At 72.7% G+C, this 227,381-nt stretch carries 201 protein-coding genes, 2 tRNA genes, 3 pseudogenes and 1 riboswitch (1 of these 207 running past the window's edge); of the genes and pseudogenes, 116 read left to right on the top strand and 90 right to left on the bottom strand.

All coding sequences use genetic code 11. From position 1 onward, the window contains the following. Nucleotides 1–37: the 3' portion of a hypothetical protein gene (locus tag CG747_RS03120; protein ID WP_100600001.1), read on the top strand. It extends 167 nt beyond the left edge of the window; the window shows 37 of its 204 coding nt (coding positions 168–204); its start codon lies off the left edge, out of view; its stop codon occupies nt 35–37. Nucleotides 38–169: 132 nt separating this feature from the next. Here the strand turns inward: CG747_RS03120 and CG747_RS03115 are convergent, their stop codons facing one another. Continuing rightward, the gene (locus CG747_RS03115; RefSeq protein WP_100600000.1) at nt 170–1,843 is read right to left on the bottom strand and encodes a fumarate hydratase; all 1,674 of its coding nucleotides are present in this window, start codon (nt 1,841–1,843) and stop codon (nt 170–172) included. Nucleotides 1,844–2,009: 166 nt separating this feature from the next. Between CG747_RS03115 and CG747_RS03110 the strand changes: the two genes are divergently transcribed. Further along, entirely contained in the window at nt 2,010–2,906 is an 897-nt protein-coding gene (locus CG747_RS03110) for a DUF1707 domain-containing protein (protein ID WP_374701730.1), read from the top strand. A 209-nt stretch (nt 2,907–3,115) separates the two neighbouring features. Continuing rightward, entirely contained in the window at nt 3,116–3,475 is a 360-nt protein-coding gene (locus CG747_RS03105) for a WhiB family transcriptional regulator (protein ID WP_100599999.1), read from the top strand. A 112-nt stretch (nt 3,476–3,587) separates the two neighbouring features. Here the strand turns inward: CG747_RS03105 and glpX are convergent, their stop codons facing one another. After that, a complete protein-coding gene (gene glpX / locus CG747_RS03100) occupies nt 3,588–4,619 on the bottom strand; it encodes a class II fructose-bisphosphatase (protein ID WP_100599998.1) in 1,032 nt (343 codons plus the stop codon). A gap of 228 nt (nt 4,620–4,847) precedes the next feature. Between glpX and CG747_RS03095 the strand changes: the two genes are divergently transcribed. Then, on the top strand, nt 4,848–5,384 hold the full coding sequence (locus CG747_RS03095) for a DUF4245 domain-containing protein (protein WP_100599997.1): 537 nt from the start codon (nt 4,848–4,850) through the stop codon (nt 5,382–5,384). Between the two features lie 113 nt (nt 5,385–5,497). Here the strand turns inward: CG747_RS03095 and CG747_RS03090 are convergent, their stop codons facing one another. The 4 genes from CG747_RS03090 to CG747_RS03075 form a co-directional block, all read right to left on the bottom strand. After that, nucleotides 5,498–6,091, bottom strand: a complete 594-nt coding sequence (locus tag CG747_RS03090) for a malonic semialdehyde reductase (protein WP_100599996.1) — start codon at nt 6,089–6,091, stop codon at nt 5,498–5,500. 191 nt (nt 6,092–6,282) lie between these two features. Further along, nucleotides 6,283–6,552 (bottom strand): exodeoxyribonuclease VII small subunit, encoded by a 270-nt coding sequence (locus CG747_RS03085; protein ID WP_100599995.1) that lies wholly within the window; start codon nt 6,550–6,552, stop codon nt 6,283–6,285. Between the two features lie 10 nt (nt 6,553–6,562). Then, a complete protein-coding gene (gene xseA / locus CG747_RS03080; RefSeq protein WP_180985356.1) occupies nt 6,563–7,822 on the bottom strand; it encodes an exodeoxyribonuclease VII large subunit in 1,260 nt (419 codons plus the stop codon). 119 nt (nt 7,823–7,941) lie between these two features. Then, nucleotides 7,942–9,339 (bottom strand): APC family permease, encoded by a 1,398-nt coding sequence (locus tag CG747_RS03075; RefSeq protein ID WP_100599993.1) that lies wholly within the window; start codon nt 9,337–9,339, stop codon nt 7,942–7,944. 75 nt (nt 9,340–9,414) lie between these two features. On the opposite strand from CG747_RS03075, the gene CG747_RS03070 reads away from it, so the two are divergent. After that, nucleotides 9,415–10,416, top strand: coding sequence for a 4-hydroxy-3-methylbut-2-enyl diphosphate reductase (locus CG747_RS03070; RefSeq protein ID WP_100599992.1), 1,002 nt, complete (start codon nt 9,415–9,417; stop codon nt 10,414–10,416). Between the two features lie 89 nt (nt 10,417–10,505). Then, complete coding sequence (gene ppgK, locus CG747_RS03065; protein WP_100599991.1) at nt 10,506–11,453, top strand: polyphosphate--glucose phosphotransferase; 948 nt, start codon at nt 10,506–10,508, stop codon at nt 11,451–11,453. Between the two features lie 58 nt (nt 11,454–11,511). On the opposite strand, the pseudogene CG747_RS50645 reads toward ppgK, so the two are convergent. Continuing rightward, nucleotides 11,512–11,919: pseudogene (locus tag CG747_RS50645) on the bottom strand (DUF6542 domain-containing protein); the annotation flags it as partial. Nucleotides 11,920–12,460: 541 nt separating this feature from the next. Between CG747_RS50645 and ychF the strand changes: the two are divergent. Then, on the top strand, nt 12,461–13,549 hold the full coding sequence (ychF, locus tag CG747_RS03055; RefSeq protein WP_100599990.1) for a redox-regulated ATPase YchF: 1,089 nt from the start codon (nt 12,461–12,463) through the stop codon (nt 13,547–13,549). A 265-nt stretch (nt 13,550–13,814) separates the two neighbouring features. Here the strand turns inward: ychF and CG747_RS03050 are convergent, their stop codons facing one another. Then, nucleotides 13,815–14,042, bottom strand: coding sequence for a hypothetical protein (locus tag CG747_RS03050; RefSeq protein WP_146022034.1), 228 nt, complete (start codon nt 14,040–14,042; stop codon nt 13,815–13,817). 503 nt (nt 14,043–14,545) lie between these two features. After that, entirely contained in the window at nt 14,546–16,195 is a 1,650-nt protein-coding gene (locus CG747_RS03040) for a sigma-70 family RNA polymerase sigma factor (protein WP_100599988.1), read from the bottom strand. A 795-nt stretch (nt 16,196–16,990) separates the two neighbouring features. Between CG747_RS03040 and CG747_RS03035 the strand changes: the two genes are divergently transcribed. Together CG747_RS03035 and CG747_RS03030 are read left to right on the top strand one after the other, a co-directional pair. Then, nucleotides 16,991–17,974, top strand: a complete 984-nt coding sequence (locus CG747_RS03035) for a C1 family peptidase (RefSeq protein ID WP_100599987.1) — start codon at nt 16,991–16,993, stop codon at nt 17,972–17,974. Between the two features lie 418 nt (nt 17,975–18,392). Next, complete coding sequence (locus CG747_RS03030) at nt 18,393–20,069, top strand: SWIM zinc finger domain-containing protein (protein ID WP_100599986.1); 1,677 nt, start codon at nt 18,393–18,395, stop codon at nt 20,067–20,069. Between the two features lie 184 nt (nt 20,070–20,253). On the opposite strand, the gene CG747_RS03025 is transcribed toward CG747_RS03030, so the two are convergent. Next, complete coding sequence (locus CG747_RS03025; RefSeq protein WP_146022033.1) at nt 20,254–21,300, bottom strand: hypothetical protein; 1,047 nt, start codon at nt 21,298–21,300, stop codon at nt 20,254–20,256. A gap of 70 nt (nt 21,301–21,370) precedes the next feature. Then, entirely contained in the window at nt 21,371–22,132 is a 762-nt protein-coding gene (locus CG747_RS03020) for a PIG-L deacetylase family protein (RefSeq protein ID WP_100599984.1), read from the bottom strand. A 203-nt stretch (nt 22,133–22,335) separates the two neighbouring features. On the opposite strand from CG747_RS03020, the gene CG747_RS03015 reads away from it, so the two are divergent. The 6 genes from CG747_RS03015 to CG747_RS02990 all read left to right on the top strand — a co-directional run bounded on the left by CG747_RS03015 (nt 22,336) and on the right by CG747_RS02990 (nt 29,485). Then, nucleotides 22,336–23,085 carry a GntR family transcriptional regulator gene (locus CG747_RS03015; RefSeq protein WP_100599983.1) on the top strand — a complete coding sequence of 250 codons (750 nt, stop codon included), beginning with the start codon at nt 22,336–22,338 and terminating at the stop codon, nt 23,083–23,085. Between the two features lie 272 nt (nt 23,086–23,357). After that, the gene (locus CG747_RS03010; RefSeq protein WP_100599982.1) at nt 23,358–25,037 is read left to right on the top strand and encodes an APC family permease; all 1,680 of its coding nucleotides are present in this window, start codon (nt 23,358–23,360) and stop codon (nt 25,035–25,037) included. 243 nt (nt 25,038–25,280) lie between these two features. Next, nucleotides 25,281–25,460: an SPOR domain-containing protein gene (locus CG747_RS03005; RefSeq protein ID WP_100599981.1), complete on the top strand. Its 180-nt coding sequence runs from the start codon at nt 25,281–25,283 to the stop codon at nt 25,458–25,460. A 63-nt stretch (nt 25,461–25,523) separates the two neighbouring features. After that, nucleotides 25,524–25,952, top strand: coding sequence for a (deoxy)nucleoside triphosphate pyrophosphohydrolase (locus tag CG747_RS03000; RefSeq protein ID WP_180985355.1), 429 nt, complete (start codon nt 25,524–25,526; stop codon nt 25,950–25,952). A gap of 238 nt (nt 25,953–26,190) precedes the next feature. Next, nucleotides 26,191–26,652, top strand: coding sequence for an ATP-binding protein (locus CG747_RS02995; protein ID WP_100599979.1), 462 nt, complete (start codon nt 26,191–26,193; stop codon nt 26,650–26,652). A gap of 280 nt (nt 26,653–26,932) precedes the next feature. Then, nucleotides 26,933–29,485 carry a SpoIIE family protein phosphatase gene (locus CG747_RS02990; RefSeq protein WP_100599978.1) on the top strand — a complete coding sequence of 851 codons (2,553 nt, stop codon included), beginning with the start codon at nt 26,933–26,935 and terminating at the stop codon, nt 29,483–29,485. A 43-nt stretch (nt 29,486–29,528) separates the two neighbouring features. Here CG747_RS02990 and CG747_RS02985 read toward each other — a convergent pair whose 3' ends face one another. The 5 genes from CG747_RS02985 to CG747_RS02965 all read right to left on the bottom strand — a co-directional run bounded on the left by CG747_RS02985 (nt 29,529) and on the right by CG747_RS02965 (nt 34,995). Further along, entirely contained in the window at nt 29,529–30,941 is a 1,413-nt protein-coding gene (locus CG747_RS02985) for an amidohydrolase family protein (protein ID WP_100599977.1), read from the bottom strand. 105 nt (nt 30,942–31,046) lie between these two features. After that, nucleotides 31,047–31,844, bottom strand: coding sequence for a succinate dehydrogenase/fumarate reductase iron-sulfur subunit (locus tag CG747_RS02980; RefSeq protein ID WP_100599976.1), 798 nt, complete (start codon nt 31,842–31,844; stop codon nt 31,047–31,049). After that, nucleotides 31,841–33,763, bottom strand: a complete 1,923-nt coding sequence (locus CG747_RS02975) for a fumarate reductase/succinate dehydrogenase flavoprotein subunit (protein WP_100600082.1) — start codon at nt 33,761–33,763, stop codon at nt 31,841–31,843. Before CG747_RS02975 ends, CG747_RS02980 begins: the two co-directional genes overlap by 4 nt. A gap of 79 nt (nt 33,764–33,842) precedes the next feature. Next, nucleotides 33,843–34,670: a hypothetical protein gene (locus CG747_RS02970; protein WP_100599975.1), complete on the bottom strand. Its 828-nt coding sequence runs from the start codon at nt 34,668–34,670 to the stop codon at nt 33,843–33,845. Between the two features lie 16 nt (nt 34,671–34,686). Next, nucleotides 34,687–34,995, bottom strand: a complete 309-nt coding sequence (locus tag CG747_RS02965) for a hypothetical protein (RefSeq protein ID WP_100599974.1) — start codon at nt 34,993–34,995, stop codon at nt 34,687–34,689. A gap of 387 nt (nt 34,996–35,382) precedes the next feature. Here CG747_RS02965 and CG747_RS02960 point away from each other — a divergent pair, with 387 nt between their 5' ends. The 7 genes from CG747_RS02960 (at nt 35,383) to CG747_RS02930 (ending at nt 45,568) form a co-directional block, all read left to right on the top strand. After that, entirely contained in the window at nt 35,383–37,674 is a 2,292-nt protein-coding gene (locus CG747_RS02960) for an ABC transporter family substrate-binding protein (protein WP_100599973.1), read from the top strand. A gap of 185 nt (nt 37,675–37,859) precedes the next feature. After that, nucleotides 37,860–39,767, top strand: a complete 1,908-nt coding sequence (gene typA, locus CG747_RS02955; RefSeq protein WP_100599972.1) for a translational GTPase TypA — start codon at nt 37,860–37,862, stop codon at nt 39,765–39,767. Between the two features lie 217 nt (nt 39,768–39,984). Continuing rightward, complete coding sequence (locus tag CG747_RS02950) at nt 39,985–41,607, top strand: ABC transporter substrate-binding protein (RefSeq protein ID WP_100599971.1); 1,623 nt, start codon at nt 39,985–39,987, stop codon at nt 41,605–41,607. An 18-nt stretch (nt 41,608–41,625) separates the two neighbouring features. After that, complete coding sequence (locus CG747_RS02945) at nt 41,626–42,549, top strand: ABC transporter permease (protein WP_100599970.1); 924 nt, start codon at nt 41,626–41,628, stop codon at nt 42,547–42,549. Continuing rightward, a complete protein-coding gene (locus CG747_RS02940) occupies nt 42,542–43,525 on the top strand; it encodes an ABC transporter permease (RefSeq protein ID WP_100599969.1) in 984 nt (327 codons plus the stop codon). Before CG747_RS02945 ends, CG747_RS02940 begins: the two co-directional genes overlap by 8 nt. Nucleotides 43,526–43,536: 11 nt before the next feature. After that, on the top strand, nt 43,537–44,547 hold the full coding sequence (locus CG747_RS02935) for an ABC transporter ATP-binding protein (RefSeq protein WP_100599968.1): 1,011 nt from the start codon (nt 43,537–43,539) through the stop codon (nt 44,545–44,547). Next, a complete protein-coding gene (locus CG747_RS02930; RefSeq protein ID WP_100599967.1) occupies nt 44,534–45,568 on the top strand; it encodes an ABC transporter ATP-binding protein in 1,035 nt (344 codons plus the stop codon). The genes CG747_RS02935 and CG747_RS02930 overlap by 14 nt, the downstream gene beginning before the upstream one ends. 75 nt (nt 45,569–45,643) lie before the next feature. On the opposite strand, the gene CG747_RS02925 is transcribed toward CG747_RS02930, so the two are convergent. The 6 genes from CG747_RS02925 to CG747_RS02900 form a co-directional block, all read right to left on the bottom strand. Then, nucleotides 45,644–46,789 (bottom strand): ABC transporter ATP-binding protein, encoded by a 1,146-nt coding sequence (locus CG747_RS02925; protein ID WP_100599966.1) that lies wholly within the window; start codon nt 46,787–46,789, stop codon nt 45,644–45,646. A 12-nt stretch (nt 46,790–46,801) separates the two neighbouring features. Then, entirely contained in the window at nt 46,802–47,869 is a 1,068-nt protein-coding gene (locus CG747_RS02920; RefSeq protein WP_100599965.1) for an ABC transporter ATP-binding protein, read from the bottom strand. 11 nt (nt 47,870–47,880) lie between these two features. Then, nucleotides 47,881–48,852 carry an ABC transporter permease gene (locus tag CG747_RS02915; protein WP_100599964.1) on the bottom strand — a complete coding sequence of 324 codons (972 nt, stop codon included), beginning with the start codon at nt 48,850–48,852 and terminating at the stop codon, nt 47,881–47,883. A 108-nt stretch (nt 48,853–48,960) separates the two neighbouring features. After that, on the bottom strand, nt 48,961–50,760 hold the full coding sequence (locus CG747_RS02910; protein ID WP_100599963.1) for an ABC transporter substrate-binding protein: 1,800 nt from the start codon (nt 50,758–50,760) through the stop codon (nt 48,961–48,963). A gap of 105 nt (nt 50,761–50,865) precedes the next feature. Next, nucleotides 50,866–51,900, bottom strand: a complete 1,035-nt coding sequence (locus CG747_RS02905; protein ID WP_100599962.1) for an ABC transporter permease — start codon at nt 51,898–51,900, stop codon at nt 50,866–50,868. A gap of 1,009 nt (nt 51,901–52,909) precedes the next feature. Beyond that, nucleotides 52,910–55,069: a prolyl oligopeptidase family serine peptidase gene (locus CG747_RS02900; RefSeq protein WP_100599961.1), complete on the bottom strand. Its 2,160-nt coding sequence runs from the start codon at nt 55,067–55,069 to the stop codon at nt 52,910–52,912. Between the two features lie 233 nt (nt 55,070–55,302). Here CG747_RS02900 and CG747_RS02895 point away from each other — a divergent pair, with 233 nt between their 5' ends. From CG747_RS02895 to CG747_RS02855, 9 genes are all read left to right on the top strand, one after another. Further along, a complete protein-coding gene (locus CG747_RS02895; protein ID WP_100599960.1) occupies nt 55,303–55,497 on the top strand; it encodes a hypothetical protein in 195 nt (64 codons plus the stop codon). A 110-nt stretch (nt 55,498–55,607) separates the two neighbouring features. After that, nucleotides 55,608–56,627 carry an N-acetyl-1-D-myo-inositol-2-amino-2-deoxy-alpha-D-glucopyranoside deacetylase gene (mshB, locus tag CG747_RS02890; RefSeq protein ID WP_257980177.1) on the top strand — a complete coding sequence of 340 codons (1,020 nt, stop codon included), beginning with the start codon at nt 55,608–55,610 and terminating at the stop codon, nt 56,625–56,627. Beyond that, nucleotides 56,624–57,193: a DUF6113 family protein gene (locus CG747_RS02885; protein ID WP_257980176.1), complete on the top strand. Its 570-nt coding sequence runs from the start codon at nt 56,624–56,626 to the stop codon at nt 57,191–57,193. The genes mshB and CG747_RS02885 overlap by 4 nt, the downstream gene beginning before the upstream one ends. A gap of 269 nt (nt 57,194–57,462) precedes the next feature. Then, complete coding sequence (locus CG747_RS02880) at nt 57,463–59,691, top strand: hypothetical protein (protein ID WP_257980175.1); 2,229 nt, start codon at nt 57,463–57,465, stop codon at nt 59,689–59,691. A 171-nt stretch (nt 59,692–59,862) separates the two neighbouring features. After that, entirely contained in the window at nt 59,863–60,834 is a 972-nt protein-coding gene (locus CG747_RS02875) for an ABC transporter ATP-binding protein (protein ID WP_180985353.1), read from the top strand. Further along, the gene (locus tag CG747_RS02870) at nt 60,831–61,568 is read left to right on the top strand and encodes an ABC transporter permease (protein ID WP_100599957.1); all 738 of its coding nucleotides are present in this window, start codon (nt 60,831–60,833) and stop codon (nt 61,566–61,568) included. The genes CG747_RS02875 and CG747_RS02870 overlap by 4 nt, the downstream gene beginning before the upstream one ends. Beyond that, the gene (locus CG747_RS02865; protein WP_100599956.1) at nt 61,565–62,845 is read left to right on the top strand and encodes a sensor histidine kinase; all 1,281 of its coding nucleotides are present in this window, start codon (nt 61,565–61,567) and stop codon (nt 62,843–62,845) included. Before CG747_RS02870 ends, CG747_RS02865 begins: the two co-directional genes overlap by 4 nt. Nucleotides 62,846–63,053: 208 nt before the next feature. Beyond that, nucleotides 63,054–63,659: a response regulator transcription factor gene (locus tag CG747_RS02860; protein ID WP_100600080.1), complete on the top strand. Its 606-nt coding sequence runs from the start codon at nt 63,054–63,056 to the stop codon at nt 63,657–63,659. A gap of 138 nt (nt 63,660–63,797) precedes the next feature. Further along, the gene (locus tag CG747_RS02855; protein ID WP_100599955.1) at nt 63,798–64,919 is read left to right on the top strand and encodes a PP2C family protein-serine/threonine phosphatase; all 1,122 of its coding nucleotides are present in this window, start codon (nt 63,798–63,800) and stop codon (nt 64,917–64,919) included. An 18-nt stretch (nt 64,920–64,937) separates the two neighbouring features. Here the strand turns inward: CG747_RS02855 and CG747_RS02850 are convergent, their stop codons facing one another. Next, a complete protein-coding gene (locus tag CG747_RS02850; RefSeq protein WP_100599954.1) occupies nt 64,938–65,807 on the bottom strand; it encodes a transglutaminase-like domain-containing protein in 870 nt (289 codons plus the stop codon). 17 nt (nt 65,808–65,824) lie between these two features. Further along, nucleotides 65,825–66,895, bottom strand: a complete 1,071-nt coding sequence (locus CG747_RS02845; RefSeq protein WP_100599953.1) for a GNAT family N-acetyltransferase — start codon at nt 66,893–66,895, stop codon at nt 65,825–65,827. A 142-nt stretch (nt 66,896–67,037) separates the two neighbouring features. Between CG747_RS02845 and fdxA the strand changes: the two genes are divergently transcribed. Both fdxA and dapC read left to right on the top strand, forming a co-directional pair. Beyond that, on the top strand, nt 67,038–67,367 hold the full coding sequence (fdxA, locus tag CG747_RS02840) for a ferredoxin (RefSeq protein ID WP_100599952.1): 330 nt from the start codon (nt 67,038–67,040) through the stop codon (nt 67,365–67,367). Nucleotides 67,368–67,555: 188 nt separating this feature from the next. Next, complete coding sequence (dapC, locus tag CG747_RS02835) at nt 67,556–68,683, top strand: succinyldiaminopimelate transaminase (RefSeq protein ID WP_100599951.1); 1,128 nt, start codon at nt 67,556–67,558, stop codon at nt 68,681–68,683. A 77-nt stretch (nt 68,684–68,760) separates the two neighbouring features. Here the strand turns inward: dapC and CG747_RS02830 are convergent, their stop codons facing one another. Both CG747_RS02830 and CG747_RS02825 read right to left on the bottom strand, forming a co-directional pair. After that, on the bottom strand, nt 68,761–69,219 hold the full coding sequence (locus CG747_RS02830; protein WP_100599950.1) for an ATP-binding protein: 459 nt from the start codon (nt 69,217–69,219) through the stop codon (nt 68,761–68,763). A gap of 342 nt (nt 69,220–69,561) precedes the next feature. After that, nucleotides 69,562–70,494: a heavy metal transporter gene (locus CG747_RS02825; protein WP_100599949.1), complete on the bottom strand. Its 933-nt coding sequence runs from the start codon at nt 70,492–70,494 to the stop codon at nt 69,562–69,564. Between the two features lie 41 nt (nt 70,495–70,535). On the opposite strand from CG747_RS02825, the gene dapE reads away from it, so the two are divergent. Both dapE and CG747_RS02815 read left to right on the top strand, forming a co-directional pair. Continuing rightward, nucleotides 70,536–71,636 (top strand): succinyl-diaminopimelate desuccinylase, encoded by a 1,101-nt coding sequence (gene dapE, locus CG747_RS02820; RefSeq protein WP_100599948.1) that lies wholly within the window; start codon nt 70,536–70,538, stop codon nt 71,634–71,636. Nucleotides 71,637–71,782: 146 nt separating this feature from the next. Further along, nucleotides 71,783–72,535 (top strand): TIGR00730 family Rossman fold protein, encoded by a 753-nt coding sequence (locus CG747_RS02815; RefSeq protein ID WP_100599947.1) that lies wholly within the window; start codon nt 71,783–71,785, stop codon nt 72,533–72,535. Nucleotides 72,536–72,586: 51 nt separating this feature from the next. Here CG747_RS02815 and folP read toward each other — a convergent pair whose 3' ends face one another. Further along, a complete protein-coding gene (gene folP / locus CG747_RS02810; protein ID WP_100599946.1) occupies nt 72,587–73,447 on the bottom strand; it encodes a dihydropteroate synthase in 861 nt (286 codons plus the stop codon). 95 nt (nt 73,448–73,542) lie between these two features. Between folP and CG747_RS02805 the strand changes: the two genes are divergently transcribed. Together CG747_RS02805 and CG747_RS02800 are read left to right on the top strand one after the other, a co-directional pair. Next, a complete protein-coding gene (locus CG747_RS02805; RefSeq protein WP_100599945.1) occupies nt 73,543–74,037 on the top strand; it encodes a DivIVA domain-containing protein in 495 nt (164 codons plus the stop codon). Continuing rightward, nucleotides 74,034–74,639 carry a DNA-3-methyladenine glycosylase I gene (locus tag CG747_RS02800; RefSeq protein WP_100599944.1) on the top strand — a complete coding sequence of 202 codons (606 nt, stop codon included), beginning with the start codon at nt 74,034–74,036 and terminating at the stop codon, nt 74,637–74,639. The genes CG747_RS02805 and CG747_RS02800 overlap by 4 nt, the downstream gene beginning before the upstream one ends. Before the next feature lie 86 nt (nt 74,640–74,725). Here the strand turns inward: CG747_RS02800 and CG747_RS02795 are convergent, their stop codons facing one another. Next, a complete protein-coding gene (locus CG747_RS02795) occupies nt 74,726–75,526 on the bottom strand; it encodes an enoyl-CoA hydratase/isomerase family protein (RefSeq protein WP_100599943.1) in 801 nt (266 codons plus the stop codon). Between the two features lie 323 nt (nt 75,527–75,849). Between CG747_RS02795 and CG747_RS02790 the strand changes: the two genes are divergently transcribed. Continuing rightward, nucleotides 75,850–76,017: a DUF3117 domain-containing protein gene (locus tag CG747_RS02790; RefSeq protein WP_003985072.1), complete on the top strand. Its 168-nt coding sequence runs from the start codon at nt 75,850–75,852 to the stop codon at nt 76,015–76,017. Between the two features lie 174 nt (nt 76,018–76,191). On the opposite strand, the gene CG747_RS02785 is transcribed toward CG747_RS02790, so the two are convergent. Then, on the bottom strand, nt 76,192–76,875 hold the full coding sequence (locus CG747_RS02785; RefSeq protein ID WP_100599942.1) for an O-methyltransferase: 684 nt from the start codon (nt 76,873–76,875) through the stop codon (nt 76,192–76,194). A gap of 299 nt (nt 76,876–77,174) precedes the next feature. On the opposite strand from CG747_RS02785, the gene sigE reads away from it, so the two are divergent. From sigE to CG747_RS02760, 5 genes are all read left to right on the top strand, one after another. Continuing rightward, nucleotides 77,175–77,876 (top strand): RNA polymerase sigma factor SigE, encoded by a 702-nt coding sequence (gene sigE, locus CG747_RS02780; protein WP_100599941.1) that lies wholly within the window; start codon nt 77,175–77,177, stop codon nt 77,874–77,876. Then, entirely contained in the window at nt 77,873–78,820 is a 948-nt protein-coding gene (locus CG747_RS02775) for an anti-sigma factor (protein ID WP_100599940.1), read from the top strand. Before sigE ends, CG747_RS02775 begins: the two co-directional genes overlap by 4 nt. Nucleotides 78,821–78,974: 154 nt before the next feature. Beyond that, the gene (locus tag CG747_RS02770) at nt 78,975–81,194 is read left to right on the top strand and encodes a trypsin-like peptidase domain-containing protein (protein ID WP_100599939.1); all 2,220 of its coding nucleotides are present in this window, start codon (nt 78,975–78,977) and stop codon (nt 81,192–81,194) included. A gap of 117 nt (nt 81,195–81,311) precedes the next feature. Then, nucleotides 81,312–81,812: a sec-independent translocase gene (locus tag CG747_RS02765; RefSeq protein ID WP_100599938.1), complete on the top strand. Its 501-nt coding sequence runs from the start codon at nt 81,312–81,314 to the stop codon at nt 81,810–81,812. A gap of 117 nt (nt 81,813–81,929) precedes the next feature. Next, a complete protein-coding gene (locus tag CG747_RS02760; RefSeq protein WP_100599937.1) occupies nt 81,930–82,577 on the top strand; it encodes a hypothetical protein in 648 nt (215 codons plus the stop codon). A 138-nt stretch (nt 82,578–82,715) separates the two neighbouring features. Here the strand turns inward: CG747_RS02760 and CG747_RS02755 are convergent, their stop codons facing one another. Genes CG747_RS02755 through CG747_RS02745 form a run of 3 tightly spaced genes read right to left on the bottom strand, consistent with a single transcriptional unit; the run spans nt 82,716 to nt 85,830 of the window. After that, complete coding sequence (locus CG747_RS02755) at nt 82,716–83,882, bottom strand: Mrp/NBP35 family ATP-binding protein (RefSeq protein ID WP_100599936.1); 1,167 nt, start codon at nt 83,880–83,882, stop codon at nt 82,716–82,718. Between the two features lie 42 nt (nt 83,883–83,924). After that, nucleotides 83,925–84,536: a DUF1003 domain-containing protein gene (locus tag CG747_RS02750; protein WP_100599935.1), complete on the bottom strand. Its 612-nt coding sequence runs from the start codon at nt 84,534–84,536 to the stop codon at nt 83,925–83,927. Beyond that, the gene (locus tag CG747_RS02745; RefSeq protein WP_100599934.1) at nt 84,526–85,830 is read right to left on the bottom strand and encodes a magnesium transporter MgtE N-terminal domain-containing protein; all 1,305 of its coding nucleotides are present in this window, start codon (nt 85,828–85,830) and stop codon (nt 84,526–84,528) included. Before CG747_RS02745 ends, CG747_RS02750 begins: the two co-directional genes overlap by 11 nt. Before the next feature lie 227 nt (nt 85,831–86,057). Here CG747_RS02745 and CG747_RS02740 point away from each other — a divergent pair, with 227 nt between their 5' ends. Further along, nucleotides 86,058–86,843 (top strand): hypothetical protein, encoded by a 786-nt coding sequence (locus CG747_RS02740; protein ID WP_100599933.1) that lies wholly within the window; start codon nt 86,058–86,060, stop codon nt 86,841–86,843. A 24-nt stretch (nt 86,844–86,867) separates the two neighbouring features. On the opposite strand, the gene CG747_RS02735 is transcribed toward CG747_RS02740, so the two are convergent. Further along, complete coding sequence (locus CG747_RS02735) at nt 86,868–87,455, bottom strand: hypothetical protein (protein ID WP_100599932.1); 588 nt, start codon at nt 87,453–87,455, stop codon at nt 86,868–86,870. Between the two features lie 90 nt (nt 87,456–87,545). Further along, nucleotides 87,546–88,688, bottom strand: a complete 1,143-nt coding sequence (locus tag CG747_RS02730) for a magnesium and cobalt transport protein CorA (RefSeq protein ID WP_100599931.1) — start codon at nt 88,686–88,688, stop codon at nt 87,546–87,548. A 509-nt stretch (nt 88,689–89,197) separates the two neighbouring features. On the opposite strand from CG747_RS02730, the gene CG747_RS02725 reads away from it, so the two are divergent. Beyond that, nucleotides 89,198–89,782, top strand: a complete 585-nt coding sequence (locus CG747_RS02725; protein ID WP_100599930.1) for a suppressor of fused domain protein — start codon at nt 89,198–89,200, stop codon at nt 89,780–89,782. A 72-nt stretch (nt 89,783–89,854) separates the two neighbouring features. On the opposite strand, the gene CG747_RS02720 is transcribed toward CG747_RS02725, so the two are convergent. Next, a complete protein-coding gene (locus tag CG747_RS02720; RefSeq protein WP_257980190.1) occupies nt 89,855–91,090 on the bottom strand; it encodes an MFS transporter in 1,236 nt (411 codons plus the stop codon). Between the two features lie 353 nt (nt 91,091–91,443). On the opposite strand from CG747_RS02720, the gene CG747_RS02715 reads away from it, so the two are divergent. The 3 genes from CG747_RS02715 (at nt 91,444) to CG747_RS02705 (ending at nt 93,891) form a co-directional block, all read left to right on the top strand. Beyond that, entirely contained in the window at nt 91,444–92,082 is a 639-nt protein-coding gene (locus tag CG747_RS02715) for a DUF6758 family protein (RefSeq protein ID WP_100599928.1), read from the top strand. A gap of 187 nt (nt 92,083–92,269) precedes the next feature. Continuing rightward, on the top strand, nt 92,270–93,124 hold the full coding sequence (locus CG747_RS02710) for a PHP domain-containing protein (protein ID WP_100599927.1): 855 nt from the start codon (nt 92,270–92,272) through the stop codon (nt 93,122–93,124). A 161-nt stretch (nt 93,125–93,285) separates the two neighbouring features. Continuing rightward, nucleotides 93,286–93,891, top strand: coding sequence for a MarC family protein (locus CG747_RS02705; RefSeq protein ID WP_100599926.1), 606 nt, complete (start codon nt 93,286–93,288; stop codon nt 93,889–93,891). Nucleotides 93,892–93,991: 100 nt separating this feature from the next. Here CG747_RS02705 and CG747_RS47760 read toward each other — a convergent pair whose 3' ends face one another. After that, a complete protein-coding gene (locus CG747_RS47760; protein ID WP_180985352.1) occupies nt 93,992–94,147 on the bottom strand; it encodes a hypothetical protein in 156 nt (51 codons plus the stop codon). 210 nt (nt 94,148–94,357) lie between these two features. Here CG747_RS47760 and CG747_RS02700 point away from each other — a divergent pair, with 210 nt between their 5' ends. Further along, nucleotides 94,358–95,284 carry an NYN domain-containing protein gene (locus CG747_RS02700; RefSeq protein ID WP_100599925.1) on the top strand — a complete coding sequence of 309 codons (927 nt, stop codon included), beginning with the start codon at nt 94,358–94,360 and terminating at the stop codon, nt 95,282–95,284. 102 nt (nt 95,285–95,386) lie between these two features. On the opposite strand, the gene CG747_RS02695 is transcribed toward CG747_RS02700, so the two are convergent. Both CG747_RS02695 and CG747_RS02690 read right to left on the bottom strand, forming a co-directional pair. Further along, nucleotides 95,387–96,280, bottom strand: coding sequence for an alpha/beta fold hydrolase (locus CG747_RS02695; RefSeq protein WP_100599924.1), 894 nt, complete (start codon nt 96,278–96,280; stop codon nt 95,387–95,389). 131 nt (nt 96,281–96,411) lie between these two features. Next, nucleotides 96,412–98,961 (bottom strand): DEAD/DEAH box helicase, encoded by a 2,550-nt coding sequence (locus CG747_RS02690; protein WP_100599923.1) that lies wholly within the window; start codon nt 98,959–98,961, stop codon nt 96,412–96,414. 202 nt (nt 98,962–99,163) lie between these two features. Between CG747_RS02690 and CG747_RS02685 the strand changes: the two genes are divergently transcribed. Further along, a complete protein-coding gene (locus CG747_RS02685) occupies nt 99,164–99,901 on the top strand; it encodes a ferritin-like fold-containing protein (protein ID WP_100599922.1) in 738 nt (245 codons plus the stop codon). A 53-nt stretch (nt 99,902–99,954) separates the two neighbouring features. Here CG747_RS02685 and CG747_RS02680 read toward each other — a convergent pair whose 3' ends face one another. The 4 genes from CG747_RS02680 to CG747_RS02665 all read right to left on the bottom strand — a co-directional run bounded on the left by CG747_RS02680 (nt 99,955) and on the right by CG747_RS02665 (nt 101,932). Beyond that, on the bottom strand, nt 99,955–100,275 hold the full coding sequence (locus CG747_RS02680) for a hypothetical protein (protein WP_100599921.1): 321 nt from the start codon (nt 100,273–100,275) through the stop codon (nt 99,955–99,957). 272 nt (nt 100,276–100,547) lie between these two features. After that, on the bottom strand, nt 100,548–100,775 hold the full coding sequence (locus CG747_RS02675; protein ID WP_100599920.1) for a DUF3107 domain-containing protein: 228 nt from the start codon (nt 100,773–100,775) through the stop codon (nt 100,548–100,550). A 142-nt stretch (nt 100,776–100,917) separates the two neighbouring features. Then, nucleotides 100,918–101,559: a TetR/AcrR family transcriptional regulator gene (locus tag CG747_RS02670; protein WP_100599919.1), complete on the bottom strand. Its 642-nt coding sequence runs from the start codon at nt 101,557–101,559 to the stop codon at nt 100,918–100,920. 148 nt (nt 101,560–101,707) lie between these two features. Continuing rightward, nucleotides 101,708–101,932, bottom strand: a complete 225-nt coding sequence (locus CG747_RS02665; protein WP_100599918.1) for a hypothetical protein — start codon at nt 101,930–101,932, stop codon at nt 101,708–101,710. Nucleotides 101,933–102,081: 149 nt separating this feature from the next. Between CG747_RS02665 and CG747_RS02660 the strand changes: the two genes are divergently transcribed. The 12 genes and pseudogenes from CG747_RS02660 to moeZ all read left to right on the top strand — a co-directional run bounded on the left by CG747_RS02660 (nt 102,082) and on the right by moeZ (nt 116,570). After that, complete coding sequence (locus tag CG747_RS02660; RefSeq protein WP_100599917.1) at nt 102,082–103,143, top strand: alpha/beta fold hydrolase; 1,062 nt, start codon at nt 102,082–102,084, stop codon at nt 103,141–103,143. 112 nt (nt 103,144–103,255) lie between these two features. Next, nucleotides 103,256–104,572 (top strand): DUF3152 domain-containing protein, encoded by a 1,317-nt coding sequence (locus CG747_RS02655; protein ID WP_100600079.1) that lies wholly within the window; start codon nt 103,256–103,258, stop codon nt 104,570–104,572. Between the two features lie 213 nt (nt 104,573–104,785). Further along, on the top strand, nt 104,786–104,878 hold the full coding sequence (locus CG747_RS50885) for an Ms4533A family Cys-rich leader peptide (protein WP_362294761.1): 93 nt from the start codon (nt 104,786–104,788) through the stop codon (nt 104,876–104,878). A gap of 179 nt (nt 104,879–105,057) precedes the next feature. Beyond that, the gene (locus CG747_RS02650; protein WP_100599916.1) at nt 105,058–106,797 is read left to right on the top strand and encodes an ABC transporter substrate-binding protein; all 1,740 of its coding nucleotides are present in this window, start codon (nt 105,058–105,060) and stop codon (nt 106,795–106,797) included. Next, nucleotides 106,794–107,767 (top strand): annotated as a pseudogene (locus CG747_RS02645) (ABC transporter permease). Before CG747_RS02650 ends, CG747_RS02645 begins: the two are co-directional and overlap by 4 nt. Continuing rightward, on the top strand, nt 107,764–108,753 hold the full coding sequence (locus CG747_RS02640; protein WP_100599915.1) for an ABC transporter permease: 990 nt from the start codon (nt 107,764–107,766) through the stop codon (nt 108,751–108,753). Before CG747_RS02645 ends, CG747_RS02640 begins: the two are co-directional and overlap by 4 nt. Continuing rightward, nucleotides 108,750–110,414 carry an ABC transporter ATP-binding protein gene (locus CG747_RS02635; protein ID WP_100599914.1) on the top strand — a complete coding sequence of 555 codons (1,665 nt, stop codon included), beginning with the start codon at nt 108,750–108,752 and terminating at the stop codon, nt 110,412–110,414. The genes CG747_RS02640 and CG747_RS02635 overlap by 4 nt, the downstream gene beginning before the upstream one ends. A gap of 228 nt (nt 110,415–110,642) precedes the next feature. Further along, complete coding sequence (locus CG747_RS02630) at nt 110,643–112,382, top strand: DUF3492 domain-containing protein (protein WP_100599913.1); 1,740 nt, start codon at nt 110,643–110,645, stop codon at nt 112,380–112,382. 2 nt (nt 112,383–112,384) lie between these two features. Then, entirely contained in the window at nt 112,385–112,606 is a 222-nt protein-coding gene (locus tag CG747_RS02625; RefSeq protein WP_100599912.1) for a hypothetical protein, read from the top strand. Beyond that, on the top strand, nt 112,603–113,838 hold the full coding sequence (locus CG747_RS02620; protein WP_100599911.1) for a hypothetical protein: 1,236 nt from the start codon (nt 112,603–112,605) through the stop codon (nt 113,836–113,838). Before CG747_RS02625 ends, CG747_RS02620 begins: the two co-directional genes overlap by 4 nt. Nucleotides 113,839–114,087: 249 nt before the next feature. After that, nucleotides 114,088–115,047, top strand: coding sequence for an NAD(P)-dependent oxidoreductase (locus CG747_RS02615; protein WP_100599910.1), 960 nt, complete (start codon nt 114,088–114,090; stop codon nt 115,045–115,047). 344 nt (nt 115,048–115,391) lie between these two features. Beyond that, the gene (gene moeZ, locus CG747_RS02605; RefSeq protein WP_100599909.1) at nt 115,392–116,570 is read left to right on the top strand and encodes an adenylyltransferase/sulfurtransferase MoeZ; all 1,179 of its coding nucleotides are present in this window, start codon (nt 115,392–115,394) and stop codon (nt 116,568–116,570) included. A gap of 108 nt (nt 116,571–116,678) precedes the next feature. Here the strand turns inward: moeZ and CG747_RS02600 are convergent, their stop codons facing one another. Continuing rightward, nucleotides 116,679–119,684 (bottom strand): lysylphosphatidylglycerol synthase transmembrane domain-containing protein, encoded by a 3,006-nt coding sequence (locus tag CG747_RS02600; RefSeq protein WP_100599908.1) that lies wholly within the window; start codon nt 119,682–119,684, stop codon nt 116,679–116,681. Nucleotides 119,685–119,868: 184 nt separating this feature from the next. Between CG747_RS02600 and CG747_RS02595 the strand changes: the two genes are divergently transcribed. The 5 genes from CG747_RS02595 to nudC all read left to right on the top strand — a co-directional run bounded on the left by CG747_RS02595 (nt 119,869) and on the right by nudC (nt 130,535). Beyond that, entirely contained in the window at nt 119,869–120,312 is a 444-nt protein-coding gene (locus CG747_RS02595; protein ID WP_100599907.1) for an MGMT family protein, read from the top strand. A 242-nt stretch (nt 120,313–120,554) separates the two neighbouring features. Further along, entirely contained in the window at nt 120,555–124,244 is a 3,690-nt protein-coding gene (locus tag CG747_RS02590) for an ATP-dependent DNA helicase (protein WP_100600078.1), read from the top strand. Nucleotides 124,245–124,330: 86 nt separating this feature from the next. Then, entirely contained in the window at nt 124,331–128,113 is a 3,783-nt protein-coding gene (locus tag CG747_RS02585; RefSeq protein WP_100599906.1) for an ATP-dependent DNA helicase, read from the top strand. A 10-nt stretch (nt 128,114–128,123) separates the two neighbouring features. Further along, nucleotides 128,124–129,524: a dipeptidase gene (locus CG747_RS02580; protein WP_100599905.1), complete on the top strand. Its 1,401-nt coding sequence runs from the start codon at nt 128,124–128,126 to the stop codon at nt 129,522–129,524. Between the two features lie 75 nt (nt 129,525–129,599). Next, nucleotides 129,600–130,535 carry an NAD(+) diphosphatase gene (gene nudC, locus CG747_RS02575; protein WP_100599904.1) on the top strand — a complete coding sequence of 312 codons (936 nt, stop codon included), beginning with the start codon at nt 129,600–129,602 and terminating at the stop codon, nt 130,533–130,535. Between the two features lie 217 nt (nt 130,536–130,752). Here nudC and CG747_RS02570 read toward each other — a convergent pair whose 3' ends face one another. Further along, complete coding sequence (locus CG747_RS02570; protein WP_039632983.1) at nt 130,753–130,998, bottom strand: mycoredoxin; 246 nt, start codon at nt 130,996–130,998, stop codon at nt 130,753–130,755. A 264-nt stretch (nt 130,999–131,262) separates the two neighbouring features. On the opposite strand from CG747_RS02570, the gene CG747_RS02565 reads away from it, so the two are divergent. The 5 genes from CG747_RS02565 (at nt 131,263) to CG747_RS02545 (ending at nt 135,103) form a co-directional block, all read left to right on the top strand. Continuing rightward, complete coding sequence (locus CG747_RS02565; protein ID WP_100599903.1) at nt 131,263–133,536, top strand: ATP-dependent DNA helicase UvrD2; 2,274 nt, start codon at nt 131,263–131,265, stop codon at nt 133,534–133,536. Nucleotides 133,537–133,678: 142 nt separating this feature from the next. Continuing rightward, on the top strand, nt 133,679–134,005 hold the full coding sequence (locus CG747_RS02560) for a hypothetical protein (RefSeq protein ID WP_100599902.1): 327 nt from the start codon (nt 133,679–133,681) through the stop codon (nt 134,003–134,005). A gap of 119 nt (nt 134,006–134,124) precedes the next feature. After that, complete coding sequence (locus CG747_RS02555; RefSeq protein WP_100600077.1) at nt 134,125–134,475, top strand: WhiB family transcriptional regulator; 351 nt, start codon at nt 134,125–134,127, stop codon at nt 134,473–134,475. Beyond that, complete coding sequence (locus CG747_RS02550) at nt 134,472–134,789, top strand: hypothetical protein (RefSeq protein WP_100599901.1); 318 nt, start codon at nt 134,472–134,474, stop codon at nt 134,787–134,789. The genes CG747_RS02555 and CG747_RS02550 overlap by 4 nt, the downstream gene beginning before the upstream one ends. Nucleotides 134,790–134,902: 113 nt before the next feature. Next, entirely contained in the window at nt 134,903–135,103 is a 201-nt protein-coding gene (locus tag CG747_RS02545) for a hypothetical protein (RefSeq protein WP_100600076.1), read from the top strand. A gap of 3 nt (nt 135,104–135,106) precedes the next feature. Here CG747_RS02545 and CG747_RS02540 read toward each other — a convergent pair whose 3' ends face one another. Beyond that, the gene (locus tag CG747_RS02540) at nt 135,107–136,549 is read right to left on the bottom strand and encodes an AarF/ABC1/UbiB kinase family protein (RefSeq protein WP_100599900.1); all 1,443 of its coding nucleotides are present in this window, start codon (nt 136,547–136,549) and stop codon (nt 135,107–135,109) included. Between the two features lie 34 nt (nt 136,550–136,583). Then, the gene (locus CG747_RS02535; protein ID WP_100600075.1) at nt 136,584–137,723 is read right to left on the bottom strand and encodes a ThiF family adenylyltransferase; all 1,140 of its coding nucleotides are present in this window, start codon (nt 137,721–137,723) and stop codon (nt 136,584–136,586) included. A gap of 190 nt (nt 137,724–137,913) precedes the next feature. Between CG747_RS02535 and CG747_RS02530 the strand changes: the two genes are divergently transcribed. Together CG747_RS02530 and CG747_RS02525 are read left to right on the top strand one after the other, a co-directional pair. Further along, nucleotides 137,914–138,525 carry a M48 family metallopeptidase gene (locus CG747_RS02530; protein ID WP_100599899.1) on the top strand — a complete coding sequence of 204 codons (612 nt, stop codon included), beginning with the start codon at nt 137,914–137,916 and terminating at the stop codon, nt 138,523–138,525. A gap of 108 nt (nt 138,526–138,633) precedes the next feature. Continuing rightward, nucleotides 138,634–139,809, top strand: a pseudogene (locus tag CG747_RS02525) (TerD family protein); the annotation flags it as partial. A gap of 254 nt (nt 139,810–140,063) precedes the next feature. On the opposite strand, the gene CG747_RS02520 reads toward CG747_RS02525, so the two are convergent. Both CG747_RS02520 and CG747_RS02515 read right to left on the bottom strand, forming a co-directional pair. Next, entirely contained in the window at nt 140,064–140,606 is a 543-nt protein-coding gene (locus CG747_RS02520; protein ID WP_100599897.1) for an NUDIX hydrolase, read from the bottom strand. Then, on the bottom strand, nt 140,603–142,102 hold the full coding sequence (locus tag CG747_RS02515; protein ID WP_100599896.1) for a zinc-dependent metalloprotease: 1,500 nt from the start codon (nt 142,100–142,102) through the stop codon (nt 140,603–140,605). The genes CG747_RS02520 and CG747_RS02515 overlap by 4 nt, the downstream gene beginning before the upstream one ends. A gap of 190 nt (nt 142,103–142,292) precedes the next feature. Between CG747_RS02515 and CG747_RS02510 the strand changes: the two genes are divergently transcribed. The 4 genes from CG747_RS02510 (at nt 142,293) to CG747_RS02495 (ending at nt 145,607) form a co-directional block, all read left to right on the top strand. Beyond that, the gene (locus CG747_RS02510) at nt 142,293–143,441 is read left to right on the top strand and encodes an SDR family oxidoreductase (protein WP_100599895.1); all 1,149 of its coding nucleotides are present in this window, start codon (nt 142,293–142,295) and stop codon (nt 143,439–143,441) included. Nucleotides 143,442–143,604: 163 nt separating this feature from the next. Next, nucleotides 143,605–144,084 (top strand): molybdenum cofactor biosynthesis protein MoaE, encoded by a 480-nt coding sequence (locus tag CG747_RS02505; protein WP_100599894.1) that lies wholly within the window; start codon nt 143,605–143,607, stop codon nt 144,082–144,084. A gap of 134 nt (nt 144,085–144,218) precedes the next feature. Continuing rightward, a complete protein-coding gene (locus CG747_RS02500; protein ID WP_100599893.1) occupies nt 144,219–144,422 on the top strand; it encodes a hypothetical protein in 204 nt (67 codons plus the stop codon). Nucleotides 144,423–144,512: 90 nt separating this feature from the next. After that, nucleotides 144,513–145,607: a PDZ domain-containing protein gene (locus CG747_RS02495; RefSeq protein ID WP_100599892.1), complete on the top strand. Its 1,095-nt coding sequence runs from the start codon at nt 144,513–144,515 to the stop codon at nt 145,605–145,607. Between the two features lie 38 nt (nt 145,608–145,645). On the opposite strand, the gene CG747_RS02490 is transcribed toward CG747_RS02495, so the two are convergent. Next, nucleotides 145,646–146,200, bottom strand: coding sequence for a PPA1309 family protein (locus tag CG747_RS02490; protein ID WP_100599891.1), 555 nt, complete (start codon nt 146,198–146,200; stop codon nt 145,646–145,648). Nucleotides 146,201–146,414: 214 nt separating this feature from the next. Between CG747_RS02490 and CG747_RS02485 the strand changes: the two genes are divergently transcribed. The 4 genes from CG747_RS02485 (at nt 146,415) to CG747_RS02470 (ending at nt 151,662) form a co-directional block, all read left to right on the top strand. Further along, on the top strand, nt 146,415–149,228 hold the full coding sequence (locus CG747_RS02485; protein ID WP_100599890.1) for a UPF0182 family protein: 2,814 nt from the start codon (nt 146,415–146,417) through the stop codon (nt 149,226–149,228). A 108-nt stretch (nt 149,229–149,336) separates the two neighbouring features. After that, nucleotides 149,337–149,410 (top strand) — tRNA-Met (locus CG747_RS02480). Nucleotides 149,411–149,618: 208 nt separating this feature from the next. Then, nucleotides 149,619–151,454 carry a tetratricopeptide repeat protein gene (locus tag CG747_RS02475; RefSeq protein ID WP_180985350.1) on the top strand — a complete coding sequence of 612 codons (1,836 nt, stop codon included), beginning with the start codon at nt 149,619–149,621 and terminating at the stop codon, nt 151,452–151,454. 134 nt (nt 151,455–151,588) lie between these two features. Beyond that, nucleotides 151,589–151,662 (top strand) — tRNA-Met (locus CG747_RS02470). A 61-nt stretch (nt 151,663–151,723) separates the two neighbouring features. Here the strand turns inward: CG747_RS02470 and CG747_RS02465 are convergent. The 4 genes from CG747_RS02465 to CG747_RS02450 all read right to left on the bottom strand — a co-directional run bounded on the left by CG747_RS02465 (nt 151,724) and on the right by CG747_RS02450 (nt 155,794). After that, on the bottom strand, nt 151,724–152,878 hold the full coding sequence (locus CG747_RS02465; protein WP_100599888.1) for an ABC transporter substrate-binding protein: 1,155 nt from the start codon (nt 152,876–152,878) through the stop codon (nt 151,724–151,726). A gap of 89 nt (nt 152,879–152,967) precedes the next feature. Beyond that, nucleotides 152,968–153,840: an ABC transporter permease gene (locus tag CG747_RS02460; protein WP_100599887.1), complete on the bottom strand. Its 873-nt coding sequence runs from the start codon at nt 153,838–153,840 to the stop codon at nt 152,968–152,970. Then, nucleotides 153,837–154,601: an ABC transporter ATP-binding protein gene (locus CG747_RS02455; protein ID WP_100600074.1), complete on the bottom strand. Its 765-nt coding sequence runs from the start codon at nt 154,599–154,601 to the stop codon at nt 153,837–153,839. The genes CG747_RS02460 and CG747_RS02455 overlap by 4 nt, the downstream gene beginning before the upstream one ends. 773 nt (nt 154,602–155,374) lie before the next feature. Beyond that, complete coding sequence (locus tag CG747_RS02450) at nt 155,375–155,794, bottom strand: Fur family transcriptional regulator (RefSeq protein WP_100599886.1); 420 nt, start codon at nt 155,792–155,794, stop codon at nt 155,375–155,377. A gap of 93 nt (nt 155,795–155,887) precedes the next feature. On the opposite strand from CG747_RS02450, the gene CG747_RS02445 reads away from it, so the two are divergent. After that, a complete protein-coding gene (locus CG747_RS02445) occupies nt 155,888–157,417 on the top strand; it encodes a catalase (RefSeq protein WP_374701729.1) in 1,530 nt (509 codons plus the stop codon). A 190-nt stretch (nt 157,418–157,607) separates the two neighbouring features. Here CG747_RS02445 and CG747_RS02440 read toward each other — a convergent pair whose 3' ends face one another. Both CG747_RS02440 and hisN read right to left on the bottom strand, forming a co-directional pair. Further along, nucleotides 157,608–158,006 carry a cyclic nucleotide-binding/CBS domain-containing protein gene (locus tag CG747_RS02440; protein ID WP_100599884.1) on the bottom strand — a complete coding sequence of 133 codons (399 nt, stop codon included), beginning with the start codon at nt 158,004–158,006 and terminating at the stop codon, nt 157,608–157,610. A gap of 204 nt (nt 158,007–158,210) precedes the next feature. Further along, nucleotides 158,211–159,014 carry a histidinol-phosphatase gene (hisN, locus tag CG747_RS02435; protein ID WP_100599883.1) on the bottom strand — a complete coding sequence of 268 codons (804 nt, stop codon included), beginning with the start codon at nt 159,012–159,014 and terminating at the stop codon, nt 158,211–158,213. A 185-nt stretch (nt 159,015–159,199) separates the two neighbouring features. Here hisN and CG747_RS02430 point away from each other — a divergent pair, with 185 nt between their 5' ends. Then, on the top strand, nt 159,200–159,856 hold the full coding sequence (locus CG747_RS02430) for a TetR/AcrR family transcriptional regulator (RefSeq protein WP_100599882.1): 657 nt from the start codon (nt 159,200–159,202) through the stop codon (nt 159,854–159,856). A 20-nt stretch (nt 159,857–159,876) separates the two neighbouring features. Here CG747_RS02430 and CG747_RS02425 read toward each other — a convergent pair whose 3' ends face one another. From CG747_RS02425 to CG747_RS02410, 4 genes are all read right to left on the bottom strand, one after another. After that, entirely contained in the window at nt 159,877–160,200 is a 324-nt protein-coding gene (locus CG747_RS02425) for a multidrug efflux SMR transporter (RefSeq protein ID WP_100599881.1), read from the bottom strand. Between the two features lie 136 nt (nt 160,201–160,336). Beyond that, nucleotides 160,337–161,344, bottom strand: coding sequence for a ribosome small subunit-dependent GTPase A (gene rsgA / locus CG747_RS02420; protein WP_100599880.1), 1,008 nt, complete (start codon nt 161,342–161,344; stop codon nt 160,337–160,339). Between the two features lie 13 nt (nt 161,345–161,357). Beyond that, complete coding sequence (gene aroA / locus CG747_RS02415; RefSeq protein WP_100599879.1) at nt 161,358–162,710, bottom strand: 3-phosphoshikimate 1-carboxyvinyltransferase; 1,353 nt, start codon at nt 162,708–162,710, stop codon at nt 161,358–161,360. A gap of 192 nt (nt 162,711–162,902) precedes the next feature. Continuing rightward, the gene (locus tag CG747_RS02410; protein ID WP_100599878.1) at nt 162,903–163,616 is read right to left on the bottom strand and encodes a M50 family metallopeptidase; all 714 of its coding nucleotides are present in this window, start codon (nt 163,614–163,616) and stop codon (nt 162,903–162,905) included. 35 nt (nt 163,617–163,651) lie between these two features. Here CG747_RS02410 and CG747_RS02405 point away from each other — a divergent pair, with 35 nt between their 5' ends. The 8 genes from CG747_RS02405 (at nt 163,652) to def (ending at nt 171,613) form a co-directional block, all read left to right on the top strand. Continuing rightward, nucleotides 163,652–164,482 carry an SOS response-associated peptidase gene (locus CG747_RS02405; protein WP_100599877.1) on the top strand — a complete coding sequence of 277 codons (831 nt, stop codon included), beginning with the start codon at nt 163,652–163,654 and terminating at the stop codon, nt 164,480–164,482. 54 nt (nt 164,483–164,536) lie between these two features. After that, complete coding sequence (locus tag CG747_RS02400; RefSeq protein WP_100599876.1) at nt 164,537–165,184, top strand: alpha/beta family hydrolase; 648 nt, start codon at nt 164,537–164,539, stop codon at nt 165,182–165,184. 326 nt (nt 165,185–165,510) lie between these two features. Then, on the top strand, nt 165,511–166,212 hold the full coding sequence (locus CG747_RS02395; RefSeq protein ID WP_257980187.1) for a sigma-70 family RNA polymerase sigma factor: 702 nt from the start codon (nt 165,511–165,513) through the stop codon (nt 166,210–166,212). Further along, nucleotides 166,209–166,601: a mycothiol system anti-sigma-R factor gene (rsrA, locus tag CG747_RS02390; RefSeq protein ID WP_100599874.1), complete on the top strand. Its 393-nt coding sequence runs from the start codon at nt 166,209–166,211 to the stop codon at nt 166,599–166,601. Before CG747_RS02395 ends, rsrA begins: the two co-directional genes overlap by 4 nt. A gap of 239 nt (nt 166,602–166,840) precedes the next feature. Next, nucleotides 166,841–168,232: an HD-GYP domain-containing protein gene (locus CG747_RS02385; RefSeq protein ID WP_100599873.1), complete on the top strand. Its 1,392-nt coding sequence runs from the start codon at nt 166,841–166,843 to the stop codon at nt 168,230–168,232. Next, the gene (locus tag CG747_RS02380; protein ID WP_257980174.1) at nt 168,229–169,584 is read left to right on the top strand and encodes an HD-GYP domain-containing protein; all 1,356 of its coding nucleotides are present in this window, start codon (nt 168,229–168,231) and stop codon (nt 169,582–169,584) included. Before CG747_RS02385 ends, CG747_RS02380 begins: the two co-directional genes overlap by 4 nt. Before the next feature lie 331 nt (nt 169,585–169,915). Continuing rightward, entirely contained in the window at nt 169,916–170,914 is a 999-nt protein-coding gene (locus tag CG747_RS02375) for a hypothetical protein (protein WP_100599872.1), read from the top strand. A gap of 69 nt (nt 170,915–170,983) precedes the next feature. Beyond that, complete coding sequence (def, locus tag CG747_RS02370) at nt 170,984–171,613, top strand: peptide deformylase (RefSeq protein ID WP_100599871.1); 630 nt, start codon at nt 170,984–170,986, stop codon at nt 171,611–171,613. 36 nt (nt 171,614–171,649) lie between these two features. Here the strand turns inward: def and CG747_RS02365 are convergent, their stop codons facing one another. From CG747_RS02365 to CG747_RS02355, 3 genes are all read right to left on the bottom strand, one after another. Then, a complete protein-coding gene (locus tag CG747_RS02365; RefSeq protein WP_100599870.1) occupies nt 171,650–173,605 on the bottom strand; it encodes a transglycosylase domain-containing protein in 1,956 nt (651 codons plus the stop codon). Between the two features lie 125 nt (nt 173,606–173,730). After that, complete coding sequence (locus CG747_RS02360; protein ID WP_100599869.1) at nt 173,731–174,780, bottom strand: ribonucleotide-diphosphate reductase subunit beta; 1,050 nt, start codon at nt 174,778–174,780, stop codon at nt 173,731–173,733. Further along, nucleotides 174,780–177,233 (bottom strand): ribonucleoside-diphosphate reductase subunit alpha, encoded by a 2,454-nt coding sequence (locus tag CG747_RS02355; protein ID WP_180985349.1) that lies wholly within the window; start codon nt 177,231–177,233, stop codon nt 174,780–174,782. Before CG747_RS02355 ends, CG747_RS02360 begins: the two co-directional genes overlap by 1 nt. A 186-nt stretch (nt 177,234–177,419) precedes the next feature. Further along, nucleotides 177,420–177,527: riboswitch (cobalamin riboswitch) on the bottom strand. Nucleotides 177,528–177,910: 383 nt separating this feature from the next. Here CG747_RS02355 and CG747_RS02345 point away from each other — a divergent pair. After that, a complete protein-coding gene (locus CG747_RS02345; protein WP_100599868.1) occupies nt 177,911–178,498 on the top strand; it encodes a Uma2 family endonuclease in 588 nt (195 codons plus the stop codon). 81 nt (nt 178,499–178,579) lie between these two features. Here the strand turns inward: CG747_RS02345 and mctP are convergent, their stop codons facing one another. From mctP to CG747_RS02330, 3 genes are all read right to left on the bottom strand, one after another. Beyond that, nucleotides 178,580–180,244, bottom strand: a complete 1,665-nt coding sequence (gene mctP / locus CG747_RS02340) for a monocarboxylate uptake permease MctP (RefSeq protein ID WP_100599867.1) — start codon at nt 180,242–180,244, stop codon at nt 178,580–178,582. Next, nucleotides 180,244–180,501: a DUF3311 domain-containing protein gene (locus CG747_RS02335; protein ID WP_100599866.1), complete on the bottom strand. Its 258-nt coding sequence runs from the start codon at nt 180,499–180,501 to the stop codon at nt 180,244–180,246. Before CG747_RS02335 ends, mctP begins: the two co-directional genes overlap by 1 nt. Before the next feature lie 266 nt (nt 180,502–180,767). Next, nucleotides 180,768–181,529 (bottom strand): GntR family transcriptional regulator, encoded by a 762-nt coding sequence (locus CG747_RS02330; RefSeq protein ID WP_100599865.1) that lies wholly within the window; start codon nt 181,527–181,529, stop codon nt 180,768–180,770. 242 nt (nt 181,530–181,771) lie between these two features. On the opposite strand from CG747_RS02330, the gene CG747_RS02325 reads away from it, so the two are divergent. From CG747_RS02325 to CG747_RS02310, 4 genes are all read left to right on the top strand, one after another. Then, complete coding sequence (locus CG747_RS02325) at nt 181,772–183,040, top strand: extracellular solute-binding protein (RefSeq protein WP_180985348.1); 1,269 nt, start codon at nt 181,772–181,774, stop codon at nt 183,038–183,040. 168 nt (nt 183,041–183,208) lie between these two features. Next, a complete protein-coding gene (locus CG747_RS02320) occupies nt 183,209–184,183 on the top strand; it encodes a carbohydrate ABC transporter permease (RefSeq protein WP_100599863.1) in 975 nt (324 codons plus the stop codon). After that, nucleotides 184,180–185,010, top strand: coding sequence for a carbohydrate ABC transporter permease (locus CG747_RS02315; RefSeq protein WP_100599862.1), 831 nt, complete (start codon nt 184,180–184,182; stop codon nt 185,008–185,010). The genes CG747_RS02320 and CG747_RS02315 overlap by 4 nt, the downstream gene beginning before the upstream one ends. A gap of 3 nt (nt 185,011–185,013) precedes the next feature. Next, on the top strand, nt 185,014–186,540 hold the full coding sequence (locus tag CG747_RS02310; RefSeq protein WP_100599861.1) for a glycoside hydrolase family 3 protein: 1,527 nt from the start codon (nt 185,014–185,016) through the stop codon (nt 186,538–186,540). 331 nt (nt 186,541–186,871) lie between these two features. Here CG747_RS02310 and nagB read toward each other — a convergent pair whose 3' ends face one another. Then, nucleotides 186,872–187,654 (bottom strand): glucosamine-6-phosphate deaminase, encoded by a 783-nt coding sequence (nagB, locus tag CG747_RS02305; protein WP_100599860.1) that lies wholly within the window; start codon nt 187,652–187,654, stop codon nt 186,872–186,874. A 177-nt stretch (nt 187,655–187,831) separates the two neighbouring features. After that, nucleotides 187,832–188,605, bottom strand: a complete 774-nt coding sequence (locus CG747_RS02300) for an SDR family oxidoreductase (protein WP_100599859.1) — start codon at nt 188,603–188,605, stop codon at nt 187,832–187,834. A gap of 137 nt (nt 188,606–188,742) precedes the next feature. Between CG747_RS02300 and CG747_RS02295 the strand changes: the two genes are divergently transcribed. Continuing rightward, nucleotides 188,743–189,366: a TetR/AcrR family transcriptional regulator gene (locus CG747_RS02295; RefSeq protein WP_100599858.1), complete on the top strand. Its 624-nt coding sequence runs from the start codon at nt 188,743–188,745 to the stop codon at nt 189,364–189,366. A 409-nt stretch (nt 189,367–189,775) separates the two neighbouring features. Beyond that, nucleotides 189,776–191,248 carry a sensor histidine kinase gene (locus CG747_RS02290; protein ID WP_100599857.1) on the top strand — a complete coding sequence of 491 codons (1,473 nt, stop codon included), beginning with the start codon at nt 189,776–189,778 and terminating at the stop codon, nt 191,246–191,248. Between the two features lie 186 nt (nt 191,249–191,434). Here the strand turns inward: CG747_RS02290 and CG747_RS02285 are convergent, their stop codons facing one another. Beyond that, a complete protein-coding gene (locus CG747_RS02285; RefSeq protein WP_003983230.1) occupies nt 191,435–191,692 on the bottom strand; it encodes a WhiB family transcriptional regulator in 258 nt (85 codons plus the stop codon). 320 nt (nt 191,693–192,012) lie between these two features. Further along, nucleotides 192,013–192,996 (bottom strand): diacylglycerol kinase family protein, encoded by a 984-nt coding sequence (locus tag CG747_RS02280; protein ID WP_100599856.1) that lies wholly within the window; start codon nt 192,994–192,996, stop codon nt 192,013–192,015. 95 nt (nt 192,997–193,091) lie between these two features. On the opposite strand from CG747_RS02280, the gene CG747_RS02275 reads away from it, so the two are divergent. Next, nucleotides 193,092–193,553: a hypothetical protein gene (locus CG747_RS02275; RefSeq protein ID WP_100599855.1), complete on the top strand. Its 462-nt coding sequence runs from the start codon at nt 193,092–193,094 to the stop codon at nt 193,551–193,553. 107 nt (nt 193,554–193,660) lie between these two features. Here CG747_RS02275 and CG747_RS02270 read toward each other — a convergent pair whose 3' ends face one another. The 4 genes from CG747_RS02270 to CG747_RS02255 all read right to left on the bottom strand — a co-directional run bounded on the left by CG747_RS02270 (nt 193,661) and on the right by CG747_RS02255 (nt 196,205). Further along, nucleotides 193,661–194,626, bottom strand: coding sequence for an RNA polymerase sigma factor SigF (locus tag CG747_RS02270; RefSeq protein WP_100599854.1), 966 nt, complete (start codon nt 194,624–194,626; stop codon nt 193,661–193,663). A gap of 43 nt (nt 194,627–194,669) precedes the next feature. Continuing rightward, nucleotides 194,670–195,083: an anti-sigma factor gene (locus CG747_RS02265; protein ID WP_003985353.1), complete on the bottom strand. Its 414-nt coding sequence runs from the start codon at nt 195,081–195,083 to the stop codon at nt 194,670–194,672. A 307-nt stretch (nt 195,084–195,390) separates the two neighbouring features. After that, complete coding sequence (locus CG747_RS02260) at nt 195,391–195,879, bottom strand: GNAT family N-acetyltransferase (protein WP_100599853.1); 489 nt, start codon at nt 195,877–195,879, stop codon at nt 195,391–195,393. A gap of 65 nt (nt 195,880–195,944) precedes the next feature. Further along, the gene (locus CG747_RS02255) at nt 195,945–196,205 is read right to left on the bottom strand and encodes a UBP-type zinc finger domain-containing protein (protein ID WP_100599852.1); all 261 of its coding nucleotides are present in this window, start codon (nt 196,203–196,205) and stop codon (nt 195,945–195,947) included. 66 nt (nt 196,206–196,271) lie between these two features. On the opposite strand from CG747_RS02255, the gene CG747_RS02250 reads away from it, so the two are divergent. After that, nucleotides 196,272–197,864 (top strand): Na+/H+ antiporter, encoded by a 1,593-nt coding sequence (locus CG747_RS02250; RefSeq protein ID WP_374701732.1) that lies wholly within the window; start codon nt 196,272–196,274, stop codon nt 197,862–197,864. Between the two features lie 34 nt (nt 197,865–197,898). Here CG747_RS02250 and CG747_RS02245 read toward each other — a convergent pair whose 3' ends face one another. Together CG747_RS02245 and CG747_RS02240 are read right to left on the bottom strand one after the other, a co-directional pair. Further along, the gene (locus CG747_RS02245; protein ID WP_100599850.1) at nt 197,899–198,840 is read right to left on the bottom strand and encodes a 1-aminocyclopropane-1-carboxylate deaminase/D-cysteine desulfhydrase; all 942 of its coding nucleotides are present in this window, start codon (nt 198,838–198,840) and stop codon (nt 197,899–197,901) included. A gap of 46 nt (nt 198,841–198,886) precedes the next feature. Then, complete coding sequence (locus CG747_RS02240) at nt 198,887–199,120, bottom strand: hypothetical protein (protein WP_016570903.1); 234 nt, start codon at nt 199,118–199,120, stop codon at nt 198,887–198,889. 121 nt (nt 199,121–199,241) lie between these two features. Here CG747_RS02240 and CG747_RS02235 point away from each other — a divergent pair, with 121 nt between their 5' ends. From CG747_RS02235 to CG747_RS02225, 3 genes are all read left to right on the top strand, one after another. Continuing rightward, entirely contained in the window at nt 199,242–200,027 is a 786-nt protein-coding gene (locus tag CG747_RS02235; protein ID WP_100599849.1) for a helix-turn-helix domain-containing protein, read from the top strand. Nucleotides 200,028–200,037: 10 nt separating this feature from the next. Then, nucleotides 200,038–200,955: a glutaminase gene (locus CG747_RS02230; protein ID WP_100600071.1), complete on the top strand. Its 918-nt coding sequence runs from the start codon at nt 200,038–200,040 to the stop codon at nt 200,953–200,955. A 97-nt stretch (nt 200,956–201,052) separates the two neighbouring features. Beyond that, nucleotides 201,053–201,286 carry a hypothetical protein gene (locus tag CG747_RS02225; protein ID WP_100599848.1) on the top strand — a complete coding sequence of 78 codons (234 nt, stop codon included), beginning with the start codon at nt 201,053–201,055 and terminating at the stop codon, nt 201,284–201,286. A 35-nt stretch (nt 201,287–201,321) separates the two neighbouring features. Here CG747_RS02225 and CG747_RS02220 read toward each other — a convergent pair whose 3' ends face one another. The 4 genes from CG747_RS02220 to CG747_RS02205 all read right to left on the bottom strand — a co-directional run bounded on the left by CG747_RS02220 (nt 201,322) and on the right by CG747_RS02205 (nt 206,276). Beyond that, a complete protein-coding gene (locus CG747_RS02220) occupies nt 201,322–201,726 on the bottom strand; it encodes a VOC family protein (RefSeq protein ID WP_100599847.1) in 405 nt (134 codons plus the stop codon). 60 nt (nt 201,727–201,786) lie between these two features. After that, entirely contained in the window at nt 201,787–202,725 is a 939-nt protein-coding gene (locus tag CG747_RS02215) for a beta-ketoacyl-ACP synthase III (protein ID WP_100599846.1), read from the bottom strand. A 172-nt stretch (nt 202,726–202,897) separates the two neighbouring features. After that, on the bottom strand, nt 202,898–205,168 hold the full coding sequence (locus CG747_RS02210; protein WP_100599845.1) for a cation-translocating P-type ATPase: 2,271 nt from the start codon (nt 205,166–205,168) through the stop codon (nt 202,898–202,900). An 85-nt stretch (nt 205,169–205,253) separates the two neighbouring features. After that, nucleotides 205,254–206,276 carry a YafY family protein gene (locus CG747_RS02205; RefSeq protein WP_100599844.1) on the bottom strand — a complete coding sequence of 341 codons (1,023 nt, stop codon included), beginning with the start codon at nt 206,274–206,276 and terminating at the stop codon, nt 205,254–205,256. 152 nt (nt 206,277–206,428) lie between these two features. On the opposite strand from CG747_RS02205, the gene CG747_RS02200 reads away from it, so the two are divergent. Next, nucleotides 206,429–207,952, top strand: a complete 1,524-nt coding sequence (locus tag CG747_RS02200) for an MFS transporter (RefSeq protein ID WP_100599843.1) — start codon at nt 206,429–206,431, stop codon at nt 207,950–207,952. A gap of 139 nt (nt 207,953–208,091) precedes the next feature. Continuing rightward, nucleotides 208,092–209,177, top strand: coding sequence for a magnesium/cobalt transporter CorA (gene corA, locus CG747_RS02195; protein ID WP_100599842.1), 1,086 nt, complete (start codon nt 208,092–208,094; stop codon nt 209,175–209,177). Between the two features lie 80 nt (nt 209,178–209,257). Here the strand turns inward: corA and CG747_RS02190 are convergent, their stop codons facing one another. Both CG747_RS02190 and CG747_RS02185 read right to left on the bottom strand, forming a co-directional pair. Then, a complete protein-coding gene (locus CG747_RS02190) occupies nt 209,258–210,535 on the bottom strand; it encodes an MFS transporter (protein WP_100599841.1) in 1,278 nt (425 codons plus the stop codon). Further along, nucleotides 210,532–211,311, bottom strand: coding sequence for a FadR/GntR family transcriptional regulator (locus CG747_RS02185; RefSeq protein ID WP_100599840.1), 780 nt, complete (start codon nt 211,309–211,311; stop codon nt 210,532–210,534). Before CG747_RS02185 ends, CG747_RS02190 begins: the two co-directional genes overlap by 4 nt. A 223-nt stretch (nt 211,312–211,534) precedes the next feature. On the opposite strand from CG747_RS02185, the gene CG747_RS02180 reads away from it, so the two are divergent. From CG747_RS02180 to crcB, 3 genes are read left to right on the top strand one after another with little or no spacing between them, the layout of a single operon-like run. Next, entirely contained in the window at nt 211,535–211,972 is a 438-nt protein-coding gene (locus tag CG747_RS02180; protein WP_100599839.1) for a CrcB family protein, read from the top strand. Continuing rightward, a complete protein-coding gene (locus CG747_RS02175; RefSeq protein WP_100599838.1) occupies nt 211,969–212,358 on the top strand; it encodes a DUF190 domain-containing protein in 390 nt (129 codons plus the stop codon). The genes CG747_RS02180 and CG747_RS02175 overlap by 4 nt, the downstream gene beginning before the upstream one ends. Further along, nucleotides 212,355–212,723 carry a fluoride efflux transporter CrcB gene (crcB, locus tag CG747_RS02170; RefSeq protein WP_100599837.1) on the top strand — a complete coding sequence of 123 codons (369 nt, stop codon included), beginning with the start codon at nt 212,355–212,357 and terminating at the stop codon, nt 212,721–212,723. Before CG747_RS02175 ends, crcB begins: the two co-directional genes overlap by 4 nt. A gap of 242 nt (nt 212,724–212,965) precedes the next feature. On the opposite strand, the gene snpA is transcribed toward crcB, so the two are convergent. Next, complete coding sequence (snpA, locus tag CG747_RS02165; protein WP_100599836.1) at nt 212,966–213,628, bottom strand: snapalysin; 663 nt, start codon at nt 213,626–213,628, stop codon at nt 212,966–212,968. Nucleotides 213,629–213,871: 243 nt separating this feature from the next. On the opposite strand from snpA, the gene CG747_RS02160 reads away from it, so the two are divergent. Continuing rightward, a complete protein-coding gene (locus CG747_RS02160; RefSeq protein ID WP_257980173.1) occupies nt 213,872–214,831 on the top strand; it encodes a LysR family transcriptional regulator in 960 nt (319 codons plus the stop codon). Between the two features lie 191 nt (nt 214,832–215,022). Here the strand turns inward: CG747_RS02160 and sodN are convergent, their stop codons facing one another. After that, nucleotides 215,023–215,418 carry a superoxide dismutase, Ni gene (gene sodN / locus CG747_RS02155; protein ID WP_100599835.1) on the bottom strand — a complete coding sequence of 132 codons (396 nt, stop codon included), beginning with the start codon at nt 215,416–215,418 and terminating at the stop codon, nt 215,023–215,025. A gap of 165 nt (nt 215,419–215,583) precedes the next feature. On the opposite strand from sodN, the gene sodX reads away from it, so the two are divergent. Then, nucleotides 215,584–216,030 (top strand): nickel-type superoxide dismutase maturation protease, encoded by a 447-nt coding sequence (sodX, locus tag CG747_RS02150; protein ID WP_100600069.1) that lies wholly within the window; start codon nt 215,584–215,586, stop codon nt 216,028–216,030. On the opposite strand, the gene CG747_RS02145 is transcribed toward sodX, so the two are convergent. Then, entirely contained in the window at nt 215,952–216,563 is a 612-nt protein-coding gene (locus CG747_RS02145) for a CGNR zinc finger domain-containing protein (protein WP_100599834.1), read from the bottom strand. The genes sodX and CG747_RS02145 overlap by 79 nt on opposite strands. Nucleotides 216,564–216,654: 91 nt before the next feature. On the opposite strand from CG747_RS02145, the gene CG747_RS02140 reads away from it, so the two are divergent. Beyond that, nucleotides 216,655–217,416 (top strand): trans-aconitate 2-methyltransferase, encoded by a 762-nt coding sequence (locus tag CG747_RS02140; RefSeq protein ID WP_100599833.1) that lies wholly within the window; start codon nt 216,655–216,657, stop codon nt 217,414–217,416. A 101-nt stretch (nt 217,417–217,517) separates the two neighbouring features. Here the strand turns inward: CG747_RS02140 and CG747_RS02135 are convergent, their stop codons facing one another. The 3 genes from CG747_RS02135 to CG747_RS02125 form a co-directional block, all read right to left on the bottom strand. Next, nucleotides 217,518–218,270 (bottom strand): amino acid ABC transporter ATP-binding protein, encoded by a 753-nt coding sequence (locus CG747_RS02135; protein ID WP_100600068.1) that lies wholly within the window; start codon nt 218,268–218,270, stop codon nt 217,518–217,520. Nucleotides 218,271–218,323: 53 nt separating this feature from the next. Further along, on the bottom strand, nt 218,324–219,262 hold the full coding sequence (locus CG747_RS02130; protein ID WP_100599832.1) for an amino acid ABC transporter permease: 939 nt from the start codon (nt 219,260–219,262) through the stop codon (nt 218,324–218,326). Nucleotides 219,263–219,345: 83 nt separating this feature from the next. Then, the gene (locus CG747_RS02125; RefSeq protein WP_100599831.1) at nt 219,346–220,329 is read right to left on the bottom strand and encodes an ABC transporter substrate-binding protein; all 984 of its coding nucleotides are present in this window, start codon (nt 220,327–220,329) and stop codon (nt 219,346–219,348) included. 562 nt (nt 220,330–220,891) lie between these two features. On the opposite strand from CG747_RS02125, the gene CG747_RS02120 reads away from it, so the two are divergent. Together CG747_RS02120 and CG747_RS02115 are read left to right on the top strand one after the other, a co-directional pair. Then, nucleotides 220,892–222,121, top strand: a complete 1,230-nt coding sequence (locus CG747_RS02120; protein ID WP_100599830.1) for an NADP-dependent malic enzyme — start codon at nt 220,892–220,894, stop codon at nt 222,119–222,121. A gap of 191 nt (nt 222,122–222,312) precedes the next feature. After that, nucleotides 222,313–223,275: a zinc-binding dehydrogenase gene (locus CG747_RS02115; RefSeq protein ID WP_100599829.1), complete on the top strand. Its 963-nt coding sequence runs from the start codon at nt 222,313–222,315 to the stop codon at nt 223,273–223,275. Nucleotides 223,276–223,302: 27 nt separating this feature from the next. Here the strand turns inward: CG747_RS02115 and CG747_RS02110 are convergent, their stop codons facing one another. Continuing rightward, nucleotides 223,303–224,061 carry an antibiotic biosynthesis monooxygenase gene (locus CG747_RS02110; RefSeq protein WP_100599828.1) on the bottom strand — a complete coding sequence of 253 codons (759 nt, stop codon included), beginning with the start codon at nt 224,059–224,061 and terminating at the stop codon, nt 223,303–223,305. Between the two features lie 146 nt (nt 224,062–224,207). Here CG747_RS02110 and CG747_RS02105 point away from each other — a divergent pair, with 146 nt between their 5' ends. Then, complete coding sequence (locus tag CG747_RS02105; protein ID WP_039640853.1) at nt 224,208–224,417, top strand: helix-turn-helix domain-containing protein; 210 nt, start codon at nt 224,208–224,210, stop codon at nt 224,415–224,417. Further along, nucleotides 224,417–224,977, top strand: coding sequence for a Clp protease N-terminal domain-containing protein (locus CG747_RS02100; protein WP_100599827.1), 561 nt, complete (start codon nt 224,417–224,419; stop codon nt 224,975–224,977). The genes CG747_RS02105 and CG747_RS02100 overlap by 1 nt, the downstream gene beginning before the upstream one ends. Before the next feature lie 146 nt (nt 224,978–225,123). Here the strand turns inward: CG747_RS02100 and CG747_RS02095 are convergent, their stop codons facing one another. Both CG747_RS02095 and CG747_RS02090 read right to left on the bottom strand, forming a co-directional pair. Next, nucleotides 225,124–226,353, bottom strand: a complete 1,230-nt coding sequence (locus CG747_RS02095; RefSeq protein WP_100599826.1) for a PadR family transcriptional regulator — start codon at nt 226,351–226,353, stop codon at nt 225,124–225,126. Between the two features lie 2 nt (nt 226,354–226,355). Next, the gene (locus tag CG747_RS02090) at nt 226,356–227,267 is read right to left on the bottom strand and encodes a DUF4097 family beta strand repeat-containing protein (RefSeq protein WP_100599825.1); all 912 of its coding nucleotides are present in this window, start codon (nt 227,265–227,267) and stop codon (nt 226,356–226,358) included. Nucleotides 227,268–227,381 lie beyond the last annotated feature (114 nt).

Below are 227,381 nucleotides of genomic sequence, written 5' to 3'. Positions count from 1 at the left end.
GCCGCCGTGCGCGTGCCCCCGCCACCGGCGCCGTTAGAGCGGTGGCGGCGGAGCCGGCCCGGGCGCAGAAACGGGCGGCCGCCGCGTCCTCATGCGCGAGCGGCCGCCGCCCCGTTGCGGGAACGCCGACGGCCGCCGCCCGCGCGCTGCGGACGGCGGCCGCGGAAGGTCACGACGAGCGGACGGGGATGCTGGTGAAGGTCGGGGTGGTCGGGGCCGGGTCCTGGAAGAAGTCGTTGCCCTTGTCGTCGACGACGATGAAGGCGGGGAAGTCCTCGACCTCGATCTTCCAGACGGCCTCCATGCCGAGTTCCTCGTATTCGAGGACCTCGACCTTCTTGATGCAGTCCTGGGCGAGGCGGGCCGCGGGGCCGCCGATGGAGCCCAGGTAGAAGCCGCCGTGCGTGCCGCAGGCGTCGGTGACCTGCTGGGAGCGGTTGCCCTTGGCGAGCATGATCTTGGAGCCGCCGGCGGCCTGGAACTGCTCGACGTAGGCGTCCATCCGGCCCGCGGTGGTCGGGCCGAAGGAGCCGGAGGCGTAGCCCTCGGGGGTCTTGGCCGGACCGGCGTAGTAGACCGGGTGGTCCTTGAGGTACTGCGGCATCTCCTCGCCCGCGTCCAGCCGCTCCTTGATCTTGGCGTGGGCGATGTCGCGGGCCACGACCAGCGTGCCGGTGAGCGAGAGTCGGGTCTTGACCGGGTGCTTGGTCAGCTCGGCGAGCATGTCGGCCATCGGCCGGTCGAGGTCGATCCTGACCGCGTCGAGGTCGGGGCCGGCGCCCTCGGTCAGCTCCTCCTCGGTGGTCTCGGGGAGGAAGCGGGCCGGGTCGGTCTCCAGCTGCTCCAGGAAGACGCCCTCGGCGGTGATCTTGGCGACGGCCTGGCGGTCGGCGGAGCAGGAGACGGCGATGGCGACCGGGCAGGACGCGCCGTGCCGGGGCAGGCGGACGACGCGGACGTCGTGGCAGAAGTACTTGCCGCCGAACTGGGCGCCGATGCCGATCTTCTGCGTCAGCTCGAAGACCTTCTCCTCCAGCTCCTTGTCGCGGAAGCCGTGGCCGGTCGGCGAGCCTGAAGCGGGCAGCTCGTCCAGGTAGTGCGCGGAGGCGTACTTGGCGGTCTTCAGGGCGTACTCGGCCGAGGTGCCGCCGACGACGATGGCGAGGTGGTACGGCGGGCAGGCGGCCGTACCGAGCGAACGGATCTTCTGCTCCAGGAACTTCATCATGGACGCCTCGTTGAGGACGGCCTTGGTCTCCTGGAAGAGGAAGGACTTGTTGGCCGAGCCGCCGCCCTTGGCCATGAAGAGGAACTTGTAGGCGCCGCCGTCGGTCGCGTACAGCTCGATCTGGGCCGGGAGGTTGGAGCCGGTGTTCTTCTCCTCCCACATGGTCAGCGGCGCCATCTGCGAGTACCGCAGGTTGAGCTGGGTGTAGGCGTCGTAGATGCCGCGGGAGAGGGCCTCCTCGTCGCCGCCCTCGGTCAGCACCTGCTGGCCGCGCTTGCCCATGACGATCGCGGTGCCGGTGTCCTGGCACATCGGCAGCACGCCGGCGGCGGCGATGTTGGCGTTCTTGAGCAGGTCCAGGGCGACGAAGCGGTCGTTGGCGCTGGCCTCCGGGTCGTCCAGGATCTTGCGCAGCTGCGCGAGGTGGGTCGGGCGCAGGTAGTGCGCAATGTCGTGCATCGCCTCGGCGGCGAGCTTGCGCAGCGCCTCCGGCTCGACCTTGAGGAACGTCCGGCCGTCGGCTTCGAAGGTGCTGACGCCCTCCGAAGTCACCAGGCGGTAGGGGGTGTTGTCCTCGCCGGTGGGAAGCAGGTCGGTGTAGGCGAATTCCGGCATTGGGGGCAATTCCTTACTCGGAGGGGTGTGGGCTGGCTTCTACGGCAGCGCCTGAACAGCGTAGAACCCCCGTGCCGGGCCGCTGCTGTGAGGTAGGGCTCAGTCCGTTCGAGACGCGCCGCGGATCCCCTAGTCGCGATCTATCGCGTTTCGGTACCCTTGGGCCGTGGACGCTTCAGGAAACGGGGGACGACCGGGCCCCGAGACCCCGCCCGGACCGCTTGCCGAGCAGCGCGACGAGCAGGTGGTGAAACTGACCAAGGACGAGGCGGCACCGCAGGCCAAGCCGGTGACGGAGGCGGGGGCGCCCCCGCCGGCCGCGGGGGGAGGCATGCGGGCCTCGGACGCGGACCGCGACCGGATCGCGGAGATCCTGCGGGAGGCGCTCGCCGAGGGCCGGCTGGACGCCGAGGAGCACGCCGAGCGGATCGACGCGGTCTACCGCGCCAAGACCATGGGCGAGCTGGAGCCCGTCGTCCGGGACCTCCCGGGCGCCGGCGGCCGACCGCAGCCGGACCCGGCGCCCCACGCGTACGACCGGCCCGCCGGGCTCGCCGACCAGAACCTCGTCGCGATCTTCAGCGCGGCCAACCGCAAGGGCCGCTGGCGGGTCCCGCCGCGGATCAACGCGGTCGCGATCTTCGGCAGCGTGGAGATCGACCTGACCGAGGCGGTCTTCCCGCAGCAGCGGGTGCAGATCAACGTCACCTCCGTCTTCGGCAGCGTCGAGGTCCGGGTGCCGGAGAACATCACGCTGCGCAGCAGCGGCTCCGGCATCCTGGGCAGCTTCGAGGTGGAGACGCACGAGGCGGCGGACGGCGACGCGCCCGAGGTGGACGTGAACGGCTTCGCGCTGCTGGGCAGCGTGGAGGCCAAGCCCAAGCGCGGCGCCTGGATCCGCGACCTGCGGGACCGGCTGCGCGGTGAGCGGCGGGAGCGGATGGAGGAGCTGCGGGCCGAGCACCACCACTGGATGGACGAGCTCCGGGCCGAACGCCGGGACCGGATCGACCAGTTGCGGGCGGAGCGCCACGATCGCCGGGGGCGCCGCCGATTCGGCTAGGTCGCGTCCGGTCGCAGCCGCAGGGGCCGCCTCGGCCCCTGCCGCGGCGTTCTTCGATGTTCCTCGATCGACACGGTGTGCATAAGCCCGCGTACAGCGGGTAGGGCTGGTGCATCGTCTCTCGTACGGCTGCGGGGTGCGAAAAGGCCGTGCGCAGCGAGACGGGCAAGGGTGATTTCTCTCGCCGAAGCCGTCGTCAGGAGTAGACCGTGCTGCTACCGCATCAGCCCCTGCAGGATGCCGCTGTCGTTCCGTCCCAGCGCGGGCACGCTCGCGACGAGGCCGGCCCCTGGCATTCGGAGGCGGTGTGCCGCCGGGACGAGGCCGGGTTGTTCTTCGCCCCCTCCAAGGAGCCCACCGCCGCACGGCTGGCCAGGGAGGAAGCCGCGAAGCGGGTCTGCGCCCGCTGTCCGGTGATGGTCGAGTGCCGGGAGCACGCCCTGCTCCAGCCGGAGCCGTACGGCGTCTGGGGCGGGCTGACCGCGGCCGAGCGCCGGGTGGTGCTGACCCGCCGCCGGCGCCGGGAGAGCGAGTTGCAGCGGGCCGCCGCGATGCCCGCGGCCGGTTGACCACAGCACGGGCCTGTCCGGACGCCGCGGCATCCGCACGCGTCCCGCCCCCGCCGGAAGTCGCTTCCGACGGGGGCGAGACGCGTGCTGGGTCCGGTCCGGCCGGACCGGATCAGCTGGGGCGCTCGAAGTCGATCGAGCTGTAGGCACGCAGCTTGGAGAGGCGGTGCTGGGAGTCGATCTGGCGGATGGTGCCGGACTTGGAGCGCATGACCAGGGACTGGGTGTAGGCGGTCTCGGCGCGGTAGCGGACGCCGCGCAGCAGCTCGCCGTCGGTGATGCCGGTGGCGACGAAGAAGACGTTGTCGCCGCGGACCAGGTCCTCGATCTGCAGGACCCGGTCGAGGTCGTGGCCGGCGTCGAGGGCGCGCTGCCGCTCCTCGTCGTCCTTGGGCCACAGCTTGCCCTGGAAGGCGCCGCCCAGGCACTTCAGCGCACAGGCGGCGATGATGCCCTCGGGCGTCCCGCCGATGCCCAGCAGCAGGTCCACGCCGGTGCCCTCGCGGGCCGCCATGATCGCGCCGGCGACATCGCCGTCGGCGATGAACTTGATCCGCGCGCCGGCCTCCCGGACCTCCTTGACCAGGCCGTCGTGGCGCGGCCGGTCCAGGATGACGACGGTGACGTCCTCGACGGCGGACTTCTTCGCCTTGGCGATCCGCTTGATGTTCACCGCCACCGGGGCGTTGATGTCGACGAAGTCCGCCGCCTCGGGGCCGGTGGCGAGCTTGTCCATGTAGAAGACCGCGGACGGGTCGAACATCGAGCCGCGCTCGGCGACCGCCATGACGGACACCGCGTTGGCCATGCCCTTGGCGGTCAGGGTGGTGCCGTCCACCGGGTCCACGGCCACGTCGCACTCCGGGCCGGTGCCGTCACCGACGCGCTCGCCGTTGTAGAGCATCGGGGCGTTGTCCTTCTCGCCCTCCCCGATGACCACGACGCCGTTCATCGAAACGGTGTGGATCAGGGCGCGCATGGCCTTGACCGCCGCGCCGTCCGCGCCGTTCTTGTCGCCACGGCCGACCCAGCGGCCCGATGCCATGGCGCCGGCCTCGGTCACCCGGACGAGCTCCAGGGCGAGGTTGCGGTCCGGGGCTTCCGGGCTGACCTCTAGTTGGGACGGCAGATGATGCTCGGACATCGAGCGCACCTTTCTGTACGGCGACGGCCGGATTGATGAGGATGCTCATGACTTTATCGGTAGGTCGCGAAAATGAGCAGGGGGGCCTTCGCATGAGCAAGCGGGTGGCCGGGTGACGCCCGCGCCGGGCGGTCGTCGACCGCGGAACCGTTTGCCCAGGTGGGTGGCGTCCCAGGGGGGCGCGTCCGGGCGCCGGCGGGCATAGGGGACCATAGGGACGTGGCTGGTATGCGAGGCAGGCAAAGAGTGGCGGACATGGTTCTGTCGCTGGCGGTGATCGGTGTCCTGGTCGGGGCGATCTACTACTTCATCCCGCACGACGACAGTGCGAACGCGGAGAAGAGCGCGGTCCAGACCGTCGACACCCGCGTCGAGATCATCACCGCCCGACGTGCCGCCCCGTACCCGGTCGCCGCGCCCGAGGGCCTGCCCAAGACCTGGCGGCCCACCTCCGTCTCCTACAAGGCCAGTGACGACGGCAAGGGCGGCGCCTGGCACCTGGGGATGCTCGACCCGGAGCAGGAGTACGCGGCGATCGAGCAGAGCGACGCACCGGCCAAGCAGTTCATACAGGACGTCACGCTGGGCGCCGACAAGGTCGCGGGCCAGCAGGCGGTCGGCAGCAAGAAGTGGGACCGCTACCAGGGCAGCACCTACCGGGCGCTGGTCCACGAGGAGCCCGGGGTGACCACGATCGTCACCGGTACCGCGCCGTACGGGCGGCTCGCGGACCTGGCCGCGGCCTTGGTGACGAAGAAGGGCTGAGGAGCAGCGATACGGGGCCGAGCGGTCGGCCCGCCCCGTTCACCGGGGGCACGACGAGGCCGCCACACCCGGGTGGGTGCGGCGGCCTCGTCGTACGTCGGGCCGGGGGCGGCTCAGACGGTGGCAGCGGCCTCGTCGAAGGAGAGGCGCGGCGAACGCGGGAAGAAGGCGTCCGCGCCCGGCTTGCCGAGGTTGATGACCAGGAAGGACTTCTGCTTGCCGTCGCCGAAGAACTCCTTGTCGACGCCGGTGAAGTCGAAGCCGGTCATCGGGCCGGCGGCCAGGCCGGCGGCGCGGATGCCGAGGATGAAGTAACCGGCCTGGAGGGTGGCGTTCTGGGTGCCGGCGGCCTCGCGGGCGGTGGCCTCGGAGAAGAAGGCGTCCTTCACGCCCGGGGCGTGCGGGAAGAGCTGCGGCAGCTTCTCGTGGAAGTCCAGGTCGACGGAGAGGATCACGGTCAGCGGCGCGGCCAGGGTCTTGGGGCCGTTGGCGCCCATGGCGTGCGCGATCAGGCGCTTGCGGGCGTCCTCGGAGCGGACCAGGGTGATCCGCAGCGGGGACTGGTTGAAGGCGGTGGGGGCGTACTTCACCAGGTCGTAGATGGCCTGGACCTGCTCGTCCGTCACCGGCTCGTCCGTGAACGTGTTGGCGGTCTGGGCCTCGCGGAACAGGAGGTCCTGAGCGGCGGCGTCAAGGGCGAGAGACATCAGGGGCACCTCGGGGCTTCAGGTGGATTACAGATCTTCGAAGACTTCGCTGTCTACGGGAACCACTGTAACCCCGATAGATTAAAGTTCAACTAACGGGTGGGAAGTGTGAGGGGTTTCACTGGTTGATAGCGGCCTTTCGTCATCCGGAAGGCCGCTCACGGGGCGGGCGGGGGCGGCGCCGGGCGCCGCTAGCCCTGCTCCGCCGCACCGTCCTCCGCCGAACCCTCCGCCAGCGTCGCGTCCAGCCGCGCCCGGGCCCCGTCCAACCAGCGGCGGCAGACCTTCGCCAGCTCCTCGCCGCGCTCCCAGAGGGCCAGCGACTCCTCCAGCGTCGTGCCGCCTGCCTCCAGGCGGCGGACGACCTCGATCAGCTCGTCCCGCGCCTGCTCGTAACCGAGGGTGGAGTCCACCGGCGCCACCTCGGCCGCGCCGTCCACCACGTCATCCGTCTTCGCCATGTCTCCCACCCTATGAGTCCGCCCGGGGCGGCATCGGCCGCCCGGAATCGGCGTCGTCCGGGACCGCGGCCACCCGCACCCGGAACTCGCCCTCGGCCACCCTGGCCCGCAACTCCTCGTCCACCGCCACCTCGGACGGTGCGCGCACCGCCGCCCCGTCCGGCTTCTGGAGCACCGCGTAGCCGCGCTCCAGCGTCGCCTTGGGGGAGAGTGCCACCACCCGCGCCAGGGTGTGCACCAGCTCCGAGTCGGCCCGGTCCAGCAGATGCCCGAGCGTCCGCCGGCCGCGCTCCAGCAGGGCGGTGACCTGCTCCTCGCGCTCCTGCACCATCCGGTGCGGATGCTGTATCGACGGGCGGTGCAGCGCCGCCGCCAGACCCCGCTCCTCGCGGTCCAGGAAGCCGCCCAGCGCGCGCCGGGCCCGCTCCCGCATCTGCTGCACCCGGGCCAGCTCCTCGCCCACGTCCGGGACCACCTTCTTCGCCGCGTCCGTCGGCGTCGAGGCGCGCAGATCGGCCACCAGGTCCAGCAGCGGGCTGTCCGGCTCGTGGCCGATCGCCGAGACCACCGGCGTGCGCACCTCGGACACCGCCCGGACCAGCTGCTCGTCGGAGAACGGCAGCAGGTCCTCCACGCTGCCGCCGCCACGCGCCACGATGATCACGTCCACCTCGGGCAGCGCGTCCAGCTCCTGCACCGCCGCGATCACCTGCGGCACCGCGTGCACCCCCTGCACCGGCACGTTGCGCACCTCGAAGCGGACCGCCGGCCAGCGGTGCCGGGCGTTCTCCAGCACGTCGCGCTCGGCGGCGCTGGCCCGGCCGCAGACCAGCCCGATCAGCTGCGGGAGGAACGGCAGCGTCCGCTTGCGCTCCGCCGCGAACAGCCCCTCCGCGGTCAGCGTCCGCTTCAACTGCTCCAGCCGGGCGAGGAGTTCGCCCACGCCGACCGGGCGGATCTCGGCGGCCCGCAGCGACAGCTGACCGCGCGGGGCGTACCACTCCGGCTTGGCGTGCACCACCACCCGGGAGCCCTCGGTCACCACCTCGGAGACCTTGTCGAAGACCTGGCGGTAGCACGTCACGCTCACCGAGATGTCGTGCGACGGATCGCGCAGCGTCAGGAACACCACCCCGGCCCCGGGCCGCCGCGAGAGCTGGGTGATCTGCCCCTCGACCCAGACCGCGCCGAGCCGGTCGATCCACCCGCCGATGAGCCGGGACACCTCGCCGACCGGGATCGGCGCTTCCGGAGACGTAGAGACAGCCATACGAGCGAGAGTAGCGGCGGCCACCGACAGTGCCGGTCCGCTCGCCGCCGATCCCGCACGCCGCACGGGTGCGGGGCCGGCGCACGGGGCGGCGCCGCCCCGGCCTCCGCCCCCGGCTCTCAGTCGCCGGACGGGTGGGAACCGGCGCGGGAACCGGCCTTCGCGTACTGCACCGCCAGCACCACCAGCCCCACCACCAGCCAGACCCCGCCCACGACCTGCGCGGTCGGCGACGCCTCGACGACCACCGCGACCACCACCGCCAGCCCCGCCAGCGGCACCACCACATGCCGCAGCACGCTCGGCACCGCCGCCTGCCGGCGGATCCGGAACCATCCGATCACCGAGGCGTGCAGCAGCGCGAACGCGGTCAGCGCGCCGACGTTCACGATCGACGACAACCGGTCCAGACCGTCGTCCCGGGTGGCCGCCCAGACCGCCGCCACCAGCGTCACCAGCGCCGCCCCCAGCAGCGCCCGGCGCGGCACCCCGCTGCCCGCGTCCACCTTCGCCATCGCCCCCGGCAGCCGCCGGTCCCGGGCCATCGCGAACAGCAGCCGGCCGGCCGCGGCCTGCCCGGCCAGCGCCGCGAACGCCGCCCCGATCGCCTTGCTCACCGCCACCAGGTCGTGCAGCCAGCCGCCCACCGCGAAGTCCACCGTCACGTAGAAGGCGGCCCCCTGCTCGCCCGGCTTCGCGGCCAGCTCCGCGGCGCTCATCGGGGCCAGCAGCGCGGCCAGATACGTCTGCGCGGCGAACAGCACCCCGGCCACCACCAGGCACGTGACCACGGCCCGGGCCACCAGCCGCGATCCCCCGGACGCCTCCTCCGCGAACGACGCGATGGCATCGAAGCCCAGGTACGACAGCACCGCCACCGACACCGCCGCCAGCACCGCGTCGAGCGAGAAGCCGCCCTCCCCGGTCAGCGGCACCGCCCAGCCGCGCTGCGCCCCGTGCGCCGCCAGCGCCCACACCGCCGCCACCACGAAGACCACCAGCACCGCGATCTCCAGCGCCAGCACCGCGAACCCGACCACCGCCGCGGTCCGCACCCCCCACAGGTTCAGCAGCGTGGTGACCACCACCGCGACCGCCGTCCACACCCACTGGTGCACCTGCGGCACCAGGGCGTGCAGCGCGATCCCGGAGAACAGGTACGCCACCGCCGGGATCAGCAGGTAGTCCAGCATCGCCATCCACCCGGCGACGAACCCCGCGCCCTCGCCCAGGCCGACCCGCGCATAGGCGTAGACCGACCCGGCCCGCGGCGCGACCCGCACCATCTGGGCGTACGAGTACGCCGTGAACGCCATCGCCACCGTGGCGACCAGGTAGACCGCCGTGATCGCGCCGTGCGACGCGGCCTGGAGGGTGCCGAAGATCCCCACCGGCGCCATCGGGGCGATGAAGAGCAGCCCGTAGACGACCAGGTCCCGGAACGACAGCGTCCGGCGCAGCGCTCCGGTGCCGCCGCGCGCCCCCTCACCTGCGGTCGCGCCGTCCGTGCCCGGCATCCCGCCTCCTCGTCCGTGGTCCCCATCAGTCTGGGTCACCGCCGCGATCACGCCCCGCCGGGGCACGGCCTTACGATGGGACCCATGTCTGCTACTCCCGGTCCGCAGCCCAGCCGCAAGGTCCTCCTCGCCGCCCCCCGCGGCTACTGCGCGGGCGTGGACCGCGCCGTGATCGCCGTCGAGAAAGCCCTCGAGCAGTACGGCGCCCCCGTCTACGTGCGCCACGAGATCGTCCACAACAAGTACGTGGTGAAGACCCTGGAGAAGAAGGGCGCGATCTTCGTCGAGGAGACCGAAGAGGTCCCCGAGGGCAACATCGTCATCTTCTCCGCACACGGCGTCGCCCCCGTCGTCCACGACGAGGCCAAGCGCGGCAAGCTCGCCACCATCGACGCGACCTGCCCGCTGGTCACCAAGGTCCACAAGGAAGCCGTCCGCTTCGCCGACGACGACTACGACATCCTCCTGATCGGCCACGAGGGCCACGAGGAGGTCATCGGCACCAGCGGCGAGGCCCCCGAGCACATCCAGCTCGTCGACGGCCCCAAGGACGTCGAGAACGTCGAGGTCCGCGACCCGGACAAGGTCGTCTGGCTCTCCCAGACCACGCTCTCCGTGGACGAGACCATGGAGACCGTCGACGCCCTCAAGGGCCGCTTCCCCAACCTCCTCTCGCCGCCCAGCGACGACATCTGCTACGCCACCCAGAACCGCCAGATCGCGGTCAAGCAGATGGGCGCCCACGCCGACCTCGTCATCGTCGTCGGCTCGCGGAACTCCTCGAACTCCAAGCGCCTGGTCGAGGTCGCCCTCGGCGCCGGCGCCACCGCGTCGTACCTGGTCGACTACGCCGACGAGATCGACGAGGCATGGCTCGACGGCGTGACCACCGTCGGCGTCACCTCCGGCGCCTCGGTCCCCGAGATCCTGGTCGACGGCGTCCTGGAATGGCTGGCCGCCCGCGGCTACGACGACGTCGAGACCATCACCGCCGCCGAGGAGTCCATCACCTTCTCGCTCCCCAAGGAGCTCCGCCGCGACCTGCGCGCCGAGGCCAAGGCCGCCGTCGAGGACTGACCGCCCACCGCAGCCCAGGCCGACGTCCACCGCCCGCCGTCTCCGCCATACCGGGGGCGGCGGGCGAAGTCCGCGCCTAGCCTTTTCCCATGAGGGTCTTCGGTGTGGACATCGGCGGATCGGGCATCAAAGGCGCCCCGGTCGATCTGGAGCGCGGCGAACTGTCCGAGGAGCGCTACAAGGTACTGACCCCGCATCCGGCCACCCCCGAGGCGGTCGCCGACGGCGTCAAGGAGGTCGTGGACCACTTCGGGTGGACCGGCCCGGTCGGCGCGACCTTCCCCGGCGTGGTCACCGGCGGGATCACCCGCACGGCCGCCAACGTCGACAAGCGCTGGATCGGCACGGACGCCGCCGCGCTGCTCAGCGGCCGGATCGGCGGCGGGGCGGGCGGCAGCCCGGTCACCCTGCTCAACGACGCGGACGCCGCGGGCCTGGCCGAGATGCGGTTCGGCGCCGGCCGGGGCCGAACCGGCACGGTCGTCGTCCTCACCTTCGGCACCGGCATCGGCAGCGCCGTCTTCACCGACGGCCGACTGATCCCCAACACCGAGCTGGGCCACCTGGAACTGCACGGCCACGACGCCGAGAAGCGCGCCTCCACCAAGGCCAAGGAGGACGAGGAGCTGAACTGGCAGCAGTGGGCGCACCGGGTCCAGAAGTACCTCGCCCACGTGGAGATGCTCTTCTCGCCCGCCCTGTTCGTGATCGGCGGCGGGGTGAGCCGCAAAGCGGATAAGTTCCTGCCGCTGATCGAGGGGATCAGGGCCGAGATCGTGCCGGCGCGGCTGCAGAACAACGCGGGCATCGTGGGCGCCGCGATGGCCACGCAGGTCTCCGGTGCGAGCGCCGGTCCCACCGGCCCGGCCGGCGCCGCGCGCCCTACTGGCGGGCCACCTGCCGCTGACGGCTCCCCGGCCGCGAGCCGCTCGGTGTCCGGGGCACGGATTCCTCCCGCCGAGGGGCCGTCGCCCGCGGACCGGGCCCCGGACGCCGTTGTCGACTCACAGGTCGGCTGGCCCGACGCCGGGCGATGAGCAGCGCCTTGCGGACCAGCACCAGCAGCGCGCAGACCAGCGTGCCCCCGTAGAGCCAACCGGCGTTCAGCGCGAGCACGGTGAACATGCCGATCAGCAGCCCGGTGAAGCCCGCCGGACCGTGCTGCACCGGCACCGTGCCGACGGCGAACGCGATCGGCAGCGCGACCGGCGCGGCGATCAGGTCGTACGGCCGCACCCACGCCCCGGCCGCCACGCTCACCAGCAGGAAGAAGACGCCGTACGCGGTCTGCGCCCCGCCGAACAGCCAGCGGTCCAGGAAGCCGAAGGCCAGCAGCGCGGTGGTGGCCAGCAGCCCGCAGCCCAGCCCGGTGAGCTTGGCGGCCGGCAACCGGCGGACCAGACCGGCCACGGGGGCGGGCGCCGGCGGGCGCCGCGGGCCCGCCCGGTAGACGGCCGCGACCTCCTCGCCCTCGGCGGGCGGCCCCGCGGCCCGGCGCGGCATCCGCCCGCCCGCGCCCACCACCGGTGGTCGGACCGGCGCCCGGAACTCGGCCGGCACGGGCGCGTAGCCGCGGGCGGTGACCTCGGTGCCCGCCGGTACGGAGGCGTAGCCGGACGCCCGCATCGCGGACAGGAAGGCGTCGTCGGGTTCGGGGGCCAGGGCCTCCGCGGGGCGCGGGAGCCGGGCGTCCTGCCCCGCGTCCGGGCCGCCGCCGGGCGGCCGGCCGTGCGGGGACGTGCGCGCTTCGTGTTCCTCCACGTGTTGCTCCACTCGGCAACGGTAGGCCGCTAAGTGGGATTAATCGGTCATGGGACACGCACTTTGACCTACCTTGGGGGCTCCGTTAGGCGGCCCGGCGCACGCCACGGGAGCGCGCGGGGCGACGGGCGCCGTCCCCGGGGCCGGGTCCGGCCCGCCCGGTGCGGTGGGACCCGCCCAGTAGACTGGTGGATCGGCCGTACCCGGCCGGCCCGGTCCGACCGGCCGGCCCCCGGGAAGCGGCCCGCCCTCCGCCCACCTCCAGCTCCGGGAAGTCGCCACCGTGTCGCTCACGATCGGAATCGTCGGTCTGCCCAATGTCGGCAAGTCGACCCTGTTCAACGCCCTGACCAAGAACGACGTGCTGGCGGCCAACTACCCGTTCGCCACCATCGAGCCGAACGTCGGCGTGGTCGGCGTCCCCGACCCCCGCCTCGCCAAGCTCGCGGAGATCTTCTCCTCCCAGAAGATCCTCCCCGCCACCGTCGACTTCGTCGACATCGCCGGCATTGTCCGGGGCGCCTCCGAGGGCGAGGGCCTGGGCAACAAGTTCCTCGCCAACATCCGCGAGTCCGACGCGATCTGCCAGGTCATCCGCGCCTTCAAGGACGAGAACGTCGTCCACGTCGACGGCAAGGTCTCGCCCAAGAGCGACATCGAGACCATCAACACCGAGCTGATCCTCGCCGACCTCCAGACCATCGAGAAGGTCCTGCCGCGCCTCCAGAAGGAGTCGCGGATCAAGAAGGACGTCGCCCCGAAGGTCAAGGCCGTCGAGGAGGCCAAGGCCATCCTGGAGGAGGGCCGCACCCTCTTCGCCGCCGGCCTCGTCCAGGGCACCGAGAAGACCGAGCTGCTGCACGACCTCCACCTCCTCACCACCAAGCCCTTCCTCTACGTCTTCAACGTCGACGAGGAAGAGCTCACCGACGACGACTTCAAGAACGAGCAGCGCGCCCTGGTCGCCCCCGCCGAGGCGATCTTCCTCAACGCCAAGCTGGAGGCCGACCTCGCCGAGCTGGACGACGAGGAGGCCCTGGAGCTCCTCCAGTCCGTCGGCCAGGAGGAGCCGGGCCTGGCCACCCTCGCCCACGTCGGCTTCGACACCCTCGGCCTGCAGACCTACCTGACCGCCGGCCCCAAGGAGACCCGGGCCTGGACGATCAAGAAGGGCGCCACCGCCCCCGAGGCCGCCGGTGTCATCCACACCGACTTCCAGAAGGGCTTCATCAAGGCCGAGGTCATCTCCTTCGCCGACCTGGTCGACACCGGCTCCGTAGCCGAGGCCCGCTCCGCCGGCAAGGCCCGCATGGAGGGCAAGGAGTATGTGATGCAGGACGGGGACGTGGTGGAGTTCCGGTTCAACGTGTGATGCGCGTCATGGCATCGGCGTAGCGATCTGGCAAATGTGCAGGTCAGGCGGGGTCGGCCCTAGATGGGGTCGGCCCCGTTGTCGTGCCGGGTGCTGGATCCGTGCTGGATGGCCTGACGTATCGTCAGCTGTCGTCATCCCTGTTCATCCGTACCGTTGCTGGATCGGGGTGCTTCCGAATACGCATTCCGTTGTGGACGGGGCGCTGTGGGGTGGTTGGGGCTTGAGCGGGGTGCGGTGGTGCCGTCACCTCCGTTTGCTCCGCTCACGGCTGCGTCCACTCGCCGCGGCGGCGGATGATCGCGATTGAGGAGACTGCGGACCGCGGTACTGTGCGGCTGCGTTCCCCGTCCGCGCCGCCGCCGTAGAGGGGGCGCAGCGTCCATGCGGCCGTCGGTCGCCCTTTGTGCGCGATGTCGTGGACGACCCACTTGGAGTCGCCGGACTCGGCGTAGAGCACCAGATCACCCGCACCAGGCAGCCGATCATCCACAGGGCACCTCCAGCTCGGCCCACATCCGTTTTCCGCCGAGCACCCGGTCGGCGCCCCAGCAGGCGGCGAACGCGTCGACGATCAGCAGGCCGCGGCCGTGTTCGTCGTCATCGCCGGGCGCCTGCGCGTGGGGCCGGACGGGGGGAGCTGTCGGTCACCACCAGGCGCACGCGGGTCGCGGTGATCCGTGTCACGGACACCCCCACGGCGGCCGTGTCGGTATGGGCCACGGCGTTGTTCCTCAGCTCTGGCACGACGCTTTCGGCGGCCTGGACGATCGAATCCAGGGCCCAGGAGGACAAGGCTTGCGCCGATGAGGCCCTGGCTCTTCAGGATTCCGGCGCGCGTCTTCGTTGGGCAGCTGGCGTGGCGCGAGTGCTCCTCTGGATCGGTCTTCCGTGCGTCGTGCTCAACCGTAGGAGAGTTCGCGGAAGGCGTTGCGGACGTCGGTCAGGGGTTGGCGGTCCCGGGTGCGGTAGAAGGATGTTTCCTCTCGGCGGTGTTCAGTCGGAGAAGTCTTGGGTGAGCCAGACGGTGCCGTTGGGGTTCCGGTAGATGGCGATGCCGATGTGGGTGAAGGTGCTGCTGAGGATGTTCTGGCGGTGGCCGTCGTTGGGTGGCTTCTCGTCGAGCATGGCCTGGGTGAGGTTGACGGCGGCGGTGGCGGTCTGTCGGGGCCCCGGTCCTGCGCAGGCTCGGCCTATGTTCTCGCCCGCGGTTCCCCAGTGGACGCCTGCGGCGGTTTCTCTGTCTCCCAGAGGGGCTTCGCCGGGGCATTGGTGGGACAGGCCGCATCCGTTGTTCATGGCGGTGTTGTGTCCGGTCGCGCTGCGGGTGAGGCCGGTGGTGAGGGTGTAGGGCGGTAGGCCGTGGGCGGCTCGTGCCTGGTTGATCACGTCGAGGACCTGCTCGACCGCGTCGGGGGCGGCGGCTGTCTGCGGGGTCGGGGTGTTCGAGGGGGTGGGGACCGGGTGGGCCAGCGACGGTTCGACGGTCGGTGTCCGGCTGGGGGAGGCCGTGGGCGGGTGGGAAGGGGAAGGGGTATGGGGTGGCGGGCTGGATATCGGTGCCGCCTTCACCAGTACTGGCCGGGTGGGGACCGAGGAGTCGGTCTTCGGGGCGCTGTCCGGTGAGCCGAGCATGACGGAGATCGCCGTGGCCGCTGCCGTTGCGGCGGCGCCGCCGGCGAGTATGTGCGTGCTTCGGGGCCGGAACCGCGGACGGTGGTGGCCGCCGATCGGTCCGCGAGCCAGGCTGTGCGGTGGGGGTGCCGCGTGCCGTGCCGTCGTGAGGGGCGTGGGATTGGCGTTGGTCACGCTTGAACCGGCCAGTCCGGCTGCGGGGTTGAGGGCTGCGGCGCCGTGGCCTGCTTGGGCCGCGTACCAGGCCAGAGAGGCGGTCGGTGGGATCAGGGCGATGCCGGCGAGGAGGCTTTGCGCCGGTACCAGGCCGCTGCCTCGGCCTGAGCAGGCCCGGCAGTCACGGACGTGGCGGTATATGCGTTTGCGCCACAGCGCAGAGGGCGCACCGTCCCAGCGCGCCACGACGGGCTTCAGTCTCGGGCAACGGGACGTGGCCGACAGCGCGCGCACCACCAGCCGGGCGGCTTCCAGCTGAGCCTTCATCCGCTGCACCCGTACCGCGACGTACGGCGACGGCAGCTTGAGGGCGGCGGCCATCTCGGGCCGGGTCAGCTCGCCCGCGGCCTCCTGCCACCACAGCGCCAGCAGCGCGCGATCGTCCTCGTCCAGCCAGCGCGTCGCTTCGGCGACCTCGCGGCGCTGACCCGAGAGCCCCAGCCGGATGATCGTCAGATCGACGAAGTCAGCCATGGGATCGACCAGTTCGGTCACTTCGTCGATCCCGGTATCGGAAGCGGATGCCTGTTTGCCGCGCCAGTGCCGGCGTATCTCGTTCATGGTCACGGCCACCAGCCAGGCGCGGAACCGATGGGGTTTGCGCAGGCCGGTCAGTCCGTCGAGGGCGCGGAGCATGGTTTCCTGCACCACGTCGTCGACGTCGGCGTGACCGTGCAGTGCGCGTCCGACGATGTTGTAGACCAGCGGCAGATACTGGGCGACCAACTCGTCCCGCGCGCACTGGCTCCCTGTCTGCGCGGTCGCGATGACCGCGGCCTCATGCTCTGGGCTCATGTCCTTCCTCGCTCCCTGTCGCTGACGTGTCTGCATGCCTTCGATGCCTGGGAGACCCTGCCAGGGCAGGACGGATAACAGAAACTCGGAGAATTTTTTTTCTGAGCTTCTCCAGGCCCCTCGACGAGTTCCGTCATTCCGCCGTATCAGCGCCACATTGACGTCACTGTACGGACATTTAGGTCATCGGGCGGGTTTGCTGCGCGCTGCCGACAAAGACGTCGACCGTCAATGGCATTGATGGTGCGGCGAGTTCGCCGGCGGCATTCCGCGCAGTTGCCAGCACCTCGTGGCGGGCCGTGGCGCGGACTGCCGTGGACTGGCACGCGGCATGTGGCCTGTGCCGATGCGAGGCGGTTCACCACGATTCCCCATGGCGTGGAGACGCGGGAGAGGGTGCCGTGAGGCCGTAGGGAGCCGCATGCTGCGCCGGGCCCCTTATGCCCTCCGGTTCGACGGCGAATTTGTGATCACTGACACTCGGGCTTGCTTCGGTGCGCGTGGTTCGGCTAGCTTCCGTTGCCGATTGGACATGCCTTCGAAAGCGTCCAGTTCACGAGAGCTGCGGTAGCCGTCAATTCTTCGACTGGCGCCAGAGATTTCCCGCAGCCGACCAAAGCCCAGGAATCCCGTTTCCGGTCCACAGGCGCGCAACGCGCCTGCACGAGGCGGGCCCTTGCGACACGCAACCCGGCACTAGGGCATCCGTCCTGACCGGCTCATCCGGGGCCTGAGGGAGTCGTCTGACGACTCGGCGATCCTGTCAGGCCCCTGACAATTCAAGGAAGTTCATTCATGACTCGCGCATCCCACAAGTGGAAGGCCGTCAGCGGCAAGTCACGCGCCGCCATCGCACTCGGCACTGCAGGAGTGGTCGCAGCCGTGACCGTCGGGGTCTCCACGGCGAGCCCCGCCGTGCCCGGTCACGGCCAAGCACCCAGCCAGTCGTCACAGGCTCTCGGCGCAAGGAAGCACCCGTTCGGCCTCGGCGCTGTGCCGTCCAAGTCGGCGTGGCGCAAGTCCGTGCTGCGCAAGTCGGTTCAGCCGAGGCTGGCGGCCACCGCTCTCCGCCCGACGTCCGTCGCTGCCAAGCCGAACACGACGAGTCTCCAGAGCCTTCCTGCCGGCGTCGACCTGACCAAGTTCGCGGCCAAGCCCGGCAACCAGGGCCGGGTCGGTGCCTGTGTCGCGTGGGCCATCGACTACTCCGCCTACAGCGTCCTGGAGAACGAGCAGGGGATCAAGGGCGGACCCCAGGCGCCCATGTACACCTACGCCCAGATCGTCAAGGGACGGAACATGGGCACCTCGGCGGAGCAGCACTTCAAGATAGCCACCTCACAAGGCGTCGACTCCAAGTCCGACTACTCGCAGGGGGACTTCGACTACACCACCCAGCCGACCGCCCACGAAAGAGCCAACGCGGCGAAGTGGAAGCTGTCCGGCTACACCCCGCTGCACACCGGCAACCAGATCAAGAACGACGTGAAGGCCGCTCTGGCCCAGGGTGAGCCGGTCACCATCGCGATTCCGGTGTACAACAGCTTCTTCCGTCTGACCCCGCAGCAGGCCGCCGCCTACACGTACTACCCGGCCGCCGGCGAGCAGCTCGCGGGCGGACACGCGATCACCATCGTCGGCTACAACAGCAAGGGTGTGCGGGTCGAGAACTCCTGGGGCACCGACTGGGGCGACCACGGATACATCAACCTCTCCTGGAACTACCTCGCCAACCAGGTACGGGAAGCCAACGCCGTCGGCAAGCTCGTCAAGCAGTAAAACCCAACGGGGCACCTGACCGGCCGTGTCGTTCGGCGAGACCTGACCAGGTCGCGCCGAACGACACGGCTCCGTCCACGGCCCACCCCATCGGGGCGGACCCGGGCCGCCCCGGCAGTGCGTCTCGGTCTCCTGGTGACAGGCCCCGGCACGCGGATCCCCGCCCCCATGCCGCGGTGACTGCGGCCCGGGGCGTGTCGGCGCTCCTGCGAGCCGGCCCGAGTGCCGCAGGGAGAGTCAGGGAGAAGCGGGGTGACGCCGTTGCCGCGGGTACCGTGTGCGGTCGCACGAGGATGGTCACCAGCCTCCTTCAGACCGCGATCAAGTGGACTTTCCCTTGGACCGACGGATCGGTCCGTCCGGCAGTCATAAGCTGGCGGCCGTGACGGACGGGACCAGGGGCAGGGCGAAAGAGACCGTGCGCGGCTTCACCGAGGCGAAGCTCAAAACGTTGGCCGGTGTCCGTTCCTTCGAGCGTGGGCGCGGGTACGTGGATGCGGTGTCCGGGGTCGAGGTCGGTGACGGATGGATCAGCGCGAGCGTCCACGGCACGGAACGGTACGAGGCGGAGCTGACCCTGGACGGGCCCGGCGGGCTGTCCGGCGAGTGCGACTGCCCTTATGGCCTTGAGGGCAACTTCTGCAAGCACCTGGTCGCTCTCGGCCTGACGGTGCTCGCCCGGCCGGAGAGCCTGCCGCGGCAGCGGAAGGCGGCGCGGGACCGGGCGCAGGGCCTCGACGGGTGGCTGTCCGCCCGGTCCAAGGACGAGTTGCTCGCTCTGGTGCGGGAACTGCTCGGCGCGGACCGGCAGTTGCGGCGCCGCCTGGAGCTGCGGGCCGCGGGCGCCCGCGGGGATCTGGCCGCGATCCGGGCCCGTATCCGTGAACTGCTCGACATCGGCCCGTTCGCACGGTACGGGTACGTCGAGTACGCCGATGCCCGTGCCTACGCGGACCAGGCCGGGCAGGCGGTATCGGCCATCGGTGCGCTCACCGGCTCCGGACGGGCAGCCGACGCGGTCGTCCTGGCGGCGGACGCGATGAAGCTGCTGGCCCAGGCGGTGGAGAGCGTCGACGACTCCGACGGATGGCTCGGCCTGGTGGGCACCGCCCTCGCCGACGCCCACCTCGACGCGTGCCGTGCGGCGCGCCCCGACCCGCGGGAGCTCGCGCGCTGGCTGGTCGGCCATGCGCTCGGCGAGTTGGACGACGGTCTCACCGACGTCGATCCGCTCGACTACGAGGACGTTCTCGGCGAAGAGGGGATGGCCGTCCTGCGGAAGCTGGCGGTCGAGGCGTGGCAGGGCAACCGCCGCGGCTGGGCGGAGAAGTACCTGGTGGAGCGTCTGGCCAAGGCGGGAGGCGATGTCGACGCGGTGATCGCCGTGCATGCGGCCGACCTCTCGCCGGACGGCCACACGCACCTGGTCATCGCTCGCGAGCTGGACACCGCCCGGCGCTCCGACGAGGCCCTGAGCTGGGCGGAACGCGGCGTCCGGGAGGCCCGGGACCTCGCCGCCGTCGACACCGCCCTCGTCGATCATCTCTGCGACCGCTACGCGCAGGCGGACCGGCTCGCCGACGCCGTCGCCCTGCGCCGCGACCACTTCGGCGCCCGCCGCACCCTGCTCACCTACCAGCAGCTGCGTGCCGCCGCCCGGGCCGCGGACCGCTGGCCGGCCGAGCGCGAGGGCGCGCTGGCGCTGCTGCGGGCCGCCGCGGGGCAGCGGCAACAGGGCTGGTACGGCGGTCCCGTCCTGGTCGACGCCCTGCTCGACGACAAGGACGTAGACGCCGCCTGGCAGGCAGCCACCGAGGCCGGCGCCCATGACCGGCAGTGGCTCACCCTCGCCGACCAGGCCCGTGCCACCCGCCCCGCCGACGCGCTCGGCGTCTACCTGCGCCTGGCGGAGCCGCTGACCAAACAGACCGGCAACACGGTCTACGAGCAGCTCGTCAGCCTGCTGCTGAGCATCCGGGACTGCCACCGCCGCCTGGAGTCGCCCGAGGAGTTCACCAAGTACGCCACAGCCCTGCGTACCGCCCAGAAACGCAAGAGGAACCTGATGCGCTTGATGGACGAGCACCGTCTGTGAGCCGGATGACGTCTCGGAGGTCCCCCGGCCCCGCACGCCTTTGCCGCCGCCTGCCACAAGGGGCCGACCCCTCCGGAGTCGGCCCCTTGCGCATTCCCCTGCCCCTGCCCCGGGCGCGATCGCCGGAATTCAACGACGGGCCTCTCCCAGGGCGGCGGGCCTATCTCAAGACGGCGGGCCCTTCTCAGCAGGCGTAGCGCCCCCCGTCGAGGACCTTGCATTCCCTGACGAACTTTCCGTACGAGCGGACCTCGAAGGCCTGCCGAGGGTGTGCGACGAAGCCGTGGACGGCGAAGCCCTTGCCGTTGTTCGTGATGTCCTGGGTGTGTTCCCCGTCCGAATCGACGTAGGTGGCTTCGAATGCCTTCCAGGAGCAGTCCTGCGTTCCCGAGGTGACCTGTACGCGCAGCCCTTCGGGGGTCGCGCCGTTTCCGAGGTCGATCTTCTTGTATTTGAAGAACGGGTCTCCGTAGTGCTTTTCCTCGTCCCCGGTGATGAGCGGGGTGGTGGTGGAACGCGTCAGGTCGAAGAGCATGCCCTCGTAGCTGCCGCCGGCCTGTCCTCTCACCGAGATGATCGTGTCGGCCTTGGCGGCCGTGCAGGTGAGTCCCTTGATGCGCAGGCCGGTGATGACGAGGCTCGCCTTCCGGTCGCTGAGGATGTCGATGAGCCATTCCTCCGAGTACCCGGGGGATTTGACCTTCATGGCGGGGTGGTGGACGTCGGTGGAGGAGACGCCCCGTCCGTGGTGAGCCGCGTAGAAGGGGGTGAGCGGATCGCCCTGGGGTGTCATGCCGAGGAGGGTCTGCTTGTCCTGCGGAGAGAACGGCGCGTCGAAGACATGGGCCTCGGAGTACTGGTCGTCGAGGCGTACGGAGGCCGAGAACGCGGGGCCGGCGCGGTCGGCTTTGTCGTCGGCCTCGTTGGTGACCCGCGCGTCGTGCTCCGAGGTCAGCCAGTCGGTGCCCTTCGTCACGACGAACGCGACGAGCGCGGCGAGGACCGTCCAGCCCAGCCTGATGAGGACCTTGCGGTTCCGCCGGCGGGAGTTCGGGTCCGCCGCTTCCGGCATGACGCCCTCGATCACGTCGTCCAGGAAGGAGGGAGCGGACGGCCGGTGCTGCCCGGTTCCTGCCGACTGCTCGTCGTCATTGGGAGTGCCGGACTGGCCGCCGTTCCCCGATGGGGGAGTGGGTGGCGGCGACGCAGGTGGTGTCCCGCTTCCTGACATGGGAACCGCCTTGCTGAAGTAAGTGACCGTCGAAGGGCGGGGGTTGATGCTACGTCATGGTTGCTCTCGGCTACCGCGGAAATACCTCGAACAGGACCGCCGGGCGGCCGCGGTGGTGGGTGGCGCCGGTGCGCAGGGCGCGGTCGAGGAAGTCGCGGGCGTAGCCGTGGGGGTCCTGATCGGGGGCGGTGAGGGCCTTGATGTAGGTGGTGTGGGCGGCCAGGGAGGCGACGGCGCGGGGGATGCCGGGGCCCACCTCGGCGGCGTGGGTGGGGCGGGGCGAGCCGGCCACGGCGGTCCAGCGGACGCCGGACCAGGGGGCCAGGCCCTCGCTGTCGGCGAGTTCGGGGAAGATCCAGCGGTTGGCGGCGTCGGCCGCGGCGTCCAGGACGGCGCGGCCCACCACCCGGTGGTCGGGGGTGTTCCACTGGGTGCCGAACCAGGTGTCGCGGTGGTTGAGGGTGATCAGCAGCTCGGGGCGGTGCCGGCGGACCGCGGCGGCCAGATCGCGGCGGAGCCGCAGACCGGGCTCGATGACGCCGTCCCGGTGGCCGTCGAGGAACTCGACGGTGCGGACGCCGACGTGGGCCGCGGCGGCGCGCTGTTCGGCCTCGCGGACCGCGGCGCACTCGGGGGGCGCGAGCCCGTCGATGCCGGCCTCACCGCGGGTGACCAGGAGGTAGCGGATCTCCCGGCCGGCGTCGGCCCATTCGGCGATGGCGGCCGCGGCGCCGTATTCGAGGTCGTCGGGGTGGGCCACGACGGCCAGCGCGCGCCGCCAGTCGTCGGGCATCGGGTGGAGAGAGCTGACGGCTGCGTTCTCGGTCGGCATCGCGGCCCCTTTCTACTCGGTGACGATGGTGACACGGTCGGACACGGAACGTGGTGGAACGGGTGTTCCGGTGGGGTCGGGGGTCCGGTGCGGGCAGTGGATGAGCTGCGTTCATTACTTTGAGTGAATGTCTGGTCTTGGCTTGCGGTCGGCCACGCGCGGTTGTCACCCTGTTGCTGACTGTCAAGCTGTTGGGAGGGCACGTGCCTTTCGGTGAGCAGCCCGCGTACCTCCGCGTCGCCGGCGACCTGCGCCAGAAGATCGTCGACGGGGTGCTGGCCCCGCACACCCGACTTCCCTCCCAGGCCCGTATCCGCGAGGAGTACGGCGTCTCGGACACCGTCGCCCTGGAGGCGCGGAAGGTCCTGATGGCCGAGGGCCTGGTGGAGGGGCGGTCCGGGTCGGGGACGTACGTACGGGAGCAGCCGGTGCCGCGCCGGATCGCCCGCGGCGGGTTCCACAGCCGGGGCTGCACGCCGTTCCGCCAGGAGCAGTCGGACGAACGGGTGCGGGGCACCTGGGAGTCCAACAGCGAGCAGGAGGCGGCCGGTTCGGCGGTGGCGGCCCGGCTGCGGATCCCGGTCGGCGCCAGGGTGATGCGGACCCGCTACGTCTTCCGTGCGGAGGGGGAGCCGTCGATGCTCTCCACCTCCTGGGAGCCGCTGGAGATCACCGGGCGGACGCCGGTGATGCTGCCGGAGGAGGGCCCGCTGGCCGGGCGCGGGGTGGTGGAGCGGATGGCCGCGATCGACGTGGTGGTGGACAACGTCGTCGAGGAGGTCGGGGCGCGGCCGGGGCTGGCGGAGGAGGCGATGGCGCTGGGCGGGGTGCCCGGCCATGCGGTGCTGGTCGTCTCGCGGACGTACTTCGCGGGCGGCCGCCCGGTCGAGACGGCGGATGTGATCGCGCTGGCGGCGCGCCACCGGGTCGCCTACCACCTGCCGGTGAAGTAGGGGTGACGCGAACTCCCCGTGTTCGCCAAGTCGACGCCCTGTGTGGGGATCCTGCGGGATTCGTAGCGTTCGATGGCCAGAAAATCCGGCCGAGATTTGCGTCCGGTTTGGGTGGGTTTTTTGAGAAATGTCATCCGTATATCGGTGTTGGAAACCTCACAGAGGCTCAACTCGGCGGGTTTTTTTAACCGGTGTTGGAACCGGATCTTCGGATTCGCTCATACGATGGCGAAGTTTGTGCACGGCACGGGGGAAGACCAGGAGACCAGCACGTGAGCACGACAAAGACAGCGAGCGCGGAGCAGGGTTCGCACTCGAACTACCGTCGGTCCCTCGGGACCATCGCCCTGACCGCCACTGGTCTCGGGTCCATCATCGGTTCCGGCTGGCTTTTCGGGGCCGAGCGGGCCGCCGCCATCGCCGGTCCGGCCGCGATCCTCGCCTGGGTCATCGGCGCGGTCGTCGCCCTGACCATCGCGCTGACCTACACCGAGCTCGGCTCGATGTTCCCCAAGGCGGGCGGCATGGTCCGCTACGGCCAGTACTCGCACGGCTCGCTCGCCGGGTACCTGGCGGCCTGGGCCAACTGGATCGCCATCGTCTCGGTGATCCCGGGTGAGGCCACCGCCTCCGTCCAGTACATGAGCAGCTGGGACTTCAGCTGGGCCAAGGCGCTCTTCGACGGCACGGAGCTCACCGGCTCCGGCGTCGCGGTCGCCAGCGTCCTGCTGGTCTTCTACTTCTTCATGAACTGGTTCGCGGTCTCGATGTTCGCCAAGACGAACACCGCGATCACGGTCTTCAAGGTCGTCGTGCCGATCCTCACCGCGGGCGCGCTGATCCTGTCCCACTTCGACACCGGCAACATCCAGCGCGGCGGCGGCTTCGCCCCGAACGGCTGGAGCGCGGTCCTCAGCTGCGTGGCGCTCTCCGGCATCGTGTGGGCCTACAACGGCTTCCAGTCGCCGCTGAACCTCGCCGGCGAGGCGCGCAACCCCGGCCGTTCGCTGCCCAAGGCCGTCGCCTTCTCGATCGTCATCGCACTGGTCATCTACCTCGCGCTGCAGGTCGCCTTCCTCTTCGCGGTGCCCGCCGGGGACCTGAGCAAGGGCTGGGGCGGTCTCTCGTACCACTCCCCGCTCGCCGAGCTGGGGCTCGCCTGGGGCCTGAACTGGCTGGCGCTGCTGCTGTACGCGGACGCGTTCGTCTCGCCGTCCGGTACGGGCATGATCTACGCCGCCACCACCTCGCGCATGATCCAGGGCGTCCAGGAGAACGGCCACCTGCCGGGCATCTTCGGCAAGGTGGATGCCAAGACCGGTATTCCGCGTCCGGCGCTGGTGCTCAACCTCGGTGTCGCGTTCCTGTTCCTCGCGGTCTTCCGCGGTTGGGGCTCGCTCGCCGAGGTCGTCTCGGTCGCGACCGTCATCTCGTACATCACCGGTCCGGTCGCCGTGATGGGCCTGCGGCGGCTGTCGCCGCACATGAAGCGGCCGGTGAAGCTGCGCGCGATGCCGGTCATCGCGCCGGTCGCGATGATCTTCGGCTCGCTGGTCCTGTACTGGGGCAAGTGGCCGCTCACCGGCAAGGTCATCTTCATCATGGCCGTCGGGCTCCCGGTCTGGGCCTGGTACGAGATCGTCCGGCCGTGGCGGCGGGGCCGCAGCCACCTGCGCGAGCTGGTGCCGCACCTGAAGGCGGGTGCCTGGATGGTCGTCTACCTGCTCGCCATGGCGGCCGTCTCCTACCTGGGCGGCAAGGAGTTCGGCGGCAAGGGCTACCTGCCGCCGGGCGTCGACCTCGTGGTGGTCGCGCTGATCGCGCTGGCCTTCTACTTCTGGGGCGTGCGCAGCGCCTGGCGCAACCCCTCGCTGGTCGCGGTCGAGGCCGAGCTCGCGGCGGAGGAGAGCGCCCGCGAGGCGGCGGAGGAGAAGGCTCCGACCGGCTCCTGAGCGCCCGTTCGCGGCGCGCTCCCGTCTACGTACCACCGCCCGGCCTTCCGGGCTCCACCGGCCGCTCGCGGGTCGATCCTGGTGTTCCAGGTCCCGCGAGTGGCCGGTTCGGTCTCTCTTTGTGTAATTCCATATCCGGTGCGTAAAGGTCGGGCGTAGGCTCGGGCATATGCGGATTGCGATTTCGGCATCAGCACAGGAGGGGCGCGCAACAGCGCGCTGCGTGGCGGACGGAGGGGCGCAATGACCGACAACGAGGCCGCGCTGCCCTGGCTCGTCATCCGCCAGGACGAAGGCGGTAACCGCTATCGCGTCGGCCGTTATGCCACCCGGGCGGAGGCGGAGCGGGTCGCCGAACGCCTCGACACCCGTGGCAATCAGCGGCTTTACGCGGTGGAGCGGGTCGGGCAGGGGGCGGCGTAGGGAGAGGGCCGAGGGGAGCGGAGCGGGGAGCGGGAGGCGAGCGGGGGACGTAGGCTGCCGCGCATGACGACGGTGCGCGTAGTGGTGGGCGGCGCGGTGTGCGAACGAGGGCGGCTGCTGGCCGCCCGACGGAGCGCGCCGCCCGCGCTGGCCGGCCGCTGGGAGCTGCCCGGCGGCAAGGTGGAGGACGGCGAGACGCCGGAGCAGGCGTTGGCCCGCGAGTTGCACGAGGAGCTGGGCGTCGATGCCGTGCCCGTGGAGCGGATCCCGGGCGAGTGGGTGCTGCGGCCCGGCTACGTGCTCCAGGTGTGGACCGTGCGGCTGGTCTCCGGCCGCCCGGAGCCGCTCCAGGACCACGACGAGCTGCGCTGGCTGCGGCCCGGCGAGGAGCGCGAGGTCGACTGGCTCGACCAGGACCGTCCGGCGGTCGCCGAGGTGATGCGCCGGCTGGGCTCCAGGCCGGCGGTCGGGATCCCGGGCGCGCGGCTGTAGGGCCCGGACGCGGGCGTGCGCCCCTGGTGGGCGCGCGGGTCGCGCGAAGGCTCGGGCCGGTCGCCGATGTCCGCCCGCTCGCCGGGTGTGCCCACCATGCCCCGGGTTCGCTGCGAGATGCGCCATTTGTGCCACAGTGCACGGTTGAAGGCGGTACTTGCCGCTCGATACCGGGTATGTCCTGATTGGCCCCATTCAACGGGGGTCGGGTACGACGGGGGACCCCTCGGCCTGGGAAGTGATCGGCGTGAGCGACAGCGCAGCGGCAGAGGCCCCGGAACCCGGTCCCCCCGAAGTCCGCAGGCGCGGCAGGACGTCCGGTGCGCCGAGCGCCGAATGGAGCTTTCCGGCGGATCCCGGCGCGGTGCGCACCGCCCGCACCATGGTCCGTCAGGTGCTCGCCGACTGGGGACTGAACGGTGGCGCCGACGTCGCCGTGCTGCTGGTCAGCGAACTGGTCACCAACTCCCTGCGGTACGCCAGCGGCCCCATCGGCGTGCGCATGGTGCTGCTCGGCGCCGGGGCGCTGCTCGTCGAGGTCTCCGATCCGCTGCCCGATCCGCCGCGGACCCGTACCGCCGCCCCCGATGACGAGGGGGGACGCGGGCTCCAACTGGTCGCGCACACCTCGCGGCGCTGGGGCACCCGGCAGGGAAAGAGTGGCAAAACAGTGTGGTTCGAGCTGTCTGTGGCTGGTTAGGACTCATGGGGGGGTCCTGATCGTTGCCATTTCATCGACATTTTGTAGATGGCCTGCGATCGAGACTGTGCTGTGATCGTGAAGACCGTGTTCCGGATAGCCGAGGTGCTGGAATACTCGGCAGGTCCGGTCCGGGCACGATGAGCTGGAGGGGACGGGGCTCGTGAGCGAGAAGTCATCTGGCGGGGTGGTACCTGCGCAGAACGGTGGCCGGGACGGTACGTACGGCCCGGTGGACCCAGGCGGACATCGCCATGCCCGCGAGCCGCAGGGCGCGCCCGTGTGGCAGAGCAGTCGGCCCGGATCGATCTACGACTACATCAAGGTCGCCTCGTTCTCGCTCGGCCCCGACGGACGCGTCGACCAGTGGAGCGAGCGGGCCGCGCAGATGCTCGGCATCCCCGCCCGCCACGCCCTCGGCAAGGACCCCGTCGAGGCCTTCGTCCCCAGCGAGTTCCGCGAGACCGGGCGCCGCAAGGTCTCCGAGATCCTCGACGGTCGGGAGTGGACCGGTCTGGTGCCCTACCGCCGGGAGGCGGACGGCGCGGTGGACGGGCTCGCCGAGATCTACGTCATGCCGGCCGAGAACGAGGACGGCGAACGCGGCGCGGTTTGTCTAGTCGTCGACGTCCGGGCGCTCCGCGGCATCGAGACCGATCTCGCGGCCGCGCAGGCCGTTTTCGGTCAATCCCCCATGGGCTTCACCCTGTTCGGCACCGACCTGAAGCTGCTGCGGGTCAACGAGCGCTTCGCCACCGTCTTCGGCGGTCCGGCGAGCAAGTACCGGGGCGGCACCCCGCACGACTTCCTGCCCCGCCCCGAGGCCGAGCGGATGACCGTCGCCCTGCGCCGTGTCCTGGAGACCGGCGAACCCGTCAGCGAGATGCAACTGGTCGGCCACGTCCCCGGCGAGGACGACCGCCGCCGCTGGTCGATCTCGCTCTACCGGCTGCACGGCGCCAGCGGTCGCCCCATCGGCGTCGCTGCGCTCGCCTCCGACGTCACCGGCCGCCGCCGCGCCGAACGCGAGGCCGCCAACGCCCGCCGCAACCTCGCGCTGCTCAACGAAGCCGGCGCCCGGATAGGCAACTCCCTCGACCTGGAGACCACCGCCCGCACCCTGCTCGACGTCGCCGTACCGCAGTTCTGCGACCTGGCGTCGGTCGACCTCTACCAGGGGCTGCTGGCCGGCGACGAGGCGCAGCCCGGGATGAGCGACGGCAGTGCGGAGCTGCGCCGGGTCGCCTTCGCCAGCGCGGTCTCCGACGCCCCGCTCCCCGGTGGGGCGCCCGAGGAGACGCCGGTCGCGGTCGGCGCCGTCCACCGCTACCCGTTCAACTCCCCGTGCGCGGCCGCCCTGCGGACCGCCCAGGCGCAGATCATCCCCGGCCGGGAGAGCGAGGAGGGGCCGGAGCTGGGCGCGGTGGTGCACTCCACGCTCGCGGTGCCGATGGTCGCCCGGGACACCGTCGTCGGCCTGGTGCAGTTCTCCCGTACGAAGGGCAGCGAACCGTTCGGCGAGCGGGACACCGCGCTGGCGGTCGAACTCGCGGCCCGCGCCGCGGTCTGCATCGACAACGCCCGCCTCTACCGCCGGGAGCACGAGCGCGCCCTGATACTGCAGCGCAGCCTGCTGCCGCCCGGCGACCCGGAGGCGGCCGGCCTCGACATCGCCTGCCGCTACCTTCCCGGCACCACCGCCACCGAGGTCGGCGGCGACTGGTTCGACGTCATCGAACTCCCCGGCCACCGCACCGCGTTGGTCGTCGGCGACGTCATGGGCCGGGGCCTGCGCGCCGCGGTCGCGATGGGCGAACTCCGCACCGCGGTCCGCACGTTGGCGCTGCTGGACCTGGAGCCGGCCGAGGTCCTGGGGGCGCTGGACGAGATCGCGCGGGGGCTGGGCGACAGCGGCGACCGGGGGGCCATGGCGCGGTCCGCGCGCAGCCGCTCGGGGGCCCCGGCGGGCGGCCCGGCCCAGGGCCGCTCGGCCCGGACCGCGGACCTCTCCGAGGTCTACCTCGCCACCTGCGTCTACGCCGTCTACGACCCGATCACCCGGATGTGCACCTTCGCCAACGCCGGGCACCTGCCGCCGGTGCTGGTCGAGGAGGGCGAGGAGGCGCTGCTGCTGGACGTCCCGCCGGGGATGCCGCTGGGCGTCGGCGGGGAGCCGTTCGAGGAGATCGAGGTCGAGGTGCCGGACGGCGCGCTGCTCGCGCTGTACACCGACGGCCTGGTGGAGTCCCGGCACCATCCGCTGGACGAGGGGCTCCAGGCGTTCCGCCGCGCGCTCTCGGACGCCGGCCGGCCGCTGGAGGACGTCTGCGACCACGTCCTGTCCGCCCTGGACACCTCGCACGGCGAGGACGACATCGCGCTGCTGATGGCCCGGGTGCACGGGCTGCCCAAGGACGCGGTGGGCGACTGGAGCCTGGCGCCCGAGCCGCGTTCGGTCGCCCGTGCCCGGGAGCTGGCCCGCGACCAGCTCACCGACTGGGGGCTGCAGGCCCTGGTCGACACCACGGAGCTGCTGGTCAGCGAGCTGGTGACGAACGCGCTGCGGCACGGGCACGGGGAGATCCGGCTGCGGCTGCTGCTGGACCGGACGCTGGTCTGCGAGGTCTGGGACGCCGATCTCGCCCAGCCGCGGCGGCGGCGGGCCCGGGACACCGACGAGGGCGGCCGCGGTCTGCAACTCGTCGGCCTGCTGAGCGAGAGCTGGGGCAGCCGGCGTACGCCGCGCGGCAAGACCGTCTGGTTCGAGCTCGCCCTGCCGGACGGCGACGCGACGCCGATGGACCCGGCGGAGGCGTTGCTGAGCCTGTTCTGAGGCGGGGAACCCGGGTGGACGGACCCGGGCGCGGTGGGACGGGTCAGGCGTCGCGGAGGTGCGTGGCGGCCAGTTCGGCCTCGCGGACGACGCGTTCGGGGTCGACGTGCAGCAGGTGGCCCTGCGACTTGCGCAGGTGGCCGTCGACGAAGACCTCGCTGACGTTCGGCGGCTGGCCGTTGAGGACGATCTGGCTGGTCCAGTCGAAGCGCGGGGCGAAGTTGAGCGTGCCGGGGTCCAGGACGACGACGTCGGCGCGCTTGCCCGGGGTCAGCGAACCGACCCGGTCCGCCATCCCGATGGCCTCCGCGCCGCCCAGGGTCGCCATCCGCAGCACCGCCGGGATGGTCGGGTGGATCCCGGCGTCCTCGTGGCGGGCCCGCTGGAGGCCGACCGCCGCCTTCATCACGTTGAACATGTCCGAGGTGTCGTTGGTCCCGCCGTCGTGGCCGAGCCCGGCCTTGACGCCGTGCTGGTGGAACGCCGGCAGCGGGCAGATGCCGGAAGCCAACCGCATGTTGCTCAGCGGGCAGTGCGCGATCCGCACGTCGTGCGCGCCGGCCAGCGCGATCTCCTCGTCGGTGAGGTGGATCGCGTGGTTCATCAGCAGGTTCGGACCGAACGCGTCGATCTCGCGCAGCGAGCGGATCGGGTCGTCCTTGCGGTCGCCCTTGTTCTCCAGGACGTGCGAGTTGAACATCACGCCCAGGTCGCGGGCGACCGCGTAGAGCGTGCGCAGGTCCTTGATCTGCGCCATCCCGGCGTGCGCGGAGACCTGGACGGAGGCCAGCGGCAGCGGGTCCAGGAAGTCCTTCTTGATCCTGGGGATGAGGTGGGCGTCGGCGGCACTCTGCGTCGAGGCGTAGACGAAGCGCAGACCGGAGTCGTCCAGCGCCTTGATGTAGCGCTCGCTGGTGTCGTACGGGATGGGGTGCACCCAGTCGACGAGGGTGGTCACGCCCGCCTGGAGGGCGTCGAGCGCGGCCAGGTGGACGAAGCGGTACATGTCCTGGGGGCCGATCTTGGGGAGCGCGACGCGGTTGCAGTCGCCCAGCCAGCCGTAGAGGTCCTCGTTCGCGCAGCCGCCGCGGATGCTGGACTGCCACAGGTGGTTGTGCAGGTCGACGAAGCCCGGCAGCACGATCTTGCCGCGGGCGTCCAGCACGCGGGCGTCGGCCGGGGCGGTCAGGGCGCGGCCGACGGCGGCGACGGTGCCGTCCCGGAGCAGCACGTCGACGCCGTTCTCCAACTGGCCGAGCGGGCCGTCGCCGACGCGGGGGTCCATGGTGAGGACCAGGTCGGCGCCGCGCAGCAGGGTGGTCCGGCGGCGGCCGGGTGCCTCCGTCGGGCGGTCTGGGCGGTCCTGGGCGAGTGCGGGGAAGCCGGCCGCGGCGGCCAGGGGGACCGTGCCCAGGCCGGCCAGCACCCGTCGCCGGTTCAATTTCGGAAGATTCATTCCGTTCTTATACCGCGGCTGTTCGAATTCGCCGTAAGGAGGTTTCCAGCCATGTGATGCTGCGTCAGAAATACTGCAAGTAGGGCTACTCGGGCGCGAGGCGGGTCATTCCGTCCGTCGCCGGATCTTGTTCCCGAGCCACACCAGAGGGTCGTACTTGCGGTCCGCGGCGCGTTCCTTCAGCGGGATCAGCGCATTGTCGGTGATCTTGATGTTCTCGGGGCAGACCTCCGTGCAGCACTTGGTGATGTTGCAGTAGCCGAGCCCGTGCTCGTCCTGCGCGCTGACCTTGCGGTCCAGTCCGCGGGCCGGTGCGGCGTCCAGCGGGTGCATGTCCAGCTCGGCGATCCGCATCAGGAACCGCGGGCCGGCGAAGGCCGTTTTGTTCTCCTCGTGGTCCCGTACGACATGGCAGGTGTTCTGGCACAGGAAGCACTCGATGCACTTGCGGAACTCCTGTGACCGGTTCACGTCCTCCTGCCGCATCCGGTACTCGCCCGGCCCCAGTTCGGCGGGCGGTACGAACGACGGGACCTCGCGCGCCTTGGTGTAGTTGAAGGAGACGTCGGTGACCAGGTCGCGCAGGACCGGGAAGGTCCGCATCGGGGTGACGGTGATGGTCTCGGCGCGCCCGAAGACCGACATCCGGGTCATGCACATCAGCCGCGGCCGCCCGTTGATCTCCGCGCTGCACGAACCGCACTTGCCGGCCTTGCAGTTCCAGCGGACCGCGAGGTCCGGCGCCTGGGTCGCCTGGAGGCGGTGGATGATGTCCAGCACCACCTCGCCCTCGTGCACCTCCACCTCGAAGTCCCGCAGCGCGCCGCCGTCCGCGTCGCCCCGCCACACCCGGAAGTGCGCCTGGTAGGCGCCGGACCGCTGCTCCGCCTGACGCTCGCTCACCGGCTCAGCTCCTCGTCCGTCAGATACTTCACCAGCTCGTCCTTGTCGAAGAGTTCGAGGAGATCGCGACGGATCGGCGGGGTCTCGCGGCGGGAGAGCCGGATCTGGCCCAGCGCCGGGTCCGCCGCGCCCGACTCGGTCTGGTCGTCGGCGAGTTCGCAGACCAGGTTGACGTTGCGCCAGCGCCGGTCCATCTCCGGATGGTCGTCCCGGGTGTGCCCGCCCCGGCTCTCGGTGCGCTCCAGGGCCGCCCGCGCCACGCACTCGCTGACCAGCAGCATGTTCCGCAGGTCGAGGGAGAGGTGCCAGCCCGGGTTGTACTGCCGGTGGCCCTCCACCCCGGCCCGCCGCGCCCGCGCCCGCAGCTTCGCCAGCCGCTCCAGCGCCTCGGCCATCTCGCCCTCCCGGCGGATGATGCCGACCAGGTCGTTCATCGACTGCTGGAGCTCCTGGTGCAGGGTGTACGGGTTCTCCGCCGGGCCGCGGCCGTCCTCGGCGCTGAACGGGCGCAGCGCCTCCGCCTCGGCGGCGTCGATCCCGCGCGGTTCGGTGGCCGGCCGGGCCCGCAGCCCGCTGACGTACTCGGCCGCGTACAGCCCGGCGCGGCGGCCGAAGACCAGCAGGTCCGAGAGGGAGTTGCCGCCCAGCCGGTTGGAGCCGTGCATCCCGCCGGCCACCTCGCCGGCCGCGAACAGCCCCGGCACCCCGGTCGCCGCCGCGGTGTCCGGGTCCACCTCCACCCCGCCCATCACGTAGTGGCAGGTCGGGCCGACCTCCATCGGCTCGGCGGTGATGTCCACGTCCGCCAGCTCCTTGAACTGGTGGTGCATGGACGGCAGCCGGCGGGTGATCACCTCGGCCGGCATGCGCGTCGAGACGTCCAGGAAGACCCCGCCGTGCGGGGAGCCGCGGCCCGCCTTGACCTCGGCGTTGATGGCCCGCGCCACCTCGTCGCGGGGCAGCAGCTCGGGCGGTCGGCGGTTGCGGTCGGGGTCCTCGTACCAGCGGTCGCCCTCGGCCTCGGTCTCGGCGTACTTCTCCTTGAAGACGTCCGGGATGTAGTCGAACATGAACCGCTTGTCTTCGCTGTTGCGGAGCACCCCGCCGTCGCCGCGCACCGACTCGGTGACGAGGATGCCCTTGACCGACGGCGGCCAGACCATCCCGGTCGGGTGGAACTGGACGAACTCCATGTTGATCAGCGGCGCGCCGGCCAGCAGCGCCAGCGCGTGCCCGTCGCCGGTGTACTCCCAGGAGTTCGAGGTCACCTTGAAGGACTTGCCGATGCCGCCGGTGGCCAGCACCACGGCCGGCGCCTCCAGCACGAAGAAGCGGCCCGACTCCCGGTCGTAGCAGAAGACGCCGGCGACCTTGCCGTCCGCCTTCAGCACGCGGGTGACCGTGCACTCCTGGAAGACCTTCAGCCCCTCCTCGTACGAGCCGGAGACCCGCTCGTCCTCCTGCTGGAGCGAGACGATCTTCTGCTGGAGGGTGCGGATCAGCTCCAGGCCGGTCCGGTCGCCGACGTGCGCCAGCCGCGGGTACTCGTGGCCGCCGAAGTTCCGCTGGGAGATCCGGCCGTCCGGGGTGCGGTCGAAGAGCGCGCCCCAGGTCTCCAGCTCCCAGACCCGGTCCGGGGCCTCGCGGGCGTGCAGCTCGGCCATCCGCCAGTGGTTGAGGAACTTCCCGCCGCGCATGGTGTCCCGGAAGTGCACCTGCCAGTTGTCGTGCTCGTTGGCGTTGCCCATGCTGGCCGCGATACCGCCCTCGGCCATCACCGTATGGGCCTTGCCGAACAGGGACTTGCAGATCACCGCCGTCCGCATGCCCGCCTCGCGGGCCTCGATGGCGGCGCGCAGCCCGGCACCGCCCGCGCCCACCACGACCACGTCCCAGGTCTGCCGGTCCACATGCGCCATCAGCGGCACACCTTCCCTCGGGTCTCTTCGGTTCTCTCGGGTTCTTCGGGGTCCCTTGGATTTCCTCGGCCGCCGTGCGTCAGAAGAAGCGCGGGTCCTCGAACGCGCCGCTGGCCAGCAGGAAGACGTAGAAGTCCGCCAGCGCCACGCTGATCAGCGAGGACCAGGCGAGCAGCATGTGGCGGGCGTTGAGCCTGCTGACCCAGCCCCACATCCGGTAGCGCACCGGGTGCTTGGAGAAGTGCCGCAGCCGGCCGCCGACGATGTGCCGGCAGGAGTGGCAGGAGAGGGTGTAGGCCCAGATCAGCACGATGTTGGCGAGGAAGACCAGCGAGCCCAGGCCCATGTGGCCCCAGCGGTAGTGGTCGTCGCGGAAGGTCAGCACGGTGTCGTAGGTGAGGACGCCGGCGACCAGCACCGCGAAGTAGAAGAAGTAGCGGTGGACGTTCTGGAGGATCAGCGGGAAGCGGGTCTCGCCGGTGTACTTCTTGTGCGGCTCGGCGACCGCGCAGGCCGGCGGGGAGGCCCAGAAGCCCCGGTAGTACGCCTTCCGGTAGTAGTAGCAGGTCAGCCGGAAGCCCAGCGGGAAGATCAGGATGAGCAGCGCGGGGGACAGGCCCCACCAGCTGCCGAAGAGGTCCCAGTTGGGGCCGCCGCGCATGGTGTGGCAGTTCTCCGCCAGGCACGGCGAGTAGAACGGCGAGACGTAGGGGGCGTGGTAGTAGTCGGCGTTCGCGAACGCCCGCCAGGTCGAGTAGACGACGAACGCGAGCAGTCCGGCGGCGGTGCCGGCCGGCGCCAGCCACCAGCGGTCGGTGCGCAGGTGGCGGGCGGGGATGGCGGCGCGCGAGGCATCGTGCACGCCGGTTGCGCCCGATTGCGGAGCGGGTTCGATGCCAGTGGCCAACGTTACGTCTCCGTCCTTACGGCGCGTGCCGGTCCTTGGCGCCCAGGCCCTCGTCCTCGGCGTCCGTCCAGAGCGCGGCGTTGTAGGGGGTGTCGGGGACCGGCACCATCTCGTCCTCGTTCTTGGCGGGCCCGGCGGGCCGGCCGGGCGGGGCGCCGGCCTGGCTCTGCTTGAGCAGCGCCAGGCTCTCCCGCAGGTGGTCCGTGTCGCTGCGGACCCGGCGGATGTCCAGCCCGCCGCCGATCCGCGTCTCCAGTTTTCCGACCGCCTGGACCAGGGCGTCCAGGCTGCGTTCAACCGCCGTCAAGTCGTCCTGTACGGACATCACATGCCCTCACTTCGTGACGTGTGGTGGGCGATCTCATGCGCCCGAGAGTGTCGCGCGTCACAGTAGGGCTTGGGAAGGGGGCAGGCACGAGTACGACTCGAACCGGTGCGTTCCGGACCCGCTTCACCCCACGGAGCGTCGAACTCGGGTGCGAGTGGAACGGGTTCGCGGGCGCGCGACGCGGCCGGTGCGCCCCCTGGTCCGCCGGCCCGCGGGGCCTGGATTGGGCCGGGCGGGTGGCCTTCGGCGGGTCGTCGACGTGTCGGGGCGCCCGGAAGCGGAGGGTCACCTTCAGTAGGGAGCCCATAGATGTGATGAGCCGCAAAGTCGGCCGGACGTGTTACTGCGACTCGGCGCGGCGCGGGCGAGCCGGAGGGAACAGTCATGACCGACCACGTCAGCTCGGGCGGCGCGGTGTGCCGGAGGCGCCGCTGTGCCGCGCTCGTCGCGGTGGGGGTGCTGCTTCCGCTGCCGGTCCTGGCCGGCTGCGGCCAGGGTGACACCGCGTCCTCCGTCGCCCAGTCCCAGGACATCGCGCCGGCCCCGCGCGGGGCGGTCAGGGACGGCGGCACGGTCCGCTGGGCGATCGACACGCTGCCCAGGACCTTCAACGCCTTCCAGAGCGACGCCGACGCGGCCACCACCCGGGTCACCGGGGCCGTCCTGCCCAGCCTGTTCACCCTCGACGCCGGCGGCCGGGCGCAGCGCAACGCCGACTACCTCACCGCCGCCGACATCAGCGCCCGAGAGCCCCGGCAGGTCGTCACCTACCAGCTCAACCCCAAGGCGCGGTGGAGCGACGGCCGCCCGATCGGCGCCGCGGACTTCCTCGCCCAGTGGAACGCGCTGCGCGGCAAGGACAACGCGTACTGGACGGCCCGCAACGCCGGCTACGACCGGATCGCCAAGGTCGAGCCGGGCGCCGAACCGCACCAGGTCAAGGTCACCTTCGCCCGCCCGTACGCCGACTGGCAGTCGCTCTTCACCCCGCTCTACCCCAAGAGCGTGATGGGGGAGGCCAACGCCTTCAACGACGCTGCGCGGGAGAAGCTCCCGGTCGGGGCGGGCCCGTTCCTGGTGCGGAAGCGGGACGCCGCCCGCGGCACCGTCACCCTCGTCCGCAACCCCGCGTGGTGGGGCGACCGGGCCAAGCTCGACCGGCTGGTGCTGACCGCGCTGCCCCGGGACAAGCGGTCCGCGGCGCTGGCCGCCGGGTCGGTCGACGTCGCCGCGGTCGACCAGGCCGCCGCCAAGCAGGTCGCCCAGGCCGCCGCGCCGGCCACCGCCAAGGGCGTGGACGCCAAGGCCGAGGGCGCCGCCGCCCGGAAGTCCGCGCTGCCCGGCTACGTCCTCCGCAAGGCCCTGGAGCCCGCCTACACCCAGCTGGCCCTCAACGGCAGCGCCGGGCCGCTCGCCGACCAGCGGGTGCGCCGCGCGGTGGCCCGCGCCATCGACCGGCAGGCGCTGGCCGACTCCGTCCTCAAGCCGCTGGACCTGCCCGCCGAACCGCTCGGCAACCATCTGCTGATGGCCGGGCAGCACGGTTACGAGGACCACAGCGACGCGCTCGGCGACCCGGACGAGGGCGCGGCCAAGAAGTTGCTCGCCGACGCCGGCTGGAAGCCGTCCGGCCCGGCCGTGCCGCCGCCGGCGGAGGAGGAGCGGGCCGGCGCCGGCCGCGCGGTCACGCCGGACCGGGCCGACGGCGACGAGGACGGCGCGGACGAGTCCGACGGCCGCAACCCGCACCGGCCGGGCGCGGCCGCCGACCGGGACGGCGCCCGCCCGGCCGCCGCCGAGGCGCCGCTGTCCTTCGCCGGCGCGGTCGGCTCAGAGGTCCAGCAGTCCGCCCTGCTGCGGCAGAGCGCGGCGCTCTACAAGTCCGAGGCCGCCGCGGAGAAGGCGGCGGCCGCCGGCGACACCGGGTCCTCGGCGTACGCGAAGTACCGGCGCTACAAGAAGCGGGCCGCGCAGACGCTGGGCGCCGCCGAGCTGATCGAGACCGGGCAGGCCCCGCACCTGCCGGGGGCCGCGGCCGGCCATGCCGCCCTGCGGACCGGCACCGGCCCGCTCCACGTCCGGCAGGCCGGCACCGGGCACTCCCCGGCGGCGGCCGCGGGCCGGGCGCCCGGCCGGGCGCCGGTGATGAGGAAGGACGGCCGGCCGCTGGCGCTGCGCTTCGTCCTCCCCGACGGGCCCGGCTCGGAGCAGCTGCGCACCGTGGGGCGGCGGATCGCCGGGATGCTGAACCGGATCGGGGTGCAGACCGCCGTCCAGCGGGTCCCGGACGCCGGCTACTTCCAGGACCACATCGCCTCCGGCGACTTCGACCTGGCGCTGTACTCCTGGCCCGGCACCGCCTTCCCGGCGACCGACGCCCGGCCGATCTTCGCCAAGCCGCAGCCGGCCCCGGACGGCTCGCTGACCGTCGAGCAGAACTACACCCGGGTCGGCACCGACCACATCGACCAGCTCTTCGACCAGGCCGCCTCGGAGCTGGACGGGGACGCCGCGCGCACCCTGGTCGAGCAGGCCGACGCCCGTATCTGGGCCGCCGCCGGGTCGATCCCGCTGTACCAGCGGCCGGAGCTGGTGGCGACCCGGAAGACGCTCTCCAATATCGGCGCGTTCGGCTTCGCCACCCCCCGCTTCCAGGACATCGGTTACACGAAGTAAAGGCCACGCCAGAGCTAATCTTCGGTGAGAAACCGCAGGTCAGCGGGGCTGCGTACGGGCTGAGGCGGCCGTTGCCGCCGCAGCCCCGTACCATGGGGTGAGGCCGTGGCGTCGTGAAGCCCGGCAGGGCGCGCGTGCCGGACCGTACGCGATGCCATCCACGATTCCGGGAGAAGCGCCGCACTATGGCCACGCGCCACGACATCCGCAACGTCGCCATCGTCGCCCACGTCGACCACGGCAAGACGACCATCGTCGACGCCATGCTCAAGCAGGCGGGCGCCTTCGCGGCGCACGCCGCGGAGTCCCTCGACGACCGCATGATGGACTCGAACGATCTGGAGCGTGAAAAGGGCATCACGATCCTCGCCAAGAACACGGCGGTGAAGTATCACCCCAAGGACGGCGGGGAGCCCATCACGATCAACATCATCGACACCCCCGGCCACGCCGACTTCGGTGGCGAGGTCGAGCGCGGTCTGTCGATGGTGGACGCGGTCGTGCTGCTGGTCGACGCCTCCGAGGGCCCGCTCCCGCAGACCCGCTTCGTGCTCCGCAAGGCCCTCCAGGCCCGGATGCCGGTCATCCTGTGCATCAACAAGACCGACCGCCCGGACTCCCGGATCGACGAGGTCGTCAACGAGACCTACGACCTCTTCCTGGACCTGGACGCGGACGAGGACCAGATCGAGTTCCCGATCGTCTACGCCTGCGGCCGTGACGGCATCGCCTCGCTGACCAAGCCGGAGGACGGCACCGTCCCGGCGGACAGCACCAACCTGGAGCCGTTCTTCTCCACCATCCTGGCGCACGTCCCGGCCCCGACGTACGAGGAGGAGGCGCCGCTCCAGGCGCACGTCACCAACCTCGACGCCGACAACTTCCTCGGCCGTATCGCGCTGCTCCGCGTCGAGCAGGGCGAGCTGCGCAAGGGCCAGACCGTCGCGTGGATCAAGCGTGACGGCAGCATCTCCAACGTCCGCATCACCGAGCTGATGATGACCGAGGCGCTCACCCGCAAGCCCGCCGAGAAGGCCGGCCCGGGCGACATCTGCGCGGTCGCCGGTATCCCCGACATCATGATCGGCGAGACCCTGGCCGACCCGGAGAACCCGGTCGCGCTGCCGCTGATCACGGTCGACGAGCCGGCGATCTCCATGACCATCGGCACCAACACCTCGCCGCTGGTCGGCCGCGGTGGCACGGGCAAGGGCGCGAGCGCCAAGGCCGCGGTCAAGGACCGCAAGGTCACCGCCCGCCAGGTCAAGGACCGCCTGGACCGCGAGCTGATCGGTAACGTCTCGCTGCGCGTCCTGGACACCGAGCGCCCCGACGCCTGGGAGGTGCAGGGCCGCGGTGAGCTGGCGTTGGCCATCCTGGTCGAGCAGATGCGCCGTGAGGGCTTCGAGATGACGATCGGCAAGCCGCAGGTCGTCACCAAGGACGTCGACGGCAAGACCTACGAGCCCGTCGAGCGCATGACCATCGACGTGCCCGAGGAGCACATGGGTGCCGTCACCCAGCTCATGGGCGTCCGCAAGGGCCGGATGGACAACATGTCCAACCACGGCTCGGGCTGGGTCCGCATGGAGTTCGTCGTGCCCTCCCGCGGTCTGATCGGCTTCCGCACGGAGTTCCTGACCAACACCCGCGGCACCGGTATCGCGCACTCCATCCACGAGGGCCACGAGCCGTGGTTCGGCACCCTGACGACCCGTAACAACGGCTCGCTGGTCGCCGACCGCTCGGGCGCGGTCACCGCCTTCGCGATGACCAACCTCCAGGAGCGCGGTGTGCTGTTCACCGACCCCGGCACCGAGGTGTACGAGGGCATGATCGTCGGCGAGAACTCGCGCTCCGACGACATGGACGTGAACATCACCAAGGAGAAGAAGCTCACGAACATGCGGTCCTCGTCGGCCGACTCGTTCGAGGCGATCGTGCCGCCGCGCAAGCTCTCCCTGGAGCAGTCCCTGGAGTTCTGCCGCGACGACGAGTGCGTCGAGGTCACCCCGGAGGCCGTGCGCATCCGCAAGGTCGTCCTGGACCAGAAGGAGCGCGGCCGCAGCGCCTCGCGCGCCAAGCACGGCTGACGCCACCACGGCTCTTCACTGGCGCCCCGTCGGACACGGTCCGGCGGGGCGCCGCCGTATGCCCGCACGGCGTCGGTCATCCGAGGGTTTTCCCGGGGGTTCGGAGCAGTGGCGGCCGGTGCCGGGGTGCGCTATGGCCTGGTTTGGGCTCTGATGTGGGCTACGCGTGGTCCTGGCGGCCACGGGTGACCCGGAGTCCGGACCGTAAGGAGGCGCCATGCGCGGAGCCGTGCGCGCGAAGTGGGCCGGCTGCGTGGCGGCCGCGGCCCTCGCGGCCACCGGATGCGGGGGCGGCACCGCCGGGCCGGGCGGCTCCGCCGTGGTCAGCGCCTCCTGGGGGGACCCGCAGAATCCGCTGGAGCCGGCCAACACCAACGAGGTGCAGGGCGGCAAGGTCCTGGAAATGCTGCTGCGCGGCCTCAAGCGCTACGACCCCAAGACCGGCGCCGCCCAGAACGTCCTGGCCGAGCGGATCGAGTCCAGGGACGCCCGGCACTACACCGTGACCGTCAAGCGCGGCTGGACCTTCAGCAACGGCGAGAAGGTCACCGCCAAGTCCTTCGTGGACGCCTGGAATTACGGCGCACTGCTGGACAACAAGCAGAGGAACGCACCCTTCTTCCAATACATCGACGGCTACGACAAGGTGCACCCGGACCAGGGCTCGCCCACCGCGAAAACCCTCTCCGGACTCCAACTGAAGGACGACCACACCTTCGACGTCACGCTGAACCAGAAATTCTCAAGCTGGCCCGACACCCTGGGCTATTCGGCGTTCATGCCGCTGCCCCAGACGTTCTTCCACGACCACGCCGGCTGGCTGAAGAAGCCGATCGGCAACGGCCCGTACCTGGTGGATTCGTACGCCAAGGGCAGCGTGCTGAAGATGCGGAAATGGAAGAGGTACCCGGGTCCGGACCGGGCCCAGAACGGCGGGATCGACCTGCGGGTCTACACCGACAACGACACCGCCTACACCGACCTCCAGGCCGGAAACCTGGACCTGGTGGACGACATCCCGGCCTCCCAGCTGAAGAACGTCCGGTCCGACCTCGGCAACCGCTACATCAACCAGCCGGCCGGCATCATCCAGACCCTCACTTTCCCCATGTACGACCCGCACTGGGGAAAGCCCGGGATGGAGCAGGTGCGGCGCGGCGTGTCGATGGCGATCGACCGGCACCAGATCACCAAGGAGATCTTCCAGAACACCCGCACCCCCGCCACCGACTGGACCTCCCCGGTCCTGGGGGTCAAGGGCGGCTACCAGTCGGGGGTCTGCGGCGACGCCTGCGTCTTCGACCCGGCCAAGGCCCGCCAGGCCATCAAGGACGGCGGCGGACTCCCCGGCGGCCGGATGACGATCACGTACAACGCCGACACCGGCTCGCACAAGGACTGGGTCGACGCGGTCTGCAACAGCATCAACAAGACGCTGGGAAACGACAAGGCGTGCGTGGGAAATCCCGTCGGTACCTTCGCGGACTTCCGCAACAAGATCAGCGCCAGGCAGATGACCGGGCCGTTCCGGGCCGGCTGGCAGATGGACTACCCGCTGATCCAGAACTTCCTCCAGCCGCTGTACTTCACCAACGCCTCCTCCAACGACGGGAAATTCAGCAACCCCGAATTCGACAAACTCGTCAACCAGGCGAACGCCGCCCCGGACACCCGGCAGGCGGTGGCGAAATTCCAGGACGCGGAGCGGATCCTCGCCCGCGAGATGCCGTCCATTCCGCTGTGGTACCAGAACGGCAGCGGCGGCTATTCGGACCGGATCAGCAATGTGCGGCTCAACCCGTTCAGCGTGCCGGTCTACAACGAGATCACGGTCGGCTGACCGCGGAGGCAGGCGCTCATGGGACGTTATGTGATCCGGCGGCTGCTCCAGATGGTCCCGGTGTTCATCGGCAGCACCTTTCTGATCTTCCTCATGGTCTACGCACTGGGCGACCCGGTCGCCGCGATGTTCGGCGACCGCGCGCCGGACCCCGCCACCGCGGCGCAGATCCGCCACGACCTCTACCTCGACCAACCGCTGTGGAAGCAGTACCCGCACTACATGGGCCAGATCTTCCGGGGGAACTTCGGCATCGCCTTCAACGGCCGGCCGGTCACCGAGCTGATGGCCTCGGCCTTCCCCGTCACCCTCCGGCTCACCGTGGTCGCGGTCGTCATCGAGATGGTGGTGGGCATCGCACTGGGCGTGTTCAGCGGACTCCGGCGCGGCCGCGGCATCGACACCACCGTGCTGGTCCTGACCCTCGTCGTGGTCTCCGTACCGACCTTCGTCAGCGGCTACCTGCTCCAGTTCGTCTTCGGCGTGAAGTGGGAATGGGCCGCGCCGACCGTCGCCATCGACGCGCCACTGGGCCAACTGCTGCTACCCGGCCTGGTGTTGGCGCTGGTCTCGCTCGCCTACGTCACCCGGCTGACCCGGACCTCGATCGCCGAGAACGCCCGCGCCGACTACGTCCGCACCGCCATCGCCAAGGGGCTGCCCCGGCACCGGGTCATCACCCGCCACCTGCTGCGCAACTCCCTGATCCCGGTGGTCACCTTCATCGGCACCGACATCGGCGCGCTGATGGGCGGCGCCATCGTCACCGAGCGGATCTTCAACATCCACGGCGTCGGATACCAGCTCTACCAGGGCATCCTCCGGCAGAACTCGCCGACCGTGGTGGGCTTCGTGACGATCCTGGTGCTGGTGTTCCTGATCGCCAACCTGCTGGTCGACCTGCTGTACGCCGTCCTCGACCCGAGGATCCGCTATGAGTGAGCCGCACGTCCCCCAGGAAGCCATCGGCCACGGCGACGGCGGCACCGCCGCGCTCGCCATCGGCGAGGCCGAATCCCTGTCCCGCGCCCCCGGAGCCGGGCCCCCGCCCCCGGGCGGCGAACCCACCGGCAAACCCCGCAGCCTGTGGAGCGACGCCTGGCACGACCTGCGCCGCAACCCGGTCTTCGTGGTCTCCGCGCTGGTCATCGTCTTCCTGGTGGTCATCGCCCTCTGGCCGCAGCTGATCGCCACCGGCAACCCGTACCGCGCCGACCTGTCCAAGGCCCAGCAGGGCGCCGCGCCCGGCCACCCCTTCGGCTACGACACCCAGGGCCGGGACGTCTACACCCGGGTCGTCTACGGCGCCCGCGCCTCCATCACCGTCGGCACCTGCGCCACCGCCGGCGCCGCCCTCCTGGGCAGCCTCCTCGGCGGCCTGGCCGGCTTCTTCGGCGGCTGGTGGGACACCCTGCTCTCCCGGCTCGCCGACATCTTCTTCGGCATCCCGGTGCTGCTCGGCGGGCTGGTCTTCCTGTCCGTGGTCACCAGCACCACCGTCTGGCCGGTGGTCGGCTTCATCGTGCTGCTCGGCTGGCCGCAGATCTCCCGGATCGCCCGCGGCTCGGTCGTCACCGCCAAACAGAACGACTACGTCCAGGCCGCCCGGGCACTGGGCGCCGGCAACGGGCGGATGCTGCTGCGGCACATCGCGCCCAACGCCATCGCCCCCGTCATCGTCGTCGCCACCATCGCCCTGGGCACCTACATCGCCCTGGAGGCCACGCTGTCGTACCTCGGCGCGGGCCTCAAACCGCCCACCGTCTCCTGGGGCATCGACATCTCCGCCGCCTCCACCCACATCCGCAACGCGCCCCACATGCTCCTCTGGCCCGCGGGCGCGCTCAGCATCACGGTGCTGGCGTTCATCATGCTCGGCGACGCGGTGCGCGACGCCCTCGACCCCAAGCTGCACTGAGGAGGCGTCAGATGACCAACGGCGGCGCACCCCCGGCCGAGCCGCTGCTCGACGTCCAGGACCTGCGGGTGGAGTTCCGCACCCGGGACGGCGTGGCCAAGGCCGTCAACGGCGTCAGCTACACCGTGGCGGCCGGCCAGACCCTGGCGGTGCTCGGCGAGTCCGGCTCCGGCAAGTCCGTCACCGCCCAGGCCGTGATGGGCATCCTCGACACCCCGCCGGGCTTCGTCACCGGCGGCCGGATCCTCTTCCAGGGCCGCGACCTGCTCACCCTGGGCAAGGAGGAGCGCCGGAGGATCCGCGGAGCCAAGATGGCGATGATCTTCCAGGACGCGCTCTCCGCCCTGAACCCGGTGCTCAGCGTCGGCGCCCAGCTCGGCGAGATGTTCCGGGTGCACAGCGGGGCGTCCCGCAAGGACGCCCGCGACAGGGCCGTGGCGCTGATGGAACGGGTCGGCATCCCGGCGGCCCGGGCGCGGGTCGGGGACTACCCGCACCAGTTCTCCGGCGGGATGCGCCAACGCATCATGATCGCCATGGCGCTCGCCCTGGAGCCGGACCTGATCATCGCGGACGAACCGACCACCGCCCTGGACGTCACGGTCCAGGCCCAGGTCATGGACCTGCTGGCGGAGCTGCGCCGGGAATACCGGATGGGGCTGATCCTGATCACCCACGACCTGGGCGTGGTCGCCGACGTCGCCGACACCATCGCGGTGATGTACGCGGGCCGGGTCGTCGAGACCGCCTCCGTCCACCAGCTCTACAAGGCGCCCGCGCACCCGTACACCCGCGCCCTGCTGGAATCCGTGCCCCGCCTGGGACACAAGGGGCAGCAGCTGCACGCGATCAAGGGCCTGCCGCCGAACCTCACCGCCATCCCGCCGGGCTGCGCCTTCCACCCCCGCTGCCCGCTGGCCCGCGACATCTGCCGCACCGACCGCCCGCCGCTCTACGACGCCGGACCGGGCCGGGCCAGCGCCTGCCACTTCTGGAAGGAGACGCTCGATGGCGCCCGGTGAACCGCTCCTCGAAGTCCGCGACCTGGTCAAGCACTTCCCGCTCACCGGCGGCGTACTGATCAGGAAGCAGGTGGGCGCGGTCAAGGCGGTCGACGGGGTCTCGTTCGAGCTCCGGCAGGGCGAAACCCTCGGCATCGTGGGGGAGTCCGGCTGCGGCAAGTCGACCGTCGCCAGGATGCTGGTCGGGCTGGAGCGGCCGACGGCCGGTCACATCCGGTACCGCGGCGAGGACATCACCCAGCTGTCCGGGCGCGCCATGAAGGCCGTCCGCCGCAACATCCAGATGGTGTTCCAGGACCCCTACACCTCGCTGAACCCCCGGATGACGGTCGGCGACATCATCGGCGAGCCCTACGAGATCCACCCCGAGGTGGCGCCCAAGGGGGACCGCCGGCGCCGGGTCCAGGAACTCCTGGAGGTCGTCGGGCTCAACCCCGAGTTCGTCAACCGCTATCCGCACCAGTTCTCCGGCGGCCAGCGCCAGCGCATCGGGATCGCCCGCGGCCTGGCCCTCCGCCCGGAGATCATCGTCGCGGACGAGCCGGTCTCCGCCCTCGACGTCTCCGTCCAGGCCCAGGTCGTCAACCTGCTGGCCCAGCTCCAGGACGACTTCGGGCTGTCCTACGTCTTCATCGCGCACGACCTGTCCGTCGTCCGCCACCTCTCCGACCGGGTCGCGGTGATGTACCTCGGCAAGATCGTCGAACTCGGCACCGGCGAGCAGATCTACGACCACCCCACCCACCCGTACACCCAGGCGCTGCTCTCCGCCGTCCCGGTGCCCGACCCCGACGCCCGTGCGCACCGCGACCGCATCCTGCTCAGCGGCGACGTCCCGTCCCCGGCCGACCCGCCGTCCGGATGCCGCTTCCGGACCCGCTGCTGGAAGGCGCAGGAGCTGTGCGCCCGGGTCGAGCCGCCGCTGGCGGTCCCGGCGGCGTTCCACGACACCGAGGGCCCGGCGCGGCACGCCTCGGCCTGCCACTTCGCGGAGGAGCGGCGGGTGGTGCCGAGCGAGTAGGGCGCCGGAACGCGGCGGAGCCCGCCTCCCAGGGGGAAGCGGGCTCCGGCGCTGCCGTACTACGGGCGGGGTGGGTCAGCTCGCCGAGCCGTCCGCCCCTTCGGCCGCGTCGGTGCCGGCCGTCTCCTCGATCGCCGCCAGCGCCGGGTCCAGGACGATGTCCGCGCCGTGGGTCGTCGGATCCTCCGGGAAGTGGCAGGCGGTCAGGTGACCGTCCCCGTTGCCGCCGATCTGCACCAGCGGCGGCTCTTCCGTCGCGCACTTCTCCTGCGCCTTCCAGCAGCGGGTGCGGAAGCGGCAGCCGGACGGCGGGTTGACGGGGGAGGGGACGTCGCCGGCGAGCCGGATCCGCTGGCGGTCCTCCTCGCCGTCCTCCGTCAGCTTCGGCTCGGGCACGGCCGACAGCAGGGCGTGGGTGTACGGGTGGCGCGGCCGGTTGTAGATCTCGTCGCGGGTGCCCACCTCGACGATCTTGCCGAGGTACATCACCGCGACCCGCTCGCTGAAGTGCCGGACGATCGCCAGGTCGTGGGCGATGAAGACGAACGCGATGCCCAGTTCGCGCTGGAGGTCCTGGAGCAGGTTGACGACCTGCGCCTGGATGGAGACGTCCAGCGCCGAGACCGGCTCGTCCGCGATGATCAGCTTCGGGTTCAGGGCGAGCGCGCGGGCCACCCCGATGCGCTGCCGCTGACCGCCGGAGAACTCGTGCGGGAAGCGGTTGTAGTGCTCGGGGTTGAGCCCCACGGTCTCCAGGAGCTCCCGGATCTTCTTCTCCCGGCCGCCGGGCGGGTTGATCCCGTTGATCTCCATCGGGCCGCCGATGATCGTGCCGACCGTCTGCCGCGGGTTCAGCGAGGCGTACGGGTCCTGGAAGATCATCTGGATCTCGGAGCGGATCGGCGCCAACTGCTTGCGGTTGGCGTGCGTGATGTCCTGACCCGCGTAGGTGACCTTTCCGGAGGTGGGCTCCATCAGCCGGGTCAGCAGCCGGCCGGTGGTCGACTTTCCGCAACCGGACTCGCCGACCAGACCGAAGCTCTCGCCGGCGTGGACGGTCAGGTCCACCCCGTCGACCGCCTGGACGGCGCCGACCTTCCGCTTGAACGGGAAACCGCCGTAGATCGGGAAGTGCTTGGTCAGCCCCTCGGCGGTGAGCAGGGGCTCGCCCTGGGGGCGCGCGGCGGCTTCGGGCGCGGGCAGGGTGTCGTTCTTGGCCATGGTGGTAGCTCCCTAGCCCAGCCGGGGCTTGATCTGCTCGGTGAAGAAGGTCTGCTTCTGCTCGGCGCTCAGGTGGCAGGCGGCGGCCCGGCCCAGTGCCAGCGTCGGGCGCTCGCTGGTGCACAGGCCGCCGTCGACCTCCGCGGTGAAGGCGCAGCGCGGGTTGAAGGCGCAGCCCGACGGCGGGTTGAGGAGGCTCGGCGGGGAGCCCGGGATCGGGTGCAGCTCCTCGTCGACGTCCGAGGAGAGCCGCGGCATGGAGCTGAGCAGGCCCCAGGTGTACGGGTGCCGGGGCTCGGTGAGGATCTCCCGGACCGAACCGCGCTCCACCGCCCGGCCGCCGTACATCACCAGCAGGTCGTCGGCGGTGTTGGCGACCACGCCCAGGTCGTGGGTGATCAGGATGATCGCGGAGCCGAACTCCTGCTGGAGGTCCTTGAGGAGGTCCAGGATCTGCGCCTGGACGGTGACGTCCAGGGCGGTGGTCGGCTCGTCGGCGATCAGCAGCTGCGGGTTGCAGACCAGCGCCATGGCGATCATGGCGCGCTGGCGCATACCGCCGGAGAACTGGTGCGGGTAGTCGTCCACCCGCAGGTTGGGCTGCGGGATGCCGACCTTGGTGAGCATCTCGATCGCGCGCTGCCGGCCCTCGCGCTTGCTGGCGCCGGTGTGCTTGATGAACGGCTCGGCGATCTGCCGGCCGACGGTGTAGTACGGCGACAGGGCGGTCAGCGCGTCCTGGAAGATCATCGCCATCTTGTTGCCCCGGAGCTTCTCCAGGGTCTTCTCCTTGGCGCCGGTGAGCTCCTGGCCTTCCAGGTGGATCTCACCGGTGATCTCCGTGGACTTGGGGTTGTGCAGCCCCAGCACGGCGAGGTTGGTGACGGACTTGCCGGAGCCCGACTCACCGACGATCCCCAGGGTCTGGCCGCGCTCCAGGTCGAAGGAGAGGCCGTCGACCGCCTTGACGATGCCGTCCTCGGTGGAGAACCGGACATGCAGGTCGCGGACGGAGAGGAAGGAATCGCTACCGGATCCGTTCGGGACCGGTGTCTCCTCGGTCTTGGTGGGTGTGGTCACGTCAGGTTCTCCTAGGACAGGCGCACGCGCGGGTCGATGAACGCGTACGCCGCATCCACGATGATGTTGAACACCAGGATCAGGGCCGCGCTGAAGACCAGCACGCCCAGCACCATGGGCAGGTCGAGGGTGGTCACGGAGTCGATCGCCAACCGTCCCAGCCCCGCGAGCTGGAAGGTGAACTCGGTGATCATCGCGCCGCCGAACAGCGAACCCAGGTCCATGCCGAGGATGGTGACGATCGGGATCAGCGAACCGCGCCAGGCGTACCGCATGAAGACGTAACGCGCCGGCATGCCCTTGGCCTTGGCGGTGCGGACGTGCTCCTCCTGGAGCTGCTCGATCATCGTCGAGCGCGACATACGGGTGTACTGCGCGGTGAAGATCGTCGACATCACCAGCCACGGGATCAGCAGGCCCATGAACCAACCGGCCGGGCTGGTCGTGAGGTTCACGTACTTGGGCGCCGCCATGAGGCCGCTGTAGACGAAGATGCCCAGCACGACCGGGCCGAGGATGTAGATCTGCACCGAGCTGAGCACCATCGACGCGCCGGTGACCGTCTTGTCGAGCACCGTGCCGCGCTTCCAGGCCGCCAGCAGGCCGGCACCCAGGCCGATCACCAGGAAGACCACGGCACCGCCGATGGCCAGCGAGGCGGTGGTCGGCAGCCGGTCCATCATCGTCGACCAGACGTCCTGCTTGGTGGCGAAGGAGTAGCCGAAGCAGGGGGCGCTGCAGTGGCCGAGGGTGAAGTCACGCCCGGCGAAGACGCCGACCAGGAAGTCCCAGTACTGCGTCGGGAGGGGCTTGTCGAGGCCCAGGTTCTGGTGGATCAGGGCGATGTTGTCCGCGGTGCAGTTCTTGCCGCAGGCCATCATCGCGGGGTCGCCCACGGAGAAGAAGACGAAGAAGGTGACGGCGCTCAGTAGGACGAGGGTGACGACCGCGCCGAACGTCCGGCGAAGTAGGAAGGGAAGCATGGCAATTCGCTGCTCTCAGGACGGCGGCTGCAGTGGGGTGAGGGGTGCGGGAAGGCCCCGGAGGCGCGCCCCGCCGTGCGCGCGCTCCGGAGTGCCTTCATGCGGTGCTTACTTCTTGATGAACAGCGTGGTCGGGTCGATGTAGTTGACGTCCGTGTTGTAGCGGGCGCCACCGATCTTCGAGCCGTACAGCTGGAGCATCTTGGTGTAGAACACCGGGGCGGCCGGGTTGACCTTCTCCACGATGTACTGGTGGAGCTTCTCCCACTCGGCGGTCTGCTGCGTGATGTCCGTGATCTTCTTGATGCGGTCGATCTCGTCGCTGATGTGCTGGTCGCGGACGTGCGAGTAGTTGGCGGCACCGTCCTGGATCTGCCGGCCGTCGTAGGACGGCGGGATCACCGTGGAGGCGTCCGGCCAGTCCTGGCCCCAGCCGGTCATGTAGATGTCGAAGCCGTTGTCGACCTTGCCCATCTGCTGGTACCAGGAGGCCGCGTCGACCTCCTTCTTCTGCACGTTGAAGCCGGCCTTGCCGAGCGCGTCGGCGATCGCGACGGCTTCCTTCTGCCGGATCTCGGTGTTGGAGTAGGCGTAGACGAGCTTCATGCCCGTCTTGCCGGCCTCCTTCAGGAGCTGCTTGGCCTTCTCCGGGTCGCCGTTGGGCTTGGCGAGCTTGCCGTAGGGGTCGTAGCCCTTCTTGTAGCCCGCGACGGTCGGGGCGAACAGACCGCCGGCGATCTCACCGCCGTAGCTGCCGCCGTTGATCCGGACGATCTGGCTGTTGGGCATGGCGTAGGTGATCGCATCGCGGATCTTCTTGTCCTTGATGCGGTCCATGTTCATGTTCATCTGCCAGACGTAGGGCTGGTAGCCCTGGATCAGGCGCTTGCTGGCGCTGGCGTCGTCCAGCACCTGCTTGGTGAGCGTCGGCTCCACGGCGTTGGTGAAGCTGACGGCGGTCTGGTCCACGCCCTTGTCGGCCATCAGCCGCTTGGTGGAGTCGGACGCCTGGTGGTTGAAGGTGATGCTGAAACCGTCGACGTACTGGTGGCGCATCGGGTCGCTCTTCGCGTCCCAGCTGGGGTTCTTCACCAGCGTCATGGACTTGCCGGCCTTGAAGTCCGAGATCTTGTACGGGCCGGAGCAGACCGGTGCGACGTCGTACTTGTCCTTGGTGTCCTTGTCGCTGTCCGGGACGACGCTGTAGCCCGCCATCGTCAGCGCGTAGGGCAGCTGGGTCTGCGGCTTCTGGAAGTGGAAGATGACGGTGTGGTCGTCCGGGGTGTCCAGGACCGACTTGGGCAGGTGGTCGCCCTTGTACGGACCGTCCGGCAGCGCCTTGCGGTAGGTCGTGCCGTCACCCGACAGCCACTGCTGGACGTAGGTCGGGCCCTCGGTGATGAACTTGGCGTACTGCCGCTCGAAGGTGTGCCGGATGTCCTTCGAGGTGATCGGCTTGCCGTCCTCGAACTTGATGCCGTCCTTGAGCGTGTACTTCCAGGTCTTGCCGCCGTCGGACATCTGGCCGGAGTCGGTGGCGAGGTCGCCGACGACGGTCTTGTTGCCCTTGTCGTCCTGCTTGAAGGTGGTCAGGCCACGGAAGATCAGCTTCGACAGGTCGCCCATGTCGCTGACGTACATCTGGGCCGGGTCCAGGTGGTTGTAGCTGTCCCGCTGGTAGACGGTGATGGTGCCGCCGGGCTGGGCGCCCGCGACGGGGGCCGCCGGACCGGTGGACTGGGCGGCGTTGCCCAGCGGCACCGCCTTGGCCTGGGCCGCGGCGTCCTTGTCGGTCTGCGACTTGTCCTTGCCCGTGGCGCCGCCGCTGCTGCAGCCGGTGAGGGCGAGCGAACCGGCCGCCATGGCCACGAGTACCGCACGGGCTCTACGCGTAGTGAGTGCGTTCATGAGGATCCAAGCACCTGCCTGTCAGTCGTTGTCCCAGATGTGCTGTCTGACGCATCCGGTACGCGACCGGCGCGGGGGTGACAGCTCCCCCCGTCAAGTGGACGATCAGCGACCGGACTTGGGGTCGAAGGCGTCCCGGACCGAGTCCCCGAGCAGGTTGAAGCACAGCACGAAGATGACCATCGCGGCGCCGGGGAAGAGCAGGAAAGTCGGGTCGTTCTCGTACACCATGCCGGCCGTGTGGAACAGCCGCCCCCAGTCCGGGGTCGGCTCCATGATGCCGACGCCCAGGAAGGACAGGCCGGCCTCCGCCGTAACGAACAGCGGGAGCATGTAGGTGCTTTGCACGAGGATCGGAGTCACCACGTTCGGCAGCAGTTCCTTGGTGATGATCCGCCAGGGGGAGGCACCGGTGATCTTCGCCGCCTCGACGAACTCCCGCTCGCGCAGCGACAGCACCTGGCCGCGCAGCAGTCGGGCCAGACCCATCCAGCCCAGCGCCCACTGCACGAGGATCAGCGCGATCACCCGGATGTAGGTCGGGGTCTCGTCGCCCGGCGGCACGAAGAGCGCCACCACGACGGGCATGAACGCCACGAACGTCAGCTGGCTGGGGAAGGCGAGCAGGAAGTCGATCACCCGGCCGAGCCAGTAGTCGGTGCGGCCGCCCAGATATCCCGCGGTGACACCGAGGATGGTGCCGGTGATGACCACAAGGATGGTCACCGCCAACGAGATTCCGAGTGAGGTCCGCATGCCGTAGAGCAGCTGGGTGAAGAGATCACGGCCAAGTGACGGTTCGATACCGAACCAGAAATCGCCGGAGATTCCGCCGTTGGCCCCCATCGGATAACCGAACTCGTCCAGCAGTCCGGGGTTATCGCTGCCGTACAGCGTGTACGGATTCTTGCCGTAGATCGAGGCGATCACCGGGGCCAGTGCCGCGATGACGAAGAAGGCGAGCACGACGATCCCGCAGATCATGCCGGTGCGGTCGCGCCTGAAGCGCGCCCACATCAACTGCCCGGGAGAACGGCCGACGAGCTCACCGCCCTTGCCCTTCTTTTCCTTCTTCAGACCCTTGGATGCAAGTCCCGGGGTATCGGACTTGCCTGCCGCGGTCTGGGATGGACTAGTCATCGCGAAGTGCCCCCGCGCCGAGTTCTCTTGGAACGTGAAGCGGCACCGGTCGCACCGCTGGATGAGCGCGACTTTCGCAAGTGATTTACGGCGGAGTCAAGGGCATGCGGTGTGCTCGTGCACAGGTCGCCCGCTTCTTGAGCGAAGATTGCGCAGATTGACGCTTAGGCGTGCTTGACATGCGGCTGCCATGTACGGCATACAGGGGTAAATCACCCACCACCACTTAACGTGGTGGCAACTTGACTGTCGCAACACCGATATACGGACGCGTCATGCTGGGCAACGTACGGCCGTGCGGGTGCCGTAAGTCGGCCGGGACGCCAGCGGCGCCCCGGCCGACCGCCGTTTTGTCGGTGTTTCGCGCCCCGCTCCCTCCGTGTCTGTTGTCCGCGGGCCGAGATTGGAGTAGGCCTTCGGTAGTGCCTTCACGAATGCGGAGGTGCTGTGCGCGCCGTGGGCCACTCGTGCGGCCGGAGAAGGCCCGTGTCCACAGTGCGGTCGCTTCGTCTCGCCAGAGGTGCGCGCCGTGCCGCCGTCACGACCTGTCCGCCGCTCGCCGCGACGGTGCGGTCCGGCCGGTCCGGGGCCCGGCCGCCCTCGCGCGGCCGACCGGGCTGGTGACAGGGCCGCTCGGCGCGGCACCCGGGGTGACGGGGCGGCGCGCGGCCTCCGTATACGACCCGCTGCCGGCAGCGGGTGGGCCCGCGGCCGCCCTTGCCGTCCGATGCGGGGCCGCGGTCGTCCTCGCGGCCGTCCCGGCGCGTCCGGGCACCTGACGCCCTCCTGGGTGCCGGTCGACTCACAACCGCGTTGGCGGCCCCTGTCGGCCTCGTCGGCCCCGGCGGCCCGCCCGCCGCGGGCCTGCCCGGCGCACCGGACGCCCCCGCGGGCGGACGTCGGCCCGTGGCATACGGCAATGGGCCGGAGGCGGCGCCCCCGCGGCATACCGCGCCGCCGTCCGCGGCGCCGCCGCCCGGCCGGTGAGCCGGGCGGACGGCGCCCGGCCTCAGCGCATTCCCAGCGACCGCTTGAGGAAGTCCACCTGGAGCAGCAGGAGGTTCTCCGCCACCTGCTCCTGGGACGCCATGTGCGTCACCCCGGACAGCGGCAGCACCTCGTGCGGCCGGCCCGCGGCCAGCAGCGCCGAGGAGAGCCGCAGGGAGTGCGCCACCACCACGTTGTCGTCGGCCAGGCCGTGCACGATCAGCATCGGGCGGTGCGGTTCGACCGCCCCCGACAGCCCGTCGTCCGTCACCAGGGAGTTGATGGCGTAGACCGCCGGCTCCTCGTCGGGGTGGCCGAGGTACCGCTCCTGATAGTGGGTGTCGTACAGCCGCAGATCGGTCACCGGCGCCCCCACCACCGCGGCGTGGAAGACGTCCGGCCGGCGCAGTGCGGCCAGTCCCGCGAGATAGCCGCCGAACGACCATCCGCGGATCGCCACCCGCCCCAGGTCCAAGGGGAAGGAATCGGCCAGCGCCTCCAGGGCGTGCACCTGGTCCTCCAGGGCCACCGGCCCGATCTGCCGGGAGACCGCCTTCTCCCACGCGGGGGACCGGCCCGGGGTGCCCCGGCCGTCCGCCACGATCACCGCGAAGCCCTGGTCGGCGAACCACTGGGAGGTCAGATGGGCGTTGTGCGCGGCGACCACCCGCTGGCCGTGCGGACCGCCGTAGGGGTCGAGCAGCACCGGCAGCGGACCGTCGCCGTCCTGATAGCCGGTCGGCAGCAGTACCGCGCAGGGGATCCGGCGCTCGCCGGCGAGCACCAGCCGCGGCCGGGCGGTGAGACCCGGCGTCTCGGCATACGAGCCGATGACCGCCAGCACCTTCTCGCCGCCGTCCGGATCCAGCCGCACCACCTCCGACCGGGCGCCCGGTTGCTCCAGCGACGCCTGGGTCAGGACCGTCAGCGCCCCGCCGCGCACCGCCGAGGAGACCGTCGGATACGGCCGCTCGCCGACCCGCTCCCAGCCGCCCTGGTCGCCGCTGCCGCGGAACCACGCCCGGTAGACCCCGATGTCGTGCATGTCCGCGCCGCTCGCCGAGAACAGGACGTCGTCCTCGCCGATGTCCAAGACGGCCCGCACGTGCAGCGGCTCACCGGTCAGCGGCCGGTCGCCGACGAACAGCTTCCGGGCGCCGCCCTCGTCGGCGATCCGCACCAGCCGCCCGTCCGGCGTCCAGGCCGGCGCCCCCGGGGACGGCTCGACCCACACGTCGTCCTGGTCCTCGTGCACCAGGGTGGTCGCGCCGGTCTCCGTGTCGACCTTCAGATAGCGCTGGGCGCGCTGGTCCCGGGTCTGGACCAGGAGGAGCGGCGGGCCCGCCGCCGACCAGTGGACGCGGGCCAGATAGGGGTAGCGCACGGTGTCCCACCGGACGTCCGTCCGGGAGCCGTCCAGGCCGAACAGCGCCAGGGTGACCTCGGCGTTGGCACTGCCGGCCACCGGATACGGCACCTGCGCGGGCTCCCGGTCCGGGTGTGCCGGGTCGGCGATCCACCAGCGGGTCACCGGCGCGTCGTCGACCCGCGCGGCGAGCACCCGGTCGCTCCCCGGCGACCACCAGAAGCCCCGGTGGCGGTCCATCTCCTCGGCCGCGATGAACTCGGCCAGCCCCCAGGTGACATCGGGGCCGTCGGGCTCCGCCAGCACCCGGTCCGGGCCCGCGGCGCCGCCGTCACCGCCGTCCGCCGCGACGACCCGCAGCGCACCGTTGGCCACATACGCCACATGGCGCCCGTCGGGGGCCGGACGCGGGTCCACCACCGGCCCGGCCGCGGGGAGTTCACGGGTGGTGCCGGCGCGCAGCTCCGAGACGAACAACCGCCCCGAGAGCGCGAAGGCGGCCAACTCCACGGCGGCGTCGACCGCGTAGCCGACGATGCCGGCCGACCCCTCCCGGCTGCGCTCGCGGCGCGCCCGCTCCTCCGGGGGGAGTTCTTCGTCCGCGCCGGCCAGCAGGGCGCGCGGGTCCGCGGCGGTGAACTCCCGTCCGCCGTCCAGGTCGAGGACCCAGAGCTGCTGGCTGCGGTCGGTGCCGGTACGGGATCGGAGGAAGACGGCGCGGGTGCCGTCGGGGGCGAGGGCGAAGTCGCGCGGGGTACCGAGCGTGAAGCGCTGGGTGCGCGCGTAGTGCCGGGGGAAGGGCAGCTGTCCGGTCATCCCGCCGAGCCTACGGCGGGACCGGCCGGCCGGCGCGGGACTGTGGAAAACGGCGTGCGCCCCCGTCGTGCTCCGGTGCACCGACTTATGCGCAAGCACGGAAAGTTATGATCCCTTGCGCGGGGCGGGTGCGGGGTAAAGAGCCCTTGGCATACCCGGGTACGTGGCGCCGGCCCGTCGGCTCACGTACCGTCAACTCTGTCCGGACCATGACTACTTGGAGGTGAACCGCCGTGGCACTCTCGATTTCGGCGGTGGTGCTGCTGGCGATCATCGTCTTCTTGCTTGTCAAGAAGTCCGGGCTGAAGGCGGTGCATGCATTCGTCTGCATGCTGCTGGGCTTCTATCTGGCCAGCTCGTCCATCGCCCCGACGATCAAGAGCCTGACGACCAATGTCGCGGGCATGCTCGGCGGCATCAAGTTCTGATCGCGCCCCGGTCGGCCCGAGCCGCCCCCGCCCCGCCCTCCCGCGGGGCGTCCGGGCGGCCGCCCCGATCGGCTGCGGGGAGCGCGCGGGGCGGCTCGTAGGCTGTCTGCATGACGTCCCACCCTGCCCCGGCCGCCGCGGGCGGAGGCTCCCCCAGGCTTCGTCCGGGGGGACCCCCAGCGCGGCGCAGTGACCTCCCCGCCCGCCGTCTCCTCCTGGTGCACGCGCACCCGGACGACGAGTCGATCAACAACGGCGCCACCATGGCGAAGTACGCGGCCGAAGGCGCGCTGGTCACGCTGGTGACCTGCACCCGAGGCGAGGAGGGCGAGGTCATCCCGCCCGAGCTCGCCCATCTGACGCCGGACCGCGACGACACCCTGGGGCCGCACCGCATCCATGAGCTGGCCGCGGCGATGACCGCCCTCGGGGTCACCGACCACCGCTTCCTCGGCGGCCCCGGCCGCTACCGCGACTCCGGGATGATGGGCGCGCCCCAGAACGACCAGTCGGGCTCCTTCTGGCAGGCCCCCGTGGACGAGGCGGCCGCCCACCTGGTGGCCGTGATCCGCGAGGTCCGCCCCCAGGTCCTGGTCACCTATGACCCGAATGGCGGATACGGCCACCCCGATCACATCCAGGCCCACCGCGTTGCCGTGCGGGCCGCGGAGCTGGCCGCACGGGCGGACTTCCGCCCGGATCTCGGCGGCGCGTATGCGATCGAAAAGATTTACTGGAACTGCAACCCCCGCTCGGAGGTCGAGGCGGGCCTCGCCGCGGTGCGTGCGGCCGGGCACGGCTTCGCCGGGGTCGCGGCGGTGGACGACGTGCCGGGTGTGGTTCCGGACGACACGGTCACCACGACGATCGCCGGTGCCGGCGGGTACGCGGACGCGAAGACCGCGGCGATGCGCGCACATGTGACCCAGATCGTGGTCGACGGGGCGTTCTTCGCGCTCTCCAACGACCTGGGGCAGCCGCTGTTCGGCACCGAGCACTACCGGCTGGTGCAGGGGACGCCCGGCGCGTCCGACGGGCAGCGTGAGGACGATCTCTTCGCCGGCGTCGGGGAGTCGGCCGGTTCGACGGGCACGGAGCGACGTGCCCGCAGTGAGGAGGCGGCGGAATGACGACGTCCAACGGTGGCGGCACGCCCAAGGGCGGCGGGGCCAAGGGCGGCACGCCCAAGGGCAAGGGCGGCGCCCGGAACGGCGGCGCCGACGCGGACGAGGGCCGCCGGACCCGGGCGTCCGGCGGCGGCCCGGCCGCGTCCGGCGCCGGCACCCCGGGTGTGCCGGCGGCCCGGCCCGCACCGGGTGCACCGCTGACGCCGGGCCGGGTGGGCCTGTACGTCCTGCTGCTGGTCGTGGCCGTCCTGGTCGCGTTGGCCGGAACGCTCCTCCAAGCGGCATGGTTCCCGGGCGGGTTGCTGCTGGCCCTGGCCGGTCTCGGCGGTCTCTTCTACGGGGGCGCCCGGGCCACCGGCACCGCGGGCGGGGTCCTGGTGCCCGGCGCCGCCTGGCTGGTGACGGTGTTCCTGCTGCTCAGCGATGTCCGGCCGGAGGGCGACTTCCTGTTCGGGCCGGGGCTCGGCTCGTACGCCTTCCTGTTGGGCGGCATCGTGATCGCTGTGATCTGTGCCACCGGGAACCAGCTGCGCGCTGCCGGCGTGCCCCGGGGCCGAGTTGGCGGATGACGTGGTTCATACCAGGACGGATGCCGCGGGTTCCCGGGGTGCCGGCCGCGGTGGCGGAGCGGCGGCCGGCGGGGCGGTGTTCCCGCGCACCCAGGGTGTCGGCCGGCGGCGGCCAGTATGGTGGTGCGCGCCGCCGCGCCGCCCTGGGGGCACCTGCCGGCCTGAGGCCGGGGATTATCTCTGACGAGCGGCGGAGCCAACCGGGAGAACCTGCTTTGAGTCGTGAATCTGACAGTTCGTCCTCCGGCCCCCGGGGCCGTGGCGGAGCCGTGTACCCGTCGGGGACACCGCCCTACGGCTCGCCCAGGGGAGAGGCCGGCGAGGCGCCGGGTACCGGAGCCGCGGACCGGCCGGAGGAGCCCAAGACCGAGACCACGCTGACGACGCGGATCAAGATCAACATTCCGGGGTCCCGCCCCATCCCGCCGGTCGTCGTGCGCAAGCCCGTCGGTGAGGAGTCCGGCATGAACGCATCGGCTGCACCCGGCGGTTCCGCCGGCTCGTCCGGTTCCACGGGGACGTCCGGTCCGGCCTTCGGAGGTGAGCGGGCCGCCGAACGCACGGCGGAGACGCCGCGGCCGGAGGCGGTTGCGGACGAGGCACCCGCCGCCCCGAAGGAGAAGACGACCAGCGACTGGTTCGCGCCGCGCAAGCCGCAGGGCCAGACCCCCGGGAAGCCGCCGGCCGCCGGCGCCTCCCCGGCGCCGGCGGAGCCCGGCGCGACGGGCGGCACCGCCCCGCAGCGCCCGGACCTCCCGTACTTCTCGGACGCCCCGCCGCCCTCCGCGCCGGCCCCGCAGAGCGGCGGCGGCCACGGGCGGAGCATTTCGCCCTATGAGAGCGACCCGCTGGGCGGCAACCCCCTGGGGAGCGATCCGCTGGGCGGCAAGCCCCTCGGCGGCGACCCTCTGGGCAGTGACCCCCTGGGTGGTGACCCGCTCGGCAGCGACCCCTTGGGCGGCGACCCCCTCGGGAGCGACCCGCTGACCGGCCCCTCCCCGTTCGACGGCGGTCCGCGCGGCGCGGCATCCCCGTTCGACGGAGGCCCGCGCGACGGTTCGCCGTTCGACGCGCCGGCGCAGCCCGCCCGCGACCGCAACCCGTTCGACGCCCCGGCGGGTGGCCCGGCCCCCAGCGGCCCGACGGCCGGCCCGGCGCGCGGCGACTCGGCCCTCGACCTCCCGCCCGGCTTCAGCGACCCCAGCGCCGGCAAGAGCGCCGCGGGCCGGATGAGCGACGACACCGCCGAGCTCACCCCGCAGCCCGCGGCGCCGCCCGCCGGCGGCCTCGGCGTGACCGGCGGCATCGCGGGCGGCCTGACCAGTGGCCGGAAGGGCAAGGGCGCCGGGTCCGGCCCCAAGGGCGGCCCGAAGAGCGGCGGCCCCGGCGGCCGGGTGTCCGGCGACACCCTCGTCAGCGGGATCCCCAAGGTGCCCGCGAACGACGGCCCGGCGGCCGCCACCCCGTTCACCGGGGTGCCCGGTGGTGACGAGGCGGCGGCGGCCCCCAAGCCGCGGCCCAAGATCCCCGAGCCGATCAACCCGCCCAAGAAGGGCCGCAGCAAGCTGGTGCTCGCCGGTGTCGCGGTCGTGGTGCTGGCGGGCGTGGCCTACGGTGCCGGGCTGCTGCTCGACCACGCCGACGTCCCCAACAACACCACCGCGCTCGGCGTGGAGATCGGCGGCAGCTCCAAGGACGAGGCGGTCAAGAAGCTGGAGACCGCCCTCAAGGACCGCCGCACCGCACCGCTCAAGATCACGGTCGACGGCAAGCCCGAGACCCTGCTGCCCGCCCGGGCGGGGCTGGACGTCGACCTCCAGGCCACGGTCCGCAACGCGGCCGGTCGGGACTACAACCCGATCTCCGTCGTCGGCTCGCTCTTCGGCGTCAAGCGCACCGCCCAGCCGGCGGTGATCACCGACAAGGAGAAGCTGGGGGTCGCGCTGCAGGGCGTGACCGGGCCCGCGGACGCCGAGGCGGACGGCGGGATCACGTTCGAGAACGGCAAGGCGGTGCCGCACTACGGCGCCCCGCACAAGGCGATCGACGTCGCCGCCTCCGAGAACAAGATCGCTGAGGCGTACCTCAACCGCGTCAGCACCGGTGGCGACACCCCCGTGGTGCTCGCCGCCACCACCCAGCAGCCCAAGGTCGGCAAGGCCGCGGTGGACAAGGCGCTCAAACAGTTCGCCGAGCCGGCGATGTCCGGGCTGATCACGGTCCGGACGGACGCCCAGCACGCGGTCTCCTTCAGCCCGCAGAAGTCCATCCCGAAGTTCCTGTCCTTCAAGATCATCGACGGCCAGCTGGTGCCCTACTACGACCGGCCGGCCCTCAAGGAGCTCTACGGCACCACCTTCGACAAAGTCCTGGTGACCAAGGGCGACGGCAGCAAGCACCCGGTCAGCGTCGAGGAGGTGGCCGGCGCGGTGGGCAAGGCGCTGGTCGGCACGACCCCCGCCGAGCGCGTCCAGACCATCGCGACCGACGGCAGCTGACGCCAAAGCTTCCCGTCCAGCCGCCGTACACTACGGAAAGCGCAGGTCAGAGGCCCTCTGGGGCGAGTCCTCCGGGATTCCCCTAGGGGGCCTCACCCATGACATCTGTCATGCCGCCTTGCGGACACCTGACACTGCCGGACGACGCGACGATCCAGGAAGCTGAATGCCATGACGAAGACAGCTACCACCACAGCCACCCCCGCGCAGGACGCGGGACGGGCCCCGGTGGTCAGCTTCCAGGGGGTCAGTAAGAGTTACGGCGCGGTGCGCGCGGTGGCCGACCTGCACCTGGAGCTGCACCCCGGCGAGACCGTCGCCCTCCTCGGCCCCAACGGCGCCGGCAAGTCCTCCACCCTCGACCTGCTCCTCGGCCTGCGCACCCCCGACACCGGGTCGGTGTCCCTCTTCGGCACCACTCCGCAGCGCGCCATCCAGCTGGGCAGGGTCGGCGCGATGCTCCAGAGCGGCGGCCTGATGGAGGGCGTCAAGGTCCGGGAGCTGGTCCAGCTCGCCCGCGACCTGCACCCGCAGGGCTATCCGGTGGACCAGATCCTGGCCTCCGCCGGCATCACGGACATCGCCGACCGGGTGGTCGGCAAGCTCTCCGGCGGCCAGGAGCAGCGGGTGCGGTTCGCCCTCGCCACCGCCGGCGCCAACGACCTCATCGTGCTGGACGAGCCCACCACCGGCATGGACGTCTCGTCCCGGCAGACCTTCTGGGGCGCCATGCGCCGCCAGGCCCAGGAGGGCCGCACGGTCCTCTTCGCCACGCACTACCTCGAAGAGGCCGACGAGATCGCCGACCGGGTGATCGTGCTGCACCGCGGCCGGGTGCTGGCCGACGGCACCTCCGCCGAGATCAAGGCCCGGGCCGGCGCCCGCCGGATCACCTTCGACCTGGACGAGCTGGCGGACCGCGGCGCCCTGGAGGCGCTGCCGCACCTCACCTCCCTGACCGTGTCCAACAGCGGCTCCGCCGGGGGCACCGCGCGCACCGTCCGCATCCAGTCCCAGGACGCCGACGCCACCGTGCACGCCCTCTACGGCCTCGGCCTCTACCCGCGCAACCTCGAAGTCTCCGGCCTCGGCCTGGAGCAGGCGTTCATCGCCATCACCACCGCCGAGGAGGCGGCCCGATGACCACCCTGATCAAGCTTGAGATCCTCCGCGCGCTGCGCAACAAGAAGTTCATGTTCTTCTCGGTGATCTACCCGCCGGCCCTCTACCTGATCATCGCGGGCGGCGCGGACAGCAAGCCGATCCCCGGGACCGGCCTCGACATGGGGCTGTACTACATGGTCTCGATGGCCGCCTTCGGCGCCATGACCGCCGTCCTGCTGGGCAACAGCGAGCGCATCGCCAAGGAGCGCGAGCAGGGCTGGGTGCGCCAGCTGCGGCTGACCGCACTGCCCGGCCGCGGCTACGTCGCCGCCAAGATAGCCGCTGCGGCCACGGTCAGCCTGCCGTCGATCCTGCTGGTCATGATCGCCGCCGCCGCGGTCAAGGGCGTCCGCCTCGAAGCCTGGCAGTGGATCGCCATCGCCGTCGGCACCTGGCTCGGCAGCTTCGTCTTCGCCGCCCTGGGCGTCGCCATCGGCTACCTCGCCAGTGGCGATGCGGTCCGCCCGGTCTCCATGCTCTGCTTCTTCGCGCTGGCCTTCCTCGGCGGCCTGTGGATGCCGATGACGCTGCTGCCGCAGTGGGTGCAGAACATCTCCGAGTGGCTGCCGACGCACGCGTACGCGGCGCTGGGCACCGCCGTCGAGGCCGGCGGCGCGCCGCACGTCAAGGACATGGCGATCCTGCTGGGCTACCTCGTCGTCTTCGTGGGTGGTGCGGCCTGGCTGTACCGCAAGGACACTCGGAAGGCATGAGACCGGTGGAGACGAAGAGCGCACCCGACGACCGGAACCCGGTGCTGATCGGGCAGCGCCCGCACAGTCGCCGCCAGGCCCTCCGCAAGTCGATGTGGATCGGCATCTGGCTGCTCTACCTCGCCGGCCCGGTGGGCGAGCTGACCGGCCACGGCGTCACCACCGCCGACCGGATCTGGGGCTTCGTCGGCCTTGCACTCTTCGTCCTCGCCTACATCATCCTGATCGTCCGCCACATGTGGCGCAGGCCGCCCGTCTCGCTGCGGTACAGCCCGCTGGCCGCGATGCTGGCGCTGTCCGTCGCCCTGACCTGGACGCTGGGCTCCTCCTGGCTGGTGCTGTTCATCTTCACCAGCGTGGCCTCCGCGGTGGTGCTGCCCTGGCAGCGCTCCCGCTGGGCCATCCCGCTCATCACCGTGGTGCTGATAGCGGTCGGCGCCCGCTATGCGGAGATCCGCAACTACTACCTCTTCGCCTACGCCCTCCCCGCCCTCGGCAGCGGATTCGTCATGATCGGCGTGCAGAACCTGGTCCGCACCAGCCAGGAACTCCGCGTCGCCCGGGAGGAGGTCGCCCGCCTCGCCGCCAACGAGGAGCGGCTGCGGCTCGCCCGCGACCTGCACGACCTCCTGGGCCACTCGCTCTCCCTGATAACCCTCAAGAGCGAGCTGGCCGGGCGGATGCTGCCGGACCGCCCCGAGGACGCCGCCAAGCAGGTCGCCGACATCGAGCAGGTCAGCCGCCAGGCCCTGGTGGACGTCCGCGAGGCGGTCACCGGGTACCGCCGTCCCCGCCTGGCCGTGGAGCTGGCCGGCGCCCGCGCCGCCCTGCGCACCGCCGGTATCGCGCTCACCGCCGACCCGGCCCTGGAGGGCGAGCCCCGCGGGCTGACCGCCGACACCGAGGGCGCGCTGGCCTGGGCGCTGCGCGAAGCGGTCACCAACGTCGTCCGGCACAGCGGCGCCCGCCACTGCGAACTGCTGCTCACCGAGGAGTGGGAGGCCGACGACCGGCACTACGTCCGCCTCACGGTGAACGACGACGGCGAAGGCCCGCTCCGCGGCCGGCACGACGGCAACGGCCTCGCCGGCCTCCGCGAGCGGCTGGCCCTCGCCGACGGCCGTCTGGAGACCGGCCAGACCCCCGGTTCCCGGGGCTTCGCCCTGCGCGCATACGTTCCCAGGACCACCCCGGCCGCGTCCCCGGAGGATCCGATACCCGGGTCGGACACCTCCCCGGAGCCGGTGACCGGGCCACCGGTGAACGGGCCGGTCTAGGCCGTGTCCGCAAAGTCCCGTCGTGCGCCGGGAGGGCGGGCCGGGCGGTGTTCGGTGCGTGCTCCCGGTGCGCCGGGTGCCGATCGACGACCAGGAGCGTGACGACAGGACCCGGGGCCACCGCTGCGCCGGGACCGTCCCCGGCAAGCGGTTGCGCGGGCTCCCGGTCCCGGCCGCCGCGGCCGCGTCAGGCCGTAAGCTGGCCGGCATGATCAGACTGCTGCTGGCGGAGGACCAGTCGATGGTCCGGGAGGCGCTGGCGGCGCTGCTGTCCCTGGAGGACGACCTCGACGTCGTCGCCCAGGCGGCACGCGGCGACGAGGTCCTCGACCAGGCGCGGGCCCACGACGTCGACGTCGCGCTGCTGGACATCGAGATGCCCGGCCTGAGCGGCCTGGACGCCGCGGCCCGGCTGCGCGCCGAACTGCCCGGCGTGAAGGTCGTCATCCTCACCACCTTCGGCCGCCCCGGCTATCTGCGCCGGGCCATGGAGGCGGGCGCGGACGCCTTCCTGGTCAAGGACGCCCCGGCGGCCCGGCTCGCGGACGCCGTGCGCCGGGTGCTGCGCGGCGAGCGGGTCATCGACCCGGCGCTGGCGGTGGCCGCGCTGGCCGACGGCGCCAGCCCGCTGACCGAGCGCGAGCGCGAGGTGCTGCACGCCGCCGCCGACGGCTCCACCAACGCCGAGATCGCCGCCGGGCTGCACCTCTCCCAGGGCACGGTCCGCAACTACCTCTCGCTCGCCATCCAGAAGACCGGCGCCCGCAACCGCGCCGAGGCGGTCCGCACCGCCCGCGACAAGGGCTGGCTCTAGGGCACCGGCGCCGCCCCGGCCCCGCCACCTCACCCGACCGCCCTCGCCCCCACCCCCGCTTCCGGGACCTTCGCCACGGGCGGCGCGGACCTTCGCCCCTGTGCGCGCTCGCGGAACGTCCCGCAGGCTTGAAGTGTCATGCCAGCCCATCGCCCCGCCGAGGGCGGCCTCCTCGCCCCCGTGCTGCTGATCCTCGCCATCCTGGTCGTCGCTACGGTGGACGCCACGACCGGCCCGGAGCTGCACATCTCCGCGTTCATGGGGATCGCCCCGCTGGTCGCCGCGCTGCGCTGCTCCTACCGCCGCACACTGCTGGTGGCCCTCGTCTACGTCGTCTCCCTCACCTACGTCGACCTGCTGACGGTGCCCGACTGGGCCCCCGCCAGCCGGGTCGTCGGCGTCTTCGGGGCGTTCCTGGTGGGTGTCTTCGCCCTGGTGCTGTGCCGCACCCGGCTCGAACGCGAGGCGCTGCACGCCCGCACCACCCTGGTGGCCGACACGGTGCAGCGGGCGATGCTGCGCGAGCTGCCGCTCCGGGCCGGCCCCCTGGAGGCGTACGGCTTCTACGTGTCCGCCCAGGAGGGGGCCCGGGTCGGCGGCGACATCTACGAGGCCGTCGACACCCCGCACGGGCTGCGGCTGATGATCGGCGACGTCCAGGGCAAGGGCATGCCGGCGATCGGCGCGGGCCTGGAGGTGCTGGCGTCGTTCCGGGAGGCGGCGCAGTACCAGGAGTCGCTGGAGGGGGTGGCCGGCCGGATGGAGCAGGCCCTGACCCGCTACAACGCCCGCTCCGCCAAGGAGGGCGCCGACGAGCGCTTCGTCACCGCGCTGCTGCTGGAGGTCCGCGGTCCGGGCCGGGCCCGGCTCCTGTCCTGCGGGCACATCCCGTACTACCTGGTGCGGGAGGGCCTCGTCCACGAGTGCTCCGACGGCGAGGGCGGGCTCCCGCTGGGGCTCGGCGGGCTCGGCCGGGAGCCCCGCCGGAGCGTCCGCATCCAGCCGGAACCGAGCGACTGGGTGGTGCTGTGCACGGACGGCGTCACCGAGGCCCGCAGCGGCGACGGCCGCTTCTACCCCCTGGCCGAGCGGATCGCCGCCCGGATCGACCTGGAACCCGCCGACCTGGCCCGCACCCTCCGCGCCGACCTGGAGGACTTCACCGACGGCGACCTGAAGGACGACGCCACGCTGCTGGTGGTCCGCCGCACCCCGGTGAGCGAGGCGGCGCCCGCACCGGCCCGGTCCGTGGCGGCCTGACCGGGGCGGGCGGCCCGCTCAGTTCAGCCGGGCCCGGGCCGCCCCGGCCTCCCGGCGCACCGCGGTCGCGGCGGCCGGCTGGACCGGCTCCAGCACCCGCGCGTACTCCTCCAGCTCGGCCGCCCCCGCCAGGAACTCGCCCCGCTGGACGAGGAGTTGCGCGCGCTCGTGGCGCAGCCGCGCCGGGCGGCTGGGCAGCAGCAGGGCCAGGTCCAGCGCCCACAGCTGGACCGCGCTGTGTTCCGGGCGGGCCTGGGCCCAGGCCCGGATGTTGTTGAGGATCCGCTGGACGATCTCCAACGGGCCGGCCGGGGCCAGCATCCCCGGGGACAGCGCCTCACCGGTCGCGCCCGCGACGATGACCGCCGCGTCCTGGTCGGTGAGCGGCCGCCCGCCCTCGAACGGGTCGGCCAGCACGTGCCGCCCGGCCGGATCGCCCAGGCCGATGACGAAGTGACCCGGCAGCGCCACCCCGTACACCGGCGCCCCGGCCCGCCGGGCGACCTCCATCCAGACCACCGACAGCAGGATCGGCAGCCCGCGGCGCCGCCGCAGCACCTCGTGCAGCAGCGACGACTCCAGCCTGCGGTAGTCGCCGGGCGAGCCGCCGAAGCCCTGCCGGGTGCCCAGCAGCTCGGCGAGGTTCCGGGCCCAGGCGCCCGGGCCGCCGGCGGGGGAGTAGGGCAGCAGGCCGGCCAGCCGGTCCAGTTCGATCTGCGCCGCGTCGATACCGGCCTGGTCCAGGGCCGGATCCGCCTCGGCGCCGATCAGCAGGCACAGCAGCGCGAGGTCCGGCCGCTCCTCGCGGGCCGCCGCCGCGAACTGCCGTCGCCGCTCCTCGCGCGCCGCGTCCCGCTCCGGTTCCCCGCGCTCCGCTCGCTCACCCATATCGGACGGATACCCCCTCAGGCCCCGGCCGCGCCGCCCGCCGGGCCGCGTCGGTAGTGATAGCCGTGGTGCTCGACGAACCCCAGCCCGTCGTACAGCGCCTGGGCGCCCGCGTTGTCCGCCTCGACCTGGAGGTACGCCGCGGAGGCGCCCTCCTGGAGGGCCCGCTCGGCGAGGGCCGCCATCACCAGCGACGCCAGTCCCTGGCGCCGCCGCCCGGCAGCGGTCTCCACCGCCGAGAAGCCCGCCCAGCGCCCGTCGACGACCAGCCGCCCGATCGCCGCGGTCCCGCCGTCTGCCGCCGGTACCTGCGCGAACCACACCGAGGGGCCGCCGGTCAGCACCGCCCGCGCCTCCGCCGTGGGCGTGCCGGCCCGGTTGTACAGGGTCAGCCAGTCGGCGTCCGGCTGCCGGGAGAGGCGCACGCCCGAGGTGTCCGCGTCGGTGTCCGCGAGCGGCGCCAGGGCCGCGATCCGTACGGAGGTGTGCGCCTCGTCGGACCAGCCGCGGGCGGCCAGCTCCGCGGCCAGCGGCTCGTCGGCGTCGGCCCGTCCGGTGGTGACGGTGACCAGGGCGGGCAGCCCGCGGTCGGCGTACCACCGGGTGGCCCGGGCCAGTGCCTCGTCCAGCGGGACACCGGGGTCGCCGAGCGGCAGCACCGAGTTGGCCCGCCGGGTGAAGCCCGACCGCCGCCCGGCCTCGGCCCCTCCGGGACGCTCCTGGCGCGGCACCTCCTGGACCGCGGCCCGCAGTGTCCACTCCCCGAGACGTTCTGTCTCGATGGCCGGCCAACCGCGGGCCGCGACCGTCTGGAGCTCACGCACCGTGGCCGCCGGTACCTTTCTGCGGGCCGGCGCCGCCGGCACGACCTTGGCCGCTACCAGCGAGGATTCCTCGATCCGTACGCATTCGCCACCGCGTCGTGTGATGCTCAGCACACCATCGTTCCACGATGTGAGAACTCCGACCGCGTCCGTGAACGCGGGCTCTCCGCTCCGAGCCCCGGTCAAGCGCCGGACGGATACCCTTTTGCCCACGTCAGCATGGGTGATCCGGACCTCCGCGCGTCCGCCGGCGAGGAATTCCATCGCTCTGTAACCGCCCCTCTTGTTCGTCTCGTGCCCGGGAACGGAGATACTAGGTGGCGGGCATCGACGACGCCGCGCTCCCGCGCGCCCAGCGGCGGTACCGCCGATCGGTCCGCCGGCCCTACCGAGGAGGAACGACAGCGTGACCTACGTCATCGCGCAGCCTTGTGTCGACGTCAAGGACAAGGCATGCATCGAGGAGTGCCCCGTCGACTGCATCTACGAGGGCTCCCGGTCCTTGTACATCCACCCGGACGAATGCGTCGACTGTGGTGCCTGTGAGCCGGTCTGCCCGGTGGAGGCGATCTTCTACGAGGACGACACCCCGGAGGAGTGGAAGGACTACTACAAGGCGAACGTGGAGTTCTTCGACGAGCTCGGTTCCCCGGGGGGTGCCAGCAAGCTCGGCCTGATCGAGCGCGACCACCCCTTCATCGCCGCGCTGCCGCCGCAGAACCAGGAAGACCACTGATCCTCCGGAGGGACGGAGGGGAGCCGGCCCGCTCCCCCGTGCCTCCGAGGCCGCCGGGGTAGCCCCGGCATGAGCTGGGGAAGGCCGCACGGCACCGCCCGGTCCCGTACGGCCCACCCGCCGTACGGGACCGAGGCGTTTTCGCGCGCCGACGTCCCCGCGCCACTCCGTACGAGAAAGAGAGCACCGTGGGCGCAGTCTCCTCCCGCCACCCGTCCGGCACGTCGCCCCGCGACCGGCTGCCCGTCTTCCCCTGGGACCGCCTGGAGCCGTACAAGACGACCGCCGCGGCGCATGCCGACGGCATCGTCGACCTGTCCGTCGGCACCCCGGTCGACCCGGTGCCCGCGCTGGTCCGGCAGGCACTCACCGACGCGGCGGACAGCCCGGGCTATCCCACGGTGTGGGGCACCGCGGCACTGCGGGACGCGCTCACCGGATGGGCCGCCGAGCGCCTCGGCGCCCCCGGCCTGGAGCACACCAACGTGCTGCCGGTCGTCGGCTCCAAGGAACTGGTCGCCTGGCTGCCGACCCAGCTGGGCCTGGGCGCCGGCGACAAGGTCGCCTACCCGCGGCTGGCCTACCCCACCTACGAGGTCGGCGCCCGCCTGGCCGGCGCCGAGCCGGTCGTCTACGACGAGCCCACCGAGCTGGACCCGACCGGCCTGAAGCTGCTCTGGCTCAACTCCCCGTCCAACCCCACCGGCCGGGTGCTCACCGTCGACGAACTGCGCCGCACCGTCGCCTGGGCCCGCGAGCACGGCGTCCTGGTCTTCAGCGACGAGTGCTACCTCGAACTGGGCTGGGAGGCCGAGCCGGTCTCCGTCCTGCACCCGGACGTCTGCGGCGGCTCCTACGAGGGCATCGTCGCGGTCCACTCGCTCTCCAAGCGCTCCAACCTCGCCGGCTACCGCTCCGCGTTCCTGCTGGGCGACGCCGCGGTCCTCGGTGAGCTGCTGCAGATCCGCAAGCACGGCGGGATGATGGTGGCCGCGCCGGTCCAGGCGGCCACCGTCGCGGCGCTGGGCGACACCGCGCACGTCGCCGAGCAGCGCGACCGCTACGCCCGCCGGCGCGCCGCGCTGCGCACCGCCTTCGAGGCCGCGGGCTTCCGCATCGAGCACAGCGAGGCGTCGCTCTACCTCTGGGCGACCCGCGACGAGCCCTGCTGGGACACCGTCGGCGACCTCGCCAAGCGCGGCATCCTGGTCGCCCCCGGCGAGTTCTACGGCGCCGCGGGGGAGCGGTTCGTCCGGATCGCCTTCACCGCCACCGACGAGCGGGTGGCGGCCGCGGTGCGCCGCCTGGCCGAATGAACCACTGAACCGCAGACGCGCGTGGGGCCCGGGGAGACGATCCCCGGGCCCCACGGCGTTGCGCGGCGCGCGGCGGCTCAGCGGCCGATCGGCATCCCGCCGATCAGGCCGTGGACCGGCGTCCTCGGCCCCTGGGGCGCACCGAGCAGGCCCTTGACCGTGTCGGTGGCCAGGGAGTTGGTCGAGATCCCCTTCTTCGCCGCGGGGCGGGCCACGCTCTCCGCCTTGCGGGCGGTCTCCCGGGTGAGCGGTGCGGCCTCCTCGACGACCGGGCCGAGGGTCCGCGCCAGGGCGGGGGCGAGGGTCTGCGCGGCCTCGGCACCGGTCTTGTTGACGAGCGCGAGGCCGGTCCGGGCGGTGTTGTCCAGGGCCTTGCTGGTGTTCGCGGAGTCCAGGGTGGTCAGTCCGCCCATCTCGCTGCCCGACGGAGGCAGGTTCACGGCGCTCGCGGATCCGGCCGCAGCGACCACGGGAGCGGCGCCCGCTGCGACCAGCAGGGCGGCTCGGGCGATCCGACGCGTAACGGGGAGGGACATGGTGCTCCTTTTACGGAGAAGGACTCGTACTTCTGACAGATGTGCCATGTCCGCCGGCCGGACGGACGCCCTGATTACCGCGTCAGGAGTCCGAAGGTTGCGGTGAACTCCGGTAAAGAATTGGCAACGTGTCACATAATCTGCCCTGGATAAAGATGAGCAATATGTGCGCGCCCCGAAGCCGTACGGAAACGTCACAGACCTTTAAACGCACGGGAATTGGCCGAGGATACGGTCGCGACCAGGTGAAAACCCGGACCTGGAAAGGGGATTGTCGTCCGACACGGCCCGACCGGCCGGATCCCGGCGGGCCGACGTGCTACCGGGCGGCGGTGACCGGCACTACTGCGCGGTGACGATCCGCACCGCGCCCGCGGCGTCCCCGGCCGCCGCCGCGCCCTGCCAGCCCTTGTCCGAGTCGGCCGCCGTCCACGTCCGCCCGGCGTAGGAGATCCGATCGATGTGCAGGTCGGCGGCGTGTGCCAGCGCCCAGTTCGCCAGCCGCCAGCCGCGCTGCGCGGCATCGTCGGTCGCCGCCGCGTACCCGTCCGGCTGCACCGGCACCGTCAGGCTGCGGCCGGCCGCGGCGGTGCGCCCGCCGCCGGCCTCCGTCGCCGGCAGCACCTCGGCGCCGAACTCCCGCACCAGCTTCTCCCGCACCTTCGCCGCGCCGTCCGGGCCGGCGCTGTCCACGGGGTGGCTCACGGTGCAGCTCAGCACGTCGCCGTTCCGGCCGGTCAGCGCCCCGGTGAGCAGCGCGGCATCCGCCTCGTGCTTGGCGTACGCCTGCGGATAGCCGCTGCGCTGCACCTTCTGTGCGGCAACGGTCAACGGCAGTCGGGAATAGCCGGGAACTTTCACCAGATGGCGGTAGAACTCCCCGGACGAATAGACCGGGTCCATGATCTGTTTCACGGTGCCCCAGTCCTGCGACGGCCGTTGCTGGAAAAGCCCCACCGAATCCCGGTCGCCGAAATTGATGTTGCGCAGCCCGGACTCCTGCATGGCGGTCGCCAGCGCGATCGTCACCGCCCGCTCCGGCAGCCCGCGCGAGGTCGCCACCGCGGAGATCGTCGCGGCGTTCGCGGCCTGCTCGGGGCTGAGCTCGTACGGATCCCCGCCGCCCTGGATGCGCACCGCGCAGCGGGGCGCCCCGGGACCGCTGGTGACGTACTGGACCACGAGGTACGCGATCACCCCGAGGAGGACGGCGACCGCCGCGGTGGTACGCCACAGACGGGCGCGGCGGACACGGGAAACGGGCTGGGCGGACACGCAGCACAACGTACCCGAGGGCTGCCGATAGGGTCGGCGCCATGGAGCGCTCCACTCACCCCCGCCTTGACCTGTCGCTGGACGCCGCCGAGCTGACCGCTCAGCTCGTCGACTTCCCGTCCGAGAGCGGCAACGAGAAGGACCTCGCCGACGCCGTCGAGGACGCCCTGCGCGCCCTGCCGCACCTGACCGTCGACCGGTACGGCAACAACGTCGTCGCCCGCACGCAGCTGGGCCGCGCCGAGCGCGTGCTGCTCGCCGGACACCTCGACACCGTGCCGATCGTGGACAACGTCCCCTCCCGGCTCGACGAGCACGGTGTCCTGTGGGGCTGCGGCACCTGCGACATGAAGTCCGGGGTCGCCGTCCAGCTCCGGACGGCCGCCACCGTCCCCGCCCCCAACCGGGACCTGACCTTCGTCTTCTACGACAACGAAGAGGTCGCCGCGCACCTCAACGGCCTCGGCCACGTCGCCGACGCCCACCCCGACTGGCTCGCCGCCGACTTCGCCGTCCTCCTGGAGCCCTCCGACGGCCAGGTGGAGGGCGGCTGCCAGGGCACCCTGCGGGTGCTGCTGCGCACCAGCGGGGAGCGCGCGCACTCCGCGCGCAGCTGGATGGGCGCCAACGCGATCCACGCCGCCGCCCCCATCCTGGCGAAGCTCGCCGCCTACGAGCCGCGCCGCCCGGTCATCGACGGCCTGGAGTACCGCGAGGGCCTCAACGCGGTCCGTATCGAGGGCGGGGTGGCGGGCAACGTCATCCCGGACGCGTGCACCGTCACCGTCAACTTCCGCTACGCGCCCGACCGCACCCCCGAGGAGGCGGTGGCCCACGTCCGCGAGGTCTTCGCGGACTGCCCCGTGGACGAGTTCGTCATCGACGACCACTCCCCGGGTGCGCTGCCCGGGCTGTCGCACCCGGCCGCCAAGGCGTTCATGGAGGCCGTCGGCGGCAGCGCGATGCCCAAGTTCGGCTGGACCGACGTCTCCCGCTTCAGCGCCCTCGGCGTCCCGGCCGTCAACTACGGACCCGGTGAAGCCCTGCTCGCCCACAAGAAGGACGAGCGGGTCGCGGTCGAGCGGATCCTGCACTGCGAGGAGCGGCTGCGCGCCTGGTTGACCGCCGGCCCGGCTACCTGACGGCCGCCCGGCACGGGGCCGGAGCCCCGTCCGGGGCCGGACGGTCCCGCCGGTGTCCGCTCGCGGACCTACCGAGTTACCCTCCGCTTCACACCGACGGATCTACGCTGAAGTGGCAAACGATCTGTCAGCGGAGGGAGCACGTCATGGCCAACCCCGAGGGAGCGTACGTCCCTGAGGAGCAGCGGCTGGGCCCCGTACTGCGCCGGCACGACCAGGTGCAGACCGGCACGACGACGGACCAGCGGCTGCTGGACTCCGAAGGCCCCTCCGAGTGGGTGCACACCGACCCCTGGCGCGTGATGCGCATCCAGTCGGAGTTCGTCGAGGGCTTCGGCGCGCTGGCCGAGCTGGGCCCGGCCGTCAGCGTCTTCGGTTCGGCCCGCACCCCGCGCGGCACCACCGAGTACGACGCCGCGGTGCGGATCGGCGGGGCGCTGGTGAAGGCCGGCTTCTCGGTGATCACCGGCGGCGGCCCGGGGGCCATGGAGGCCGCGAACAAGGGCGCCTTCGAGGCCGGCGGCACCTCCGTCGGGCTCGGCATCGAGCTGCCCTTCGAGCAGGGCATGAACGCGTACGTGAACCTCGGGGTCGACTTCCGCTACTTCTTCGTCCGGAAGACCTGCTTCGTGAAGTACGCCCGCGGGTTCGTCGTCCTCCCGGGCGGACTCGGCACCCTCGACGAGCTCTTCGAGGCGCTGACGCTCGTCCAGACCCGCAAGGTCACCCGCTTCCCGATCGTGCTCTTCGGCTCGGACTACTGGAGCGGGCTGGTCTCCTGGCTGCGCGAGACCGTGGTCGCCCAGGGGAAGGCGTCGCCGCAGGACGTGGAGCTGTTCCACCTCAGCGACGACGTGGACGAGGCCATCGCGCTGGTGACCAAGGAGGTCGGGATCTGAGCACGGGGTGCCCGGGGCCGGTCCGTGCCGGCCCCGGGCACCCCGCCCGGTTCACGCCAGGCCGCGGCGGGCGACCGCCGGCGGCCGGTGGCCGGCGATCGAGGCCACCATGTCCAGCACCTGGCGGGTCTCGGCGACCTCGTGGACGCGGTAGACCTGGGCGCCGAGCCAGGCGGAGACCGCGGTGGTCGCCAGGGTGCCCAGCACCCGCTCCTTGACCGGCTTGTCCAGCGTCTCGCCGACGAAGTCCTTGTTGGACAGCGAGACCAGCACCGGCCAGCCGGTCTCCGCCATCTCGCCCAGCCGCCGGGTGGCCTCCAGGCTGTGCCGGGTGTTCTTCCCGAAGTCGTGCCCCGGATCGATCAGGATCCCGTCCCGCCGGACGCCCAACGCGGCGGCCCTCTCGGCCAGTCCGAGCGTCACCCGCAGGATGTCGGCCATCACGTCCTCGTACACCACCCGGTGCGGCCGGGTACGCGGCTCGACGCCGCCCGCGTGGGTGCACACCAGGCCCACGTCGTACCGCGCGGCGACCTCGGCGAGCCGGGGATCGACCCCGCCCCAGGCGTCGTTGAGCAGGTCCGCGCCGGCCTCGCACACCGCCTCGGCGACCTCGTGCCGCCAGGTGTCGACGCTGATCACCACGTCGGGGTGGCGGCGGCGCACCTCGGCCACGAACCCGACCGTGCGGCGGGCCTCCTCCTCGGCGTCCACCTCCTCGCCCGGACCGGCCTTGACGCCGCCGATGTCGATGATCGCGGCGCCCTCGGCGATCGCCTGCTCCACGCGGTGCAGCGCGGGTTCGTCGCGGAACGTTGCGCCCTGGTCGTAGAAGGAGTCCGGCGTCCTGTTGACGATCGCCATGATCACCGGCTCATGCGCCCCGAACTCGCGTTTTCCCAGCCGCAGCATTTCCCTGACTCCCTCTCCGTGGTCCGGGAGCGACCCTAACTGTCGGACCCGCATGGCACGATCGGTGCAGGCACTTGAGGTCCGGGGAGTTGGTCGTGTTCTGGTTCATGCTGATCGCGATGGTCGTGGTGGTGGCCGCGGTCACGCTGGTCGTAGTCGGCGGGGGTGACGCCGGCGGGGACGGCGGCGGACTGCGCGACGCCGAGCCCGCGGGGCTCCACGACCCGCTGCCGCCGGACCGCCCGCTGGCCCGGGCCGACGTGGACGCCGTCCGGCTGCCGGTCACCGTCCGCGGTTACCGCATGGACGACGTCGACGACGTGCTGGACCGCCTCGGCGCCGAGTTGGCCGAGCGGGACGCCCGGATCGCCGAGCTGGAGGCGGCGCTGGCCGGCGCCCACGCCTCGGCGATGGGCGGGGCGGGGCTCGTGACCGAGGTTCTGCCCGCGTCCGCCCCGGCCGGGGAGCCCGGACGGCCCGGCCCGGACGCCGAGGACCCGCGCGACGGCGGTGCGCGGCCCGGTGACCCGGAAGCCCCGGCGCACGGGGACGACGACACGACGCCAGGAGAAGGGGAGGGCCGGTCATGACCGGAGTGGTGACGGCTCCCGACGGGGTCCCGCGCTGTCCGTGGGGGATGGAGTCGGAGCAGATGGCGGACTACCGCGCCTACCACGACACCGAGTGGGGCCGGCCGGTCCACGGGGACGACGCGCTCTTCGAGCGGATGAGCCTGGAGGCGTTCCAGTCCGGGCTCTCCTGGATCACCATCCTGCGGCGCCGCGAGGGCTTCCGCGCCGCGTTCGCCGGCTTCCGGATCACCGAGGTGGCCCGGTTCACCGACGAGGACGCCGCGCGGCTCCTCACCGACCAGTCGATCATCCGCAACCGCGCCAAGATCACCGCGACGATCGCCAACGCCAAGCTCGCCGCCGCGCTGGCCCCCGGCGAGCTCGACGCCCTGATCTGGTCCTACGCCCCGGCCCGGCCCGGCCGCCCGGTGCCGCACACCACCGGCGACGTGCAGCCGGTGACCGCGGAGTCCACCGCCCTCGCCAAGGACCTCAAGAAGCGCGGCTTCCGGTTCGTCGGCCCCACCACCGCGTACGCCATGATGCAGGCCTGCGGCCTGGTCAACGACCACCTCGCGGACTGCCATGTGCGGGCGGCGGTGGACGCGTCGGCCGGCTGACCTCGCCCGGCCGACGCGGGGCGGCGCTCCGGCCGGGCCTGCCGTCCGCCGGGCCTGCCGTCCGCCGGGGCGGCCGGGCGTCGGCGTCACCGTCCCAGGAAGACCGGCTTCTCCTTCTTGACGAACGCCTGCACCGCGCGGTGGTGGTCCTCCGACGCGCCGGCCCGGACCTGGAGCTCGTCCTCCTTGCCCAGGGTCTCGGCGAGCGCGTGCCCGGCGCCGTAGGCCAGCGACTCCTTGATCGCGGCGTAGGCGGCGGTCGGCCCCTCGGCCAGCCGGCGGGCCACCGCGGCGGCCGCGTCGGCCAGTTCGTCGGCCGGGACGACCTGGTTGGCGATGCCCAGCTCACGGGCCTCCTGGGCGCCGATCGAGCGCGGGAAGAGCAGCAGGTCGGCGGCGCGGCCGTGGCCGATCAGCCGCGGCAGCGTCCAGGACACCCCCGAGTCGGCGGTCAGCGCGACGCCCGCGAACGAGGTGTTGAACGAGGCGGTGTCGGCGACCACGCGGTAGTCGGCGGCCAGCGCGAACCCCGCGCCGGCGCCCGCGGCGACCCCGTTGACCCCGGCCACCACCGGCTTGGGCATCCCGGCCAGCGCCGTAACGATGGGGTTGTAGTGCTCCCGCACGGTGTTCATGGTGCGCCCGGCGCCGGTCTCCCGGTCCTCGGCCAGCAGCCCGATGTGTTCCTTGAGGTCCTGCCCGACGCAGAACGCGCGCCCGGTGGCGGTCAGCAGCACCGCGCGCACGGCCGGGTCGGCGGCGGCCTCCTGGAGGACGTCCCGGAGCGCGACCTTCGCCTCCGTGTTCATCGCGTTCATCGCGTCGGGGCGGTTGAGCGTGACCGTCGCCAGTCCGTCGGTCACGTCGTAGAGCACGGTGTCGGCCATAGTGGAGTCCCCTCCGTCGCGGCTCTGGACTGCCCGGTAACGGCAGCCAGCGCTCAGGATGCCGGAGATCATCCACCGTCGGCATGTGACGTACGTCAAAGATTGCGGGCGTGCCGGATGGTGGAGAGTGGCGAAGTATCGCAGCCCGCTCCCCGAATTGGGTGGGTTTGCGGGAGCGCGTTGCCAAAGGGATCCCCCCTGATGTTGGTCATCGGGTCGTTCGATGCGGGATAATGGCCTGGAAGCAATGTGTTCGACGCCGGTGACACGCGCCTATCAAGGCCGCCGGCTGCGATGAGCTGGTTTCAGGAAGGGGAACGAGCATGGCGGCCATGAAGCCGCGGACGGGCGACGGCCCGCTCGAGGTGACCAAGGAGGGGCGGGGCATCGTCATGCGCGTTCCGCTCGAAGGCGGCGGGCGGCTCGTCGTCGAGCTGACCCCCGACGAAGCCAAGGCCCTGGGTGAGGCCCTGGAGAAGGTCACCGTCTGACGAGGGCGGAGAAACCGCTGCGGTCTTTCGGGGATTCCACCCCGAGTACCTCCAGCCGGAAACCCCGGCCCCGGCACGCGGCGCGCCAGCACAAGGCGCGCCACGTGCCGGGGCCGTTTCGTACCCCTGCGCCCGCCGGCGGACCCGGGCCCGGCACGGGCCGGGGCGGCCGGTTCAGCCGCGCTTGACCGCGCAGAGCAGCCCGTCGCCGACCGGCAGCAGGGCCGGCACCAGCGCGTTGCTCTCCCGTACCGTCCGGAGGAGCTCGCGGACCCGCAGCACCTCCGCCGGCTGCTCCGCGGAGTCGACCGTCCGGCCGTCCGCGAAGACGCCCTGGAAGCAGACCAGGCCGCCGGGGCGCAGCAGACGCAACGATTCAGCGAGGTACTCCAGGTACTCCAGGAGGTCGCCGTCGCAGAAGACGAGGTCGTAGCCGCCGTCCGCCAGTCGCGGCAGGACGTCCAGGGCCCGGCCGGGGATGAAGCGGGCGCGGTTGCCGGCGAAGCCCGCGGCGCGGAACGCCTGCTTGGCGAAGGCCTGCCGCTCCGGTTCGAGGTCCACGGTGGTCAGCACGCCGTCCGGGCGCATGCCGTGCAGGAGGTAGATGCCCGACACTCCGGTGCCGGTGCCGATCTCGGCGACCGCCTTGGCGTCCGCGGTGGCGGCGAGCATGCGCAGGGCCGCGCCGGTGCCGGCGGTCACCGCGCGGACACCGACCTCCCGGGCGCGGTCGCGGCACCAGAGCAGGGCGGCGTGGGCGGCTTCGTCGATGGTCCCGGCGCCGTACGCCTCGGCGAATGCCAAGCTCGTCTGCCGGTTGCCGGTAATGGCCCTCTCCTGTCCCCGTAGTTGACGCAACCGTGACTGTATCCGCTGTGCGCGGGAACCCGCAGATGGGACCGGGCGTTAGGAGAGGCAAGGGGGAGAGACGGGGGGACGCACCGGTGGATACCGCGCAAGAGGCCGGGCGAGAGCCACGGCAGGACGAGAAGCCACACCAAATGCTGGTCAAAACTGCTTATCCGGAGCTAACGGGCGAGGTGGATATGGTAGGGGCTCTACTGGACACCACCAGAGCCACCAGGGGAGGTGCGGCTGCGGCGGGTGACCGAAGAGTGCGCAGGCGCTTGCGACGGTCGTTCTCCGGGCCGAAATCCGTGACCAACACCGCTGACCGTTTCCGCTCCCACAGCTCCAAGGCCAGGGGAGGGGCCCCCATCGCCGACGCGCCCACCGCGACCTTCGCCGCCGACGCGGACGTGCAGGCGTGGACTCCGCCCACCTGGGAGGAGATCGTCAGCACGCACAGTGCCCGGGTCTACCGCCTCGCCTACCGCCTCACCGGCAATCAGCACGACGCCGAGGACCTCACGCAGGAGGTGTTCGTCCGCGTCTTCCGCTCGCTGTCGACGTACACCCCCGGCACCTTCGAGGGCTGGCTGCACCGCATCACGACCAACCTCTTCCTGGACATGGTCCGCCGCCGCCAGCGCATCCGCTTCGACGCGCTCGGTGACGACGCCGCCGAGAAGCTGCCCAGCCGGGAGCCCGCGCCGCAGCAGCAGTTCGACGACACCCACTTCGACGCGGACGTGCAGCACGCGCTGGACACCCTCGCGCCCGAATTCCGTGCCGCCGTGGTGCTCTGCGACATCGAGGGCCTGTCGTACGAGGAGATCGCCGCGACCCTCGGCGTCAAGCTCGGCACGGTCCGCAGCCGGATCCACCGGGGCCGCTCGCACCTGCGCAAGGCGCTCAAGCACCGCTCCCCCGAGGCCCGTGCCGAAGAGCGGCAGGAGCAGCGGCAGCAGCAGCGGACCCTGTCCGTGGTGCCCAGCAGGGAGGTCGGAATCGCGTGAGCGGCAGTGGCGGTCCGTCCCCCGCCGAGCACCATCTCGGCGACCGCCTCGCAGCCCTGGTCGACGGTGAACTGGGGCACGACGCACGAGAGCGGGTGCTGGCGCACCTCGCGACGTGCGGGAGGTGCAAGGCGGAGGCCGACGCGCAGCGTCGGCTGAAAAACGTGTTCGCGCAGGCGCTGTCCCCCGGCCCGTCCGAGGGGCTGCTGGCGCGTCTTCAGCAGTTGCCCGGCGGTGACTCCGACGGGCCCGGCAGCCGGCTCGGCAACGGCGCCTTCGGCCGCGGCGCGTTCGCCGGCGGCGACGGCGCCTTCGGCTACGTCCCGACGGAGAACCACCTCGGCGGCGCCATGACGGCCGTCCCCGCCCAGCCGCGGGCCCGCGGTTTCCGGGTGCAGCTGCCGGAGCGCGGTGTGCCGCAGCGGCGCCGGTTCGCGTTCGCGGCGGCCGGGGCGGTCTCGTTGGCGGCGTTCGCGCTCGGTGGCGCCCTCCCGTTGGAGGCGGCCGTCGACGCTCCCGGTCCCCGCGCCGAGGGCAGCGGCACCGCCGTCACCCCGCTCGCTGCCGATCCGGCGGCCGGTTCCCTCGCGCTCTCCCGCGGCGCGGGGTTCTGGGCCACGCACGAGCCCCGTCCCGACACCTGGCCCTCCGCCAGCAACCCGACCGGGGCCCCCGCCCCCAGCCCGATGTCGCTGCTGGTGCCGGGCGGTGCCCGGCCGACGGACGCGGTGCCTGCCTTCAGCCCGGCGCCCGGCCGTTTCGGCCTCTCGCCCCTGATAGCCGCCACCGGCCCGGCGACGGAGTTCCGCTTCGCCCCGCTCGCCGCCACCAGCGGCAACGACCCGATCCGGCGCACCCCGCCCCCGCTGCCGCCGCTGGAGCCCATGCGGCCGCTGCTCGCCTCACCGGCACCCACCGGTCAGTCCGCCGCCGGCCCGCACTGACCGGGCTCTGCGCGCCCCCGCCCGGAACTGGTTGAATCCCTTCTCGGGCGGTGCGCCCCTGCCCGGGGCGCGTACCGCACGGGTCTGTCGCCGGACAGGCCCCAGGTGGTGGTGGCGGCCCGCACAGGGCCGCGGGCGAATTGTTGGGGAGAGCATGGACGACGCGAAGGCCGCCGGGCCCAAGCTGAAGTGGTGGAGCCGCCCGGAGCAGGGTCCGGGGCCCGGGCAGCCCGCCCGGACGGCGGCCGGCGGACCGGAGGCCGGTGCGTCCGGCGCGTCCGGTGCGTCCGGTGCGTCCGGTGCGTCCGGCGCGTCCGGCGCGGAGGAGTCCGGCGACTGGGTCGTCAGCCCGCCGCGGCCCGCGGCCGGTGCGGCTCCGCCCGCCGGAGCCCCCCGTGCTGCCGGCGACCCCCGAACTGCCGCCTTCGCCGGTGACTCCGGAGCGGTCGCCGATGCCCAACCGGCCGGTGCCGCCCGGGAGTCGGCCGTCGCGCCGGTGGAGATACCCGGGGCGGCGCCCGTACCGGAGGCCGCGGCGCCGGCCGCGCCCGCGGAGCCGGCGTCCGCAGTGGAGCCCGCCGGTGCACCCCCGGCCGAGGACGCGCCGGCCGCGCCGGAGCGCCCCGCCGCGACCATGACGCTCGGTCAGGTGCCCGCCGCCGGCGCGCAGCGGCAGCCCGGCCCGGACGCCGAGGCCGCGACCGGTGGCACCCGGCCCGACCCGCGCACCGAACCGCCGGCCGGTTCCCCCACCGCGCCCCGGCAGCAGCCGCTGCACCCCGAGGACCCGTACAGCACGCCCCCGTACGGCGGCCCGGGCCCGTGGGCGCCCGCCCCGCTCGTCCAGCGGCCGACGGCCACCCCGGCCCACGGCACCGTGCTGCCGCCCGCTCCGGCTGCCGTGGCACCCGGTGGGGCGCCGGCGGCCCCCGCCGCCCCGCAGGACGCCGAACGGCGACCCGCCGGTCCACACACCCCGGCCGGTCGTTTCGGGGCGCCGGACGCCCCGGTGGGCCACTCCACGGCCCCGGAAGCGGCCGTCGGGCCCGCCGCCGGACCGCCGCCGCCCGCCCCCGAGCCCGCCGAGGGCGGTTTCGTCCCGCACCCCGGCGACGGCGGCCCCCGCCCCGCGCCCCCGGCCGCGCCGGCCGCCTGGCGGCAGTACGACCCCTGGAGCGTGCCCCCGTCCGCCGGACCGGTCGTGCTGCCCGCGCCCCGGCGGCGCGGCCGGCGCCCCGCGCTGGTCTTCGCCGCCGTGGCGCTGGCGTTGCTCGCGGGCGGTGCCGGTGGGGTGGCCGGGGCGTACATCGAGCGGTACGGCGGCATCGACGACATCAAGTTGCCGCAGGTGGCCGGGGGCGAGGGGAGCCGCAGCCCGGAGAGCGTCGCCGGGATCGCCCGGGCGGCGCTGCCCGGTGTGGTGACCCTGCACGTCCGCGGCAACGCCGAGCAGGGCACCGGCACCGGCTTCGTGCTCGACCGGCAGGGCCACATCCTCACCAACAACCACGTCGTCGAATCGGCCGGGGCCGGCGGCGAGATATCGGTGACGTTCAGCGGCGGGCAGACCGCCCGGGCGAAGGTCGTCGGTCGGGACGGCGGCTACGACCTCGCGGTGGTGCAGGTCGAGGGCGTCACCGGGCTGCACCCGCTCACCCTCGGCGACTCGGACGCGGCACAGGTCGGCGACCCGGTGGTGGCGATCGGCGCGCCCTTCGACCTGGCCAACACCGTCACGTCCGGGATCATCAGCGCCAAGCAGCGCCCGATCACGGCGGGCGGCAAGAAGGGCGACGGCAGCGACGTGTCGTACGTCGACGCGCTCCAGACCGACGCACCCATCAACCCCGGCAATTCGGGTGGGCCGCTGGTGGACGGCAAGGCCCGGGTGATCGGGATCAACAGCGCGATCCGGGCGGCCGACAGCGACAGCGGCAGCGGCAGCGACAGCAGCGGCGGCAGCGGCGGCGGACTGGACGGCGGCAGCGGGCAGGGCGGCAGCATCGGGCTGGGCTTCGCCATACCGATCAACCAGGCCAAGCGGGTCGCCGAGGAACTGATCAACACCGGCCGGGCCACCCACCCGGTGATCGGGGTGACGTTGGAGATGGAGTACGCCGGCGACGGCGCCCGGGTCACCGAGGGCGGCAAGGCCGGCGCGCAGCCGATCACCCCGGGCGGGCCCGGCGCCAAGGCGGGCCTCCGGCCGGGCGACGTGATCACCCAGGTGGACGGTGCGCCGGTGCACAGCGGCGAGGAGCTGATCATCAAGGTGCGCAGCCACCGGCCGGGCGACACGCTCACGCTGACGGTCCAGCGCGACGGCGCGGAGCGGTCCGTCCGGTTGACACTGGGTTCCTCAGCCCGGAACTGATCGTTTTCACGGTGTTGGCACGGGCGACTCCCGCCCGACGCCCGTGGCCAGGTACCGTGAGAGGTGGCCTTGGCCCAAAGGCCCCCGAAGGCCGCGGATACCCCAAGGAGCTGCAAGGTGTTCTTCGACATAGGACCCCTAGAGCTGGTTGCGATCGTGGTCCTCGCGGTGCTCATCTTCGGACCGGAGAAGCTCCCCAAGGTCATCCAGGACGTCACCGGCTTCATCCGCAAGGTGCGGGCGTTCTCGGACAACGCCAAGGAAGACATCCGCAACGAGCTCGGCCCGGAGTTCAAGGACTTCGAGTTCGAGGACCTCAAGCCGCGGAACTTCGTCCGCAAGCACGTCCTGGAGAAGGACGAGTACGGCCTGCGGGATCTCGCGGAGATCCGCGACGGCTTCGACCTGAAGAAGGAGATGGCCGAGGTCACCGAGGCGGTGCGGGATTCCACCGCGCCTAACTCCGCGCCCGCCGCTCCCGCCGCGTCCGCCGATGGCGCCCCCCTGAGCCTGTCCAAGGAGTCCCCGGCCGCTTCCGCCGGCCGTCCGGACATGTTCACCAAGGCCACGGACCCGTCCCGCCGTGAGCCGCCGCCCTTCGACGCCGACGCGACCTGAGAATCTCGTATGCCCGGCTGTGTTGACCCCACTGGCTATGCTCCCGGTGTCCGGGGTGAGGTCGCCTGAGGGGGGCGGGCCGCCCACGACGCAGGGCAACGAGGAGGCTCCGCGCAGATGGAGACGACGAGTCGGACAGCCACCGACCAGGTGGCCGCCGGTACCGGCCGGAAGGTCGACGGCTATCTGCTGGCCGGGTTCCCGTGGTACGGCCTCGATGAGGCGTTCACCGGACCGCGCTGGCTGATGCAGGTGGGCTCGGCCGCGGACGGCACCGTCGAGCACGGCGCGACCGGTCATGGCGTGGAGCCCACCATCAAGGTGGAGAACCCCGAGGACGAGCGGTTCGCGGTGGTGGTGACGGTCGCCAGCCGCCCCGTACGGCGCAGCGCGGACGGCACCGGCGTCCTGGAGGCCACCTCGGTCTCGACCGCCGCCTGGCTCGCCGGATCCGGTCTGCTCGCGCACACCTGGCCGACCCAGATGGACCGGACGCTGCGCCAGGACTGGTTGGACCAGCAGACCATGCTCGCCTGGGAGTTGGCCGACGACCTCGGCGGGGAGACCTGGAGCGAGCTGATGCTCCCGGTGGACGGGGTGCCGACGCCGTTCTGCTACCGGGAGTCCGAGTACGGCTGGGTGCTCGCCGGGTCCGCCGGCGAGGGCGGGCCGGAGGGGGTCCACCTGGGCGCCTACGGGCGCGGGATGAGCGCCTACGGCCTGGGCTTCACTGTGATCAAGGATCTGGGCGCCTACGAGCGCTGAGCGCCCGCCGCCATATGGGGGGCGTGTATGGATGGCCGTGCGCCCCTGTGGGCGGCGCACGCGCCGTGCGCGAAAGGGCGGACCGCGATGGATCCGCCCTTTCCGGTGGCGTACGAGGCCAGGGCCGGCCCGTACGCGTCAGAACTTGTTGCGCGGGGTGATCCCCAGCGACATGCCCGCCAGACCGCGCTGACGGCCGCCCAGCTTGCCCGCGATGGCGCGGATCGCCGCACCGGCGGGGGAGTCCGGGTCGGTCAGCACCACCGGCTTGCCCTCGTCGCCGCCCTCGCGCAGCCGGACGTCGATCGGGATGGAGCCGAGCACCGGGACCTGCGTACCGGTGGTCTTCGTCAGGCCCTCGGCGACCCGCTCACCGCCGCCGGTGCCGAAGACGTCGACCATCTCGTCGCAGTGCGGGCAGGGCAGCCCGGACATGTTCTCGACCACGCCGACGATCTTCTGGTGGGTCTGCACGGCGATCGAACCGGCCCGCTCGGCGACCTCGGCGGCGGCCTGCTGCGGGGTGGTGACCACCAGGATCTCGGCGTTCGGCACCAGCTGGGCCACCGAGATGGCGATGTCGCCGGTGCCCGGGGGCAGGTCCAGCAGGAGCACGTCCAGGTCGCCCCAGTAGACGTCGGCGAGGAACTGCTGGAGGGCGCGGTGCAGCATCGGGCCGCGCCAGACGACCGGGGCGTTGCCCGGCGTGAACATGCCGATCGAGATGACCTTCACGCCGTTCGCCGACGGGGGCATGATCATGTTCTCGACCTGGGTGGGACGCCCGTCCGCACCGAGCATCCGGGGCACCGAGTGCCCGTAGATGTCCGCGTCCACCACGCCGACCTTGAGGCCGTCGGCGGCCATCGCGGCGGCGAGGTTGACCGTCACCGAGGACTTGCCGACGCCGCCCTTGCCGGAGGCCACCGCGTAGACCCTGGTCAGCGAACCGGGCTTGGCGAAGGGCACCTCCCGCTCGGCGGTGCCGCCGCGGAGCGCCGTCGCCAGCTCCCGCCGCTGCTCGTCGCTCATGACCTCCAGCTCGACCCCGGCGCGGGTGACGCCGGGGACCCGCTCGACGGCCTCGCGGACGCTGCTGATGATCGTCTCCCGCATGGGGCAGCCCGAGACCGTGAGGTACACCACGACCGCCACCGAACCGTCCGCGGCGATCTCCACCGATTTGACCATCCCCAATTCGGTGATGGGGCGGTGGATCTCGGGGTCGTTGACCGTCGCGAGCGCTTCGCGGATCGCGTCCTCGCTCGGTGCGGAGCCGTCGGGCTGGGGCGTGTCTGTTGCCATGACCCGATGGTACGGCGGCCGAGGGCGCCTCCGGAAAGGCTCTCAGCGGTCGCGTTCGTCACGCTCCGGTCGCTCGCCGTCGGGTGTCTGGCGCAGTTCCAGGTCCCGCAGCAGATCTTCGAGTTCGGAGCGGATCCAGTCGCGGGTGGCGACCTCGCCCAGGCCCATCCGCAGCGCCGCGATCTCCCGGGTCAGGTACTCGGTGTCGGCGATGGAGCGCTCGTTCTGCTTGCGGTCCTGCTCGTGGGTGATCCGGTCGCGGTTGTCCTGGCGGTTCTGCGCCAGCAGGATCAGCGGCGCCGCGTACGACGCCTGGAGCGAGAGGGCCAGGGTCAGGAAGATGAACGGGTAGTTGTCGAACCGCAGATTGCCGGGCAGGGTGACGTTCCAGGCGATCCACAGGATGATCGTGACCGTCATCCAGACGATGAAGCGGCCGGTCCCCAGGAAGCGGGCGATCTTCTCGGACATCCGCCCGAACGCCTCCGGGTCGTACTCCGGGAAGAACGTCCGGCGCGGCACGCGCGGCAGGTCCAGCCGCACCCGCGGCCGCGGCTCGGATCCCCGGTGCCGCTCGCCGGCGCCGCCGCGGCGCAGCGCCGAGGCGCCGTGCATCCGCCGTTCCCTGGGGTTCTCCCGGTCCTCAGCGCCCATCGGCGGTCTTCCCCTGCGGTCCGACGGTGCCGCCGGTGTTCGTGTGGCCGTGCAGCCCGGCCTCCCGCCAGTCGTCCGGCAGCAGGTGGTCCAGCACGTCGTCGACGGTGACCGCGCCGAGCAGCGCCCCGCCCTCGTCCACCACCGGCGCCGCGACCATGTTGTACGCGGCCAGGTAGCCGGTCACCTCCGGCAGCGGGGTGTCCGGCCGCAGGGCCGGCAGATCGCTGTCCACGATGAAGCTGACGAGGGTGAACGGCGGGTCCCGCAGCAGCCGTTGGAAGTGCACCAGGCCCAGGTACTTGCCGGTCGGAGTCTCGTCCGGCGGCCGGCAGACGTACACCTGGGCGGCGAGCGCGGGGGAGAGGTCCGGGTCGCGCACCCGGGCCAGCGCGTCCGCGACGGTGGCGTCCGGGCGCAGCACGATCGGTTCGGTGGTCATCAGGCCGCCGGCGGTGCGCTCCTCGTAGGACATCAGCCGCCGGACGTCCGCCGCCTCCTCCGGGCGCATCAGGGTCAGCAGGCGCTCCTTCTCGTCCTCGGGCAGCTCGGAGAGCAGGTCGGCGGCGTCGTCCGGGTCCATCGCCTCCAGGACGTCGGCGGCCCGTTCGTCCTTCAGCTTGCCGATGATCTCGACCTGGTCGTCCTCCGGCAGCTCCTCCATGACGTCGGCCAGCCGGTCGTCGTCGAGGGCCGCGGCGACCTCGGCGCGCCGCTTGGGGGAGAGGTGGTGCAGCACGCCGGCCAGGTCGGCCGGGCGCAGCTGCTCGAAGGTGGCGAGCAGGTTCTCCGCGCCCTGCCCGTGCTCCTCCAGCGAGAAGCCGGTCACCGCCGACCACTCGACCGTCAGCGTCTCCCCCTTGCGGCGCAGCGCCCCGCCCTTGCCGCGGCGGACGAAGACCTTGTCGATCTCCCAGTCGCGGCGGGCCGGCAGCTGGATGATGCCGATGTCGAGCACGGTGACCTCCTCGCCGGTCTCGACCAGCCGCACCCGCCGGTCCAGCAGTTCGCCGAAGACCAGCGTCTCGGAGGCCCGCTGCTCGAAGCGCCGCATGTTGACGACCCCGGTGGTGACGATCTGGCCGGACTCCACGCCGGTCACCCGGGTCATCGGCACGAAGATCCGGCGCCGGCTGACCACCTCGACGACCAGCCCCAGCAGCCGCGGCGGGCGGTCACCGACCCGCAGCAGCGCGACCAGGTCCCGCAGCCGCCCGACCTGGTCGCCGTTCGGGTCGAACACGGCGACGCCGGAGAGGTGGGAGACGAAGATCCGGGGAGTGACCACCGCCATGGACAGCGCCGCCCTTCTCCTTATCCGTCCTTATTGCTCCACTGTTGACCGGAAAACAATGCATTGGCTCGGGTTCAGGCTAACCCGTCGGGGTGGGCCGCGCCCCGGTGGAAGCGGCCGTCCGGTGGCTGTCCGGCGGCCGTCCGGCATCCGGCCGACGGGCCGCCGCCCCCCGGGTACGCTGCCGTGAGCTGTCGAGATCACCCGCATCAGGAGGCAGAGCCGACGTGAGCGCCATCCCCCCGGACACCACCCGCCGACCGCCGGCGAAGGCCCGACGCGCCGGGCGGGCGGCGCTGGTGGCGGCGGTGTGCGCGGCACTGGCCGCGACGGTGACGGGCTGTGCCGCGGACGATCCGGACGCCGGCACCAACGGGGTCGGCAAGCTGCCCGCCCAGCAGATCGAGGCCAAGGCGCGGGCCGCCGCCGCCAGGACCGACACCGTCCGGCTCTCCGGAAAGGTCGTCAGCCAGGGCAGCACCTACACCCTGGACATGCGGCTGGCCAAGGACGGCGCCCGCGGCGAGCTGTCCACCAAGGCCGCCTCCTTCCAGCTGCTGCGGGTCGGCGGGGCGCTCTACCTGAAGGCGGACGCGGCCTTCTGGGCCGGGGAGAAGGCCGGTGCGGGAGCCGGCCCCGACACCACCGCCGCCAAACTCGGCGACAAGTACGTCAAGGTGCCCGCCGCCGACCCGGTCTACCAGCGCTTCAGCGGCTTCACTGACAAGGACACCCTGCTCGCCGGACTGCTCGGCCTGCACGGCGAGCTGACGGTCGGGAACCACACGACGGTCGGCGGGGTCCGCACCGTCCAGGTGGCCGCCGGCGCCGGCTCCGGCGGCACCCTCGACGTCTCCCTGGAGGGCACGCCGTACCCGCTGCGGCTCCAGCGCGCGGGCGGCGCGGGTGAACTGAAACTCGCCGACTGGGGCAAGGCCGTGGACCTCAAGGCCCCCGACCAGGACCAGGTCGTCGACTACGGCAAGCAGATCTCGCGGACCGGCACCGGCTGACGGCCGCGGGCCCGGACGGGCGGGTCAGCCCTTGCGGCCCCGGCGCAGCAGCTTGGGCAGCGCGGCGGGGGCCGGCCGGCGGGTGATCGCGGGCGAGGCCGCCGGCGGCGCGGCGTGCGAGTCGTCCGGCATCAGGCCGGGGCGCTGCACCGCCTCGCCGGCCGGTGTCAGCCGCAGCACCCGGCACTCCCGGGCCCAGCGCTCGGCGATGGTGTCCGCGTCCGGTGCGTTGAGCCGCTTGCCCTTCAGCTCCTCTACGGTGGTCTGCCACTCCTCGCTGCCGGGCGGGAGTTCGCGGACCTCGGCCGGCCAGGCGACGAGCCGGCCGCCCTTGTCCTTGCTGCGGACGGTGACCGTCGCGGTGCCGCCGTCGACCAGCCCCAGCGCGGCCAGCGGCTGCTCACCACTGCCGGTGCGCCGCGCGCCGGCTCCGCGCTCCGGGTCCTCGGCGGCCGAGTCCCCGACCAGGCAGGCCGCTCCGTCGTGCCAGACGTGCCACAGCGCCCGCGCCGGGCCGGTCGCCCCGCGGACCCAGATCAGGCCGGACTTCTTCGTGGCCTCTTCGACGAGCGCCTGATCCAGCAGGGCCTGCGACACGGTCTCCTCCGTCATGGCCCTCAGCCTAATCGGCCCGGTGGTGGGGGCCCGGGGGCGCCCAGGCGGTGAGACTCCGCGCGGCCGGCGCGTCCCCGAGGGGCCGGGTCACAGCCAGCCGTTGCGCTTGAAGCCGCGGTGGATCCCCAGGCAGATGCTGACCGTGACCAGCATCATCGCCGGGTAGCCGTACTTCCAGTGCAGTTCCGGCATGTACTGGAAGTTCATGCCGTAGATGCCGGCGATCATCGTCGGGACGGCGAAGATCGCCGCCCAGGCGGTGATCTTGCGCATGTCCTCGTTCTGCGCGACGGCGGCCTGCGCGAGGTTGGCCTGGAGGATGGAGTTCAGCAGGTCGTCGAAGGACAGCACCTGCTCGTTGACCCGCGCCAGGTGGTCGGCGACGTCCCGGAAGTACTTCTGGATGTCGGCGTCCACCAGCCGCATCGGGCGCTCGCTCAGCAGCTGCATCGGCCGCAGCAGCGGGGACACCGCGCGCTTGAACTCCAGTACCTCGCGCTTGAGTTGGTAGATCCGCCCGGCGTCGCCGCCCTTGGCCGTGCCCGGTCCGCCGGCCCCTTTGCCGCCGGCGCCCTTGCCGTTGGTGCCGGAGCTGAAGACGTCGATCTCCACCTCGTCGATGTCGTCCTGGACCGCGCCGGCCACCGCCATGTAGCCGTCCACGACCTGGTCGGCGATGGCGTGCAGCACCGCGGACGGGCCCTTGGCCAGCCGCTCCTGGTCCTCCTGGAGGCGGTGCCGCAGGGCGCGCAGCGAGCCCTGGCCGCCGTGCCGGACGGTGACGATGAAGTTCGGGCCGGTGAAGCACATCACCTCGCCGGTCTCCACCACCTCGCTGGTCGAGGTCAGCTCGGCGTGCTCGACGTAGTGCACGGTCTTGAAGACGGTGAACAGGGTGTCGTCGTACCGCTCCAGCTTGGGTCGCTGGTGGGCGTGGACGGCGTCTTCCACGGCGAGCGGGTGCAGCCCGAACTCCTGGGCGATACCGGCGAATTCGGCCTCCGTCGGCTCGTGCAGGCCGATCCAGACGAAACCGCCCTCGTCCCGGACGCCGGCGATCGCCTCGGCCGGGGAGAGGTGGCCGGGCATTCGGTGGCCGTCGCGGTAGACACCGCAGTCGACGACGGCACTGTTGGCGCAGGCCGGGGCGGGGGACTCGGTGCGGTACGGGGAATCGTCACGGCGCCGGGCCGGGCGGACGGCGGCGCGCAGGTCGCGGATCATCGACATGGCAGGCTCCTTCGGGCCGGCCGTCAGAGCCGTGGCGCGGGGCGCAACGCGGCCCGGAACGAGGACGTACGAGGCGGCGTTGGCCGTACGTCCGCAAAGCGGGCGGCGCTCGGTGCGGGGGCTACTGACGGCAGTTCGCTGACATCACGGAAGTAAGAGTCGAAGGCGCTCTTCCGTCATCTGCGTCCGGAGCAGGAGAACTTCACAGGTTTCGCCGCGTTGCGGCTGGGTACGGAAGCTCTCGGATCAGAAGGTTCGCTGCGGGAACAGAAAGACGGGAGAACTGCCGGTACTGCACGGTCGACTCGGATCCACCGCAGCCCCACCTCCTCCGGCCGGTCCCCGTTGGGGGACGACGTCATTCCCTGAGCAGACGGCAAGGCTATCAGCCGTCCGTAGCGCTCAGGCGCGCCTTTGCACGTTCCATACGAAACGCAGTGCGAAGCCGCTGGTCGCCGACTGCCCGGGGGGAGGCATCCGGGTGCGGGGCCGACACCTATGCTCGGCCCATGTCTGACGTTCTTGAGCTGGTCGAGGCCCGGTTGCGCACGGCGCTGGGCGAACCGGACGCGCGTGCCGCCGTCACCTTCCTCGGCACCGACCGCATCGAGGTGCTGCGCTTCGTGGACGGGGACGTGCTCCGCTACGCCACCCTCGGGATGTCCGCCCAGCCGATGGCCGACCCCACCGCGGTGGTCGCCGACCCCCTCCGCGGCCCGCGGGCCGAGCTCCTGCTCTCCGTGCGGGCCGGCCGCGCGGACACCGACAAGGTGCTCCGGCCGCTCGCCGTCCTCGCCGCGTCACCGCAGGTCGAGGGTGTGGTCGTGGCCTCCGGGGCGTCGTTGGACGTGGGGGATCCGCTGTGGCCCGGGGCGCCGTTCACCTCGGTGCTGGTGGGGGCGCCCGGCGGCCTCGTCGAGGACCTGGAACTGGATGAGCCGAGGGAGTCGGTGAGATTCCTGCCACTGCTGCCGATGACGCCGAACGAGGCCGCCTGGAAGCGGGTGCACGGCGCCGAGGCGCTCCAGGCGCGCTGGCTGGAGCGCGGGACCGATCTGCGCGATCCGCTGCGCACGGGCGTCGCGCTGGACTGACCGGACCGCGGGCACGGCCCGGCGCCCCGCCCGCGCGGCACTGCGGACGGGGCGTGAGTTCCTGGGTGGTGCCTACGAGTTGGCGAAGGCCGGGACCCCGTCCCCGGTCGTGTGCCGGGGTTCCGGTTCCTCGGCGGGCAGGGCCAGGGCCCGGCGGCGGACCGCGACGATGCCGGCGCCGACCGCCGCGGCCAGCGCCGCGACCACGAACGGGATGTGCGGGTCGGTCGATTCCGCGATCTTCGGGGCCAGGAACGGCGCGGCCGCCGCCGCGAACCACCGGACGAAGTTGTAGCCGGCGCTGGCCACCGGGCGCGGCGTGTCCGAGACGCCCAGCGCCAGTTCGGTGAAGACGGTGTTGTTCAGGCCGATGAAGGCGCCGGAGAGGACGGTGCAGACCACCGCGATGGTGTGGCCGCCGTAGCCCAGGACGCCCAGGTCGACGGCGAGCAGCAGCAGCGAGCCGCCCAGCACCCGCAGCGAGCCGAAGCGCTTCTGGAGCCGGGGCGCGAGGAGCACCGAGAAGATCGCGAGCAGCACGCCCCAGGCGAAGAACACCCCGCCCGAATTGTACGGGGACATGTTCAGCACGAACGGGGTGAACGCCAGCACCGTGAAGAACGCGTAGTTGTAGAAGAACGCGGAGGCGGCGGCGGAGGCCAGCCCGCCGTGGCCGAGCGCCCGGATCGGGTCCAGCAGTGAGGTCTTGCGGGCCGGCCGGGGCTGCTCCTTGAGGAAGACGGTGATGGCCAGGAACCCGATGGCCATCAGGACCGCGGTGCCGAAGAAGGGGTAGCGCCACTTCATGTCGCCCAGGACCGCGCCCAGGAGCGGGCCGCAGGCCATGCCGAGCCCGAGCGCCGACTCGTAGAGCAGGATCGCCGCCGCGCCGCCGCCGGCCGCTCGCCCGCCACCGCCCGTGGGGGAAGCGCTGTGCGACGCCCCTATGGGATGCGCCGCGCCCACGATCACCGCAAGCGAGGTGGAGACGAAGAGTGCGTTGCCCAGGCCCCAGCCGGCGCGGAAGCCGACCAGTTCGCCGACCGAGGACGAGGTGCCGGACAGCGCGGCGAAGACCACCACCAGGGCCAGTCCGGTGAGCAGCGTTCTGCGGCTGCCGATGCGGCTGGAGACGAAGCCGGTGACCAGCATCGCGACGGCGGTGATCAGGAAGTAGGAGGTGAAGAGCAGGGAGACCTGGCTGGTGGAGGCGTTCAGGCCCTTGGCGATGGACGGGAGGATCGGGTCGACCAGGCCGATGCCCATGAAGGCGACGACCGAGGCGCCCGCGGTGGCCCAGACCGCCATCGGCTGGCGGAGGAGCGAGGGGCCGCCCGCCTCTCGCCCGCCACCGCCCCGGGCGGAGTCGCCGTGCGATGCCCTCAGGGGGTCGCCGAAGGGATCGTCGTGGGTGCCGCCGCCGCGGCCACTGCTGTGCATGCCGGGGTTCCCCTTCCTGCTCCGGTGCGTTCGCCGATAATCGTTGCTGTTTACACATAATGGGCCGGACCCCTGAAAGGTGCAAGCTGCAACTAAATATTCGGGGGGTTCGGTGCGGCGGCGGGAAGCGGTCAAGTGTGCGGTGCGGTACGTGATTCGGGGCACACCGGTCGGGTGATCGTCCTTGACGGGACGGCGGCCCAGGAGGACCGTTGGTCGTTATGAGGGGCGAACCCAGTTGCCCGAAGTGCGGAGGCCGGGTACGGGCGCCCGGTCTCTTTTCCGATAGCTGGCAGTGTGCCGCCCACGGCACCGTGCACCCGCTCCAGCCGGTCGTCCCGCCGAGCGTCGAGGCGCTCGGCGTTGTCGTGCACCGGGCCCAGGTGCCGGTGTGGATGCCCTGGCCGCTGCCGGTCGGCTGGCTGTTCACGGGGGTGGCCTGCGCCGGCGACGACCGCAGCGGCGGCCGGGCGACGGCGGTCGCCTGCTCCGGTCCCGGCCCGCTCGGCGGCCCCGGTGAACTCCTGCTGATCGCCGAGGAGCTCGGCGTCGGGCTCGGTTCCCGCTACGCCGGTATCGACGGTCCCGACCCCGGGCCCCGTCTGAGCGTCGGCAAGCCGCCGAACGCCAAGGTGCTGGCCGCCGGCCGCCCGACCCCGATGTGGCAGGTCCATGGCGCCCCGGCGGACCGTGCGGTCTTCGCGGGTGAGGCCCGCGGACTGTGGCTGTGGGCGATCGCCTGGCCCGAGCAGTCCGGGCTGCTGATGTACGACGAGCTGGTGCTGACGGATCTGCGGGAGGCCGGTGCCGAGGTGGATCTGCTGCCCTGTGGGGCGCTGTCGCCGAGGATTCTCAGCTGACGAGAGCGCCGCGACTTCGGTTCCTCGGTCCGGAGCGGGGTCCGCCTGGCGGGCGCATGTTCGGGCGCCCGGTATCCTTCCTGTAGTCCGTGGAAGTGCCCTGTAGTCCTTACGGTGCCCCGCGGTGCGGTGCCCGGACCCCGGGTCCACCGCCGTGTCCGTCCCTCAGCAGTCTGGAGCCTGTGCCGTGCGTATCGATCTGCACACCCACTCCACGGCCTCCGACGGCACGGACACCCCCGCGGAGCTGGTGCGCAACGCCGCGGCCGCCGGTCTGGACGTCGTCGCGCTGACCGACCACGACACCGTCGGCGGGTACGCCGAGGCGCGCGCCGCGCTGCCCGAGGGGCTGACGCTGGTCACCGGCGCCGAGTTGTCCTGCCGGCTCGACGGGGTCAGCCTGCACATGCTCGCCTACCTCTTCGACCCTGACGAGCCGGAGCTCGCCCGCGAGCGGGAGCTGGTCCGGGACGACCGGGTGCCGCGCGCCCGGGCCATGGTCGGCAAGCTGCGCGAGCTGGGCGTCCCGGTCACCTGGGAGCAGGTGGCGCGGATCGCCGGCGACGGCGCCGTGGGGCGGCCGCACATCGCCACCGCCCTGGTCGAGCTGGGCGTGGTCGGCTCGGTCTCCGACGCCTTCACCTCCGAGTGGCTGGCCAATGACGGCCGGGCCTACGTGGAGAAGCACGAGCTCGACCCGTTCGACGCGATCCGGCTGGTCAAGGCGGCCGGCGGGGTCACGGTCTTCGCGCACCCGCTCGCCGTCAAGCGCGGCAGCTGCGTCCCGGAGGGCGCGATCGCCGAACTCGCCGCGGCCGGACTGGACGGCATCGAGGTCGACCACATGGACCACGACGACCCGACCCGCGCCCGGCTGCGCGGACTGGCCGCCGACCTCGGACTGCTGACCACCGGCTCCAGCGACTACCACGGCAGCCGCAAGACCTGCGGTCTCGGCGACTGCACCACCGATCCCGAGATCTACGGGGAGATCGTGCGCCGGGCCACCGGCGCCTTCCCGGTCCCCGGCGCCGGCGGCTGAGTCCGCGGGCACCGGCCCTCCGGCCGGTCGCCGTACCGCACGCTCCCCCGAGTGGGGCGGGCCTGCGCCCCCCTCTTTCCCACGGGCCGTACCCCGGTCGTGCCGCGTCCGGTCCCGTGCGTCTTCCCTTCCTTCGTCCATACCACCGCAAGGCCAGCACCGTGTTCGACGTCGCCGTCTTCAGTACCCTCTTTGTCACCCTTTTTGTGATCATGGACCCCCCGGGCATCACCCCGATCTTCCTCGCCCTGACCTCCGGCCGCCCGGCCAAGGTGCAGCGCCGGATGGCCTGGCAGGCGGCCACCGTCGCGTTCTGCGTGATCGCCGTCTTCGGGCTCTTCGGCAAGCAGATCCTCGGGCGGCTGCACATCACCACGCCCGCGCTGATGATCGCCGGCGGGCTGCTGCTCCTGCTGGTGGCGCTGGACCTGCTGACCGGCAAGTCCGAGGAGCCGACCCAGACCAAGGACGTCAACGTCGCGCTGGTGCCGCTGGGCATGCCGCTGCTGGCCGGGCCGGGCGCGATCGTCTCGGTGATCCTCGCGGTGCAGCACGCCGACGGCGTCGCGTCGCAGGTCGCGGTCTGGACGGCGATCGCCGCCATCCACGTGGTGCTCTACCTGGTGATGCGGTTCTCGCTGGTGATCATCCGGGTGATCAAGGACGGCGGGGTGGTGCTGGTGACCCGGCTGGCCGGGATGATGCTCTCCGCGCTCGCCGTGCAGCAGATCATCAACGGTGTGACGCAGGTGATCCAGGCGTCCTGAGCGACTCCGGATACGAAGACGCCCCCGTACGGCGTGTCCGTACGGGGGCGTTCGCGCGTCTTCGTCATGTCGTCGGAGCGCGGGTCGGCGGTGTCGGCGCTCAGCAGACGGCAGCGGTGTCGGCCGGGCGGATGTAGATGCGCTGCCCTATGGCGGCGGCCTGCTGCACGATCTGGTTGACGGAGGCGGCGTCCACGACGGTGCTGTCCACGGCGGCGCCGTCGACGTCGTCCAGGCGCATGATCTCGAAGCGCATGCGGCTTCTCCCTTCGTCTGATCCTCCTGAGGAGAACTCTTTGACAGGACTTGCCCGGCTTCGTTGCCGGGCGTTCCGTATGGGTACAACGAGCCTACAGCTGAAATGATTCCCTACGCTAACGAAAAGTTTTGATGGTCTAAGGAATGCGTGTGCGGGGAGGGGAGTGGTTGTGCCCGTCGAGCGCCCGCCAGGACAATGGATCCCGCAATGAGCAACCCCCAGCCCACGGGCACCACCGACCTCACGGCGCTCGCCGCCGGCATCGAGCGCACCAACGAGCTGCTCACCCGGGTCCTCGCGGAGGTCGCCACCACCCCGTCCACCCACGCGGTCTTCGCCGACGCGGGCTACGTCTACGCCGCCACCGGGCGGCTGGTCGCCGGTACGGAGGACCGCAAGGCGTTCGAGCTGGACGCCGAGGGGATCATCGAGGCGTTCATCGACAAGGCCCGGACGATCTTCCCGGACAGCCGGCTGCTGCGGGTCTACTGGTACGACGGCGCCCGCCGCCGGATCCACACCCAGGAGCAGCAGCGGATCGCCGAGCTGCCCGACGTCAAGGTCCGGCTCGGCAACCTCAACGCCCACAACCAGCAGAAGGGCGTCGACTCGCTGATCCGCACCGACCTGGAGTCGCTGGCCAGGCACCGGGCGATCACCGACGCGGTCCTGATCGGCGGCGACGAGGACCTGGTCTCCGCCGTGGAGGCGGCCCAGGGCTACGGCGCCCGGGTCCACCTGTGGGGCATCGAGGCCCCGGGCGGCCGCAACCAGGCCGAGCCGCTGATGTGGGAGGTGGACAGCGCGCGCACCTTCGACCTGGACTTCTGCAAGCCGTACGTCACCCGGCGGACGGCCGGCGAGTGCCCCGAGCCGGGCGCCGGCGAGGGGCCGGCGCCGACCCGCGAGGAGGTCCGGTTCGTGGGGGCGCGGGTCGCCGCCCAGTGGCTGTCGGAGCGCGGCCCGGCCTGGATGGCCGAACTGCTGCCCGGCCATCCGTACCTCCCCGGCGCCGTCGACCAGGAGCTGCTCACCGCGGCGGAGGCGCTGCTGAAGCACTCCCTGCGCGGCCACGCCGATCTGCGGCGGGTGCTGCGCGACGGGTTCTGGGACCACGTCCAGGGGCGTTTCTAGGGTCTTCTCGGGGGGCTTCCGGCTTCCAAGGGCGCTGCTCCGGCGGCGGCGAGGGTCAGCCGACGTCGCTCCAGAAACCCGCGAGCGCCCCGGCGGCGAGGATCAGGCGACATCACTCCAGAAACCCGCGAGCGCCCCGGCGGTCTTTTCCGGGCGTTCGGCGTTGGGGGAGTGCTCGGCGCCCTCGACGACCGTGCGCCGGGCGGAGAGCCGGCGGGCCATCGCGTCCATCAGCGGCACCGGCCAGGCGTAGTCGACGGCCCCCGAGACGACGTGGAACGGCAGCCCGGTGCGGGCGAGTTCGGCGACCCGGTCGGGCTCGGTCAGCATCTGCCGCCCGGTCGCCATCAGTTGCTCGGGGACGGTGTTCAGCCAACGCTGCCGCAGGAACGAGGCGATCTCCGGCGGTAGTGCGTCGTGCGCGGCCGGATCGGAGGTGCCCCCGGCGTCGGCCGGGGGAGCGTCCAGCGCCCGCATCGCCTCCCACACCTGCTCCATGCCCATCGTGCCGAGCGCCTCGATCAGCATCCGCACCCGGGTCCGCTGGGCCGGGTCGATGGCGGCCGGCCCGGAACTGAGCACGGTCAGCGAACGGAACGGCGCCGGGTCGTGCAGCACCGCGGCCCGGGTGACCAACCCGCCGAGGGAGTGCCCCAGCAGGTGCAGCGGGCCGTCGCCGGGCTCCCTCAGGGCCTGCGCCTGGGCCAGTACGTCGAGCGCCAACTCACGCTGTCCGTAAGCCTGTTGGTCGCGCGGTCCGAAGGACTCGTGCTGTCCGCGGCCGTCCACCGCGACCGCCCGGAACCCGGCGGCGGCGAGCGGCGCCAGCAGCGCGATGAAGTCCTCCTTGCTGCCGGTGAAGCCGGGGACGAGGAGGGCGGTGCCGATCGGGGCGCCGTCGGGGCGGGCGTCGTGTGCGGCGAACGCGCCGCGTTCGGTGTCGAGCCGGTACGCGCGGGCGCACGGCGGCAGTGTGAGGGTGGGCGGCCTGCTCATGGGCCGAGGCTATCGGGACGGCCGGGGAAATCCCGCCCCGGACGCCGGCGCCGCCGGGGCCCGGAAAGCCGGCGACCCGGCGCCCGCACGAGGCGGGGCCGGGTCGTCAGGTGCCGTCGGGCCGGGCGGGATCAGCTCTCGGCCGGTGCCTCCGAGGGCTGCGCCTTCTTGGTGGCGGCCCGCTTGCGGGTGCGCTTGGGCTTGGCCTCCGCGCCGTCCACCGCCTCCGCGGCAGCGGCCTCGGGGGCGGCCTCGGCGGCCTTGGCGGCGGCGGTCTTCCGCGTCCGCTTGGGCTTGGCCGGCGCCTCCCCGTCGGTGGCCTCGGCCGCGGCGGGCTTGGCGGCGGCCTTGGCGGCGGTGGTCTTGGCCGCGGCCGTCTTCCGGGTGCGCTTGGGCTTGGCCGGGGCGGCGTCGGCGTCGGCGCCCTCGGCCGTCGCCACGGCGGCTTCGGCCTCCGCCGCGGGCTGCGCGGCGGCGGTCTTCCGGGTCCGGGTCCGCTTGGGCTTGGCCGGCGCCTCGGTCTCCGCGACGGCGGCGGTCACCGCGGTGCCCTCCGCCGCGTCCACGGCGGCTTCCGCGGCCTCGGCGGGCGCCGCCTTCTTGGCCGCGGCCCGCTTGCGGGTGCGCTTGGGCTTCTCCGGGGCGGCGTCGGCACCTTCGGCCGTCGCCACGGCGGCCTCGGCCTCGGCCACGACCGGAGCGGTCGCCTCCGCAGCCTGGCTCACCGGCTCCACCGGAGCGGTCGACGCCGTGCCCTCCACTGCCGTCTTGGCGGCACTGCGGGTCCGGCGGCGGCGCGGCTTGGCGGCCGGCTCGCGGTCCGCCTCGGCGTCCGGACCGGCCGCGGGGGCAGGCACCGTGACGGCCTCGGCGACCGTACCGGCCGCGGTCTCGCGGACCTCGGCCACGGCGGCCTCGGTGGCAGCGGCTGCCACCGCGCCACGGGTGCGGCGCCGGCGCCGGGGCGTCCGCGGTGCCGCGGCGGCCTCGGTGCCCTCGGCGGTGCGCACCGCGGTGTCCGCCGCCTCCGGCGTGCCCGCGGCGGCCGACTCGTCCAGCGCAGCCCCGCCGCGCGTGCGGCGGCGCTGGCGCGGCGTGCGGGTGCGCTGGGGCTCTTCCCGGGTCTCCTGCTCGGCCCGCGCCCCGGACCGCCGGCCGCGCCCGCGGCCGCCGGTCTCGCCGAGGTCCTCCAGCTCCTCGGCGGCCAGCCCGGCCCGGGTGCGCTCGGCGCGCGGCAGCACGCCCTTGGTGCCCTCGGGGATGTCGAGCTGCTCGTAGAGGTGCGGCGAGGTGGAGTAGGTCTCCTCCGGCTCGTCGAACGGCAGGTCCAGCGCCTTGTTGATCAGCTTCCAGCGCGGGATGTCGTCCCAGTCGACGAGGGTGACCGCGGTGCCCTTGGCGCCCGCCCGGCCGGTGCGGCCGATGCGGTGCAGGTAGGTCTTCTCGTCCTCGGGCGACTGGTAGTTGATGACGTGCGTCACGCCCTCGACGTCGATGCCGCGGGCGGCGACGTCGGTGCAGACCAGAACGTCGACCTTGCCGTTGCGGAAGGCGCGCAGCGCCTGCTCGCGGGCGCCCTGGCCGAGGTCGCCGTGGACCGCGCCGGACGCGAAGCCGCGGCGGGCGAGCTGGTCGGCGATGTCGGCGGCGGTCCGCTTCGTGCGGCAGAACACCATGGCCAGCCCGCGGCCCTCGGCCTGGAGCATGCGGGCGACCATCTCCGGCTTGTCCATGGAGTGCGCCCGGTAGACGTGCTGGGTGATGTTGGCGACCGTCGCGCCCTGGTCGTCCGGGGCGGTGGCGCGGATGTGCGTGGGCTGCGACATGTAGCGGCGGGCCAGCGAGATGACCTGGCCGGGCATGGTCGCCGAGAACAGCATGGTCTGCCGCTTGGCCGGCAGCAGCTGGATGATCCGCTCGACGTCGGGCAGGAAGCCCAGGTCGAGCATCTCGTCGGCCTCGTCCAGGACGAGGGTGCGCACCTGCGACAGGCTGAGCTTCTTCTGGCCCGCCAGGTCGAGCAGTCGGCCGGGCGTGCCGACGACCACGTCGACGCCCTTCTTCAGCGCCTCGACCTGCGGTTCGTACGCCCGGCCGCCGTAGATCGCCAGGACCCGGACGTTGCGCACCTTGCCGGCGGTCAGCAGGTCGTTGGTGACCTGCTGGCACAGCTCGCGGGTGGGCACGACCACGAGGGCCTGCGGCGCCTCGGTCAGCTGCTCGGGCGTGGCGCGGCCGGCCTCGACGTCGACGGGGACGGTGACCCGCTCCAGCAGCGGCAGGCCGAAGCCGAGCGTCTTGCCGGTGCCGGTCTTGGCTTGGCCGATGACGTCGTTGCCGGAGAGGGCGACGGGGAGCGTCAGCTCCTGGATGGGAAAGGGGGAAACGATGCCGACGGCTTCCAGGGCCTCGGCGGTCTCGGGGAAAATCCCGAGATCTCGGAACGTCGTAGACAGAGTCTTGCCTCTTCTGTGAGACGCGGCGAGAGGCGGCGAAGGGGGTCGTACCGCACCGTCGTACGGGTTCGTACGGCGCCGGCCCGATGGGCCGGACGGCGCGGGACCACTGCCAACGCTCAGGCACTCCTGCCGCGAGCGGTATCCCTCCTGCTGTGCGCACGTCGCGTACGCGCCGCGGGGGAGGGCGGTCGGGTGGAGCCGATCGGGCCACCGACCGGGCATCCGCTTTCGTGGAACGACCCACCGATACTCGGCGGGTCCTTTAGCACTGTACCCCGGATATCGCGTGTGAATCCGAAGGCGTGTATGACTGAGGAATTCATCACGGCGCGCCGCACCGGTCCAAGCGATCACGCGAACGGGTGGTCGAGCCATGGCTGACCAGGGCCTTCCCAGGCCCCTCGGGCGGGCTATTGTGCCGGTCATGGAGACGCCTGACAACGCTGCTGCTGACGCGCAAGAACACACCGGAATCGCCGCCCAGGACTGGGCCCGGGCATCCGCTGACCCGCAGTACCGGGCCGCTGTGATCGATCTGCTCGGCGCCCTCGCGTACGGCGAACTGTCCGCCTTCGAGCGCCTGGCGGAGGACGCCAAGCTCGCCCCCACGATGGACGACAAGGCCGAACTGGCCAAGATGGCCTCGGCGGAATTCCACCACTTCGAGCGGCTCCGCGACCGGCTCGCCGAGATCGAGGCGGAGCCGAACGAGGCGATGGAGCCGTTCGCCGCGGCGCTGGACGAGTTCCACCGCCAGACCGCGCCGTCGGACTGGCTGGAGGGCCTGGTCAAGGCGTACGTCGGCGACTCGATCGCCAGCGACTTCTACCGCGAGGTCGCGGTCCGGCTGGACGCCGACACCCGCGACCTGGTGCTCGCGGTGCTGGACGACACCGGGCACGCCACCTTCGCGGTGGAGAAGGTCCGGGCCGCCATCGAGGCCGAGCCGCGGGTCGGCGGGCGGCTGGCGCTGTGGGCCCGCCGGCTGATGGGCGAGGCGCTCTCGCAGGCCCAGCGGGTGGTCGCGGACCGCGACGCGCTCTCCACGATGCTGGTGGGCGGGCTGGCCGACGGCTTCGACCTGGCCGAGGTCGGCCGGATGTTCTCCCGGATCACCGAGGCGCACACCAAGCGGATGGCCGCGCTGGGCCTCGCGGCCTGACGGCACCGGGGCGGGGTGCGTTCCGCACCGGCCTCGAACGGGGCGCCGGACGGTCAGCAGGCCGTCCGGTGGCCCTTCAGCGGGGCGGCCGGGCTGGGGGCACCTCCCGGCGACAGCCGGGGGAGGGGCCGGCGGCGCGGCGGGCGCACCAGGACCGACAGCAGCGCGGCGCCCACGGCGAACGCGGCGACCATCACCTGGACCGGGTGGCCGGGCCCCAGGATCGACCGGGTCAGCAGCGCGCCGAGCAGCGCCGCGACCGGCCCGGTGGCCAGCGTCAGGACGCGGTCGGGGAACCGCTCGGGCAGCCATCGCCGCGCGGACAGGGCGATGGCGAATCCGACGATCACGGCGCCGAGCGCTTCCCAGATCATGCTGTTCCCTCCCGCGTGACGAGGCCGATCGGACGAACAAATCGGTCGTAGGCGGTCGTACCCAGGGGCCGCCGGAGACAACCCTCCGGCCGGGGCCCGCTTGTCCGGTCAGCGTGCGCCTCCGTCCGGCCATCGGGCAAGGGATTTCGGAGGCGGATTCCCGGGCCGCACCCGGCAGCGGGGACGACACAGGGCGGCGGCCCGGAGAGTGGCTCTCCGGGCCGCCGCCCTGCGTCAGTGACGGCGCCTCGGCGCCGGCGTGGTCCCGCCGCTCAGGGCGCGCCGAAGCCGACCTTGCGGGCGGTCGGCTCGCCGAGCTCCACGTAGGCCACCCGGTCGGCCGCGACGAAGACCTTGCGGCCGTGATCGTCCACCAGGCTCAGCAGCTCCGCCTTGCCGGTCAGGGCGTCGCTCACCGCGCGCTCGACCTCCTCGGCAGACTGCCCGCTCTCCAGAACGATCTCGCGCGGCGCGTGCTGCACGCCGATCTTGACCTCCACGGCTACTGTCCCTCCGACGGTCTGGGGGTCCCCCGAGCGTCAGCCGGGGGAGGGTGCGCGGCCAGCCGCGCGGTACGCAGCACACATTAGCCCGGTACGGGGACGCACAGGACGTCGCCGACCACGCCAGCAGCGAACACGGTCAGTGTGTGTCGGTGCCGTGCAGCGGGAATCCGGCGATGCCCTTCCAGGCGAGCGAGGTCAGCAGCTGCACCGCGGTCTCCCGCGGCACCTGGCTCTCGGAGGACAGCCAGTACCGCGCCACCACCTGGGACACCCCGCCCAGGCCCACGGCCAGCAGCATCGACTCGTCCCGCGACAGCCCGGTGTCCTCGGCGATCACCGCGCTGATCGCCTCGGCGCACTCCAGGGACACCTTGTCCACCCGCTCGCGGACGGCCGGCTCGTTGGTCAGGTCCGACTCGAAGACCAGCCGGAAGGCGCCGCCCGGGTCCTCCACGTACGCGAAGTAGGCGTCCATCGTGGCGGCCACCCGCTGCTTGTTGTCGCTGGTCGACGCCAGGGCCGTGCGCACCGAGTGCAGCAGGGCCTCGCAGTGCTGGTCCAGCAGTGCCAGGTAGAGCTCCAGCTTGCCGGGGAAGTGCTGGTAGAGCACCGGCTTGCTGACGCCGGCCCGCTCGGCGATGTCGTCCATCGCGGCCGCGTGGTAGCCCTGCGCGACGAACACTTCCTGGGCCGCGCCCAGGAGCTGGTTGCGCCGGGCTCGGCGTGGCAGGCGCGTGCCCCGCGGGCGTGCCGCCTCGGTCTGCTCGATGGCGCTCACGCTGCCTCCCAGAAATCGTTCCGTTTGCGGTCCGTACAAGGTGGTGCACCGCGGCCGTCATCGTACTTTTGGGTAACGGGGCTGTGTGCGGTCCGGGGGGAGAAATTCTGCCCGGCGCCACTCCCCGAAGCCGACATAAGGCCCCAGGTCATCGGTATTCGTCTTCGTTGAGCTCGACGACCCGGGCCTGCTCGGCGCGGTCCGCCTCGTTCGCGGAGAACTCGCTGCCGGTCATGGTCTCGTCGCGCTGCGGTGCGAGCTCGGCGTGCTGCTCGGCGGCGTCGGCCTCCGGTGCCTCCACGTCGATCTGGGCGAGGGCCGGGCCGTTCGCCGCTTCCTCGAAGGTGTCGGGATCTGTCGGGTCGACGTGCATGGTGGCTCCCTAGTCCGGTGCGTGCGGGGGCCGTGGTCCGCGGGTGGCCGCCCTAGATACGAGCCTAGGAGAGCGGTTGCGCCGGCGCGATGCGGTGTGTGACCGCGAACACACAATCGGGGGCGTGATCGTCTCGTAACATCGACGGCATGTCTTCGACCGAGTCGCCGGACACCGCGACAGCCGCCGCCTTCCCGGTGCCGCCGGCCGGACCTGGTGCCCCGGGCGCCGTGGACGAGGCGGTCGAGTGGGTGTCGCTGGCGTCGCCGCCGCGGCTGACGATGGCCGTCCGGACCCCGGGCGAGCCGGCCGGTGCCGCCGGCCGGGACCGCGAACCCGCCCTCTACGTCCACGGCCTGGGCGGCTCGTCCCGGAACTGGTCGGCCCTGATGCCGCTGCTCGCCGACCGGCTGGCCGGCGAGGCGATCGACCTCCCCGGCTTCGGCGAGTCGCCGCCGCCGGACGACGGCAACTACTCGGTCTCCGCGCAGGCCCGCGCGGTCATCCGCCACCTCGACGCGGCCGAGCGCGGCCCCGTCCACCTCATCGGCAACTCCATGGGCGGCGCGGCGGCGACCCGGGTCGCCGCGCTGCGCCCCGATCTGATCCGCACCCTCACCCTGATCTCGCCCGCGCTGCCCGAACTCCGGCCGCAGCGGACGGCGGTGCCCACCGCGCTGCTCGCGGTCCCCGGCGTGGCCCGGCTGTTCGGCCGGCTCACCCGCGAATGGACGCCCGAGCAGCGCACCCGCGAAGTGTTGGCGCTCTGCTACGGCGATCCGGCCCGGGTCACCCCCGAGGGCCTCGCCTCCGCGGTCGAGGAGTACGCACGGCGGCTCGAACTCCCTTATTTCTGGGAGGTGATGGAGCGTTCGGCGCGCGGGGTGGTCAACGCCTACACGCTCGGCGGCCAGCACGGGCTGTGGCGTCAGGCCGAACGGGTCCTGGCACCCACCCTCCTCGTCTACGGTGGACGCGACCGCCTGGTCTCCATCCGGATGGCGCGGCGGGCGGCCGCGGCGTTCCGCGGCTCGCGGCTGCTGACACTTCCGGAGGCGGGACACGTGGCGATGATGGAGTACCCCGAGGCGGTGGCACGGGCCGTCCGCGACCTGGTGGACTCCGCCGCGGACGGGTCCGGAACCCCAGGTGCGGGCACCGGCGCGCCCCGGGCGGCCGATGCCGCGCAGTCCGCTGTGGGCGGGAGCTGACGGGCCGGTGGGACGACACAGCCGCCGGGGCGGGCCGCAGCGCCCGTCCGGTGACGCAGCCGAGACCGCCGGCGGTACGCCGCACACCCCGGGGACGGGGCGCCGCCGCCGGATGACCGGCCCCCCGGAGGGCGGCGGGACGGTCCGCGGCGGCCATCCCGAGCAGCACGAGCCGGGCGGCGGCTGGGGCGCGTTCCCCGAGCCGGGCGCCCCCGGCGCCTCCGCGTACGCACCGGGTGCTCCGCCCGCGCCGAGGATCCCCCGGCCGCGGGCCGCCGAGCCCGACGGGCGCCCTTCCGGTACGCCGCCCTTCGGTACGCCCGCGGCCGGTACGCCGGTGTTCGGCGCGCCGGTGATGGCGCCGGGCGGTGGGCCGGGGCCGCGGCGGGAGTATCTGGAGGCGTTCGGCGGGCCGGGCCGGCCGGGCGTGCGGGGCCCCGCGGCCGCCGACTTCCCCGCGGGCCTCCCGGACGAGGGGCCCGCGGCCTTCGTGGACGGGGCTTTTGGCGGTGCGTCCGGCGCGGTGTTCGCCGCTCCGGCCGCCGGTCGGGGCGGTGGCGACGCGATCGGGACCGAGGTCGAGGAGGCCGCCGGGCCCGAGGGTGCGGCGCGCACGGCCCGGAAGGGGACCAAGGTGCGGACGATCACCGGTGCGGCGGCCGCGGCGGTGACCACCGCGCTCGCCGTCGTCATCGCGGGCCAGGTCGCCGACCAGCACCGGGACGACGGCGGGGCGCAGGCCCGCAGTGGTGACGACCGGACCGACGGCGGCACCGACCAGGCGTCGCGCTCCGAGGTGCGGGCCGGTCAGGACGCCAAACCCGCCGACTACGCCACCTTGATGGCGCAGGTCTTCCCGCTGGACCCGAAGCTGACCGCCAGCGGCCGGTTCCGGCCGGTCGGCGGCGACGCCGGGGCGCCCGGCCACGGCAAGGTGCTGCGCTACCGGGTGGACGTCGAGGAGGGACTGCCGCTGGACGGCGGGCTGTTCGCCGAGGCGGTGCACAAGACCCTCAACGACGACCGGAGTTGGGCGCACGGCGGGCAGCGGACCTTCCAGCGGGTGGGGTCCGGCGACGCGGACTTCGTGATCTCGTTGGCGAGCCCCGGGACCACCGCGGCGTGGTGTGCCAAGTCCGGCCTGGACACCACCGAGGACAACGTCTCCTGCGACTCGGCGGCCACCGAGCGCGTGATGATCAACGCCTACCGGTGGGCGCAGGGCGCCAAGACCTACGGCCCCGACAAGATGCTGGCCTACCGGCAGATGCTGATCAACCACGAGGTCGGGCACCGGCTCGGGCACAACCACGAGGCCTGCTCGCGGTCGGGCGCGCTCGCCCCGGTGATGATGCAGCAGACGAAGTTCCTGACCACGGACGGGGCGACCTGCCGGCCCAACTCCTGGCCGTACCCGACGGGGCAGTGAGCCGCACCCGGCGGGCGTGGGATGCCGGTCGGGCGTGAGGTGCCTGGTCGTGCGTGAGGCGCCTGTTCGGGCCGGGGTGTGACGCCTCGTCGGGTGGGTGTGGGGCGTTTCGGTGGGCGGGAACGGGGCGTTTCGGCGGGCAGGCGTGAGACACCTCGTCTCGCACTCCGAGACGCCTTGCCAGGAACCGAACCTCCGTTCCATCATCAGCGCATGCCGCACCGCCACGCCACCGACCGCGCCGCTCTCCAGCTGGCGCTGATCGGCGTGTCCGTGCAGAGCGTGGCCGACATCGACTGTCGCTGAGGCCCGCCCGGTCCCGTCGAGGCACGGATGCCTCCCGGACCGGGGCGTTTCCCCCGCGTCGCCACGCAACTCCGTTGTGATTCCACTCCGTTGACGTGTCCGCAGGGGCGGCCTCGCGCGCCACCGCGCCCTCCTGCCGTCCCGTGCGGATGCCTCCTGCCGTGAAAGGCACCTCTCCCATGGCCGAGCAGGTCCCCTCCCGCCACCCGTCCCGCACCGCGAACCGGGTGGCCGCCGCCGTGGTCGCAGCCGTCCTCGCCGGGGGCGCGGCGGCCTGCGGCCCCAAGGACGCCGGCGCGGACGGCGGGGCACACGCCGCGCCCGCGAAGGGCGGCACGCTGACCGTCCTCAACTCCGAGCCGCAGACCAACTTCGACCCGGCCCGGCTCTACACCTCCGGCGGCGGCAAGGTGCCCACCCTGGTCTTCCGTACCCTGACCACCCGCAAGCGGGCCGACGGCGCGGCCGGCACCAAGGTCGTCCCGGACCTCGCCACCGACACCGGACGGCCCGGCAAGGACGCCACGGTGTGGACCTACACCCTCAAGGACGGCCTGAAGTTCGAGGATGGCACCCCGATCACCAGCGCCGACGTCAAATACGGCATCGAGCGCTCCTTCGCCCCCGAACTCTCCGGCGGCGCGCCCTATCTGCGGGACTGGCTGGTCGGCGGCGACACCTATGAAGGCCCGTACAAGGACACCTCCAAATCCGGGCTGAGATCCATCGAGACCCCGGACGACAAGACCCTGGTCTTCCACCTGCGCAAGCCGGAAGGGGAATTCCCGCTGCTGGCCACGCAGACCCAGTTCGCGCCGGTGCCGCGCGGCAAGGACACCGGCACGAAATACGAGGAGCATCCGGTCTCCTCGGGGCCGTACAAGGTCGTGTCGAACACCGGGGACGGCGAACACCTCGTTCTCAAGCGCAATGAGAACTGGTCGGAGAAGACCGACGACCAGCGGCACGCCTATCCCGACACCATCGACGTGAAATCCGGGCTCGACCCCGCGGTCATCAACCAGCGGCTGTCGACCGGATCGGGCGCCGACGCCGCCGCGGTCACCACCGACACCAACCTCGGACCCGCGGAACTCGCCCAGATCGCGGGCGACCCGGAGCTGAAGAAGCGGGTCGGCACCGGCCACTTCGGCTACACCAACTACCTCGCCTTCAACCCGAAGGTGAAGCCCTTCGACAATCCGAAGGTGCGGCAGGCCATCGCCTACGCGGTCAACCGGCAGAGCGTGGTCAACGCGGCCGGCGGCTCCTCGCTCGCCGAACCCGCCACCACCTTCCTGCCGAACCAGAAATCCTTCGGCTACACCCCGTACGACCCCTTCCCGGCCGGGCGGACCGGAAATCCGGAGAAGGCCCGGGAACTCCTCAAGGAAGCCGGCTACGACAACGGGCTGACAATCACCCTCACCCACTCCACCGCCAAGAACTTCGCGACCAGTCCGGAAGTCGCCACCGCCGTCCAGGAATCCCTCAAGAAAGCCGGAATCACCGTCAAACTGGCCGGTCTTGAGGACAACTCCTACAAGGAAAAGGTCCACAGCGTCACGGACGAGCCGGGCCTGTTCATCGGCGGCTGGGGTGCCGACTGGCCGTCCGGCGGCCCGTTCCTCGCGCCGATCTTCGACGGCCGGCAGATCGTCAAGGACGCCTACAACTTCAACCACGCCCAGCTCGACGACCCGGCGGTCAACCACGAGATCGACGAGATCAACAAGCTGACCGACCTGACCGCGGCGGCGAAGCGGTGGGGCGCCCTGGACCGCACCATCGGCCGGCAGGCGGTGTCCGTGCCGCTCTTCCACCCGGTCTACAAGCGGCTCTACGGCAAGGACATCAAGGACGTCGTGATCAGCGACTGGGACGGCGTCCTCGACATCTCGCAGGTCTCGGTCAACTGACGAACCGTCAAGAAGTGGGTGTATGGCGGCGGTTGCGGGACCGGCCGGGTGCCGCGGCGGCCGCCGCCGTCCTCGCGGCGCTCGCCCTGCTCGCCCTCGCCGCCCCGCTGCTGGCGGCCCTGGAGGGCCAGGACCCCACGACGTACCACGACGACCTGATCGACTCGGCCCGCGGCGGGGTGCCGCTCGGCCCGTACGGCGGGATCAGCGGCGACCACTGGCTGGGCGTCGAACCGGGCACCGGCCGGGACCTGTTCGCCCGGCTGCTATACGGCGCCCGGATCTCCCTGCTGGTCGCGCTGGGCGCCACCGTCGTCCAGGTGCTCATCGGGGTGGCCGTCGGGCTGGCCGCCGGACTCGGCGGCCGGTTCGCCGACACCGTGCTGTCCCGCCTCACCGACGTCCTGGTGGCGCTGCCGATGCTGGTCTGCGGGGTGGCCCTGACCTCGGTCGTACCGGCCGGTTTCCCCCGGCCGCTGCTGCTGGTCGTCGTCATCGGGCTGCTCAACTGGGGCGGCACCTCCCGCATCGTGCGCGCCCAGACCCTCTCGCTGAAGAAGCTGGACCACGTGGCCGCCGCCCGGCTCGGCGGGGCCGGGCCCTGGCGGGTGGCCCGCCGGGAGCTCCTCGCCGGGAGCTCCTGCCCGCGCTCGCCGCCCCGGTGATCACCTACGCGGCGCTGCTGGTCCCGACGAACATCGTGGTCGAGGCGTCGCTGTCCTTCCTGGGCATCGGCGTCAAACCGCCCACCTCCTCGTGGGGGCAGATGCTCTCCACGGCCACCACGTGGTTCCGCGCCGATCCGCTGTACGTCCTGCTGCCCGCCGCGTTCCTCTTCGTCACGGTCCTCGCGCTGACCGTCCTCGGGGACGCGGTCCGCGCCGCGCTCGACCCGCGGGAGCGGTCCCGGCTGCGGATCGGCACCACGGGCGCGCGGCGGATCCGCCGGGAGAGGAGCGCCACCGCATGACCGGCTACCTCCTGCGCCGGCTGGGCGGCGCACTGATCGTCCTGTTCCTGCTGTCCGTCGTCGTCTACCTGCTCTTCTACGTCGCCCCCGGCGACCCCGCCCGGCTCGCCTGCGGACCCCGCTGCGACGCCGGCCAGATCCGCCAGGTGCGCGAACAACTCGGCCTGAACGAAAGCCTGGTGGCGCAGTACCTGCACTTCCTCCAGGCCATCGCCGTCGGCCGCGACTTCTCCACCGGGACCGGAGTCCTGCACTGCCAGGCGCCCTGCTTCGGCCTGTCGTACCAGAACGACCAGCCGGTCACCGCACTGCTCGCCGACCGACTGCCGGTCACCGCCTCCCTCGCGGGCGGCGCGATGGTGCTGTGGCTGCTGCTCGGCGTCGGCACCGGACTGCTCTCCGCGCTGCGCCGCGGCGGGCCGACCGAACGGGTGCTGACGGTGCTCACCCTCACCGGCACCGCCACCCCCGTCTTCATCACCGGGCTGCTGCTCCTGATGCTGTTCTGCGCCTCCCTCCAGTGGCTGCCGTTCCCGTCCTACGTCCCGCTGACCGAGGACCCCGAGCAGTGGGCCTGGAACCTGCTGCTGCCCTGGACGGCACTGGCCCTGCTGGAATCCGCCAAATACGCCCGGCTGACCCGCTCCGCCACACTGGAGACGCTGGCCGAGGACCACATCCGCACCTTCCGCGCCTACGGGCTCCGCGAGCGCTCGGTGATCGGCCGGCACGCGCTGCGCGGCGCCCTGCCGCCGGTGATCGCGCTCAACGCCATCGACCTCGGCACGATGTTCGGCGGCGCGATGCTCACCGAGACCCTGTTCGGCCTGCCCGGCCTGGGCCAGCTGATGGTCCACTCGGTCCGCACCGTGGACCTGCCGGTGGTGGTCGGGACGGTGCTGGGCATCGGCGCCGCGGTGGTCGTCGCCAACGCCGCCGCCGACGTCCTGTACGCGCTCGCCGACCGAAGGGTGACCCTCACGTGACCGCGCAACCGACCGACCCGCTGGTCGAGGTCGCCGGCCTGACCGTCGACTTCCCGACCGCGGCGGGCGACGTCCGCGCCGTGGACGGAGTCTCGTTCCGCCTCGCGCCCGGCCGGGCGCTGGGCCTCGTCGGCGAGTCCGGCTCCGGGAAGTCCACCGTCGCCGCGGCCCTGCTCGACCTGCACCGCGGCACCGGCGCGCGGGTGGCCGGCACGGTCCGGGTCGACGGGCAGGACGTCCTCGCCGCCCCCGACGCCGCACTGCGCCGACTGCGCGGCGGCACCGCCGCGATGGTCTTCCAGGACCCGCTCTCCGCCCTGGACCCGTACTACGCCATCGGCGACCAGATCGCCGAGGTCCACCGGGTGCACCGGCCGGGCACCTCCCGGCGGGCCGCCCGGGCCCGGGCCGTCGAGGTGCTGGACCGGGTCGGGATCACGGACGCGGCCCGCCGGTCCCGGGCCCGGCCGCACGAGTTCAGCGGCGGGATGCGGCAGCGCGCGCTGCTGGCGATGGCACTGGCCTGCGAGCCGCGGCTGCTGATCGCCGACGAGCCGACCACCGCGCTGGACGTCACCGTCCAGGCGCAGATCCTCGACCTGCTGCACGAACTGCGCACGGAGAGCGGACTGGGCCTGGTCCTGGTCACCCACGACCTCGGGGTGGCCGCCGGCAGCGTGGACGAACTGCTGGTGCTGCGCGACGGCCGGGAGGTGGAACGCGGCCCCACGGCCGAGCTGCTCGGCACCCCGCGCGCCGCGTACACCAAGGAGCTGCTGGCGGCGGTGCCCCGGGTGGACGCCGTACGGAGCCCGGCACCGCCCGGGGCGGCCGCCGCGGACCCCGCCCCGGGCGAGCCGCTGCTCGAAGCCGTCGGTCTGCGGCGGGAGTTCGGCCGCGGACCGGCCCGTACCACCGCCGTCGACGACGTCTCGCTGACCGTCGCCGCCGGGGAGGTGCTGGGCCTGGTCGGCGAGTCCGGCAGCGGCAAGACCACGCTCGGCCGGATGCTGGTCCGCCTCCTGGAGCCCACCGCCGGGAGCCTGCGCTACCGCGGCCGGGAGATCGGCCGGCTCGGCGAGCGCCGACTGCGGCCGCTCCGCGCCGAGGTGCAGATGGTCTTCCAGGACCCCTCGTCCTCGCTCAACCCGCGCCGCACCATCGGGGAGTCGGTGGCCGACCCGCTGCGCGCCGCGGGCGGGTCGGACGAGGCGCGGATCGTCGGGCGGGCCAAGGAACTGCTGGAGCGGGTCGGCCTCGACCCGGACTGGTACCACCGCTATCCGCACGAGTTCAGCGGCGGCCAGCGGCAGCGCGTCGGCATCGCCCGGGCCCTGGCGCCCGCGCCCCGGCTGCTGGTCTGCGACGAACCGGTCTCCGCGCTCGACGTCACCACCCAGGCGCAGATCATGGCCCTGCTCGCCGAACTCCGCCGGGAGTTGGGCCTCGCCCTGGTCTTCATCGCCCACGACCTGGCGGTGGTCCGGGCGGTCAGCGACCGGGTGGCGGTGATGCGGGCCGGCCGGATCGTCGAGGAGGGGCCGGTCGACCGGGTGTACGACAGTCCCCAACACCCCTACACACAGGGGCTGCTGGCGGCCGTCCCAGCGCTGGATCCCCAGCTCGCGGCCGGGAAAAGGGAGCTGCGGGCGGTCGCCTAGGGCCGGTCCGCCGCATCAGGTCCGGCCCGGCCGCCGGACCTCCCCGCCCAACGCCCCCATAGCGCGGCGAAACGCCCTGAGGGGTGGAAAGTCACGCGTGTTCACCCCTTCCGGTGGCGCGACGGACAACCGTCCATCGCGCCACCGGCCCCTTTGCGTAGCTTCTTCCTGCACGTGGCGGGGGCGTACCGCGCCAGGACGCCGATATGGGAGGACGGGGGTGCCGTCGTGCGCATTGGACTGCTCACCGAGGGTGGCTATCCCTATGCGTCCGGTGAGGCGCACGGATGGTGCGAGCGGCTCGTCCGCGGGCTCGCCGGCCATGACTTCGCGCTCTACGCGCTGACCACGCACCCCCGGCAGGAGGCCTGCGGCCCCGTCGAACTGCCCCCCAACGCACGGCTGACGGGGCAGGCGCCGCTGTGGGGCGACGCCTCGGCACACCGCCGGACCGCCGGCCGCCGCGCCCGGCGCCGCTTCGCCGCGCACTTCGGCGACCTCGTGGCGGCCTGCGCGGCGCTGGCGGCGGGGGAGCGGGCCGCCGGTGCGGACGGCGCCGCGGCCGGCCGGGCGGACCGTTTCGCCAGCGGCCTCTACGGACTCGCCGACCTCGCCCGCGCCGGTGCCGCGCTGCCCGCCCTGCTCCGCTCCGAGGACGCCGTCCGCGTCCTGGAGGCCGTCTGCCACGGCCCCGGAGCGTCGTCCGTCCTCCAGAGTGCCCAGGTCACCGACCTGCTGGCGGTCGCGGCGGAGCTGGAGTCGGCGCTCCGCCCGCTCGCCCTGGACTGGTACGGCGACGCCGGACTCGCCGGGGTCGACCTCTGCCACGCCACCTCGGCCGGCGCCGCCGCGCTCCCGGGACTGCTGGCCAAACGCTTCTTCGGGACCCCGCTCCTGGTCACCGAGCACGGCGTGCGGCTGCGCGAGCACTACCTCGCGCACCCCGCGGCGCCGCGGACCGCGCCGGTCCGCGCGCTGCTCACCGCCTTCCGGCGCGCCCTCGCCGCCGAGACCTACGCCCGGGCCGCGCTGATCACCCCCGGCGGCACCCGGGCCCGCCGCTGGCAGGAGCGCTGCGGCGCGGACCCGGCCCGGCTGCGCACCGTCTACCCGGGCAGGGAGGCCAGCCCCTTCACGGCGGTCCCGGACGCCGCCGCGGACGATTCCGCGACCCTGGTGTGGACCGGTGCCATCACCCCGGACAAGGACCTGATCGGGCTGCTGCACGCCTTCGCCGAACTCCGCAGGGCCGTCCCCGCCGCCACCCTGAGGATCATCGGCGGCCTCGGCGCCCACCCGGAGGCCGCCGGATACCGCGCCCAGTGCCGGGCGCTGGCCGCCCAGCTCTTCCCCGACGAGGCCGCCGACGCCCGGTCCGCCGGGGAGAACCCGGTCAGCTTCGAGGAGTTCGGCGACCCCACCGCGCCCACCCCGGCGGACGCCTACGCCTCGGCGACGGTGGTGGTGCTCTCCAGCGCCGTCGAGGGGTTCCCGCGCTCCCTGGTGGAGGCGATGTTCTGCGGCCGCGCCACGGTGTCCACCGACACCGGCGCGGTCTGCGAGGTGATCGGCGGCACCGGGCTGGTGGTCCCGCCGCGCAACCCCCGCGCCCTGGCCGACGCCTGCCGGGCGCTGCTCACCGACCCGGAGCGGCGCGCCCGGCTGGGCGCCGCGGCCCGCGCCCGGGCCCTCGAACTCTTCACCGTCGAGCAGAACATCGCGGCATTTCGCGGCATCTACCTGGAGCTGATCGCACAGGCCCCGGGCGGTCCGGCGGGGTGCGGCGCCACGGCCGGGGACGGCGTCCCGCGGCCCTTCGCCCGGCCCGCGGAGTCCCGGATGCCCGGCGGGCCGTCGCCGGTGGGCGCCACCACACCGACCTGGGCGCGGGCCGACCGGGCGGGCGGACGGGCCCGGCGCACACGGTACGGGGCGGCCGGCGAACCGGCCGCCGGGCAGGTGTGGTGAGGGTGAGGGAGACCGCAGTGGTGACAGTCGTGCTGGAGGTGCTCTGCGCGGTGGGCGTGGTGGGCACGGCCCTGGTGACGGGGAGGGCGGACGTGGCGCACGAGGGAAGCCGGGCCGGGGCCCGGAGGTGGGGCCGCCCGCCCGCCGGGCTCCCGCTGCCCGCCCGCGGCGTCCGCGCCGCCGACCCCTGTTCCCGGGACCGGGGGAGAGGAGACGGCGCATGACCGCCCCGGAGAGCGGCACCGCGGCGCCGCCCGCACCCCGGCCGGCCCCGCGGCACGGCCCCGCCGACCCCGTCAAGATCCTGATGCACCGCCACCGCACCTTGTGCGAACGGGCCGTCGACCCGTTGGAGATCGCCGCCGGCCTGGAGGCGCACGGGGTCACCGACCGCGCCGCCGCCCGGTTCCGGCACCGCGACGTCTTCTCCCTGGCCGAGGAGCTCTACGCCCGTGTCCCGCGCGCCGACGAACCGGAGCGGGCGGCGGCGGAGGAGCCGGGCGCGGACCCGCCCCCGGTGGCCCCCGCGCCCGCTCCCCTCTCCCGGGTCGCCCGCGCCGCGGTGCAGCTGCTGCCCGGCGCGATCGGCCTCGCCACGGTCGCCGCCCACGCCTCCGTCAGGACCCCGACCGGGCACGTCCTGACGGCGGTCGACGCGACCGGACTGCTGCTCACCGTCCTCGCGGTGCGGCTGGCACTGCGGCACGGGCCGCTGCGGCTGCGGCGCGGCCCCGGCTCCCGGGCGGCGGTGCTGTGGGCCGCCTGGGCGGTCGGCTACGCGGTCTACGGCGACTGGCTGCTGACGCAGCTGCTCTCCGGCGGACCCGATGTGCCCGGCCCGCATCCCCGGGCGGCGGTGGCCGCCGCCGTGGCGCTGGCCTGCGCGCTCGCCCCGGCCGCCGGGTGCGCCCACTGGTTCGCGGTCCGCGCCCGACGCGGCCTGGCCACCAGTCGCGCACTGTCCGAACTCGCCTCCCGGGTAAGGCCGTTGCTGGTCGGTGCCACGCTGCTCTTCCTCGTCGCCGCGGCGGCGCTGGCGCTCGGCGCCCGACTGCTCCTCGCCGGCGCGGGGAGCCCCGGCGGCCGGACGGCCGTCGCGGCGGTCTGCGCGCTGGCGGTGCTGCTCTTCCTCGCCCGGCTGCTCTCGGCGCACGGCTTCCCGACGGCCGCCGCGGCCGGTCTCGGCACCGCCGCCGCCCTGGAAGCGGCGGCCCCGGCCCTCGTCCTGGCCGCCCGGCTCCCCGGCCTGGCGCGGCTCGGCACCCCCGTGGAGGTCCTGGTCCGCGCCGCCGGACCGGCCGCGGTCCCCGCCCTCGCCGGCGCCCTCGCCGCGCTGGGCCTCCTCGTCCACGGCCTGCGGGCGCTCACCGGCGCCTGCGCGCACCCGCCCTCCCCCGAGCCCGACCGGCGCGGGGGTACCCCCGCCACCGACCCGGCGGAGGACCGCCGGTCATGAGCCGCCGCACCGGCCCGTACGGGCCCCCGTACTCCGTACCCCCCGCGGCGCGGCGCCCCGATGCCGCCGCCCCGCCCGCCCCGGCCACCGCGCCGCGGACCCCACCCCCCACCGGCCCCCGCCCCCAGGGGCGGACGCCGAACCCGCGACCGGAGCCGGAGGCATTCGCCCGCTTCCCTCGATCCGCATGAGGAGTCGACACATGAACGTCCACCCGACCACACGGCACGCGCGCAGGGGGGCCGCACGATGAGGGTGCTGCTCATCGGCGCGAACGGGTACCTCGGCCGCTACGTCGCCGACCGCCTGCTCGCCGACCCCGCCGTCCAGCTCACCGCCCTCGGCCGGGGAGACGACGCCGACGTCCGCTTCGACCTCGCCACCGGCAGCCCCGGGGCGCTCACCCGCTTCCTCGACGCGGTCCACCCCGGCGTGGTCGTCAACTGCGCCGGCACCACCCGCGGCGGCGCCCGGGAGCTGACCCGGCACAACACCGTCGCGGTCGCCACCATCTGCGAGTCGCTGCGCCGCAGCGGCTGCGGCGCCCGCCTGGTCCACCTGGGGTGCGCCTCCGAGTACGGGCCCTCGCAGCCCGGTTCGTCCACCGCCGAGGACGCGGTGCCGCGCCCCGGCGGCCCGTACGGGGTCAGCAAGCTGGCCGCCACCGAACTCGTGCTGGGCTCCGGACTCGACGCGGTGGTGCTGCGGGTCTTCTCACCGGTCGGCCCGGGCACCCCGGCCGGGTCGCCGCTGGGCCGGCTCGCCGAGGCGATGCGGCGCGCCATGCAGTCCGGGGACAGCGAGCTGAAGCTGGGCGGCCTGGGTGTGCAGCGGGACTTCGTCGACGTCCGGGACGTGGCCCGGGCGGTGCACGCCGCCTCGCTCTCCGCCGCGCAGGGCGTGGTCAACATCGGGACCGGGCGCGCGGTGCGGCTGCGCGAGGCCGCCGCGGTGCTCGCGCGGGTCGCCGGGTTCGGCGGCTCGCTGCACGAACTCGACTCGCCGCCGGCCCGGTTGGTGATCCCGGCCCCGGCCGCCGAAGGGCAAGCGGCCGGCGCGCCGCTCACCGCCTACCCGTATCCGGACGGCTGCGGCACCTGGCAGCAGGCCGATGTGCGCACCGCCCGCGACCGGCTCGGCTGGCGCCCGCGGATCGTTCTGGAGGAGTCCCTCGCCGACATCTGGATGGAGGCCGCATGCCGGATCTGAGCACTCCTGCGGAGACCGGCGCCCGGCCCGGCCCGCCCCGGCCTCCCGGTCAGCGCACGGATCCGTGAGACGGATGTCCGCCTGTTGGGACGCCTGGCCGGGGAACGGGATGCCCGCCCCCCGGCCAGGCGGGTCTCCGCCCCACCGCCCGTCAGACCACCGGGGCGACCGCGGCGGCGGTGCCGCCTGGGAGTCGCTGCCCGGCTGCTGGGACACATTCGTCTCGCGCATCGGACCAGGTGTCTCGGAATGAAGAAGGGCGTGGCAGTGTTACGGGAAGAACCCTCTCCACCGGTTCCGGCCGGGGCGGGGGAACCCCATCGAGACCGACCAACGGAGTCCCCGTGTCGCTGCCACCCCTGGTCGAGCCCGCTTCGGAGCTCACCGTCGACGAGGTCCGCAGGTACTCCCGCCACCTGATCATCCCCGATGTCGGGATGGACGGGCAGAAGCGGCTGAAGAACGCCAAGGTGCTGTGTGTCGGCGCCGGCGGCCTGGGTTCGCCCGCGCTGATGTACCTGGCCGCGGCCGGCGTCGGCACCCTGGGCATCGTGGAGTTCGACGAGGTCGACGAGTCGAACCTGCAGCGCCAGATCATCCACAGCCAGGCGGACATCGGCCGTTCCAAGGCCGCCTCCGCCAGGGACACGGTGCTCGGCATCAACCCGTACGTCACGGTCAACCTCCACGAAGAGCGCCTGGAATCCACCAATGTCATGGAGCTCTTCGCGCAGTACGACCTGATCGTCGACGGCACGGACAACTTCGCCACCCGCTACCTCGTCAACGACGCCTGTGTGCTGCTGAACAAGCCGTACGTCTGGGGTTCCATCTACCGCTTCGACGGCCAGGCGTCGGTGTTCTGGAGCGAGCACGGTCCGTGCTACCGCTGCCTGTACCCGGAGCCCCCGCCGCCCGGCATGGTGCCGTCCTGCGCCGAGGGCGGCGTGCTCGGCGTGCTCTGCGCCTCCATCGGTTCGATCCAGGTCAACGAGGCCATCAAGCTGCTCGCCGGCATCGGCGACCCGCTGGTCGGCCGCCTGATGATCTACGACGCGCTGGAGATGACGTACCGCCAGGTCAAGGTCCGCAAGGACCCCAACTGCGCGGTCTGCGGCGAGAACCCGACCGTCACCGAGCTGATCGACTACGAGGCGTTCTGCGGTGTGGTCTCCGAGGAGGCCCAGGAGGCGGCGGCCGGTTCGACGATCACTCCCCGGCAGCTCAAGGAGTGGATCGACGCCGACGAGAAGATCGACATCATCGACGTCCGGGAGCCCAACGAGTTCGAGATCGTCTCGATCCCCGGCGCCCGGCTGATCCCGAAGAACGAGTTCCTGATGGGCACCGCCCTCCAGGACCTCCCGCAGGACAAGAAGATCGTCCTGCACTGCAAGACCGGCGTCCGCTCCGCCGAGGTCCTCGCGGTCCTGAAGTCCGCGGGCTTCGCCGACGCGGTGCACGTCGGCGGCGGCGTCATCGGCTGGGTCAACACCGTCGAGCCCGAGAAGCCCGTCTACTGACCGTTCCACCGGGCGGCGGTTCCGCCCCGTGACACGTGAAGGCGCCGGTCCGTGCGATACGGACCGGCGCCTTCGTGCGTACCGGCGTGCGTGCCGGAGCGGGTCGGCTCAGATCTCGCCCTTGCGGCTGAGGAAGGTGAAGGCCATCCAGCCGGGCAGCACCGGCAGCCAGAAGACCATCAGCCGGAAGAGCAGCACCGCCGGGAGCGCCGTCTCGGCCGGCAGCCCGCCGAAGGTCAGCGCACCGATCAGCGCGGCTTCCACGGCGCCCACGCCGCCCGGTGTCGGCGCCGCCGAGCCCAGCGCGTTGCCCGCCAGGAAGGCCACCGCGATACCGGCGTAGCTGATCTGGTCGGCGCCGCCGAACGCCCGGATCGAGGCGTCCAGGCACATCACGTTCGCCACCGTCAGCAGCAGCATCCCGCCGATGCCGGTGACCAGCTTCCGCGGCCGCTGGAGGATGTCCAGCATCCGCGGCACCACCCCGGCGAACAGCGACCGCAGCCGGGTCGCCACGAACTTGCGCAGCACCGGCACCGCCGTGACGACCAGGACCAGCACCGCCACCGTCAGCAGACCGGCGATCACCGTCCGGGACGGCGAGATCTGCGGCGCGTGCTCGGTGCCGGTCAGATAGCCGAACGCCAGCAGCAGCACGATGTGGCTGCCCAGCCCGAACAGCTGGGACGCGCCGACGCTCGCCACCGCCAGACCGGGCCGCACCCCGGCCCGCTGCAGGAAGCGGGTGTTCAGCGCCACCCCGCCGATCGCCGTGGGCGCCACCAGCTTCACGAAGTCGCCCGCGACCTGCGCGAGCAGCGTCCGTACGAAGGAGACCTTCTCGGTGACGAACCCCAGCAGGCTCATCGCCGCCGCGACGTAGGTCAGCGCCGAGAAGAACGCCGCCACCAGCACCCACACCCACCGGGCCTGGTTGATCACATCGCCGAGGTTGAAGTTGGTGAGCTGCGACAGCAGCACGTACGCCGCGAAGGCACCGGCGATCCAGCTGATCAGGATGCGCGGACTGAGCCGCTCCAGCTTCGCCGGCTCGATCACCGCGGTCGGCCGGATCAGCAGCACCTGCCGGCGGATCTGGGCGAGCAGATCCTCCTCCAGGGCCTCCTCCGACGCCTCTTCCAGGGCGCGCTTCTCGGCGGTCTTCTCGGCGTTCCGCATCGCCCGCTGGGCCTTGCGGTCCTGGGGGCCGTTGGCCTCCCGGGCCTCCCGCGCCTCCTTGGCGGCCTGCGAGGCGGCCAGCACCGCCTCCCGCTCCCGCTTGGACCGCTCGCGGGCCAGCTGGCGCAGGGTGGCCCGGGTGGTGCGGCTGAGCGCGATCGGCTGGAGCAGCGGCAGGCTGTCGGCGACCGCGTCCGGGCCGAGCACCTCGACGGCCGCGGCGACCGCCCGCTCGGCGCCGACCCGCAGTCCGCAGGTGGCCAGCAGCTGGGCGATGTCCATCCGCAGCACCACGTCGCCGGCGGCGATCTCGCCGCCCCGCAGATCGGTCAGCACGATGTTGCCGGAACGATCCACCAGCAGGGCGTCCCCGACCAGCCGCCGGTGCGCGATCCGCCGCGACTGCAGCGCGGCCACCTGCCGCCAGGCGCTGTGCATCAGCTCGTCGGTGATCTCCTCGTCGGCCAGCGCGTCGAAGCTGCGGCCGCCGATGTGCTCGTAGACCAGCATCACGGCGTCCGGGCCCAGTTCGGAGGTGGCGATCAGCTTGGGCGCGTTGGCCCCGGCCGCGATCGCCGCGTACGCCAGCAGCGCCTCCTGCTCCAGGGCCTGGCGCAGGGACTGGAGGCTGCGGCGCTGGTTGATCCCGCGCAGCGACAGCCGCCGCCACACGCGGTAGAAGAAGCCCTGCGCCTGCTGCTCGCGGTCGACGACGGTGACGTCGATCGGCGGGCCGTCCTCCAGGCTGACGAGGTAGCGGCGGCCCCGGTCGGCGTGCTCGGGTTGGTCCGGGTTGGCGATGTCCTCCGCGCGCATCGCGCTGACCGGCCGGAAGCCGACCCGGCGCAGGCCCGCGAGGAGGTTCTGGCCGGTGGGGCGGACGTTGGGCGAGCCGACGGCGTAGAGGGTGCCGAAGGCGACGGTCCAGCCGATCAGCACGGTCACCACGATCGCGAACGGGGTGGTGTACCGCCCGATCAGCACCGCGAAGGCGTCCAGCAGCAGGACGCACCACATCGCCACCCGCCAGCGGGGGCGCCGGGACATCCCCACTGCCGTCATGTAGGCGATGACCGGTGCCAGGTAGCTGTGCACCGGTGCGGAGAGCGCCCCGTTGGCCAGCGGCTGGGTGAGCGCGCTGCGGATCGAGGCGGGGGCGGCCTCGGCCACCCACAGGTCGGTGGCGAGCGACACCCCGTGCGCCAGGACGGCGGCCAGCACACCGTCCGCGATCCGCAGTCCGTCCCGCTTGATCAGGCGTTCCACGGCGAACGCCACCGGCACGATCAGCACCAGGACGCTGGACGCCAGCCCGGCCAGGTTGATCAGCAGCGGCGGGGCCGCCCCGGCGCCCTGCCCGATGTCGTTCTTCAGACCCTGGGTGGTGCCGTGCGCGAAGGTCGCCAGCGCCAGCACCAGCGCGATCCCGGCGATGCCGAGCAGCAGCCGCAGCAGGTCGGCGGGGCGGTGCACCCGCGCGGGCACCAGCGGTTCGTCCACCGCGAGCCGGTCGACGGGGAACTGGCCGGTGCCCGGGGAGCCGTCCTCACAGCGGTGCGCGCCCGTGGGGGGCGCGTCGTCGGCGGTCTTGTGGTGCTCCAGCCGTTCCTCCGGCTGCCGGTCGCCCTGGTCGCTCTCCTTCGTCCGCCGGACGGGCTGGTGCCGCTCGGGTGGCTCGGGCGCCGTGGGCCGTCCCGGCCTCGCGGACGCCTCGGGTCGTTCGGCCTTCTCGATCGTGCTCGCCTTTTCGGTAGCGGGGGCCCTGGTCGGCTCCCGTTGATGCGTCCCCTCTTCGGCCGCCCGCGGCCCCTGCGGCTGCGCGGTCCCTGCGGTCGGTTCCGGGGTGGTGCCGGTGACCAGCACATCAGGGGCGCCCGCCTCCCGGGGAGGCGCCGCACCCTGCTGCTCGGCCGTCTCTTCTTGATCTCGTATCACCAGTCACCGTCCGGAAGATGGTGGCACGGCCGTCCGATCCGGGGAGGCATCAGGGTGCATTTGGGGGCCACGGGAAGTGGAACCACAGCCACCGCACAAGGTCTCCGCCGCATTCCCGGCCTCTCCCGGCCGGCGGACCGGGCGTCCAAGCCCATTGTCGGTGCTGTGCGGCAGGATGGGCCCAATGAAGGGGACCGGATCCACGGACAGCACGGACAGCGCCGACGCCGCCGACGACCGTGCCGCGCCGGACGACACACCGGGCGCCGCCGTCGAGCTGCCCGACTACGCGGAGCGGGTCCTCGGCGTCGCCGAGCTGATCCCGCCCGGCAAGGTCATGACCTACGGCGACGTCGCCGAGTGGCTCAAGGACGAGGAGCACCCGCACGGGCCGGCGCCGGGCGGCCCCCGGCAGGTGGGGCGGGTGATGGCCCTCTACGGCGGCGCGGTGCCCTGGTGGCGGGTGGTGCGCGCGGACGGCGTCCTGCTCCCCGGGAGCGAACTGCGCGCCCTGACCCACTACCGGGACGAGGGCACGCCCCTGAAGGGAGCCCCGGCGGCGTCCGAGGGCCACATACCGCGGATCGACATGCGCCGGGCGCGGTGGGACGGCGGCGACGGGGCCTAGACGGGGCCTAGACGGGGCCTTCGACCGGGGCCCGGGGCCGGTCCGCCGGACCAGGGCCGGACCGGGCCGGGCCCCGGGTTCGGCTCCTCGACCCGGTACGGTCGAAGACTGCCGTTCCGGACGCGACCGGCCGCGGGCGCCCGGACGACCCCGCCGGCCCGGACGGCCCGGTGGCACCGCCGGCACCGTCCGGCACCCTCCGCACCACGACCAGCACCTCCCTCCCAGGACCGGCGATCCACGTGAGTTCCTCCCTTCCGGCCGTTCCGCCGACGCAGCCCCGCGAGGCGGCGCGGCGGGGCGCCCCCGGCGCGTACCGACTGGTGCGCACCCCGCCGGAGCGGACCGCGCCACCCGTCCTGGACGCCGCCCAGCGCGCCGTGGTGGCGCACCGGAACGGGCCGCTGCTGGTCCTCGCCGGCCCGGGGACGGGCAAGACCACGACCCTGGTGGAATCCGTGGTGCGCCGCATCCGGGAGGGCGGAGACCCCGAGCGGATCCTCGTCCTCACCTTCAGCCGGAAGGCCGCGGTCGCCCTCCGCGACCGGCTGGCCGCCCGCCTGGCCGACCCGGACGGGCCGCCGGCGGGGCATCCAGGGGGCCACCGGGCGGGCGTCCCCCAGGCCACCACCTTCCACTCCTTCTGCTACGCCCTGGTCCGCGCCCACCAGGACGCCGACCTCTTCGCCGACCCGCTGCGGCTGCTGTCCGGCCCCGAGCAGGACCTGGTGGTCCGCGAGCTCCTGGAGGGCCAGGCGGAGCTGGCCGGCGCCGGCCGGGCCCGGGTGAGCTGGCCGGACGAGCTGCGGGCCTGCCTGACCACCCGCGGGTTCGCCGACGAGGTCCGCGCGGTGCTGGCCCGCAGCCGGGAGCTGGGCCTGGGCCCGGCCGCGCTGGGCGCCTTCGCCCGCCGCACCGGCCGCCCCGACTGGCAGGCCGCGGCCGCCTTCCTCGCCGAGTACCTCGACGTCCTGGACGCCCAGGGGGTGCTGGACTACGCCGAGCTGGTGCACCGCGCGGTGCTGCTGGCCGAGGGCCCGGAGGCCGCCGCCCGACTGGCCGGCGCCTACGACGCGGTCTACGTCGACGAGTACCAGGACACCGACGCGGCCCAGGTGCGGCTGCTGCGGGCGCTCGCCGGCCACCAGGGCGCGCCGGCCGCGGCCGGCTCCCCGGGCCGCACGCTGCTCGCCTTCGGCGACCCCGACCAGTCGATCTACGCCTTCCGGGGCGCCGACGTCAACGGCATCCTCGACTTCCCCGAGACCTTCCGGCGCGCCGACGGCACCCCCGCCCCGGTGGCCGTCCTGCGCACCTCCCGCCGCTCCGGCGCCGCCCTGCTTGCCGCCACCCGCCTGATCACCCGCCGGATGCCGCTCACCCGCCTCCCGGCCGACGCCGTCCGCGCCCACCGCGAACCGGCGCCCGTACGGGACGGCGGCCGGGTCGAGGCGTACACGTACCCGACCTCCGGCGCCGAGCTGGACAACATCGCCGACCTGCTGCGCCGCGCCCACCTGGAGGAGGGGGTGCCCTGGCGCGAGATGGCCGTACTGGTGCGCGCCGGCGGGCGTTCGATCCCCGCCGTGCGCCGGGCCCTCACCTCCGCCGGGGTCCCGCTCGACATCGACGGCGACGACCTGCCGCTCCGCCACGAACCGGCGGTCGGCCCGCTGCTGACCGCCCTGCGGGTGGCCGCCGGGGCACCGGCCGGACCCGCCACCGACGGCCGCGGCACCGCCGTTGACACTCCTGAGGCCGTTGACGCTGCGGAGGCCGTGGAGGCCATGGAGGCTGCGGAGGCCGTCGAGTTGTCCGAGGCCAGTGACACATCCGGGACCGAGGAGGCCCCCGTTGCTTCCGAGACGCCCGGTGCTGCCGCCGACGCGGTTCCGGACGGCACGGACGCGCCCGCGGCCCAGGAGGACGCACCGGCAGCCGACGACGACGTACCTGCACCGGCGACCGACGACGACGTACCCGCACCGGCGACCGACGACGACGTACCCGCACCGGCAGCCCACGACGACGCACCGGACCGCTCGACCGCCCTCCGGATCGACCCCGAGACCGCCATCGACCTGCTCACCTCCCCCCTGGGCGGCATGGATGCCGCCGATCTGCGCAGGTTGGGCCGGGCGTTGCGCGAGGAGGAGCGGGCGGCCGGCCGGCCGCTGCCGCCGCCGTCCGACGAGTTGATCGCCCGTGCGTTGGCCGAGCCCGAGCGCCTGGTCGCGCACGACCCCCGCTACGCCCGCGGTGCCCAGCGGCTCGGCCTGCTGCTGCGCAAGGCCGGGGAACTCCTCGCCGGCGGCGGGACGGCCGAGGAAGCGCTGTGGGAGCTCTGGGACGGCACCCCCTGGCCGGGGCGGCTGGAGCGGGCCGCCCGACGCGGCGGGGCCGCCGGCCGCAACGCCGACCGGGACCTGGACGCGGTGGTCGCGCTGTTCGAGACGGCGGCCCGCGCCGAGGAGCGCACCGGCGGCCGCGGCGCCCGGAACTTCCTGGAGGAGCTGGACGCCCAGGACATCGCCGCGGACACCCTCACCCGCCGGACGGTCCGCCCCGACGCCGTACGCCTGATGACCGCGCACCGCGCCAAGGGCCTGGAATGGCGGTTCGTGGTGGTCGCCGGGGTCCAGGAGGGCCTCTGGCCCGACCTGCGGCGGCGCGGGTCGCTCCTGGAGGCGGACCGGATCGGCCGGGACGGTCTGGCCGAACCGCTCACCCCGGCCGCCCTGCTCGCCGAGGAGCGCCGGCTGTTCTACGTGGCCGCGACCCGGGCCCGGGAGCGCCTGGTGGTCACCGCCGTGCAGGCCGCGGCCGAGGACGGCGACCAGCCGTCCCGGTTCCTGACCGAGCTGGGCGTCACCCCCCAGGACGTCACCGGGCGCCCCCGCCGCCCGCTGACGGTGGCCGCGCTCGTCGCGGAGCTGCGCGCCACCACCGTCGACCCGGAGGCCGGGCCGGCGCTGCGCGAGGCCGCCGCCCAGCGGCTGGCCAGGCTGGCCGCGCTGCGCGACGACGACGGGTACCCGCTGGTGCCGGCCGCGCACCCGGACAGCTGGTGGGGCCTGCACGAGCCCACCCACAACACCGTCCCGCTGCGCGACCGCGACCGGCCCGTGGTGCTCTCCGGCAGCGCCCTCGACCAACTGGCGAACAGCTGCGCACTCCAGTGGTTCCTGGGGCGCGAGGTGAAGGCGGACGCCCCGGCCACCGCCGCGCAGGGCTTCGGCAACGTCGTCCACGTGCTCGCCGACGAGGTCGCCTCCGGCCGCACCCCGGCCGACCTGTCCGTCCTGATGGCGCGGCTGGACTCGGTGTGGGACGCGCTCGCCTTCGACGCCCCCTGGAAGTCCCGCCAGGAGAAGGACAGCGCCCGCGCCGCCCTGGAGCGCTTCCTGCGCTGGCACGTCATGGAGCGCGAGACGCTCGGCCGGGACACCGTCGCCACCGAGCACGGCTTCGACGTCACCCTCGACGCCGGCGCCTACGAGGTCCGCATCCGCGGCAGCATGGACCACGTGGCGCGGGACGCCCAGGGCCGCGCCTACGTCGTCGACTTCAAGACCGGCAAGCAGAAGCCGACCGGCCCCGAGGTCGCCCGCCACCCGCAGCTCGCCGTCTACCAGCTCGCGGTCCGCGAGGGCGCCCTCGACGACGCCTTCGACGGGGCCCGGCCGGAACCGGGCGGCGCCGAACTCGTCCACCTGCGGCTCGGCGCGCCCCGCAAGGAGGGCGGCGACGCGCTGCCCGCCGTCCAGGCGCAGCCGCCGCTGGAGGGCGACTGGGTCGGCGATCTGCTCGCCACCGCCGCCGGCCGGGTGCTGGAGGAGCGCTTCACGCCCACCACCGGCGCGCACTGCACGCACTGTTCCTTCCGGGCCTCGTGCAGCGCGCTGCCGGAGGGCCGGCAGATCGTGGAATGACCCGACCCGTGGCCCCTGCACCACGCTGACCTGCGCGGACATCGGCCGGGGCGGGATTGTCGGCGGCGGCCGTTACGGTGTCCGATGTGTCAGTTCCGTCAGCCCGCATCACCGACCCCGAGCAGCTCAAGGAGCTGCTCGGCATTCCGTTCACCCCGGAGCAGACGGCGTGCATCACGGCCCCGCCCGCGCCGCAGGTCATCGTGGCCGGAGCCGGTTCGGGCAAGACCACGGTGATGGCCGCGCGGGTGGTGTGGCTGGTCGGCACCGGCCAGGTCGCCCCCGAGCAGGTCCTCGGGCTGACGTTCACCAACAAGGCGGCGGGGGAGCTGGCCGAGCGCGTCCGCGCGGCCCTCCTGGCGGCCGGTGTCACCGACCCCGACGCGCTCGCCCCGGTCGGCGGCGCCGCGCATGGGCCCGCCGAGGACGCCGCCGGTGCGCAGACGCCCGCCGGGGAGCCGCGGATCTCCACCTACCACGCCTTCGCCGGCCAGCTCCTCAAGGACCACGGCCTGCGCATCGGCCTGGAGCCCAGCGCCCGGCTGCTCGCCGACGCCACCCGCTTCCAGCTCGCCGCCCGCACCCTGCGCGCCGCCCCCGGTCCGTATCCGTCGCTCACCACCTCGCTGCCCACTCTGGTGGAGGACCTGCTCGCCCTCGACGGCGAGCTGGCCGAGCACCTGGTGGACCCGGCCGGCCTGCTCGACCACGACACCGCCCTGCTCGCCGCTCTGGAGGGCGCCAAGCTCAGCAACGCCGATCTGCGCAAGGTCCCCGAGGCCGCCCGCGGCCGGCTGGAACTCCTCGACCTGGTCCGCGCCTACCGCCGCGAGAAGCGCCGCCGCGACCTGCTGGACTTCGGCGACCAGATCGCCCTCGCGGCCACCCTGGCCACCACCCGCCCGGAGGTCGGCGCGCTGCTCCGCGACGAGTTCCGGGTCGTCCTCCTCGACGAGTACCAGGACACCTCCGTCGCCCAGCGGCTGCTGCTCTCCGGCCTCTTCGGCGCCGGTACCGGGACGGGCACCGGGACCGCCACCGGGACTGCCACCGGGCATGCCGTCACCGCCGTGGGCGACCCCTGCCAGGCCATCTACGGCTGGCGCGGCGCCTCCGTGGCCAACCTCGACGACTTCCCCGCCCACTTCCCGTTCGCCGACGGCACCCCGGCCCGCCGCTTCGCCCTCAGCGAGAACCGCCGCAGTGGCGGCCGCCTCCTGGACCTCGCCAACCGCCTCGCCGCCCCGCTGCGCGCCATGCACGCCGGCGTGGAGGCGCTGCGCCCGGCGCCCGGCGCCGAACGGGACGGCGTGGTCCGCTGCGCCCTGCTGCCCACCCACGGCGAAGAGCTCACCTGGCTCGCCGACTCCCTCGCCCACCTGGTCCGCACCGGCACCCCGCCCGGCGGGATCGCGGTGCTGTGCCGCACCGCCGCCGACTTCGCCGGCATCCAGGGCGAGCTGGTCGCCCGGGACATCCCGGTGGAGGTCGTCGGGCTCTCCGGGCTGCTCCACCTCCCCGAGATCGCCGACCTGGTGGCGACCTGCGAGGTCCTCCAGGACCCGACGGCCAACGCCTCCCTGGTCCGCCTGCTGATCGGCCCCCGCTGGCGGATCGGCTCCCGCGACCTGGCCCTGCTGGGCCGCCGGGCCCGCGCGCTGGCCCACCCTTCCTCCCACGGTTCGCCCGACGGCGACCCCGAGCAGCGCCTCGCCGCGGCCGTCGAGGGCGTCGACCCGGCCGAGACGGTCTCGCTCGCGGACGCGCTGGACACCTTCCTGGAGTCCGGCGGGTCCGACGACGGCCTGCCGTTCTCCCCGGAGGCCGCGGTCCGCTTCGCCCGCCTGGCCACCGAACTCCGCGACCTGCGGCGCTCGCTCGCCGACCCGTTGATGGACGTGCTCCACCGGATCCTCGCCGTCACCGGCCTGGAGGTCGAGCTGTCCGCCTCGCCGCACGCCCTCGCCGCCCGCCGCCGGGAGACCTTGGGCACCTTCCTCGACATCGCCGCCGGGTTCGCCGCCAAGGAGGGCGGCGCCGCCCTCGACGGCGAGGCGACCCTGCTCGCCTTCCTCGGCTTCCTGCGCACCGCCGTCCAGTACGAGAAGGGCCTTGACGGTTCCCTCCCGGGCGGCGAGAACACCGTCAAGGTGCTCACCGCCCACAAGTCCAAGGGCCTGGAATGGGACGTGGTCGCGGTGCCGGGCCTGGTGGCCAAGCAGTTCCCCAGCGAGCAGGCCCGCGAGTCCTGGATCAGCCGCGCCAAGGTCCTGCCGCACGCCCTCCGCGGCGACGCCGCGACCCTGCCCGACGTGGCGGAGTGGACCGCCCGCGGCGTCAAGGACTTCAAGGAGGCGATGCGGCAGCACCAGGAGACCGAGGAGCTCCGCCTGGGCTACGTCACCTTCACCCGCCCCCGCTCCCTCCTCCTCGGCTCCGGCCACTGGTGGGGCCCCAGCCAGAAGCGTCCCCGCGGCCCGTCCGCCTTCCTGGAGGCGCTCCGCGAGCACTGCGAGGCCGGCCACGGCGAGATCGAGGTCTGGGCCGACCCGCCCGAGGAGGGCGCCGAGAACCCGGCCCTCGCCGAGGCCGCCGCCGACCGCCCCTGGCCGCTGCCGCTGGACCCGACGGCCATGGCCCACCGCCGCTCGGCCGCCGCCGCCGTCCGCGCCCACCTCACCCGCTACGCACCGGACACCGCCCCGGACTCCGCGGCGCCGCCCCCGTCCCCCGGGTACGACCCGGAGTGGCCGCCCCCACCGGACGACGAGGACTGGGCGGCCCTCTATGAGGACGCGCCGTACCCGCCGTACGAGGACGCCCTGTACGGCGATGCCCCGTACGACGAGGCCCCGTACGGCGATGCCCCGTACGGCGATGCCCCGTACGGCGATGCGTCCCGCGACGCGTATGACGACGCGTTCGACGAGCCCGCTCCGTCCGACGCTCACGAGTACGAGTACAGGTACGAGGAAGACACCGCACCCCGAGCCGGAGCCGACGCCCCGGCCCCGCGCCCCCGTCTCATCGCGCAGCGCTCCGCCGAACCCGACCCGGCCACCCTCACCGGCGGCCCCGGCCCCGGCTCCGGCCCCGAAGACCCCGAGGGCCGGCGGTCCCCGGCGCTGCCCCCCGAGGAGCGCCGCACCGTGGCGTCCTGGGACCGCGATCTGGAGGCGCTCGCCACCGAGCTGCGCAGCTCCCGCGCCCGGGTCCGCGACGTCCCGCTGCCGGCTTCGCTGACCGCCACCCAGCTGCTCCAGGTCGCCGCCGACCCGGACGGCTTCGCCCGCGAGCTGGCCCGTCCGATGCCGCGCCCGCCGCAGCCCGCGGCCCGCCGCGGCACCCGGTTCCACGCCTGGGTCCAGTCCCGTTTCGAGGAGCTGCCGCTGCCGCTGCTCGGCCCGGAGGAGCTGCCCGGCGCCGAGCCCGGCGAGGCCGCGGAGATCGCCGACGAGCAGGACCTGGCCGCCCTGAAGGAGGCGTTCGCGCGGACCCCGTACGCGCACCGGACCCCGTTCCGGGTGGAGGTCCCGTTCCGGATGACGCTCGCCGGGCGGGTGATCCGCGGCCGCATCGACGCGGTCTACAAGGAGCCGGGCCCGGACGGCGACCGCTTCGAGATCGTCGACTGGAAGACCGGCCGGAACCTCCCCTCCGGCGCCGGCGGCGCGGACCCCCTCCAGCTGGCCGTCTACCGCCTGGCCTGGGCCGAGCGGTACGGCCTGGCGCCCTCCGAGGTCGGTGCCGCGTTCCTCTTCGTCCGCACCGGAGAAGTGGTCCGGCCCGCCCGCCTGCCCGGCCGGGCCGGACTCGAACGGATCCTGCTGGGCGAGACCCCCGGCCGGTATCCCCCAGAAGGCCGATAGGCTCGGGCGTATGAGCACCACCCCGGACAACGCCGTCCGCGCGTACCTCACCGGCCACCGCGACGCCTTCCTCGACGACCTCGCGGAGTGGCTGCGCATCCCCTCCGTCTCCGCCGATCCCGGCCGCGCCGCCGACGTGCGCCGCAGCGCCGACTGGCTCGCCGCCAAGCTCGCGGAGACCGGCTTCCCGGTGACCGAGGTGTGGGAGACCGAGGGGCTGCCCGCGGTGTTCGCCGAGTGGCCCTCCGGGGACCCGGCGGCCCCGACGGTGCTCGTCTACGGCCACCACGACGTCCAGCCCGCCGCCCGCGAGGACGGCTGGCACACCGACCCCTTCGAGCCGGTGACCGTCGACGGCCGGCTCTACGCCCGCGGCGCCGCGGACGACAAGGGCCAGGTCTTCTTCCACACCCTGGGCGTCCGCGCCCACCTCGCCGCGACCGGCCGCACCGCCCCCGCCGTCAACCTCAAGCTGCTCATCGAGGGTGAGGAGGAGTCCGGCTCCCCGAACTTCCCGGCCCTGGTCGCGGCGCGTGCGGACCGCCTGGCCTGCGACGCGGTGATCGTCTCCGACACCGGTATGTGGGCCGAGGACACGCCCACCGTCTGCACCGGCATGCGCGGACTGACGGACTGTCAGATCGATCTGTACGGTCCCGACCAGGACATCCACTCCGGCTCGTTCGGCGGCGCGGTGCCCAACCCGGCCACCGAGGCGGCCCGGCTCGCCGCCGCGCTGCACGACGCCGACCGCCGGGTCGCGATCCCCGGTTTCTACGACGGCGTGATCGAACTCACCGACCGCGAGCGGGAGCTCTTCGCCGAGCTGCCCTTCGACGAGGAGCGCTGGCTGCGCACCGCGCACTCGCACGCCCCCCTCGGCGAGGCCGGCGCCACCACCCTGGAGCGCGTCTGGGCCCGCCCCACCGCCGAGGTCAACGGCATCGGCGGCGGCTACCAGGGCCCCGGCGGCAAGACCATCGTCCCGGCCTCCGCCCAGCTGAAGCTCTCCTTCCGCCTGGTCGCCGGCCAGGACGCGGAGGCCGTCCAGCGGGCGGTCGGCGCCTGGGTCGCCGACCGGCTCCCGGCCGGCATCCGCCACGAGATCACCTGGTGGGGCGCCACCCGCCCCTGCCTCACCCCGCTGGACCACCCCGCGCTCCAGTCCGTCGCCCGCGCCATGGGCCGGGCCTTCGAGACGGAGATCCGCTTCACCCGCGAGGGCGGTTCGGGTCCGGCGGCCGACCTCCAGGACGTCCTCGGCGTACCGGTCCTCTTCCTGGGCATCTCGGTGCCTTCCGACGGCTGGCACGCGCCGAACGAGAAGGTCGAACTCGACCTGCTGATGAAGGGCGTCGAGACCGCCGCCTACCTCTGGGGCGACCTGGCGGACGCCTGGCGCCCGGCCTGACCCGCGCCCGCCGCCGTACCGCTCCGCGCCCACACGCAGCAATCACCCACGCCACAGGGGGAGTTGGAAACAGCAGTGACCATCTGGACCGACCGCACGGCCGACCGGCCGATCACCTTCAGCGCGCCGAGCGGAATCGACCGCTCCGCCCACCACCGCCAGGACGAGGCATGGCTGGCGGCGGCGTGGAGCCACCCGACGACGCGCGTCTTCGTCGTGTCCGGGGGCCAGGCGCTGATCGACGACACCCCCGACGGCCGCACCGAACTGATCATGACGCCCTCCTTCGAGGCGCCGCTGACCGAGGCCCACCGCTACTACCTCGGCACCGACGAGGACGGCGTCAGCTACTTCGCCCTCCAGAAGGACGCCCTGCCTGGCCGGCTGGACCAGTCCGCCCGCGCCGCCGGACTCCGCGAGGCCGGTCTGCTGCTCTCCCCGCGGGACGCCGGCCTCCTCGTCCACGCCGTGGCCCTGGAGAACTGGCAGCGGATGCACCGCTTCTGCTCCCGCTGCGGCGAGCGGACGGTCATCGCGGCGGCCGGCCACATCCGCCGCTGCCCGGCCTGCGGCGCCGAGCACTACCCGCGCACCGACCCGGCCGTGATCATGCTCGTCACCGACGACCAGGACCGCGCCCTCCTCGGCCGCCAGGTCCACTGGCCCGAGGGACGCTTCTCCACCCTCGCCGGGTTCGTCGAGCCGGGCGAGTCCATCGAGCACTCGGTCGCCCGGGAGGTCTACGAGGAGGCCGGGGTCGTCGTCGGCGACGTGGAGTACGTCGCCAGCCAGCCCTGGCCCTTCCCCTCCAGCCTGATGCTGGGCTTCATGGCCCGCGCCACCTCCTCCGAGATCCAGGTGGACGGCGAGGAGATCGAGGAGGCCCGGTGGTTCTCCCGGGACGACCTCGCCGCCGCCTTCGCCTCCGGCGAGATCCTCCCGCCCTACGGCATCTCGATCGCGGCGCGGCTCATCGAGCGCTGGTACGGCAAGCCGCTGCCCAGGCCGTGACCCCCGCGGCCCGGGGCGCGGACAGCACCGTGCCCCGGGGCGCGGACAGCACCGTGCCCCGGGCCGCGGACAGCACCGCGGCCCTGACCGCGGACAGCACTGCGGCCCGGACCACGGACGTCACCGTCACCGTGGTCCGGGCCTCGCACAGCACGGGCCGTCGACCGGCTCCCTCACGGACCGGCCGACGGCCCCGCCTCGGCGGTGCGCCCGGCCCTCAGGCCGCGGCCACCTTCTCCTTGACCTGCGCCAGGGACGGGTTGGTCAGCGTCGTGCCGTCGGCGAAGAGCACGGTCGGCACCGTCTGGTTGCCGCCGTTGGCCTTCTCGACGAACGCCGCGGACTCCGGGTCCTGCTCGATGTTGATCTCGGTGTAGGCAATGCCCTCGCGGTCCATCTGGCCCTTCAGCCGACGGCAGTAACCGCACCAGGTCGTGCTGTACATCGTCACAGTGCCCGCCATGCGTCCCGCGCTCCTTAGCTCGGTCTCGAACGTGATCATGTGCCACGCGCGTCACTCCGACGCCGTGGCACCGATCTGCACAACGCCCACCGGGCCCGGACCATTCCCGGCCACCCCGAGCGTGTTCCCGGCCACCCGCCGGCGGCCCGCCGCGGGGCGCCGCAAGCCCCCGGCCGTCCCCAGCCGGGCACACCGGTACGACCGGTCCCCGGGCGGTGTGGACGGTTTCCCGGGTGCGCCGACGGACCTGGCAGCATTGGCGGAGTGACAGCAGCAACGGACGCCACTCTCTTCCCGCAGGTTCCGGGCGGCTCTCCCCATGCGATTCCGCCCAGCGGGGCCGACGCGGTGCTCGACGGGCTCGACCCCGAGCAGCGCGAGGTCGCCACGGCCCTGCACGGGCCGGTGTGCGTCCTGGCCGGCGCCGGCACCGGCAAGACCCGCGCGATCACCCACCGCATCGCCTACGGCGTCCAGGCCGGGATCCTGCAGCCCGCCAGTGTGCTCGCGGTCACCTTCACGGCCCGCGCCGCCGGCGAGATGCGCGGGCGGCTCCGGCAGCTCGGCGCGGCCGGCGTCCAGGCCCGCACCTTCCACTCCGCGGCCCTGCGCCAGCTCCAGTTCTTCTGGCCCCGGGCGGTCGGCGGCGAGCTGCCGCGGCTGCTGGACCGCAAGGGCCCGCTGGTCGCCGAGGCCGCCGCCCGCTGCCGCCTCCGCCTCGACCGCAACGAGCTGCGCGACGTCACCGGCGAGGTCGAGTGGTCCAAGGTCACCCAGACGGTGCCCGCCGACTATCCGGCCGCGGTCGCCAAGGCCGGCCGCGAGGCGCCCCGCGACCCCGCCGAGATCGGCCAGATATACGCCACCTACGAGCAGCTCAAGCGGGACCGCGGCACCATCGACTTCGAGGATGTGCTGTTGCTCACGGTCGGTGTGCTCCAGGACCGGCACGACATCGCCGAGCAGGTCCGCGCCCAGTACCAGCACTTCGTCGTCGACGAGTACCAGGACGTCAGCCCGCTCCAGCAGCGGCTGCTGGAACTGTGGCTGGGCGACCGCGACACCCTGTGCGTGGTCGGCGACGCCAGCCAGACGATCTACAGCTTCACCGGCGCCACCCCCGACCACCTCCTCGACTTCCGCGTCCGCCACCCGCACGCCACGGTCGTCAAGCTCGTCCGCGACTACCGCTCCACCCCCCAGGTCGTCCACCTCGCCAACGGCCTGCTCTCCCGGGCCCGGGGCCGCGCCGCCGAGCACCGCCTGGAGCTGGTCTCGCAGCGCGAGCCGGACACCGAGCCGGTCTTCACCGAATACGCCGACGAGCCCGCCGAGGCCGAGGGAACCGCCCGCCGGATCCGCGACCTGATCGCCGCCGGCGTCCCGGCCAGCGAGATCGCGGTCCTCTTCCGCATCAACGCCCAGTCCGAGGTCTACGAACAGGCCCTCGCCGACGCCGACGTGCCGTACCAGCTGCGCGGCGCCGAGCGGTTCTTCGAGCGGCCCGAGGTGCGCGAGGCCGGCGTCAAACTCCGCGGCGCGGCCCGCTTCGGCGGCAACGACACCCTGCTCGCCGACGCGGCGGACCTGCCGTCCGAGGTGCGCGCGGTGCTCAGCGACATGGGCTGGACCGACCGGCCGCCGGCCGGCTCCGGCGCGGCCCGCGACCGCTGGGAGTCGCTCGCCGCCCTGGTCCGGCTCGCCGAGGACTTCGTCCGGGCCCGCCCCACCGCCACCCTCGCCGACCTCGTCGCCGAGCTGGACGAGCGGGCCGCCGCCCAGCACGCCCCCACCGTCGAGGGCGTCACCCTCGCCTCGCTGCACGCCGCCAAGGGCCTGGAGTGGGACGCGGTGTTCCTGGTCGGCCTCACCGAGGGCATGGTGCCGATCCACCACGCCCGCACCGACGAGCAGGTCGAGGAGGAGCGCCGGCTGCTCTACGTCGGCATCACCCGCGCCCGGCGCCACCTGGCGCTGTCCTGGTCGCTGGCCCGCTCGCCCGGCGGGCGGCCGGTGCGCAGCGCCAGCCGCTTCCTCGACGGCCTCCGGCCCGGCACCGGCGGGGCGGCCCGCCGCCGCACCGCGGGCCTGCTCGCCGGCGGCGTCGAGCGCGGCGGCAGCGCCCCGGCGGCCCCCGGCCGACCGCGCCGCACGCACCGCAGCCCGGCCCGCTGCCGGGTCTGCAACCGCACCCTGACCGACCCCGGCGAGATGAAGCTGATGCGCTGCGAGGACTGCCCCTCGGAGCTCGACGAGGGGCTCTACGAGCGGCTGCGGGACTGGCGCGCCGAGCAGGCCGAGCGGACCCGCCAGCCGGCCTACTGCGTCTTCACCGACAAGACCCTGATGGCCCTCGCCGAGGTCGTCCCGGCGACCGCCGAGGAGCTGGCCGTCATCCCCGGCGTGGGCCGCCGCAAGCTTGACCGCTTCGGCTCCGACGTGCTCGCGATCTGCGCCGGTGAGGAGCCTGCTGGGGAGCCCGGCGGGGACGGTGCGGACGGGTCCGGCGACGCCGCGGAAAACTCGTCGGAAAAATAGTTTGCGCGCGTGGAGCGCATCCCCATAGCCTTCGGAAGCAGCGGAAACACGGAACTTCCGGGTTCCGAGGGTTCCGTGCTGTACTTGAACATCCCGGTTCGGGTTTTCCCGATCCCCTAGACGCCGAGAGGAGGCGAGCCCAGTGATCAGCTTCATCGAGACCAACAAAATGACCGATCTCTCGGTCGTCGCCCCCTGCGCTCTCGGCTTCTCGCTCCTGGGCACCGGTCTGTCCGGCTTCGGCCGTCCGTCCGGTACCGAGGTCGCGCGTCCCGAAGCCCTCGCCGTCCTGACGGTGAGCGAGCGCGTCGCGCGACCGACCGAGGCACCCGCGGCAGCGGTGGTGACGGCAACGGCGAATGCCTTTGCCCTCGCGACGGCCGCCAATGGTGCCGAATCCCGGAAGTACCAGTCGCAGCATGACATGTGGGCCTACCGCGGCCTCGAATCCTGGAGAGATCCAGCCTGATCGGCGATCAGGTCGGCACCTTCCAGGGCCGCGGAACCCTCACCGGGATCCGCGGTCCTTTTGTTTTGCCCAACGTGCCCGCCACCAGCCGGGCCGGAACAGACGAGGAACACACCACCGTGCAACTCCAGACGCACACCCCGTCCGACACCGACCTGATCCCTCCGCCCGACCCCCAGGAGAACTCCTTGCTGCCCCTCACCGAGCTCGACGAAGAGATCGACCGCCTCGGCACCGCCGTCCCTTGCCGCACCTATGACCCCGAGGTCTTCTTCGCGGAGTCGCCGGCCGACGTCGAGTACGCCAAGACGCTGTGCCAGACCTGTCCGGTGCGCGAGGCCTGTCTGGCCGGCGCCAAGGACCGCCGCGAGCCGTGGGGCGTCTGGGGCGGTGAGCTCTTCGTCCAGGGTGTCGTCGTGCCGCGGAAGCGTCCGCGGGGCCGTCCGCGCAAGAACCCGGTCATGGCATGAACACCGCGCGCACAGGAACGATCGACCATCCCGTCACACGGGATCCCCAGAAGCAGGACCCCACGATGAACCCGACTTTGACCGAGACCACCGCCCCCGCGAACTTCGGCGCGATCGAATCGCGTCAGAACAGGAACCTCGCCATGCAACTCATGCCAGAAGCCCTGGCCAGGGCCCATATGGAACAACGCCTGTCGGAAGCCGAGTCCGAACGCAGAGGACATCGGCTCGCTGCCGCGCGGCGGATGCAGCGGCGCGCCGAGCGCGCGTCGCTGCGTGCCCGCCGGGCGCTGGCCATGGCCGTGATGCAGTGACCGGGCACACCCGCACTGCACACTGATCCGCCGCCACCACGGGGTCCGTCCCACCGGACGGGCCCCGTGGTGCGTTGCGTCCCGTTTCGCAGGGCCCGTGGGGATATCGTCGGATCGTGGACCAGAAGACGCATCAACAGGCGGAGTTGGCCTCCGACGGCACGGTGTGCGCGCGCTGCGGCGCGGTGGCCGAGGAGGCCCCGCCGACGTGGATCTGCTCGGTCGAGAACGGCGAGCGCCGGTACTTCTGCGACCGCTGCGCCCGGGACAACATCCGTGCCATCGAGGGCCGGCTGGACTCCAGCTGGTGGTGAGGGTCAGGCCGGGCTGCCGGCGGAGCTCTCCGTGTCCGCCTGCTCCGCGGCGGCGTCCCTCGCCGCCTCTTCTGTCGCGTCCGCCTCTGCCGCGGCCCCGTCCGCTCCGTCGGGCAGGAACCCCGGCATCCACGCCTCCAGCTCGTCGCGCAGCCGCACCGTGGCCCCCAGCTGGCACAGCACCCCGATGGTGCTCAACGTCACACGGTGTATCAGGAGGTAGGCGGGCGGCAGATTGAGCTGCTTGCCCAACTGGTGCGCAGGGGAGCGCGGATCGCCGATCCGGGCCGCCTGCCGCCGCATCCAGCCCCGGGTGAAGGTGAACGCCTCCACCTGCGCCGGCTCGATGATCGGCAGCAGGTAGTCCAGCATCGCGTCCGGATCCAGCTCGATGGACTCCTTGACGAAGCCCTCCTCGCACAGCATGCGGTAGACCGCGTCCGCCTCGCCGCCCAGCGCCATCCGCAGCGAGGTGCCGATCGTCGGCGGCAGCCCGTCGGGCAGCCGGTCGACCGTGCCGAAGTCCAGTACGCCCAGCCGCCACTCGGCCACCGGCCCGTCCGGCGTCCGGTCGGGCAGCAGCCGGAAGTTGCCCGGGTGCGGGTCGGCGTGCAGCAGGCCCGTACGCGCCGGGCCGGAGAAGAGGAAGTGCGCCAGCAACTGCCCGGCGCGGTCGCGCTCCTCCTCGGTGCCGTGGGCGATCACCTCGGACAGCGGCACCCCCTCCAGCCACTCGGTCACCAGCACCTGGTCGCTCTGGTGCACCACGGCCGGCACCACCACGTCCGAGTCGCCGGCGAACTCCGCGGCGTGCGCCCGCTGGGCCTCGGCCTCCAGGGCGTAGTCCAGCTCCTCCGAGACCCGGTCGCGCAGCTCGGTGATGAGCGGCTTGATGTCCATGCCCGGGATCAGCGGCCCGAGCAGCCGCGCGAACCGGCTGAGCTGCGTCAGATCCGACAGCAGCGCCGGACCGGCCCCCGGGTACTGCACCTTGACGGCCACCTCGCGGCCGTCGTGCCACACCGCCCGGTGCACCTGCCCGATCGACGCCGCCGCGGCCGGTTTGTCGTCGAACTCCTCGAACAGCTCCCGCCAGTCCGCGCCGAGCCGCTCGGCCAGTACGGAGTGCACGGTGCTGGTCGGCAGCGGCGGGGCCGCTTCCTGAAGCTTGGTCAGGGCCGCGCGGTAGGGGCCGGCGACCTCCTCGGGCAGCGCCGACTCGAAGACGGACAGTGCCTGCCCGAACTTCATCGCACCGCCCTTCAGCTCGCCGAGCACCTTGAAGAGCTGCTCCGCGGTGCGCTGTTGGAGCTCCCGGCCGACGATCTCGGCGGACCGGCCGCCGAGCCGTTTGCCCAGGCTCCAGGTGGCACGGCCGGCGAACCCCAGTGGCAGCGCGGCCAGCTTGGCGGTCCGGGTGACCGCCTTGCGGGGAAGATCAGACATGCGCCCCTCCAACTCACACTGTCCCCAACCGGGGTTACCCGGTCATTGTTGCGTGTCGCGGCCGAGGATCCGAGGTGTCCGCCACGTCCGGTATCACGGCGGCACCGCAGCCGCAGTCGGGATGCGGGGCGATCCGCACCGTCCGCACGCTCGCACACGGCAGCGGGAGCTCCATCCGCGCCCCCGTGCACGGCGGCGGCTCGCCGTCGAGGAACGCCAGTGCCTGGACTGCGGCGAGCCCCGCGACCGCCGCCGCCAGTGCGCCGTCGCAGGCCGGCACCGCGGGCGTACCGCGCCCGGAACGCCACTGTGCGAGCAGCCGCGGCCAGGTCGGTTCCGCGTCCGTACGGCGGAGTTGGTCGCAGCCGGCGCAGGCCGAGACGCCGGGCACCACCAGCGGGCCCACCACTCCGGTGCCCTCCAGCACGCCCGCGTAGAGGTGCGGGATGCCGGCGGTGAGCAGGGGTGCGGCGAGCACCGGATCGGGGGCGTAGGCACCGAGGCCGTCGCGCGGGGCGAGCACCAGGAGGGAGATGCCCGGTTCACCGGCCTCGGTGACCGGGCCGCCGGACGGGGGCCGGCGGCTCCACGGGGAGGAATCCCGGACCAGCCTGCGGGCGGCCTCGCCCCGCCGTTCGCCGATCTGACCGGCCGTGGGCCCGCCCGGAACGACGTCCCACGGCGCGACCGTGCCGCCGTCCACCACATCCACCCGGCCGATCCCCGAGGCCGCCAGGAGCGCCGCGATCTGGGCGCCCACCCGCCCCGCCCCCTTCACCTTCACCCGGACCGCGCGGCGCGCCCCCAGCTGCGCGAGCGGTCCCGCCGCCGCCGGGCGCTGCCGCACGGACAGCGCGGCCAGATCCGCCCGCAGCCGCTCGACGGCCGCTGCGTCCGCCCGCACGGCGCCGTCCGCCGGCCCGTCCGCCGCCGGTGCCTCCAACAGCCCGGCCGCGCCGAGCCGCTCCACCACGCCGCGCGCCCGCTCCGGCGCGACATCCAGCGCCGCCGCCGCGTCGACCAGTTGCGGCAGCGAGCGGGTGCCGTCGATCAGCTCGATGAAGCAGCCGGTGGCGAGGTCGACCGGGCCGACCACCCGGGCATGGGCCGGCGCCACGCCGAACCGCACCGTCTCCCGGTCCCGCCAGCCGCGCCGCAGCGCGGGCTTGAGCATCGGATGCATGTCATCCGCCCCCCGTTCCGTCTCGTCCGGCCTCCAGCATGCGCTGGTCGGGCGCCGGACACGGAAGTTATCCACAGGCACCGGCCCGGAGTCGTACAAGCGGTGCACGCCGGGGGCGTTCAGGTGGCGAACCGTCCGCGGGTCGGGACTTCCCCCAGTGCCAGCGGGTAACGTCGGGCGCGTGCCCGCCGACCCTTCCCCGCGCGGTTCCGGGGAGACGCCCCTGCGCCGCGCCGCCGACCGCCCGCGGCGGGCCGAACCGAGCCCGCCGGCCCGCCCGGTGGAAGTGCGCCGCAGTACCCGGCGGCGCCGGACGGTCTCCGCGTACCGCGAGGGCGACCGCACGATCGTCCTGATCCCGGCCCGGATGTCGCAGGCCGAGGAGCAGCGCTGGGTGTCGGTCATGCTGGACAAGCTCGCCGCCCAGGAGAGCAAGCGGATGCTCGGCGAGGGCGACCTGGCCGAACGGGCCGAGCGGCTGTCCGGGCAGTACCTCGACGGACGGGCCCGGCCGGCGTCGGTCCGCTGGGTCACCAACCAGAACACCCGCTGGGGATCGTGCACCCCCGCCGAGGGCAGCATCCGGTTGTCGCACCGCCTCCAGGGCATGCCGGAGTACGTCATCGACTACGTCCTGCTGCACGAGCTGGCGCACCTCCTCGTCCCCGGCCACGGACCGGAGTTCTGGCGGTTGCTGGAGCCCTATCCGCGCACGGAGCGGGCCCGCGGCTACCTCGAAGGCGTGGTGGCCGCCGACCGGCTGCCGCACCTGCCCGCCGCCCGCCGCCGCTGACCGCGCCGGCCGTGCCCCGGCGCGCCCCGCCGCCGCGGACCGTCGGTGTCAGCCGTTAGCCTGGCGTGGGTAGGGACTCAAGGCGAGAGCGGGGGAGGGGCGTTGCACATGGCCAGGGAATTCCAGCGCGGCCACAAGGCCAGGCTGGTCGATCTGACGGCGGAACGGGACCTGTACATCGGGGTGCAGATCGCCGGCCCCGGCTTGGCTTTCGACATCAGCTGCTTCGGTCTGGACGCCGACGAGCGGCTCTCCGACGACCGCTACTTCGTCTTCTACAACCAGCCCGAGGCCCCCGAGCAGGCGGTCCGCCTGCTCGGCCCGCAGGCCGGCGACACCGGGTCCTTCCACATCGCGCTCGACCGCCTTCCACCGCACATCCGGAAGCTGACCTTCACCGCCGCCCTCGACGGCGAGGGGCAGATGGCGCAGATCGGCCCCGGCTGCCTCCGGATCGTGGCCGGCGGCCAGGAGGTCGCCCGGTATCCGTTCACCGGCGGCGAGTTCAGCACCGAGCGCGCCGTGATGCTCGGTGACCTCTACGTCAAGGACGTCTGGCGGTTCGCCGCGGTCGGCCAGGGTTTCGACGGCGGACTGGAGGCGCTGCTGACGAACTTCGGCGGCGAGGTCCTGGAGGAGGACGCCGCCGGGGAGGCACCGGCGCCGCCGGCCACCGCGCAGGGCGGGCCCGATTTCACGCTGTCGCCGCCGGCCCCGGGGCCCGCCCCGGTCCCGGTCCCGGTGCCGCCTGCCGACGTCGCGCCCGCCCCGGCCCCGCCCGTGCCCGCCGTCCCCGACCCGCGCGAGCCCGCGCCGCACCACCCGCAGCCGGCCCCGCCCCCGCTGCCGCAGCCGGCCGTTGCGCAGTCCCCGCAGCCCGCCGCCGCGCAGATCCACAGCGCGCCGACGGTCATTGCGCCGATGTTCCCGCCCGGCGGCCCGGTGCCGCCCCCGGGTGTCCAGGGGCCGCCCCCGCCGCCGGGAGTGCAGGGGCCTCCGCCGCCTCCGCCGCCGCCACCGGGCCCGCAGGGACCACTGCCCCCGCCGCCCCCGCCGCCGTACGGCCAGGTGCCCGACGGCTTCCCGGCCGGTCAGCAGCCCCCGCCGCCACCGCAGTACGGCCAGCAGCCGCCTCCGCCCCCGCACTACGGGCAGCAGCCGCCTCCGCCGCCCCCCTACGGTCAGCAGCCCCCGCCACTGCCGCAGTACGGCCAACAGCCCCCGCCGCCCGGTGGATACGGCGCGCCCCAAGGCCCGCCCGCGCCGCTCCCGCCGCCACCGCAGTACGGCCAGCCGGGCCAGCAGCCCCCGGGGGCCCCGTACGCCCCGTATCCGGGGCAGGGCGCGCCCCTCCCCGAGGACGGCGGTACGGGGCCGTGGCACCGGCCCGAGGCTCCGGGAGCCCCCGGCGCGCCGCAGGGCGACCCGCACCGGGGCCGCTGACCGGTGCGGCCGCGGCCGACCGCCGCGCCGCCCCGCTGTACACATGCGTCCGGCGCCCGCCCCGAGGAGGGGCGGGCGCCGGACGTGATGATGCGTCAGGAATCCGTGGACAGCAGCGCCCGGGTCTCCTCCACCAGGCGCACCACCGACGCGTCGGCGACCGCGGGCACCTCGTCGTAGCGGAACCACCGCAGGTCCAGTGACTCGTCGCTGATCGCCGCCACCGCGTTCGCGGGCGCCAGCGCGGCGTACTGCACGTCCAGATGCACCGCGCAGGGCGTCCGGTGCCGGTCCAGCCGCACCGGTGCGGCGCCCAGCAGCCTCAGCCCGTGCGCGATCCCGGACTCCTCCCGCGCCTCGCGCAGCGCCGCATCGGCCAACGAGGCGTCCTCGGGCTCGCAGTGGCCGCCCATCTGGAGCCACATCTCCAGCTTGCGGTGCAGGGTGAGCAGCACCCGCCCGCCGACCGGGTCGATCACCAGCGCGCTGGCCGTGATGTGCCCGTCCTTGCACGGCTTCCACATGCCGTCCTGATGGGCCACCAGGTGGTCCAGATAGGCCAGCCGCAGTTGCTCCTGATCAGCCGACGGCGCGGGCCATTCCTTGAGCACCCGCGCCGCGTCCGCATGCAGACTCACTTGGTGCCGTCGCCCTTGCCCTCGTCCTTGCCCTCGCCCTGGGGGCCGCGCTCGGCGGGGCCGTCCCCGGAGCCCTCCGCGGCGCCGTCCGCGGCCCGCTTGGTGAGGTCCGGGCCGCCGCCGCTCGCCGCCTCGCCCAGCATCTTGTCGAGCTCGGAGAAGTCGGCGTGCTCGTGGTGCACGAAGCCGTCCGGGTCGTCGAGGTCGGCCGCGGTCGGCAGCATGTCCGGGTGCTCCCACAGGCCGTCGCGGCCGTCCAGGCCCCGGGCGTCCGTCAGGGAGGCCCACAGCCGCGAGGCGTCCCGCAGGCGCCGCGGACGCAGCTGGAGACCGATCAGCGTGGAGAACGTCTGCTCGGCCGGGCCGCCGGTGGCCCGGCGCCGCCGCAGCGTCTCGCGGAGCTTGTCCGCGGACGGCAGGTGCGGCTTGGCGGCGGCGTGCACCACCGCGTCCACCCAGCCCTCGACGAGCGCCAGCGCGGTCTCCAGGCGGGCCAGCGCGGCCTTCTGCTCCGGGGTGTCCTCGGGCTGGAACATGCCCCCTTGCAGGGCGTTCTGCAGCTCCTCCGGGTGCTGGGGGTCGATCTGACCGACCATGTCCTCCAGCTTGGTCGTGTCGACCTTGATGCCGCGCGCGTAGCCCTCGACGGCACCGAACAGATGCGAGCGCAGCCACGGCACATGGGCGAAGAGCCGCTGGTGGGCGGCCTCGCGCAGGGCGAGATAGAGCCGCACCTCCTCCTCGGGGACGCCCAGACCGGCGCCGAACGCCTTGACGTTCGCCGGCAGCAGCGCGGCCTTTCCGGCCGGGACCAGCGGCAGCCCGACGTCGGTCGAACCGACGACCTCGGAGGCCAGCACGCCCAGCGCCTGCCCGATCTGGGTGCCGAACATCGCGCCGCCCATGGAGCGCATCATCCCGAGCAGCGGGCCCGCCATGGCCTGCATCTCCTCGGGCAGCACATCGCCCATCGCCGCCCCGACCCGCTCGGCGAGCGGGTCGACCAGGTCCTTCCACACCGGCAGGGTCTCCTCGACCCACTCGGCGCGGCTCCAGGCCACCACGGTGCCGGCGCCCGACGGGAGCGACGTCACCCCGTCCAGCCACAGGTCAGCGAGCCGTACGGCGTCCTGGACGGCCGACCGCTCACCGGGGGAGACGCTGGCGTCCTTGCTGCCGTCCTCGGCGCCCTGCGCGACGGTCTGCCGCGCGATGTCCTTGGCCATCTCCCAGTTCACCGGGCCGCCCTCGTAGGAGAGCATCTGGCCGAGCCGCTGGAAGGCGGCGCCGAGGTCGCCAGGGTTCATCTGGCCGCCGGGTCCCCCCATGCCGCCGAAGAGCGCCGCGAACGGATTGTCCGCGCCACCGCTCCCGCCGCCGAACCCGAAGGGGTTCGCGGGGCCCTGGCTACCTCCCTGGCCGCCCTTCTGCTTGCCGTTGTCGCCGTCCTCCGGCTCCTCCGGCGGAAGGCCGAATCCAAATGGGGTGTCACTCACGGGTTTCCTCGGCTCGTAGGGCCGCCGGCCCTACGCCGACGGCGGCTGCCCGACATCACCTCCAGCGTAGACACTCGCTCCGCCCTGGGGCTCGGTGCTTCGCTGTCCCGGTGGCTGCGGCAGGATGGATGCCACCTGGTACGGGCGCGTCCGACGCGCCCGTACTGAAGACAACCGCTGGAGACGCCCGGTGAGTTCCCCAGATCCAACCGTTCGCGCAGCGCGAAACGCTGCCGCCACAGCCGAACAGGCAGACCGCACCCCGGTCGACGCCGACCGGCCGCTGCGCCGCCCCGTCGTCGCCGTCACCGGAGCCGCCTCCGGGGTCGGCGCGCTGCTTACCCGTGCCCTGGTCGCGTCCGACGAGGTCAAGCAGGTGGTGGCCATCGACGAACGGCCCGGCGACGTCCCCGAGGCGCAGTGGCACGTGCTGGACGTACGCGACCCCGCCATTGCCGACAAACTGCGTGGAACGGACGTTGTCGTCCATCTCGCCCTCGATCTCGACCTGGAGACCGACGCCACGGCCCGCACCGCCTACAACGTGCGCGGCACCCAGACGGTGCTGACCGCCGCCGCGGCCGCCGGCGTCCACCGGGTGGTGCTGTGCACCTCCGCCATGGTCTACGGGGCGCTGCCCGACAACGACGTCCCGCTCGCCGAGGACGCCGAACTGCGCGCCACGGCGGACGCCACCGGGGTCGGCGACCTCCTGGAGATCGAGCATCTGGCGCGCCGGGCCCCGCGCGCCCACCCGGGCCTGAACGTCACCGTGCTGCGCCCCGCCGTCCTGGTGGGCGGCACCGACACCGCACTGACCCGTTACTTCGAGTCGCCGCGCCTCCTGGTCGTCGCCGGATCCCGCCCGGCCTGGCAGTTCTGTCACGTGGAGGACCTGGTCAGCGCCCTGGAGCACGCCGCCCTGGAGAAGGTCGAGGGCGAGCTGGCGGTGGGCTGCGACGGCTGGCTGGAGCAGGAGGAGGTCGAGGAGCTCTCCGGTATCCGGCGCATGGAGCTGCCGTCCTCGGTGGCGCTGGGCGCCGCCGCCCGGCTGCACCGGATCGGCCTGACGCCGTCGCCCGCCGGGGACCTGGCCTACACCATGCACCCCTGGGTGGTCAGCGGCAGCCGACTGCACGACGCGGGCTGGCGGCCCCGGTGGACCAACGAGGAGGTCCTCGCCGAGCTGCTGGAGGAGGTCGCCGGACGGCACACGGTCGCCGGCCGCCGACTCGGCCGCAAGGACGCGACCGCCGCCGGCGCGGCCGGTGCCACCGTCGCCCTCCTGGGCACCGCGGCCCTGGTCCGCCGCGCCCGCAAGGCCCGCCGCCGCATCTGACGCCACCGGGGCCGCCCGACCGGTGACCGTCCGGTGGGCCGTCCCGTAGGCCGGTGGGGTCGGGCACCAGGGCCGTGGACTGTACGAGCCTCCATACGGGGCGCCGGACCCCCGGTGGAAACGGCCATTCCCCGGGGTGCCCCCGGTACGGCACGATGGGACCATGTCTGGCACGCACACCCGCCCGTCCACCGGCCGCGACCACCCTGGTGAGCAGGGCGCCGCGGACCCCATCCGGCTCCTGGAGATCCGCGACAGCGCGCTGTCCGTGGACGAGGTCTTCGCGGCCGTCGGGGACCAGGCGGCGGGCGGCACCGCACTCTTCGTCGGCACCGTCCGCTCGCACGACGGCGGCTCGGACGTCGACGGACTGGGCTACTCCGCGCACCCGACCGCCGGGGAGGAGCTGCGCCGGGTGGCCGAGAAGGTCGTCGCCGACTACCCGGTCCGCGCGCTGGCCGCCGTCCACCGGGTGGGCGATCTGGCCATCGGCGATCTGGCCGTGGTCGTCGCGGTCTCCTGCCCCCACCGCGCCGAGGCGTTCGCCGCCTGCCGCAAGCTGATCGACGACCTCAAGCACGAGGTCCCCATCTGGAAGCACCAGACGTTCTCGGACGGGACGGAAGAGTGGGTCGGCGCGTAGCGCCGTCTTCCGGGGCCGAACCGGTACCCCGGGTTCCGGTTGCGTAACCGGCTCCCCGGCACCAGCGTTGACCTGGCAGATGGTTAATCTGCTTATTTGTCGATCGCGGGCGCGCAAGGGGTAGGGAGGTCGCCATGGGAGCGCTGCTCTGGCTGCTGATTCCGGTGCTGGCCGGGCTGATCGCTGCGCTGTGGAGCAGCTGGGCCATGCGCAACCGCCGGTCCGGGGACGTCGCCGAGCTGGCGGGCTACGCCCGGTTCCGCGCCGCGATGGAGAAGGAGCACGCCGCTCCCGCCTCGGCCGCGCCCGCCCCCGAGCACGCCTCGGAACCGGCCTGACGTCTCCGGTGCCCGGTCCGGTGCGGCCGCCGGTCCCCGTACGGACGGCCCCGCGGGCCGGTTGTCATACCCGTCCCGTACTGTCGTTCCATGCCACGCCGCACCGCGACGCTGCTCGCCTCGACCCTGATGCTGATCGCGCTGCTCTGTGCCGGGGTGCTGATCCCCGTTCCGTATTCCGAGATGTCGCCGGGCCCGACGGTCAACACCCTCGGCGACCACAACGGTGAGCCGGTCCTCCAGATCTCCGGCCGGAAGACCTATCCGACGACCGGGAATCTCAACATGACCACGGTCCGGGTCACCGGGCCGGACTACAACATGAACCTCTTCGAGGCGGTCTACGGCTGGCTGGACCCGAGCAGTGCGGTGGTGCCGCACAAGACGCTCTACCCGGAGGGCCAGACGGCCGAGCAGGCCGATCAGCAGAACGCCGAGGAGTTCACTCAGTCCCAGGAGAGCGCCAAGACCGCCGCGCTCCAGCAGCTGCACATCCCGGTCGCCAGTCAGACCGTCGTGGGGGCCGTCGTCAAGGACAAGCCGGCCGACGGGCTGCTGCACGCCGGTGACGTGATCAAGGCGGTGGACGGCCAGAGCGTCCAGCAGAGCGGCGACGTCGCCAAGTTCGTCACCCGGCACAAGCCGGGCGAGAAGGTGGTCTTCACCGTCATCCCCGCCAAGGAGGCGGCCGCGGCGGAGAAGCAGGGCAAGCGGCCCGAGGGCCCCGGCAAGCAGATCACGATCGCCACCGCGGCGGACGGCGGCCGTGCGGTGGTGGGCATCCAGGCCCAGGTGGACCACATCTTCCCGTTCCCCATCGACGTGAAGCTCGCCGACGTCGGCGGCCCGAGCGCCGGCCTGATGTTCGCGCTCGGCATCGTCGACAAGCTCACGCCCGGCGGGGGTCTGACCGGCGGCAAGTTCATCGCCGGCACCGGCACGATCGACGACCAGGGCAAGGTCGGCCCGATCGGCGGCATCTCGATGAAGACGATCGGCGCGCGGGACAAGGGCGCGGAGTTCTTCCTGACGCCCAAGGAGAACTGCGCGGCCGCGGCGAAGGACACCCCCAGCGGGCTCCGGCTGGTCAAGGTCAGCACCATAGGAGACGCGGTGCAGGCGCTGGAGAAGATCCGCAAGAACGACACCGCCGGCCTGCCGAGCTGCAGCCCGGCAGGCCGTTAGCGGGGGGCGACCGGCGGGCCGTCCGGCCCGCCGTGCGGCTACTCCTCGAAGGTCGCCGCCAGCGCGTCCGCGAGGCCGGGGACCAGCGTCTTGCCGGTCAGCACCTCGGACGTGGAGTCCTTCTCGCGCAGCCGCAGCGCCGATTCGCGGGCGCCGTCCCGGAGGACGGCCACCGTCATCCGCACCTCCTGGCGCTCGGGGTGCTCGGCGACCCACTTGGCGAGCTGCTTCTCGGACATGCCCGCCGGCTCGGCCTTCTCGGCGGACGGCGGGAGCATCAGGCGCTCCACGGTCAAGGCGCAGCCGACGACGGCGTCCGGCCAGGCGATGGTGGCGAGGAACTCGTCCAGCGGCGCGCCGGCCGGGATCTCGTCCTGCTCGATGGGGGTCAGGGAGGCGTCGGCGGACTCGTCGATGCCCAGCTGGGCGGCGAGCGAGGGCTCCTGCGCAAGGAGCTTGGCGGTGTCGACGAGGGCGAACAAACGGGCGGGCTGATCCCAGCCGAGCCCGGCGGTGTACTCGTCGATTTCGAGTACCGCACGGGTCAGCGGGTCGGCGGCGAGCGGGGTGCCGTCAACGGGGAGGTTGGTCATGCCCAACATCGTGCCTTGTGAACCCCGGAAATCGGGAACCGAGTAAAGCCGTCGTAAGTTGCATCACTGGGTCCTACTATCGCCGGGCCCGCCCCACACGACAGCGAACTTCGAGGTGCGCACCTTGGCTTTCCAGATGCCGGACCGCGGCGGAGGCCCCACCGGGCCACGGATCAGAGTCGGCCGACCGTCGCGACGGCTGCGGACCCTGCTCATGACGTTGGGCGTGCTGGCCGTATTGGCCATGCTCTTCGTGATGTTCTCGGGATTCTGGACCGACTGGCTCTGGTACCGGTCGGTCCACTTCTCCTCGGTCTTCACCACCACCCTGCGGACCAAGATCGGTCTGTTCTTCGCCTTCGGCGTCGTGATGGCGGTCGCCGTCGGCGTCAACATCTGGCTGGCGCACCGGCTGCGGCCGCCGCTCAGCGCGATGTCCATGGAGCAGCAGAGCCTGGACCGCTACCGCATGGGCGTCGCCCCGTTCAAGAAGTGGGCGCTGGTCGCGGTCACCGCGGTGATCGGGCTGATCGCCGGGGCCTCCGCCTCCGGTGAGTGGCGCACGTGGCTCCAGTGGGTCAACGGCGTCCCGTTCGGCACGACGGACCCGCAGTTCCACAAGGACGTCTCGTTCTACGCCTTCGATCTGCCCTGGTACCGCTTCCTGTTGAGCTTCGGCTTCGCCTGTGCGGTGCTGTCCCTGGTGGCCGCCGCGCTCACCCACTACCTCTACGGCGGGCTGCGGCTGACCAGCCCCGGTTCGCGGGCGACCGCCGCCGCCACCGGCCACCTCTCGGTGCTGCTGGGCATCTTCGTCTCCCTGAAGGCGATCGCCTACTGGCTCGACCGGTACGGCCTGGCGGTGAAGTCCAGCGGCCTGAAATCGGCCGACAACTGGACCGGTCTGCGCTACGTCGACGCCAACGCCTATCTCCCGGCGAAGACCATCCTGTTCTTCATCGCGGCGATCTGCGCGGTCCTGTTCTTCGCCACCCTCTGGCGGCGCACCTGGCAGCTGCCGGTGATCGGGTTCGGCCTGATGGTGCTCTCCGCCGTGCTGATCGGCGGGCTCTACCCGGCGATCGTCCAGAAGTTCCAGGTCCAGCCGAACGAGCAGGCCAAGGAAGCGCCGTACATCAAGCAGAACATCAAGGCGACCCGGGACGCGTACGACATCCAGGACTCCGAGGTGACGCCCTACAAGGGCAACAACAAGCCGGCCACCAAGGAGGACAGCCAGCGGCTCCGGGACGAGGCGGACACCACCGCCAGCATGCGCCTGCTGGACCCGAACGTGGTCTCGCCGGCCTTCCAGCAACAGCAGCAGGTGCGGGCCTACTACCAGTTCCCGTCCACCCTGGACGTCGACCGGTACAAGGACAAGGACGGCAAGGAGCAGGACACCGTCATCGGCCTGCGCGAGCTGAACATCGCCGGCATCCCCGAGCGCAACTGGATCAACGACCACTTCAAGTACACCCACGGCTACGGCGCGGTCACCGCCAAGGGGACCGAGATCGCCGACGGCGGCGGCCCCCAGTACACCGAGTCGGACCTGCCGTCCAAGGGGCAGCTCCCGCCGCACGAACAGCGCGTCTACTACGGCGAGAAGACCACCCAGTACTCCATCGTGGGCGGGCCGCAGCAGGAGCTGGACTACTCCGACGACAGCGGTGAGAAGAGCTACCGCTACCAGGGCAAGAGCGGGGTCAGCCTGTCCAACCCGATCAACCGCGCCGCGTACGCGGTGGCGTTCGGGGAGCCGCAGATCCTGTACTCCGGCGCGATCGGCGACGGCTCGCGGATCCTGTACAACCGCACGCCCAAGGAGCGCGTCGAGTCCGTCGCCCCCTGGCTGACCATCGACGGCGACGCCTACCCGGCGGTGATCGACGGCCGGATCCAGTGGATCGTGGACGCGTACACCACCAGCAACGGCTACCCATACGCCTCGCGCACCACCCTCGGGGACAGCACCGCCGACTCGCTCACCGACGGCCAGCGGGCGGTGGTGGCCCAGCAGAACCAGGTCAACTACATCCGCAACTCCGTCAAGGCGACGGTCGACGCGTACGACGGCACGGTCAAGCTCTACCAGTGGGACACCAAGGACCCGGTCCTCAAGACCTGGATGAAGGCGTTCCCCGGCACGGTCGAGAAGAAGAGCTCCATCAGCCCGGACCTGGAGGCCCACCTGCGGTACCCGCAGGACCTCTTCAAGGTGCAGCGCCAGCTGCTGACCACGTACCACGTCACCGACCCGGGCACCTTCTACACCGGTTCGGAGCGCTGGCAGATCCCCAGCGACCCGACCACCAAGTCGGGCAACGCGGTGCCGCCGTACTACCTGAGCATGAAGATGCCCGACCAGAAGGAACAGGCGTTCTCGCTGACGACGACCTTCACGCCCAACAAGAAGGACAACCTGGGCGCCTTCATGGCGGTCGACGCCGATGCGACGAGCTCCGAGTACGGCAAGATCAGACTGCTGAAGCTGCCCGCGCAGACACCGGTGCCGGGCCCGCAGCTGGCCCAGTCGAAGTTCAACTCCGACCCGACGATCGCCAACGAGCTGAACATCCTCAAGAAGTTCGGCGACTCGGAGATCGAGTACGGCAACCTGCTGACCGTCCCCCTGGACGGCGGGCTGCTCTACGTCGAACCGGTCTACCTGCGCGGCGCCAACACCAACTACCCGCTCCTGAAGAAGGTGTTGGTGAGCTACGGCGACAGCAAGCCCGTCCTGGAGAACAGCCTCAAGGATGCGCTCGACGTCGTCTTCGGCAAGAAGGCGCCGAGCACGGGCTCGGAGACCCCGCCCGGCGGCGGTCAGACCGGCGAGCAGCCGCCGCCGTCCGGCCAGACCGTGCAGCAGGCCCTCTCGGACGCCGAGAAGGCGTACGACGACGGTGAGAAGGCACGGGTGGCCGGCGACTGGGGCGCGTACGGCGAGGCCCAGAAGAAGCTGAAGGCCGCGCTGGACCGGGCGGCCAAGGCGTCCGAGAAGGGCGGCAAGTCGGGCAGTTGAGCCGCTGCCGCGGACCGAGGTCCGGTGGCCGCCGGTGCGAACCGGCGGCCACCGGGGCCCGTGTGTCAAGAGTGGCCCCCGTGGCGTGATACGTTGGAGTCACAACGGCGCGGGGTGGAGCAGCTCGGTAGCTCGCTGGGCTCATAACCCAGAGGTCGCAGGTTCAAATCCTGTCCCCGCTACTGAAAGACCAAGGCCCGGATTCCTTGAGAATCCGGGCCTTTGTCATGCGTTCGGGTCAAAGCTCGTCAGGGGCGGGTCGGAAAACCCATGGGGGAAAGCTGTGTGCTTGAGTTTGGCATGTCGCCGTGTCGGGAAGTCGACAAACCGCTGAAGTGACCTCACCGGCTGCGGTATACCAGGTGTACGCGGGTTACAGGTGATGCGACGATGGTTCTTATGGGGGACAAGGCAAGGTTGTTGGAGACGGACAGGTTTGTGCAGGCGCCCGATGAGGGGCGCGATTCCGAGATGACGATGGACGCGATGGAGGCCGACAGCACGGCCGAGGCGTCCGACGCGGTGACCGAGACCGGGTACCGCCGCGCCGCCGAGGCGGGCGACACCGCCGCCATGAGCGCACTGGGTGCGATGCTGCTGCGCCGCGCCGACCTCGACGGAGCCGAGCCGTATCTCCGCTCCGCGGCCGCCGCCGGGGACCGGGCCGCGGCCAACAACCTCGGCGTCCTCCTGCACCAGCGGGGCTACGCCGACGAGGCCGCCGGCTGGTGGCGGATCGCCGCCGTCGCCGGATCCGCCGCCGCGGCGCACGCCCTGGGGCGCCACTACCGCGAGCGAGGCGACGAACCGGCAGCCGAGTACTGGCTGCGCCAGTCCGCCGAGTCCGGCCACTACCTGGGCGCGTACGCCCTCGCCGACCTCTTGGAGCACCGCGGGGACATCGGCGCCGAGCGCTGGTTCCGCGCCGCCGCCGAGCGCGGTCACCGCGAGGCCGCGTACCGGCTCGCCCGGGTCATCGAGGGCGGCCGCGACGCCGACCGCCGGGCGGTGCCCGCCTACGGGGAGTTGACCCAGCAGGCCGAGGCCGAGCAGTGGTACCGGCAGGCCGCCGCCCGCGGCCACCGGCGGGCCGCGCTGCAACTCGGCGCGCTGCTGGAGGAGCGCGGCGACATCCAGGAGGCCGGCCGCTGGTACCTCTCCGCGGCCAAGGACGGCGAGGCCCGTGCCGCCTGCGCGCTGGGCTTCCTGCTGCGTGACGCGGGGGACGAGGAGAGCGCCGCGGAGTGGTGGCGGCGGGCGGCCCAGGACGGCGACGGCAACGCCGCCAACGCCCTGGGCGCGCTCCATGCCGACCGCGGTGAACTCCAGACCGCCGAGCGCTGGTACCGCGCCGCGCTGGACGCCGGGGACGTCAACGGCGCCTACAACCTCGGCCTGCTCTGCGCCGAGCAGGGCCGGGCCGGCCAGGGCGAGCAGTGGTACCGCCGCGCCGCCTACGCCGGCCACCGCGAGGCCGCCAACGCGCTGGCCATCCTGCTGCTCCAGCGCGGCGACGCCTCCGGGGCCGAGCCGTGGTTCTCCAAGGCGGCCGAAGCCGGCAGCGTGGACGCCGCGTTCAACCTCGGCATCCTGTTCGCCGGGCGCGGCGAGGAGCGGCTGGCGCGCTCCTGGTACGAGCGGGCGGCGGCCGCCGGGCACACCGAGGCGGCGCTCCAGGTCGCCATAGCGCAGCTGCGCGACGGCGACCTCCCGGACGCGGAGCGGAACCTGCGTTGCGCGGCCGGCGGCGGCAGCGCCGAGGCGGCCTTCCGGCTCGCCGACCTCCTGGACCGCCGGTCCGCGGAGGCGGACGGCGAGCGGTCCGGGGACGAAGAGAGCCGGCAGTGGTACGAGCGGGCCGCCCGGCAGGGTCACCGCCGCGCTCAGGTCCGGGTTGGCATGTTCGCGGCGGCTCGCGGGGACGCCGTCGAGGCGGCGGCCTGGTACCGCGAGGCGGCCGAGGCCGGCAGCCGCAACGGCGCCTTCAACCTCGGGCTGCTGCTGGCCCGCGAGGGCAGCCTTCCCGAGGCCGCCCTGTGGTGGCAGCGCGCCGCCGAGAGCGGGCACGGCCGGGCGGCGCTGCGGCTGGCGCTGATCGCCGCCCGTCGTGGGGCGCTCGCGGAGGCCCAGCGCTGGTGCGCGCGGGCCGTGGAACTTGGTCCGCCGGAGGTGGCGGAGCGGGCGGCCCGGCTGCGGGCGGCGCTCCAGGAGGAGCTGAGCGCCTGACGCCGGCGGGCGGGGCCGGTGGCTCCGGTGCCCGGGACGCGGTCGAGCGGACCGGGTCCCGGGCCCTGTTCCCGGGCGGGGCGGAAGGGATTTGCGCTGGTCGTCGCGGTGGGGTTACAGTAAACCCACAACGACGCGGGGTGGAGCAGCTCGGTAGCTCGCTGGGCTCATAACCCAGAGGTCGCAGGTTCAAATCCTGTCCCCGCTACTGCAAGTCGAAGGCCCGGATCCTTGAGGATCCGGGCCTTCGGCGTATCCGGCGTATCCGGCTACGGGCGGTGCCCGACCGCCTCCGCGTACAGGTCGCGGTCCACGAGCTTGTTCTCCGGCAGCGGCGCCCCCTTGGTGACGCCGGCGTCACGGTAGGCCCGTTGGAGCCGGTCGGTGGTGCCCTTCCTGATCTCCCAGTCCATCCGGAGCGGGGGTACCGACTCAAGGATCTTCGGGTCCACCTTCAGCAGCCCGGCCAGTTCCGTGACGAAGGCCCGGTCCGCCTTGTAGTCGCCGGCGAAGTAGGTGTTGACGGTGCGGATGTAGGCGCGGAGGAAGGCGACGCCGGCGTCCGGGTCCTTCTGGAGCAGGTTCGGGCCGTACAGCGCGCCGCCGAGCGGTTCGCCCTGCGGCTGGCCGCCGAGGAAGGCGTACTGCGGGTTGCCGTCCACCTGGCGCCACACCGGGTCCAGCAGCCAGGCGGAGTCCACGCCTCCGCCGGTCAGCGCGGTGAGGACGTCGGCGGAGCCGAGCTGCTGGAAGGTGACGGAGTCCAGGCCGGCGCCGTGGGCGGCGAACGCCCGGTCCATCGGGTACATGATCACCGAGCCCTTGCCGATCATGGTGCCCAGCGTCGTGCCCTTGAGGGAGGCCGAGGACGCGTTCTGCCCGTTCTTGAGCCGCACCCACAGGCCGCTCCGGGACTTCGGGCCGGGGGAGAAGTTCCCCGCCACCCAGCGGATGTCGAAGCCGCCGTTGACGCCGTTGACCACGGCGGCTTCCGGCGCCGCCCAGAGGGCGTCCAGGTCGCCCTTGGCCAGCAGCGGCAGGGCGTCCGGGGTCGGTAGCACCTTCAGCCGGACGTCCAGGCCCTCCTTGCGGAACTCGCCCTTGGCCAGGGCGACCCGCAGGGGGGCGACGTACTCGGCGCTCAGGGTGCCGGTGGCGACGGTGAGGGTGCGGTGCCTGGTGAGGGGGGCGGGAGCCGGGGTCCCCTTGGCGCAGCGGGCCGGTGCGCGGCCGGGGGAGAGGTCGGCGGGGTCGGTCCAGGAGGGGGCGCCGCAGCCCCGTACGGCCTTGATGGTGCGCGGCTTGGCGGGGGCGGCGGGGTCGGGACCGGCGGCGCAACCCGCGGTGAGGGCGAGCGCGGCGGTCAGGGCGGCGACGGCGGCGGTGGCGCGGGGCCGAAAGCGGGGGCGGGGGCGAGTGCGCATGGGACCTCCGTACGGGCCGGTGTGCCGGGGGTTCGGGGGCCTGGGGGTGCCCTGGGACGGTGGGTGCGGGCCGGTGTGCGGGCCGGCCTCTAGTTCTGTGCGCGGCCGCGGTCGCGGGGTGCCCAGGGGGTGAGGAACCGCCCCGCCAGCCGCACCAGTTCGGAGAAGACCACGCCGAGCACGGCCACGCAGACGATGCCGACGAACATCACGTCGTTCTGGAACAGCGCCCGGGAATCGAAGATCAGGTGGCCGAGCCCGTCGGCCGCGGCGATCTGTTCCGAGGCGACGATCACCAGGACGGCGACGCCCGCGGCGATCCGGGCGCCTACGAGGACGGCGGGCAGTGACGCGGGCAGCAGGACGTGCCGGAACATCTGCCAGCGGCCGGCGCCGAAGACCCGGCCGGCGTCCCGGTGGCCCGCGGGCACGGCGAGCACCGCCGCCATCGTGGAGATCCAGACGAAGAAGAAGACGGTGGCCGCCACCAGGGCGATCTGCGGGCCCTCGCCGAGCCCGAACATGTTGAGGAAGATCGGCAGCAGGGCCAGCTTGGGGACGACGTAGAGGGCGTCCAGGAGCGGTTCCAGGGCGGCCCGCACCAGTGACAGGGAGCCCATCAGCAGGCCCAGCAGATAGCCGCTGACGGTCCCGGCGGCGTAGCCGGCCAGGACGCGCTGGAGCGTTGCCCGGACGTCCGGCCAGAGTTCGCCGGCCAGGGCGCGGTGCCAGCCGTCGGCCAGGATCGTGGAGGGCGCCGGATAGACCCGGGCGTCTATCCAGGACCGCGCGGCGGCCAGCTGCCACAAGAGGACCAGCAGCAGGGGCACGGCGACCGCGAGGGAGATTTCGAGCGTGCGTCGGCGGCGGTGGGCGCGTTCCGGTTGGAGTTCCTGGGGGCCGGGGCGCCGGACCAGGAGGCGGTCGGGGCCGGGTCTGTCCTTGTGGAGGGCGGTGGTCATGCGGGTGCGGCCCCCTCGGGGTCGGTGGTGGTCCGGCCGGCGACCTCACCGCGCAGCAGTTCCCACAACTCGGCCTTCAGGGCGGCGAATTCGGGGGCGGCGCGGACCTCTCCGGTGCGCGGGCGGGCGAACGGCGGGCGGCGTTCGGCGATGATCCGGCCGGGTCGGGCGGACATCACCAGGACCCGGTCGCCGAGGACCAGGGCCTCTTCGAGGCTGTGGGTGATGAAGAGGGTGGTGGTGCGGGTGGTCTGGGTGAGGGCGAGCAACTCGTCCTGGAGGATGGTCCGCAACTGGGCGTCCAGGGCCGCGAACGGCTCGTCCATCAGCAGGATCCCTGGCTCGACGGCGAGCGCGCGGGCGATGGCGACGCGCTGGCGCATGCCGCCGGAGAGGGCGGCGGGGTAGGCGGCCGCGAAGTCGGCGAGCCCCATCCGGGCGAGCCAGGACCGGGCCCGCCGGTCGGCCTCCTTGCGGGGCACGCGCTGGATGTCGAGCCCGAAGCGGACGTTGGCCAGGACGGTCTTCCAGTCGTAGATGCCGTAGTCCTGGAAGATCATCGCGGCCGGGCGGTCGCCGCTCGTCCGGAGTTCCAACTCGCCCGCGCTGGGCCGCAGCAGCCCCGCGGCGATCCGCAGCAGGGTCGACTTCCCGCACCCGGACGGCCCCACGACGCAGACGAACTCGCCGGGCGTGATCGCCACGTCCACCGGCCCGAGCGCGGCCAGCGCCCTGCTGCCCCGCCCGAACGACCGGGCCAGCGCGCGGGCTTGGAGGGCTGGGGGGTGTGGGGCCTGCGTGGATCGGGCGGCTTGCGGGGGTGGTGGGGTGGTGTCCGGGGTGGCTGGAGGCGCGGGTGGTGTGGGTGGTCTGGCTGATCTGGAGGGTGGGGGCGTTGCGGGTGGTCTGGGTGTCGGGGCGGGGGACGGGTGCGGCTCTCCCACGGGGTGCTCCTTGCGGAGTGCGGACAACGTGCCGCCGGGGCGCCGGCCGGGCGTTCCCGGGAGGCCCGGGGCACGGTCGGTCCCGATGGCCGAAAAACGCGGCGCGCCGACGATATGACGGACCGTCAGATATGGGCAAGGGGCTTGCGGTGCGGGGGTTCGCGCGGTGTGCCGCCGCTCCGTGGGCGTTTCCTGCGGACCGCTCCGCATATGCGGTGCGGTGCCGGAGGCCCGGTCGCCGCCGGAGGGGCGTGGGGCGGGAGGTCCGTGGGGCGCGGGAGGTTCGTAGGGCGCGGGAGATCCACGGGGCGCTGGTGAGCCGAGGTGCGCGGGAATGCCGGGGACGCCGGAGGCCCGTGGAACGGCTGGTTCGCGGGTGGCGGTATGGCGCGTACGCGGGGTGCGTCGGCGGCCGGGCGCGGTCCGGGTGGCAGTCCGCCGTAAGGGACGCGGCCCGGGAGGCGGTCGGCTCGGCGGACCGGGCCCTGAAGGGGCGGCCGCGCGGGGTGCGGCCCGGGGTGGGGGCCCGGGGGTGGCGGCAGCGGGGTGTGCGGCCCATGGGCGCGGCCCGGGACGGGCCCGGGCCCGGGTCAGGGCTGGGTGCTGCAGGTGGGGCAGATGCCCCGGTAGGTCACGGTGACCTCGGAGACCTCGAAGCCGTAGCGCTCCGGCTCGGGCAGCGCGGAGAGCGGGTCGCCGTGGAGGTGCACGTCGCGGATCGTGCCGCAGCGCGAGCAGACGAGGTGCTGGTGGTCGTGATGGGCGTTGGGGTCGTAGCGCTTGGCGCGGCCGTCGGTGCTCACCTCGATCACCTCGCCGAGCGAGACCAGCTCGCCGAGGGTGTTGTAGACCGTGGCGCGGGAGATCTCGGGGAGGCGCTCGGACGCTTTGGCGTGCACTTCGTCGGCGGTGTAGTGGACGTGGTCCCCGTCCAGGACCTCGGCGACGACGCGACGCTGTGCGGTCAGCCGCCAGCCGCGTCCCCGGAGTCGTTCCAGCAGGTCACTCATGCCAATCACCTATCAGTCAGATAGACACCAGGGTAGCAGCGGTCGTCCATCATCGGATCAAGTACGAGTTTCGGATGCTTCTTGACTTAGACAATGTCCAATGTAGGATCGGCTTGGGCGAAAGCCAAGGGCAGGTGTACGAGACATCAGGAGGCGCACGTGTCGGTAGAGAGCACCACCGGACCGCTGACCACGGAGACCGGGGCTCCGGTCGCGGACAACCAGAACAGCGAGACGGCCGGTGTCGGCGGTCTCGGTCTGATCCAGGACCAGCTTCTGATCGAGAAGCTCGCGCACTTCAACCGCGAGCGGATCCCGGAGCGCATCGTCCACGCCCGTGGGGCCGGCGCGTACGGCACCTTCACCGTCACCGCGGACGTGACGAAGTACACCCGCGCGAAGTTCCTCTCCGAGGTCGGCAAGCAGACCGAGACGTTCCTGCGCTTCTCGACCGTCGCGGGCAACCTCGGTGCGGCCGACGCGGTGCGCGACCCGCGCGGCTTCGCGCTGAAGTTCTACACCGAGGAGGGCAACTACGACCTCGTCGGCAACAACACCCCGGTGTTCTTCATCAAGGACGCCATCAAGTTCCCCGACTTCATCCACACCCAGAAGCGCGACCCGTACTCCGGCTCGCAGGAGGCGGACAACGTCTGGGACTTCTGGGGCCTGTCGCCCGAGGCGACCCACCAGGTGACCTGGCTGTTCGGCGACCGCGGCATCCCCGCCACGTACCGCCACATGAACGGCTACGGCTCGCACACCTTCCAGTGGAACAACGAAGCGGGCGAGGTCTTCTGGGTCAAGTACCACTTCAAGACCGACCAGGGCATCAAGAACCTCACCCAGGACGAGGCCAACAAGCTCGCCGGCGAGGACCCGGACAGCCACCAGCGGGACCTGCGCGAGTCCATCGAGCGCGGTGAGTTCCCGACCTGGACCGTCCAGGTGCAGATCATGCCGGCGGCCGAGGCGGCCGACTACCGCTTCAACCCGTTCGACCTGACCAAGGTCTGGCCGCACGAGGACTACCCGCCGATCGAGATCGGCAAGCTGGAGCTCAACCGCAACCCGGAGAACATCTTCGCCGAGGTCGAGCAGTCGATCTTCTCCCCGCACCACTTCGTGCCGGGCATCGGCCCGTCCCCCGACAAGATGCTCCAGGGCCGCCTCTTCGCGTACGGCGACGCGCACCGCTACCGCGTCGGCATCAACGCCGACCACCTCCCGGTGAACCGCCCGCACGCCACCGAGGCGCGCACCCACGGCCGCGACGGCGTGCTCTACGACGGCCGCCACGGCCGCCAGAAGAACTACGAGCCGAACAGCTTCGGCGGCCCGACCGAGACCGGCCGGGCGCTGTGGCAGCCGTTCCCGGTGTCGGGTGAGACCGGCGAGACCGCGGCGCCCTCGCACGCCGAGGACAGCGACTTCGTCCAGGCCGGCAACCTCTACCGCCTGCTGTCGGAGGCGGAGAAGGAGCGCCTGATCAACAACCTGGCGGGCTTCATCGCCAAGGTCTCCCGCGACGACATCGCGCAGCGCGCGATCGAGAACTTCCGCCAGGCGGACGCGGACTACGGCAAGCGGCTGGAGGCCGCGGTCCAGGCCCTGCGCGGCTAGCGGTCCCGCGCGGTCCGGCCGCCGCCCCCGTGGCGGCGGCCGTCCGCGGGGCGACCGACCGCCGCTTGCCGTACATGCCGAAGAGGCCGGATGCCATGGGGCTCCGGCCTCTTCGTGCGTATGCGTGCCGGCATACGCCCGCCCGCGCGCCCTCGGGAGGCGGGTGTCGCGCCGGGGCGCGGAGCGCCCCTCAGGCCGCCGCGGCCGCCCGCTCGGAGACGTCGGACCAGCAGCGGATGATGTCGCGGACCGAGACGATGCCGACCGGTTCCAGGTCGTCGAGGACGACGAGGTGGCGGAAGCCGCCGCGCACCATGGCGCCCGCCGCGTCGTCCAGGGTCCAGTCCGGGGCCGCGAAGACGACGTCGGACGTGGTGTGGCTCTGTGCGGTCTCCCGGTCGGGGTTCTCGCCCGCGCCAAGGGAGTTGAGGATGTCGCGCTCGGTGAGGATGCCGACGCCGTAGGTGTCCTTGTCGAAGACGACGGCCGCGCCGATACGGCGGGCCGCCATCAGTCGCGCCGCCTGGCGGAGGGTGTGAGCGGGCCCGATGGTGAGGACCACCGTGCTCATGGCGTCTTTGACGAGCATGGGCATGGAGAAGAGCCACCTCCTTGGTTGCATGTGAATATGCGAAACGATTCACAAGTTCACAAAGTGGGGGGTTCTCATGTTCACATGCTCTCGGGCGCACAACAAGGGGCAGATGTTGGACACCAGTCCGAACATCTGCCCCTGTGCAGGTCGGCGGGGGTTATCCGGTGGGAAATCCGGTCCCGTCCGCGCGGTGGCGGGTCAGCTCCGGCTGTCGCCGAGGTACGACAGCAGCTCCTCGTGGAGCAGGCCGTTGGAGGCCGCCGCGTTGCCGCTGTGCGGGCCAGGCCGGCCGTCCAGACCGGTGAAGCGCCCGCCGGCCTCCTGGACGATCACCGCGCAGGCCGCCATGTCCCACAGCGACAGCTCGGGCTCCGCGCAGATGTCCACCGTCCCCTCGGCGACCATCATGTACGGCCAGAAGTCGCCGTAGGCCCGGGTGCGCCAGCAGTCCCGGGAGAGTTCGAGGAGGCCGGAGAGCTTGTCGCGCTCCTCCCAGCCGGTCAGCGAGGAGTACGCGAAGGACGCGTCCTGGATGCGGCCGACCTCGGAGGCGTGGAGCCGGGACGCCGAGGTCAGGCTGCGGCCGCTGAAGGCGCCCAGGCCCTCCGCGGCCCACCAGCGGCGGTTCAGCGCCGGGGCCGAGACGAGTCCGACCACCGGGCGGTCACCGCCCTCGCCGCGCTCCATCAGGGCGATCAGGGTCGCCCAGACCGGCACCCCGCGGACGTAGTTCTTGGTGCCGTCGATCGGGTCGATGATCCAGCGGCGCGGCCCGGTGCCCTCGCTGCCGAACTCCTCGCCGAGCACCGCGTCCCGCGGCCTGGCGCGCTGGAGCTGACCGCGGATCAGCTCCTCGGCGGATTTGTCCGCCTCGCTGACCGGAGTCATGTCCGGTTTGGTCTCCACCTTGAGGTCGAGGGCCTTGAACCGCTCCATGGTCGCGGCGTCCGCGGCGTCCGCCAGGACGTGTGCCAGGCGAAGATCATCGTGATAGTCGGGCATGTGCGAACAGTATCCACTGGTATACGCGGGAGCCACACGGCCATGCCGCGCCCTCCGGGTGGTCTGCCCGCGGATTACCACCGGCCCCGCCCCGGAGGGGTGCCCGCGGCAGGTCTTGACAGCCCCTGACGGCACGTCAATTCTGTGCACGGTCCGCGGTTCGGGCGGAGCCAGGGAGGTGGCGGATGCCCTCGGCGCACGAGGCCCTGCTGGACGCCGCCTACGCGGCGCTGCTGACCCGGGCCTGGGCGGACGTCCGGATGGTGGAGGTGGCGGCCGCGGCCGGGGTGTCCCGGCAGACGCTCTACAACGCGTTCGGCAGCAAGGCCGGGCTGGCCCGGGCTCTCGTCCGCCGGGAGACCGAGACCTATCTGGCCGGAGTGGAGCGGGCGCTCGCTCCGGGTGGTGCCGGACCGGCCGGACCGGCGGACGACGCGGCCGCCCGGATGACCGCTGCGGCCACCTGGACGCTGCGGACCGCCCGAGCGAACCCGCTGGTCAGGGCGGCACTGACCGGCTGCTGGGGGGACCGGTTGCCGGCCTGCCAGGCCGGGCCCGCCGAGCTCGTCGGGCGGTTCCGCGAACGGGCGGTGGCGGCGCTGGCGCCCGGCCGGCCCCGGGAGGAGCTGCCGGCCCTGGACGCCGCCTGCGAGACCGCGGCCCGGCTGACCCTGTCCTGCGTGGTCGCTCCGGCAGGTCCGGAGCGGGCCCCGGACCCGGTCCGGTCACCGGCGGACGTGCGCGTGACGGTGCCGCGGCAGCGGACGCGGCGGGAGCCCGACGGCGAGACCGAGGCGGTCTCCCGGCTCGTCCGGAGCGCCTTCGCCGGGCTCACGGGCTGATCCGGGCGCCCCCGCGGACATCAGTGCGCCGAGCCGGACAGCTGGAGCCCGATCACCCCGACGATGACCAGGGAGATGGAGACGAGCTTCAGCGTGGAGACCAGGTCGCCCAGGAAGACCATGCCGTAGATCGCGGTGCCGGCCGCCCCGATGCCGGTCCAGACCGCGTACGCCGGGCCGACGTCGAGCTTCCGCAGCGCCAGCGTCAGCAGGCCGAAGCTGCCGAGTGCGAAGACCGCGAAGGCGATGGTCGGGTAGAGGCGGGTGAAGCCGTGCGACAGCTTGAGGCAGACCGCGAAGCCGGTCTCCAGCAGCCCCGCCACCACGACCAGCAGCCACGCCATATCCCATTGCCTCCGTCAGCTCCGCGACCGCTTCAGCCAGGCGACCACTTCCGACCGGACGGGACCAGACCGGACCGGTCCTGCCACGTGGGTGATTATGCCCGCGCCTCGGACGGGTGGCAGGGGTTTGCGGTGATCAGTCGCCCTCGCGTCGCTCGCGGGTCGACAGCAGCCGGCGCAGGGAATACAGGCGGGCCGGATCGGCGTGCCCTGCGGCCACCCACGCGTCCAGCGCGCAGTCCGGTTCGTCGTGGCTGCACGCCCGGGGGCAGCCGTCGGTGCCCGGCTTCAGGTCCGGGAAGGCGTGGATGACCCGGGACGGGTCGATGTGCGCCAGCCCGAAGGACCGCACGCCCGGGGTGTCGATGACCCAGCCGGTGTCGCCGGGCAGCGGCAGCGCCAGCGCCGAGGTGGTGGTGTGCCGGCCGCGGCCGGTGACCGCGTTGACATGCCCGGTGGCCCGGCGGCGCGCCGGTACCAGGGCGTTGACCAGGGTCGTCTTGCCCACCCCGGAGTGCCCCACGAAGGCCGTCATCCGGCCGGTCAGCTGCTCCCGGATCCGCTCGGCGGCGCTGCCGTCGGTCAGTTCCTCGCGGTTGGTGACGACGTACGGGACGCCGAGCGCGCCGTAGGACTCCAGCAGCGCGTCCGGCGCGGCCAGGTCGGACTTGGTCAGCACCAGCAGCGGGTCCAGCCCGGCGTCGTAGGCGGCGACCAGGCAGCGGTCGATCAACCGGGGCCGGGGCTCCGGGTCGGCGAGCGCGGTGACGATCGCGAGCTGGTCGGCGTTGGCGACCACCACCCGCTCGTACGGGTCGTCGTCGTCGGCGGTGCGGCGCAGCGTGGAGCTGCGCGGCTCGACCCGCACTATCCGGGCCAACGTGTCCTTGGCGCCGCTCAGATCGCCGACCACGGCGACCCGGTCGCCGACCACCGCGCTCTTGCGGCCCAGTTCGCGGGCCTTCATGGCGGTGACCATGCGGTCGTCGATGAGGCAGGTCAGCCGGCCCCGGTCGACGGTCAGGACCAGGCCCTCGCAGGCGTCCTCGTGCTTGGGGCGGATGTTCGTCCGCGGGCGGTTGCCCTTGCGGTTGGGGCGGACGCGGACGTCGTCCTCATCGGGGTTCTTCCCGTAGCGGCGCATGGTGCGGCGACCCTCAGGCTCGCCGGGCGGGGGCGGACGACGGATCGAGCATGTCCGTCCACAGGCCGGGGAAGTCGGGCAGGGTCTTGGCGGTGGTGGCGACGTTCTCCACCTCCACGCCCTCGACGGCCAGGCCGATGATCGCGGCGGCGGTGGCCAGCCGGTGGTCCTCGTAGGTGTGGAAGATCCCGCCGTGCAGCGGCCGGGGGCGGATGTGCAGTCCGTCCGCGGTCTCGGTGACGTCGCCGCCGAGTTCGTTGAGCTCCTTGGTGAGCGCGGCCAGCCGGTCGGTCTCGTGCAGCCGCAGGTGGGCCACGCCGCGGAGCGTGGAGGGCGAGTCGGCGAGCGCGGCGACCGCGGCGATGCCCGGCGTCAGCTCGCCGACCTCGCCGAGGTCGACGTCGATGCCGTGGATCCGGCCGGTGCCGCTGAAGGTCAGGCCCTGGTCGGTCAGCTCGCAGGAGCCGCCCATGGCGGTGAAGATCTCGCGCAGTGCGTCGCCGGGCTGGGTGGTGTGCTCGGGCCAGTCCGGGATGGTGACCCGGCCGCCGGTGACCAGCGCCGCGGCCAGGAACGGCTGGGCGTTGGAGAGATCCGGCTCGACGACCAGGTCGCGGCCGAGCAGGGCACCGGGGGTGACCCGCCAGACGTTCGGCTCGCCGCCCGCCTCGGGGGTGTCCACCTGGGCGCCGACGGTGCGCAGCATGTCGACGGTCATCCGGATGTGCGGCATCGAGGGCAGCGCCGCGCCGACGTGCCGGACCTCGACGCCCTGGTTGAAGCGCGGCGCGGACAGCAGCAGGGCGCTGACGAACTGGGACGACGAGGAGGCGTCGATCTCCACCGCGCCGCCCTCCAGGGCGCCGCCGCCGAACACCGTCATCGGCAGGGCGCCGCGGTTGTCGTCGTCGATCCGGGCGCCGAGGGCGCGCAGCGCGTCGATGACGCCGCCCAGCGGGCGCTCGTAGGAGCGCGGGTCGCCGTCGAAGCGGATGGGGCCGTCGGCGAGCGCGGCGACCGGCGGCAGGAAGCGCATCACCGTGCCGGCGTTGCCGACGTCGACGGTGGCCGGGCCGTGCAGGCCGGCGGGGATGATCCGCCAGGCCTCGCCGCCGGAGGTGCCGGCGGAGCCCGAGGAGACGGTCTCCTCGATGCCGACGCCCATGGCGCGCAGCGCCTCGGCCATCAGCAGGGTGTCGCGGGAGCGCAGCGGGCGGCGCAGCCAGCCGGGCTCGGAGGAGAGGGCGGCCAGGACCAGGCCGCGGTTCGTGACCGATTTGGAGCCGGGCACGGTGACGGTCGCATCGACCGCCCCCGGGGCGACGGGGGCGGGCCACAGGGCAGGAAGGGCGGGGCTCTCGGTCATGCCCTTACTTTAATGGCTGGACAAGGGTTCCGATCTTGATCAAAAGCGTCGCAACCTGTGCGAAACACGGCTCTCGTGGTGCAACCGCAGGCAGCGGGCCTCTCCGGGGCAACAGGGGCGACACCGACATACGGAATGTGGGTTACCGGATGCCACCGGTAGGGACATCCGCTGCTCCTTCATATGCCGAATTCATATGCCAAGCAGCCAGCGCCCGCCGCCGAGCAGGGAGCACACCGTCATGACGTGGAAGAACCCGAGCCACACGGCGGCCGGGACGTGGGTGAGCCGGGCCAGCTGGTCGGGGTCGGAGTCCACGGCCCCGCCGCGCCGCCGCTTCCCCTGGAGCTCGAACGGCGGCCGCACCCCGCCCAGCAGCAGGAACCACACCACCGCGTACGCGAACGCCGCCTGCACCTCGGGCGCGGTCAGCCAGGACACCAGCAGGAAGGTGCCGCCCGACAGGACGACGGTGAGCACGCCGTACGCGTTGCGGATCATCACCAGCATCACCAGCAGCAGCGCGGTGGCCCCCCACAGCAGGGCCGTGGTGTGCCCGGCGGCCAGCAGCGCGGCGCCCGCAAGGCCCAGCAGCGACGGGGCGAGGTAGCCGGCAGCGGCGGTCAGGATCATGCCCACACCGTGCGGTTTGCCGCGGGAGACGGTCAGTCCCGAGGTGTCCGAGTGCAGCCGGATCCCGTCCAGGCGGCGGCCGGTGAGCAGGGCGATCAACCCGTGGCCGCCCTCGTGGGCGATGGTGACGGCGTTCCGCGACAGGTGCCAGGCGGTGCGCGGGACGACGGCGCCCAGGGCCAGCACGCCGGTGACTATCACCAGCCAGAGCGAGGGGCCGGGCTGGGCCGAGAAGACCCGGTCCCAGACGTCGGTGATGTGGTGGGTGTCCATGTCTCCCCTTCGTGTGGCATGGCAGTGTGGCATGCATGTGCGGTAGGTATGCAGCGAGCCGGCAGCCCGAGGAACTGGTGGGGGTCTTCGGCGTCCAGCAGTGGGAGCCCACGGAGTCGTTGGCGCCCAGCTGGAACGTCGCTCCGACGGACAACGTGCGGGTGGTACTGGAACGTCCCCTCAAGGGCGAGGCCGCCGCCGCCTTCCCGCCCGGTCCGGTCCGCCAGCTGCGGACACTCAAGTGGGGCCTGGTCCCGGCGTGGGCGAAATCACCCGAGGGCGCCGCGCGGATGATCAACGCACGGTCCGAGACGGTGCACGAGAAGCCGTCGTTCCGGCAGGCGTTCGCCGCCCGCCGCTGCCTGATCCCCGGCGACGGCTACTTCGAGTGGGTCACCGGCTCCGCCGAGCGGCAGCTGGAGGAGCAGGGCCGGAAGAAGCGCCCCCGCAAACAGCCGTACTTCGTGACGCCCGCGGACGGCTCGGTGATGGCGATGGCCGGGCTCTACGAGTTCTGGCGGGACCGCACCCTGCCCGGTGACCACCCGCTGGCCTGGTGGGTGACCTGCACCGTCGTCACCACCGAGGCCGAGACCACCCCGCTGGCCGGGGCCACCGGCGGGGAGGGCCCGCAGGCCCTCGCCGACATCCACCCGCGGATGCCGCTGGTGCTGCCGCCGGACCGCTGGGACGCCTGGCTCGACCCGGCCCGCACCGACCCCGACGACCTCCGTGCGCTGCTGGCCCCGCCGCCGACCGGACTGATGCGGGCCCACCCGGTCCCGACCGACGTCAGCAACGTCCGCAACAACGGGCCGGAGCTGGTCACCGAACTGGACGGGCCCGAGGTCGGCACGCTGTTCTGACCGGCCGGGCGGGCCGAGCTGCCCTCCCCGGCGCGGCACGGGCAGGATGGGCGTATGAGGACGAGGGCGAACGAGAGCGAGACGGTCGCGACGCCGGCGGGCGACGCCCGGATCTCCTGGTACCGCGACGCCGAGCCGGCCCGGGCCGTGGTCGCCGTGAGCCACGGGGCGGGCGGCGGCATCGAGGCCCGCGACCTGGTGGCCCTGGCGGCGGTGCTGCCGGCCCGCGGCTACACCGTGGCGCTGGTCGAGCAGCCGTGGCGGGTGGCGGGCAAGAAGGTGGCGCCCGCGCCCAAGACCCTGGACACCGGATGGACCGCACTCTGGCCGGCGTTGGAGAAGCCCGGCCTGCCGGTGGTCGCGGGCGGCCGGAGCGCCGGTGCCCGGGTGGCCTGCCGGACGGCGCGCGAGCTGGGCGCCCACGCCGTACTGGCGCTGAGCTTCCCGCTGCACCCGCCGGGGAAGCCGGAGAAGTCCCGGGCCGACGAGCTGACCGGCGCCGGGGTGCCGACCCTGGTGGTCCAGGGGGGCCGGGACCCGTTCGGTCGCCCCGAGGAGTTCCCGGCGGGCACCGAGCTCACGGAGGTGGCCCACGGCGACCACGGTTTCGCGGTGCCGAAGTCGGCGGGGGTGACCGAGGCGGAGTCGATGGCGGCGCTCACCGACGCGGTGGTGGCGTGGCTGGACGGGATGTTCGGCTGACCGGTCCGGGCGGCGCGGGGGTGCCGGGCCGACCTGCCGGACCGCGCGAACAATCCGGCCGCTCCGGCCGGGAATGATCCGGCCCGGTGCCGCTGTTGTGCCATGCGTAGGCAATGGAGCACAGCCAGCGCGCACGAGGAATGGGAGTCCGCCGCATGGGAATCGCTTGCCCGGCCCGACCGGCCGCCGACCTGCAGTGGCCGCAGATGCAGGTGACGCAGTCAGCCCTGGCTGGAGCGGCGGCGGCACCTGATCGTCGTCTATTCTCCGAATCGAGAGGGCCTGTGGCGTCGGCAGCCGCGGGAACCGCCACGGTGTTGGAGGAGGTGGGTCCGGTCACCGGAACCGACGAAGGGACCGACGGCCCGGCTGCGGAGCAGACCGCGGGTCGGACGGAGAGCGACGTCGAGCGCAACGCGCGCTTCGAGCGGGACGCCCTCACCTTCCTCGACCAGATGTACTCCGCCGCCCTGCGCATGACGCGCAACCCGGCCGACGCGGAGGACCTGGTGCAGGAGACGTACGCCAAGGCGTACGCGTCCTTCCACCAGTTCCGGGAGGGCACCAACCTCAAGGCGTGGCTGTACCGGATCCTCACCAACACCTTCATCAACTCCTACCGCAAGAAGCAGCGTGAGCCGCAGCGCAGCGCCGCCGACGAGATCGAGGACTGGCAGCTCGCCCGCGCCGAGTCCCACATGTCGACGGGTCTGCGCTCCGCCGAGTCGCAGGCGCTCGACCACCTCCCCGACTCGGACGTGAAGGCCGCGCTCCAGGCGATCCCCGAGGAATTCCGGATCGCCGTCTATCTCGCGGACGTCGAGGGCTTTGCGTACAAGGAGATCGCGGACATCATGGGGACACCCATCGGCACGGTGATGTCCCGTCTCCACCGCGGCCGGCGCCAACTGCGCGGCATGCTGGAGGATTACGCCCGTGAGCGCGGGCTGGTCCCGGCGGGCGCGTCCGCCCAGCCGGAGTCCGCGCAGGCACCGGAGTCGCACGACCGGAAAGGCTCGGGATCATGAGCTGCGGAGAGCCGCACGAGAAGGACTGCTCAGAGGTCCTTGACCACCTTTACGAGTATCTCGACCGCGAGATGCCGGCCGGGGAGTGCGCCGACTTCCAGGTCCATCTCGACGAGTGCTCGCCGTGCCTGGAGAAGTACGGCCTGGAGCAGGCCGTCAAGAAGCTCGTCAAGCGCTGCTGCGGGCACGACGACGTCCCCGCGGACCTGCGGTCCAAGGTCATGGGCCGGATCGACCTGATCCGGGCCGGGGAGACCGTGCCCGAGGTGAGCGTCCTGGACCAGGCCCGGCACGAGCAGGCCGAGCGGGAGCGCGCGGCGGACGCCGGGGGCGCCGCCGGAGCGCCCTCGAAGGCCGACGCGGCCGGCAACGGCGCGCACGCCGAGTAGGGCCGCCCCAGCGCGGGCCCGGTCCCGTACCGGCCCGCTGCCGCCCGGCCGACCCGCCCGCGCGCCGAACAGGCGCGCGCCCCCTTCACCCCTGAGAGTGAGGGGCGGGACGATCCGTCCTACCCGATCCGTCGATGCGCCCCCTCGGGCGCCGCGGCCCCTCTATTCTCGCCGGACCCCCGCGGTGCACGGCCATCCGCCGTGACGGGGAGTGCGTCGGGCACGGTGAGGAGGGCGCGATGCGGGAACTTCCGACGGCCGCGCGGGTGTACATCGGCTGCGCCGCCCTGGCCGCGGCGCTCTGCGCGGCCCCCGCGGTACGGCTCGGCGCCGCCGCCCCCTGGACCGGCGTGCTGGCCCTCGGCGCCCTCCACGGCCTGTGCGAACGGATCCGCCGCTGCCCGCTGACCGACGGCCCGGCGGGGCGCGCCACCGGCTCCGACGCCTCGCCCGGAACGTTTCCTCCGGGCTGGGCCACCCCCGTCGTCCTTGCCGGATCCTTCCTGCTGCCGCCGCCGCTGGCCGTCCTGGTCGCCGTCCCCGGTGCCCTGCTCGCCCCGGCCGCCCACCCCTGGCCGGCCGCCCGCCGCCTCTGGCACACCGCCGAACTCGCCCTTGCCGCCTGGGCGGCCGCCCTCGTCTTCCGGGCCGCCGCCCCCGTCGCCGCGGCCACGGCCCCGCTCCCCGAGCTGCTGCCGCCCGCCCTGGCCGCCGCCGGTGCCTTCTGCGCCGTGCTCACCGGGCTCGGCGGCGGGGTGCTGGTCCTCGCCGAACGGCATCCGCCGCGCACCGCCTGGCGCGGCCCGGCGGCCCGACTGCCGGTCCCGCACCTCGTCCACGGGCTGACCGGGCTGATGATGGCGGTCCTCTGGCACAGCGCCTACGGGCCGCCCGCGGCGCTGCTGGTGCTGCTCCCGGTGCACCTGTCCTGCTGGGCGTTCGCGCAGTACCAGCGGGAGCGCGCCGCCCACCAGGCCACCGTCCGGGCCCTGGTCCAGGCCGTCGACATCAAGGACCGCTACACCCGCGGGCACAGCGAGCGGGTCGGGCGGGCCTCGGTGCTGATCGCCCGGGAGCTGGGCATGGCCGGGGACCGGCTGGAGGTGCTGCGGTTCGCCGGGATCCTGCACGACGTCGGCAAACTCGGCGTCCCCACCCGGCTGTTGCGCAAGGACGGGCCGCTGACCCCGGAGGAGCGGCGGGTCATCGAGCTGCACCCCGAGTACGGGCACGAGATCGTCCGCGGCATCGGCTTCCTGGGCGAGGCGCGGGCGGCGATCCTGCACCACCACGAGCGGGTGGACGGCAGCGGCTACCCCTACGGACTGACGGAACATCAGATTCCCGAGTGTGCGCGGGTGGTGGCGGTCGCCGACGCCTTCGACGCGATGACCTCCACCCGTTCCTACCGCCGGGCCCGCCCGGTCCCCGCCGCGGTCGCCGAACTCCGCCGGTGCGCCGGAACGCAGTTCGACCCGCGGATGGTCCGGGCGCTGGCCGCCGCCCTCGACAAGCACGGCTGGCGGCCGGAGCAGGTCACCGCGGGGGAGGAGCGGGAGCCCGACCCGGCCCCGGTGGGGCGCGGCGCGGTCCCTCCGGTCGGGGCCCACCGGCCGGGCGGCGCCCGATGAGCCGCCGCACGGCCGTCTGGGTGCACGGGCCGGCCGCCGCGCTGGCCTGCTGGGGCCTGGGCCACACCCTGTGGCACGGCATCACCGCGCCGCGCACCGCGCTGGCCTTCGGGGCGCTGATCGCGGTGGGCGAGGCGGTGCGCCGGGTCCCGGTCCACCCGGTCGGCCCCGGGTCCGCCCCGCCCCACGGGCGCCACCCCGGGGCGGCCGCCGTCCCGTCGATGCGCCGGGCCCCGGCGCGGCCCGGCGGGTCCCCGCGGGCGGCGTCGGCGTTGCCGGGCCTGCGGGAGGGGGCCCCGCTCGGGGCGGCCGGGGCGCTCGGCTACGCGCTGCTCGGCGAGGCGGGCGGGCGGCCGGCCGCGCACGGGGTGCCGCAGACCGTGGCGGTGGTGGTGGCGGCCGGGCTGGTGGGGCTCGTCCCCTACCTGGCGCGCGGCGGCGGGCCGGTGCTGGACCCGTTCGCCCGCCGGGTGCTGACCGTCGGGTTCGCCGCCATCTGCTGCCAACCCCTGTACGGCGCCGGGGCGTTGCCCGCCTGGGCCGCGGCCGGCCCGGTCGGCCCGCTCTTCCTGGCCGTGCTGCTGGCGCTGACCGCGCTCTGCGACGCGGTGCTGGCGGCCGCACTGGCCCGGGCCCGCACCGGCTGGCCGTACGGGCCGCTGCTGCGCGACGAGTTGCGGGCGCTGCCCGGCATCGGCACCGCCATCTGCGCCACCGGCGTGGTCATCGCGCTGGGCGTGGCGGTCGCCGGGCTGTGGGCGCTGCCGGTGTTCTGCCTGCCGCTGCTGCTGACCCAGATCGCCCTCCGCCGGTACGCGGCGGTCCGCGCCACCTACCGCCAGACCATCGCCTCGCTGGCCCGCGCCACCGAGATCGCCGGCTGCACCCCGCCCGGCCACGCCCGCCGGGTGGCCGGACTCAGCCGCGCGGTGGGGCGGGAACTCGGCCTCGGCGGGCCGGACTTGGACGTCCTCGAACACGCCGCCCTGATGCACGACATCGGCCAGCTGTCGCTGGTCGACCCGGTGCCGGACGGTGCCACCGCCCCGCTGCCGCCCGCCGAGCAGCGCCGGATCGCCCTGCTGGGCGGCGCCGTGGCCCGGCAGACCGGAGCCCCGCCGGAGGTCGCGGTGATCGTCGAGCGGCAGGCCGATCCGTACCGGGAGCAGCCGGTCACGGCCCGTATCGTCCGCACCGTCAACGCCTACGACGACCTCGTGGCGGGCGCCGCCGGACCCGCGGGGCGGCTGCGCGCCCTGGAACGGCTGCGGCTGGCCACCGCCCGGGACCACGAGCCGCGAGTGGTCGAGGCGCTGGCCCGGGTCCTGGCGCGCGGGGGCCGGGCGGGCTGAGCGCCCTGGTGCGCCGGGGCGCTCAGCCCGTTCGCACGCCCCCGGCGAGGGCCCCGCGCACCCCCGTCGCGCAGTGTTCCCGGCCCGTCCACCGCCGGGGAACCCATGGGTAATGAGCGCCCCGCGAGATGGGCATGGTTGGATGCGAAGGGAGCCCCCTGAAGGGGGGTTCAGGGGGTCGGCGCAGGGCATGAGCCGCACGGGGGCGCAGCACACCGGGCTGAACCCGACGGCAATCTGTGGCAGGTTGTCGAGTGGGCCCCCAGAAGGCCCCGGGTAACCGCCCGGGACTCCTCCGGAGCGGCACAAGAGCAACCAGCAGGCGGGAATCGTGAGGATCTTCGGCAAGGTACGGCACCGGCCCTCCGCCTCATGGCGGCAGGCGACCGACCGCGCTTTCACGCTGATCGGCGACGGCCGTTACGAGGACGCGGGGGCGCTGCTGACCCGCGCGGCGGACATGGAGCCGTGGCTGTCGGAGTCCTGGTTCAACCTCGCGCTGCTGCACAAGTTCCGGCACGACTGGGAGCAGGCCCGGGCCGCCGGGCTGCGCGCGGTGGCGCTGCTGGACCGCGAGACCGGGGCGCCCGACTGGTGGAACGTCGGCATCGCCGCCACCGCCCTCCAGGACTGGCCGCTGGCCCGCCGCGCCTGGCAGGCGTACGGCCTGAAGGTCCCCGGCGAGGGGTCGCCGACCGGCGAGCCGCTGGGGATGGCGCTGGGCAGCGCCGCGGTCCGGCTCTCGCCCGAGGGCGAGGCCGAGGTGGTCTGGGGCCGCCGGCTGGACCCGGCCCGGATCGAGGTGCTCTCCATCCCGCTGCCGTCCTCCGGGCGGCGCTGGGGCGAGGTGGTGCTGCACGACGGCGTCCCGCACGGCGAGCGGACCACCACCGGGGCCGCCGGCGAGACCCGCACGTTCCCGGTCTTCGACGAGATCGAGCTGTGGGCGCCCTCGCCGGTGCCCACCTGGGTGGTGCTCCTGGAGGCCGCCACCGAGGCCGACCGGGACGCGCTGGAGCAGCTGGCGGCCGACGCCGGCTTCGCCGCCGAGGACTGGTCGTCGTCCGTGCGGCTGCTGTGCCGCACCTGCTCCGAGAGCCGGATGCCCAGCGACGAGGGCGACGGCGAGCACCTGGACCCGCACGACCACAGCGAACCGGGCCATCCCGGGCCGCTGGGCCACCGCACCGCCGGCTCCGGCTCGCTCTGGGCCCCGGAGCGCGAGTGCGGCATCGCGGCGCCCGCGGCCCTGGTGCGGGGCCTGCTGGACGGCTGGGTCGCGGACAGCCCGGACACCCGGGAATGGCGCGATCTTGAAGAGGTCTGCTGAGCGGGAGACCGCGTCCCCGTAGGCTGTAGGGCGTTCCCCGAGGGTTTTGCAGGAAGGCGTACGGCGGAGATGGCCCAGCAGGACAGTGATCAGCAGGAGAGCGTCGAGTTCGTCGACGACGTCACGGACGCCAAGGAGCGCGAGGAGGCCCACCGGGAGCGCGGCACCTCCCGCCCGATCACCGTGGTCGGCAACCCGGTCCTCCACAAGGAGTGCAAGGACGTCACCGCGTTCGACGCCGAGCTGGCGCAGCTGATCGACGACATGTTCGCCAGCCAGCGCACCGCCGAGGGCGTCGGCCTGGCCGCCAACCAGATCGGCGTGGACCTCAAGGTCTTCGTCTACGACTGCCTGGACGACGAGGGCGTCCGGCACGTCGGCGCGGTCTGCAACCCCGTCCTGGACGAGCTGCCCGCCGGGCGCCGGGTGCTGGACGACTCCAACGAGGGCTGCCTGTCCGTGCCCGGCGCGTACGCCGAGCTGGCCCGTCCCGACTACGCGGTGGTCCGCGGCCGGAACGCCCAGGGCGAGCCGATCGTGGTGCAGGGCACCGGCTACTTCGCGCGCTGCCTCCAGCACGAGACCGACCACCTCTACGGCTACCTCTACATCGACCGGCTCTCCAAGCGCGACCGCAAGGACGCGCTGAAGCAGATGGCCGAGCGGGAGCCCCGCTACCCCGTCGTCCCCAACGACTGAGGCGGCGGTCGAGCGGGGCTCCGGCCCTGTACGGCCCTACGCGGCGTTCTGGAAGGTGGCCCAGACCTGGGGCGGGAGCGAGGTTCCCAGCCCGGTGTCGGGGCCACCGACGCCGTTCAGGGGCAGCAGCTGAGGCGCGCCCGGCTTGTTCCGGAAGAGCGTGATCGCGGTGGTGGGCTCGGCGCCGTCCCCGCCACCGGGAGCCCGGTCGGCGCGGACACCGGAACCGGCGGCCGCCCCGGGGCGCAGCCCCGCGCCCCAGACGGTGGCGCCGGCCGGCGGCGGGGTGCCGACGAACCACGCCGACTTCATCCGGTCCCCCGGCTCGGTGGCCGCGGCCGCGGGCGGCTGCTTCACCGTCCTGTCGCCCGGCGACAGGACGCGCCAGCCCAGCCCCGACAGCATGTTGGTCATGGTCTGCGCGACCTCCGGGGTGACCACCTGCTGGGGTTCGGCGCGCTCGAAGCCGGTCATCGCCTTGCCCTGGTAGGTCATCTTCGTGACGGCGTACGGTTCGGCGTGCCGCCCGCCGTTGGCGAAAGTGGTGTACGCGCTGGCCAGCCGGACGGCGCTGGGTGCCGAGGTGCCCAGTGGGAAGGTCTGCTCCAGCTGGGCCAGGCTCTCCTTGCGCAGCCCCAGGCCGAGCGTCAGGTCCCGGATCTGCTCCAGTCCGAGCTCCTTCCCGGCCTGGACGAACGGGACGTTCGAGCCCTGCATCAGGGCGCCGAGCAGCGCGTCGGACCGGCTGGTGCTGTTCACCGGGCGCGGCTGGTCGCCGTACTGCTCGGCCTCCTGCTGGAGGGCGGTGGCCAGGACGAACGGCTTGAAGGCGGAGCCGGCCGGGACCGCCGTGGTGTCGGCGTTGTTGCTGAAGTGCCGGGTGGCGTCCGCGCCGCCGTAGAGCGCGACGATGGCGCCGTCTCCGGGGCGCACCGAGGCGGCACCGAATTCCACGAAGGTGTCCTCGGCGCGCTTCTTCGGGTCGAGCCTCTTCTTGCGGACGTCGCCGACGGCCTTTTCCAGTCGGCGGGTGCGCTGTTTGTCGAACGTGGTGTGAATGCGGTAGCCGCCGCGGGCCAGGTCCTTGTCGGTCAGGCCGGTTGCGGCCTTCACGAACTTGTTGGCGATGTCGACGAGATAGCCGATCTGGCCGGCCTGGCTGGTGGGCTTGGCCACCGGGCGCGGCTCGGGGAACTCACGGTACTGCGCCCGCTCCTCCTTGCTCATCGCGCCGGTGGCGACCAGCCGGTCGAGTATCCACTTCCAACGGTCCACCGCGCGGGCGTGGTTGGCCTTGCTCAGCCCCGGGTCGTACTGCTCGGAGCCCTTCAGCAGGGCGGCCAGCAGCGCGCCCTGGCTGGGGTCGAGGTCCTTGGCGTCGATGCCGTAGTAGGCGTGCGCAGCCGCCTGGATGCCGTTCGAACCGCGGCCGAACCAGCTGGTGTTGAGATAGCCGCGCAGAATGTCCGGCTTGGATTTACGGTTGTTGACCTTCAGCGAGATGATGAATTCCTTCACCTTGCGGGTCGCGGTCTGGTCCGGTGAGAGATAGGTGTTCTTCACGTACTGCTGGGTGATGGTCGAACCGCCCTGGGTGTCCCCGCCGGAGACCATGTTCAGCACGGCCCGGCCGATGCCCGTGAGCGAGACGCCGTGGTCCTCGTAGAAGGTGGCGTTCTCCGCCGCTATCACCGCGTTCTGGACGTGTTTGGGCACCTTGTCGAGGGTGACGTTCTGGCGGTTGACGGCGCCGACGCTGACCATCTGGCTGCCGTCCGCCCAGTAGTAGACGGTGGCTTCCCGGGCGGCGAGCGCGTTCTCGTTGGGGATGTCGATCTTCGCGTAGACGAACGCGAACAGCCCGGCCAGACAAGCCAGGACGAACGTGAACGTACCCAGCCACAGGCGCCATGACGGCAGCCAACGACGCACCCCCTTCCGGCCCAGGCGGGGGTAGTCGATGTACCGGCGACTTTTCTTCCTGCCCTCCATGACTCCGTAGATGCGGCGGCAGGGGCTCCGGTTGCCGCTCCGGCCGCCCGCTAATCGAACGCTCACATTCGGCGGGCGGCCGGACGGCCGGTGGGGCGGCGGGTCGGCGGGTCGGACGACCGGGATCAGAAGTCGTCGTCGAAGGAGACCGAGCCCTCGACGGCGACCTGGTAGGCCGAGGCGCGCCGCTCGAAGAAGTTGGTCAGCTCCTGGACGTTCTGCAACTCCATGAAGGAGAACGGGTTCTCCGAACCGAAGACGGCCGGGAAGCCCAGCCGGCGCAGCCGCTGGTCGGCGACGCACTGGAGGTACTCGCGCATCGACGCGGTGTTCATCCCGGGCAGGCCGTCGCCGCACAGGTCGTGGGCGAACTGCAGCTCGGCCTCGACGGCCTCCTTGAGCATGTCGGTGACCTGCTGCTGGAGCGCGTCGTCGAAGAGCTCGGGCTCCTCCTGGCGGACGGTGTCCACCACGGAGAAGGCGAACTCCATGTGCATCGACTCGTCCCGGAAGACCCAGTTGGTGCCGGTGGCCAGACCGTGCAGCAGGCCACGCGACCGGAACCAGTAGACGTACGCGAACGCGCCGTAGAAGAACAGGCCCTCGATGCAGGCCGCGAAGCAGATGAGGTTGAGCAGGAAGCGGCGGCGGTCGGCCTTGGTCTCCAGCCGCTCCATCTGCTCGACGTGGTCCATCCATTTGAAGCAGAACTGCGCCTTCTCCCGGATGGACGGGATGTTCTCCACGGCCGCGAAGGCGGCGGCGCGGTCGTCCGGGTCGGGGAGGTAGGTGTCCAGCAGCGTCAGGTAGAACTGGACGTGCACCGCCTCCTCGAAGAGCTGACGGCTCAAGTACAGCCGCGCCTCGGGGGAGTTGATGTGCTTGTAGAGGGTGAGGACGAGGTTGTTCGCGACGATCGAGTCACCGGTCGCGAAGAACGCGACCAGCCGGCCGATCATGTGCTGCTCACCGGGGGAGAGCTTGGCGAGGTCGGCGACGTCGGAGTGCAGGTCGACCTCCTCCACCGTCCAGGTGTTCTTGATCGCGTCCCGGTACCGGTCGTAGAAGTCCGGGTAGCGCATGGGGCGCAGGGTCAGCTCGAAGCCGGGGTCGAGGAGGTTCTTGGCACGGCTGGGGCGGTCGCCGGCGGCGGTGTTCTCGGGCGCGGTGGTCATTACTGGCAGGCCTCGCAGGACTCGGGGTTCTCCAGGGAGCAGGCGACCGCGTCGGGGTCGGCCACCGGCAGCTGGGCGGGGACGGATGCGGCGCGGGCCGACTGGGCGATCCGGGTCGCCGGGCGGGAGCGCAGGTAGTACGTGGTCTTGATGCCGCGCTTCCAGGCGTACGCGTACATCGAGCTGAGCTTGCCGATGGTCGGCGACGCCATGAAGAGGTTGAGCGACTGGCTCTGGTCCAGGAACGGCGTGCGGTCCGCGGCCATGTCGATCAGGGCCCGCTGGGGGATCTCCCAGGCGGTGCGGTAGCGGTGCCGGACGTCCGCGGGGATCCATTCCAGCTCCGCGACGGAGCCGTTGGCCTCCCGGAGCGCGTCCCGGGTCCGCGCGTCCCACAGGCCCAACTCCTTGAGCTCCTCGATCAGATACGTGTTGACCTGGAGGAACTCGCCGGACAGCGTCTCGCGCTTGAAGAGGTTGGAGACCTGCGGCTCGATGCACTCGTAGACGCCGGCGATGGAGGCGATGGTGGCGGTCGGCGCGATGGCCAGCAGCAGCGAGTTGCGCATCCCGGTCGCGGCGATCCGGGTGCGCAGCGCCGCCCAGCGGTCCGCCCAGCGGGGCTCGGCGTTCGGGTAGTGGTCCGGGTGCAGCACACCGCGGGCCGTACGGGTCGCGGACCAGGCCGGGTGCGGGCCGTGCCGTTCGGCGAGGTCGGCGGACGCCTCGTAGGCGGCCAGCATGATCCGCTCGGAAATACGGGTGGAGAGCTCCCGCGCCTCGGCCGAGTCGAACGGCAGCCGCAGCCGGAAGAAGACGTCCTGGAGGCCCATCAGGCCCAGACCGACCGGCCGCCAGCGGGAGTTGGAGGCGCCGGCCTGCTCGGTCGGGTAGAAGTTGATGTCCACGACCCGGTCGAGGAAGGCCACGGCGGTGCGGACGGTGGCGTCCAGCCGCTCCCAGTCCAGTTCGCCGTCCTCGCCCAGATGCGCGGCGAGGTTGACCGACCCCAGGTTGCAGACGGCGGTCTCCCCGTCGTCGGTGACCTCCAGGATCTCCGTGCACAGGTTGGAGGAGTGCACGACCCGGCCGGGCTCGGCGGTCTGGTTGGCGGTGCGGTTGGCGGCGTCCTTGAACGTCATCCAGCCGTTGCCGGTCTGCGCCAGGGTGCGCATCATCCGGGAGTACAGCACCCGGGCCGGGACCTGCTTGCGGGCCTTGCCCGCGGCCTCCGCCGCCCGATAGGCGGCGTCGAACTCCGCGCCCCACAGGTCGACCAGCTCGGGCACGTCGGAGGGGGAGAACAGCGACCAGTCCGCGTCCGCCTCCACCCGGCGCATGAACTCGTCCGGGATCCAGTGCGCGATGTTGAGGTTGTGGGTCCGGCGGGCCTCCTCGCCGGTGTTGTCCCGCAGCTCCAGGAATTCCTCGATGTCGGCGTGCCAGGTCTCCAGGTAGACGCAGGCCGCGCCCTTGCGGCGGCCGCCCTGGTTGACCGCCGCCACCGACGCGTCCAGCGTGCGCAGGAACGGCACGATGCCGTTGGAGTGCCCGTTGGTGCCGCGGATCAGCGAACCGCGGGCGCGGATCCGGGAGTACGACAGGCCGATCCCGCCGGCGTGCTTGGAGAGCCGGGCCACCTGGTGGTAGCGGTCGTAGATCGAGTCCAGCTCGTCCAGCGGGGAGTCCAACAGGTAGCAGGAGGACATCTGCGGGTGGCGGGTGCCGGAGTTGAAGAGCGTGGGGGAGGACGGCAGGTAGGAGAGCGTGCTGGTCAGCCGGTACAGCTCGGCGACGTCCGCGAGCGCCCGCGCGGAGTCGTCCTCGGCGAGGCCGCAGGCCACCCGCAGCAGGAAGTGCTGGGGCGTCTCGATCACCCGGCGGGTGGTGGGGTGCCGCAGCAGGTAGCGCGACTGGAGGGTGCGCAGCCCGAAGTACCCGAACCGGTCGTCGGCGCCGCCCACCCGTCGCCCGCCACCACCCTCGGTGGAAGGCGCTTCACGCCCCTCCGATTGCGCCTCGCGGACCAGCGCGTCCAGCCGCTCCGCGTGGCTGCCGACGAACTCCGCGGTGACGTCCGCGATCAGCCCCGCCTGGTGGCCGACCGCGATCGAGGCGGAGAAGGAGGTGGCGCCCTGGCCGGCGGCCTCCTCGGCGATGGCGAGGGTCAGCAGGCGCGCGGCGAGCTTGGAGTACTGCGGTTCGTCGCCGATCAGTCCGGCCGCGGCCTCGGTCGCCAGCGAGCGCAGTTCCGCCGCGTCGGAGCCGGGGTGCCGGCCGCGCAGCGCGGCGGCGGCCACCTTGCCGGGGTCGGTCGCGGGCAGGTCCGCGGTCAGCTCGGTCAGCGTCCGCAGCAGGGCGACGCCCGGCCCGTCCTCATGCACGGGAGGCGCGGCCACCACGGGCTGCACGACCTCGGCGTCTGACGCGGGCTCCGTTGGCGCGATGGTCACCTGATGCTCTCCCTCACTCGGCGGGGGCCGGGAGGGGCGGCGGTGCGACGGGAGCCGTGCGGGCAGCGCGGCACCCCGCGGCGAACCGGGGGTGCGCGGGTCGGCCGCGCGGCGTCCATCGGCCCATCCCTCGGGGCCCGGACGTATCGACGCCGCGCCGATGGCGGCGCGGACGTACCGTCGACAGGTCTTCGGACTCGGGAGCGCGCCGCCGGGCCCGCATCCATGGGAAACGGCTCGTGGGCTGCGCTCTCATACCGTTGCGGGACAGTTCCGGACTCACACCGGATTCCCCTGCGGCGACAGCGAGGAAGAGCATACATCTTGTGTCGCTCCCCGCACGCACCCCCACATCTTGTGTCGCCGCCGCATACCATTCCCCCGGGCGTGCGAAGGGCCGGGTCGCCCGGCCCCCTTCGGAACGCCTCGGAAAAGCCTTCGGGGAGCGTCCCGAAGGCGGCTCAGGCCAGCTCGCGGGCGAACGCCCACAGGGTGATGCCGGGCACCGGATCCCAGTCCCGCTCCGCCGCCCGTGCGCCCCGGCACCGCCCCGTCCACCGACGACCGCCCGCCGGCAGGGCCGAGATGACGAATGGTCGCCATCGTGTGACTGTCGGGGGGGGCGACTATCGTCGGTCTCAGTTCCCTGCTTGGTCCGACAGCAAGGAGAAGGCGCCATGACCGCGCTCGCCGACCCGCCGCACATCATGACTCCCGAGCACTTTGAAGAGGCCGCCCGGATACTCGCCCGCCTGGAAGAGGGTGCGCGGTTGGAACTCATCGATGGGAAGGTCAAGAGCAAGCCGACGCCGGACGGCGATCACGGGCGGATCATCCAGTGGCTCACGCGTATCTGCATGCAGTACCGCCCCGAGCTCTGGCTCGACCCTGCGCAGGGCATCAAGGTGCAGTCGTACCGTAGCGGCCGCGCCCGGCCGGACGGCACGCTCGCTCCCATGGACGCCTTCGTCGGCCAGGGTGAATGGGCCGACCCCGCCTCCGTGCTGATGGCCGTCGAGGTGACCTCGTACGACTCCGACACCGAGCAACGCGACAGGGTGGAGAAGCCCAGGGCCTACGCCGAAACGGGCATTCCGCTCTACCTGATGATCGACCGGAAGTCCTGCCAGGTGTCGTTGTACAGCGAGCCTGCCGGTGAGTGCTACGAGAACGTGCACACCGTGCCGTTCGGCAGGTCCCTTCACCTTCCGGACCCGGTGGGCATCACGCTCGACACCACGCCGCTCAAGGATTGGGTCCACTGACCGGCGCTGATGCCGCGCTGCATGCGGAGGGCCGTCGCGTTCCAAGTGAACGCGACGGCCCTGCGCCGTAGTCGACGCCCCTCAGTGCCCGGCCGGGGAGCCCGCCGTGGCCGGCGGCAGGTCGGCGGTGACGCCTTCGTCGCCGACGTCGGCGGTGTAGTCGGCGGGGGCGGTCTCGTCGGTGCCCTCGGGGGCCTTGAGGGCCTTGAGGACGAACGTCAGGACGACCGTCACCACGACGTTGAGGACGAAGGCGGTGAGACCGATGTAGCCGATCTGGCCGATGCCGGGGATCTCCGCGCTGGAGCCGCCGAAGTGCTTCTGGGTCGGGCTGGCCACCCCGTACGCGGCGAGGGTGCCGTAGACCATGCCGATCGCCCAGCCGGCCAGCAGTGCCCAGCGGTGGAACCAGCGGGTGAAGAGGCCGCCGACCAGCGCCGGCATGGTCTGCAGGATCCAGATGCCGCCCAGCAGCTGGAAGTTGATGGCGACGGTCTTGTCCATGGTGAGGACGAAGGCCAGTGCGCCGACCTTGACCAGGAGGGAGACCAGCTTGGCGACCTTGTGCTCCTGCTCGGGCGTGGCGTGGGGCTTCAGGAAGTCCTTGTAGACGTTCCGGGTGAAGAGGTTGGCGGCGGCGATCGACATGATCGCCGCGGGCACCAGCGCGCCGATGCCGATCGCGGCGAACGCCACCCCCGCGAACCAACTGGGGAACATGTCCTCGAAGAGCTGCGGGATCGCCAGCTGCGCATTGCCGTGGGTGTCCGTACCGGCCTTGATCGCCATGAAGCCGAGCAGCGCGAGGAGGCCCAGCATCAGGGAGTAGAGCGGCAGGATCGTGGTGTTGCGGCGGATGACGTTGCGGCTGCGCGAGGAGAGCGTCGCGGTGATCGAGTGCGGGTACATGAACAGCGCCAGCGCCGAGCCGAGCGCGAGCGTGGCGTACGCCCACTGCGCGTTGGGGCCGCTGGCCAGTTCACCGCGCGGTTTGCCGGTCGGCCCGTGCACGGCGAGCGCGTCCTTGGCCGAGTGGAAGATCTCGCCGAAGCCGCCCAGCTTGATCGGGATGTAGATGATCGCCACCACGATGACGAGGTAGATCAGTCCGTCCTTGACGAACGCGATCAGCGCGGGCGCGCGCAGGCCCGAGGAGTAGGTGTACGCGGCCAGCACGGCGAACGCGATCAGCAGCGGCAGGTCCTTGACGAACCAGTTGGCGTGCTCGCCGCCGCCGACGCCCAGCACGTCCAGGACGGCCTGGATGCCCACCAGTTGGAGCGCGATGTACGGCATCGTGGCGAGCAGGCCGGTGAGCGCCACCGCGAGCGACAGGCCCTTGGAGCCGAAGCGGCCGCGGACGAAGTCGGAGGTGGTGACGTAGCCGTGCCGGTGCGAGACCGACCACAGCCGGGGCAGGAAGGTGAAGATCAGCGGGTAGACCAGGATGGTGTACGGGACGGCGAAGAAGCCGGACGCGCCCGCCGTGTAGATCGCCGCCGGGACGGCCACGAACGTGTACGCGGTGTAGAGGTCGCCGCCGAGCAGGAACCATGTCACCCAGGTGCCGAAGCTGCGCCCGCCCAGGCCCCATTCGTCGAGGTTGGCGGACTGCTCGGCCTTGCGCCAGCGCGCGGCCAGGAAGCCCATGACCGTGACGGCGAGGAAGAAGAAGATGAAGACGGCGAGCGCCACGCCGTTGACGCCCTGGGAGGCGGCGGCGAGTGTCGTGACCGGGGTCGTCATCAGGCCGCACCGCCCTTGCGGGCGCGCTGCTCACGCTGGACCAGCTTGTAGGCCACCATCGTCAGTGCCGTCGAGATCAGCACCCACGCCATCTGGTACCAGTAGAAGAACGGGATCCCGATCAGCGTCGGCTCGATCCTGGCGTACGAACTCACCCACAGCATCGCGATGAACGGGGCGACCAGACAGAATCCGGCCACCACCCGGGTGGGTGTGACGACCGGTCTGCGTTCCGGTGGTGCGGCTTTCTCTGCCATGACCGTGGCTCCCGTCCTGGTGAACTCCTTTGTAACCGGCTGGAAATCTAAGCCAGGGTCGCGGCACGCGTCACTAGCTGTCCGCATATCGGTACGAGGCAGTTACCGAGGGGGAGTTGACCGAAGGCGGGCCGCGCCGGGGCTCGCGGGACGGTGCGGTGGCCGGGCGGCGGGCCGCCCGGAATCCGTACGGCCGGGCGGGCCCGGTCCGTCGGATGCGGACCTCGGTCCGCCGGGCGTGGCGTCCGGTCCGTCGGGAGTGGTGTTCAGTCCGTCGGGCGCTGGAGGCGGGCGACGAACTTGTAGCGGTCGCCGCGGTAGACCGAGCGGACCCACTCCACCGGCTGCCCCTGGGCGTCCAGCGAGTGCCGGGAGAGCATCAGCATCGGCAGGCCGACGTCGGTGCCCAGCAGACCGGCCTCGCGCGGGGTGGCCAGCGAGGTCTCGATGGTCTCCTCGGCCTCCGCCAGCCGGACGTCGTAGACCTCGGCCAGCGCGGTGTACAGGGAGGTGTACTTGACGAGGTTGCGGCGGAGCGCCGGGAACCGCTTGGCCGAAAGGTGGGTGGTCTCGATGGCCATCGGCTCCCCGCTGGCCAGCCGCAGCCGTTCGATGCGCAGCACCCGGCCGCCGGGGGTGATGTCCAGCAGCCCGGCCAGCCGGTCGTCGGCGGTGACGTAGCCGATGTCCAGCAGCTGGGAGGTCGGTTCCAGGCCCTGGGCCCGCATGTCCTCCGTGTAGGAGGTCAGTTGCAGTGCCTGGGAGACCTTGGGCTTGGCGACGAAGGTGCCCTTGCCCTGGATGCGCTCCAGGCGGCCCTCGACGACCAGTTCCTGGAGGGCCTGGCGGACCGTGGTGCGGGAGGTGTCGAACTCGGCGGCGAGGGTGCGCTCGGGCGGCACCGGGGTGCCCGGCGGCAGGGTCTCGGTGATCTCCAGCAAATGCCGCTTGAGCCGGTAGTACTTGGGGACCCGGGCGGTGCGTGTGGCGCTGCCGCCGCTCTCGGCGCTGCCCGCCTCGGTGTCCATGACCCGCCTCTCCGATGCCTGTCGTGCTGCCGTCACCGGCTCCTCCGTACGTAGCGGCTCACATCGTGGCACGGACGGGGTGCCCATGCGCCCACGCGGGTCCTGGCCCGCCAGATGTCGGTCCGGTAACGGACCTGACAGCGACTCTTATACACCCTTGACACCCCTAAAGGTCTAGGCCAAGCTGCGGGAACTGGTCTAAACCATTAAAGCCACACCCGTCCTTGAGTGGGGAGAGCGCGATGAAGCGTGGGCTCATAGCGGCGACCGCGGTCGCGGGAATGCTGGTGAGTGTCGCTGCCTGTGGGTCGAGCGGCAAAAGCAATGCGGGCGCCGACGGCTTCAAGGGCCAGAAGCTGACCGTATGGGTGATGTCCGGTTCCAATCCGGAACAATGGACCAAGCAGGTCTCCGATCAATTCAAGAAGAAGACCGGCGCCACGGTCGAATTCAAGGTCCAGCAGTGGAACGGCATTCAGCAGAAGCTGAGCACCGCCCTTTCGGAGGACACTCCGCCGGACGTCGTCGAGATCGGCAACACCCAGACCGCCGCCTACGCCAAGGCCGGTGCCCTGGTCGACCTCGGCGACCTGAAGAAGGAGATCGGCGCCGACTGGAACGACGCCTTCAACAAGGCCGCGATGGCGGACGGGAAGCAGTACGCCCTGCCGTGGTTCGCCGGCAACCGCGTGGTGATGTACAACAAGAAGATCTGGGCCCAGGCCGGGATCGCCAAGACCCCCACCACGCGCGCCGAGCTGTTCCACGACTTCGACACCATCAAGCGGAAGACCGACGCCGAGCCGCTCTACCTGCCCGGCCAGAACTGGTACTTCCTCGACGGCCTGACCATCGGCACCGGTGCCCAACTGGTGAAGAAGGAAGGCGGCAAATGGGTCTCCAATTTCGCTGACCCCAAGGTCGGCAAGGCGATGGACATCTACCAGCAGTACATGGCGTTCAGCACCGCCCCCAAGAACAAGGACGAGGCCACCCCGCAGCAGGCCGAAATCTTCGCCAAGGGGAAGACCGGTGCCCTCATCGCCATGGGCTACGAAGCCGCCACCGCCGTCAAGGCCAATCCGAAGATCAAGGACGACATCGGATTCTTCACCATTCCGGGGGAGACCGCCGCCAAGCCCGAGGGCGTCTTCCTCGGCGGCTCCAACTTCGCGGTCGCCGGAATGAGCAAGAACCAGGAACTCGCCAAGGAATTCCTGAAGGTCGCGCTCTCCAAGGACAACGACGCCCAGATGGTCCGGGAATCCGGCTGGACGCCCAAGTCCCCGGCCCTGGCCGGCGCCGCCAAGGACAACCCGGCCGCCGCGGCCGCCGCCCCGGCCGCCGAGAAGTCCGGCGGCACCACCCCGCTGATCCCCCAGTGGGCCGCGGTCGAGAACGTGCCGAACCCGATCAAGAACTACATGACCGCGGTCCTGAACGGTAAGGCCCCGGCCGACGCCGCCAAGGACATCGAGTCCGAGATCAACGCCCGGCTCGCCAAGGAGTAGCCGGCCACCGGACGCGTACGGCCCGGGCGGCCCTCCGGGGCCCCGCCCGTACGCCCGGGACAGTGACCGCGGCCGCCGCCACCGCGCCGGGCCGGCACCCCGCGGGGCCGGCGGCCGCCTCCACCGCACCACCCGGCGCATCCACGGGAACGAGGGGACCACACGCTCATGGCAGTGCAGCTCGACGCAGCGGCGGAGAGGACCGCGCCGCGGACCGGCAAGGGCGGCGCACCGCCCGCCCCGAGCGGCCCCGGCGGCCGGCGGGCCGCCCCCTACCTCCTGCTGCTCCCGGCCCTGCTCGCCACCGCGGTCTTCCTGGGCTGGCCCCTCGTCCGCAACCTGGTGCTCTCCTTCCAGAACCTCAACATGAAGGAGCTGATCCAGCACCTCACCGACTGGCGGGGCCTGGGCAACTACCAGGAGGTGCTGGGCAGCGAGCAGTTCTGGCGGGTCACCGCCCGCACCATCACCTTCACCGCCGCCAACGTCGTCCTGATCATGGTGCTGGGCACCCTGCTCGGACTGCTGCTGGCCCGGCTCGGCACCACGATGCGCCTGGTGCTGTCGATGGCGCTGGTGCTGGCCTGGGCGATGCCGTCGATCGCCGCCACCACCGTCTTCCAGTGGCTCTTCGACTCCCGCTACGGTGTCGTCAACTGGCTGCTGGACCACCTCGGTTGGCACGCCATGGCCCACTACGACTGGGTCGGCACCCAGCTCTCCACCTTCTTCGTCATCACCCTCCTGATCGTCTGGCAGTCGCTGCCCTTCGTGGCCCTCAACCTCTACGCGGCCACCACGACCATCCCCAAGGAGCTCTACGAGGCGGCCCGGATGGACGGCGCCGGCACCTGGAAGATCTTCACCTCCGTCACCTTCCCCTTCCTGCGCCCCTTCTTCATGGCCACGACGTTCCTCGAAGTCATCTGGGTCTTCAAGGCGTTCCCGCAGATCTTCGCGATCAACCAGGGCGGCCCCGACCGGCTCACCGAGACGCTGCCGATCTACGCCTTCACCGAGGGCGTCGGCAACCTCCACTTCGGCATGGGCGCCGCGATCTCCGTCCTGACCATCGTCGTGCTGCTCGCCCTCACCGCGTACTACCTGCGCCTGACGCTCAAGCAAGAGGAGGACGCGCTGTGAAGCGCTCACTCGCCGGCCGGATCTGGCCCAACGCGACCGCCGCCGTCCTCGCGCTGCTGTTCGTCTTCCCCGTGTACTGGATGTTCGCCACGGCCTTCAAGCCGACCCAGGACATCCTCAGCGAGGACCCGGTGTGGTTCCCGCTCCACGGCACCTTCGCCCACTTCGCGACGGCCGTGGACGCCCCGAACTTCTGGCGGCTGGCCGGCAACTCCGTCCTGGTCACCGTGGTCGCCGTCGGACTGTCGCTGGTGATCGGGCTGTGCGGCTCGTTCGCCATCGCCCGGATGCGGTTCAAGGGCCGCAAGGGCATCCTGCTGACCTTCATGGTCGCCCAGATGGCGCCCTGGGAGGTCATGGTGATCTCGATCTACATGATCGTCCGGGACGCCGACCTGCTCAACAGCCTGCTGCCGCTCACCTTCTTCTACATGCTGATGGTGCTCCCCTTCACCCTCCTGACGCTGCGCGGCTACGTCGCCGCGGTGCCCAAGGAGCTGGAGGAGTCCGCGATGGTCGACGGCTGCTCGCGCCGCCAGGCGTTCGTCAAGGTCGTCCTGCCGCTGCTGGCCCCCGGCCTGATGGCCACCTCCCTCTTCGGCTTCATCACGGCCTGGAACGAGTTCCCGCTCGTACTGGTGCTCAACAAGGAGCCCGGCGCCGGCACCCTGCCGCTGTGGCTCTCGCAGTTCCAGACCCAGTTCGGCGACGACTGGGGAGCCACCATGGCCGCCGCCTCCCTCTTCGCCGTCCCGATCCTGATCCTTTTCCTGTTCCTGCAACGCAAGGCGGTCGGCGGTCTCACCTCCGGCGCAGTGAAGGGATAGCCCATGGCCACCGTCATCCGCTCCGCCGACACCCTCACCCGGGACGCGCTCGCCGTCCTCCAACCCGGCTTCACTGGCACCACCGCCCCCGACTGGCTGCTGCACCGCCTCGACGAGGGCCTGGCGACCGTCGCCCTCTTCGGCCGCAACGTGCACAGCCCCGAACAACTCGCCGCACTCACCGCCCGGTTGCGCGGCATCCGCGAGGACCTGCTGGTCGCCATCGACGAGGAGGGCGGCGACGTCACCCGCCTCGAAGTGCGCGGCGGCTCCTCCTTCCCCGGCAACCTCGCGCTCGGCGCCGTCGACGACCCCGAACTGACCCACGCCGTCGCCCGCGAACTCGGCCGCCGACTGGCCGACTGCGGCATCAACTTCAACTGGGCCCCCTCCGCCGACGTCAACTCCAACCCCGCCAACCCCGTCATCGGGGTCCGCTCCTTCGGCGCCACCCCCGAGCTCGTCGCCCGGCACACCGCCGCCTACGTCCAGGGACTGCAGTCCGCCGGCGTCGCCGCCTGCACCAAGCACTTCCCCGGCCACGGCGACACCGCCACCGACTCCCACCACGACCTCCCCCGCATCACCGCCGACCTGACGACGCTTCAGGAACGCGAACTGGTGCCGTTCCGCGCCGCGGTGGCCGCCGGCACCCGCGCCGTGATGAGCGCCCACATCCTGCTGCCCGCCCTGGACGCCGAGCGCCCCGCCACACTCAGCCCCGCCGCCCTGCACGGCCTGCTGCGCGCCCCCGCCACCGAGGGCGGCCTCGGCTTCGACGGCCTGATCGTCACCGACGGCATCGAGATGCGGGCCATCGCCGCCACCTACGGCATCGAACGCGGCAGCGTACTGGCGCTCGCGGCCGGGGCCGACGCGATCTGCGTCGGCGGCGGACTGGCCGACGAGGACACCGTGCTGAGGCTCCGCGACGCCCTGGTGCGCGCCGTCCGCGAGGGCGACCTGCCGGAGGAGCGGCTGGCCGACGCCGCGGCACGGGTCCGCACCCTGGCGCACTGGACCCGGGACGCGGGCGCGGGGGAGGGGGCCGCGCCCGCCCCCGGGATCGGCCTGACCGCCGCCCGCCGCGCCCTCCGTCTGACCTCCGCCACCCCGTACGAGCCGCTGACCGGCCCCGCCTACGTGGCCGCCTTCACCCCCCTCGCCAACATCGCCGTCGGGGACGAAACCCCCTGGGGCGTCGCCGCCGAACTGTCCGGGCTCCTCCCCGGCACCGAGACCGCCGCCTACACCGCCGAGGACGCCGCCGCCGGGACCCGCGCCCTCGTCGACACCCTGCTCACCGCCGCCGGCGACCGCCCCGTCGTGGCCGTCGTCCGCGACCTCCACCGCCACCCGTGGATGGCCGACGCCCTGCACGCCCTGCTGACCGCCCGCCCCCGCACCGCCGTCGTCGAAATGGGCGTCCCCCAGGCACCGCCCCAGGGCGCCCCCCACCTCGCCACCCACGGCGCCGCCCGCGTCTGCAGCCAGGCAGCAGCGGAGGCCCTGACGGGGCGGAAGCCCTGAGGGGGCGGAAGCCCTGACGGGGCGCAGGCCCTGACGGGATATGAGCCCTGATGAACCACAAGCCCTGACGGGTACAAGCCCTGACAAGCGGACACCCGGGCGGGGCGCTGGCCCCGACGAGGTGCAGGCCCCGACGAGGAGACACCCAGGCGGACGTACCTCCCGTCCGGGCGCGCCCGCGCGGGGAGTTGTCCGGCCCCACATCACACGGAGGCCCCGTGCCGCCGGCGCGCCCAGGATCTGTGCCGACAACACACTGAGGGCCTGTGCCCGCGTCCGTCCCGTCAGGGGCCGGCACCGGCACGGGCCCTCGGGCCGTCCACGGGTTCCGTTACAGCGCCTGCCACTCCGGCTTGGCGGCGTAGGTCGCCCGGAAGTACTCGGCCAGCTTCAGCTTGGACGCCGCGGCCTCGTCGACGACCACCGTCGCATGCGGGTGCAGCTGGAGCGCCGAGGCCGGCACCAGCGCGGCGACCGGGCCCTCGACGGCCTGGGCCACCGCGTCCGCCTTGCCCTCGCCCGTGGCGAGCAGTACCAGGTGGCGCGCCTCCAGGATGGTGCCGATGCCCTGGGTGATGACGTGGTGCGGGACCTCGTCCAGGCTGTCGAAGAAGCGGGCGTTGTCCTCCCGGGTCTGCTGGGTCAGGGTCTTGATGCGGGTACGGGAAGCCAGCGACGAGCAGGGCTCGTTGAAGCCGATGTGCCCGTCGGTGCCGATCCCGAGCAGCTGGAGGTCCACCCCGCCGGCCTCGCGAAGCGCCGCGTCGTACGCCGCGCAGGCTGCCTGGACGTCCTCCGCCGTGCCGTCCGGTCCCATGAACGCGCTCTCGTCGAGCCCCAGCGGCTCCACCACCTCGCGCAGCACCACCGAGCGGTACGACTCGGGGTGCCCGGCCGGCAGGCCCACATACTCGTCGAGCTGGCAGATCCGCGCCCGCGAGGCGTCCACCTCGCCGGCCCGGACCTTCGCCGCCAGTGCCTCGTAGATGGGCAGCGGGGTCGAGCCGGTGGCCACACCGAGCAGCGCCTCGGGCTTGCGGCGTACCAGGGTGGCAATGGCCTCCGCGATGAGCTCGCCGCCTGCCGCTGCATCCGGGACGATGACAACTTCCACGCTTGGCCTGCCGTTCTGGAGAATGGGCTATGTGGTATAGACCAATCTAGCAGAGGAGGCCCGTCGCGACCCCGTGGCGGCGCTGAACGAAAGGGCACGTTTTCCTGACCGCTCCCCGTCGGCCCGGTGGCCGGACCGAGGGGATGGGCGAGGCGGAACGGCACGGCGGCGCGGCCGTCAGAGCAGGGCGCCGCCCGTGGCGTCTATCCACTGCCCCGTCACCCACCGGCTGTCCTCCGAGGCCAGGAATCCCACGATGTCGCTGATGTCGGTGGGGTCGGCCACCCGCCCCAGTGGGGAGAGCGCCCCGGTCGCGGCGCGCGCCGCGGAGTTCTCCTCGCCGCGCAGCCAGGCGGCGTTCATGTCCGTGTCGACCGCGCCGGGCGCCACCGCGTTGACCGTGATGCCGCGGGGGCCGAGCTCCTTCGCCAGTGAGCGGGTCAGGATGTCGACCGGCCCCTTGGACATCGCGTAGCCGATCAGCTCGGACCTGGTCGCGCCCTGCGTCAGCCGCGTGGAGACATTGACGATCCGTCCGCCGTCCCGCAGCCGGGACAGCCCCTCCTGGATCACGAGGAACGGCGCGGTGGCGTTGACCGCGAAGAGGCGCTCGACATCGCCGCGAGTCATCCCGCCGAAGGGACGCAGGGTGCCGTCCAGTGTCTTGTTGATCCCGGCGTTGTTCACCAGGATGTCCAGCCCGTCGGCGTGTGCGTCGAACGCGGTCCACAGCGCCTCGGCGTCGCCCGGCACCCCGAGCTCGGCGCGCAGGGTGAACGCCTCACCGCCCGCCGCCTCGATCGCCGCGGCCGTCTCCTTCGCCGCCGTCTCGTCGTTGGCGTAGTGCACACCGACCCGGGCGCCGTCCCGCCCCAGCCGCTCCGAGATCGCCCGGCCGATTCCCCGGCCGCCGCCCGTCACCAGTGCCGTCCTGCCGCTGAGTGCGCCCATCGTGACCCCTCCCCTTCTTCTGTGCGCCCGCACGTGTCGTCCGCGCGCACGCCTGGCCTCGGCGAGCTCTTTCTGTAGTGCTCGCTACACAAAAACCGTAGCACGCGTTTCTTACCGACCGCTATAGAATTCACTCCATGGTGGCGAAGGAGACCAAGCAGCGTGGCCGGCCACGGTCGTTCGACCGCGACACGGCCCTGGAGAAGGCGATCCGCTCCTTCTGGGAGCACGGCTACGAATCCACGTCCATCTCCGACCTCACCCGCGAGATGGGCATCAGCGCCCCCAGCCTCTACGCCGCCTTCGGCGACAAGCGGGCCCTGTTCGACGAGGCGATCGCCGTCTACGGGCAGCTGTACGGCGGCTTCATCTCCCGCGCGCTGGCGGAGGAACCGACCGCCCGCCGCGGCGTCGAACGGGCCCTTCGCGAAGCCGCGGCCGAATACACCGTCCCGGACCGCCCGCGGGGCTGCATGGTCATCAGCGCCGCACTGAACACCGCCCCCGCCTCCGCCGAGGTCGCCGCGTCCCTGCGGGAGCGGCGGCAGTCGAACGCCCGGGAGATCGAGCGCGCGATCCGGGCGGACGTCGCCACCGGCGAACTCCCCGCCGACACGGACGCCCGGGCGCTGGCCGAGTATGTGAGCGCGATCATCTCCGGGATGTCGCAGTCCGCGCGGGACGGAACGGACCGGGCGACGCTGGAGGCGGTCGCGGGACTCGCGATGAACGCCTGGCCGCACGAGGGGAAGCGGGTCTAGGGCCGATTCGCCCCTGATCCGCCGGACGGGCCCAGGCCCTGCCGACCGTGCATCGACCCCGGAAGCACCCGCGGGCCGCGGCGCCGGGACAGGACCCTCAACCTGTCCGGCACCGCAGCCCGGAGCTGACATCGGCCGGCCCCGTACTACGGGCGGGGCGTGCCCCCTGTGCGGTCGGGGACACGGTCCCGTCCCGGGACCGGTCGATCGGAGGTCCGGGCGCAGTCAGGGCAGAGAGCGCCGTGGACCTCGATCCGCCCTCCTGTGCGGGGAGGGCGGAAGTTCCAGCGGTCCGGGGTTTCCCCCGGTGTGCCGCACCGCACATTCTGGACTAGACCATTCTTTCCTGTCCATGGCCGTGCAGGCACAACACATACCGTACGCCGGTAGGCTCCCAGGTGTGCCCTCGATGAACGATCTCGTACGCCAGCACACCGCTCTGAGCGATTCCGACCTGGAGTGGCTGCACCTGCTGGTCTCGGAGTGGCAGCTGCTCTCCGACCTCTCCTTCGCCGACCTCGTCCTGTGGGTCCCCACGCTCGACGGCACCCGCTACGTGTCGGTCGCCCAGATGCGGCCCAACACCGGACCGACCTCCTATCAGGACGACATGGTCGGCCACCTCGTTCCCCGGGGGCGCCGCCCGATGCTGGACTCCGCCCTGGACGAGGGCCGCATCGTGCGCGAGGGCGACCCGGAGTGGCGCGAGGAGGTGCCGGTGCGGGTCGAGTCGATCCCGGTCCGCCGGGAGGGCCGGGTGCTCGGGGTGATCGCCCGGAACACCAACCTGCTCACCGTGCGGACCCCCAGCCGCCTGGAGCTGACCTATCTCCAGAGCGCCTCCGACCTGGCGCAGATGATCGCTGCCGGAACGTTTCCCTTCCCCGGCCAGCAGGTCGACATGGACGCCTCGCCGCGCGCCGGCGACGGACTGATCCGGCTCGACGCCGACGGCGTCGTCCAGTACGCCAGCCCCAACGCACTCTCCGCCTACCACCGGCTCGGCCTCGCCGCCGACCTGGTGGGCCACCACCTCGGCCAGGCCACCGCCGAACTGGCCCCGGCCCGCGGCCCGGTGGACGAGGCCCTGGTCAAACTGGCCAGCGGCTGGGCCCCGCGGGAATTCGAGGTCGAGGGCAACGACGGAGTGATCCAATTGCGGGCCATTCCCCTCAAACCCAAGGGAACGCATATCGGTTCGCTGGTCCTGTTGCGCGATGTGACCGAACTGCGCCGCCGCGAGCGGGAACTGATCACAAAAGATGCCACCATCCGGGAAATTCACCACCGGGTGAAGAACAATCTGCAGACCGTAGCCGCCCTGCTCCGGCTGCAGTCCCGCCGGATGGATTCCGAGCAGGGCCGCGAGGCGCTCAACGAGGCCGTTCGCAGGGTCGGTTCGATCGCGATCGTGCACGAGACGCTGTCCCAGACCCTCGACGAGCGGGTGGAATTCGACGAGATCGCCGACCGGGTGCTGGCCATGGTCGCGGAGATCGCCCCGGGCAAGGTGACCGCCCGCCGCACCGGACGCTTCGGCGTCCTGGACGCCGAGGTGGCCACCCCTCTGTCGATGGTGCTGACCGAGGTCCTCCAGAACGCCCTGGAACACGCCTTCGACCAGGAGCAGCACGGCACCGTCGAGGCCGCCGCGGTCCGCGGCGGCAGCCGCACCGAGCCCCGGCTCCTGGTCACCGTCCAGGACAACGGCCGCGGACTGCCCGAGGGATTCGATCCGCACCGCACCGGAAACCTGGGGCTGCAGATCGTACGAACCCTGGTGGAAGGGGAGTTGGGCGGAACATTCGACATGGTCCGCCGGCCGGAGGGCGGCACCCAGGTGCTCCTCGACATCCCCGTGCGCGCCGAGAAGCAGCACTGAGGAAGCGAAGCCGCGGGCGGGCGGCGGCGGGCGCGCCGCCCCTTTCGGCCCAGGACAGCAACAAGCCCCGGACCGTTGTCGGTCCGGGGCTCAAAGCTATAGCGATGCGATAACGACCGGGTCTCAGCTCCGGGCGGGCATCGAAGGTACTGCGCGCTGCGGCTCGGGGGCCACGGGGCGGTTGGCTCAGGCGCTGGCGTTGCGCGCCCGGTTGCGAGCTGCACGGCGCTTCATTGCGCGGCGCTCGTCCTCGCTCAGACCACCCCAGACGCCCGAGTCCTGGCCGGACTCGAGCGCCCACTGCAGGCACTGCTCCATGACGGGGCAGCGGCGGCAGACGGCCTTGGCTTCCTCGATCTGCAGCAGCGCGGGACCGGTGTTGCCGATGGGGAAGAAGAGCTCGGGGTCTTCTTCGCGGCAAACGGCGCGGTGACGCCAGTCCATGGCTGCTCCATCTCCTCGTATGACGGGAACGTTGCTTGTGAATGTGAACGCTTTCACGAATCCCTCCACAAGGGAAGGGCCGAAAGCCAGTCAAGGACTGGTGCGGTCCTGTGGAATGAGGAGGAGGATTCGGGCTCTCAAGGGGGCCGGTAAAGCGGCCGTCCCGATCGCCATGAAGAGACTCGCAAACCTCGGCGACGGATACAACCCCTTCCGGAAACTTTTTTTTGATTCCTTGGTGTCGCCTAGCTCACAGCCGTCATTCCAGGGGGTGGAAGCCAGTCTAAACGTTCGAGTGAAAGGACTTTAGGCCCTACTGCTCACACAATCACACGCAGTGCACGGCGTACGCCTGTGAACGTCACACTCGTCCGCAGTCCCAGGTGGTCACCGTCCATCTGAAACGGCAGGGGAACCTGCGAATGCAAGGTGAAGTCGGTGAGGTCGTGGAGTGAGAGGACGTGCTTGCCTCGTGGGCCGCGGTCCGGTGTGGAGGCGAGGAGCTGGGAGCCGTAGCGGGTCACCGCCGGCACCGAGAACTTGTCCAGCGCGAAGAGGTCCAGCGCGGTGTCGAAGGACGCCTCGGGGGAGGGGTAGATCGGGCGGTTGCCCAGGTAGGACCAGGGGGCGGTGTTGCAGATTATGGACATCGCGAGGTTCTCGGTGACCTCCGTGGTGCCCGGCTCCCCGCCCGGCCGTTCGAGCGTGATGGTGCCCTGGCGGCGGTTGGCCTCGCCCAGGAACTGCCGGACGACCTGGCGCACGTACAGGGCGTGGGTGGAGCGCTTGCCGCGCTCGCGCTGCTGCTCGACCCGGCCGACCACGCCCGCGTCGAAGCCGAAGCCGGCACAGAAGGTGAACCAGCGGGCCGGCACGCCCTCGTCCGGGCTGCCCGGCGTGCCCGAGGCCAGCCCCAGCCCCACCGTGCGCTCGCTGCGGTCGCGCAACGCGTCCAGCAGGGCGCCGGTGGCCTCCACGACGTCGTTGGGCAGCCCCAGGGCGCGGGCGAAGACATTGGTGGAGCCGCCGGGGACCACGGCGAGCCGGGGGTGCGAGTCCGGGTCGGGGCCGGTCGTCAGGAGACCGTTGACGACCTCGTTGACGGTGCCGTCGCCGCCGAGGGCCACCACCAGGTCGGTCTCCCCGCCCTCGGCGGCCTCCCGGGCCAGGTCGCGGGCGTGCCCGCGGTACCGCGTCTCGGCGACCTCCAGCTTGAGGTCGCTGGCAAGTGCGTGGGTCAGTACCTCACGGGTACGGAGACTCGTGGTGGTTGCTGCAGGATTGACCACGAGAAGTGCGCGCATGTGAAGCAGCGTACCTACCTGCCGGTACCACTCTCACTCCCGTCCATGGTGCGGGCACGCCCGGCCCGGCAACGGCCCGGCGCTACCCTGCTGGGGTGACCAGTCAGCAGAAGCAGTCCTCGAAGCGAGCCGCCGGCGCCCCCGCGCTGCCCGAGCCCAAGGGGCCCCGGCCCGCCCGGCTCGGCGCCGCCGCGGCGCTCACCGCCGTCGAGGGGCTGGCCCTCGCCGCTCTCGGCGCATACATGCTGATCGACGGCCTGGTCGGAACGCCGGACAGCCCGCAGCAGGCGGAGATGGGCGGGGTGACGATCCTGGCGCTGGCGCTGCTGCCGCTGGTCGCCGCCCGCGGGCTGTGGCTGCGCCGCCGGTGGAGCCGCGGGCCCTCGCTGATCACCCAGATCGTCGCGCTGCCGGTCGCCTGGACGCTGGTCAAGGGCGGCGGTGTGCTGATCGCCGCCGGCGCCGCGCTGGCAGTGGCGGCGCTGGTCGTACTGGTCCTGTTGGTCAACCCGACGGCCACCACGGCGCTGGGCATCGCCCCGCGGGAGACCCCCTAGCACAGCCGCGGCCCCGTAGGGGCGGGGCGAACGCATCCCGTAGGGGACGCGAGCGCCCCCTACGGGGCCACAACTCGGGCGGGGCGGGGTGGTATTCCCCCGGCGCCTCACTCCTCCACGAGGAGCTTGTCGCGCAGCTGGGCCAGGGTGCGGGCCAGCAGGCGTGAGACGTGCATCTGGGAGATGCCGACCTCCTGGGCGATCTGCGACTGGGTCATGTTGCCGAAGAACCGCAGCAGCAGGATCTTCTTCTCGCGCGGCGGCAGGTCCTCCAGCAGCGGCTTGAGGGACTCGCGGTACTCCACGCCCTCCAGCGCCTCGTCCTCGGCCCCGAGGGTGTCGGCGACCGCCGGGGACTCGTCGTCGGTGTCCGGGACGTCGAGCGAGAGCGTGCTGTAGGCGTTCGCCGACTCCAGGCCCTCCAGGACCTCCTCCTCGGAGATCCCCAGGTGCTCGGCCAGCTCGTGGACCGTGGGCGCCCGGCCGTGCCGCTGGGAGAGCTCGGCGGTCGCGGTGGTCAGCGACAGCCGCAGCTCCTGGAGGCGGCGGGGGACCCGGACCGCCCAGCCCTTGTCCCGGAAGTGCCGCTTGATCTCCCCGACGACGGTCGGCGTGGCGTACGTGGAGAACTCCACCCCGCGGTCCGGGTCGAACCGGTCCACCGACTTGATCAGGCCGATCGTGGCGACCTGGGTCAGGTCGTCGAGCGGCTCACCGCGGTTGCGGAACCGCCGGGCCAGGTGCTCGACCAGCGGCAGGTGCATCCGCACCAGGGTGTTGCGCAGTTCGGCGCGCTCCGGGGAGCCGTCGGGGAGTTTGCGCAGCTCGTAGAACATCGCGCGGGCGCCGCCGCGGTCGTGGGCATCCCCTGGCTGCGGGGAACGCCGGTCCTGGGACCGGTCGCCGGCGGCCGGCGGATCCTGCCGGTCCGCCTGCCGGCCCTGCTGCTCGCTCTGGTCCATGTGGTCCGCCCGCTCTGCCTGCTCCGCCGCGTCCAACCGGCCGCCGTGGTCGTCCGCTCCCACCGGGTGCGGCTGCGCATGCTGCCCGGGGATGACCGCGCCCGCCGCCATCCTCGCGCCGCGTTCGAGATCTTTCACGGGGCCCCCTGTTCGGTCATGACGGTCCGGGACCGGCGCCGCGCTCCTTGTACAGACTGATGGTGACCGTGCGGTCCTCGGCGACGGTGGAGTCGACCTTGCCGGCCAGTGCGGAGAGCACCGTCCAGGCGAAGGTGTCGCGCTCCGGAGCGCGGCCGTCTGTCGTCGGGGCCGACACCGTCACCTGCAGCGCGTCGTCGATGAGCCGGAAGACGCAACTGAGCACGCTGCCGGGGACGGCCTGTTGCAGCAGGATTGCGCAGGCTTCGTCGACCGCGATGCGCAGATCCTCGATTTCGTCGAGGGTGAAGTCCAAGCGGGCTGCGAGACCGGCCGTGGCCGTACGCAGCACGGACAGGTAGGCACCCGCAGCGGGCAGACGGACTTCCACGAAGTCCTGAGTCCCGGGCTCGCCTGCGATCTGGGACACCCTCACCTCCAAGGTGACACAAGCTGGTAGAGCTGGAATGCGTGATGAAGCTCTTGTGCTTCGCGTTCTTCGCGTTCTTCGGGGTATCCGTGCCGGGCGGCTCTCCCGCCAGGTGCAAGGAGAACGATCCGGCGCGGGTCGTGGTTCGGCTGTGACGCTATCGCGATCGGCGGGTCGGTGTCGCCCGGAAGGAGCAGGGCAGCCGTCCGGACGGTGCCGGCCGGCTCGGCGGCGGCGCGTCTGTTACTGAGTGTAAAACCTCAGGCACGGACGGTGGTAGGGGTGGGAACCGTCAAATCGAGCCCGATTACGCTCCGTTGGCGGCCGCGGTGTCGGCGAGCGTGTGCAGCGCATCTCCAGTGAGCCGGAAGACCGTCCATTCGTCCATGGGGCGGGCGCCGATGGACCGGTAAAAACCGATGGACGGTTCGTTCCAATCCAGGACCGACCACTCGAAACGCTGATAGCCGCGCGCCACGCAGATCCGCGCGAGGGCCGCCAGCAGCGCCTTGCCGTGGCCGCCGCCGCGCGCCTCGGGGCGGACGTAGAGGTCCTCCAGATAGACACCGTGCGTGCCCGTCCACGTCGAGAAGTTCCGGAACCACAGGGCGAAGCCGACCGGCTCGCCGGCGTCCTCCGCGATCAGTGCGAACGCGGCCGGCTGCGGGCCGAAAAGCGCCTCCTTCAGCTGCGGCTCGGTGGCCTGCGCGGCTTCCGGGACGCGTTCGTAGGCGGCCAGTTCGCCGATCATGGCGAGGATGACGGGGACGTCGTCGGGCATCGCTTCGCGGATCATGCCGTAAGGCTAAACCGACGCCCCGGCGCGCCCGACGGGGGTGTCCGCCCACCCTGCCGACCGCCTCAGACCAGCAGTTCGTGGACGAAGCACCACCGCCACGAGGCGCCCGGTTCGAACGACCGCATCACCGGGTGGCCGGTCTCCTTGAAGTGCGCGGTGGCGTGCTGGTACGGCGAGGAGTCGCAGCAGCCGACGTGCCCGCATGTCAGGCAGAGCCGCAGCTGCACCGGGTGGCTGCCGACGGCCAGGCATTCCGGACAGGTGGCGCTCAACGGCGTCGGTTCGGCGCGCGGGAGTTCGGGAACGTGCGTGCACTCGCTCATGATGGCCAGGTTAGATCGCCGGGACGGCCGGCGGGGGAGTGTGGGGACGGTGCGGGTGTGGACGTGATGCCGCTGTTGCTGCTGGTCGCGGGGAGCGCGGGGGTCGCCGGGCTGGCGCGGCGGACACCGGTGCCCGCGCCGCTGCTGCTGGTCGCCGTGGGCCTGGGCGCCGCCTACATCCCGGGCATCCCGGACTACACCCTCAATCCGCACATCGTGCTGCCCCTGCTGCTGCCCCCGCTGCTGCACACCGCCGCCCTGGACAGCTCCTACCTGGACCTGCGGGCCAACGTGCGGCCGGTGGCGCTGCTCTCGGTCGGCTACGTGCTGTTCGCGACGCTGGCCGTCGGGTACGCGGCGTACCTGGTCATCCCGGACCTGCCGCTGACCGCCGCACTCGTGCTGGGCGCCGTCGTCGCCCCGCCGGACGCCGTCGCGGCCACCGCGATCGCCCGCAGACTGGGCCTGCCGCACCGGATCACGACGATCCTCCAGGGCGAATCGCTGGTCAACGACGCCACCGCGATCACCGCGTACAAGGTGGCGCTGGGCGCCGCCGTGGGAGTCAGCGCCACCTGGGGACAGGGCCTCAGGGAGTTCGCCGTGGCGTCCCTGGGCGGCATCGGGATCGGCGTCGTCCTGATGGTGCCGCTGCACTGGCTCCGCTGCCGGCTGCGGGAATCGGCCCTCCTGGAGAACACCCTCTCGCTGCTCATCCCGTTCACCGCGTACGCCGCCGCCGAGCAGGTCGGGGCCTCCGGAGTGCTCGCCGTCGTGGTCGTCGGCCTCTACCTGGGGCACCGCTCCTGGCAGGTCGACTTCGAGACCCGGCTCCAGGAGGAGGCGGTCTGGAAGATGGTCTCCTTCGTGCTGGAGTCCGCGGTGTTCGCGCTGATCGGGCTCCAACTGCCGGTGGTGCTGCGCGGCCTGGGCGAGTTCAGCACGGCCCAGGCCCTCGCGTACGCGGCGGTGGTGTTCGGCGTCGTGGTGCTGGCGCGCTTCGTGTGGGTCTTCCCCGCGACGTACCTGCCGCGGCTGCTGTCGGCCCGGATCCGGACCCGCGAGCCGGACACGACGTGGAGCGCGCCGGTCATCGTCGGCTGGGCCGGGATGCGCGGAGTGGTCTCGCTGGCCATCGCCTTCTCCATCCCCCCGGAAGTGCTCGGCGGCGGCCCCTTCCCGGCCCGCAACCTCGTGCTCTTCCTGACCTTCACCACCGTCATCGGCACGCTGGTCGTCCAGGGGCTGACGCTGCCGCCGCTGATCCGGGCGCTGCGGCTGCCCGGCCGGGACGCGCAGGCCGAGACGCTGGCCGAGGCGCAGGCCCAGAGCGAGGCGTCACGGGCCGCCGAGGCCCGGCTCGACACCCTGCTCCAGGACGAGCGCAACGCCCTGCCCGGCCCGCTCGCCGACCGGCTGCGCACGGTCCTGGAGCGCCGCCGCAACGCGGTGTGGGAGCGGCTGGGCGCGGTGAACGAGGTGACCGGGGAATCCGCCGACGACACCTACCGACGGCTGGCCAGGGAGATGATCGACGCCGAGCGGCGGGTCTTCGTGGAGCTGCGGGACGCGCGCCGGATCGACGACGAGATGCTGCGGACGCTGCTGCGGCGCCTGGACCTGGAGGAGGCGACGGCCTACCGGGAGGCCGCGTCCTAGCGGCCCCAACCCCGGCCCCGACCTGCCGGACGGCCTACCCGGTGCCCGCGTCGGTGCGGGTGCGGGGGCCGGTGTCGGTGCCGGTGATGACGGCGGCGACGGTGCTGCCGGGCGGGAAGGCGCCCCGTTCGGCCAGGGTGGTCAGGGCGAACAGCAGCTTGGCGACGTAGACCCGCTCGACGGGCAGGCCGTGCCGCTCCTCGAAGGCGTCGGCGAACGCGTCCAGTTCGGGGGTGCTGCGGGCGTAGCCGCCGAAGTGGAAGTCCTCGGCCAGCGACCAGTCGCCGCGGACGCCGCCGAACGCCGCGCGCTGGAGGTCGGCGACCGTCTGGTGCAGGAAGTGCGGGCTGCCGCCCTTGAGGACCGGGACGCCCAGCGCGTGCGGGCCGGGGCCGAGGCCGGCGGCGAGCCCGGCCAGGGTGCCGCCGGTGCCGCAGGCCACCGCGACCGTGTCGGCCCGCCCGCGCAGCTCCCGGCCCAGCTCCGCGCAGCCCTGCGCGGCGAGGGAGTTGCTGCCGCCCTCCGGTATGACGCGGAAGGCGCCGAACCGGTCCCGGAGGGCGGCGAGGACCTCCGGGTCGGACGCCCGGCGGTAGGTGGCCCGGTCGACGAAGTGCAGCACCATCCCGTCGGCGGCACAGCGGGCCAGGGACCAGTTGAGCGGGGCACCGGCCAGCTCGTCGCCGCGGACCACGCCGATGGTGCGGAAGCCGAGCAGCCGGCCGGCGGCGGCCGTGGCCCGCAGATGGTTGGAGTACGCGCCGCCGAAGGTGAGCAGCGTGCGGTCGCCCGCCGCGGACGCGGCCCGCAGATTGGGGGCCAGCTTGCGCCACTTGTTGCCCGGGAGAGCGGGGTGTATGAGGTCGTCCCGTTTGAGGACGAGGCGGATGCCGCGGCGGGCGAACCGCTCGTCGTCGACGGGCTGCAGGGGGGTGGGGAGGCGGGGGCGGAGCGCCTGGGGGCCGGGGCTGGTCATGGGGAGTGGAGAGGAGGGGGACGGGGGTGCGGTGCGGGGGCGGTCGTCAGTCGTGGAGGAAGCCGTCGCCGTGGGCGCTGATGTGCGCTTCGAGGGCGGTGAGCGCGCTCTGGGTGGCGTCGGGGGTGCCGCTGCCGCGGCGCTCGGCGTAGTAGGCGGCGCCGAGCTTCCTCAGGAGGTCGTTGCCGGCCCGCTGCTGCTGCAACTCGTCGACCTTCTGCTTGCCTTGGGCCAGTCCCTGCTTGGCCTGCTCCTTGGCGCGGTCGAGAAACCCTGACATTGCTGCCTCCCTGGCGGGTGGGTCGGTGGACCCGGTCGGTGTCGGTTGGGTAAGGGATCAACGGCGGGGACTGCCGTGGGGTTCCCGTGCCAGGCTGGCGGATGTGGGCGAGGAACGCGAGGTGGGTGGGCCGGTTGGCGCATCCGGGGCGGACGCCGGCCGGGCCGCCCCAGGGGCGTACCGGGAGCGGGCGTCGCGGCTGCCGGGGGCGGTGCTGTGGACCACCACCACGGTGCCGGGGGCGGGCCCGGTGCTGCCCGACGGCTGCACCGACCTGATCTGGAGCGCGGGGCGGCTCCTGGTGGCCGGGCCGGACACCGGGCCGCAGCCGCCGGACGCCGCGGTGCCGACCGGGACGCGCTGGGCGGGGCTGCGGTTCGCGCCGGGGCAGGGGCCGGCGGTCTTCGGGGTGCCGGCGCACGAACTGCGCGACCGGCGGGTGCCGTTGGCGGACCTGTGGGGCGCCCGGCGGGCCCGGGAGCTGGCGGAACGGGCGGCGGCCGGCGTCCCCGGGGCGGTGCTGGAGGAGGCCGCGCGGGACCGGCTGCGGGCGGCCGGCCGGTGGTCCGGCGGGTCCGGTGCGCCGCCGGGCGAGGTGCCCGGGCGGGACGGCCGGACCGCGGCGATCGTGTCCGGGCTCGGGCGCGGCCGGCCGGTGGCGGAGGTGGCCCGCCTGGCCGGGATGGGCGAGCGGCAACTGCACCGGCACAGCCTGGCGGTGTTCGGGTACGGGCCGAAGACGCTGGGCCGGGTGCTGCGGCTGGTGCGGGCGCTGGCCCTGGCCCGCGCGGGCGTCCCGTACGCGGAGGTCGCGGCGCGCGCCGGCTACGCGGACCAGGCCCATCTGGCGCGCGAGGTGAAGTCACTCGCGGGGGCTCCGATGGGGACGCTGCTCCGCGCGGGTTAGCGTGTCCGGTATGGACTACCAGGCCGTTATCGAGGAGGTGGCGGCCTATGCGAGGCCGTTCGTGGGGCGCGGGCACGTCGCCGACTACATTCCGGCGCTGGCGCGGGTGTCCCCGGACCGCTTCGGGATCGCCGTCGCGGACATCAACGGCGAGGTGTACGGGACCGGCGACTGGGAGATCCCGTTCTCCGTACAGTCGATCTCCAAGGCGTTCTCGCTGGCGCTGGTGATGGCCGGGTCCCACGGGGACGACGACATCTGGCAGCGGGTCGGGCGGGAGCCCTCCGGCACGCCGTTCAACTCCCTGGTGCAGCTGGAGTGGGAGAACGGCATTCCGCGGAATCCTTTCATCAACGCCGGGGCGCTGGTGGTGACGGACCGGCTGCTGACGATGACCGGCGACGCCAGCACCTCGATGCTGGAGTTCCTCCAGGACGAGAGCGGCAACGCGGAGTTGGCGTTCGACCAGGCGGTGGCCGGTTCGGAGGCCGACCACGGGGACCGGAACGCGGCGCTGGCGCACTTCATGGCCTCGTTCGGGAATCTGGAGAACCCCGTGCCGAGCGTGATCGAGCACTACTTCTGGCAGTGCTCGATCGAGATGTCGTGCCGGGACCTGGCGGTGGCCGGCGGGTTCCTGGCCCGGCACGGGCTGCGGGCCGACGGCAGCCGACTGCTGGAGGCGCGCGAGGCCAAGCGGATCAACGCGGTGATGCTGACCTGCGGGACGTACGACGCGGCGGGGGAGTTCGCCTACCGGGTGGGCCTGCCGGCGAAGAGCGGCGTGGGCGGCGGCATCGTGGCCGTCGTGCCGGGGCGGTGCACGCTGTGCGTGTGGAGCCCGGGGCTGGACGCGCGGGGCAACTCCGTGGCGGGCATGGCGGCGCTGGACCAGTTCACGACGCTCACCGGGTGGTCGATCTTCTGAGCCGGCCCGCCCGCCCGCGCCGCCGCCCGGCCGGGCGGGCTGGCGTTGTGGGCTCGCAGGCGGCGGCGCATGGTGGGCGGTAGGAGGTGCACCTGCCATGGAGCATGAGATGCGCGCGGAGTACGCGGAGGGCGTGCTGCCGCACGAGGACACGCCGGTCAGGAAGTGGCACATGACCAGGGTGGGCGCGACCATCGCGATGTGCGGCCAGCCGCTGGCCCCGGCCGCCGCCACCCAGTCGGCCGGCCGGTGGGGGACGGCCGAGGCGCAGCCGTTCTGCCGAACCTGCGGCGTGATGTACCTGGAGGAGCATCCGCAGGACATCGATTGACCGGCCCGGCCGTCCCGGTCGGCTAGGACAGTCGGCTAGGACAGCGGGGCGAAGAGGTCCACGCCGTGGCCGTCCGGGTCCTGGACGACGGCGTAGCGCTGCCCCCAGTCGGCGTCCCAGGGGGCCTTCTGGCCCCGGTATCCGGCGGCGGTGAGGTCCGCGTACACCGCGTCGACGTGCGCGGCGTCCGCGCAGGCGAAGGCCAGGCCGGTGGGGGTGCCGGCCGGCAGCGGCGTCCAGTCGGGGTCGAGGGCGCGGGCGGTCTCGTGGGTGTCCCACATCAGGCGGAGGCCGCCGGGGAGCGGCGCCTCGGCGTGCGGTGCGGTGTCGAAACCGTCGGGGACGGTCAGGCCCAGGCGGCGGTAGAACGCCAGGGAGGCGGCCATGTCGCCGACGACCAGGCCGATCGCGTCGAGGCGGGGTACGGGTGGGGTGCTCATGACGGCGAGCGTAGGAGCGGCGGGCGGGTGCCGTCTTGAACGAATCGGACGCCGCTCCGGTCAGGGGACGCGGACGACCTGCCCGGCGTAGGAGAGGTTGCCGCCGAAGCCGAAGAGCAGGACCGGGGCGCCGGGCGGGACCTCGCGGCGTTCGACCAGCTTGGCGAGGGCGAGCGGTACGGAGGCGGCGGAGGTGTTGCCGGAGTCGACGACGTCGCGGGCGACGACCGCGTTGACCGCGCCGATGCGTGCCGCGACCGGCTCGATGATCCGCAGGTTGGCCTGGTGGAGGACGACGCCGGCCAGCTCCTCGGGGCGGAGACCGGCCCGGTCGCAGACCTGCCGGGCGATGGCGGGGAGCTGGGTGGTGGCCCAGCGGTAGACGGTCTGGCCCTCCTGGGCGAAGCGGGCCGGGTTGCCCTCGATGCGGACCGCGTTGCCCATCTCGGGCACCGAACCCCACAGGACCGGGCTGATCCGGGCCTCCGGGGAGGCGGTGACCACCGCGGCCGCGGCGCCGTCGCCGACCAGGACGCAGGTGGACCGGTCGGTCCAGTCGACCACGTCGGTGAACTTCTCCGCGCCGATGACCAGGGCACGGGTCGCCGAACCGGCCCGGATGGCGTGGTCGGCGGTGGCCAGGGCGTGGGTGAAGCCCGCGCAGACGACGTTGAGGTCCATCGTGGCGGGGGAGCCCAGGCCCAGCCGGGCCGCGACCCGGGCCGCGGTGTTGGGGCTGCGGTCGGTGGCGGTGCAGGTGGCGACCAGCACCAGGTCGATGTCCCCGGGGGCCAGGCCGGCGGTGGCCAGCGCCTTGCCGGCGGCCGCGGCGGCCATCGAGTCCACCGTCTCCTCCGGCGCCGCGATGTGGCGGGTGCGGATACCGACGCGACTGCGGATCCAGGCGTCGTCGGTGTCGACGATCCCGGCGAGGTCGTCGTTGGTCAGCACACGGGAGGGCTGGTAATGGCCGAGGGCCAGGATGCGCGACCCGGTCATGGGATCCCCTGCGGTACGTCGAGCGGGCGGTACCCGCACAGTCTCGCCGGTCGGCGGCGCCGGACGGCTGTGCGAATCACCAACGTTCAGCGGTCAGAACTGGAGGCTTCCGACGCGTGTCGGCCCCGGCGGCGCGGTGCGCGGCCGGGGCCGGGGACGGACGGGGCGAGGTTCAGACCAGGGCGCGGAAGCGCCGCAGGCGGAGGCTGTTGCCGACGACGAAGACGGAGGAGAACGCCATCGCGGCGCCGGCGATCATCGGGTTGAGCAGGCCCGCGGCGGCCAGCGGGAGGGCCGCGACGTTGTAGCCGAACGCCCAGAAGAGGTTGGTGCGGATGGTGCCGAGGGTGGCCCGGGCGAGCCGGATGGCGTCCGCCGCGGTGCGCAGGTCGCCCCGGACGAGGGTGAGGTCGCCGGCCTCGATGGCGGCGTCGGTGCCGGTGCCCATCGCCAGGCCCAGATCGGCGCGGGCCAGCGCGGCCGCGTCGTTGACCCCGTCGCCGACCATGGCGACCGAGCGGCCCTCCGCCTGGAGGCGCTCGATGACGGCGACCTTGTCCTCGGGCAGGACCTCGGCGATCACCTCGTCGATGCCGACCTCCGCGGCGACCGACTCGGCCACCGCGCGGTTGTCACCGGTCAGCAGCACCGGGGTCAGCCCCAGCGCGCGCAGCCGGCGGACCGCCTCGGCGCTGGTGGGCTTGACCGCGTCGGAGACCACCAGCACGGCGCGGGCCGCGCCGTCCCAGCCGACCGCGATCGCGGTGTGCCCGGCCCGCTCGGCCACGTCCTTGGCGGCGGCCAGCGCGGGCGGCAGCTGCTGGCCGCGGTCGTTCAGCAGCCGCTCCCGGCCGACCAGGACGGCGTGCCCCTCGACGGAGCCGCGCACGCCCAGGCCGGGGACGTTGGCGAACCCCTCGGGGGCCGGCAGGGCCCCGGTGGGCTCGGCCTCCTGGGCGGCGGTGGCGACGGCCCGGGCGATCGGGTGCTCGGAGGAGTGCTCCAGCGCACCGGCCAGGCGCAGCGCCTGCGCGCGGGTCACCCCGTCGGCCAGGTGGACGCCGGTCAGGGCCATCACACCGGTGGTGACGGTGCCGGTCTTGTCCAGGACGACGGTGTCGACGGTGCGGGTGGTCTCCAGGACCTCGGGCCCCTTGAGGAGGATGCCGAGCTGGGCGCCGCGGCCGGTGCCGACCATCAGCGCGGTCGGGGTCGCCAGGCCCAGGGCGCACGGGCAGGCGATGATCAGCACGGCGACCGCGGCGGTGAACGCGGCGACCGCGCCGTGGCCGGTGCCGAACCAGAAGCCGAGGGTGGCCAGCGCGAGCGCGATGACGACCGGGACGAAGACCGCGGAGATCCGGTCGGCGAGCCGCTGGGCGGCCGCCTTGCCGTTCTGGGCGTCCTCCACCAGCCGGGCCATCCGGGCGAGTTGGGTGTCCGCGCCGATGCGGGTGGCCTCGACGACCAGCCGGCCGCCCGCGTTGACGGTGGCGCCGGTGACGGTGCCGCCGGGGGCGACCTCCACGGGGACGGACTCGCCGGTGAGCATCGAGGCGTCCACGGCGGACGAGCCCTCCACCACCCGGCCGTCGGTGGCGATCTTCTCCCCGGGGCGGACGACGAAGCGGTCGCCGACCCGCAGCTCGCCGACCGGGACCCGGACCTCCTGGCCGCCGCGCAGCACCGCCACGTCCTTGGCGCCCATCTCCAGCAGGGCGCGCAGGGCCGCACCGGCCTTCCGCTTGGCGCGGGCCTCGAAGTACCGGCCGGCCAGGATGAAGGTGGTGACCCCGGCCGCGGCCTCCAGGTAGATGGCGCCGCTGCCGCCGGTGCGGGCGATGGTCAGCTCGAAGGGGTGGGTCATCCCGGGCATCCCGGCCGTACCGAAGAACAGTGCCCACAGTGACCAGCCGAAGGCGGCGAGGGTGCCCATGGAGATCAGGGTGTCCATGGTGGCCGCGCCGTGCCGCAGGTTGGTCCAGGCGGCCCGGTGGAACGGCCACGCCCCGTACGCCACCACCGGGGCGGCCAGGGTCAGCGACAGCCACTGCCAGTTGGTGAACTGGAGCACCGGGACCATCGCCATCAGGACCACCGGGACGGAGAGCGCCAGGGAGACGAGCAGGCGCTGCCGGAGGGCGGCGAGCGGACCGTCGTCCGCGTCCGGGCCGCCGGCGGTGTCGTCGGCGGGTGGTTCCGGGGCGGGGGGTGCGGGGACCGCGGCGGTGTAGCCGGTCTTCTCCACGGTGGCGATCAGGTCGGCGGTCGCCACGCCGCTGCCCTCGGCGAGCGTCACCTGCGCCTTCTCGGTGGCGTAGTTGACGGTGGCGGTGACCCCGTCCATGCGGTTGAGCTTCTTCTCGACGCGGGCCGCGCACGAGGCGCAGGTCATACCGCCGATCTCCAGCTCGACCACGGGCCCTTCGATCGCGGTGGTCATGACGGCTGCTCCTCCTGTTTGCGGGGCCGTGCGGCACCGGGGGCGGCCGGCGTGCCGTCCACCCCCCGTCGCCCCCGAGAACAGTTTACCCCCCTGGGGTATTCCGGCCATCGAGCCCCGCCGTGGCGTCCGGCTCGGCGCCCTCGGCGCCCTCGGCGGCCCGCAGGGCCCGGCCGCCCAGCGCCCGCAGGTACCCGGTCAACTCGGCCGGTTCGTGCACCGTGAACTCCCGCCCCAGCAACGTCAGCCGCATCGCCAGCCACTCCAGCGAATCGGGCGCGCTGCGCCAGCGGCAGCTGCCCTCGTCGAGCGGTTCGACCTCGCCCGCCGCCGGGCCGCCGAGCCGGGCGGCCACCTCCGCGGCCGGCGCGTACACCGTCGCCACCGCCCGGTAGGTCACCGCCCTTCCGCGCATCCGCTCCCGGACGTACGACCCGGCGTCCGCGGCCGGCAGCTCGCGCGGCGGGGTCCGCACGCCGGTGGCGAACGGCTCGCTCAGCCGGTCCACCCGGAAGATCCGCCAGTCGTCGCGGTCGTTGTCGAACGCCACCAGGTACCAGCGGCGGCCCGCGGCGACCAGGCGGTGCGGCTCCACCAGGCGCCGGCTGAGGTCCCCCGCGCCGGCGCGGTAGCGGAAGCGCACCCGTTCGTGGTTGGCGATCGCCGCGGCCAGCACCGCCAGGTGCTCCGGATCGACGGTCGGGCCGTCGCCGGCCGGCATCGGGACGGTGGCGGTGCCCAGCGTGCCCACCCGCCGCCGCAGCCGCGCCGGGAGCACCTGCTCCAGCTTGGCCAGCGCCCGCACCGACGCCTCCTCGATGCCCGCGATGGTGTGCCCGGCGGTCGACCGCAGGCCCACCGCGATGGCCACCGCCTCCTCGTCGTCCAGCAGCAGCGGCGGCATGGCGGTGCCCGCGGCCAGCCGGTAGCCGCCCTCCGCGCCCATCGTGGCGTGCACCGGATAGCCGAGCTCGCGCAGTCGCTCGACGTCGCGGCGGATGGTCCGGGTGGTGACCCGCAGCCGCCCGGCCAGCTCCCGGCCGGGCCACTCCCGGGGCGTCTGGAGCAGCGACAGCAGGTTCAGCAGACGTGCCGATGTCTCACTCATGGGAACGATGATGGCGCAGCAAGTAGGACGGGAACTGTCCTAGACGGGGCTTACTGTCGAGGACAGTTCCGGGACGGTACGCGCCACCAGCGCGGCGGGTGCCGTCCGGCGCGTCCCCTCCGCTCGTCCCACGGCACCGCCAGGAGTTCCGCATGACCCCGCCCGATCCGACCCCCGCCGCGCCGGCCGGCGACGGTCCCCCGTCCGCCGACCGCAGACGGTGGATAGCCCTCGCCGTCATCCTGACCGCGAGCTTCATGGACCTGGTCGACGCGACCATCGTCAACATCGCGCTGCCCAGCATCCGCGAGGACACCGGCGCCGACTTCGGCACGCTCCAGTGGGTCACCGCCGGCTACGCCCTGGCCTTCGCCATCGGCCTGATCACCGGCGGCCGGCTCGGCGACATCCACGGCCGCAAGAAGCTCTTCCTGCTCGGGATGGGCGGCTTCACCGTCGCCTCCGCGCTGTGCGGGCTGGCCGCGGACCCGGCCATGCTGGTCGCCGCGCGGGTGCTGCAGGGCGCGACGGCGTCGCTGATGGTGCCGCAGGTGCTGGCGATCATCCACGTCAGCTTCCCGCCCCACGAGCGCGGCAAGGTCTTCGGGATGTTCGGCGCGGTGGTCGGCCTGGGCGCGGTCTGCGGCCCGCTGATCGGCGCCCTGCTCACCCAGGGGAACCTCTTCGGCCTGGAATGGCGGCCGATCTTCCTGATCAACCTCCCCGTCGGCGTCCTCGGGATCCTCCTCGGCCGCCGCTTCCTGACCGAGTCCCGCTCGGACACCGCGCTCCGCCTCGACCTGGTCGGCACCGCGCTGCTCACCCTCGGCCTGCTGCTGGTGCTCTACCCGCTCACCCACGGCCGCGAGGCCGGCTGGCCCGTCTGGGGCTTCGTCGCCATGGCGGCCGGACCGCTGGTCCTCGCCGGGTTCGTCCGCTACGAGCAGGCCAAGGCCCGCAAGGACGGCTCGCCGCTGGTCGAGCTCTCGCTGTTCCGGATCAAGACCTTCGCCGCCGGTGTCGGCGTCCAGCTCATCTTCGGCGTGGTCAGCGGCCTGTTCTTCCTCATCTGGACGCTGTACATGCAGCTCGGGCTGGGCTGGGGGCCGCTGCACGCCGGGCTGACCGGCCTGTCGTTCTCGCTGGCCTGCTCCGCCGCGGCCGGGCTGTCCGTCCAGAAGCTGGTGCCCCGTTTCGGCCGCGCGGTGCTCCAGGCCGGTGCGCTGACCATGCTCGTCGGCACCCTGCTCTACCTCTGGCAGGCCGACCACTACGGCACCGCGATGCAGTCCTGGCAGATGGCCCCGGCGATGCTCCTCATGGGGGCCGGGATGGGCCTGATCGTCGCGCCGATCACCGACGCCGTGCTCTCCGAGGTGCCGGTCGGGCACTCCGGTTCGGCCTCCGGCATCTTCAACACCACCGGCCAGGTGGGCATGGCGCTGGGCCTGGCGCTGTCGTCGGTGGCGTTCTTCGGCGCGGTGGACGGCCCCGGCGGCGCCGGCTTCGTCGCGGCCACCACGAACGCCCTGTGGTGGATCGCCGGCGGGCTGGTGCTCGTCCTCGGCCTGCTGTTCTGGCTGCCCCGGCGGGCCCGGGCGCAAAGCCTGCCGCACGAGGAGACCGGGGCGGCGCCCGAGCGGGCCGAGGCGGACCAGCCAGCGCTCGTTCCCTGACCGGCGCGCGGGGCGCACGCCCGGGGCGCGCAGGCAAATGGAGGGCACGGCCCGGACCACGGCACGGTGCGGAGTGCGCAAAATCAAGCCCGGGCCGTACCTCCCGCGCACCCCCGCGGGCGATACTTGCCGGGTGTCGATGATCAGCAATCTCCGCAAAGCCGCCCGGCTGCCGCAGCCGCGACAGGGCGGGGTGGACCTCAGCCACCCCGCCCGTTCGCCGCTCGGCACCGCCGTGGTGAACTGCGCGGTCTACGTGTCCGGGGTGCGCCAGGAGGGCGACCAGCCGGCCGAGGAGGCGATCCGGCAGGTCCGGGGGACCGGCGACGGCTTCGTGTGGATCGGCCTGCACGAGCCGTCCGAGGTGGAGTTCGCCGGCATCGTCGAGCTGTTCGGGCTGCACCCGCTCGCCGTCGAGGACGCGGTCCACGCCCACCAGCGCCCCAAGCTGGAGCACTACGACGACTCGCTGTTCACCGTCTTCAAGACCGTCTGCTACGTCGAGCACGACCAGCTGACCGACACCAGCGAGGTCGTCGACACCGGCGAGATCATGGTCTTCACCGGCGCCGACTTCGTGATCACGGTGCGGCACGGCGGCCACGGCTCGCTGGGCCCGCTGCGCGAGCAGCTGGAGCGCGACCCGGAGCAGCTCGCGCTCGGCCCGTCCGCGGTGCTGCACGCCATCGCCGACCTCGTCGTGGACGACTACCTCGACGTCGCGGCCGCCGCCCAGGACGACATCGACGACGTCGAGAGCGAGGTCTTCTCGGTGCGCGGCAGCCGCGGCGCCGACCGGATCTACCAGCTCAAGCGCGAGCTCCTCGAATTCAAGCGGGCGGTGACCCCGCTGGACCGCCCCCTGCAGGAGCTGGCGACCCGCTCCCTGCAGTTCATCGACCCCCGGATCAAGACCTACTTCCGGGACGTCGCCGACCACCTCGACCAGGTCCGCGAGCGGATCACCGGTTTCGACGAACTGCTCAACTCCATACTCCAGGCGCATCTCGCGCAGGTCGCCAACGCCCAGAACGAGGCGATGCGCCGGATGTCCGCCTGGGCGGCGATCCTGGCCGTGCCGACCATGGTCACCGGCGTCTACGGGATGAACTTCGAGTACATGCCGGAGAAGAGCTGGACCTTCGGCTACCCGCTGGTGATGGTCGTGATGGTGGCGGTCTGCTGGCTGATGCACCGCGGCTTCAAGCGGAACGGCTGGCTGTAGGCCCGGCCGTCCGCGGTCCCGCCCGCCGGACGGCGGCTCCGGGGCGGACCACCGCCCCGGGCGCTCACCGCCCCGGGCGCTCACCGCCCCGCGACGTGCAGCGGCCGCGCGGCCCCGAACCCCGCCGCCACCTGCGGCACCAACAGCACCAGCAGCACCGCCAGCGGAACCGTCCAGGTGCCCGAGGCATCGTGGACGGCGCCCAGCACCGCCGGCCCGGTGGCGGCCAGGACGTAGCCGAAGCACTGGGCCATGCTGGAGAGCTGGGCGGTGTGCCGGGTGTCCGGGGCGCGCTGGACGATGAACAGCAGCGCCAGGCTGATCGCCGCACCCTGCCCCAGGCCCAGCAGCGTCATCCACAGGTACGCGCCGCCGACCGGCGCCGCCCAGATCCCGGCGAAGCCCGCCGCGCACAGCACCGCGCCCAGCGCGGCCAGCGTGCCGGCCCGCAGCCGGCGGCCGACGATCACCGGAGCCAGGAACGAGCCCGCGATCCCCAGCAGCGACGAGAACGACAGCATCCAGCCGGCGTCGCCCGCGCCCAGCCCGGCGTCCTTGAGCATCGTCGGCAGCCAGGCGGCCGCCGCGTAGTAGCTCAGCGACTGGAGCCCCATGTAACCGGTGACCTGCCAGGCCAGCGGGGAGCGCCACAGACCGCGGACCGGGTGCGCGGCCTGGCGGGCGGCGGCCCCGGCCACCTCGGTGCGGCTGCGGACCTGCGGCAGCCAGAGGACCAGCGCGAGCACCGCCAGCGCGCCCCAGCAGGCCAGTGTGGCCTGCCAGGAGAGCCCGGCGGCCTGCTGCACCGGCACGGTGACGCCGGCCGCCAGCGCCGCGCCGCCGAACAGCGACATCGAGTAGAGCCCGGTCATCAGGCCCGCCTTCGCCGGGAAGTCCCGCTTGATCAGACCGGGCAGCAGGACGTTGGCGACGGCGATCCCGGCACCGATCACGACCGTCCCGGCGAACAGCGCCACCACCGAGTCCAGCAGCCGCAGGCCGGTGCCCAGGCAGATCAGGACCATGGTGCCGAGCAGCGACCGCTCCATGCCGAAGCGCCGGCCCAGCCGCGGGGCGACCGGCGCCAGCAGTCCGAAGCAGAGCAGCGGCAGCGCGGTCAGCAGGCTGGTGGCGGCCGCCGACATCCCGCTGTCGGACCGGATGGTGCCCACCAGCGGGGAGACCGCGACCAGCGCGGGGCGCAGGTTCAGCGCCAGCAGGACGACCCCGAGGCCGAGGTGGAGGGCGCGGCGGCCGGTGGCGCCGGGGTCCGCGGGGACGGCCGGGACCGCCGCCGTCGCCGCGCCGCCGGGCCGCGGCCGGGTCTCCGATATGCCTGTTGCCGGTCCTTGTGTCATTGCCGGGGTTCCTCCCGTGTCCCGTCATGTCCGTCTGTTCCGGCCCCGGTCTCCGTACCGTCCGGGGTGCCGCTGCCGTCCGCCGGCTCCGCGCGCAGGGCGTCGGCCGCCTCGGCGAGGTGGGCCAGCGCCGCCCGCTCGGCGGCGTCCGGGTCCCGGGCCTCGATGGCGTCGACGATCGCGGTGTGCGCGTCGATCTGGTGGCGGACCGCGTCGGGCAGCAGCGGCGTGCCGACCACGGCCCGCAGCGCCCCGCGCAGGGCGTCGCCGAACTGCTCGTACAGCTCGGCCAGCAGGCTGTTGTGGGCGGCGGCCGCGACCGCCTGGTGGAAGCGCATGTCCGCCTCGACGAACTGGGTCACGTCGCCGGCCTCCCAGGCCCGGCCGCGCACCGCCAGCGCCTCCCGCAGCACGGCCAGGTCCTCGTCCGTGCGGCGGTTCGCCGCATGGCGGGCGGCGTCCCGCTCCAGGCTGGCCCGGACCTCGTACGCCTCCAGGTTGGCGGCCCGGCGCAGCCGGCGCTGGACGGCGGCCCCGAAACCGCTGCGGGCCCGGACGTACGTCCCGTCGCCCTGCCGCGGCTCCAGCATCCCGGTGTGCACCAGGGCGCGGACCGCCTCGCGGACGGTGTTCCGGCCGACGTCCAGCTGCTCCACGAGCAGCGGCTCGGCGGGGATCTTCGCGCCGACCGGCCACTCGCCGTCGGCGATCAGCCGCTCCATCTGCTCGATGACCAGCTCGACGAGGCTGGTGCGGGCGGTACTGCGCAGCGGCATCGGCGCCGTCCTCTCGTTCGCGTTCCGCGGGGCCGCGGGGCCGCGGGGATGGGGCCCCAGGACATCAGATTCCACCGGTGATAGGAACATCCCATGTTTAGCGGTGTCAAGTGACCGGGCTTAGCCTGAGGGCGGTGACGCCCCCGGCCGGGGCGGGCCGGCCGGCCACCCGGCGGACGACCCGGGTGCCGGCCGAACGCACGGACAGAAGGACCCGCGGACCATGGACGAACGAGCCCGCCGGCCGCTGCCCTGGCAGGGCGAGTGGCCGGTGATCGGTGCGGTGTCGGTGGGCGGCGCCATCGGTGCCACGGCCCGCTACGGCGCCGCCCTGATCTGGCCGACCGCCGGCCCCGCCTTCCCCTGGACCACACTCCTGGTCAACGTGGTCGGCTGCGCGCTGATGGGCGTCCTGATGGTGCTGGTCACCGAGGTGTGGACGGCCCACCGGCTGCTCCGCCCGTTCCTGGGCACCGGCATCCTCGGCGGCTTCACCACCTTCTCGACCTACACCGTGGACATCGAGCGCCTGCTGTCCGCCGGGCGCCCGACGCTCGCGCTGGCCTACCTCGCCGGCACCCTGCTCGCCGCCCTCGCGGCGGTCGCGCTCGCCGGCAGCGCCACCCGGACGTTCTTCGGACTGAGGCGGCGGACGGCATGACGGACCACCGGGCGGACCCGGTCGGAAGCCCCGCCCTGCGGCTGACCGTCCTCGTGGGCGAGCAGGACGTCTGGCACCACCGGCCCCTCTACGCGGAGATCGTGCACCGCGCCCGCGCGGCGGGCCTCGCCGGGGCGAGCGCCTTCCGCGGCGTCGAGGGCTTCGGGGCGACCTCGATGATCCACACCCAGCGGCTGCTGTCGCTCAGCGAGGAGCTGCCGGTGGCGGTGATCGTCGTGGACACCGAGGAGCGGGTGCGGGCGTTCCTTCCGCAGCTGGCCGAACTGCTGGCGGGCGGCGGCCTGGTGACCCTCGACCCGTGCGAGGTGCTGACGTTCCGGAGCCGGCCGGGCGGAGCCGCCGGCGGGGAGGACACGACCGGGTGAATTGGCTGCTGGTGGTGGCCGGTGCCATGGTCGGGGCGCCGCTGCGCTTCCTCACCGACCGCTTCGTCCAGGCCCGGCACGACACGGTCTTCCCCTGGGGGACCTGCGCCGTCAACGTCGTCGGCTCGCTGATCCTCGGCCTGCTGACCGGCGCGGCCACCGCCGGCGCCGCGCCCCCGCACGTCCGGCTGCTGCTCGGCACCGGCCTGTGCGGGGCGCTGACGACCTATTCGACCTTCTCCTACGAGACGTTCCGGCTGGCCGCCGACGGGGCGCGCCGGTACGCCGCGCTCAACATCGGGCTGAGCCTGGCGGCCGGACTGGCCGCCGCCTGCGCCGGGGTGGCCCTCGGCCACGCCCTCTGACGCGTTCCCCGGGGATTCCCGGCGCCGCCGCACGCCCCCGTACACACGCGAGCGGTGGGGCTCGGGGAGGAGCCCCACCGCATGGGCGGACGCACGGAATGCGAGGGCTGGTGGGGGGAACGGAGCCGGCCGCCAGGTACCGGCTCCGTCAGCCCGGGCCCGTCATCTGCCCGGCCGCCGTCAGCCCGGCCGGGGGACGGCGGGCCTACCGCCGTGCCGCGTCCGGGGGACGGCCCGGAAGGTCAGCCGCCGAAGCGGGCGCCGGCCAGGCCGTTCGCCCAGAGCTGGTCCACCTTGGTGCGCTCGTTGGAGTCCGGCTGGGTGTTCTGGCAGGACGGGCCGGGCCCGCCACCGGACATCAGCTCGCTGCAGGGGCCTTCGTAGTGGTCCGGCAGGCCCAGGACGTGGCCGGTCTCGTGCGCCACGATGCGGGTGCGGTTGTACTGCTGGGCCTGGTTGTAGTCGATGAAGACGAAGCCCTTGCCGTGGCCGTCGGTGCTGGCGTACGACCCGCGCGGGTCGTTGCCCTCCTTGTACTGGAAGTCGCCGCCGCTGCCCGACTGCAACTTGACGTTCTGCACGGCGCTGTTCCAGATGGAGGCGCTCTGGGATATCTCGTTCGCGAAGGTCGGGGCGGCGCTCGCGTCGTAGGTGACGGTGACCGACTTCAGGTGCGGGTTGGCCTTCATCTTGGCCCGGGCCGACTTCATGACGGCCTCGAAGAACGCCTTGGTGTTCGCCTTCTCCGCCGTCGAACCGGTGTAGGCGGCGATCGAGGCGGGGGTGCTGTGGTGGGGGGCGGAGTGTGCGGTGAGGGACGTGGCCGACACCGGGGCCGCAGCGGCGAGCGCGGCGGCGAGGCCCAGACCGAGCGCAGCCGACAGCGCCGTCTTGGGAGATCTCATGTGGGGGGCTCCTTAATTTCCGAGAGGCCGTACGGCCGCCGTGTGGGGCGGCGGCCGGGGCCCTGCGGATTTCTTGGTGCCGTTGAGTGTGGACGGAGTTCACCCGTGGGACGGAGATGCCAGGTGGCGATAGCGCGAGCCAATACCCCTGATGGCCGCTGGCCAACGTGCTGGTGAAGACCCGGAGTTCGGACCGGCCTGAGAGTCTGGTGTGAGCCGTGCCTGCGCGTTTATGCTCCCGGCGTGGAGCTAGAGGTAAGGCATCTTCGCGCGCTGTGCGCCATCGCCGACACCGGCAGCGTGCGCAAGGCGGCCCGGCAGTTGGGGATGACGCAGCCCTCCTTGACGACCCAGCTCCACCGCATCGAGAAGGCGCTGGGCGGCCAGCTCTTCTTCCGTGAGCCGACCGGCAGTCGCCCCACCCCGCTCGGGCATTCGGTACTCTGTCGCGCCCGGCCGATAGTGGCCGAAATGCGCGCGCTTGTCGAGGACATCGCCTCGGTATCGGTCCGGGAGGAAGGCACCCGGCTGCGGATCGGCAGCACCAACAGCCCGGCCGTCGCGGGCTGGTTGCGCCGGCTGCGCGCCCGGCTCCCGGAGACCGACACCACGATACGGACCGACGTGTCCGCCAACGCCCTGCTCCACATGGTCGCGATGGGGCAGCTCGACGCGGCCTTCGTGCACGAGGTCGAGGGCGCCCCGCTTCGGGTCCCCGACGGCCTGCTGGCGCACGAACTCCTCGCCAGGGAGCCGCAGTTCATCGCCCTCGCGGAGAGCCATCCGGCGGCCGGGCGGACCGTCGTCCGGGTCGCCGACCTGGCCGCCGACCAGTGGATGGTCGACCCGACCGTGGACGGCGAGTGGGCCGGCCTGCGCCGCATCTGGGCCGCGGCCGGCATCAACCCCCGGGTGGTGCACGGCGACTACCTCACCGCCGTGGACCTCGTCATGGCCGGCGAGGTGGTCACCCCCTGCCAGCCCACCGCCCGCTCCCGCCCCGGCATGGCGATCCGCCCGCTGCACGGCGACCCGCTGGCGGTCCGGCTCTTCATGGCCTGCCGCACGGACGGCCCGCCGGCCGCCTCCGCCGACGACCTGTTCGCCGACCTGACCGCCGCCTACATGGAGATCGCCTGGGCCAGCGAGGCGTACCACGACTGGCTGGTCCGGCACGGCGGCGTGCTGGCGTCCGGGCACTGAGGCGTCAGGGGCTTATAGCACGGGGCTATCACCCGCCGCGGAACCGCCCGGAGCAGCCCGGGGACGTCCGCGCCGACCCCGGAACGACCGCACCCGGCCCGCGTGCCGCCGGGTTGCGGCGGTGTGCGGACCGGGTGCGGTCGACGACCGGGCGATCGGGAAGACCGCGGGTCGGCAGGGCCGAGGCGGGCTCAGCCCTTCTTCGTCTCCCAGAAGATCTTGTCGATCTGGGCGATCAGGTCAAGGGCCTTCTGGCCGGTGGCCGGGTCGTTCGAGCCCTTGGCCGCGCTGAGGGCCTTGAGGGTGTCGTTGACCAGCTGGTGCAGCTCCGGGTACTTCTCGAAGTGCGGCGGCTTGAAGTAGTCGCTCCACAGCACCGAGACGTGGTGCTTGGCCAGCTCGGCCCGCTGCTCCTTGATCAGGACGGCGCGGGTGCGGAAGTCCTGGTCCTCGTTGGCCTGGTACTTCTCCTGGACGGCCTTGACCGACTCGGCCTCGATGCGGGCCTGGGCGGGGTCGTAGACACCGCAAGGCAGGTCGCAGTGGGCGCTGACCTTGACCTTGGGGGCGAACAGGCGGGAGAGCATGTTCAGTCCTTCCTCGTGATCGTCTTCTCAGGTGCGAGATTACTCGGTGCGGGAAGGCTTTTCTCGGGCGCCCCGGGGGTCTTAGGGCAAAAGTCCGGTGCCGGGCCGGGACTGATGGAGGATGGTCCGGTGAGGGTCGTACGGGGGCTGGACCGGGAGGTACGGATGCCGGAGCGGGTGCGCGAGCCGGAGCAGGAGAGCGGCGGCGGCGCGGAGCCGGTGCGCGGCGGGCCGCTGCGGGCGGTCGGTCTGGCGGAGGTCTACAACCCGTCGATGGTGCCGACGCTCCGGCCGGGGGACCAGCTGGTGGTCCGGTACGGCGCGGTGGTGCGCCCCGGTGACGTGGTCGTGCTGCGGCATCCGTTCCGGCAGGACCTGCTGATCGTCAAGCGCGCGGTGGAGCGGCGGGACGGCGGCTGGTGGGTGCGCGGGGACAATCCGTACGTGGAGAACGACAGCCGGGAGTTCGGGGTGGTCCCCGACGAGCTGGTGATCGCCCGGGCCTGGCTGCGGGTGCGGCCGCCGCGCGGGCTTCAGCGCTCGCCGCGGGCGGTGGCCTCCTGGGCGCTCTCGGCGGTGCGGCCGCTCTCCAGGCGCTTGCGGGCGCGGTAGGCGGCGACGTTGGCGCGGGTGGCGCAGCGGTCCGAGCAGTAGCGCCGGGACCGGTTGGTGGAGGTGTCCAGGTAGGCGTTGCGGCAGGGCTTGGCCTCGCAGATGCCCAGGCGGTCCACGCCGAGCTCGGTGAGGTGGAAGGCCAGGCCCATGCAGGCGGTCGCGGTGAAGCCGGCGGTGGCGTTGGCGGCGTGGTCGGCGATGTGCATGTGCCACTTGGGGCGGTTGTCGTCGTCGCGGGTCTCGTGGCCGGAGATCTGCGGGCTGACCGGGAACTCCATCATCAGCGCGTTCAGCAGGTCGACGGCGAGCACCTCGTCGCCGCGGTCGGCGGCCTCGAAGATCGCGCGGAGCCGGGCGCGGACCGTGCGCAGCCGGGTGACATCGCTCTCGGTGGCCCGCCGGGCGGCCTGCTGGGCCACGCCGAAGAGCTCGCGGACCGCCTCGACGGAGGTCAGGGAGTCCCCGCCGCGCTCGGGCTGCTCGCTGTTGACCAGTCGCACGGCGTAATCCGAGTAATAGGCCAGTTCCACTTGTAGTCCTTACGGGGCGCGTCTAAGGTGCGAGTACCCATGCGTAATGGGTGTTGTCACTACGAGGGTATTACGGGTCGGAGGGGTTGCGATGACCGAGACCGTTGTCGGCGGTGACTGGCAGACGTGGCAGGACAGTTGGGACCGGCAGCAGGAGTGGTACATGCCCGACCGCGAGGAGCGGTTCCGGGTGATGCTCGACATGGTCGAGGCGCTGGTGGGCCCCGAGCCCAGGGTGCTCGATCTGGCGTGCGGTACCGGCAGTATCTCCGACCGGCTGCTGAAGAGGTTCCCGAAGGCCGAGAGCGTGGGCGTCGATCTGGATCCGGCGCTGCTGGCCATCGCGGAGGGGCATTTCGCGGGCGAGCGGCGGATCCGGTTCGTCCGGGCCGACCTGAAGGACCCGCAGTGGGCCGCGAAGCTGCCGTACGACTCCTTCGACGCGGTGCTCACCGCCACCGCACTGCACTGGCTGCGGACCGCGGAGCTGCACACGCTGTACGGGCAGCTGCCCGGCGTCCTCCGGGACGGCGGGGTGTTCCTCAACGCCGACCACATGCCCGACGAGGCCACTCCGCGGATCAACGCCGCCGAGCGGGAGTTCCGGCACGCCCACATGGCGCGGGCCAAGGAGGCCGGCGCGGTCGACTGGGCCGAGTGGTGGCGGCTGGCCGCCGCCGATCCGCGGCTGGCCGGGCCGACCGCCGAGCGCTTCGCGATCTACGGCGAGCACGCGGACGGTGAGACGCCCGCCGTGCAGTGGCACGTCGGGGCGCTGCGCGACGCCGGGTTCGCCGAGGTGCGCCCGGTGTGGGCCTCGCCGACCGACAGCATGGTCCTGGCGCTGAAGTAGCGCCCGGCGCCGGAACGGCGCGCGGCGCGGCGGGAGGCACCGCGAGGGTGCCGCCCGCCGCGCCGCCGCGGCCGGTCCGGGAACGTCCGGGCCCGGGGCCCTCAGAGGACCTTGGAGAGGAACGACTGGGTCCGCTCGTGCTGGGGGTTGGTGAGCACGTCGCGGGGGTGGCCGGATTCGACCACCACGCCGTCGTCCATGAAGACCAGCGAGTCGCCGACCTCGCGGGCGAAGCCCATCTCGTGGGTCACCACGACCATCGTCATGCCGTCGGCGGCCAGGTCCTTCATGACGTCCAGGACGTCGCCGACCAGCTCGGGGTCGAGGGCCGAGGTCGGCTCGTCGAAGAGCATCAGCTTGGGCTCCATGGCCAGCGCCCGGGCGATCGCCACCCGCTGCTGCTGGCCGCCGGAGAGCTGCGAGGGGTAGTTGCCGGCCTTGTCGGCCAGTCCGACCCGGTCCAGCAGCTTGACCGCCCGCTCCCGCGCGGACGCCTTGGACTCGCCCTTGACCTGGACCGGCGCCTCCATGATGTTCTCCACCGCGGTCATGTGCGGGAAGAGGTTGAAGCGCTGGAAGACCATGCCGATGTCCCGCCGGCGGGCGGCGACCTCGCGGTCGCGCAGCTCGTAGAGCTTGCCGTTGTGCTCGCGGTAGCCGACCAGCTCGCCGTCGACCGACAGTCGGCCGGAGTTGATCTTCTCCAGGTGGTTGATGCACCGCAGGAACGTCGACTTGCCGGAACCGGACGGGCCGATCAGGCAGAAGACCTCCCGGGGCGCCACCTCCAGGTCGATCCCCTTGAGGATGTGCGCCGAACCGAAGGACTTGTGGACGCCCTCGGCCTTGACCATCGGGACCGCGGCCTTGCCGGAGCCGGTGCTCACGGTCGTCTTCTTCTTCGTGCTCATGCCGTACCTCCGGCGCGGCTCAGGCCGGCCAGCTTCGCCTTGAGGCGCTGGAACGGGGTGGGCGGAAGCTGGCGGCTGGAGCCGCGGGCGTAGTAGCGCTCCAGGTAGTACTGGCCGATGCTGAGGACCGTCGTGGCGATCAGGTACCAGGCGGCGGCCAGGATCAGCATCTCGACGACCACACCGGAGTCCCGGCCGACGTTCTGCGCGGCCTGGAGGAGGTCGTAGTACTGGACCGCGATGACCAGGGACGAGGTCTTGAGCATGTTGATGACCTCGTTGCCGGTCGGCGGCACGATCACCCGCATCGCCTGCGGCACGACGATCCGGCGCAGCGTCTTGCCGTGGCTCATGCCCAGGGCGTGCGCCGCCTCGGTCTGGCCCTCGTCGACGGCGTTCAGACCGGCCCGGCAGATCTCGGCCATGTACGCGGCCTCGTTGAGGCCGAGGCCGAGCAGCGCGCACAGGAACGGGGTCATGAAGTCCGACCACTCGTCCTTGTAGATCGGCATGATGTCGATGTACTGGAAGACCAGGCCGAGGTTGAACCACAGGAAGAGCTGGACGTAGACCGGGGTGCCGCGGAAGAACCAGACGTAGAACCACGCCACGGTCTTGGTCACCGGGTTCTTGGACTGCCGCATGACCGCCAGGACCACGCCCAGCACGATGCCGATCACCATCGCCAGCACGGTGATCCACAGGGTGTTGCGCAGGCCCTTGAGGATGTCCGCGTTGAACATGTACTCCGGTATCGCGCCCCAGTTGACCTTCCCGGAGGCGAAGGCCCGGACGAGCAGCGCCAGCAGCCCGATGACGACGAGCGCGGCGACCCAGCGCCCGTAGTGGCGGACCGGTATGGCTTTGATGGGCTCGGGCTGGGCCGGCGGAGCGGCCGCCGGCGGCTCGGCCGGCTTGTCGACGTCAACTGACACGGAGGAAAGCCTTTCAGCGTGTGGCGGGAGAGGCGTGGGTGGGCCGCGCGGAGCGCGCCGGCGGAGCGGGACCGGTCGCCGGCTCAGGTACCGCCGTTGATCTGCACTTCCTTGACCGCGGCGTCCTTGACGTTCCACTTGGCCAGGACGCCGTCGTACGCGTGGTTCTTGATCACCAGCTCCACGGCCGCCTTGATCGCGTCGCGCAGCTGCTCCTGCCCCTTGGGGACGGCGATGCCGTACGGGGCCGCCTTGAGCGGGGCGCCGCCGACCATCTGGAAGTCGTTGCCGCCGCCGGAGACCTTCACCGCGTAGGACGCGACCGGGTAGTCGCTGGAGACCGCGTCCACGCCGCCGGTCCGCAGTCGGGTCTGGGCCTCGGAGTCGTTGTCGAACGCCTCGATGGAGATCGGCTGCTCGCCGCCCGCCTCACAAGCCTTGGACTTGTCCTTGGCCAGGTCGTGGGAGACGGTGCCGCGCTGCACGGCGAGCTTCTTGCCGCACATGGTCTCCCAGCCGTCGATCCCCTTGGTCTTGCCCTTCTGGGTATAGAGGGAGACGCCGACGTTGAGGTAATCGACGAAATCGACGCCCTCACCGATCTTCTTACCGGTGGTGCTGTCGATGCCCTGCTGGCGGTCCTTGGTGTCCGTCATCGCCGACATCGCGAGGTCATAGCGCTGGGACTTCAGTCCGCCCATGAGGGTGTCGAAGGTGGCGTTGTTGAAATTGAGCTTGATGCCCAATTCCTTGCCGATTGCCGCGGCAAGATCCGGATCGATCCCTTCCACCTTGCCGTTCGAGCGGAACTCCACCGGCTTGTACGTGATGTCCGAGCCGACCTGGAGCATCCCCTTGTCCTGGACGTCCTTGGGGAGCTTGCTGAAGAGCGGGGCGTGCGGATTGCGGTTCTTGGCCGCCTCCCGCCGGGCGATCGCCGCGTCGGTCTGGTCACCGCAGGCGCTGAGCAGCAGCAGCGAAGCGGTGACCGCGGCTATTGCGGCGGCCGTCTTGGCGGACTTACCGGACCTGCCGGCCGCCGCGCGACGGGTGGTGTCTGCGGTCATGCGGATCCTCCTGCGGATGGGTAACCGACGTGCCAGTGTGGGCAGCCGATGTGCTGGTGAGAAGGGGGTGGGCACACACCTTTGGGCACCTTTGGGCGTCGGCCCTCGGTCGGTGACGGAATCTTGCCATCCGGACTCCGGTATTCGGACTGTCGTACAGGTCAAAATCGGATAACGGACGAGCGGGGTGCGTCGTCGGCCTTGCGGCGCAAGGGGAATCGCTGATCCCGGCCATCGAAGGTGAAGTCGGGGGTGTGGGCACTGTCTCGGAATTCGGACAGTCCCGGGGTATCTTCGGCGTTTTCGGGCGTTCCGTCACTAATGTCGGAGCCCCGTACCGGCAGGTAACGAATCTAACTCGTCGCGTTGCATGCCCGTCCGGTAGAAAGGGTCGTTACACCCCTCATCCGGGGCTCAGGGCGCGTGTGCGGCGCGCCCGGCGTCCGTACCTCCCCCCGCGCGGCGGCTATCCGCTGCGCAGGGCGCGGGCGCGGTGCCCGCCCACCCCCCAACCAGGGAGTGGCCACCCTCAGCAGATTTACGACAAAGGGGTCAGAGAACAGTGGCAGCGGAGATCGTCAATCCTCGCAGCGACAGCGAGACGGGTGCGGAAGAAGGCGCGGACGGCACGTCCGGCGAACTCTTCGACCCGGCCTTCGCGCTGCATCGCGGCGGCAAGATGGCCGTCCAGGCAACCGTCCCGGTGCGCGACAAGGACGACCTGTCCCTCGCGTACACGCCGGGCGTCGCCAAGGTGTGCAGCGCCATCGCCGAGCGGCCCGAGCTCGTGCACGACTACACGTGGAAGTCCCAGGTCGTGGCCGTGGTCACGGACGGCACCGCGGTGCTGGGGCTCGGCGACATCGGACCGGAGGCCTCCCTTCCCGTGATGGAAGGCAAGGCCATCCTCTTCAAGCAGTTCGGCGGCGTGGACGCGGTTCCGATCGCGCTCGCGACCACCGACACCGACGAGATCGTGGACACCGTCGTCCGCCTCGCGCCCTCCTTCGGTGGCGTCAACCTGGAGGACATCTCGGCGCCCCGGTGCTTCGAGATCGAGCGCAAGCTCAAGGAACGCCTGGACATCCCGGTCTTCCACGACGACCAGCACGGCACCGCCGTGGTCACGCTGGCCGCGCTGCGCAACGCCGCCAAGCTCACCCGGCGCGAGCTCGGCGACCTGCGGGCGGTCATCTCGGGCGCCGGCGCGGCCGGGGTCGCCATCGCCAAGATCCTGGTCAACGCCGGCATCGGCGACGTGGCGGTCTGCGACCGCAAGGGCGTCGTCTCGGCGGACCGCGGCGACCTCACGGACGTCAAGCGCGAGCTGGCCGGCTTCACCAACAAGGCGGGCCTGACCGGTTCCCTGGAGACCGCGCTGGACGGTGCCGACGTCTTCATCGGCGTCTCCGGCGGCACGGTGCCGGAGGCGGCGGTGTCGAAGATGGCGAAGGACTCGATGATCTTCGCGATGGCCAACCCCGACCCGGAGATCCACCCGGACGTCGCCCACAAGTACGCCGCGGTGGTCGCCACCGGGCGCAGCGACTTCCCGAACCAGATCAACAACGTGCTGGCCTTCCCGGGCATCTTCGCCGGCGCCATGCAGGTGCGCGCCTCGCAGATCACCGAGGGCATGAAGCTCGCCGCCGCGGAGGCGCTGGCCGCCGTCGTCGCCGACGAGCTCAGCGCGGACAAGGTCATCCCCTCGCCGTTCGACGAGCGGGTCGCCCCGGCCGTGACCGCGGCCGTCGCCGCCGCCGCCCGTGCGGAGGGCGTCGCCCGGCGCTGACCTCCCGCCGTCGCGGAGAGCGCTGACGGGCCGGGCCGGCACCCCTCGCGGGTGCGGGCCCGGCCCGTCCGGCATGAGGGCGACGGCCGGAAAGGGCGGGGGGAATCCGGCCGTCCGCGCACCCCGGCGGGCGGCGCGTGTCACACCCGCGCCCGCTGTCGCGGCGCCCGCCCGCGGCCTACGTTGGGATCATGTTTGCTGCCTACGCCGCCCGCATCGACCGCGACCAGCCGCTGAACGGCCTCGAATTGGGGGAGCGCCCGGCCCCCGTCGCCCGCCCCGGCTGGACCACCGTCGACGTCAAGGCCGCCTCCCTCAACCACCACGACCTGTGGACGCTGCGCGGCGTCGGGATCACCGAGGAGTCGCTCCCGATGATCCTCGGCTGCGACGCCGCCGGCATCGACGAGCACGGCAACGAGGTCGTCCTGCACTCCGTCATCGGGCAGACCGGCCACGGCGTCGGCCCGGACGAGAAGCAGTCCATCCTCACCGAGCGCTACCAGGGCACCTTCGCCGAGCGGGTCACCGTGCCCACCTGGAACGTCCTCCCCAAGCCCGCGGAGCTGTCCTTCGAGGAGGCCGCCTGCCTGCCCACCGCGTGGCTGACCGCGTACCGGATGCTGTTCACCAACGCCGGGGTCCGGCCGGGCGACAGCGTGCTGGTGCAGGGCGCCGGCGGCGGGGTGGCGACCGCCGCCATCGTCCTGGGCGCCGCCGCGGGCCTGCGGGTCTTCGCCACCAGCCGGGACGAGACCAAGCGCAAACGCGCGGTGGAGCTGGGCGCCGAGGCGGCGTTCGCGTCCGGCGAGCGGCTGCCCCGGCGGGTGGACGCGGTGATCGAGACGGTCGGCGCCGCCACCTGGTCGCATTCGGTCAAGTCGCTGCGGCCCGGCGGCACCCTGGTCATCTCCGGCGCCACCAGCGGCTTCACGCCGAAGAGCGGGGAGCTCAACCGGATCTTCTTCCTGGAGCTGAAGATCGTCGGTTCGACGATGGGCAGCAAGGAGGAACTGGCCGGACTGCTCAGCTTCTGCGCCGCCAAGGGCATCCGGCCGGTGATCGACTCCACGCTGCCGCTGGACCGGGCGCGCGAGGGCTTCGGGAGGATGGCCGAGGGCGAGCTCTTCGGGAAGATCGTGCTGACCGTCTGAGCCGCCGGGCCGGGCACGTCCCGGGCGTCAGCCGCGGCCGGGCGGCGGGACGTTGACCAGGCTCCGGTGCAGGACGTAGGCGGGCACGTCCGGTACGCCGGGCGTGCCCGCGTCAGTGTCGTCCGCCGGCACCGCCGGGGCGGGGGCGACACCGGGCAGGGCCCCGATCGCCGCCCGGATCCCGGCCGAGGCGGCGCCGGCCGCGAACGCCCGCCAGGCCGAAGCGTCCGCCCACTCCCCGTAGTTGAGCACCCGTCCGCCGTCCTGCGAGAGGTGGAAGTGGGCGCCGAGCAGCCCCGGTACCGGCTCCTCGGCCAGCCTGCGGAGCACGGTGTCGGCGAGGGCGCGCTGGGCCTGCGGCCCGGTGGTGGCGAACGTCGGGGTCACCAGGAACGCGGGTGTGCGGATGGCGCGTTCCCCGGCCACGTGGCTGCGGTAGCGGCGGTAGCGGATCAGGCCCGGACGGCGGATGCCCGGGATGGCCTCGTCGACGGGGGCGATGGCCGCGGGGCGGTGGGTGCGGGCCCACGCGCGGTGGGCCGCGTCGTGCGTCCACTGCGCGTAGTTGAGGACGTGGCCGCCGTCGGTGCTCAGGAACGTGGTGAGTGCCAGCATCGCGGCCGGGCGCTCCTGCTCCTCCCAGGCGGCCAGTACCGCGTCGGCCGCCGCGCGTTGGAAGCGGGCCGCGGGCACCACCCAGGGGCTGATCAGGACGGTGCCGGCGTCGGGCCGACGGACGTCCGGGAAGCCGGGGGCGGGGGCCGGGGTGGCGGCGGGCGGGGGCATGGGGGGCTCCTTGTCGTGCCGGGGGGACCGGGGATGCAGGGCACGATGCTGCTGCCTCAAGTGCGGTTGAGGTCAAGAGGGTTGGTGTACGCCGAGGTGTCAACCATGGTTGACGCGGCCCGGAACGTCAACGTAAGTTGACAGGCATGACCGAAGCAACGGATCTCGCCGCACGGGCGAGCGACCCGGATCCGCGGGCCGGGCTCCGTGCCGTCGCCGCGCTCCGCAGGCTGCTGGAGCAACTGGAAGCCGTGCAGGTGCGCAGCGCCCGCGCGAAGGGCTGGTCGTGGCAGGAGATCGCCGCCGAACTGGGCGTCAGTCGCCAGGCGGTCCACAAGAAGCACGGGAGGCGCTGATGTTCGAGAAGTTCACGGCCGCTGCCCGGGCGGTGGTGCGCGGCGCGGTGGAGCACGCGGACCGCGCCGGCAGCCCCACCGTCGGGGAACCGGAGCTGCTGCTCGCGCTGTTGGACCGCAGGGGTACCCCGGCCGCGGCGGTGCTCGACGGACTCCGCGTACCGCGGACGGCGGTCGCCGACGCGCTGGCGGCGGACCGGCGGCGGGGCGGCATCTCCACGGCCGACGCGGCGGCGCTGGCCGGACTCGGGATCGACGTCGACGAGGTGGTGGCGCGGGTGGAGGACGTGCACGGGACCGGGGCGCTGGCCGGCGGGTGGCCCGGGGCCCGGCGCCGGCGGTGGGCGCGCCGCCGCTTCTCGCCGGACGCGCAGGCGGTACTGGAGCGCGCGCTGCGGATCGCGGTGGGCCGCGCCGAGCGGCACATCGGCGACGAGCACCTGCTGCTGGCGCTCACCGCCCGGTCCGGTCCGGCCGGGGCGGCGCTCGCCGAGCACGGGGCGACCCACGACGCGGTGGTGCAGGTCCTGGCGGAGCGGCCCGCCGGACGCGCGAGCTGACGCGCCGGGCGGCCCGCACCTCGGGCGGCCGCACTCCGGGGCCGGTGCGGGGCGCCGACCGCGGGCCGGGCCGCCGAAGGCCGGGAGGGTGGGCCGCGCCGGGGGAGCGTCGAACCCCCGGCGCGGACCGCCCGCTGCGCCTCCTGCTACGCCTCCTGGTCCGCCCGCGCGCCGTCCGTCCCGGGGCGGCGCAGCAGCGTGCCGATGTGGGCGGCGGTGGCCGCCAACCGGCGGCGGGACTCGGTGAGCTGTGCCGCGGTGACGCCGTGGTCGCGGGCGGCGTCCCGCAGGTCGTCCCGGAAGCGGTCCAGCAGGCGGTCGAAGTCGCGGGCCGGGTCGCCGCTGCCCGGCTCGGCGGCCCACGCGGGCGCCGCGGGCTCCTCGGGGGCGTGCGCGTGGGCCGCCGGTGACTCTGGGGCCTCCGAGGGCTCCGGGGCCGCCGCCTCGGGGGCCTCCTTGGTGAGGTCGATCCGCTCGACCGTGACCCGCGGGCCGTCCTCGGCGGTGCCGTGGTCCGCGGCTTCCGGGGCGGACCGCCGGTGCTCCTCGGCCGCTTCGGTGCCGGACCTGGCGCCGGTGTACCGGCCGACCTCGCGGGACACCTCGGACAGCGCGTCCCGCACCGCGGCCGACCAGTCGCCGGTGCGCATCGCGCCCTGGGCCTGTTCCTGGACGTGCTTGATGACCCGTTGGATCTCCTCGCGGGCCTGCACCTCGGCGTCCTTGGCCTGCTTGCGGGCCCGCTGCGCGTCCTGCTTGGCGCGGCGGCTCTCCTCCTTGGCGCGGCGGGCCTGCTCCTTCCACTCCTCCTTGGCGCGCCGGAACTCCTCCTTCGCCTGGCGCCAGGCGTCCTTGTCGCCGAACGCGGCGTCGAAGTAGTCCGACGCCTCCGGGAACGGCCGACCGCCGGCCGGGCCCCTGCGCCCGCCCTGTCCGGCACCGGCCTTCCCCGCGCCGGTCTTCCCCGTGCCGGCCTTTCCGGCGCCCGCCCGGGCCTGCTGGGCGGCCTCCCGGATCTCCCGGCGCAGATCGCGGGCCGAGCCGCTGACGTCCTCCCGGATGTCGGAGGCGAGGGCCGCCACCGACTCCCGGATCTCCAGCTCCAGATCGGCGAGTTCACCGCCGCGGTCGGCGAGTTCGGCGCGGCCGGTGTCGGTGATGGAGTAGACCTTGCGGCCGCCCTCGGTGGTGTGCCGCACCAGGCCCTCGGCCTCCAGCTTGGCCAGTCGGGGGTAGACCGTGCCGGCGGACGGGGCGTAGAGCCCCTGGAAGCGCTCCTCCAGGAGGCGGATGATCTCGTAGCCGTGCCGCGGGGCCTCGTCGAGCAGCTTGAGGAGGTAGAGCCGCAGACGGCCGTGGGCGAAGACGGGGGGCATGCTCAGAGCACCTTCTTCCCGGCGGGCGGGGTCGTGGGGGAGGGGCCGTCGCCCGGTCCGCCGGCCGGCTTCTCGCCGGCGGGGCCGTCCGGTTCCTGGGAGGCGGGGCGGCGCAGCAGGGCGAGGGCGCCGGAGACGGTGGTGGCCTTGAGCCGGCCGGTGCCGGCCCCCAGCGAGCCGGTGATCCGCTTGGCGCCCCACTGGCCGGTGACCCGCAGGTCGTCGAAGGCGTTGGTGACCGCGCCGGTGGTGGTACCCGCGTCCACCTTGGCGTCGGCCGGGTCGGGCAGCCGGATGGCGATCTCGCCGGAGACGGTGGTCAGGTCGATCTCCGCCCCCGCCGCCGGGTCCAGGTCCAGGACCATGTCACCGCTGACGGAGTCGGCGTGCACCGCGCCGCCGATGCCCTCGACGACCGTCAGATCGCCCGACACGGAGTTGAACCGGAGGTCGCCGGTCAGGGCCTGGGCCTCGACGTTGCCGGCGACGGTGTCGGCGCGGACCGGGCCGGAGAGGCCGACGAGGGTGCTGTCGCCGTTGACCCCGCGCAGCTCCGTACGCCCCGAGATGCCGGAGACGACCGCACCGGCGCCGACCACCCCGACCTCGACGCGGGTGGTGGCCGGCACCGTCACGGAGACCACCGCGCTGCGGTTCCAGCCCTTGCGCTCCAGGAACTTCAAGAAGCCCTTCCAGGGCAGGTCGTCGTAGCCGACGGAGAGGGTGCCGTCCTCGTAGGAGACCGTCACCGGCGGGCCGTGCAGCTCGGAGATCTCCAGCCGGGCCGGCCCGGCTTCGGAGGTGCCGACGACGTTGACGGTGCCGCCCATCAGGCGCACGGAGAGGGCGCCGACGGGTTCCTCGATCTCCAGTGTGCGTGGTGCGGAGACCGTCCACTCGGTCCGGGCTGACATACCTGACCTCCCCAGGGTAGGCAGACACGCAACATATCGCGTCTTCGATAGACACGATATATCGCAGCCCGTGGGAGTCAAGCAGGTCCACCCCTGACCCTGCCCTGATACGCC

Source organism: Streptomyces sp. CB02959 (genome assembly GCF_002803155.1).
GTDB lineage: Bacteria > Actinomycetota > Actinomycetes > Streptomycetales > Streptomycetaceae > Streptomyces.
Note: the sequence above shows the minus strand (reverse complement) of the source record. Positions and strands in the feature narration are given on the sequence as shown.

Bases quoted from the DNA above. Each gene is read 5' to 3' on its own strand.
- CG747_RS02755 (WP_100599936.1), bottom strand. From the start codon at position 83,882: ATGGCAACAGACACGCCCCAGCCCGACGGCTCCGCACCGAGCGAGGAC.
- CG747_RS02750 (WP_100599935.1), bottom strand. From the start codon at position 84,536: ATGGGCGCTGAGGACCGGGAGAACCCCAGGGAACGGCGGATGCACGGC.
- CG747_RS02815 (WP_100599947.1), top strand. From the start codon at position 71,783: ATGGCCAACCCCGAGGGAGCGTACGTCCCTGAGGAGCAGCGGCTGGGC.
- CG747_RS02205 (WP_100599844.1), bottom strand. From the start codon at position 206,276: ATGAGTGAGACATCGGCACGTCTGCTGAACCTGCTGTCGCTGCTCCAG.
- CG747_RS02910 (WP_100599963.1), bottom strand. From the start codon at position 50,760: ATGAACGCACTCACTACGCGTAGAGCCCGTGCGGTACTCGTGGCCATG.
- CG747_RS02940 (WP_100599969.1), top strand. From the start codon at position 42,542: ATGAGTGAGCCGCACGTCCCCCAGGAAGCCATCGGCCACGGCGACGGC.
- CG747_RS02535 (WP_100600075.1), bottom strand. From the start codon at position 137,723: ATGCTCAAGCCCGCGCTGCGGCGCGGCTGGCGGGACCGGGAGACGGTG.
- CG747_RS03025 (WP_146022033.1), bottom strand. From the start codon at position 21,300: ATGTCAGGAAGCGGGACACCACCTGCGTCGCCGCCACCCACTCCCCCA.
- CG747_RS02445 (WP_374701729.1), top strand. From the start codon at position 155,888: ATGTCCAATGTAGGATCGGCTTGGGCGAAAGCCAAGGGCAGGTGTACG.
- CG747_RS02875 (WP_180985353.1), top strand. From the start codon at position 59,863: ATGACGAAGACAGCTACCACCACAGCCACCCCCGCGCAGGACGCGGGA.
- CG747_RS02200 (WP_100599843.1), top strand. From the start codon at position 206,429: ATGACCCCGCCCGATCCGACCCCCGCCGCGCCGGCCGGCGACGGTCCC.
- CG747_RS02485 (WP_100599890.1), top strand. From the start codon at position 146,415: ATGACGTTGGGCGTGCTGGCCGTATTGGCCATGCTCTTCGTGATGTTC.
- CG747_RS02220 (WP_100599847.1), bottom strand. From the start codon at position 201,726: ATGAGCACCCCACCCGTACCCCGCCTCGACGCGATCGGCCTGGTCGTC.
- CG747_RS02330 (WP_100599865.1), bottom strand. From the start codon at position 181,529: ATGGACACCGAGGCGGGCAGCGCCGAGAGCGGCGGCAGCGCCACACGC.
- CG747_RS02100 (WP_100599827.1), top strand. From the start codon at position 224,417: ATGTTCGAGAAGTTCACGGCCGCTGCCCGGGCGGTGGTGCGCGGCGCG.
- CG747_RS02745 (WP_100599934.1), bottom strand. From the start codon at position 85,830: ATGGCGGTGGTCACTCCCCGGATCTTCGTCTCCCACCTCTCCGGCGTC.
- sodN (WP_100599835.1), bottom strand. From the start codon at position 215,418: ATGCTCTCCCGCCTGTTCGCCCCCAAGGTCAAGGTCAGCGCCCACTGC.
- typA (WP_100599972.1), top strand. From the start codon at position 37,860: ATGGCCACGCGCCACGACATCCGCAACGTCGCCATCGTCGCCCACGTC.
- CG747_RS02900 (WP_100599961.1), bottom strand. From the start codon at position 55,069: ATGACCGGACAGCTGCCCTTCCCCCGGCACTACGCGCGCACCCAGCGC.
- aroA (WP_100599879.1), bottom strand. From the start codon at position 162,710: ATGACCGAGAGCCCCGCCCTTCCTGCCCTGTGGCCCGCCCCCGTCGCC.
- CG747_RS02905 (WP_100599962.1), bottom strand. From the start codon at position 51,900: ATGACTAGTCCATCCCAGACCGCGGCAGGCAAGTCCGATACCCCGGGA.
- CG747_RS02975 (WP_100600082.1), bottom strand. From the start codon at position 33,763: ATGGCGCATGTGGACCGGCAGACCTGGGACGTGGTCGTGGTGGGCGCG.
- CG747_RS02400 (WP_100599876.1), top strand. From the start codon at position 164,537: ATGAGGACGAGGGCGAACGAGAGCGAGACGGTCGCGACGCCGGCGGGC.
- CG747_RS02725 (WP_100599930.1), top strand. From the start codon at position 89,198: ATGTCTGACGTTCTTGAGCTGGTCGAGGCCCGGTTGCGCACGGCGCTG.
- CG747_RS02255 (WP_100599852.1), bottom strand. From the start codon at position 196,205: ATGAGCGAGTGCACGCACGTTCCCGAACTCCCGCGCGCCGAACCGACG.
- CG747_RS03040 (WP_100599988.1), bottom strand. From the start codon at position 16,195: ATGAGCCCAGAGCATGAGGCCGCGGTCATCGCGACCGCGCAGACAGGG.
- folP (WP_100599946.1), bottom strand. From the start codon at position 73,447: ATGCTGCGGCTGGGAAAACGCGAGTTCGGGGCGCATGAGCCGGTGATC.
- CG747_RS03090 (WP_100599996.1), bottom strand. From the start codon at position 6,091: ATGTCTCTCGCCCTTGACGCCGCCGCTCAGGACCTCCTGTTCCGCGAG.
- snpA (WP_100599836.1), bottom strand. From the start codon at position 213,628: ATGAGATCTCCCAAGACGGCGCTGTCGGCTGCGCTCGGTCTGGGCCTC.
- CG747_RS02405 (WP_100599877.1), top strand. From the start codon at position 163,652: ATGTGCGGTAGGTATGCAGCGAGCCGGCAGCCCGAGGAACTGGTGGGG.
- CG747_RS02300 (WP_100599859.1), bottom strand. From the start codon at position 188,605: ATGGGCGCACTCAGCGGCAGGACGGCACTGGTGACGGGCGGCGGCCGG.
- CG747_RS02410 (WP_100599878.1), bottom strand. From the start codon at position 163,616: ATGGACACCCACCACATCACCGACGTCTGGGACCGGGTCTTCTCGGCC.
- CG747_RS02290 (WP_100599857.1), top strand. From the start codon at position 189,776: ATGAACGATCTCGTACGCCAGCACACCGCTCTGAGCGATTCCGACCTG.
- CG747_RS02495 (WP_100599892.1), top strand. From the start codon at position 144,513: ATGCCACGCCGCACCGCGACGCTGCTCGCCTCGACCCTGATGCTGATC.
- CG747_RS02345 (WP_100599868.1), top strand. From the start codon at position 177,911: ATGACCGCGCTCGCCGACCCGCCGCACATCATGACTCCCGAGCACTTT.
- CG747_RS02490 (WP_100599891.1), bottom strand. From the start codon at position 146,200: ATGACCAACCTCCCCGTTGACGGCACCCCGCTCGCCGCCGACCCGCTG.
- CG747_RS02250 (WP_374701732.1), top strand. From the start codon at position 196,272: ATGCCGCTGTTGCTGCTGGTCGCGGGGAGCGCGGGGGTCGCCGGGCTG.
- CG747_RS02925 (WP_100599966.1), bottom strand. From the start codon at position 46,789: ATGGCCAAGAACGACACCCTGCCCGCGCCCGAAGCCGCCGCGCGCCCC.
- CG747_RS02230 (WP_100600071.1), top strand. From the start codon at position 200,038: ATGGACTACCAGGCCGTTATCGAGGAGGTGGCGGCCTATGCGAGGCCG.
- CG747_RS02790 (WP_003985072.1), top strand. From the start codon at position 75,850: ATGGCGGCCATGAAGCCGCGGACGGGCGACGGCCCGCTCGAGGTGACC.
- CG747_RS02930 (WP_100599967.1), top strand. From the start codon at position 44,534: ATGGCGCCCGGTGAACCGCTCCTCGAAGTCCGCGACCTGGTCAAGCAC.
- CG747_RS02210 (WP_100599845.1), bottom strand. From the start codon at position 205,168: ATGACCACCGCGATCGAAGGGCCCGTGGTCGAGCTGGAGATCGGCGGT.
- CG747_RS47760 (WP_180985352.1), bottom strand. From the start codon at position 94,147: ATGCGCTTCGAGATCATGCGCCTGGACGACGTCGACGGCGCCGCCGTG.
- CG747_RS02665 (WP_100599918.1), bottom strand. From the start codon at position 101,932: ATGCACGTCGACCCGACAGATCCCGACACCTTCGAGGAAGCGGCGAAC.
- CG747_RS03035 (WP_100599987.1), top strand. From the start codon at position 16,991: ATGACTCGCGCATCCCACAAGTGGAAGGCCGTCAGCGGCAAGTCACGC.
- CG747_RS02795 (WP_100599943.1), bottom strand. From the start codon at position 75,526: ATGGCCGACACCGTGCTCTACGACGTGACCGACGGACTGGCGACGGTC.
- CG747_RS02465 (WP_100599888.1), bottom strand. From the start codon at position 152,878: ATGCGCACTCGCCCCCGCCCCCGCTTTCGGCCCCGCGCCACCGCCGCC.
- CG747_RS02660 (WP_100599917.1), top strand. From the start codon at position 102,082: ATGTCTTCGACCGAGTCGCCGGACACCGCGACAGCCGCCGCCTTCCCG.
- CG747_RS02110 (WP_100599828.1), bottom strand. From the start codon at position 224,061: ATGCCCCCGCCCGCCGCCACCCCGGCCCCCGCCCCCGGCTTCCCGGAC.
- CG747_RS02720 (WP_257980190.1), bottom strand. From the start codon at position 91,090: ATGGCGGTCTGGGCCACCGCGGGCGCCTCGGTCGTCGCCTTCATGGGC.
- CG747_RS02270 (WP_100599854.1), bottom strand. From the start codon at position 194,626: ATGGCGGCGGGCGCGGTCATCCCCGGGCAGCATGCGCAGCCGCACCCG.
- CG747_RS02090 (WP_100599825.1), bottom strand. From the start codon at position 227,267: ATGTCAGCCCGGACCGAGTGGACGGTCTCCGCACCACGCACACTGGAG.
- CG747_RS02570 (WP_039632983.1), bottom strand. From the start codon at position 130,998: ATGGCGGGCACTGTGACGATGTACAGCACGACCTGGTGCGGTTACTGC.
- CG747_RS03000 (WP_180985355.1), top strand. From the start codon at position 25,524: ATGACGACGGTGCGCGTAGTGGTGGGCGGCGCGGTGTGCGAACGAGGG.
- CG747_RS02335 (WP_100599866.1), bottom strand. From the start codon at position 180,501: ATGGCAGAGAAAGCCGCACCACCGGAACGCAGACCGGTCGTCACACCC.
- CG747_RS50885 (WP_362294761.1), top strand. From the start codon at position 104,786: ATGCCGCACCGCCACGCCACCGACCGCGCCGCTCTCCAGCTGGCGCTG.
- CG747_RS02915 (WP_100599964.1), bottom strand. From the start codon at position 48,852: ATGCTTCCCTTCCTACTTCGCCGGACGTTCGGCGCGGTCGTCACCCTC.
- rsgA (WP_100599880.1), bottom strand. From the start codon at position 161,344: ATGCGCCGCTACGGGAAGAACCCCGATGAGGACGACGTCCGCGTCCGC.
- CG747_RS02505 (WP_100599894.1), top strand. From the start codon at position 143,605: ATGTCTGGCACGCACACCCGCCCGTCCACCGGCCGCGACCACCCTGGT.
- CG747_RS03070 (WP_100599992.1), top strand. From the start codon at position 9,415: ATGGGACCCATGTCTGCTACTCCCGGTCCGCAGCCCAGCCGCAAGGTC.
- CG747_RS03005 (WP_100599981.1), top strand. From the start codon at position 25,281: ATGACCGACAACGAGGCCGCGCTGCCCTGGCTCGTCATCCGCCAGGAC.
- CG747_RS02180 (WP_100599839.1), top strand. From the start codon at position 211,535: ATGGACGAACGAGCCCGCCGGCCGCTGCCCTGGCAGGGCGAGTGGCCG.
- CG747_RS02475 (WP_180985350.1), top strand. From the start codon at position 149,619: ATGGTTCTTATGGGGGACAAGGCAAGGTTGTTGGAGACGGACAGGTTT.
- CG747_RS02460 (WP_100599887.1), bottom strand. From the start codon at position 153,840: ATGACCACCGCCCTCCACAAGGACAGACCCGGCCCCGACCGCCTCCTG.
- CG747_RS02615 (WP_100599910.1), top strand. From the start codon at position 114,088: ATGAGGGTGCTGCTCATCGGCGCGAACGGGTACCTCGGCCGCTACGTC.
- CG747_RS02225 (WP_100599848.1), top strand. From the start codon at position 201,053: ATGGAGCATGAGATGCGCGCGGAGTACGCGGAGGGCGTGCTGCCGCAC.
- CG747_RS02965 (WP_100599974.1), bottom strand. From the start codon at position 34,995: ATGTCCGTACAGGACGACTTGACGGCGGTTGAACGCAGCCTGGACGCC.
- CG747_RS02185 (WP_100599840.1), bottom strand. From the start codon at position 211,311: ATGCCGCTGCGCAGTACCGCCCGCACCAGCCTCGTCGAGCTGGTCATC.
- CG747_RS02190 (WP_100599841.1), bottom strand. From the start codon at position 210,535: ATGACACAAGGACCGGCAACAGGCATATCGGAGACCCGGCCGCGGCCC.
- CG747_RS02950 (WP_100599971.1), top strand. From the start codon at position 39,985: ATGCGCGGAGCCGTGCGCGCGAAGTGGGCCGGCTGCGTGGCGGCCGCG.
- def (WP_100599871.1), top strand. From the start codon at position 170,984: ATGGCCCAGCAGGACAGTGATCAGCAGGAGAGCGTCGAGTTCGTCGAC.
- CG747_RS02105 (WP_039640853.1), top strand. From the start codon at position 224,208: ATGACCGAAGCAACGGATCTCGCCGCACGGGCGAGCGACCCGGATCCG.
- CG747_RS03095 (WP_100599997.1), top strand. From the start codon at position 4,848: ATGCGAGGCAGGCAAAGAGTGGCGGACATGGTTCTGTCGCTGGCGGTG.
- mctP (WP_100599867.1), bottom strand. From the start codon at position 180,244: ATGACGACCCCGGTCACGACACTCGCCGCCGCCTCCCAGGGCGTCAAC.
- CG747_RS02960 (WP_100599973.1), top strand. From the start codon at position 35,383: ATGACCGACCACGTCAGCTCGGGCGGCGCGGTGTGCCGGAGGCGCCGC.
- glpX (WP_100599998.1), bottom strand. From the start codon at position 4,619: ATGTCCGAGCATCATCTGCCGTCCCAACTAGAGGTCAGCCCGGAAGCC.
- dapE (WP_100599948.1), top strand. From the start codon at position 70,536: ATGGAGCGCTCCACTCACCCCCGCCTTGACCTGTCGCTGGACGCCGCC.
- CG747_RS02295 (WP_100599858.1), top strand. From the start codon at position 188,743: ATGGTGGCGAAGGAGACCAAGCAGCGTGGCCGGCCACGGTCGTTCGAC.
- CG747_RS02845 (WP_100599953.1), bottom strand. From the start codon at position 66,895: ATGGAATTCCTCGCCGGCGGACGCGCGGAGGTCCGGATCACCCATGCT.
- CG747_RS02885 (WP_257980176.1), top strand. From the start codon at position 56,624: ATGACGACGTCCAACGGTGGCGGCACGCCCAAGGGCGGCGGGGCCAAG.
- ppgK (WP_100599991.1), top strand. From the start codon at position 10,506: ATGAGGGTCTTCGGTGTGGACATCGGCGGATCGGGCATCAAAGGCGCC.
- CG747_RS02115 (WP_100599829.1), top strand. From the start codon at position 222,313: ATGTTTGCTGCCTACGCCGCCCGCATCGACCGCGACCAGCCGCTGAAC.
- CG747_RS02380 (WP_257980174.1), top strand. From the start codon at position 168,229: ATGAGCCGCCGCACGGCCGTCTGGGTGCACGGGCCGGCCGCCGCGCTG.
- CG747_RS02850 (WP_100599954.1), bottom strand. From the start codon at position 65,807: ATGGGTGAGCGAGCGGAGCGCGGGGAACCGGAGCGGGACGCGGCGCGC.
- CG747_RS02285 (WP_003983230.1), bottom strand. From the start codon at position 191,692: ATGGACTGGCGTCACCGCGCCGTTTGCCGCGAAGAAGACCCCGAGCTC.
- CG747_RS02730 (WP_100599931.1), bottom strand. From the start codon at position 88,688: ATGTCGATGATCCGCGACCTGCGCGCCGCCGTCCGCCCGGCCCGGCGC.
- CG747_RS02325 (WP_180985348.1), top strand. From the start codon at position 181,772: ATGAAGCGTGGGCTCATAGCGGCGACCGCGGTCGCGGGAATGCTGGTG.
- CG747_RS02320 (WP_100599863.1), top strand. From the start codon at position 183,209: ATGGCAGTGCAGCTCGACGCAGCGGCGGAGAGGACCGCGCCGCGGACC.
- rsrA (WP_100599874.1), top strand. From the start codon at position 166,209: ATGAGCTGCGGAGAGCCGCACGAGAAGGACTGCTCAGAGGTCCTTGAC.
- CG747_RS02735 (WP_100599932.1), bottom strand. From the start codon at position 87,455: ATGACGGAGGAGACCGTGTCGCAGGCCCTGCTGGATCAGGCGCTCGTC.
- CG747_RS02365 (WP_100599870.1), bottom strand. From the start codon at position 173,605: ATGGAGGGCAGGAAGAAAAGTCGCCGGTACATCGACTACCCCCGCCTG.
- CG747_RS02870 (WP_100599957.1), top strand. From the start codon at position 60,831: ATGACCACCCTGATCAAGCTTGAGATCCTCCGCGCGCTGCGCAACAAG.
- CG747_RS02500 (WP_100599893.1), top strand. From the start codon at position 144,219: ATGGGAGCGCTGCTCTGGCTGCTGATTCCGGTGCTGGCCGGGCTGATC.
- CG747_RS02550 (WP_100599901.1), top strand. From the start codon at position 134,472: ATGAACACCGCGCGCACAGGAACGATCGACCATCCCGTCACACGGGAT.
- CG747_RS02140 (WP_100599833.1), top strand. From the start codon at position 216,655: ATGACCGAGACCGTTGTCGGCGGTGACTGGCAGACGTGGCAGGACAGT.
- CG747_RS02440 (WP_100599884.1), bottom strand. From the start codon at position 158,006: ATGCTCGTCAAAGACGCCATGAGCACGGTGGTCCTCACCATCGGGCCC.
- CG747_RS02800 (WP_100599944.1), top strand. From the start codon at position 74,034: ATGACCGGAGTGGTGACGGCTCCCGACGGGGTCCCGCGCTGTCCGTGG.
- CG747_RS02360 (WP_100599869.1), bottom strand. From the start codon at position 174,780: ATGACCACCGCGCCCGAGAACACCGCCGCCGGCGACCGCCCCAGCCGT.
- CG747_RS02450 (WP_100599886.1), bottom strand. From the start codon at position 155,794: ATGAGTGACCTGCTGGAACGACTCCGGGGACGCGGCTGGCGGCTGACC.
- CG747_RS02260 (WP_100599853.1), bottom strand. From the start codon at position 195,879: ATGATCCGCGAAGCGATGCCCGACGACGTCCCCGTCATCCTCGCCATG.
- CG747_RS02830 (WP_100599950.1), bottom strand. From the start codon at position 69,219: ATGTCCCTCCCCGTTACGCGTCGGATCGCCCGAGCCGCCCTGCTGGTC.
- CG747_RS02240 (WP_016570903.1), bottom strand. From the start codon at position 199,120: ATGTCAGGGTTTCTCGACCGCGCCAAGGAGCAGGCCAAGCAGGGACTG.
- CG747_RS02580 (WP_100599905.1), top strand. From the start codon at position 128,124: ATGAGCACCACCCCGGACAACGCCGTCCGCGCGTACCTCACCGGCCAC.
- CG747_RS02125 (WP_100599831.1), bottom strand. From the start codon at position 220,329: ATGACCGCAGACACCACCCGTCGCGCGGCGGCCGGCAGGTCCGGTAAG.
- CG747_RS03085 (WP_100599995.1), bottom strand. From the start codon at position 6,552: ATGGCGAAGACGGATGACGTGGTGGACGGCGCGGCCGAGGTGGCGCCG.
- CG747_RS02855 (WP_100599955.1), top strand. From the start codon at position 63,798: ATGCCAGCCCATCGCCCCGCCGAGGGCGGCCTCCTCGCCCCCGTGCTG.
- CG747_RS02540 (WP_100599900.1), bottom strand. From the start codon at position 136,549: ATGTCTGATCTTCCCCGCAAGGCGGTCACCCGGACCGCCAAGCTGGCC.
- CG747_RS03075 (WP_100599993.1), bottom strand. From the start codon at position 9,339: ATGCCGGGCACGGACGGCGCGACCGCAGGTGAGGGGGCGCGCGGCGGC.
- CG747_RS02655 (WP_100600079.1), top strand. From the start codon at position 103,256: ATGACCGGCCCCCCGGAGGGCGGCGGGACGGTCCGCGGCGGCCATCCC.
- CG747_RS03020 (WP_100599984.1), bottom strand. From the start codon at position 22,132: ATGCCGACCGAGAACGCAGCCGTCAGCTCTCTCCACCCGATGCCCGAC.
- xseA (WP_180985356.1), bottom strand. From the start codon at position 7,822: ATGGCTGTCTCTACGTCTCCGGAAGCGCCGATCCCGGTCGGCGAGGTG.
- CG747_RS02215 (WP_100599846.1), bottom strand. From the start codon at position 202,725: ATGACCGGGTCGCGCATCCTGGCCCTCGGCCATTACCAGCCCTCCCGT.
- CG747_RS02690 (WP_100599923.1), bottom strand. From the start codon at position 98,961: ATGCCCGGTCGGTGGCCCGATCGGCTCCACCCGACCGCCCTCCCCCGC.
- CG747_RS02680 (WP_100599921.1), bottom strand. From the start codon at position 100,275: ATGATCTGGGAAGCGCTCGGCGCCGTGATCGTCGGATTCGCCATCGCC.
- CG747_RS02640 (WP_100599915.1), top strand. From the start codon at position 107,764: ATGACCGGCTACCTCCTGCGCCGGCTGGGCGGCGCACTGATCGTCCTG.
- CG747_RS02860 (WP_100600080.1), top strand. From the start codon at position 63,054: ATGATCAGACTGCTGCTGGCGGAGGACCAGTCGATGGTCCGGGAGGCG.
- CG747_RS02715 (WP_100599928.1), top strand. From the start codon at position 91,444: ATGAGGGGCGAACCCAGTTGCCCGAAGTGCGGAGGCCGGGTACGGGCG.
- CG747_RS02425 (WP_100599881.1), bottom strand. From the start codon at position 160,200: ATGGCGTGGCTGCTGGTCGTGGTGGCGGGGCTGCTGGAGACCGGCTTC.
- CG747_RS02430 (WP_100599882.1), top strand. From the start codon at position 159,200: ATGCCCTCGGCGCACGAGGCCCTGCTGGACGCCGCCTACGCGGCGCTG.
- CG747_RS02650 (WP_100599916.1), top strand. From the start codon at position 105,058: ATGGCCGAGCAGGTCCCCTCCCGCCACCCGTCCCGCACCGCGAACCGG.
- CG747_RS02385 (WP_100599873.1), top strand. From the start codon at position 166,841: ATGCGGGAACTTCCGACGGCCGCGCGGGTGTACATCGGCTGCGCCGCC.
- CG747_RS02175 (WP_100599838.1), top strand. From the start codon at position 211,969: ATGACGGACCACCGGGCGGACCCGGTCGGAAGCCCCGCCCTGCGGCTG.
- CG747_RS02935 (WP_100599968.1), top strand. From the start codon at position 43,537: ATGACCAACGGCGGCGCACCCCCGGCCGAGCCGCTGCTCGACGTCCAG.
- CG747_RS02310 (WP_100599861.1), top strand. From the start codon at position 185,014: ATGGCCACCGTCATCCGCTCCGCCGACACCCTCACCCGGGACGCGCTC.
- CG747_RS02760 (WP_100599937.1), top strand. From the start codon at position 81,930: ATGGAGACGACGAGTCGGACAGCCACCGACCAGGTGGCCGCCGGTACC.
- corA (WP_100599842.1), top strand. From the start codon at position 208,092: ATGATCAGCAATCTCCGCAAAGCCGCCCGGCTGCCGCAGCCGCGACAG.
- sodX (WP_100600069.1), top strand. From the start codon at position 215,584: ATGCCGGAGCGGGTGCGCGAGCCGGAGCAGGAGAGCGGCGGCGGCGCG.
- CG747_RS02135 (WP_100600068.1), bottom strand. From the start codon at position 218,270: ATGGTCAAGGCCGAGGGCGTCCACAAGTCCTTCGGTTCGGCGCACATC.
- CG747_RS02620 (WP_100599911.1), top strand. From the start codon at position 112,603: ATGACCGCCCCGGAGAGCGGCACCGCGGCGCCGCCCGCACCCCGGCCG.
- CG747_RS02695 (WP_100599924.1), bottom strand. From the start codon at position 96,280: ATGAGCAGGCCGCCCACCCTCACACTGCCGCCGTGCGCCCGCGCGTAC.
- CG747_RS02685 (WP_100599922.1), top strand. From the start codon at position 99,164: ATGGAGACGCCTGACAACGCTGCTGCTGACGCGCAAGAACACACCGGA.
- hisN (WP_100599883.1), bottom strand. From the start codon at position 159,014: ATGCCCGACTATCACGATGATCTTCGCCTGGCACACGTCCTGGCGGAC.
- CG747_RS02770 (WP_100599939.1), top strand. From the start codon at position 78,975: ATGGACGACGCGAAGGCCGCCGGGCCCAAGCTGAAGTGGTGGAGCCGC.
- CG747_RS02280 (WP_100599856.1), bottom strand. From the start codon at position 192,996: ATGCGCGCACTTCTCGTGGTCAATCCTGCAGCAACCACCACGAGTCTC.
- mshB (WP_257980177.1), top strand. From the start codon at position 55,608: ATGACGTCCCACCCTGCCCCGGCCGCCGCGGGCGGAGGCTCCCCCAGG.
- CG747_RS02245 (WP_100599850.1), bottom strand. From the start codon at position 198,840: ATGACCAGCCCCGGCCCCCAGGCGCTCCGCCCCCGCCTCCCCACCCCC.
- CG747_RS02985 (WP_100599977.1), bottom strand. From the start codon at position 30,941: ATGAATCTTCCGAAATTGAACCGGCGACGGGTGCTGGCCGGCCTGGGC.
- CG747_RS02945 (WP_100599970.1), top strand. From the start codon at position 41,626: ATGGGACGTTATGTGATCCGGCGGCTGCTCCAGATGGTCCCGGTGTTC.
- CG747_RS02865 (WP_100599956.1), top strand. From the start codon at position 61,565: ATGAGACCGGTGGAGACGAAGAGCGCACCCGACGACCGGAACCCGGTG.
- CG747_RS02595 (WP_100599907.1), top strand. From the start codon at position 119,869: ATGAAGGGGACCGGATCCACGGACAGCACGGACAGCGCCGACGCCGCC.
- CG747_RS02700 (WP_100599925.1), top strand. From the start codon at position 94,358: ATGAGCAACCCCCAGCCCACGGGCACCACCGACCTCACGGCGCTCGCC.
- CG747_RS03115 (WP_100600000.1), bottom strand. From the start codon at position 1,843: ATGCCGGAATTCGCCTACACCGACCTGCTTCCCACCGGCGAGGACAAC.
- CG747_RS02095 (WP_100599826.1), bottom strand. From the start codon at position 226,353: ATGCCCCCCGTCTTCGCCCACGGCCGTCTGCGGCTCTACCTCCTCAAG.